The sequence below is a fragment of the Enhydrobacter sp. genome (genome assembly GCA_025808875.1).
Taxonomy (GTDB): domain Bacteria; phylum Pseudomonadota; class Alphaproteobacteria; order Reyranellales; family Reyranellaceae; genus Reyranella.
The window spans coordinates 4,275,890-4,501,410 of sequence record CP075528.1 but is presented as its reverse complement, the minus strand read 5'-3'; the positions used below and the strand labels follow the sequence as shown (position 1 = coordinate 4,501,410).

Annotated in this window: 222 protein-coding genes and 4 tRNA genes (1 of these 226 cut by a window edge); 133 read left to right on the top strand and 93 right to left on the bottom strand. The window is 67.5% G+C overall.

Annotation, left to right across the window (positions count from 1 at the left end; genetic code table 11):
• The 7 genes in view from KIT25_22340 to acnA are tightly spaced (at most 42 nt apart) and all read right to left on the bottom strand, a layout consistent with a single transcriptional unit that may run on beyond the window.
• Positions 1-11, bottom strand: partial view of an amidase gene (locus KIT25_22340; GenBank protein ID UYN94729.1) — the 5' end (the start) only. Its footprint begins 1,330 nt before the window's first position; only the first 11 of its 1,341 coding nucleotides appear in the window; the start codon lies at positions 9-11; the stop codon falls past the left edge of the window.
• The gene (acs, locus tag KIT25_22335) at positions 8-1,945 is read right to left on the bottom strand and encodes an acetate--CoA ligase (protein UYN94728.1); all 1,938 of its coding nucleotides are present in this window, start codon (positions 1,943-1,945) and stop codon (positions 8-10) included. The genes KIT25_22340 and acs overlap by 4 nt, the downstream gene beginning before the upstream one ends.
• A gap of 42 nt (positions 1,946-1,987) precedes the next feature.
• Positions 1,988-3,199: a DUF2029 domain-containing protein gene (locus tag KIT25_22330; protein ID UYN94727.1), complete on the bottom strand. Its 1,212-nt coding sequence runs from the start codon at positions 3,197-3,199 to the stop codon at positions 1,988-1,990.
• Entirely contained in the window at positions 3,196-3,867 is a 672-nt protein-coding gene (locus KIT25_22325; GenBank protein ID UYN94726.1) for a nitroreductase, read from the bottom strand. The genes KIT25_22330 and KIT25_22325 overlap by 4 nt, the downstream gene beginning before the upstream one ends.
• Positions 3,868-3,873: 6 nt before the next feature.
• The gene (locus KIT25_22320; protein UYN94725.1) at positions 3,874-4,995 is read right to left on the bottom strand and encodes an alpha/beta fold hydrolase; all 1,122 of its coding nucleotides are present in this window, start codon (positions 4,993-4,995) and stop codon (positions 3,874-3,876) included.
• Entirely contained in the window at positions 4,995-5,549 is a 555-nt protein-coding gene (locus KIT25_22315; protein ID UYN94724.1) for a DinB family protein, read from the bottom strand. The genes KIT25_22320 and KIT25_22315 overlap by 1 nt, the downstream gene beginning before the upstream one ends.
• Before the next feature lie 14 nt (positions 5,550-5,563).
• On the bottom strand, positions 5,564-8,251 hold the full coding sequence (gene acnA, locus KIT25_22310; protein ID UYN94723.1) for an aconitate hydratase AcnA: 2,688 nt from the start codon (positions 8,249-8,251) through the stop codon (positions 5,564-5,566).
• Between the two features lie 112 nt (positions 8,252-8,363).
• Between acnA and KIT25_22305 the strand changes: the two genes are divergently transcribed.
• Complete coding sequence (locus tag KIT25_22305) at positions 8,364-9,377, top strand: tetratricopeptide repeat protein (GenBank protein UYN94722.1); 1,014 nt, start codon at positions 8,364-8,366, stop codon at positions 9,375-9,377.
• A 12-nt stretch (positions 9,378-9,389) separates the two neighbouring features.
• Here the strand turns inward: KIT25_22305 and KIT25_22300 are convergent, their stop codons facing one another.
• Positions 9,390-10,184: an alpha/beta hydrolase gene (locus KIT25_22300; GenBank protein UYN94721.1), complete on the bottom strand. Its 795-nt coding sequence runs from the start codon at positions 10,182-10,184 to the stop codon at positions 9,390-9,392.
• 129 nt (positions 10,185-10,313) lie between these two features.
• Between KIT25_22300 and KIT25_22295 the strand changes: the two genes are divergently transcribed.
• The 7 genes from KIT25_22295 (at position 10,314) to KIT25_22265 (ending at position 18,930) form a co-directional block, all read left to right on the top strand.
• Complete coding sequence (locus KIT25_22295; protein UYN98026.1) at positions 10,314-12,269, top strand: AMP-binding protein; 1,956 nt, start codon at positions 10,314-10,316, stop codon at positions 12,267-12,269.
• A gap of 5 nt (positions 12,270-12,274) precedes the next feature.
• Positions 12,275-13,066: an ABC transporter ATP-binding protein gene (locus KIT25_22290; GenBank protein ID UYN94720.1), complete on the top strand. Its 792-nt coding sequence runs from the start codon at positions 12,275-12,277 to the stop codon at positions 13,064-13,066.
• A gap of 62 nt (positions 13,067-13,128) precedes the next feature.
• On the top strand, positions 13,129-14,253 hold the full coding sequence (locus KIT25_22285) for a branched-chain amino acid ABC transporter permease (GenBank protein ID UYN94719.1): 1,125 nt from the start codon (positions 13,129-13,131) through the stop codon (positions 14,251-14,253).
• A 17-nt stretch (positions 14,254-14,270) separates the two neighbouring features.
• Positions 14,271-15,338, top strand: coding sequence for a branched-chain amino acid ABC transporter permease (locus tag KIT25_22280; protein UYN94718.1), 1,068 nt, complete (start codon positions 14,271-14,273; stop codon positions 15,336-15,338).
• Positions 15,339-15,400: 62 nt separating this feature from the next.
• Complete coding sequence (locus KIT25_22275) at positions 15,401-16,729, top strand: ABC transporter substrate-binding protein (GenBank protein UYN94717.1); 1,329 nt, start codon at positions 15,401-15,403, stop codon at positions 16,727-16,729.
• A 75-nt stretch (positions 16,730-16,804) separates the two neighbouring features.
• A complete protein-coding gene (locus KIT25_22270) occupies positions 16,805-17,632 on the top strand; it encodes an ABC transporter ATP-binding protein (GenBank protein ID UYN94716.1) in 828 nt (275 codons plus the stop codon).
• 62 nt (positions 17,633-17,694) lie between these two features.
• Complete coding sequence (locus tag KIT25_22265; GenBank protein UYN94715.1) at positions 17,695-18,930, top strand: AMP-binding protein; 1,236 nt, start codon at positions 17,695-17,697, stop codon at positions 18,928-18,930.
• On the opposite strand, the gene galT is transcribed toward KIT25_22265, so the two are convergent.
• The gene (galT, locus tag KIT25_22260) at positions 18,914-19,936 is read right to left on the bottom strand and encodes a galactose-1-phosphate uridylyltransferase (GenBank protein ID UYN94714.1); all 1,023 of its coding nucleotides are present in this window, start codon (positions 19,934-19,936) and stop codon (positions 18,914-18,916) included. The two genes, KIT25_22265 and galT, sit on opposite strands and share 17 nt — an antisense overlap.
• Positions 19,936-21,189: a glycosyltransferase gene (locus KIT25_22255; protein UYN94713.1), complete on the bottom strand. Its 1,254-nt coding sequence runs from the start codon at positions 21,187-21,189 to the stop codon at positions 19,936-19,938. Before KIT25_22255 ends, galT begins: the two co-directional genes overlap by 1 nt.
• A 277-nt stretch (positions 21,190-21,466) precedes the next feature.
• Between KIT25_22255 and KIT25_22250 the strand changes: the two genes are divergently transcribed.
• The 5 genes from KIT25_22250 (at position 21,467) to KIT25_22230 (ending at position 27,584) form a co-directional block, all read left to right on the top strand.
• Entirely contained in the window at positions 21,467-22,336 is an 870-nt protein-coding gene (locus KIT25_22250; protein ID UYN94712.1) for a protein-L-isoaspartate O-methyltransferase, read from the top strand.
• A gap of 151 nt (positions 22,337-22,487) precedes the next feature.
• Complete coding sequence (locus tag KIT25_22245) at positions 22,488-25,130, top strand: hypothetical protein (protein UYN94711.1); 2,643 nt, start codon at positions 22,488-22,490, stop codon at positions 25,128-25,130.
• A complete protein-coding gene (locus KIT25_22240; protein ID UYN94710.1) occupies positions 25,127-26,125 on the top strand; it encodes a hypothetical protein in 999 nt (332 codons plus the stop codon). The genes KIT25_22245 and KIT25_22240 overlap by 4 nt, the downstream gene beginning before the upstream one ends.
• A complete protein-coding gene (locus KIT25_22235; protein ID UYN94709.1) occupies positions 26,122-26,673 on the top strand; it encodes a phosphohydrolase in 552 nt (183 codons plus the stop codon). Before KIT25_22240 ends, KIT25_22235 begins: the two co-directional genes overlap by 4 nt.
• Positions 26,670-27,584 carry a threonine/serine dehydratase gene (locus KIT25_22230; protein UYN94708.1) on the top strand — a complete coding sequence of 305 codons (915 nt, stop codon included), beginning with the start codon at positions 26,670-26,672 and terminating at the stop codon, positions 27,582-27,584. Before KIT25_22235 ends, KIT25_22230 begins: the two co-directional genes overlap by 4 nt.
• A 153-nt stretch (positions 27,585-27,737) precedes the next feature.
• Here KIT25_22230 and KIT25_22225 read toward each other — a convergent pair whose 3' ends face one another.
• The 6 genes from KIT25_22225 to KIT25_22200 form a co-directional block, all read right to left on the bottom strand.
• Positions 27,738-28,295, bottom strand: a complete 558-nt coding sequence (locus KIT25_22225) for a hypothetical protein (protein ID UYN94707.1) — start codon at positions 28,293-28,295, stop codon at positions 27,738-27,740.
• Between the two features lie 36 nt (positions 28,296-28,331).
• On the bottom strand, positions 28,332-29,933 hold the full coding sequence (locus tag KIT25_22220; protein ID UYN94706.1) for a hypothetical protein: 1,602 nt from the start codon (positions 29,931-29,933) through the stop codon (positions 28,332-28,334).
• Between the two features lie 167 nt (positions 29,934-30,100).
• The gene (locus tag KIT25_22215; protein UYN98025.1) at positions 30,101-30,484 is read right to left on the bottom strand and encodes a PaaI family thioesterase; all 384 of its coding nucleotides are present in this window, start codon (positions 30,482-30,484) and stop codon (positions 30,101-30,103) included.
• 41 nt (positions 30,485-30,525) lie between these two features.
• Complete coding sequence (locus KIT25_22210) at positions 30,526-31,539, bottom strand: zinc-binding dehydrogenase (protein UYN94705.1); 1,014 nt, start codon at positions 31,537-31,539, stop codon at positions 30,526-30,528.
• 163 nt (positions 31,540-31,702) lie between these two features.
• Positions 31,703-33,202 carry an acyl--CoA ligase gene (locus tag KIT25_22205; protein ID UYN94704.1) on the bottom strand — a complete coding sequence of 500 codons (1,500 nt, stop codon included), beginning with the start codon at positions 33,200-33,202 and terminating at the stop codon, positions 31,703-31,705.
• Positions 33,203-33,326: 124 nt separating this feature from the next.
• Positions 33,327-34,166, bottom strand: a complete 840-nt coding sequence (locus KIT25_22200; GenBank protein ID UYN94703.1) for a VOC family protein — start codon at positions 34,164-34,166, stop codon at positions 33,327-33,329.
• 191 nt (positions 34,167-34,357) lie between these two features.
• On the opposite strand from KIT25_22200, the gene KIT25_22195 reads away from it, so the two are divergent.
• The 3 genes from KIT25_22195 (at position 34,358) to KIT25_22185 (ending at position 37,455) form a co-directional block, all read left to right on the top strand.
• Positions 34,358-36,130 (top strand): hydantoinase B/oxoprolinase family protein, encoded by a 1,773-nt coding sequence (locus KIT25_22195; protein UYN94702.1) that lies wholly within the window; start codon positions 34,358-34,360, stop codon positions 36,128-36,130.
• A gap of 91 nt (positions 36,131-36,221) precedes the next feature.
• On the top strand, positions 36,222-36,767 hold the full coding sequence (locus KIT25_22190; protein ID UYN94701.1) for a SocA family protein: 546 nt from the start codon (positions 36,222-36,224) through the stop codon (positions 36,765-36,767).
• The gene (locus KIT25_22185) at positions 36,745-37,455 is read left to right on the top strand and encodes a hypothetical protein (GenBank protein UYN94700.1); all 711 of its coding nucleotides are present in this window, start codon (positions 36,745-36,747) and stop codon (positions 37,453-37,455) included. The genes KIT25_22190 and KIT25_22185 overlap by 23 nt, the downstream gene beginning before the upstream one ends.
• 182 nt (positions 37,456-37,637) lie before the next feature.
• Here the strand turns inward: KIT25_22185 and KIT25_22180 are convergent.
• Positions 37,638-37,743: transfer RNA gene (locus KIT25_22180), tRNA-Trp, on the bottom strand.
• Positions 37,744-37,982: 239 nt separating this feature from the next.
• On the opposite strand from KIT25_22180, the gene KIT25_22175 reads away from it, so the two are divergent.
• A complete protein-coding gene (locus KIT25_22175; protein UYN94699.1) occupies positions 37,983-38,750 on the top strand; it encodes a hypothetical protein in 768 nt (255 codons plus the stop codon).
• A gap of 245 nt (positions 38,751-38,995) precedes the next feature.
• Here the strand turns inward: KIT25_22175 and KIT25_22170 are convergent, their stop codons facing one another.
• Entirely contained in the window at positions 38,996-39,391 is a 396-nt protein-coding gene (locus KIT25_22170) for a heme-binding protein (protein ID UYN94698.1), read from the bottom strand.
• A 709-nt stretch (positions 39,392-40,100) separates the two neighbouring features.
• Between KIT25_22170 and KIT25_22165 the strand changes: the two genes are divergently transcribed.
• The 3 genes from KIT25_22165 to KIT25_22155 are packed head-to-tail and all read left to right on the top strand — an operon-like array spanning position 40,101 to position 43,324.
• Complete coding sequence (locus tag KIT25_22165) at positions 40,101-40,943, top strand: CoA ester lyase (GenBank protein ID UYN94697.1); 843 nt, start codon at positions 40,101-40,103, stop codon at positions 40,941-40,943.
• Positions 40,944-40,956: 13 nt separating this feature from the next.
• A complete protein-coding gene (locus tag KIT25_22160; GenBank protein UYN94696.1) occupies positions 40,957-42,006 on the top strand; it encodes a MaoC family dehydratase in 1,050 nt (349 codons plus the stop codon).
• 1 nt (position 42,007) lies between these two features.
• Positions 42,008-43,324: an acetyl-CoA hydrolase/transferase family protein gene (locus KIT25_22155; GenBank protein UYN94695.1), complete on the top strand. Its 1,317-nt coding sequence runs from the start codon at positions 42,008-42,010 to the stop codon at positions 43,322-43,324.
• 105 nt (positions 43,325-43,429) lie between these two features.
• Here KIT25_22155 and KIT25_22150 read toward each other — a convergent pair whose 3' ends face one another.
• Positions 43,430-43,777: a hypothetical protein gene (locus KIT25_22150; protein UYN94694.1), complete on the bottom strand. Its 348-nt coding sequence runs from the start codon at positions 43,775-43,777 to the stop codon at positions 43,430-43,432.
• Positions 43,778-43,929: 152 nt separating this feature from the next.
• On the opposite strand from KIT25_22150, the gene KIT25_22145 reads away from it, so the two are divergent.
• The 3 genes from KIT25_22145 to KIT25_22135 all read left to right on the top strand — a co-directional run bounded on the left by KIT25_22145 (position 43,930) and on the right by KIT25_22135 (position 45,498).
• Entirely contained in the window at positions 43,930-44,067 is a 138-nt protein-coding gene (locus KIT25_22145) for a hypothetical protein (GenBank protein ID UYN94693.1), read from the top strand.
• Between the two features lie 153 nt (positions 44,068-44,220).
• Positions 44,221-44,955 carry a hypothetical protein gene (locus KIT25_22140; protein ID UYN94692.1) on the top strand — a complete coding sequence of 245 codons (735 nt, stop codon included), beginning with the start codon at positions 44,221-44,223 and terminating at the stop codon, positions 44,953-44,955.
• Positions 44,956-45,075: 120 nt separating this feature from the next.
• A complete protein-coding gene (locus KIT25_22135) occupies positions 45,076-45,498 on the top strand; it encodes a GFA family protein (protein ID UYN94691.1) in 423 nt (140 codons plus the stop codon).
• Here the strand turns inward: KIT25_22135 and KIT25_22130 are convergent.
• The 3 genes from KIT25_22130 to KIT25_22120 are packed head-to-tail and all read right to left on the bottom strand — an operon-like array spanning position 45,492 to position 47,743.
• On the bottom strand, positions 45,492-45,695 hold the full coding sequence (locus KIT25_22130; GenBank protein ID UYN94690.1) for a hypothetical protein: 204 nt from the start codon (positions 45,693-45,695) through the stop codon (positions 45,492-45,494). The two genes, KIT25_22135 and KIT25_22130, sit on opposite strands and share 7 nt — an antisense overlap.
• Before the next feature lie 58 nt (positions 45,696-45,753).
• Positions 45,754-47,379 carry a chaperonin GroEL gene (gene groL / locus KIT25_22125; protein ID UYN94689.1) on the bottom strand — a complete coding sequence of 542 codons (1,626 nt, stop codon included), beginning with the start codon at positions 47,377-47,379 and terminating at the stop codon, positions 45,754-45,756.
• Positions 47,380-47,428: 49 nt separating this feature from the next.
• Positions 47,429-47,743, bottom strand: a complete 315-nt coding sequence (locus tag KIT25_22120; GenBank protein ID UYN94688.1) for a co-chaperone GroES — start codon at positions 47,741-47,743, stop codon at positions 47,429-47,431.
• Positions 47,744-48,005: 262 nt separating this feature from the next.
• Here KIT25_22120 and KIT25_22115 point away from each other — a divergent pair, with 262 nt between their 5' ends.
• The 3 genes from KIT25_22115 to KIT25_22105 all read left to right on the top strand — a co-directional run bounded on the left by KIT25_22115 (position 48,006) and on the right by KIT25_22105 (position 49,350).
• Positions 48,006-48,461, top strand: a complete 456-nt coding sequence (locus KIT25_22115; protein UYN94687.1) for an Hsp20 family protein — start codon at positions 48,006-48,008, stop codon at positions 48,459-48,461.
• A gap of 85 nt (positions 48,462-48,546) precedes the next feature.
• Entirely contained in the window at positions 48,547-49,137 is a 591-nt protein-coding gene (locus KIT25_22110) for a hypothetical protein (protein UYN94686.1), read from the top strand.
• A 27-nt stretch (positions 49,138-49,164) separates the two neighbouring features.
• Positions 49,165-49,350, top strand: a complete 186-nt coding sequence (locus tag KIT25_22105) for a hypothetical protein (protein ID UYN98024.1) — start codon at positions 49,165-49,167, stop codon at positions 49,348-49,350.
• A 1-nt stretch (position 49,351) separates the two neighbouring features.
• On the opposite strand, the gene KIT25_22100 is transcribed toward KIT25_22105, so the two are convergent.
• Positions 49,352-49,882 carry a MarR family transcriptional regulator gene (locus tag KIT25_22100; GenBank protein ID UYN94685.1) on the bottom strand — a complete coding sequence of 177 codons (531 nt, stop codon included), beginning with the start codon at positions 49,880-49,882 and terminating at the stop codon, positions 49,352-49,354.
• Between the two features lie 135 nt (positions 49,883-50,017).
• Between KIT25_22100 and KIT25_22095 the strand changes: the two genes are divergently transcribed.
• A complete protein-coding gene (locus KIT25_22095) occupies positions 50,018-50,884 on the top strand; it encodes an amidohydrolase (GenBank protein ID UYN94684.1) in 867 nt (288 codons plus the stop codon).
• Between the two features lie 69 nt (positions 50,885-50,953).
• Positions 50,954-51,964: a Bug family tripartite tricarboxylate transporter substrate binding protein gene (locus KIT25_22090; GenBank protein ID UYN94683.1), complete on the top strand. Its 1,011-nt coding sequence runs from the start codon at positions 50,954-50,956 to the stop codon at positions 51,962-51,964.
• Between the two features lie 793 nt (positions 51,965-52,757).
• Here the strand turns inward: KIT25_22090 and KIT25_22085 are convergent.
• The 3 genes from KIT25_22085 to KIT25_22075 are packed head-to-tail and all read right to left on the bottom strand — an operon-like array spanning position 52,758 to position 55,787.
• Positions 52,758-53,258 (bottom strand): YbhB/YbcL family Raf kinase inhibitor-like protein, encoded by a 501-nt coding sequence (locus tag KIT25_22085; protein ID UYN94682.1) that lies wholly within the window; start codon positions 53,256-53,258, stop codon positions 52,758-52,760.
• A 53-nt stretch (positions 53,259-53,311) separates the two neighbouring features.
• Positions 53,312-54,214, bottom strand: a complete 903-nt coding sequence (locus tag KIT25_22080) for an ABC transporter substrate-binding protein (protein ID UYN94681.1) — start codon at positions 54,212-54,214, stop codon at positions 53,312-53,314.
• Positions 54,215-54,254: 40 nt separating this feature from the next.
• On the bottom strand, positions 54,255-55,787 hold the full coding sequence (locus tag KIT25_22075) for a DHA2 family efflux MFS transporter permease subunit (protein ID UYN94680.1): 1,533 nt from the start codon (positions 55,785-55,787) through the stop codon (positions 54,255-54,257).
• A gap of 49 nt (positions 55,788-55,836) precedes the next feature.
• On the opposite strand from KIT25_22075, the gene KIT25_22070 reads away from it, so the two are divergent.
• The 3 genes from KIT25_22070 to KIT25_22060 are packed head-to-tail and all read left to right on the top strand — an operon-like array spanning position 55,837 to position 57,699.
• Positions 55,837-56,322, top strand: coding sequence for a MarR family transcriptional regulator (locus KIT25_22070; GenBank protein UYN94679.1), 486 nt, complete (start codon positions 55,837-55,839; stop codon positions 56,320-56,322).
• Positions 56,319-57,398, top strand: coding sequence for an HlyD family secretion protein (locus tag KIT25_22065; protein ID UYN94678.1), 1,080 nt, complete (start codon positions 56,319-56,321; stop codon positions 57,396-57,398). Before KIT25_22070 ends, KIT25_22065 begins: the two co-directional genes overlap by 4 nt.
• Positions 57,399-57,414: 16 nt before the next feature.
• Positions 57,415-57,699, top strand: a complete 285-nt coding sequence (locus KIT25_22060) for a hypothetical protein (GenBank protein ID UYN94677.1) — start codon at positions 57,415-57,417, stop codon at positions 57,697-57,699.
• A gap of 16 nt (positions 57,700-57,715) precedes the next feature.
• Here the strand turns inward: KIT25_22060 and KIT25_22055 are convergent, their stop codons facing one another.
• Genes KIT25_22055 through ribA form a run of 3 tightly spaced genes read right to left on the bottom strand, consistent with a single transcriptional unit; the run spans position 57,716 to position 60,679 of the window.
• Positions 57,716-58,396, bottom strand: coding sequence for a ribonuclease H-like domain-containing protein (locus KIT25_22055; GenBank protein ID UYN94676.1), 681 nt, complete (start codon positions 58,394-58,396; stop codon positions 57,716-57,718).
• Positions 58,397-58,399: 3 nt separating this feature from the next.
• Positions 58,400-59,506, bottom strand: a complete 1,107-nt coding sequence (gene ald / locus KIT25_22050; protein ID UYN94675.1) for an alanine dehydrogenase — start codon at positions 59,504-59,506, stop codon at positions 58,400-58,402.
• A 9-nt stretch (positions 59,507-59,515) separates the two neighbouring features.
• Positions 59,516-60,679, bottom strand: a complete 1,164-nt coding sequence (ribA, locus tag KIT25_22045) for a GTP cyclohydrolase II (GenBank protein UYN94674.1) — start codon at positions 60,677-60,679, stop codon at positions 59,516-59,518.
• Positions 60,680-60,781: 102 nt separating this feature from the next.
• On the opposite strand from ribA, the gene KIT25_22040 reads away from it, so the two are divergent.
• Both KIT25_22040 and KIT25_22035 read left to right on the top strand, forming a co-directional pair.
• Positions 60,782-61,480, top strand: a complete 699-nt coding sequence (locus KIT25_22040; protein ID UYN94673.1) for a response regulator transcription factor — start codon at positions 60,782-60,784, stop codon at positions 61,478-61,480.
• Between the two features lie 119 nt (positions 61,481-61,599).
• Positions 61,600-62,667 carry a ferritin-like domain-containing protein gene (locus KIT25_22035; GenBank protein UYN94672.1) on the top strand — a complete coding sequence of 356 codons (1,068 nt, stop codon included), beginning with the start codon at positions 61,600-61,602 and terminating at the stop codon, positions 62,665-62,667.
• On the opposite strand, the gene KIT25_22030 is transcribed toward KIT25_22035, so the two are convergent.
• On the bottom strand, positions 62,668-63,249 hold the full coding sequence (locus KIT25_22030; GenBank protein ID UYN94671.1) for a VOC family protein: 582 nt from the start codon (positions 63,247-63,249) through the stop codon (positions 62,668-62,670).
• Positions 63,250-63,293: 44 nt separating this feature from the next.
• A complete protein-coding gene (locus KIT25_22025) occupies positions 63,294-64,316 on the bottom strand; it encodes a ferredoxin--NADP reductase (GenBank protein ID UYN94670.1) in 1,023 nt (340 codons plus the stop codon).
• A gap of 146 nt (positions 64,317-64,462) precedes the next feature.
• Between KIT25_22025 and KIT25_22020 the strand changes: the two genes are divergently transcribed.
• Positions 64,463-65,530, top strand: a complete 1,068-nt coding sequence (locus KIT25_22020) for a ferritin-like domain-containing protein (GenBank protein ID UYN94669.1) — start codon at positions 64,463-64,465, stop codon at positions 65,528-65,530.
• Between the two features lie 39 nt (positions 65,531-65,569).
• The gene (locus KIT25_22015; protein UYN94668.1) at positions 65,570-66,706 is read left to right on the top strand and encodes an acyl-CoA dehydrogenase family protein; all 1,137 of its coding nucleotides are present in this window, start codon (positions 65,570-65,572) and stop codon (positions 66,704-66,706) included.
• 13 nt (positions 66,707-66,719) lie between these two features.
• On the opposite strand, the gene KIT25_22010 is transcribed toward KIT25_22015, so the two are convergent.
• From KIT25_22010 to KIT25_22000, 3 genes are all read right to left on the bottom strand, one after another.
• Positions 66,720-67,382, bottom strand: coding sequence for a hypothetical protein (locus tag KIT25_22010; GenBank protein ID UYN94667.1), 663 nt, complete (start codon positions 67,380-67,382; stop codon positions 66,720-66,722).
• Positions 67,383-68,048 carry a hypothetical protein gene (locus KIT25_22005; GenBank protein ID UYN94666.1) on the bottom strand — a complete coding sequence of 222 codons (666 nt, stop codon included), beginning with the start codon at positions 68,046-68,048 and terminating at the stop codon, positions 67,383-67,385.
• Positions 68,049-68,095: 47 nt separating this feature from the next.
• Positions 68,096-68,171 (bottom strand) — tRNA-Ala (locus KIT25_22000).
• 105 nt (positions 68,172-68,276) lie between these two features.
• Here KIT25_22000 and KIT25_21995 point away from each other — a divergent pair.
• The 6 genes from KIT25_21995 to folD all read left to right on the top strand — a co-directional run bounded on the left by KIT25_21995 (position 68,277) and on the right by folD (position 71,100).
• On the top strand, positions 68,277-68,669 hold the full coding sequence (locus tag KIT25_21995; protein UYN94665.1) for a RidA family protein: 393 nt from the start codon (positions 68,277-68,279) through the stop codon (positions 68,667-68,669).
• Positions 68,662-68,910 carry a hypothetical protein gene (locus KIT25_21990; protein UYN94664.1) on the top strand — a complete coding sequence of 83 codons (249 nt, stop codon included), beginning with the start codon at positions 68,662-68,664 and terminating at the stop codon, positions 68,908-68,910. The genes KIT25_21995 and KIT25_21990 overlap by 8 nt, the downstream gene beginning before the upstream one ends.
• A 2-nt stretch (positions 68,911-68,912) precedes the next feature.
• Complete coding sequence (locus tag KIT25_21985; GenBank protein ID UYN94663.1) at positions 68,913-69,536, top strand: FHA domain-containing protein; 624 nt, start codon at positions 68,913-68,915, stop codon at positions 69,534-69,536.
• 82 nt (positions 69,537-69,618) lie between these two features.
• On the top strand, positions 69,619-69,900 hold the full coding sequence (locus tag KIT25_21980; GenBank protein UYN94662.1) for a YggT family protein: 282 nt from the start codon (positions 69,619-69,621) through the stop codon (positions 69,898-69,900).
• On the top strand, positions 69,888-70,205 hold the full coding sequence (locus KIT25_21975) for a DUF167 domain-containing protein (GenBank protein ID UYN98023.1): 318 nt from the start codon (positions 69,888-69,890) through the stop codon (positions 70,203-70,205). The genes KIT25_21980 and KIT25_21975 overlap by 13 nt, the downstream gene beginning before the upstream one ends.
• On the top strand, positions 70,198-71,100 hold the full coding sequence (folD, locus tag KIT25_21970) for a bifunctional methylenetetrahydrofolate dehydrogenase/methenyltetrahydrofolate cyclohydrolase FolD (GenBank protein UYN94661.1): 903 nt from the start codon (positions 70,198-70,200) through the stop codon (positions 71,098-71,100). The genes KIT25_21975 and folD overlap by 8 nt, the downstream gene beginning before the upstream one ends.
• 291 nt (positions 71,101-71,391) lie before the next feature.
• On the opposite strand, the gene KIT25_21965 is transcribed toward folD, so the two are convergent.
• Positions 71,392-72,300 carry a zinc ABC transporter substrate-binding protein gene (locus tag KIT25_21965; protein ID UYN94660.1) on the bottom strand — a complete coding sequence of 303 codons (909 nt, stop codon included), beginning with the start codon at positions 72,298-72,300 and terminating at the stop codon, positions 71,392-71,394.
• 39 nt (positions 72,301-72,339) lie between these two features.
• Positions 72,340-72,831 carry a prolyl-tRNA synthetase associated domain-containing protein gene (locus tag KIT25_21960; protein UYN94659.1) on the bottom strand — a complete coding sequence of 164 codons (492 nt, stop codon included), beginning with the start codon at positions 72,829-72,831 and terminating at the stop codon, positions 72,340-72,342.
• A gap of 22 nt (positions 72,832-72,853) precedes the next feature.
• On the opposite strand from KIT25_21960, the gene rfbA reads away from it, so the two are divergent.
• Positions 72,854-73,720 (top strand): glucose-1-phosphate thymidylyltransferase RfbA, encoded by an 867-nt coding sequence (rfbA, locus tag KIT25_21955; GenBank protein ID UYN94658.1) that lies wholly within the window; start codon positions 72,854-72,856, stop codon positions 73,718-73,720.
• A gap of 169 nt (positions 73,721-73,889) precedes the next feature.
• Positions 73,890-73,964 (top strand) — tRNA-Gly (locus KIT25_21950).
• 13 nt (positions 73,965-73,977) lie between these two features.
• Here KIT25_21950 and KIT25_21945 read toward each other — a convergent pair.
• Positions 73,978-74,466 (bottom strand): HipA domain-containing protein, encoded by a 489-nt coding sequence (locus tag KIT25_21945; protein ID UYN94657.1) that lies wholly within the window; start codon positions 74,464-74,466, stop codon positions 73,978-73,980.
• 175 nt (positions 74,467-74,641) lie between these two features.
• Here KIT25_21945 and KIT25_21940 point away from each other — a divergent pair, with 175 nt between their 5' ends.
• Genes KIT25_21940 through KIT25_21910 form a run of 7 tightly spaced genes read left to right on the top strand, consistent with a single transcriptional unit; the run spans position 74,642 to position 81,135 of the window.
• Positions 74,642-75,334: a DUF502 domain-containing protein gene (locus KIT25_21940; protein ID UYN94656.1), complete on the top strand. Its 693-nt coding sequence runs from the start codon at positions 74,642-74,644 to the stop codon at positions 75,332-75,334.
• A 48-nt stretch (positions 75,335-75,382) separates the two neighbouring features.
• Positions 75,383-78,202, top strand: a complete 2,820-nt coding sequence (locus tag KIT25_21935) for a monovalent cation/H+ antiporter subunit A (GenBank protein ID UYN94655.1) — start codon at positions 75,383-75,385, stop codon at positions 78,200-78,202.
• Positions 78,202-78,531 (top strand): Na+/H+ antiporter subunit C, encoded by a 330-nt coding sequence (locus KIT25_21930; protein UYN94654.1) that lies wholly within the window; start codon positions 78,202-78,204, stop codon positions 78,529-78,531. The genes KIT25_21935 and KIT25_21930 overlap by 1 nt, the downstream gene beginning before the upstream one ends.
• Complete coding sequence (locus KIT25_21925; protein ID UYN94653.1) at positions 78,528-80,057, top strand: monovalent cation/H+ antiporter subunit D; 1,530 nt, start codon at positions 78,528-78,530, stop codon at positions 80,055-80,057. Before KIT25_21930 ends, KIT25_21925 begins: the two co-directional genes overlap by 4 nt.
• The gene (locus KIT25_21920; GenBank protein ID UYN94652.1) at positions 80,054-80,551 is read left to right on the top strand and encodes a Na+/H+ antiporter subunit E; all 498 of its coding nucleotides are present in this window, start codon (positions 80,054-80,056) and stop codon (positions 80,549-80,551) included. The genes KIT25_21925 and KIT25_21920 overlap by 4 nt, the downstream gene beginning before the upstream one ends.
• Complete coding sequence (locus tag KIT25_21915; protein UYN94651.1) at positions 80,545-80,814, top strand: K+/H+ antiporter subunit F; 270 nt, start codon at positions 80,545-80,547, stop codon at positions 80,812-80,814. Before KIT25_21920 ends, KIT25_21915 begins: the two co-directional genes overlap by 7 nt.
• A 9-nt stretch (positions 80,815-80,823) precedes the next feature.
• Positions 80,824-81,135 carry a Na+/H+ antiporter subunit G gene (locus KIT25_21910; GenBank protein ID UYN94650.1) on the top strand — a complete coding sequence of 104 codons (312 nt, stop codon included), beginning with the start codon at positions 80,824-80,826 and terminating at the stop codon, positions 81,133-81,135.
• Here KIT25_21910 and KIT25_21905 read toward each other — a convergent pair.
• Complete coding sequence (locus KIT25_21905) at positions 81,132-82,016, bottom strand: TauD/TfdA family dioxygenase (protein ID UYN94649.1); 885 nt, start codon at positions 82,014-82,016, stop codon at positions 81,132-81,134. The genes KIT25_21910 and KIT25_21905 overlap by 4 nt on opposite strands.
• A 53-nt stretch (positions 82,017-82,069) precedes the next feature.
• Here KIT25_21905 and KIT25_21900 point away from each other — a divergent pair, with 53 nt between their 5' ends.
• The 3 genes from KIT25_21900 to KIT25_21890 all read left to right on the top strand — a co-directional run bounded on the left by KIT25_21900 (position 82,070) and on the right by KIT25_21890 (position 84,763).
• Positions 82,070-83,062 (top strand): D-2-hydroxyacid dehydrogenase family protein, encoded by a 993-nt coding sequence (locus tag KIT25_21900; GenBank protein ID UYN94648.1) that lies wholly within the window; start codon positions 82,070-82,072, stop codon positions 83,060-83,062.
• Positions 83,063-83,159: 97 nt separating this feature from the next.
• Positions 83,160-83,540, top strand: coding sequence for a hypothetical protein (locus KIT25_21895; GenBank protein UYN94647.1), 381 nt, complete (start codon positions 83,160-83,162; stop codon positions 83,538-83,540).
• A 62-nt stretch (positions 83,541-83,602) separates the two neighbouring features.
• Positions 83,603-84,763 (top strand): RNA polymerase subunit sigma-24, encoded by a 1,161-nt coding sequence (locus tag KIT25_21890; GenBank protein ID UYN94646.1) that lies wholly within the window; start codon positions 83,603-83,605, stop codon positions 84,761-84,763.
• On the opposite strand, the gene KIT25_21885 is transcribed toward KIT25_21890, so the two are convergent.
• A complete protein-coding gene (locus tag KIT25_21885) occupies positions 84,735-85,676 on the bottom strand; it encodes a hypothetical protein (protein UYN94645.1) in 942 nt (313 codons plus the stop codon). The genes KIT25_21890 and KIT25_21885 overlap by 29 nt on opposite strands.
• 6 nt (positions 85,677-85,682) lie before the next feature.
• On the bottom strand, positions 85,683-86,933 hold the full coding sequence (locus KIT25_21880; GenBank protein ID UYN94644.1) for a class I SAM-dependent methyltransferase: 1,251 nt from the start codon (positions 86,931-86,933) through the stop codon (positions 85,683-85,685).
• Between the two features lie 34 nt (positions 86,934-86,967).
• On the opposite strand from KIT25_21880, the gene KIT25_21875 reads away from it, so the two are divergent.
• The 4 genes from KIT25_21875 to KIT25_21860 are packed head-to-tail and all read left to right on the top strand — an operon-like array spanning position 86,968 to position 89,360.
• Positions 86,968-87,528 carry an RNA methyltransferase gene (locus tag KIT25_21875; protein ID UYN94643.1) on the top strand — a complete coding sequence of 187 codons (561 nt, stop codon included), beginning with the start codon at positions 86,968-86,970 and terminating at the stop codon, positions 87,526-87,528.
• Between the two features lie 5 nt (positions 87,529-87,533).
• Positions 87,534-88,691: a 23S rRNA (adenine(2503)-C(2))-methyltransferase RlmN gene (rlmN, locus tag KIT25_21870; GenBank protein UYN94642.1), complete on the top strand. Its 1,158-nt coding sequence runs from the start codon at positions 87,534-87,536 to the stop codon at positions 88,689-88,691.
• A gap of 32 nt (positions 88,692-88,723) precedes the next feature.
• Entirely contained in the window at positions 88,724-88,987 is a 264-nt protein-coding gene (locus KIT25_21865; GenBank protein UYN94641.1) for an AbrB/MazE/SpoVT family DNA-binding domain-containing protein, read from the top strand.
• Positions 88,968-89,360, top strand: a complete 393-nt coding sequence (locus KIT25_21860; protein ID UYN94640.1) for a type II toxin-antitoxin system VapC family toxin — start codon at positions 88,968-88,970, stop codon at positions 89,358-89,360. Before KIT25_21865 ends, KIT25_21860 begins: the two co-directional genes overlap by 20 nt.
• Positions 89,361-89,622: 262 nt before the next feature.
• Here KIT25_21860 and KIT25_21855 read toward each other — a convergent pair whose 3' ends face one another.
• Both KIT25_21855 and KIT25_21850 read right to left on the bottom strand, forming a co-directional pair.
• Complete coding sequence (locus KIT25_21855) at positions 89,623-90,654, bottom strand: class I SAM-dependent methyltransferase (protein ID UYN94639.1); 1,032 nt, start codon at positions 90,652-90,654, stop codon at positions 89,623-89,625.
• A 7-nt stretch (positions 90,655-90,661) separates the two neighbouring features.
• Complete coding sequence (locus KIT25_21850; protein ID UYN94638.1) at positions 90,662-91,450, bottom strand: prolyl oligopeptidase family serine peptidase; 789 nt, start codon at positions 91,448-91,450, stop codon at positions 90,662-90,664.
• 121 nt (positions 91,451-91,571) lie between these two features.
• Between KIT25_21850 and KIT25_21845 the strand changes: the two genes are divergently transcribed.
• The 11 genes from KIT25_21845 (at position 91,572) to phoB (ending at position 107,459) form a co-directional block, all read left to right on the top strand.
• Complete coding sequence (locus KIT25_21845; protein ID UYN94637.1) at positions 91,572-92,828, top strand: argininosuccinate synthase; 1,257 nt, start codon at positions 91,572-91,574, stop codon at positions 92,826-92,828.
• Positions 92,829-92,858: 30 nt separating this feature from the next.
• Positions 92,859-93,518, top strand: coding sequence for a rhomboid family intramembrane serine protease (locus KIT25_21840; protein ID UYN94636.1), 660 nt, complete (start codon positions 92,859-92,861; stop codon positions 93,516-93,518).
• Between the two features lie 63 nt (positions 93,519-93,581).
• Positions 93,582-94,748, top strand: coding sequence for an efflux RND transporter periplasmic adaptor subunit (locus KIT25_21835; GenBank protein UYN94635.1), 1,167 nt, complete (start codon positions 93,582-93,584; stop codon positions 94,746-94,748).
• Between the two features lie 19 nt (positions 94,749-94,767).
• On the top strand, positions 94,768-97,923 hold the full coding sequence (locus KIT25_21830) for an efflux RND transporter permease subunit (protein UYN94634.1): 3,156 nt from the start codon (positions 94,768-94,770) through the stop codon (positions 97,921-97,923).
• A 73-nt stretch (positions 97,924-97,996) separates the two neighbouring features.
• A complete protein-coding gene (locus KIT25_21825; protein ID UYN94633.1) occupies positions 97,997-99,367 on the top strand; it encodes a PAS domain-containing protein in 1,371 nt (456 codons plus the stop codon).
• Positions 99,368-99,693: 326 nt separating this feature from the next.
• A complete protein-coding gene (locus KIT25_21820) occupies positions 99,694-100,671 on the top strand; it encodes a phosphate ABC transporter substrate-binding protein (GenBank protein UYN94632.1) in 978 nt (325 codons plus the stop codon).
• An 87-nt stretch (positions 100,672-100,758) separates the two neighbouring features.
• On the top strand, positions 100,759-103,398 hold the full coding sequence (locus KIT25_21815; protein ID UYN94631.1) for an ABC transporter permease subunit: 2,640 nt from the start codon (positions 100,759-100,761) through the stop codon (positions 103,396-103,398).
• A 19-nt stretch (positions 103,399-103,417) separates the two neighbouring features.
• Positions 103,418-105,160, top strand: coding sequence for a phosphate ABC transporter permease PstA (gene pstA / locus KIT25_21810; GenBank protein ID UYN94630.1), 1,743 nt, complete (start codon positions 103,418-103,420; stop codon positions 105,158-105,160).
• Positions 105,161-105,176: 16 nt separating this feature from the next.
• Positions 105,177-105,992 carry a phosphate ABC transporter ATP-binding protein gene (gene pstB / locus KIT25_21805; protein ID UYN94629.1) on the top strand — a complete coding sequence of 272 codons (816 nt, stop codon included), beginning with the start codon at positions 105,177-105,179 and terminating at the stop codon, positions 105,990-105,992.
• Between the two features lie 16 nt (positions 105,993-106,008).
• Complete coding sequence (gene phoU, locus KIT25_21800) at positions 106,009-106,722, top strand: phosphate signaling complex protein PhoU (protein ID UYN94628.1); 714 nt, start codon at positions 106,009-106,011, stop codon at positions 106,720-106,722.
• Positions 106,719-107,459 carry a phosphate regulon transcriptional regulator PhoB gene (phoB, locus tag KIT25_21795; protein ID UYN94627.1) on the top strand — a complete coding sequence of 247 codons (741 nt, stop codon included), beginning with the start codon at positions 106,719-106,721 and terminating at the stop codon, positions 107,457-107,459. Before phoU ends, phoB begins: the two co-directional genes overlap by 4 nt.
• A 166-nt stretch (positions 107,460-107,625) precedes the next feature.
• Here phoB and KIT25_21790 read toward each other — a convergent pair whose 3' ends face one another.
• The 4 genes from KIT25_21790 to moeB are packed head-to-tail and all read right to left on the bottom strand — an operon-like array spanning position 107,626 to position 111,175.
• The gene (locus KIT25_21790; protein UYN94626.1) at positions 107,626-109,032 is read right to left on the bottom strand and encodes an MFS transporter; all 1,407 of its coding nucleotides are present in this window, start codon (positions 109,030-109,032) and stop codon (positions 107,626-107,628) included.
• Positions 109,029-110,006: an adenosine kinase gene (locus KIT25_21785; protein UYN94625.1), complete on the bottom strand. Its 978-nt coding sequence runs from the start codon at positions 110,004-110,006 to the stop codon at positions 109,029-109,031. Before KIT25_21785 ends, KIT25_21790 begins: the two co-directional genes overlap by 4 nt.
• A gap of 18 nt (positions 110,007-110,024) precedes the next feature.
• Positions 110,025-110,408 (bottom strand): DsrE family protein, encoded by a 384-nt coding sequence (locus KIT25_21780; protein ID UYN94624.1) that lies wholly within the window; start codon positions 110,406-110,408, stop codon positions 110,025-110,027.
• Positions 110,405-111,175, bottom strand: a complete 771-nt coding sequence (gene moeB, locus KIT25_21775; GenBank protein ID UYN94623.1) for a molybdopterin-synthase adenylyltransferase MoeB — start codon at positions 111,173-111,175, stop codon at positions 110,405-110,407. Before moeB ends, KIT25_21780 begins: the two co-directional genes overlap by 4 nt.
• 40 nt (positions 111,176-111,215) lie before the next feature.
• Here moeB and KIT25_21770 point away from each other — a divergent pair, with 40 nt between their 5' ends.
• Positions 111,216-112,439 (top strand): Bcr/CflA family multidrug efflux MFS transporter, encoded by a 1,224-nt coding sequence (locus KIT25_21770; protein UYN94622.1) that lies wholly within the window; start codon positions 111,216-111,218, stop codon positions 112,437-112,439.
• On the opposite strand, the gene KIT25_21765 is transcribed toward KIT25_21770, so the two are convergent.
• From KIT25_21765 to KIT25_21755, 3 genes are all read right to left on the bottom strand, one after another.
• Positions 112,436-113,479, bottom strand: a complete 1,044-nt coding sequence (locus KIT25_21765; GenBank protein UYN94621.1) for a WD40 repeat domain-containing protein — start codon at positions 113,477-113,479, stop codon at positions 112,436-112,438. The genes KIT25_21770 and KIT25_21765 overlap by 4 nt on opposite strands.
• 4 nt (positions 113,480-113,483) lie before the next feature.
• Positions 113,484-114,449, bottom strand: coding sequence for a GTP-binding protein (locus KIT25_21760; protein ID UYN94620.1), 966 nt, complete (start codon positions 114,447-114,449; stop codon positions 113,484-113,486).
• 78 nt (positions 114,450-114,527) lie between these two features.
• Positions 114,528-114,887 carry a hypothetical protein gene (locus KIT25_21755; protein UYN98022.1) on the bottom strand — a complete coding sequence of 120 codons (360 nt, stop codon included), beginning with the start codon at positions 114,885-114,887 and terminating at the stop codon, positions 114,528-114,530.
• Positions 114,888-115,027: 140 nt separating this feature from the next.
• On the opposite strand from KIT25_21755, the gene KIT25_21750 reads away from it, so the two are divergent.
• Both KIT25_21750 and KIT25_21745 read left to right on the top strand, forming a co-directional pair.
• Positions 115,028-116,524: a thymidine phosphorylase family protein gene (locus KIT25_21750; protein UYN94619.1), complete on the top strand. Its 1,497-nt coding sequence runs from the start codon at positions 115,028-115,030 to the stop codon at positions 116,522-116,524.
• A complete protein-coding gene (locus tag KIT25_21745; protein ID UYN94618.1) occupies positions 116,521-118,128 on the top strand; it encodes an MBL fold metallo-hydrolase in 1,608 nt (535 codons plus the stop codon). Before KIT25_21750 ends, KIT25_21745 begins: the two co-directional genes overlap by 4 nt.
• On the opposite strand, the gene KIT25_21740 is transcribed toward KIT25_21745, so the two are convergent.
• The 9 genes from KIT25_21740 to ccoN form a co-directional block, all read right to left on the bottom strand.
• Positions 118,125-118,313, bottom strand: a complete 189-nt coding sequence (locus KIT25_21740; GenBank protein UYN94617.1) for a hypothetical protein — start codon at positions 118,311-118,313, stop codon at positions 118,125-118,127. The genes KIT25_21745 and KIT25_21740 overlap by 4 nt on opposite strands.
• Positions 118,314-118,331: 18 nt before the next feature.
• Entirely contained in the window at positions 118,332-118,469 is a 138-nt protein-coding gene (ccoS, locus tag KIT25_21735) for a cbb3-type cytochrome oxidase assembly protein CcoS (protein UYN94616.1), read from the bottom strand.
• Positions 118,469-120,757, bottom strand: coding sequence for a cadmium-translocating P-type ATPase (gene cadA, locus KIT25_21730; protein ID UYN98021.1), 2,289 nt, complete (start codon positions 120,755-120,757; stop codon positions 118,469-118,471). The genes ccoS and cadA (KIT25_21730) overlap by 1 nt, the downstream gene beginning before the upstream one ends.
• Positions 120,758-120,828: 71 nt before the next feature.
• Positions 120,829-121,305 (bottom strand): FixH family protein, encoded by a 477-nt coding sequence (locus tag KIT25_21725; protein ID UYN94615.1) that lies wholly within the window; start codon positions 121,303-121,305, stop codon positions 120,829-120,831.
• 10 nt (positions 121,306-121,315) lie between these two features.
• Entirely contained in the window at positions 121,316-122,761 is a 1,446-nt protein-coding gene (ccoG, locus tag KIT25_21720) for a cytochrome c oxidase accessory protein CcoG (protein ID UYN94614.1), read from the bottom strand.
• A 19-nt stretch (positions 122,762-122,780) separates the two neighbouring features.
• Positions 122,781-123,641: a cytochrome-c oxidase, cbb3-type subunit III gene (gene ccoP, locus KIT25_21715; GenBank protein UYN94613.1), complete on the bottom strand. Its 861-nt coding sequence runs from the start codon at positions 123,639-123,641 to the stop codon at positions 122,781-122,783.
• Between the two features lie 10 nt (positions 123,642-123,651).
• The gene (locus KIT25_21710) at positions 123,652-123,801 is read right to left on the bottom strand and encodes a cbb3-type cytochrome c oxidase subunit 3 (GenBank protein UYN94612.1); all 150 of its coding nucleotides are present in this window, start codon (positions 123,799-123,801) and stop codon (positions 123,652-123,654) included.
• Between the two features lie 12 nt (positions 123,802-123,813).
• Positions 123,814-124,542 (bottom strand): cytochrome-c oxidase, cbb3-type subunit II, encoded by a 729-nt coding sequence (ccoO, locus tag KIT25_21705; GenBank protein ID UYN94611.1) that lies wholly within the window; start codon positions 124,540-124,542, stop codon positions 123,814-123,816.
• 13 nt (positions 124,543-124,555) lie between these two features.
• Entirely contained in the window at positions 124,556-126,019 is a 1,464-nt protein-coding gene (gene ccoN / locus KIT25_21700; GenBank protein ID UYN94610.1) for a cytochrome-c oxidase, cbb3-type subunit I, read from the bottom strand.
• 133 nt (positions 126,020-126,152) lie between these two features.
• Here ccoN and KIT25_21695 point away from each other — a divergent pair, with 133 nt between their 5' ends.
• The gene (locus tag KIT25_21695; protein UYN94609.1) at positions 126,153-126,944 is read left to right on the top strand and encodes a DUF2189 domain-containing protein; all 792 of its coding nucleotides are present in this window, start codon (positions 126,153-126,155) and stop codon (positions 126,942-126,944) included.
• 74 nt (positions 126,945-127,018) lie between these two features.
• A complete protein-coding gene (locus KIT25_21690) occupies positions 127,019-127,495 on the top strand; it encodes an Hsp20/alpha crystallin family protein (GenBank protein ID UYN94608.1) in 477 nt (158 codons plus the stop codon).
• A 1-nt stretch (position 127,496) separates the two neighbouring features.
• Here KIT25_21690 and KIT25_21685 read toward each other — a convergent pair whose 3' ends face one another.
• Complete coding sequence (locus tag KIT25_21685; GenBank protein UYN98020.1) at positions 127,497-128,207, bottom strand: sulfite exporter TauE/SafE family protein; 711 nt, start codon at positions 128,205-128,207, stop codon at positions 127,497-127,499.
• Positions 128,208-128,333: 126 nt separating this feature from the next.
• Here KIT25_21685 and KIT25_21680 point away from each other — a divergent pair, with 126 nt between their 5' ends.
• The 3 genes from KIT25_21680 to KIT25_21670 are packed head-to-tail and all read left to right on the top strand — an operon-like array spanning position 128,334 to position 130,748.
• Positions 128,334-129,170 (top strand): universal stress protein, encoded by an 837-nt coding sequence (locus tag KIT25_21680; protein UYN94607.1) that lies wholly within the window; start codon positions 128,334-128,336, stop codon positions 129,168-129,170.
• 5 nt (positions 129,171-129,175) lie between these two features.
• Entirely contained in the window at positions 129,176-130,519 is a 1,344-nt protein-coding gene (gene hemN / locus KIT25_21675) for an oxygen-independent coproporphyrinogen III oxidase (GenBank protein ID UYN94606.1), read from the top strand.
• A 13-nt stretch (positions 130,520-130,532) separates the two neighbouring features.
• Complete coding sequence (locus tag KIT25_21670; GenBank protein UYN94605.1) at positions 130,533-130,748, top strand: hypothetical protein; 216 nt, start codon at positions 130,533-130,535, stop codon at positions 130,746-130,748.
• Here KIT25_21670 and KIT25_21665 read toward each other — a convergent pair.
• Positions 130,745-131,401 carry a CBS domain-containing protein gene (locus KIT25_21665; protein ID UYN94604.1) on the bottom strand — a complete coding sequence of 219 codons (657 nt, stop codon included), beginning with the start codon at positions 131,399-131,401 and terminating at the stop codon, positions 130,745-130,747. The genes KIT25_21670 and KIT25_21665 overlap by 4 nt on opposite strands.
• 170 nt (positions 131,402-131,571) lie before the next feature.
• Between KIT25_21665 and KIT25_21660 the strand changes: the two genes are divergently transcribed.
• From KIT25_21660 to KIT25_21630, 7 genes are all read left to right on the top strand, one after another.
• Positions 131,572-132,942: a beta-glucosidase gene (locus KIT25_21660; GenBank protein ID UYN94603.1), complete on the top strand. Its 1,371-nt coding sequence runs from the start codon at positions 131,572-131,574 to the stop codon at positions 132,940-132,942.
• The gene (gene glk / locus KIT25_21655; protein ID UYN94602.1) at positions 132,939-133,892 is read left to right on the top strand and encodes a glucokinase; all 954 of its coding nucleotides are present in this window, start codon (positions 132,939-132,941) and stop codon (positions 133,890-133,892) included. The genes KIT25_21660 and glk overlap by 4 nt, the downstream gene beginning before the upstream one ends.
• Positions 133,885-135,000 (top strand): hypothetical protein, encoded by a 1,116-nt coding sequence (locus KIT25_21650; protein UYN94601.1) that lies wholly within the window; start codon positions 133,885-133,887, stop codon positions 134,998-135,000. Before glk ends, KIT25_21650 begins: the two co-directional genes overlap by 8 nt.
• 1 nt (position 135,001) lies before the next feature.
• The gene (locus KIT25_21645) at positions 135,002-136,603 is read left to right on the top strand and encodes a PAS domain S-box protein (GenBank protein UYN94600.1); all 1,602 of its coding nucleotides are present in this window, start codon (positions 135,002-135,004) and stop codon (positions 136,601-136,603) included.
• A 4-nt stretch (positions 136,604-136,607) separates the two neighbouring features.
• Complete coding sequence (locus KIT25_21640; GenBank protein ID UYN98019.1) at positions 136,608-137,207, top strand: response regulator transcription factor FixJ; 600 nt, start codon at positions 136,608-136,610, stop codon at positions 137,205-137,207.
• 82 nt (positions 137,208-137,289) lie between these two features.
• Positions 137,290-137,670 (top strand): response regulator, encoded by a 381-nt coding sequence (locus KIT25_21635; GenBank protein ID UYN94599.1) that lies wholly within the window; start codon positions 137,290-137,292, stop codon positions 137,668-137,670.
• A gap of 109 nt (positions 137,671-137,779) precedes the next feature.
• The gene (locus KIT25_21630; protein ID UYN94598.1) at positions 137,780-138,469 is read left to right on the top strand and encodes a helix-turn-helix domain-containing protein; all 690 of its coding nucleotides are present in this window, start codon (positions 137,780-137,782) and stop codon (positions 138,467-138,469) included.
• 63 nt (positions 138,470-138,532) lie between these two features.
• Here KIT25_21630 and KIT25_21625 read toward each other — a convergent pair.
• Together KIT25_21625 and KIT25_21620 are read right to left on the bottom strand one after the other, a co-directional pair.
• Positions 138,533-138,608: transfer RNA gene (locus KIT25_21625), tRNA-Ala, on the bottom strand.
• 56 nt (positions 138,609-138,664) lie between these two features.
• Complete coding sequence (locus KIT25_21620; protein ID UYN94597.1) at positions 138,665-139,030, bottom strand: TIGR02300 family protein; 366 nt, start codon at positions 139,028-139,030, stop codon at positions 138,665-138,667.
• A gap of 155 nt (positions 139,031-139,185) precedes the next feature.
• On the opposite strand from KIT25_21620, the gene aroA reads away from it, so the two are divergent.
• The 6 genes from aroA to KIT25_21590 all read left to right on the top strand — a co-directional run bounded on the left by aroA (position 139,186) and on the right by KIT25_21590 (position 144,902).
• The gene (aroA, locus tag KIT25_21615) at positions 139,186-140,526 is read left to right on the top strand and encodes a 3-phosphoshikimate 1-carboxyvinyltransferase (GenBank protein UYN98018.1); all 1,341 of its coding nucleotides are present in this window, start codon (positions 139,186-139,188) and stop codon (positions 140,524-140,526) included.
• 8 nt (positions 140,527-140,534) lie between these two features.
• The gene (locus KIT25_21610) at positions 140,535-141,155 is read left to right on the top strand and encodes a cytidylate kinase (GenBank protein ID UYN98017.1); all 621 of its coding nucleotides are present in this window, start codon (positions 140,535-140,537) and stop codon (positions 141,153-141,155) included.
• Positions 141,156-141,302: 147 nt separating this feature from the next.
• Positions 141,303-143,033 (top strand): 30S ribosomal protein S1, encoded by a 1,731-nt coding sequence (gene rpsA, locus KIT25_21605; protein UYN94596.1) that lies wholly within the window; start codon positions 141,303-141,305, stop codon positions 143,031-143,033.
• A 111-nt stretch (positions 143,034-143,144) separates the two neighbouring features.
• Entirely contained in the window at positions 143,145-143,480 is a 336-nt protein-coding gene (gene ihfB, locus KIT25_21600; GenBank protein UYN98016.1) for an integration host factor subunit beta, read from the top strand.
• Positions 143,481-143,526: 46 nt separating this feature from the next.
• On the top strand, positions 143,527-143,928 hold the full coding sequence (locus tag KIT25_21595) for a DUF1049 domain-containing protein (protein ID UYN94595.1): 402 nt from the start codon (positions 143,527-143,529) through the stop codon (positions 143,926-143,928).
• A complete protein-coding gene (locus tag KIT25_21590; GenBank protein UYN94594.1) occupies positions 143,925-144,902 on the top strand; it encodes an ornithine cyclodeaminase family protein in 978 nt (325 codons plus the stop codon). Before KIT25_21595 ends, KIT25_21590 begins: the two co-directional genes overlap by 4 nt.
• Here KIT25_21590 and KIT25_21585 read toward each other — a convergent pair.
• Positions 144,889-146,088: a CoA transferase gene (locus tag KIT25_21585; GenBank protein UYN94593.1), complete on the bottom strand. Its 1,200-nt coding sequence runs from the start codon at positions 146,086-146,088 to the stop codon at positions 144,889-144,891. The genes KIT25_21590 and KIT25_21585 overlap by 14 nt on opposite strands.
• A 480-nt stretch (positions 146,089-146,568) precedes the next feature.
• On the opposite strand from KIT25_21585, the gene KIT25_21580 reads away from it, so the two are divergent.
• From KIT25_21580 to KIT25_21520, 13 genes are all read left to right on the top strand, one after another.
• Positions 146,569-147,039: a winged helix-turn-helix transcriptional regulator gene (locus tag KIT25_21580; protein UYN94592.1), complete on the top strand. Its 471-nt coding sequence runs from the start codon at positions 146,569-146,571 to the stop codon at positions 147,037-147,039.
• 58 nt (positions 147,040-147,097) lie between these two features.
• Entirely contained in the window at positions 147,098-147,928 is an 831-nt protein-coding gene (locus tag KIT25_21575) for an FAD binding domain-containing protein (GenBank protein UYN94591.1), read from the top strand.
• The gene (locus KIT25_21570; protein UYN94590.1) at positions 147,925-150,618 is read left to right on the top strand and encodes a molybdopterin-dependent oxidoreductase; all 2,694 of its coding nucleotides are present in this window, start codon (positions 147,925-147,927) and stop codon (positions 150,616-150,618) included. The genes KIT25_21575 and KIT25_21570 overlap by 4 nt, the downstream gene beginning before the upstream one ends.
• Complete coding sequence (locus KIT25_21565; GenBank protein ID UYN94589.1) at positions 150,615-152,063, top strand: 6-hydroxynicotinate reductase; 1,449 nt, start codon at positions 150,615-150,617, stop codon at positions 152,061-152,063. Before KIT25_21570 ends, KIT25_21565 begins: the two co-directional genes overlap by 4 nt.
• Positions 152,063-152,866 carry a UPF0280 family protein gene (locus KIT25_21560; protein UYN98015.1) on the top strand — a complete coding sequence of 268 codons (804 nt, stop codon included), beginning with the start codon at positions 152,063-152,065 and terminating at the stop codon, positions 152,864-152,866. The genes KIT25_21565 and KIT25_21560 overlap by 1 nt, the downstream gene beginning before the upstream one ends.
• Positions 152,863-153,240, top strand: a complete 378-nt coding sequence (locus KIT25_21555; protein ID UYN94588.1) for a hypothetical protein — start codon at positions 152,863-152,865, stop codon at positions 153,238-153,240. Before KIT25_21560 ends, KIT25_21555 begins: the two co-directional genes overlap by 4 nt.
• A gap of 57 nt (positions 153,241-153,297) precedes the next feature.
• On the top strand, positions 153,298-154,503 hold the full coding sequence (locus KIT25_21550; protein UYN94587.1) for an ABC transporter substrate-binding protein: 1,206 nt from the start codon (positions 153,298-153,300) through the stop codon (positions 154,501-154,503).
• 115 nt (positions 154,504-154,618) lie between these two features.
• A complete protein-coding gene (locus tag KIT25_21545) occupies positions 154,619-156,496 on the top strand; it encodes an ABC transporter permease (GenBank protein ID UYN94586.1) in 1,878 nt (625 codons plus the stop codon).
• Positions 156,493-157,254 (top strand): ABC transporter ATP-binding protein, encoded by a 762-nt coding sequence (locus KIT25_21540; protein UYN94585.1) that lies wholly within the window; start codon positions 156,493-156,495, stop codon positions 157,252-157,254. The genes KIT25_21545 and KIT25_21540 overlap by 4 nt, the downstream gene beginning before the upstream one ends.
• Positions 157,255-157,369: 115 nt before the next feature.
• Positions 157,370-158,071 carry an ABC transporter ATP-binding protein gene (locus KIT25_21535; GenBank protein UYN94584.1) on the top strand — a complete coding sequence of 234 codons (702 nt, stop codon included), beginning with the start codon at positions 157,370-157,372 and terminating at the stop codon, positions 158,069-158,071.
• Between the two features lies 1 nt (position 158,072).
• Positions 158,073-160,124: a hydantoinase/oxoprolinase family protein gene (locus KIT25_21530; GenBank protein ID UYN94583.1), complete on the top strand. Its 2,052-nt coding sequence runs from the start codon at positions 158,073-158,075 to the stop codon at positions 160,122-160,124.
• Between the two features lie 146 nt (positions 160,125-160,270).
• Positions 160,271-161,410, top strand: a complete 1,140-nt coding sequence (locus tag KIT25_21525; protein ID UYN98014.1) for a mandelate racemase/muconate lactonizing enzyme family protein — start codon at positions 160,271-160,273, stop codon at positions 161,408-161,410.
• A 95-nt stretch (positions 161,411-161,505) separates the two neighbouring features.
• Complete coding sequence (locus KIT25_21520) at positions 161,506-162,642, top strand: mandelate racemase/muconate lactonizing enzyme family protein (GenBank protein ID UYN94582.1); 1,137 nt, start codon at positions 161,506-161,508, stop codon at positions 162,640-162,642.
• A gap of 157 nt (positions 162,643-162,799) precedes the next feature.
• Here KIT25_21520 and KIT25_21515 read toward each other — a convergent pair whose 3' ends face one another.
• Both KIT25_21515 and KIT25_21510 read right to left on the bottom strand, forming a co-directional pair.
• A complete protein-coding gene (locus KIT25_21515) occupies positions 162,800-163,582 on the bottom strand; it encodes an aspartate dehydrogenase (GenBank protein ID UYN94581.1) in 783 nt (260 codons plus the stop codon).
• Entirely contained in the window at positions 163,579-164,853 is a 1,275-nt protein-coding gene (locus tag KIT25_21510; GenBank protein UYN94580.1) for an amidase, read from the bottom strand. Before KIT25_21510 ends, KIT25_21515 begins: the two co-directional genes overlap by 4 nt.
• Before the next feature lie 59 nt (positions 164,854-164,912).
• Here KIT25_21510 and KIT25_21505 point away from each other — a divergent pair, with 59 nt between their 5' ends.
• Complete coding sequence (locus KIT25_21505) at positions 164,913-165,467, top strand: VOC family protein (GenBank protein UYN94579.1); 555 nt, start codon at positions 164,913-164,915, stop codon at positions 165,465-165,467.
• Positions 165,464-166,066, top strand: a complete 603-nt coding sequence (locus tag KIT25_21500; GenBank protein ID UYN94578.1) for a pyridoxamine 5'-phosphate oxidase family protein — start codon at positions 165,464-165,466, stop codon at positions 166,064-166,066. The genes KIT25_21505 and KIT25_21500 overlap by 4 nt, the downstream gene beginning before the upstream one ends.
• On the opposite strand, the gene KIT25_21495 is transcribed toward KIT25_21500, so the two are convergent.
• Complete coding sequence (locus KIT25_21495) at positions 166,020-169,181, bottom strand: efflux RND transporter permease subunit (GenBank protein UYN94577.1); 3,162 nt, start codon at positions 169,179-169,181, stop codon at positions 166,020-166,022. The genes KIT25_21500 and KIT25_21495 overlap by 47 nt on opposite strands.
• Before the next feature lie 4 nt (positions 169,182-169,185).
• A complete protein-coding gene (locus KIT25_21490; GenBank protein ID UYN94576.1) occupies positions 169,186-170,286 on the bottom strand; it encodes an efflux RND transporter periplasmic adaptor subunit in 1,101 nt (366 codons plus the stop codon).
• Here KIT25_21490 and KIT25_21485 point away from each other — a divergent pair.
• Positions 170,276-171,832, top strand: a complete 1,557-nt coding sequence (locus tag KIT25_21485) for a hypothetical protein (protein UYN94575.1) — start codon at positions 170,276-170,278, stop codon at positions 171,830-171,832. The genes KIT25_21490 and KIT25_21485 overlap by 11 nt on opposite strands.
• 269 nt (positions 171,833-172,101) lie before the next feature.
• Here KIT25_21485 and KIT25_21480 read toward each other — a convergent pair whose 3' ends face one another.
• Both KIT25_21480 and KIT25_21475 read right to left on the bottom strand, forming a co-directional pair.
• On the bottom strand, positions 172,102-172,932 hold the full coding sequence (locus tag KIT25_21480) for a universal stress protein (GenBank protein UYN94574.1): 831 nt from the start codon (positions 172,930-172,932) through the stop codon (positions 172,102-172,104).
• Complete coding sequence (locus KIT25_21475; protein UYN94573.1) at positions 172,929-173,402, bottom strand: TIGR01244 family phosphatase; 474 nt, start codon at positions 173,400-173,402, stop codon at positions 172,929-172,931. Before KIT25_21475 ends, KIT25_21480 begins: the two co-directional genes overlap by 4 nt.
• Positions 173,403-173,499: 97 nt before the next feature.
• On the opposite strand from KIT25_21475, the gene KIT25_21470 reads away from it, so the two are divergent.
• From KIT25_21470 to KIT25_21450, 5 genes are all read left to right on the top strand, one after another.
• Entirely contained in the window at positions 173,500-174,012 is a 513-nt protein-coding gene (locus KIT25_21470; protein ID UYN94572.1) for a DUF4142 domain-containing protein, read from the top strand.
• Between the two features lie 195 nt (positions 174,013-174,207).
• Positions 174,208-174,639: a CBS domain-containing protein gene (locus KIT25_21465; GenBank protein UYN94571.1), complete on the top strand. Its 432-nt coding sequence runs from the start codon at positions 174,208-174,210 to the stop codon at positions 174,637-174,639.
• Positions 174,640-174,720: 81 nt separating this feature from the next.
• Positions 174,721-175,473, top strand: a complete 753-nt coding sequence (locus tag KIT25_21460) for an SDR family oxidoreductase (protein UYN94570.1) — start codon at positions 174,721-174,723, stop codon at positions 175,471-175,473.
• Positions 175,470-176,480: a P1 family peptidase gene (locus tag KIT25_21455; protein ID UYN94569.1), complete on the top strand. Its 1,011-nt coding sequence runs from the start codon at positions 175,470-175,472 to the stop codon at positions 176,478-176,480. Before KIT25_21460 ends, KIT25_21455 begins: the two co-directional genes overlap by 4 nt.
• Positions 176,481-176,482: 2 nt before the next feature.
• Positions 176,483-177,601 carry an NAD(P)/FAD-dependent oxidoreductase gene (locus KIT25_21450; protein UYN94568.1) on the top strand — a complete coding sequence of 373 codons (1,119 nt, stop codon included), beginning with the start codon at positions 176,483-176,485 and terminating at the stop codon, positions 177,599-177,601.
• Between the two features lie 241 nt (positions 177,602-177,842).
• On the opposite strand, the gene KIT25_21445 is transcribed toward KIT25_21450, so the two are convergent.
• Positions 177,843-178,760 carry a polysaccharide deacetylase family protein gene (locus tag KIT25_21445; protein UYN94567.1) on the bottom strand — a complete coding sequence of 306 codons (918 nt, stop codon included), beginning with the start codon at positions 178,758-178,760 and terminating at the stop codon, positions 177,843-177,845.
• Positions 178,761-178,762: 2 nt separating this feature from the next.
• Positions 178,763-179,662, bottom strand: coding sequence for a polysaccharide deacetylase family protein (locus KIT25_21440; protein ID UYN94566.1), 900 nt, complete (start codon positions 179,660-179,662; stop codon positions 178,763-178,765).
• An 86-nt stretch (positions 179,663-179,748) separates the two neighbouring features.
• Here KIT25_21440 and KIT25_21435 point away from each other — a divergent pair, with 86 nt between their 5' ends.
• Genes KIT25_21435 through xdhB form a run of 3 tightly spaced genes read left to right on the top strand, consistent with a single transcriptional unit; the run spans position 179,749 to position 183,987 of the window.
• Positions 179,749-180,282, top strand: a complete 534-nt coding sequence (locus tag KIT25_21435) for a GNAT family N-acetyltransferase (protein UYN94565.1) — start codon at positions 179,749-179,751, stop codon at positions 180,280-180,282.
• A 37-nt stretch (positions 180,283-180,319) separates the two neighbouring features.
• A complete protein-coding gene (gene xdhA, locus KIT25_21430) occupies positions 180,320-181,702 on the top strand; it encodes a xanthine dehydrogenase small subunit (protein ID UYN94564.1) in 1,383 nt (460 codons plus the stop codon).
• Positions 181,699-183,987: a xanthine dehydrogenase molybdopterin binding subunit gene (gene xdhB / locus KIT25_21425; protein UYN94563.1), complete on the top strand. Its 2,289-nt coding sequence runs from the start codon at positions 181,699-181,701 to the stop codon at positions 183,985-183,987. Before xdhA ends, xdhB begins: the two co-directional genes overlap by 4 nt.
• Here xdhB and KIT25_21420 read toward each other — a convergent pair.
• Positions 183,932-184,558: a TetR/AcrR family transcriptional regulator gene (locus KIT25_21420; GenBank protein ID UYN94562.1), complete on the bottom strand. Its 627-nt coding sequence runs from the start codon at positions 184,556-184,558 to the stop codon at positions 183,932-183,934. The two genes, xdhB and KIT25_21420, sit on opposite strands and share 56 nt — an antisense overlap.
• 67 nt (positions 184,559-184,625) lie before the next feature.
• Here KIT25_21420 and KIT25_21415 point away from each other — a divergent pair, with 67 nt between their 5' ends.
• Positions 184,626-185,051 carry a VOC family protein gene (locus tag KIT25_21415; GenBank protein UYN94561.1) on the top strand — a complete coding sequence of 142 codons (426 nt, stop codon included), beginning with the start codon at positions 184,626-184,628 and terminating at the stop codon, positions 185,049-185,051.
• Between the two features lie 51 nt (positions 185,052-185,102).
• Entirely contained in the window at positions 185,103-185,897 is a 795-nt protein-coding gene (locus tag KIT25_21410; protein UYN94560.1) for an SDR family oxidoreductase, read from the top strand.
• Between the two features lie 6 nt (positions 185,898-185,903).
• Here the strand turns inward: KIT25_21410 and KIT25_21405 are convergent, their stop codons facing one another.
• Together KIT25_21405 and KIT25_21400 are read right to left on the bottom strand one after the other, a co-directional pair.
• The gene (locus KIT25_21405) at positions 185,904-186,863 is read right to left on the bottom strand and encodes a hypothetical protein (protein UYN94559.1); all 960 of its coding nucleotides are present in this window, start codon (positions 186,861-186,863) and stop codon (positions 185,904-185,906) included.
• Positions 186,864-187,144: 281 nt separating this feature from the next.
• Complete coding sequence (locus KIT25_21400; protein ID UYN94558.1) at positions 187,145-188,347, bottom strand: IS256 family transposase; 1,203 nt, start codon at positions 188,345-188,347, stop codon at positions 187,145-187,147.
• 9 nt (positions 188,348-188,356) lie between these two features.
• On the opposite strand from KIT25_21400, the gene KIT25_21395 reads away from it, so the two are divergent.
• Both KIT25_21395 and KIT25_21390 read left to right on the top strand, forming a co-directional pair.
• A complete protein-coding gene (locus KIT25_21395) occupies positions 188,357-189,751 on the top strand; it encodes an HD domain-containing protein (GenBank protein ID UYN94557.1) in 1,395 nt (464 codons plus the stop codon).
• Positions 189,748-190,254 carry a hypothetical protein gene (locus tag KIT25_21390; protein ID UYN94556.1) on the top strand — a complete coding sequence of 169 codons (507 nt, stop codon included), beginning with the start codon at positions 189,748-189,750 and terminating at the stop codon, positions 190,252-190,254. Before KIT25_21395 ends, KIT25_21390 begins: the two co-directional genes overlap by 4 nt.
• Before the next feature lie 14 nt (positions 190,255-190,268).
• On the opposite strand, the gene KIT25_21385 is transcribed toward KIT25_21390, so the two are convergent.
• The gene (locus KIT25_21385; protein UYN94555.1) at positions 190,269-191,438 is read right to left on the bottom strand and encodes an acetyl-CoA acetyltransferase; all 1,170 of its coding nucleotides are present in this window, start codon (positions 191,436-191,438) and stop codon (positions 190,269-190,271) included.
• A gap of 117 nt (positions 191,439-191,555) precedes the next feature.
• Between KIT25_21385 and KIT25_21380 the strand changes: the two genes are divergently transcribed.
• From KIT25_21380 to cyoD, 5 genes are all read left to right on the top strand, one after another.
• Positions 191,556-191,933 carry a hypothetical protein gene (locus KIT25_21380; GenBank protein ID UYN94554.1) on the top strand — a complete coding sequence of 126 codons (378 nt, stop codon included), beginning with the start codon at positions 191,556-191,558 and terminating at the stop codon, positions 191,931-191,933.
• A gap of 95 nt (positions 191,934-192,028) precedes the next feature.
• On the top strand, positions 192,029-192,925 hold the full coding sequence (gene cyoA, locus KIT25_21375) for a ubiquinol oxidase subunit II (GenBank protein UYN94553.1): 897 nt from the start codon (positions 192,029-192,031) through the stop codon (positions 192,923-192,925).
• Between the two features lie 5 nt (positions 192,926-192,930).
• Positions 192,931-194,904: a cytochrome o ubiquinol oxidase subunit I gene (cyoB, locus tag KIT25_21370; protein ID UYN94552.1), complete on the top strand. Its 1,974-nt coding sequence runs from the start codon at positions 192,931-192,933 to the stop codon at positions 194,902-194,904.
• Entirely contained in the window at positions 194,901-195,500 is a 600-nt protein-coding gene (gene cyoC / locus KIT25_21365) for a cytochrome o ubiquinol oxidase subunit III (GenBank protein UYN94551.1), read from the top strand. Before cyoB ends, cyoC begins: the two co-directional genes overlap by 4 nt.
• Positions 195,500-195,799 carry a cytochrome o ubiquinol oxidase subunit IV gene (gene cyoD / locus KIT25_21360; GenBank protein ID UYN94550.1) on the top strand — a complete coding sequence of 100 codons (300 nt, stop codon included), beginning with the start codon at positions 195,500-195,502 and terminating at the stop codon, positions 195,797-195,799. Before cyoC ends, cyoD begins: the two co-directional genes overlap by 1 nt.
• A 12-nt stretch (positions 195,800-195,811) precedes the next feature.
• Here cyoD and KIT25_21355 read toward each other — a convergent pair whose 3' ends face one another.
• From KIT25_21355 to KIT25_21300, 12 genes are all read right to left on the bottom strand, one after another.
• Complete coding sequence (locus KIT25_21355; protein ID UYN94549.1) at positions 195,812-196,882, bottom strand: sel1 repeat family protein; 1,071 nt, start codon at positions 196,880-196,882, stop codon at positions 195,812-195,814.
• A 14-nt stretch (positions 196,883-196,896) separates the two neighbouring features.
• On the bottom strand, positions 196,897-199,575 hold the full coding sequence (locus KIT25_21350) for a virulence factor (protein UYN94548.1): 2,679 nt from the start codon (positions 199,573-199,575) through the stop codon (positions 196,897-196,899).
• Entirely contained in the window at positions 199,575-202,541 is a 2,967-nt protein-coding gene (locus KIT25_21345; protein ID UYN94547.1) for a virulence factor SrfB, read from the bottom strand. The genes KIT25_21350 and KIT25_21345 overlap by 1 nt, the downstream gene beginning before the upstream one ends.
• Before the next feature lie 36 nt (positions 202,542-202,577).
• Complete coding sequence (locus KIT25_21340; protein ID UYN94546.1) at positions 202,578-203,969, bottom strand: hypothetical protein; 1,392 nt, start codon at positions 203,967-203,969, stop codon at positions 202,578-202,580.
• Between the two features lie 9 nt (positions 203,970-203,978).
• Positions 203,979-205,205 carry a hypothetical protein gene (locus KIT25_21335; protein ID UYN94545.1) on the bottom strand — a complete coding sequence of 409 codons (1,227 nt, stop codon included), beginning with the start codon at positions 205,203-205,205 and terminating at the stop codon, positions 203,979-203,981.
• Between the two features lie 56 nt (positions 205,206-205,261).
• The gene (locus KIT25_21330) at positions 205,262-206,059 is read right to left on the bottom strand and encodes a heme ABC transporter ATP-binding protein (GenBank protein UYN94544.1); all 798 of its coding nucleotides are present in this window, start codon (positions 206,057-206,059) and stop codon (positions 205,262-205,264) included.
• Positions 206,059-207,093 carry an iron ABC transporter permease gene (locus tag KIT25_21325; GenBank protein ID UYN94543.1) on the bottom strand — a complete coding sequence of 345 codons (1,035 nt, stop codon included), beginning with the start codon at positions 207,091-207,093 and terminating at the stop codon, positions 206,059-206,061. Before KIT25_21325 ends, KIT25_21330 begins: the two co-directional genes overlap by 1 nt.
• A complete protein-coding gene (locus KIT25_21320; protein UYN94542.1) occupies positions 207,090-207,950 on the bottom strand; it encodes an ABC transporter substrate-binding protein in 861 nt (286 codons plus the stop codon). The genes KIT25_21325 and KIT25_21320 overlap by 4 nt, the downstream gene beginning before the upstream one ends.
• Positions 207,947-208,993, bottom strand: coding sequence for a hemin-degrading factor (locus KIT25_21315; protein ID UYN94541.1), 1,047 nt, complete (start codon positions 208,991-208,993; stop codon positions 207,947-207,949). Before KIT25_21315 ends, KIT25_21320 begins: the two co-directional genes overlap by 4 nt.
• A gap of 17 nt (positions 208,994-209,010) precedes the next feature.
• Positions 209,011-209,871: an energy transducer TonB gene (locus KIT25_21310; protein ID UYN94540.1), complete on the bottom strand. Its 861-nt coding sequence runs from the start codon at positions 209,869-209,871 to the stop codon at positions 209,011-209,013.
• Positions 209,872-209,933: 62 nt separating this feature from the next.
• Positions 209,934-212,183, bottom strand: coding sequence for a TonB-dependent hemoglobin/transferrin/lactoferrin family receptor (locus tag KIT25_21305; protein ID UYN94539.1), 2,250 nt, complete (start codon positions 212,181-212,183; stop codon positions 209,934-209,936).
• Positions 212,184-212,284: 101 nt separating this feature from the next.
• Positions 212,285-212,437: a hemin uptake protein HemP gene (locus KIT25_21300; GenBank protein UYN94538.1), complete on the bottom strand. Its 153-nt coding sequence runs from the start codon at positions 212,435-212,437 to the stop codon at positions 212,285-212,287.
• 117 nt (positions 212,438-212,554) lie between these two features.
• Here KIT25_21300 and KIT25_21295 point away from each other — a divergent pair, with 117 nt between their 5' ends.
• From KIT25_21295 to KIT25_21285, 3 genes are read left to right on the top strand one after another with little or no spacing between them, the layout of a single operon-like run.
• Positions 212,555-213,052 carry a hypothetical protein gene (locus KIT25_21295; GenBank protein UYN94537.1) on the top strand — a complete coding sequence of 166 codons (498 nt, stop codon included), beginning with the start codon at positions 212,555-212,557 and terminating at the stop codon, positions 213,050-213,052.
• A gap of 2 nt (positions 213,053-213,054) precedes the next feature.
• Entirely contained in the window at positions 213,055-213,303 is a 249-nt protein-coding gene (locus KIT25_21290; protein ID UYN94536.1) for a hypothetical protein, read from the top strand.
• Entirely contained in the window at positions 213,300-213,653 is a 354-nt protein-coding gene (locus tag KIT25_21285; GenBank protein ID UYN94535.1) for a VOC family protein, read from the top strand. Before KIT25_21290 ends, KIT25_21285 begins: the two co-directional genes overlap by 4 nt.
• Positions 213,654-213,660: 7 nt before the next feature.
• Here KIT25_21285 and KIT25_21280 read toward each other — a convergent pair whose 3' ends face one another.
• A complete protein-coding gene (locus KIT25_21280; GenBank protein UYN94534.1) occupies positions 213,661-215,559 on the bottom strand; it encodes a potassium transporter Kup in 1,899 nt (632 codons plus the stop codon).
• Between the two features lie 227 nt (positions 215,560-215,786).
• Between KIT25_21280 and KIT25_21275 the strand changes: the two genes are divergently transcribed.
• Both KIT25_21275 and KIT25_21270 read left to right on the top strand, forming a co-directional pair.
• Positions 215,787-216,179, top strand: a complete 393-nt coding sequence (locus tag KIT25_21275; GenBank protein ID UYN94533.1) for a carboxymuconolactone decarboxylase family protein — start codon at positions 215,787-215,789, stop codon at positions 216,177-216,179.
• Between the two features lie 10 nt (positions 216,180-216,189).
• Positions 216,190-217,104: a phosphoribosylaminoimidazolesuccinocarboxamide synthase gene (locus KIT25_21270; GenBank protein UYN94532.1), complete on the top strand. Its 915-nt coding sequence runs from the start codon at positions 216,190-216,192 to the stop codon at positions 217,102-217,104.
• Here the strand turns inward: KIT25_21270 and KIT25_21265 are convergent.
• From KIT25_21265 to cadA (KIT25_21245), 5 genes are all read right to left on the bottom strand, one after another.
• Complete coding sequence (locus tag KIT25_21265) at positions 217,085-217,342, bottom strand: hypothetical protein (GenBank protein ID UYN94531.1); 258 nt, start codon at positions 217,340-217,342, stop codon at positions 217,085-217,087. The genes KIT25_21270 and KIT25_21265 overlap by 20 nt on opposite strands.
• Positions 217,343-217,352: 10 nt before the next feature.
• Positions 217,353-217,613, bottom strand: coding sequence for a hypothetical protein (locus KIT25_21260; protein UYN94530.1), 261 nt, complete (start codon positions 217,611-217,613; stop codon positions 217,353-217,355).
• Positions 217,614-217,619: 6 nt separating this feature from the next.
• On the bottom strand, positions 217,620-218,522 hold the full coding sequence (locus tag KIT25_21255; protein ID UYN94529.1) for a TerC family protein: 903 nt from the start codon (positions 218,520-218,522) through the stop codon (positions 217,620-217,622).
• Positions 218,523-218,601: 79 nt separating this feature from the next.
• Positions 218,602-218,949, bottom strand: a complete 348-nt coding sequence (locus KIT25_21250; GenBank protein UYN94528.1) for a hypothetical protein — start codon at positions 218,947-218,949, stop codon at positions 218,602-218,604.
• 64 nt (positions 218,950-219,013) lie between these two features.
• On the bottom strand, positions 219,014-221,296 hold the full coding sequence (gene cadA / locus KIT25_21245) for a cadmium-translocating P-type ATPase (GenBank protein UYN94527.1): 2,283 nt from the start codon (positions 221,294-221,296) through the stop codon (positions 219,014-219,016).
• Between the two features lie 50 nt (positions 221,297-221,346).
• Between cadA (KIT25_21245) and KIT25_21240 the strand changes: the two genes are divergently transcribed.
• Genes KIT25_21240 through KIT25_21215 form a run of 6 tightly spaced genes read left to right on the top strand, consistent with a single transcriptional unit; the run spans position 221,347 to position 225,506 of the window.
• Positions 221,347-221,610: a metal-sensitive transcriptional regulator gene (locus tag KIT25_21240; GenBank protein UYN98013.1), complete on the top strand. Its 264-nt coding sequence runs from the start codon at positions 221,347-221,349 to the stop codon at positions 221,608-221,610.
• 1 nt (position 221,611) lies between these two features.
• Positions 221,612-221,902 carry a hypothetical protein gene (locus KIT25_21235; protein ID UYN94526.1) on the top strand — a complete coding sequence of 97 codons (291 nt, stop codon included), beginning with the start codon at positions 221,612-221,614 and terminating at the stop codon, positions 221,900-221,902.
• Between the two features lie 42 nt (positions 221,903-221,944).
• Complete coding sequence (locus KIT25_21230; protein ID UYN94525.1) at positions 221,945-222,181, top strand: hypothetical protein; 237 nt, start codon at positions 221,945-221,947, stop codon at positions 222,179-222,181.
• Positions 222,178-223,611, top strand: a complete 1,434-nt coding sequence (locus KIT25_21225) for a TolC family protein (GenBank protein ID UYN94524.1) — start codon at positions 222,178-222,180, stop codon at positions 223,609-223,611. The genes KIT25_21230 and KIT25_21225 overlap by 4 nt, the downstream gene beginning before the upstream one ends.
• 15 nt (positions 223,612-223,626) lie before the next feature.
• The gene (locus KIT25_21220; GenBank protein UYN94523.1) at positions 223,627-225,015 is read left to right on the top strand and encodes a copper oxidase; all 1,389 of its coding nucleotides are present in this window, start codon (positions 223,627-223,629) and stop codon (positions 225,013-225,015) included.
• A 14-nt stretch (positions 225,016-225,029) separates the two neighbouring features.
• Positions 225,030-225,506 (top strand): cupredoxin family protein, encoded by a 477-nt coding sequence (locus KIT25_21215; protein ID UYN94522.1) that lies wholly within the window; start codon positions 225,030-225,032, stop codon positions 225,504-225,506.
• Positions 225,507-225,521 lie beyond the last annotated feature (15 nt).

The following is a 225,521-nucleotide window of genomic DNA, read 5'->3' as shown; positions in this document are numbered from 1 at the left end:
GTGTCGGTCATTTCGCCCGGTGCTTCACCAGATCGTCGACCACGGTGGGATCGGCGAGGGTCGACGTGTCGCCGAGGTTGCTGAAGTCGTTCTCGGCGATCTTGCGCAGGATGCGGCGCATGATCTTGCCCGAGCGCGTCTTGGGCAGGCCGGGCGCCCACTGGATGACGTCGGGCGAGGCGATGGGGCCGATCTCCTTGCGCACCCAGGCGACCAGTTCCTTGCGCAGCTCCTCGCTCGGCTGCTGGCCGACCTTGAGCGTCACGTAGGCGTAGATTCCCTGGCCCTTGATGTCGTGCGGGAAGCCGACCACGGCGGCCTCGGCCACCTTGGTGTTGCCGACCAGCGCGCTTTCGACCTCGGCGGTGCCGATGCGATGCCCCGAGACGTTGATCACGTCGTCGACCCGGCCGGTGATCCAGTAGTAGCCGTCCTCGTCGCGGCGCGCGCCATCGCCGGTAAAGTACTTGCCGGGATAGGTCTTGAAGTAGGTGTCGATGAAGCGCTGGTGGTCGCCATAGACCGTGCGCATCTGGCCGGGCCAGGAATCGACCAGACAGAGATTGCCCGAGCAGGCGCCCTGCAGCTCCTTGCCCTCGGCGTCGACCATCACCGGCGTGACACCGAAGAAGGGTCGCGTCGCCGAGCCGGGCTTGAGCGGGGTGGCGCCGGGCAGCGGCGTGATCAGGATGCCGCCGGTCTCGGTCTGCCACCAGGTGTCGACGATCGGGCAGCGCCCGTCGCCGACGGTGCGGTAGTACCACAGCCAGGCTTCGGGATTGATCGGCTCGCCGACCGAGCCGAGCAGCCGCAGGCTCTTGCGGGTCGCCTTCTTCACCGGGGCCTCGCCCTCGCGCATCAGGGCGCGGATGGCGGTCGGCGCGGTGTAGAAGATGTTGACCTGGTGCTTGTCGATCACCTGCCAGAAGCGGCTGGAGTCGGGATAGTTGGGCACGCCCTCGAACATCAGCGTCGTCGCGCCGTTGGCGAGCGGTCCGTAGACGATGTAGCTGTGGCCGGTCACCCAGCCGACGTCGGCGGTGCACCAGTAGACGTCGCCGTCGTGATAGTCGAAGACGTACTGGTGCGTCATCGAGGCGAAGACCAGGTAGCCGCCCGAGGTGTGCAGCACGCCTTTGGGTTTTCCGGTCGAGCCCGAGGTGTAGAGGATGAACATCGGATCCTCGGCGCCCATAGGCTCGGGCTTGCACTCGGCGGCGACCCTGGCCTTGATCTCGTGCCACCACACGTCGCGATTCGCGTCCCAGCCGACCTTGCCGGACGTGTGTCGGACCACGAGGACCTTCTTCACCATCGGGCACTTCTTCAGCGCCTCGTCGGTGTTCGCCTTGAGCGGCACCGGTTTGCCGCCGCGCAGGCCCTCGTCGGCGGTGATGACGACGTTGCTGTCGCAGTCGACGATGCGGTTGGCGAGGCTGTCCGGCGAGAAGCCACCGAACACGACGGAATGAATGGCGCCGATGCGCGCGCAGGCCAGCATGGCGTAGGCGGCCTCGGGAATCATCGGCAGGTAGATCGTCACGCGATCGCCCCTCTTGACGCCGATCTCCTTCAGCGCATTGGCCATGCGGCTCACTTCCGCATGCAGCTCGCGATAGGTGATCTTCCTGGACTTGGCCGGATCGTCGCCTTCCCAGATGATGGCGACCTGGTCGCCGCGTTTGGCAAGATGGCGGTCGACGCAGTTGACCGACACGTTCAGCACCCCGTCGTGAAACCAGCGGATGCGCACGTCGCCGGTGTAGTCGACGTCGCGCACGGCGTTGGCGGAGTAGGGCTTGATCCAGTCGATCCGCTTGCCGTGCTCGGCCCAGAACTTCGCGGGGTCCTTGATCGAGGCCTCGTACATGGCCTTGTACCTGGCATCGTCGACATAGGCCCGCTTGGCCCAGTCCGGTGTGACGGCGATCAGCTCATCGCTCATGAGTTCCTCCCGACTGGCTCTAGTCCAGCAATTGACCGGGTTTTAACGCGGCCCCGCCGTCATCGGCAATTCGACTTTGGGCACGGAGTTGAGGCGGACCAGGGCGATCGCGCCGAATGCCAGAACGACCAGCGGCGTCACCGGAATCTCGATCGTGTTCAACAGCGGGCAGAAGTGCGGGACGAGCCACGTGGCGAGATAGACCAGCCGTTCGCCGGGCCGATAGCCACGTGGGTCGGGGTGCAGGAACAGCAGTGCCACCGCGGGCATCAGCAGCAGCAGGTCGTAGTTCAGAGTGTAGGGCGAGACGAACACGGAGGCCGCAGCCAGCACGGCCGTTCGCTCGTCGCTCGCCGGACGACGGAAGAACGCCCAGCAGACGGCGGCAAGCGCCGCCAGCGATCCCGCGATCTGCGCGCCCATCGCGAGTCCATCCGGTGCGCCGACGATCTTCGCCGCCGCGACGATGGTCGTCATGTGGCCGCGCACCCGCTCGAACATCTCCGCGGCCGCCGTTCCCGAACCGACGTGACGCGCGGCCTGCAGGAAGTCGAACCAGAGATCGGCGCCGAACAGCAGCAACGTGGCGATCGACAGGGCGACGACGGTGACGGCCAGCGACAGCAAGGCGCGCCACTCCCTCGCGCAGAGCAGGGCCACGGGCACCAGCAGCCAGATCTGCGGCTTGTAGGCGAGACAGCCGAGCAGCACCCCGGCCAGCACGGGCCGGCGCTCGAGCAGCGTCAACCCGCCATAGAGCAGCGCCAGGCTGAGAAAGGTGTTTTGCCCGGCCAGCACGATCCACACCGCGGCCGGGGCGGTGAGGACGGCGGCGACCGCCGGCCAGCGCAGCCCGATGGCGCGCAGCGCGAGCAGCGCGGCCCCAGCGGTGAGAACGAGAAAGAGCGCGACGGCTGCCTTCAGCGGCAGCAGGCCGAACGGCAGCACGGCGAGCAGCCAGAGGGGCGGATAGAGGAACGGACGAAAGCCGAGCTCGAACGGGATGTGCGAGACGTACAGCGTGTTCTGGAGATGAGTGAGTGCGTCGATGTCGTAGACGATGTCGAGCCGGCCGTCGAAGAAAGCCCGGCTCGCCGCGTGGAACACCAGGAAATCGCTGTAAAGCAGATCGATGCGCATGCCGAGGACGGCGGCACGCGTCAGCTCTGCGGCGACGTAGGCGACGTCGTACAGACCGGCGACGCCGCAAATGAGCGCCGCCAGCCGAAGGTCGGTGCGGGGCGGTGCGGTCACTCGTTGAACCAGGTCGTGAAGTCCTGGATCGGTGCGCGGTCGGTGATCAGGTTGTTGGGCACTTCGTCGGCATCGGCGTAGCCCAGCGCGAGGCCGCAGATCACGACCTGATTGTCGGGAATCGCCAGCTCTCGCCGCACGACGTGCTGGAAGCGGCTGAACGCCGCCTGCGGGCAGGTGTGCAATCCCTTCTCGCGGGCCAGCAGCATGAGCTGGTCGAGGAAGATGCCGCAATCGATCCACTGGCCGTTGCCCATGCCGCGCTCGATGCACAGGATCATGCCGACCGGCGCGCCGAAGAATTCGTAGTTCTTGCGGAACTGCCGGAGCATGCCGGCGGCGTCGCCCCTGGGCACGTTCAGCAGCGTGTAGAGCTGCTTGCCGACCAGCTTGCGGCGGGTGTCGTAGACCGGCGCGAATTGCTTGGGATAGACGTCGTATTCGGCGCCCGGGCCGGTGTCGCCCTTGTCCATCGCCTCGAGGATCGCCTTCGACAGCCGCTCGCGCGCCTTGCCCATGGTCACGTAGAGCTTCCACGGCTGCAGGTTGCCGTTGGAGGCGGCGCGATTGGCGTTGGCGATGATCCATTCGATGTCCGCGCGCGGCACCGGGTCTGCCTTGAAGACCCGCATCGAGCGGCGCGAATTGACGGCTTCCGACACACGCATGGACGACTAGCTCCGATTGAGGTGGCGACGCAGGAAGTCGAACAGCTTACGCCGGGCCGCGGCGTTCTGCTGCTCCGAGAAGAAGTGCGTACCGCCTGGCACGATGAAGGTCTCGACCTCCTTGCCGTGGTCGGCGAGCGCGTCGGCCATCGCCGTGGTCTGTTCGGGCGGCACGTTCTCGTCGCGGTCGCCGTGGACGAGCAGGACCGGCACGTCGATCTGCGCCACCCGCAGGATCGGCGAGCGAACCGGCAGGCCCTCCGGTCCGCACAGGTCGTCGAGATAATCGCGGATGAAGGGATTGGCGGCGCGCCACCTGGCGAGATCCGCCGGCGCGAAGAACGAGGCGACGGCGCGGATCGGCGGCTTGTGCGCGGCGGCGAGCAACGCCACCTGTCCGCCCATCGAGGCGCCGACCAGGCCGATGCGCTCGCGGTCGACCAGCGGACGCTTGGCCAGCCAGTCGATCGCCGCCAGCACGTCGAGCGGCTGGCGCAGCCCCTGGTCGCTCTCGCCCTCCGAGCCGAGCCAACCGCGCAGCGACAGCGCCAGCGCGGCGTATCCGTTGGCCGAGGCGGCGCGCGCCAGCCCCGCCATGGTGTGGGCGTGGCCGGCGAAGCCGTGCAGCAGGATCACCGCCGGATGCGGTGGCTGGCCGGCCTGCGGCTTGAAGAAGTAGCCGCCCAGGGTGACGCCGTGGCCGGGCACGCGCACCTGCTCGGCGTCGGGCAGATCGGGCAGCTCGTCCCAGCGATGCGCCACCTCGATGGGCACGCCGTCGGGGTCGCGGAAGCCGACCGAGTAGTAGCCCGGCGCGAAATAGTCGAGCTCGCTCGGCGGCTGCAGGATCTCGGCCCCCGCCTCGCGCAGCTCGGCATAGACCTGGTCGACCTGCGCCCGGCTCTCGGCGGAGACGGCGAGCCACAGCGCGCCGGGGCCGTGCGTGACGCCGTCCCTGGCCTGGCGCATGACGAAGTGGTCGTAGCCGCGAGACCACATCACGCGGCCGGGACTGGTCCAGACGCGATGGAAGCCGAGCATCGGCAGCCACAGGCGATGGAAGGCGACCGAACGCGCGAGGTCGCTCACTTCGATGGCCGCACCGGCAAAGGACGAGCGCGGCCGCATCAGGTTGGCGGCAGGCCGAGAGCGATCAGCTCGTCGCGCCGCAGATGCTGCTCGCCGGCGAGAAAGAACTCGTCGAGCTGCGGCGGCTTGACGGGCGTGCCCGCCAGCATGGCATGCGCCTGGCCGCGGTGATGCGTCTGATGCTGGAAGAGATGCATCAGGATCGAGGCGACGCTGGTGGGCGGCGGCGTGCGGTTGGGCCGCGGCAGGACGAGGCCTTCGTCCAGTGAATCCTCGGTCTGCCGCTCGCAGAAGGCGATCAGTCGGCGGTCGCTGGCGCGCTGGGCGTCGCGAAGCGCCGCCGCCTCGGCGAAATCGGGCGGCGGGTCGTCGTAGCGCGCCAGCACCGTGGGGTCGCGTTCCAGCGCGTCGACATAATAGGCGTCGACCCACAGGATGTGATTGAGGGTGGCGCGCAGCGACGGGAAGAAGCCGACGCGCGGCGCGCCGAACTCATCCGCAGTCAGCGCCGTGCAGGCGCCGAGCAGCCGATGGTTGGCCCACGCGTTGTTGCACGCCATGGCGACGAAATGGCCGGCGCGCCCCGTCGCCATCGCGCGGCCGCGTCTCAGGCCGCCTGCGCCAGGTTGCGCAGCACGTAGTGCAGCACGCCGCCGTTCTTGAAGTACTCGACTTCCTCGGCGGTATCGATGCGGCAGGTCAGGACGACCTTCTCCGACGCGCCGTCGCGGCGATGGATGGTCATGGGCACGTCCATGCCGGGGCGCAGCCCGCCCTCGATGCCGCTGATGTCGAACGTCTCGTGGCCGGTCAGGTTGAGCGTCTTGCGGGTCATGCCGTCCTTGAACTGCAGCGGCAGCACGCCCATGCCGACCAGGTTCGAGCGGTGGATGCGCTCAAAGGTCTCGCAGACGACGGCCTTCACCCCCAGGAGGTTCACGCCCTTGGCGGCCCAGTCGCGCGAGCTGCCGGTGCCGTACTCCTTTCCGGCGATCAGGACCTGCGGCGTGTGCTCCTTCTTGTATCGCATCGCCACGTCGAAGATCGGCTCGGGCTGGTCGGTCTGATAGTGGTGCGTGAAGCCGCCCTCGATGCCCGGCACCATCTCGTTCTTGAGACGGATGTTGGCGAAGGTGCCGCGCATCATCACCTCGTGGTTGCCTCGCCGCGTGCCGTACTGGTTGAAGTCCTTGGGCTCGACGCCGTGGTCGAGCAGGTACGCGCCGGCCGGGCTGTCCTTGCGGATCGAGCCGGCGGGCGAGATGTGGTCGGTGGTGATCGAATCGCCGAACTGGCCGAGCGGGCGGGCGCCGGCGATGTCGGAGAGCCGGCCCGGCGTCTTGCCCATGCCCTCGAAGTAGGGCGGATTGCGCACGTAGGTCGACTGGTCGTCCCAGGCGTAGGTCAGCGTTGGCCTGGTCTTGATCGAACGCCAGAACCTGTCGCCCTTGAAGACGTCGGCGTAGCGCTTCTTGAACGCCTTGGCCGTGACGAACTTGTCGACGAACTTCTGGACCTCGGCGTTGGAGGGCCAGATGTCCTTGAGGTAGACCGGCTTGCCGCCCTTGCCGATGCCGATCGGATCCCGGGTGATGTCGATCTTCATCGACCCCGCGAGCGCGTAGCAGACGACCAGCATCGGCGAGGCGAGGTAGTTGGCGCGGGTCAGCGGATTGACCCGGCCCTCGAAGTTGCGATTGCCCGACAGCACGGAACTGACGACGAGGTCGCCGTCGCCGATCGCCTTGGTCACCGGATCGGGCAGCGGCCCGGAATTGCCGATGCACGAGGTGCAGCCGTAGCCCACCAGGTTGAAGCCGACCTTGTTCAGCTCCTTCTGCAGGCCGGAGGCCTCGAAATACTCCGTCACCACCTGCGATCCGGGCGCCAGCGAGGTCTTGACCCACGGCTTGACCTTGAGCCCGAGCTTGTTGGCGTTGCGCGCGATCAGGCCGGCGCCCAGCATGACGTAGGGGTTCGACGTGTTGGTGCACGAGGTGATCGCCGCCAGCACCACGTCGCCGTGGCCGAGATCGTAGTCCGTGCCCTCGCACCTGATCCGCTTGCCGTCGTCGCGCCGGTCGAATTCCTTCTCCATGTTGGCGACGAACTGCTGGCTCGCCTGGCTGAGCGGCACGCGGTCCTGCGGGCGCTTGGGACCGGCGAGGCTCGGCTCGACGTCGCCGAGATCGAGCGACAGCGTGTCGGTGAAGATCGGCTCGGGCGACTTCTTCGACCGCCACAGGCCCTGCTTCCTGGCGTAGGCCTCGACGATCTTGGCGGCGGCGCCGCGGTTGGTCGTCTTGAGATAGCCGAGCGTGATCTCGTCGACCGGGAAGAAGCCGCAGGTCGCGCCATATTCCGGCGCCATGTTGGCGATGGTGGCGCGGTTGGCGAGCGGCAGGTCGGCGAGGCCGTCGCCGTAGAACTCGACGAACTTGTTGACCACGCCCTTCCTGCGCAGCATCTGCGTCACGGTCAGCACCAGGTCGGTCGCCGTCGCGCCTTCCTTGAGCTTGCCGGTCAGCTTGAAGCCCACCACCTCGGGGATGACCATCGGCTGCGGCTGGCCGAGCATGGCGGCCTCGGCCTCGATGCCGCCGACGCCCCAGCCCAGCACGGCGAGGCCGTTCACCATGGTGGTGTGGCTGTCGGTGCCGACCAGGGTGTCGGGATAGAGCACCGTCTCCTTGCCCTGTTTCTGCTGGAACACGACCTGCGAGAGGAACTCGAGGTTGACCTGGTGGCAGATGCCGGTGCCCGGTGGCACGACGCGGAAATTGTCGAACGCCATCTGGCCCCAGCGCAGGAACTGGTAACGCTCGAGGTTGCGCTCGTACTCGAGCGCGACATTGGCCTTGAAAGCGCCGGTGTTGCCGAAATTGTCGACGATCACCGAATGGTCGATGACGAGGTCGACCGGCACCAGCGGATTGATCTTCTTGGGATCGCCGCCGAGCTTGCCCATCGCGTCGCGCATCGCCGCGAGATCGACGACGGCGGGCACGCCGGTGAAATCCTGCATCAGCACGCGCGCGCAGCGGAAGTTGATCTCCTTGGTCGACCGGCCGCCGTTCTTCAGCCAGTCGGCGAAGGCGGCGATATCCTCCTTCTTCACGGTGGCGCCGTCTTCATGCCGCACCAGGTTCTCCAGCAGGATGCGCAGCGAGAACGGCAGGCGGGAGAGGTCTCCGACCTGCTTCTCGACCGCCTTGAGGCTGAAATAGGTGTAGTTCTTGCTGCCCACCGCCAGGGTTTTCCGGGCCTTGAAGCTGTTGGGATGGGCGGCGGCCATGGCGAAACTCCTTGCGATCGGGCTTGTGCGGAACCGGTGGCAAAATAGGGGGAGGCCCCCGGACAGGCAATCGGCGGATGCGACCCTCGCCCCGGTGTGCCAGATTGCGGCCATGCGCCCACGGTTTCGGCGATTTTTCGGGGCTCTCGCGGCCCTTGTCGTGCTTCCCTCGGCGGCTTCCGCCCAGATGCAGGGCGGCCCGAACTGGGACCCCTCGGTGCAGCAATTCAACAGCGGCCAGGGCGGCTCGACCGGCGGTTCGATCGGCGGCGCGAGCGTGCCGCGCAACACCTCGCTCGACACCCTGAACAGGATCCTGTCGGCGTCGCAGCTGCCCGCGCTCGATCGCTCGTTCTATCTCTCCATCCGCGCCTTCCAGCTCAGCCGCATCGGGCGCGACGACGACAGCCGCAAGGACATCGCCGAGATGGGCAAGCTGCTGCCCAGCGGCTGGCAGGTCGTGATGTCGAGCACCGTGCCCGAGTTGGCCGGGGGCGGCGATCGTGCCGCCGCCCTGCGCACGCTGGACTACGGCCTGCAGCGCAAGCCGGGCGATCCGTGGCTGGTCGTGGCACAGGCCCAGGTGCACATGCAGCTCGCCGACTTCTCCCGCGCGCTCGCCCTGCTCGACGGCGTGCTGGCCTCGGCGGCCAACGCGGCCGAGCGGCGCAGCGCGCATCTCTACCGGGGCCACGCCAATTTCAATCTGGGCGCCTACCCGCAAGCGGCCGCCGATTTCACCGCCTCTCTCGAGGGCCGCACGACGACGAAGACGCGGCTGCCGCCGCTGCTGTGGCGGTACGCCGCCCAGGTCCATACGCGCGACGATGCCCGGGCCGGCCTCAATCGCGAGATCGGCAACGAGAATCTCTACGAATGGCCCGGGCCCGTCGCCAAGTTCCTGCTCGGCAGGATGACGGCGGGCGAGCTCCAGGTCGCCGCGGAATCCGATGCCACGGCCAAGCGCACCAACGGCAAGTGCCCGGCCGCCTTCTTCATGGCCATGGAGGCCCGGCGTCGCGGCGACAGGCAAAGGGCGCGCGAGCAGTTCCAGCTCGCCCAGGCGCGCTGCCCGACGGTGTCGGAGTTCAACTGGGCGGCGTCGAGCGAGCTCAAGCGGCTGTAGCGGCCATCGGCTTCAGCCGGTCAGGGCCAGCGGCGCCACGAAGCGCGTGATCTCGGAAACGACATGGGCGGGCTGCTGCAGGTGCGGGCTGTGGCCGCAGCCCGGCACCAGCCTGGTCTCGCAATAGCCGCCGACCTTGCCGGCGATGATGCCGAGCTGAAGCTCGCTGCCGTATTCGTCGTCCTCGCCCTGGATCGCCTGCACCGGGACGACCACGCCGGGCAGGCGGCCGTTCGCATCCATCGGCTCGAACCCCGGCGCCACCCAGGCATCGGACCACAGGCGGAAGGCATGATCGACGTTGTCGCCGTGATACCTCGCGAGGCGATCGCGCAGGTCGCCCGCTGCGTATGCCGCGCGCGCCCGCTGGATCGCCTCGATGCAGATCGGCTCGTTGACGGCATGGGCCGCGAGGGTCACGACGGCGCGCAGCGGCTCGGGGTCGGCGGCGGCATAGTTGAGGGCGATGGTGCCGCCGTCGCTGTGCCCGACCAGCACGCAATCCTCGATTTCGGCGGCCGTCAGGAGCTTCGGCAGGATCTCGTCCGCCTCGATCTCCATGTAGCGCACGCCGGGATCGCCCGGCCAGCGGCTCGACCGGCCATAGCCGGTGCGATCGTAGACCAGGCCCGGGCAGAGCGTGGCATCACAAACCTTTTGCGGGAAATCGCGCCACATCTCGATGCAACCCAGGCCCTCGTGCAGGAAGACCAGGGTCGTGCGTTCGAGCCCGTCGCCACGGGCCGGCATCAGCCGCTGCGCCCGCAATCGCCGGTCGCCGAGATCGATGAAGACGTCCGTCGCCACGGATCACATGTAGCGACACGACGCCCGACTGAGAAGGCGCGGCTTGACCGCTTCGATTTGCCTGTGGCTAGTAGGCGCGACAACGACGAGCCGGAACCGGCCTTATCAGGGAGCGCGGACGGGATGACCATGGCGACGGCGGCCGAGACCCGGGCGGGGGACACGTTCCCCAAGCTGCTGGCCGATCTCGCCCTGAAGCGCGGGGCGCAGCCGGCCTATCGCGAGAAGGAACTCGGCATCTGGCAGACCTACGACTGGGCGCACGTCGCCCGGCAGGTGACGACGCTGGCGGCCGGACTGAGCGAACTCGGGCTGCAGCGCGGCGACAAGGTGATCGTCGTCGGCGACAACAGGCCGCGCCTCTACTGGTCGATGTGCGCCGTCCAGTCGTTGGGCGGTGTCCCCGTCCCGGTCTACCAGGACTCCGTTGCCGAGGAGCTCGCCTACGTCGTCGAGCATGCCGGCGCCCGGCTCGCCATCGCCGAGAACCAGGAGCAGATCGACAAGCTGCTCGAGATCCAGAAGAAGGTCCCGTCGCTCGGCGTGCTGATCTACGACGATCCGCGCGGGCTGCGGCACTACACCGGCCTGCTCTCCTACGCGGAAGTGCAGGCGCGCGGCGTCGCGCGGCTCGCCGCCGCCCCGGACCTGGTCGCCGCCGAGGTGGCCAAAGGCAAGGGCAGCGACGATGCGATCATGCTCTACACGTCGGGCACGACCGGCCGGCCGAAGGGCGCGGTGCTGAGCTACGACAATCTCGTGTGGGCGGCGAAGGCCGGCGCCGAGTTCGACGGGCTGAAGGCGGGCGACGAGCTGCTTTCCTATCTGCCCATGGCCTGGGTCGGCGACCACATCTTCTCCTACGCGCAATGCTACGTGGTCGGACTGGTGGTCAATTGTCCCGAATCGGCGAGCACCGTCATGACCGACCTGCGCGAGATCGGTCCGACCTACTATTTCGCGCCGCCGCGCGTGCTGGAGAACCTGATCACCCAGGTCACCATCCGCATGGAGGATGCCGGCTTCGTCAAGCGCAAGCTCTTCCAGAATTTCATGAAGGTGGCGCGCAGGGTCGGCCCGTTGCTGCTCGACGGCCATCCGGTGTCGCTGCCCGACAGGCTGCTCTACTGGGTGGGCGGCCTGCTGGTCTACGGGCCGCTCAAGAACACGCTCGGCATGAGCCGTATCCGCGTCGCCTACACGGCCGGCGAGGCGGTGGGACCGGAGATCTTCAATTTCTACCGCGCGCTCGGCGTCAACATGAAGCAGCTCTACGGCCAGACCGAGGCATCGGTGTTCGTCACCATCCATCCCAACGGTGAGGTCTTCCCCGACACCGTCGGCAAGCCGGTCGGCCAGGTCGAGCTCAAGATCACCGACTCGGGCGAGGTGCTCTATCGCAGCCCGGGCGTGTTCAAGGAGTATTTCAAGAACCCGCAGGCGACCAACGACACCAAGACCGCCGACGGCTGGGTCCACACCGGCGACGCCGGCTACCTCGACGAGCGCGGCCATCTCAGGATCATCGACCGCGCCAAGGACGTCGGGAAGCTGAAGGACGGCACGCTGTTCGCGCCGAAATTCATCGAGAACAAGCTGAAATTCTTCCCGCACATCAACGAGGCGGTGGCGTTCGGCGACGGCCGCGACTTCGTCTCGTGTTTCGTCAACGTCGACATGGTGGCGGTCGGAGACTGGGCGGAGCGGCGCAACATCTCCTATGCGAGCTACCAGGAATTGGCCGGCCGTCCCGAGGTCTACGGCCTGATCGAAAGCGAGATCGAGCAGGTCAATCGCGATCTTGCCGCCGATCCGCGCATGGCCGGGGCGCAGATCCGCCGCTTCCTGATCCTGCACAAGGCGCTCGACGCCGACGACGGTGAGCTCACGCGCACCAACAAGGTGCGGCGCGGCTTCATCGGCGAGCGCTACAAGCCGCTGGTCGACGCGCTCTACGACGGATCGAAGAGCGCCTACATCAAGGTCGACGTCACCTTCGAGGACGGCCGCAAGGGAACCATCGAGGGCAACGTGGAGGTGCGCGACGTGGCGCCTCATGGCTCGGCGCTGCGCAAGGCAAGCTGAACACCATGCAAGCACGCGCCCGCGATTTCACCGAACCCCTGCTGTCGGTCGAGAGCATCAGCCTGGCGTTCGGCGGCGTGAAGGCGTTGACCGACGTCAGCTTCGACATCCGGAAGGGCGAGATCCGCGCCATCATCGGGCCCAACGGCGCCGGCAAGTCGTCAATGCTGAACTGCATCAACGGCTTCTACCATCCGCAGAGCGGCGCCATCACCTACAAGGGGACCCGGCGCGAGCGCATGCGCCCGCACGAGGCGGCGGAGCAGGGCATCGCGCGCACCTTCCAGAACATCGCGCTGTTTCGTGGCATGTCGACGCTCGACAACATCATGACCGGCCGCAACCTGCGCATGAAGACCGGGCTCTTCTTCCAGGCGCTGCATGTCGGGCCGGCGCGGCGCGAGGAGATCGAGCACCGCAAGGCGGTCGAACGCATCATCGAATTCCTCGAGATCCAGCACATCCGCAAGGTCCCGGTCGGCCAGCTGCCCTACGGCCTGCAGAAGCGCGTCGAGCTCGGCCGCGCGCTGGCCGCCGAGCCCGAGCTGCTGCTGCTCGACGAGCCGATGGCCGGCATGAACCTCGAGGAGAAGCAGGACATGTGCCGCTTCATCCTCGACGTCAACGACGAGTTCGGCACGACGATCTGCCTGATCGAGCACGACATGGGTGTCGTCATGGACATCTCCGATCGGGTCGTCGTGCTCGACTACGGCAAGAAGATCGGCGACGGCGTGCCCGACGAGATCAAGTCCAACCAGGCGGTCATCGACGCCTATCTCGGTGTGAGCCACTGAATGTTCGGATGGAGTTCACATTCCTCTTCCCCTGGCGGCGGAGAGGAGCATGAGGTGGCTCGATGCTAGGCCCCTTCCTCGAGACCCTGATCGGCGGGCTGTTGACCGGCGTGCTCTATTCGCTGGTTGCGTTGGGCTTCGTGCTGATCTTCAAGGCGTCGGGTGTGTTCAACTTCGCCCAGGGCGCCATGGTGCTGTTCGCCGCGCTCACCTTGGCGCGGCTCGCCGACCAGATCGACGACAAGGAAGTGCATCTCGTGCACTTCGTCGTCGCAGCCGGCGTCCTCGGCGGCACGCTGGCGCTGATCGGATGGTATGCGCTGCGCGAGTATGTGGCGCGCGGCGGCGGCGAGGGCGAGCGCCGCAAGATGCTCCTCATGGCGGCGGGCGGCGCCTTGATCGGCGGTGTCGTGGCCTTCGCCTACGGCAAGGGCGCCTGGCCGCTCTGGATCGCGCTCGCCGCCACGGCGTCGATCATGGGCCTGCTTGCCTACGCCATCGAGCGGCTGGTGCTGCGCCATCTCGTCAACCAGGAAGGCATCATCCTGTTCATGGCGACGCTCGGCATCGCCTACTTCCTCGACGGCTTCGGTCAGACGCTGTGGGGTTCCGACATCTACAAGATCAATCTCGGCCTGCCCAACGAGCCGATCTTCCTGTTCGAAGGCGTGTTCGAGGGCGGCCTGCTGGTCGACCCGGGCGACCTGTTCGCGGCGCTGATCGCCGCGATCCTGGTGACCGTGCTCGCGATTTTCTTCCAGAGGACGCGCATCGGCCGCGCGCTGCGCGCGGTCGCCGACGATCATGCCGCCGCGCAGTCGGTCGGCATTCCGCTCGACCGCATCTGGCTGATCGTCTGGACGGTGTCGGGGCTGGTGGCGCTGGCGGCCGGCGTCATCTGGGGCGCCAAGCTCGGCGTGCAGTTCTCGATCTCGCTGATCGCGCTCAAGGCACTGCCGGTGCTGATCCTGGGCGGCTTCACCTCGGTACCGGGCGCCATCGTCGGCGGGCTCATCATCGGCGCCGGCGAGAAGCTCTCCGAGGTCTTCCTGGCGCCGATCCTGATCCGGGCCTTCGATCTCGCCGGCGGCGGCATCGAGAACTGGTTCGCCTACGTCCTGGCCCTGATCTTCCTGCTGTTCAGGCCGCAGGGCCTGTTCGGCGAACGCATCATCGAACGCGTATGAGAGAGCGGGTCTGATCGATGTTTTACCGCGAGGCCGGCCAGTTCAAGACCAACTACGTCGCCGATCAGCAGATCTTCCCGGTCCTGCAGGATCGCCTCTTCGTGCTCGCGGCGATCGTCGCGGCCTTCGTCGCCGTGCCGCTCTTCGCCACGCCCTATCTCTACACCGAGATCCTGATCCCGTTTCTCATCCTGTCGCTGGCCGCCATCGGGCTCAACATCCTGGTCGGCTATTGCGGCCAGGTTTCGCTCGGCACCGGCGGCTTCATGGCGGTCGGTGCCTACGCGGCCTACAATCTGTGGCTGCGCGTGCCCGAGGCGAACAATCTCATCGTCGTCTTCCTGTTCGGCGGGCTGATGGCGGCGGCGGTCGGCATCCTGTTCGGCATCCCCTCGCTCAGGATCAAGGGCTTCTACCTCGCCGTCGCCACCTTGGCCGCCCAGTTCTTCCTCGACTGGCTGTTCGCCCGCGTGAAGTGGCTGACCAACTACACGCCGTCCGGCTCGGTGGCGGTGGGCAACACCAGCGTTTTCGGCTGGAAGATCGACACGCCGGACGAGCGCTACCTCTTCATCCTCGCCTTCGTCGTGGTCGCCACCCTGGTCGCGAAGAACCTGGTGCGCGGCCATATCGGCCGGTCCTGGATGGCGATCCGCGACATGGACATCGCCGCCGAGATCATCGGCTTCCGGCCGCTCCGGACCAAGCTCACCGCTTTTGCCGTCTCCTCCTTCTTCATCGGCATCGCCGGCGCGATGTGGGCCTTCCTGCGGCTCGGCGCCTGGGAGCCGCTCGCCTTTGACATCAACCGCTCCTTCCAGATCCTGTTCATGGTGATCATCGGCGGCCTCGGCTCGCTGCTCGGCAGCTTCCTTGGCGCCGCCTTCATCGTGCTGACGCCGATCCTGCTCAACCAGCTGCCCGGCTGGCTGGGCGTCAAGATGTCGACCGCGCTGCTCAGCCACCTCGAATTCATGGTGTTCGGCGCGATGATCGTGTTCTTCCTGATCGTCGAGCCGCACGGCCTGGCCCGGCTCTGGGCGGTCGCCAAGGAAAAGCTCCGCTTGTGGCCCTTCCCGCACTGATGGGGAGGGGTTAGGGTTCGGCAGAAAGCGGCCGACAGGGTCGCACAGAAGAGGAGGAAACGATGGGTCTTCGCAAAGCAGCGCTCGTTGGCGCGGCGCTCGTCTCGGCCGGCTTCGCCATGGCCGCGACCGGTGCATCGGCGCAGAACGAGCAATTCATCCCCGGGCTGGTCTACCGCACCGGCGCCTACGCCCCGAACGGCATTCCGTTCGCCAACGGCGTGGCCGACTACTATGCGCTCATCAACGAGCGCGACGGCGGCATCAACGGCGTCAAGATCCTCTACGAGGAGTGCGATACCGGCTACGCCACCGACCGCGGCGTGGAATGCTACGAGCGATTGAAGAACAAGGGGCCGACCGGCGCGGCCTACGTCAATCCGCTCAGCACCGGCATCACCTTCGCGCTCACCGAGAAGGCGCCGATCGACAAGATCCCGCTGATCACCATGGGATACGGCCGGTCGGAGAGCCGCGACGGCAGCGTGTTCCAGTGGAACTTCCCGCTGCTCGGGACCTACTGGTCGGCGGCCGACATCATCATGCAGCACATCGCCAAGAAGGAAGGCGGATTCGACAAGCTCAAGGGCAAGAAGATCGTGCTGGTCTATCACGACTCGCCCTACGGCAAGGAGCCGATCGCGCTGCTCGAGCAGCGCGCCAAGATGCACGGCTTCACCTTCACGCCGATGCCGGTGACCCATCCGGGCGTCGAGCAGAAGGCGACCTGGCTGCAGATCCGCCAGAACCGGCCGGACTACGTCCTGTTGTGGGGCTGGGGCATCATGAACTCGACCTCGATCAAGGAAGCCGTCGCGGTCGGCTACCCGCGCGACAAGATGTACGGCGTGTGGTGGTCGGGCGCCGAGCCCGACGTGCGTCCCGCCGAGGGCGGCGCCAAGGGCTACAATGCCGCCATGCTGCAGCACGGCGCCGGCCAGTTCGCCATTCACGGCGAACTGAAGAAGCACCTCTACGACAAGAACAAGGGCTCGACCAAGTGGGAGGAGGTCGGCGAGGTCCTCTACAACCGCGGCCTGGTCAACGCCATGCTGGGCGTCGAGGCGATCCGCACGGCGCAGAAGAAGTTCGGCAACAAGCCGCTGACCGGCGAGCAGGTGCGCTGGGGCATCGAGAATCTCGATCTCAACGAGGCGCGCATCAAGGAGCTCGGCCTCGAGGGCATGCTGAAGCCGCTCAAGGTCTCCTGCTCCGACCACGAGGGCACGCGCGAAGGCCGTATCCAGCAGTGGGACGGCGCCAAGTGGAACGTCGTCAGCGACTGGTACCAGTCCGACGACAAGGTGCTGAAGCCGATGGTCGACGCCGCGGCCAAGAAGTACGCCGAGGAGAAGAAACTGCCGGTGGTGGACTGCTCCAAGCAGAGCTGACCACGGCTGTTGGCCTCTCCCTCTTTCTCCTCTCCCCCTGGCGGGGGAGAGGAGCATGACGAAAGAACGCGGACGATGAGTCTAGCCGCCCAGTCCCCCACCCCCGCCAACGTCATCGACGTCGCCAACATCGAGGTGATCTACAATCACGTGATCCTCGTGTTGAAGGGCGTTTCGCTGTCGGTGCCCGAAGGCGCGATCGTCGCCCTGCTGGGGGCCAATGGCGCCGGCAAGTCGACGACCTTGAAGTCGATCTCCAACCTGCTGCTCACCGAACGGGGCGAGGTCACCAAGGGGCAGATCCATTGCCGCGGCGAACGGGTCGACGGGCTGACGCCGAGCGACCTCGTGCGGCGCGGCGTCATCCAGGTGATGGAGGGCCGCCACTGCTTCGGCCATCTCACCGTCGAGGAGAACCTGCTGACCGGCGCCTTCATCCACGGCAGCAAGCGGCGCCAGATCGCCGACGACCTCGAGAAGGTCTACCACTACTTTCCGCGCCTCAAGGAACGGCGCACCAGCCAGGCCGGCTACACCTCGGGCGGCGAGCAGCAGATGACGGCGATCGGCCGCGCCCTGATGAGCCGGCCCACCACCATCCTGCTCGACGAGCCGTCGATGGGGCTGGCGCCCCAGCTCGTCGAGGAGATTTTCGAGATCGTCAGGAACCTCAACGAGAAGGAAGGGGTTTCGATCCTGCTCGCCGAGCAGAACACCAACGTGGCGCTGCGCTACTCGCACTACGGCTACATCCTCGAGAACGGCAGGGTCGTGCTCGACGGCGCCGCCGCGAGCTTGCGCGAGAACGAGGACGTGAAGGAATTCTATCTCGGCATCGGCGGCGAGGGCCGCCGCTCGTTCCGCGACGTCAAGCACTACCGCCGCCGCAAGAGGTGGCTGTAGTCTCTCATGTTCCTCCCCCCTGGCGGGGGCGAGGAGGCCTGACGAGCAAGAGGAAACATCCGATGTCCAGGCACTACGACACGCTGGAAACCCGCACGCCGGAGGAGCGCGAGAAGGCGCTGATGCAGGCGCTGCCGCAGCAGATCGCGCATGCCAAGGCCAATGCGCCGTTCTTCAAGGAGTGGCTGAAGGACGTCGATCCGGCATCGGTCACGTCGCGCACCGCGCTCGCGAAACTGCCGGTGCTGCGCAAGTCGATGCTGGGCGAGGTGCAGAAGAAGAACCCGCCGATGGGCGGCCTCGTCACTGTGCCGATGACCAAGGTGCGCCACGTCTTCATGTCGCCCGGCCCGATCTTCGAGATCGACACCGACGAGCCCGACTATTTCCGCGGCGCGCGCGCGATGTACGCCGCGGGCTTCCGGCCGGGCCATGTCGTCTACAACACCTTCTCCTATCACCTGACGCCCGCCGGCCTGATGATGGAGTCCTCGCTCCAGGCGCTGGGCTGCGCCGTCGTGCCGGGCGGCGTCGGCAACACCGAGCTTCAGCTCGACGCCATCGCCGCCATCCGGCCGACCGGCTATGTCGGCACGCCGTCGTTCCTCAAGATCCTGGTCGAGAAGGCGGCCGAGCTGGGCAAGGACATCTCGTCGATCAGGCACGCCTTCGTCGGCGGCGAGGCGTTGCCGCCCAGCCTGCGCCAGATGTTCGTCGACAAGGGCATGACCTGCCTGCAGAGCTACGGCACGGCCGATCTCGGCACCATCGCCTACGAGTCGGAGACCGTCGAGGGCATGACGGTCGACGAAGGCGTCATCGTCGAGATCGTGCGGCCGGGCACCGGCGATCTGGTGCCCGAGGGCGATGTCGGCGAGGTCGTGGTGACGACCTTCAACCGCGCCTATCCGCTGATCCGCTTCGGCACCGGCGACATGTCGGCGGTGCTGCCGGGGCCGAGCCGCTGCGGGCGCACCAACATGCGCATCAAGGGCTGGATGGGCCGCGCCGACCAGCGCACCAAGGTGCGCGGCATGTTCGTCGATCCCGAGCAGATCGCCGAAATCTCGAAGAAGCATCCGGGACTCGGCCGCCTGCGGCTGGTCATCGACTGGGTCGACCAGGCCGACACCATGACGCTGAGGGTCGAGGCGCCCCAGCCATCGCCCGATCTCGAGAAGGCGATGGAGGCGACCATCCGCACCGTCTGCAAGGTGGGCGGCAAGGTCGAGTTCGTGGCGCCGAAGTCGCTGCCCAACGACGGCAAGGTGATCGACGACGTTAGGAAGTACACCTGATCGAGCCGGGCTCGGCCATCGCCGCCCGCAGCGCGCGGGCGCCGTCCTCGGGCCGGGACGGATTGATCGACAGCCCCGAACCCAGTTCGAATCCTCCGACGGTTTCAAGCCGGGGCAGCAGCCGCAGCCGCCAGTGCAGGCATGGACTGGCCAGCGCGGGTTTCGGCGCCGTGTCCAGAACGAGATTGTAGGGCGCTGCCCCGGTCACATGATCGAGCGCGCGCAGCACGACCGCCAGCGCTCCGGCGAGATCGCCGATGCCGCCGTCGTCCAGCGCGGTGAAGTCGGGCAGATGCCGCTTCGGAACGAGCCAGACCTCGAACGGCGCGCTCGCCGCGAACGGCACTGCGGCGAGCAGGGAGCTGCTTTCGAAGACCACGCGGGTACCGTCCGCTCCTTCCGATTGGACGATGTCGCAGAGAACGCAGCGCTTCTCTCTTTCGTAGTAGGCCAACGCGGCCTGCTGGCGCAGTCGCACCGCCGGCGGGATGCCGGAAAGGGCAATCAGTTGACTGTGCGGGTGAAGCAGGGAGGCGCCCGCCGCCGGGCCGCGGTTGCGGAACAGAACGACCGATTGGACGTCGCGGGCATGCAGCAGCGCGCGGCATCGGTCGCGCCACAGCGCAATGACGGTCGTGAGCTGCGCCGCCGGCAGGCTCGACAGGTCGAGATCGTGGCGTGCACCTTCGACGATGACTTCGTGGATGCCACTCGCCGGCGCGGCGTCTTGCAGTGGCGGCGCCGACGGCACCGCCTCGGCCGGCGAGTCGACCGCCGGGAACTTGTTGGGCACGACCCGTGCCTGCCAGCCCGGCGGCCCGACGGCAGGCACCTCCGTCACGATCCCCGGCAGCAGCGATTCGTTGCCGGGACAAAACGGGCAGGTGGGATCGACGACTGGTACGCCCGCATTCTGGCTCCTGTGGACGGAGCGGGGGCGGTTGCCTCGGCGGGGAGAGACGATGACCCAGGCACCGGAGCTGGGATCGCACCTCAACTCGCTCATCAACCCGCCCTGCCATGGAGGACGAAGCGCGCGTCGAAGGACCCGATCAGGTCGAGCCATTCCTCCATGAGGCGCGTCATGAGGAAGCGCTCGCGCACGGTCTGCCGTGCCCTGGCGCCCAGTCGGTCGCGCAGCTCGCGGTCCTTGACGAGCTGCACGATGCGGGCGGCCGCCTGCTCGACATTGTCGACCAGGAAGCCGTTCTCGCCGTCGCGGATCTGATGCTTGATGCCGCCGACGTTGCCGCCGATCACCGGCGTGCCCTTCCACATGGCTTCGGACACGGTGAGGCCGAATCCTTCGCGGGTCGACTTCTGCAGCACGACCGCGGCCCTTCGCTGGAGGGCGTTGACGAGCGCCGTGTCCTGGACCGACAGGATGCGCAGCCGTTCTTCGCCGCACCGACAGAGCGATTCGAAGACCTGTTGGCCTTCGGGATCGTCGGTGGCGACGTTGCCGACCAGCACCAGCGTGCAATCGACCTCCTTGCGCGCGAGCTGGAAGGCGGCGATCACGCCCTGCGGATCCTTCCACTTGTCGAATCGCGAGACCTGTACGACCAGCGGCCAGTCGTCCGGGATGTCGTAGTGCGCCAGCCTGTCGGCGATCTCGGCGTCCGACAGCGGCCGGTTGATGCTGGAAAACGGATTGATGGCCGGCATTATGAAGCGCTGCGGCGCTTCCAGCTTCTGCGCATACTCCGGAAGCGACAGGACGACGGCGTCGTATCTTTCGATCAGGGGCTGCAGGTAGTTCCACAGCTTCGCGTTCGGCGACGAGAGGTCGACGTGACAGCGCCAGATCCACGGCGCCTTCTTGCGGTAGTGCCGGATCAGAGGCAGGGGCTGCGGGTCGTGGACGATGACGACATCATGGTCGAGATGATTGCGGGCGGCGTTCTCGAAGGCCACCTCCTCGTAGATGCGAAGCTTGAGCTCGGTGAGGTTGATGTCGCCGCCCTGCAGGGCGTTATGCATCTTCTTGGTGATGCTGAAGAAATCCGGTCGACCCTCGATGACCCGCCACCCGGTCTGGATCCCCACACTGTTCATGAGCAGGGTCAGCGACGACAGGAGTTCGGCAACGCCTCCGCCGTAATAGGTCGAGTTCACATTCACGACGTGCAGATCGCGAAGGCGGTCTGCCTTGCGCATGATCCGCTCGATCCCCTCGTTGCCGATGAACGGTTCGTAGTCCTCGACCGTCGTCAGGCGCAGCGCCGGCAGGTCCGGCGCCGGAGCCGACGCTTCCACCGGGCGATCCGCCGATGGTGGTTCCCGAAACAGTTCCATTACCTCTTCCGTCGCTGCTGCAACATGCCGCTCCATCAAACCGACTTTTTCCGACGCTGGCGAGGCGAATTGGCGATGACGGGGCCGCCCGCCGGCGCCTGGCCACTCGTCGTGCGCAGCTTGTCGCAGGCTCGCGCGCGCTGGCAAATCGGCCATATTTCCCGTATCTAGAGCCCATGCGCGGTCGACCCGAACGCCCCCTCGGCCAAACGCGCCCCGCCGCCCATGGAGGAGCCCCTTGAAGAGACGCGATTTCGTTGCCGGTTCGGCCGCCCTGGCCGCCGTGGGTGTCGCCCCGCCGGCCGTTGCCGCGACCATCAAGCCCTATAGCTGGGATCTCAATCCGCCGACCGACACGCGCGAGAACTTCATCGCCTGGGGCACGGCGCGCGGCGAGGATCCGGTCTTCCTCGGCCAGCGCTGGGACCGCTTCCAGGCGCTGTTGCGCAACAAGGACATCTGGGACGCCAAGACCAGCCGCGCCTTCCTGCTGACGCCGCGCGAGGAATTCGCCTCGGTCAATCCGGCGATCCACAAGCGCGCCTACGAGCACAATTTCCTCGATATTGGCTACGGCGTGACCATGTCGGGCCCGCACCTGCAGGGCCGCATGACCAACGTCATCGACGTCAAGCGCGGCGAGAAGGTGCTCGAGATCGGCACCGGCTCGGGCGTGCAGGCCGCCTATCTCGCCAACCTGACCGAGAACACCTACACGATCGAGATCATCAAGCCGCTCGCCGACCGCACCCGCGCGCTCTACGACCGGCTGATCGAGAAGGGCTACACCGAGTACCGCCACATCAAGAGCAAGGCCTCGGACGGCTATTACGGCTGGGAGGAGGCCGCGCCCTTCGACAAGATCATCGTCACCTGCGGCATCGACCACGTGCCGCCGCCGCTGCTGCAGCAGCTCAAGACCGGTGGCCTGATGGTGATCCCCGTCGGCCCGCCCGGCGCGCAGCGCGTGCTCAAGGTCGCCAAGACGCAGGGCGCCGACGGCTCGATCACGACCTCGCGCGAGGACATCTACGGCGGCAAGATCGTTCCCTTCGTGCCCTTCACCAAGCTCGATGGCGACAAGATCTCCGGCACGCACAATCGATAGGATTGCGTGACATACAACCCCACCTCATGCTGAGGAGCCGTGCGCCGCACGGCGTCTCGAAGCATGGAATCCGCACCGCGTCCGAACCCACCCTTCGAGACGCGGCCTACGGCCGCTCCTCAGGGTGAGGTCTTTACTTAAGGCCCATCCCTTGACCGTCACGGTCGACCTCGACAACCGCGCGCCGCTTTCCTTCTATCTTTCGGTCGGCCTGGTCGCGGGCGCCATCATCGCGCTGCAGATCGGCATCATGCGCGTCTTCTCGGTCGGCAGCTGGGCGCATTTCGGCTCGCTGGTCGTCAGCCTCGCCATGTTCGGCTTCGGCCTGACCTCGGCGGTGATGTGCGTCGGCAAGGGCTGGTTCGAGCGCCATTGGCAGGGCGCCATCGCCGGCGCGCTGCTCGCCTTCGGGCCGCTGATGGTGGTGTGCAATCTCGCCGCCCAGCAGGTGCCGTTCAACGCCATCTTCCTGATCTCCGATCCGATGCAGAAGTGGCGGCTGTTCGCCAACTTCGTGCTCTACTTCCTGCCGTTCCTCGCGGGCGCGCTCTATCTCGGCGTCGTCTTCCTCAAGGCGCAGAAGACCTTCAACCGCGTCTACTTCGCCGACCTCGTCGGCTCGGGCCTGTGCGGCCTCTCTGTTCTGCTCGCCATGTACGTCTTCCGGCCCGACGACCTCGTCATGGCGCCGCTGTTGCTGTGGCTCGTCGGCGGCGCGCTGTGGTTCGTGGCGCTGGGCGATCGGCGCGGGCTGCTGGCGATCGTGGTCGTCGCCGTGCTCTCGGCTTCCGTCCACTACGTCGCACCGTCCGTGCTCGGCATCCCCAAGCTCGCGGTGTCCGACTACAAGGGCGTCTCCTACGCGCGCAAGTTCCCCGACAGCAAGCGCACATACGAGCGCGCCTCGCCGTTCGGCTACATGGAGGTCTATTCCAGCTCCTACCTCCACTTCGCGCCGGGCCTCAGCGACAACGCCGCCTTCAACCTCGAGAAGATGCCGTCCAATGCCTATCTCGGCATGTATCTCGATTCGGAGGGACCGAGCGGGATCATCAAGGACCTGCCGGCGAACGAGACCGCCTATTTCCGCTTCCTGCCGATGATCTATCCCTACCTGCTGAAGCAGGCGCCGGACACCTTCGTCGTGCAGTTCGGCGGCGGCATCTCGACGGCGGTGGCGCTGAAGTCGGGCTCGCGGCACGTCACCGTCGCCGAGGGCAATCCCGCGGTGCTCACCGCCTTCCGCGAGGACAAGGCCCTGCGCGCCTTCACCGGCGACGTGCTGCACGATCCGCGCGTGACGGTCGTCGACTACGACGGCCGGCTCTATCTCGCGCACACCGCGAACCGCTACGACATCGTCGACCTGTCGCTCGCCGATTCGGCCGGCCTGTCGAGCCCCGGCGGCTTCGCCATCGTCGAGAAATACTCCTACACGCGCCAGGCGATGGCCGCCTACATGCGCGCGTTGAACCCGGGCGGCATCCTGGCCGTCACGCTGTGGAACAAGGAAGAGCCGCCCAAGTCGGTGCTCAAGCTCTACGCGACCATGGCGCTGGCGGCGCGCGAGCTCGCCGGCAAGGACGGAGTCGAAGCCGACATCTCGCGCAACTTCTTCGTCGCCTCGGCCTATCTCTCGACGGCGACCGTCCTCTACAAGAACGGCGGCTTCACGCCCGAGGAGGTGGCGAAGCTCGGCGCCCACACCCGGGCGATGTCGTTCGACGAGATCTATTCCCCGGGCCTCGAGGTCGACCAGTCCGGGCTCGCCCAGATCCTGTCGGACTACCGTGATCAGTTCTTCTTCGCGGGGCCGGTGCACGATCCCAGCGTGCCGTCGGACAAGGAGCCGTCGGACAAGGAACCGTCCGACAAGCCGCCACCCGGCGTCGGCGGCGAGGCGCCCAAGGTCCCGGCGGTCGTCCTGGCGCGCATCGCCTGGCAGCGCCTGGTCCATGGCGGCTGGGACGAGATCGCCGACGACTACGTCTTCGACACCCGTATCCTCACCAACCACCAGCCCTACTTCGCCGCCTACATCAAGGTGAGAGACCTGCTGAAGTTCGCCGACCGGCTCGAGCTGGTGCAGGACGAATGGGGTTATCTGCTTCTGTGGGCGACGCTCGGCATCGCCACGATCTTCGCCTTCACCCTGGTGCTGTTCCCGCTGGTCTTCGGCTGGCGCACCATCTTCAATCGCTATCCCGGCAAGTTCGGCACGCTGGTCTATTTCCTCTGCCTCGGCCTCGGCTACATCATCGTCGAGGTCGGCATGATCTCCCACTTCGTCCTCGCGCTCTCCAACGCCACGGTCTCCGCCTCGGTCCTGATCACCGGCATGCTGGTCTTCTCGGGCTTCGGCAGCTTCGTGTCCGAACGCTACTTCGCGCGGGCGCGCACGGTCATGCCGCGGATCTTCCTCGCCATCTTCCTGATCCTGGCGCTCTACGCCTTCACCATAGACTACGCCCTCGACTGGATCGGCACCTTGCCCTACGCGCTGCGCATCGTGCTCTGCCTCCTGCTGCTGTTGCCGCCGGCCTTCCTCATGGGCTTCCCCATGCCGACCGCGATGACGACGCTCGGCCGGCTCGGCAAGGACCACATGTTCCTGTGGGCCTGGGGCATCAACGGCTGCTTCTCGGTGATCGGCGCGGCGCTGGTGCCGATCGTGGCGACCAGCTTCGGCCTGCCGGCGGTCGTGCTGGTCGGCGCGGTCGCCTATCTCGTGGCGTTGCCCACGTTCTTCTCCGTGCTGATGCCGCTCGACGCGCAGCGGCCGGCGATCGCGTGAAGCGGCGCGCGCTGCTGCTGGGGGCGCTGTCGATGCCGACCTCTGCCGCCGCGCGCACCAAGAAGAGACCCGCCGGACCGGAGGCGGCGCCAATGGCGCCGCTCGTCGAGCCGAGGATGCAGCTCGTCGCCTTCAACGCCTCGGCCTTCCCCTATCGCGGCCGCGTTCCCGGTTCCAACAAGCCCTTCCTCGACGTGCGCGAGGCCGACCGGCGCGGTCATCGCACGGCGCGCGGCGACGTCTACTGGGAGGAGCCGACCTACAGCGACCGCCGCTCGCTCCTCTACCTGCCGCCAGGCTTCGATCCGGCGAAGCCGGTGCTGATGGTGGTCTACTTCCACGGCCAGGGCGCCACGCTCGAGCGTGACGTCGTCCGGCGCCAGGCGGTGCCGCGCCAGGTCGCCGAGGCGGACCGCAACATCGCCCTCGTCGCGCCGCAGCTCGCGCTCGATGCCGTCGATTCCAGCGCCGGCAATTTCTGGAGGCCGGGACATTTCGCAACGTACGTCGACGAGGCGGCCGAGCGGCTGATGCGCCTCTACGGCGACCGCCGTGCCGGCGGCGCCTTCAACCTCGCCTCGGTCGTGATCGTCGCCTATAGCGGCGGCTATCTCGCCGCCGCCCATGCGCTGGCCGAGGGCGGCGCGCGGCATCGGATCAAGGGCGTCATCCTGATGGACGCGCTCTACGGCGAGGAGGACAAGGTCGCGGCCTGGGCGGCGGCCCGTCGCCGGCAGGCCTTCCTGCTCAGCGCCTTCACCGAGTCGACGCGGCACGAGAACACGCTGCTGCAGGGCCTGCTGGCCCGGCGGCGCGTGCCGTTCCGGCGTGCCCTGCCGCAGTCCCTCGCGCCGGGCACTTTCGCCTTCGTGGCGGCGGGCGGGCTCGACATGCATGGCGATTTCGTGACGCGCGCCTGGCGGCCCGATCCGTTGCGTCAGGCGCTGGCGATGATTCCCGGCTACGTCCCGCTTCGTGCTAGACAACGCCCATGAGCGCCGACCTTCGCCGTGAACTCCTCGACATCTTCGTCGGCCGCGCGACCAGGCGCTACGGCCTGAGCGAGATCAACCAGCTCCAGCACGCCCTGCAGGCGGCGGCCCTGGCCGAGGCGGACGACGCCCCGCCCGCCGCGGTGCTCGCCTCGCTGCTGCACGACGTCGGCCACATGATCCACGATCTCGGCGACAATCCCGCCGCGCGCGGCGTCGACGACGTGCACGAGACGCTGGGGGCCGACTGGCTCGCCGGGCGCTTCGGGCCGGAGGTCAGCGAACCGGTGCGCCTGCACGTCGCCGCCAAGCGCTATCTCTGCACCGTCGAATCCGACTATTTTGGCAAGCTCGCGCCCGATTCGGTGCGCAGCCTGCAACTGCAGGGCGGCCTGATGTCGGCCGACGAGGTCGAGGCCTTTCGCCGTCATCCGCAGCACGCGGCGGCGGTGCAACTCAGGCGCTACGACGAGGCCGCCAAGGATCCGCACGCGACCACGCCCGATTTCGACCATTTCCTGCGCCACGTCGAGGCGTGCCGCCTGCGATGATCGCGCGACAAGACGTCGAGGCGGCGTGGCAACGTATCCGCCCGCATATCAGGCGCACGCCGGTCATCGAGCTGGCGGAGCCGGGCTGGCCGGCCGCGCTCAAGCTCGAATCGCTGCAGGTCAGCGGCACCTTCAAGGGGCGCGGGGCCTTCCACAAGCTGCTGGTCTCCCGGGTGCCCGAGGCGGGCGTGATCGCCGCGTCGGGCGGCAACCACGGCGTGGCGGTGGCCCATGCCGCGCGCGCCCTCGGCCATCGCGCCGAGATCTTCGTGCCGACCATCACGAGCCCCGCCAAGCTGGCGCGGCTCGCGAGCTGCGGCGCCGTCGTGCGGCAGGTCGGCGCCGTCTACGCCGAGGCGCGTGCCGCGTCGGAGAGGCGCGCCGCCGAAACAGGCGCGCTGATCGTGCAGGCCTACGAGGATCCCGAAGTGTTCGTCGGTGCCGGCAGCGTGGCGCTGGAGTTCGCCGAACAGGCGTCGTTCGACACGCTGCTGGTCGCGGTCGGCGGCGGCGGGCTGATCGCCGGCTGCGCTGCGGCGATCGGCGACACGGTCAAGATCGTCGCCGTCGAGACCGAAGGCACGCCGACCCTGTACGAAGCCCGTCGCGCCGGCCGGCCGGTCGAGGTGAAGATCTCGGGCATCGCCGCCGATGCGCTGGGCGCCAGCCGCATCGGCGTGCCCAACTTCGAGGTGGCGCGGAAGCTGGTGCGCGATTCGGTGCTGGTCACCGATGCCGCCGTGCGCGAGGCGCAGGCGCGACTGTGGGGTGAACTGCGCGTGATCGCCGAACCGGCCGGCGCCACGGCTCTCGCCGCGTTCCTGTACGGCGCCTATCGCCCGGCGCCGGGCGAGCGCGTCGCCACCCTGATCTGCGGCGCCAACACCGACCTCTCGTCGATTCCTACCTAGATATTCCCTCCCCTTCGCGGAGCTCGCGAAGGGGAGGTGTCGCCGTCTTACGGCGACGGAGGGGTCATGAGTCACCGACGCTGCGACTTATGACCCCTCCGCCTGCGAAGACGCGGCCACCTCCCCTTGCCGGACTCCGGCAAGGGGAGGAGTCTACCGCGTGACGTCGGTCACCACGGCGCGGTTGGACGTGCCGGCGCTGTTGGAGGCGTCGAAGCGGATCATGTATTTGTCGGCCGGCGAGATCCACCAGCGCGACACCGAGCGGAAGCCGCCGGGGCCCTGTTCCTGCATCTCGACGACGAAGGTGTCGACCGGGGCGTCGCGCGGGCCGCTGCGCCGCTCGAAGCGCACCACCGTCAGGATGTAGTCCCAGGCGCCCTTCGACGTGGTGTAGCGCGCCTCGATCTTCCTGCCGACCTCGAGCGGCCACAAACGCTCGGGCCGGAGCGCGGCGATGAAGGAGGTCGTGTCGCTGCCGTCGGCGCTCGGGTTGGCGAACATCAGGCCGCGCATCCTGAACGGCTCGCCGCCCACCGTGTCCATGGTGCAATCCATGCCGCTGCGGCCGCGCGCCACCACCTTGACGCCGCTGTCGAAGGTGAAGGTCGTGCCCGGCGCGGGACAGTCGAACTCCATGGTCTGGGCGGCCGCCCCGCCGGCGAGCATGACGGGAAGAAGAAGGAGGCAAAGCGCACGCATCGGTCTCATGGCCGCGATCATAGCCCAGCCGGCCGGGGATTTGCCTCAGAGTTCGGCGGCCAGCCCGAGGTCGTGCCAGCTCGCCGCGGCAAAGTTGGCGTCGTCGGAATGGTTCCGCACCGTCGCGGCCGCCACGGTGACCGGGGCATGCTCGACCAGCGGCAGGAGCGGGGCGTCCCGCGCGACGACACGCTGGAACTCGGCGACGAGATCGCGCCGCTCGTAGATGCCGGTCTCCGTCGCGATCCGCGCCGCCAGCCGGTCGAGCCCGGGATCGGCATGGCCGCTGGCATTGCCGAACGGCTGGCCCGGCCGGATGCCGTCGGAGGTGTAGCGACGCGTCGTCCAGGGCACCGGCTCGCAGGGATTGGCCTGGTTGGAGAGGGCGAGGTCGAAATCGTAGTCGGTGTAGATCCGCCGCAGCGCCGTCGGCCGGTCGACGACGACGATCTCGACGGCGACGCCGATCTCGCCGAGCGCCTGCCGGACATAGGCGCCGACCTTCCGGTTCGTGGGCCACCAGTCCGCCACGACCAGCGTGAGGGCGAAGCGCCGGCTCTCCGTCGCACGGTGGCCGGCCGCATCGAGCAGCGCCCGTGCGCGGCTCGGGCTGTGGTCGAGGCGATGGAGATCGGCGCTGAACAGCGCCTTGTTGGTCGACAGGATCGGCCCGCTGCCGGCGCGCGCCCGTCCCGCGAAGATGCTGCGGGCGATGAAGGGGCGGTCGAGGGCATGGAAGATCGCCTGCCGCACCTCGCGCGAGTCGAGGGGAGAACGGCGCGTGTTGCAGGCCAGGGTCGTCGCCAGCCCGGGCTCCTCGTAGCCGCGCGCCGTCTCGACGAAGCGGCCGGTCGCCACCAGCCGCCGCGCGTCGGCCGGCGTCACGGCGTCGAACAGCGCGAGCTGGACCTCGCCGGCCTCGAGCGCGGCGGCGCGGTCGGCGGCGTCGTCGATCGGCCGCAGCACCAGCCGGTCGAGCGGCGGCCGTCCACGCCAGTAGTCGCGGTTACGCTCGAGCTCGATGCGGCTGCCGCGCAACCAGTGTCGCAGGCGAAAGGGTCCGGTGCCGACCGGCGCATCGTCGCCGGCGAGGTCGCGCGGATCGGCGCCGTCGTGGAGATGGCGCGGTACGACGAAGCTCGCCGGACCGCACAGCAGCGAGCCGAAGGCGAAGGGCGGCACGGGGCGGTTCCACCGCACCACGACCGTGCTCGCGTCGATCGCCTCGATGCCGGTGACGTCCTCCATCGCCTCGGGCTCGGCGTGCTTGCGCCAGATCCCGGCCATCGAGAAGACGACGTCGTCGGCCGTCATCGCCGTGCCGTCGTGGAAGCGCACGCCGCGGCGCAGGCGGATCGTGTAGGCGGTGAAGTCGGGCGAGGGGCGCCAGCCCTCGGCCAGCACGCCGATGAAGGCGCCGCTGTCGATGCCACGCCGCGCCAGCCGCTCCAGCATCTTCGAGGCGACCATCGTGGCGATCGGCCCGCCGCCCGACGGCACGTGCAGCGCGCGCGGCTCGCCGCCCCGGCCAGCCGCCTCGCCCCAGGTCGCCGTCAGCGTCCCCGCGTCGCGCGCGTGGCCCGGCCGGACGAGCAGGCCGGCGGCGAACGCGGTGCCGAAGGCGCGGCGGGTGACGCGGGCGGTCATGACTCCCTTCTCCTCCCCTTGCGCCAGCAAGGGGAGGTGGCGGCGTCATACGCCGACGGAGGGGTCATGGGTCGAAGTCGTTGCGACTCATGACCCCTCCACCCTCGTATGACGAGGGCACCTCCCCAGCAGACTGGGGAGGAGGGCATGATGTCGCCGGACAGTGGTCAGCCGGCCAGTGTCGAATATGTGGCCCGGCCGACCGCCAGCAGCTGCCTCTGTTCGTTGAACACGTCGACGTCGACCACGCCGACGCTCTTGCCGGCGCGCCGCACCGTGGCGGTGGTGATCAGCCGGGTCTTGATCGCGGGCCTGAGGTAGTCGACGCGGAAATTGATCGTCGGCAGCGGCCGGCGCAGCGCCATGATCAGCGCATAGTCGCCCACCGTGTCGATGATCGCCGCGATCGGCCCGCCGTGCCACTGGCCCGAGCCCTTGCCGCGCTCGAACTCGGGCTTCATCTCGCAGGCCATGGTGACCTGCTCCCTGGCCGGGTCGGCCTCGGTGATTTTCAGCCCGAGGAAGGAGATGAAGGGCGAGCGGTCGAGCATCGCCTGCAGCTCCGCCGCGGTCAGTGGCTTCTCGGCGTCGCTCACGGCGCCACCACGATCTTGCCGAACACCTCGCGGTCCTCGATGACGCGCAGCGCCTCGCGCGCCTCGTCGAGCCGGAACGTCTTGTCGATCAGCACCTTGAGCTTGCCCTGCTGCACCATCTCGAGCAGCGTCACGATGTCCTGCCGCATCCAGCCGTTGGAGCCCAGCACCTTGAGCTCGAAGGTCCAGATGAAGCGGATGTCCTCCTGCGGCGCGAAGCCCGCCGTGGCGCCGCAGGTCAGCAGCCGGCCGCCGACCTTCAGCACCTTCATCGATTTCACCCAGGTGTCGCCGCCGGTGTAGTTGACCACCACGTCGACGCCGCGATCGGTGCCCGAGCCGCGCCGGGTCGGCTTGCCGTACATCTCGTAGACCTCCTTCTGGAAGTCGTGCGTGACGTAGTTGATCGTGCGGTCGGCGCCGAGCTCCCTGAGCCGCTGCGCCTTGGCGTCGGTGCCGGCGCAGGCGATCACCTCGGCGCCGGCGATCTTGGCGAGCTGCACGCAGCACACGCCGACGCCGCCCGAGGCGCCGAGGATCAGCACCTTCTCGCCGGCCGCCACGTTGCCGTTGGTCCGCATCATGCGCAGCGCCGTGCCGTAGGCCACCGGCAGCGCCGCCGCCTCGGCGAAGCTCACGCCCTCGGGGATCTTCACCAGCTGGTGGGCGCGCGCCTTGCACAGTTCGGCCAGGCCGCCATGCACCGTCTCGCCCATCAGCCCGCCCTCGACCCGGTTGATCGGATCGACCAGCACGCGGTCGCCCCTGCTCCAGCCGACGACGCCCGGCCCGACCTCGGCGATCTCGCCCGCCACGTCGAGCCCCATGATGGCCGGCATCGGCACCTTGATGCCGGGCATGCCGCGCCGGGTGAAGACGTCGTGGTAGTTCAGCGACGACGCCTTCACCGCCACGATCACGTCGCCCTGGCCGGGTTTCGGATCGGGGAAGTCCTTCTCGTAGTTCAGGCGATCGGGGCCGCCATGCTCGCGGACGACTGCTGCTCTCATTCCAATGTCCTTTCAGGCCTTTCTTCCCCATTCATATGGGGAAGTGCCCGCGCGTATCGCGCGGGCGATGGGGTCATGAGCCGCGGGCTGAAGCTTCTGACCCCTCCGCCCTCGTGAGACGAGGGCACCTCCCCATTTGAATGGGGAGGATGTGATGACTCTGTCACGACAGTCCCTCCGGGATCTGTCGGGCCAGCACGCGCTTGTCGATCTTGTTGGTGCCGGCGAGCGGCATCTCCTCGACGAAGAACACGCGCCTGGGATGCTGGTAGGCCGGCGCGTTGGCCAGCGCGAACTGCTTGATCGCCTGCTCGTCGATCTCCGCGCCGTTGGCCCGCACCACGAAGGCGACCGGCTTGTGGCCCTTCAGCTCGTCGGGCACAGCCAGCACGGCGGCCTGGTGGATCGCCGGATGCCTCTCCAGCATCTTCTCGACCTCGCCGGGATAGATGTTCTCGCCGCCGCACACGAACATGTCGTCGGCGCGGCCGACGAAGAAGAAGAACCCGTCGGCGTCGCGCCGGAACACGTCGCCGGTGCGGTAGTAGCCGTCCGGCGTCATCGCCCTGGCCGTCGCCTCGGGCAGCTTGTGATAGTGCGTCATCAGCGCGCCGCACTTCATCTCGAGCACGCCTTCATCCTCGACCGCCTTGCCGTCGCGCACGAGGCGCAGCTGCACCTCGGGATGGGCCGCGCCGGTCGACAGCTCGGGCTGCTTCAGCCCCCGGGGATGCGGGCCGAACACCACGGGCCCGGCCTCGGTCGTGCCGTAGCCGTTGGTGATCGCCGCCTTGGGGAACACGGCGCGCACCTGGTCGATCAGCGCCTGGGTGAGCGGCGCCGAGCCCATGCGCACCGCCTCGACCGACGAGAGATCGGTCCTCGCCAGCAGCTCCTTCTCGCGCAGCATCATGGCGATCATCGTCGGCACCGAGGTCAGGAACTGCACGCGATGCCGCGCCGCCGTCTCGATGTAGCCCTTCGTCGTGAACTGCGGCAGCAGCACGATGGTGTCGCCGTGGCTGAAGGTGGTCTGGCACATCGCCAGCCCGTTCATGTGATAGAGCGGCGCCGCGACCTGGACCCGCGTGCCCGGCGGGCCCGGCCGGCGCGTCCGCTGGCTGATCGCCCACAGGTGCGAGTAGTGCGACAGCACCACGCCCTTGGGCCGGCCGGTCGAGCCCGAGGTGTAGAGGAACAGCGCCGGTTCCTCCGGCTCCATGCGGAGCGGCGCGATCGGCTCCTCGGCGAGCAGCGCGGCGAAGTCGTGCTCGAAGGAGAGCTTGGGCACGCCGTCGGGTGCCAGCGCGAGCCGCGCCGCGTCGCCGATCGTCAGGCGCGCGTCGCTGTTCTCGACGATGTAGGCCACCGTCTCGGCCGGCAGCTTCCAGTTCACCGGCACCGACACCAGCCCGGCCTGCAGGGTGCCGAGGAAGGCGATCAGGTACTCGGCGCGGTTGGCCGACAGCAGCGCCACCCGCTCGCCGCGCCGGAGCCCGCGCTTCTGCAGGGCGTGCGCCACCGCGCCGCTCTGCCGGATCAGGTCGCCGTAGCTGTAGCGCCGCTCCGTGCCGTCGCCCCCCGCGTCGATCAGCGCCGGCGCCTCCGCCGGCACCTCGCGCGAGATCGCATCGCCCTGGTTGTCCCACTTCAGTCCGCGCATCGTCGCCCTTCATTTTCCTCCCCGGCGAAGCTGGGGAGGTGGCCCGCAGGGCCGGAGGGGTCATGACCCCTCCGTCGGCGTATGACGCCGACACCTCCCCTTGCTGCGCAAGGGGAGGGGAAGACTACTCCACCCACTCCAGCACCGCGTTCAGCGCCTCGCGGGCCGGCACGATCAGCCTTTCGCCGCGGCGGATCGAGGCGATCCTGCCGGCATCGAGCGCCTGCTCCGCCATCGCCAGCGACACCGTGCGGAAGGCGAGTCCCGCCATGTAGGCCGGCCGTCCCTCGGGATCGGGGCAGGCATCGCCGAACTCGGCCCGGAGCGTCGCCTCGGTGACGATGTCGAGGCGCGCATTGCCGACCGTCAGGCTCCTGCCGCCCGCGATGTCGCGCACCGCCTCCGGCCCGAACATGCCGGCATAGAGTTTCGACGCCCGCGCCGGGTCGGGCTCGACGAAGATCGCCCGCGCCACCGCCACCGTGCCGTTGGCATGGAGGCGCCACTCGTCGCGCCACACCAGGTCTCGCGTGAAATGGTGGCACCAGTAGACGCGGCCGTAGGGCACCACGCCTGCCTTCATGCGCACCGTGCGGAAGCGGGCCTCGCCCTGGCCCCCGGAATGCTTGACCGGCCGCGTGAACTCGGTCGGCGCCTCGACCGGCACGCCCGACCGCACCAGCTCCTCGTAGGTGATCGCCGAATCCTCCGAGCCGAACACCAGCCCGTTCAGCCCGTGCGAGTAGGTCATCAGGTCGAGCCGGCCGGTCGTCGCCCCCCTGGGGATGGCGATCAGCTCGAGATAGTCGGTGCCGAACATGGCGAGGTGGTTCATCGAGCCCAGCGAATGGTAGCCGCGCTCGGTCAGCGTGAAGCCCAGCCGCCGGTAGATGTCGGCGGCGCGGTCCATGTCGTCGCGCGCATTGATGACCACGTGGTCGAGGGTCGCTACGGGCAGGGGCATCGGTTCCTCCGGCCGGCATCTTGGCATGAGTCCGCATCTTCCTCCTCCCCAGCTTTTGCTGGGGAGGTGGCCCACAGGGCGGGAGGGGTCATGGTGCGGAACGCGCCGCGACTCACGACCCCTCCGCCCGCGAAGACGCGGGCACCTCCCCACGCATGGCGTGGGGAGGAGAACGAGGCTAACGTTCCCCCATGCGCCCCAACCACCCCCTCAGCCGCATCGCGAACCAGCTCATGTGGGACCGCCTGATCTCGGTGGTCGAGGAGCAGGCGCAGACCCTGGTGCGCACCGCCTTCGGCACGCCGACCCGCGAGGCGGGCGACCTGTCGGCCGGCGTCTACGACACGCAGGGCCGCATGCTCGCCCAGGCCGTCACCGGCACGCCGGGCCACGTCAACTCGATGGCCAAGAGCGTCGGCCACGTGCTCGCCAAGGTGCCGCTCGCCGGGATGAACGAGGGCGACGTCTTCATCCTCAACGATCCCTGGATGGGCACCGGGCACCTGAACGACATCGTCATCGTGACGCCGATCTTCCGCCGCCGCCTCGACGGCGCCAGCCAGGCCGTCGGCTTCTTCGCCGACACCCTGCACGTGGTCGATATCGGCGGCCGCGGCATCGTCGGCGCCGCGCAACAGGTCTACGAGGAGGGGATCTACATCCCGATCACCAAGATCGTCGACAAGGGCAAGGTCAACACCTGGCTGATGGACCTGATCGCCGCCAACGTGCGCGAGCCGGTCCAGGTGCTGGGCGACATCTATTCCCTGATCGCCAGCAACGAGGTCGGCGGCCGGCGCCTCCTCGACATGATGGACGAGTTCGAGCTCGAGCAGATCGACGACCTCGCCCGCCACATCCTCGATCGCAGCCGCGAGGCGAGCCTCGCCGCCATCGCCCGGCTCAAGCCCGGCACCTACCGGAACGAGATGACGGTCGACGGCATCAACGGCACGCCGATGACGCTCAAGGCCACCATGACGATCGGGCCGGACGGCATCGACGTCGACTACACGGGCTCGCCCGGCATCGTCGCGCTCGGGCTGAACGTGCCGCTCTGCTACACCGAGGCCTACACCAGCTTCGGCATCAAGTGCGTCGTGGCGCCCAAGGTGCCCAACAACTTCGCCAGCCTTGCCACCATCCGCACCACCGCGCCCGAGGGCTGCATCCTGAACGCGCCGCATCCCGCCGCGGTGGCGGCGCGCAGCACCATCGGCCACATGCTGCCCGACGTCATGTTCGGCTGCCTGATCCAGGCCATGCCGCCTCATGACCAGACAATCGGCGTGCCGGCCGAGGGCACGTCGTGCCTGTGGAACCTGCGCCTGATGGGCGGCCTCGGCCGCGCCGAGCTGAGCCCCGAGCAGATGAAGCAGGCGACGCCGTTCAACGTCATGTCGTTCCACTCCGGCGGCACCGGCGCGCGGCCCACCTCCGATGGGCTGAGCGCGACGGCCTTCCCCAGTGGCGTGCGCAACGTGCCGGTCGAGATCACCGAGGCGCTGGCGCCTGTGGTGATCTGGAAGAAGGAATACCGCACCGATTCCGGCGGCGCCGGCGAGCAGCGCGGCGGGCTCGGCCAGGTGATGGAGATCGGCAGCACCGAGGGCATGCCGTTCGGCATCTCGCCGACCTTCGACCGCGTCGTCTTCCCGGCGCGCGGCCGGCTGGGCGGCCAGGCCGGCGCCCACGGCAAGCTCGAGCTCGTGTCGGGCAGGGAACTTCCGCCGAAAGCGCACTCCTCGGTGCCCGCCGGCGAGCGCCTGCGCGTCGCCATGCCGGGCGGCGGCGGCTATGGCGATCCGCGCAAGCGGCCGGCCGAGAAGGTGGCGGAGGACGTGCGCCTCGGGCTCGTGTCGCGCGAGGCGGCGCGCGATCTCTACGGCGTGGCGCTCACCGACGACGGCACGGTGGATGAGGCAGAGACGGCGAAGCTGCGGGTGGCGGTGGCGGCGGAATAGGTTACCGACAATGCATATCGGAAACGCCATGGCCGAGTGATACGTTTGACGTTACAAGCGGTCACGCTACGTAGATGGGATTCATAGGCGTGTGACGGATTTGCTCGACCCGCGCGGCATTTGCAATTTGATGCTGGACGAAGCTGGAGGCCACACCGGCATTACCAACTTAGCGCTCCAGAAACTGCTCTATTTTGTTCACGGCCTACATTTGGTGGAGACAAAGAAACCCTTGGTATCGGGTTTTTTTGAGGCGTGGCAATATGGCCCAGTTCACCCCACCGCGTATCGTGCCTTCAAGACCAGTGGCGATAAGGCGATTACATTTCGTGCCACCTCATTGGATCCATTGAGCGGAGTACCTCGATCGATTCCTACGCCGTCGGATGGGGATGTTATCAAGCGAGTCAGAAAGGTGATGTCGTTCTATGGGGGGATGACGCCAGGACGCCTTGTGGAAATCTCTCACGCGTTCGGATCACCGTGGTGGTATATTGTGCAGCAAGCTCGGGTTTCTACGGCGTTTGGTCTTCGCATTCCGGATTCCGTGATCTTGGAGCGGTTTAGGTTTCATAAGGTCAGCGTTGGCGTTGAGCCCGCGCATGGAGAACCGAGTGAAGACGCGCCTTTTGCATAACTTGGACTTGGCCCGTATCGGTCCGATGACTGCGTCGCAGAAGCGAAACGCGTTGATGCAGATCAAGCTGGGCCACCCGCCGCACACGCTCAATCCCATGCGAGCCAGTATCCCGGACATCATGAGCATTGAAGCGGGATTGCTCCCAACTTTGCCGCGGACCCCGTGGGCAGCGATCGACAAGCAGATCAGAAGTCGATGCCATAGCGAGGACGAGGAGAAGGCCAATCTTGCCATTGGGCGAGCCCTCTACGAGTACGCCGATGAGCATCGGATTGTGGGGCGCGCCCACGACTTCTTCGCTTTGGCCCTCGGTATGGGCCGCAAGGTGTCATATTGGTCAAACGCAGTAGTCGCTATTGACGGCGACCCGTACATTCCGTTTGTGGATCCGCGAAAGGCGCCCAAGTTGCAGAGCGAAGGGCGACGGTTCGTGTTCTCGGCCATGCACGAGCACATTCGCGCTGCCGATCCTGACTTTGCACACGTGGGATTGGTCATCCTTCAGTTTGTAGGAGAGGATGAGCGGCGAGTTGTGCCGTATTTCGCTGATGAACTCGAGCTGTTCTCATTCGAACAGCTCGACGCAATGGTGCGCGAGACGTACGCGATCTGGGCTGAAGTGCTCGAAGGCCGGGAGGCGGACGCGAGGCGCACTGGGACAGGCCGTAAGGGTACGCTCTTGTAGCCACATACTTTGGTTTAGGTGGCCTTTGTCTTGCGCAAACTCGCCGGCCTACGCGGGGCGTATTTGCCAGGCTGAACTTGAGAAAGCGTAGTCTCTAGTATATTGATACTAAAAGAAAACCGGCCGTTCCTTGTGGAAGGGAACGACCGGCTGAGTAGGCCCTTGTGGAAGGGGCTTGCGGATGGCGGAGGCGGCGGGATTCGAACCCGCGAGGGCCCGGGGCTGGATAACCGTGGACCCCTCCGGTTTTGGAGACCGGCGCGTTCAACTTGGCTCTGCCACACCTCCTTGCTCGCGTAGTGGGCCGTCTAACCATTTGATCCGTATAGGATTTTTTCGGTTAGACGGCCTGTCGCAACGAACACCCACCCCAATTGGACTTGAAGTAGCCAAAGACAGCATAAACGACTCTCGGCTTGAGTCAAATTAATCGCCGTTTGCGTTTGCGATTTCTGCGTAATTAAACTGGTTGTTGTCCCGTGCGCCGGCCCTTATATTTTGTTTTGTCGCCGAGCGAGGTGCATGTCATGGCCAAAGTCCGCAGTCCCAACTATCCCTCTATAGATCTTCATAGCGCTATCGCTGCGGTTGCACCAGTATACAAGGCAGAAGGCCGGAATACCGTGCCTAAGGAGATTATTGCTAAGCATCTCGGCTATAGCAGTATCAACGGTCGGTCGTTGTCTATGATTGGCGCGCTGCGGGGCTATGGCTTGATCGAAGGTAGGGGTGAGGAAAATCGAGTCAGCGAGGACGCGCTTATATTACTGAATGCCCCGACTACTTCGCCTGATTATGCAGCGGCTCTTCAACGGTGCGCTTACCGTCCGACGCTCTTTTCAGAACTAAAAGGACAATTTCCACAAGGCGCTAGCTCGGAAAACCTTCGCTATTCCTTGGTGAAGAGGCAATTTACACCGGAAGCGGCAGCGAAGGCTGTGGAGACTTACGCGTCTAACGTACTGTTACTCCATGAAGTAAACGCTGACACTGCCCAACCTCCGGCCCCGCTGGAGACGTTCAAGGAGCCCCCGGTGGTGCCGCTGTTCGAAGGCATCACGCCGCAGAAGCAGGAGCGAGTAATGGCTGTGCAGCCGGGTGAGCGAGAGTTGGTGACGGGTGGCCTTTCAGGCGACGCGCGCTTCCGACTGATTGTGTCAGGCACGGTTGGCTCCAAGGAACTCGCGCGCCTCATCAAGAAACTGGAAATGGAAAAAGAGATCGCCGAGGAGGCGGAGCACGAAGCCGCGAAAGCCGCCCTCGGCCTCCCTCCGAAGGGTGATGTGTTTAACTAACCACACACTCCCGAGAGGATGTGATTGAGTTGGCTAAGAACGAGAAAACGACTTCCAAGGTCGCGTCTCTTGCTTCGAAAGCGCTGCAGAAGCCTGGCAGCGTTACGAACAAGCAGATCAAGACCCTTGCCGCTTCCGTCCTGACGCAGGCCCCTGATAAAGGAAAGAAGCGGTAAGAGTGACTATGCGAGTAGCGGCGCGCGCCGGTCGTGTTCACCGGCGACGCGCTGACGCTCATACGTGGTTCAGAGCTTCTCAACCCCCGCACGCGCGCAATCCTCGTCTTCCTGCGCAGTCCCCCCGCCAACGCCGCAGGCGCCGATCAGCACACCCTGGCGGAAGATCGGCACGGCGCCCTGGCCGTAGAACATGTGGTTGCCTTCGGCCGCGGCGATGCCGCGCAGGGTCGGATGGTCGGCGCGCGGCGTCAGATCGCCGCTCGGGCGTCCGAAGGCGGCCGAGGCGATGGCCTTGCCCTGGCTGCCGAAGGAGCCGGCCCACATGGCGCCGTCCATGCGCTGGAAGGCGAGAAGCCGTCCGCCCGCGTCGCACACGGCGATGTTCATCTTGGCGCCGATCTGGTTTGCCTTCTCGATGGCGCCTGCGATGATTCGATTGGCATCCGCGAGGGTGAGGGTCATGAGGACGATCCTTTCCGGTCAGGAGGTCGCCGGGAGGCCCGGTCGCGCAAATACTACTAGATCGCAAGTGGTTCACCGCCCTCGGAATTCACGTTGAGAATCAACGGGCGATTGCGACCCGGTGGACCGGATTGGAAATCGCCAGGCGCCGCGCGTAGCGTCCGCGCATGAGAACGACGATGCCCGCTTTCCGTTCAGGCCCGCGTGGTCAAGCAGCGCGGACATTGTCGTGACGAATCAAGGGGCGATTCGCGAATCGTCGACCAGATTGGAACGCCACGTGCGAAGCCCGTAGTCTCGTGCGCATGTGTGCGCCTGTCTTCGATCCTGAGTCCGACGTCCGTTTACGTAAAGCCGGAGCCACTGCCGTTTTCCGCCGTTTTCGGGAAACATCGCGCAACCGGAAAACGAGACGCGGGTTCGTTCGTTACCCCTGGAGCGAGGCTCCCGCCGGGGGTTCTTCAAGGTTGGGGCGCGCCACTCGAGTCGCACGCTCCCGGCAATGACCCCCACACCATCTGGGCCGGGCCGGCGGAGTTGCCGTCAGATCCCCGTCAGATTCGCGTCGGATGGCGAGAGTGATGCGCCTGCCTTCGATCCAGGGTCCGACTTCGATTCGCGTAAAGCTGCTGCGCCCCCGCCCTGCGTGTCGCAATAGCTCTTCGTTGGGGAAGTCCTGTACGATACCTTGGCAGGAAAGGGAGAAGTCATGGCCGCCGACGTCGATCTGGTGCGCGTGCTGTTGTTCACGCCGGCCACGCATCTGGAGTATGTCGCCAAAGCGGCCAAGAGTGGCGCGGATGGACTTGTCATCGACCTCGAGGACGGGGTCGCGCTCGACGCGAAGGATGCGGCACGAAAGAACCTGCTCACCGTCATCGAGCAGCCGCGGACGACGTCGGGCGGCTTCCTCTGGTGCGTTCGACTGAACCACATCACGACCATGGCCGGGCTGGCGGACCTGCAGGCCCTGGCGGGGCAAGGTGCGAGATTCGACGCGGTGATGCTGCCGAAGGTCGAGTCGCCCCACGAAGTCGAAATTGCCTCACGGCATCTGGGCCTTTCCTCGCCGTCCGTGCTTGCCTTGATCGAGACAGGACTTGGCCTGGAGCAGGCCGCGGCGATCGCCGCGCATCCGCACGTGGCGGCAATGGTCTTCGGCGGTGCCGACCTCGCTGCCGACCTGCATGCGGAACTGGCCTGGGAGCCCATGTTGTGGGCGCGCAGCCGCATTTGCCAGGCTGCGGCTTCCCGTGGCCTGCCGGCCTTTGACGTCCCTTTCCTCGATATTCACGACGGTGACGGCTTGAAGTCGGAAGCCGCCGCCGCGAAGAGGCTCGGCTTCAGTTGCAAGCTCGCGATTCATCCCTCGCAGGTCGAGCCGATCAAGTCGGTCTTCGCTCCGACGCCCGATGAGCTGGCTCGTGCGAAGAGGATCGTCGAGGCCTACGCCTCGGCCAAGGGCGCGGCCTGCCAGGTCGACGGCAAGATGGTCGATGTACCGGTCTGGAAGGCGGCGCTGCGGACCGTTCGCCTTGCCGCCGCCAAGTGACGGGAGGCGACAGATGATCGGACAAGCCGGCTATGTGCAGCTCGCCGAGAACCGCTATCGCGAGCGTTTCGGATTGGCGTTTGAAGAGTTCTCCGTGGGCCAGGTCTTCGAGCATCGCCCGGGTGTCACCGTCACTCAGCAGGACAATCTCGAAGAGGCGCTCGACACGCTGAACAACGCCCAGCTCCACTACGACCTGCACTATGCCGAGCAGACGGAGTGGAAGCGCAATCTCGGCGTTAGCACTCTGACGCTTCAGCGTCTGCTCGGCATGACCTCGCGCACCTTCTACCGGCGGCTCAGCCTGACCGGCATCGAGGAAGTGGCCATGACTCATCCGGTGTTCGGAGGCGACACGCTCTATGCGCGAACACGCGTCCTCGGAACGGCCGCGGGAGGCTCTGCCGATACCGGAACGCTCATGTTGCAGACGGAGGGCGTCAATCAGCGTGGCGACGTGGTCGCGCGGATAAAGTATCACCTCGAAATCTACAGGGACGGCCGGCACCCCGAGGACAGGCTTCCCGGTGCGCCCGCGCAAGAGGAGCGCTTCCGTCTGTATCATGCAAAGCCCGACGGCACGCTGGTGGAGCAGACCGGCCTCTATTTCGAGGATTTCGTCGAAGGCGAGACGTTCGAACATTGGCCGTCGAAGGCATTCGGTCTGGCGGAGAGCGTCTCGCATGCCCTGCGCTCGCTCGAGATCAATCCGCGGTATTCCGATCCCCACTACGCGAAGTCGGTGCTCGGGCGCTCGGTGGAGATTTTCGAGCCGTTCGTCCTGGGTACTGTGACCGCCTTGACCACGCGTACGTTCGGTCGCGTCGTGGCCAACCTCGGATGGACGGACATACGGCTTCCGCGTCCCGTCGGGCTCGGCGAAAGTATCAGGGCGGTTTCGGTCATCGGCGACAAGCGGGCGTCCGAACATCGACCGACCCAGGGGATCGTGCACGCCGACACAACGGCCTACGGTGAGAATGGCGACGTTGTCTGCAGCTTCAAGCGCGTGTTCCTGATCTACAAGCGCGGCCTCGGTCCATACCAGGCGGCGGACTACTGACATGACGAGCATCTTGGATCTCTACAGAAGCAAGCTGACCACGGCCGACGAGGCCGTGAAAGGATGGCCGCGCAAGACCACGATCGTGCTCGGCTTCTTCGCCGCGCAGCCGCCGGGCCTCGTCTCCGCCCTGGGCAGGGCGATCGCCGCCGGGGCGTTCGACGAGGTCAGGCTGGTCTACATGCATGCCACCGAGCAGACGGGTGCCGCGCTGCTCAAGGCCGAGTACTGCGACGTCCTGAAACCTCGACCGTTCTACATGGGGCCTGCCGAGCGGGCATTGGTCGCGGCATCCCCCGGTCGCAAGCTCGTCCATTTCATTCCCATCGCCTTCAGCGACACGCCGCGTGCCATCCGGGCCGAGCCTCAGATCGACGTATTCCCGGTGCAGGTCTCGGCGATGGACCGTGCGGGCTATTTCAGCCTCGGCCTCACGGGCGCCTATTCGATGGCCGCCCTGGAAAGGGCCGGCAAGATCGTCGTGGAGGTCAATCCCGGTCTGCCGCGCACTTTCGGAGGTGGATTGCTGCATGTCAGCGACGTGCATGCAATCGTCGAGGGAAGCGCCGATGTGCCGACCCTCGCCAACCCGAAGGCCGGCCCGGACGACGAAGCGATCGCCGCGATCATCTTGCCGATGGTTCCCGATCGGGCCTGCGTTCAATTCGGCATCGGCGGCGTTCCCAACATCGTGGCGAGCCGTCTGACCGATCACAAGGACCTGGGTGTGCATACCGAGCTGCTGAGCGATGGTATCGCCGAGCTCATTGCCTGTGGCGCCGTGAGCAACCGCTTCAAGACCACCAATCCGGGCAAGACCGTGTTCAATGTCGCCATGGGCTCGCGTCGGATGTACGACATGATGAATGACAATCCGACCATGGAGTGCTGGCCGGCCGACTACGTCAACGATCCCAGGGTGATCGGACAGAACGACAACGTCATTTCCGTCAATGCGATGATCGAGATCGACCTGACGGGCCAGGTCAACGCCGAGTTCCTGAACCATCACCAGTTCAGCGCCGTCGGGGGCCAGCTCGATTTCGTTCGCGGCGCCGGATACTCACGCGGAGGCAAGAGCATCATTGCGTCGCCCTCCACGGCCGCCCACGGCAAGGTCTCCCGGATCGTGTCGCATCTCCAGGGCCCGGCGACGGATCCGCGAATCGAAACCCAATATATCGTCACCGAGTTCGGTGCCTTCGACTTGCGTGGCAAGTCGTCGGACGAGAGGGCGATGGGCTTGATCGGCCTCGCTCATCCATCGTTTCGCGATCAGCTGATGGCAGAGGCGCGCAAGTCCAACCTGATTGGATAGTACAGTGCCGTGAGCGTTGATGTACGCAGGGCGGCCGTCATCGTTCCAGGTCAGCCTTCCATCGTTTCGACGCCCCCTGACCGGCGGAGGCGGCGCATGGCGCGATCAGCACCGCGCGATGCGTTGATTGTAGCCGTCGAAATACTGGCTCCCGCAGGCGACCCGCTGCTGGACGACGTCGTCGCGATTCCCGTGCTGGCCGCGGTTCGTCACCGTCACCATGGTGTAGCCCCGGCCGGCGGGCTGGTTGTACCAGCCGTAGTTCGCCCGCGGATTGGCGTAGGAGTACGGCGCCGGCGGCGAGTAGCCGTAGGCAGGGGCGGGGCCGTAGGTGTAGCCGACCGGTGCCGGCTGATAATAGCCGCGCGGCGCGGCATGGCCGTCGTCCTGGCACGCCGCGCCGACCATGCCGATGCCGGCGACGAGCAGCAGCCTCGGAAAGAGCCTCGACATCTCCATTCCTCCAACCACGATGTTCGGAAACCCTCGCTAGCCGATCATACTGTCTTCTTTCTGTCCTGAAGATGGCCAACGGTCCGAGGACCGGCGGGGTTCCGGTCCGTGCCCGGTCGCACAGGGCGAAAGTCGGGTATAATTGGGTGTTATTGGGTGTGAAATGCGTGTTCGAGGTGGGGTTCTTTCTGCGCTCCCTGAAGCGGCAGAAGGACAACCTTGCGGCACGGCTGGACCGCGAATGGATCGCCGAGCGCAGCGAGGCCGATTTGCCGGCGCGCGCTTTCTGACCCGCGCCGCTGCCGGGGAGCCGCCCGGTCAATAGTACGCCTGTTCTAATCGATCGACCGTGCGAGCGGCGACATCATCCCGGCAAGCACTGCGGGTGGAAGGATCGAACGCGCGCCTCGGCTGCGGTCGTCGTTCCCAGGACGGAGAAGAGAATGATCGAGATGCTGCCCGTGACGGGCTGGCTCGCAGCCGCGCGCGGAGCCTTCGATCGATGGCGGGCAAGGCCCGTTCTCCTGGCATCGGCCGCCTTGCTCGCGGCCGGCATGCCCGCGACTTCGGCCAGGGCGCAGGCGTCCCCCTGCGCCGCAGCGCACGCCAGCTACCAAGCCGACAATCCGCGCGTAAACAGCCTCGCCGATGCGGCCAACGCCGAGATGCGGCGATTCGACGGTCTGGTCCAGGCCGCATCCGGCCGGGCACTGACGGCCGGCGAGTTGGCGCAGATGCGTCAGAGCCTGGAGCGCCGACGGGAACTCGTGAACGCCGCGATGGCGATTCGCTCCCGGATCGCCAGCAACCAGGACGCCCACCCGCAATGCTTCAAGCCGGGCTCATCGGCGCGCCGTCGCCAATCCATCGCAAACGACAAGGCCATTGTCGAGGGCATCAACCGGACCCTGGCCGAGGTCGAGCGCCGCCAGACGCAGCTCGCGCGCACGCCGGCCCCCCAGGCGGCACCGCGGATGGCATGCTGGTCGCTGAACGCCCCCCATGCCGTGGGGAGGAACGAGCACGAACGCTGGCTGGACGCGCAAGCCCAGCTGCACGGACAGTGGCGCCGGTCGGCCACCGGCGAGCGCTTCCAGATCGGCGGCTACTGCCGCGGACATTGTACCGGCTTCAACTTCCGCACCAGCCAGAACGCCACCAACGTGAAGCCCTGCTGAGGGACGACTGGCGGCAAATCCAGCCGCGAGATCGGGCTCGCAGCGTCGGGGAGTGCTCCTCGACGGACGCGCTCGGCTGGTAAAGACTCCGTTGCCAAATGTCGAACCCGGAGGACTCCCATGCCCATCCGATCCGGCGGCTGCCTGTGCGGCGCGGTGCGCTACGAATGCGAGGGCGAGCCGCAATTCTCGCTGCAGTGCCATTGCCGCGATTGCCAGCGCGCCAGCGGTGCGCCGCATGTCGCGGCGGTGCGCGTGGCCTCGGCCGGCTTGCGGCTGCTGCGCGGCGAGCCTCGGCGCTACGTCGCCCGCGCCGATTCGGGCAACGAGATCACGCGCGCCTTCTGCGGCGATTGCGGCACGCCGCTCTACGTCCAGGTCTCGACCCGGCCCGATATCGTCGGCGTGCGCGTCTGCACCTTCGACGATCCGGGCTGGTTCAGGCCCGAGGCCAACATCTTCGCCCGCAGCGCCCAGCCGTGGGACCATTTCGATCCCGTCGTGCCCCGGTTCGACGTCTACCCGACCGGCAAGGCCTATTGAGGCCGCCCGAACCAGTACGACGAGCCGGCGTCCCGGTAGCTCTGGCTGGCGGGCGGCCGCTCGAAGGTGTGGGCCGTCTCGGGAAGGGCGCGGCTGTGGTGCCAGGCCGGCAGCACGCTGGCGCCGAGCAGCACGAGGCCGAGCGCCAGCATCAGCGAGCCGAAGAAGCCGAACAGGAGATGCGGCAATCCCTGCATGATCGATCTCCGGGCAAGCGGGGGCCCCGCTCGCGCGGGTGCCCCCGGCCCCCCAGTGTCAGAAGCCCGCTCCCGCGGCGCCGCCCGGCGTTGTGGCCGCCGGTTTCGGCGCCTCGGCGACGAGGGCCTCCGTGGTGATCAGCAGCGAGGCGACCGACGCGGCGTCCTGCAGCGCCGTCCGCACCACCTTGGCGGGGTCGATCACGCCGGCGGCGACGAGATCCTGGTAAGCCCCGGTCGCGGCATTGTAGCCCCAGCCATACTCCTCCTTCTCGAGCAGCCGGCCGACGACCAGCGAGCCGTCCTCGCCGGCGTTGAGGGCGATCTGCCGCGCCGGCACCTGGATGGCGCGGCGCACGATCTCGATGCCGGCCTTCTGGTCGTCGTTGGCGGTCGCGATCCCGCCGAGCGCCCGGGTCGCGCGCAGCAGCGCCACGCCGCCGCCCGGCAGGATGCCTTCCTCGACCGCCGCCCGCGTGGCGTGCAGGGCGTCGTCGACGCGGTCCTTCTTCTCCTTGACCTCGACCTCGGTGGCGCCGCCGACGCGGATCACCGCGACGCCGCCCGCCAGCTTGGCCAGCCGCTCCTGCAGCTTCTCGCGGTCGTAGTCCGAGGTCGTCTCCTCGATCTGCGCCTTGATCTGGGCGATGCGGCCCTGGATGTCCGTCCGGGCGCCGGCGCCCTCGACGATGGTGGTGTTGTCCTTGTCGATCATCGCCTTCCTGGCGCGGCCAAGCATCTGCAGCGTCACGTTCTCGAGCTTGATGCCGAGATCCTCGGAGATGGCCGTGCCGCCGGTCAGGATGGCGATGTCCTCCAGCATCGCCTTGCGTCGATCGCCGAAGCCCGGCGCCTTGACGGCGGCGACCTTGAGCCCGCCGCGCAGCTTGTTGACGACCAGGGTGGCCAGCGCCTCGCCCTCGATCTCCTCGGCCACGATCAGCAGCGGCTTGCCGGTCTGCACGACCGCCTCGAGCACCGGCAGCAGGGCCTGCAGGCCGGTGAGCTTCTTCTCGTGGATCAGGACGTAGGGATCCTCGAGCTCGACCCGCATCTTGTCGGCGTTGGTCACGAAGTAGGGCGATACGAAGCCGCGATCGAACTGCATGCCCTCCACGACCTCGAGCTCGGTCGACAGGGACTTCGCCTCCTCGACGGTGATCACGCCGTCGTTGCCGACCTTCTCCATGGCCTCGGCGAGATGGCGGCCGATCTCGGTGTCGCCGTTGGCCGAGATGGTGCCGACCTGGGCGATCTCGTCGTTCCTCGTCACCTTGCGGGCATGCGACTTGAGATCCGCCACGACCGCCTCGACGGCGAGGTCGATGCCGCGCTTGAGATCCATCGGGTTCATGCCGGCGGCCACGGCCTTCGCGCCTTCCTTGACGATCGCCTGGGCGAGCACGGTCGCGGTGGTGGTGCCGTCGCCGGCCAGGTCGTTGGTCTTGCTGGCGACCTCGCGCACCATCTGCGCGCCCATGTTCTCGAACTTGTCGGCGAGCTCGATCTCCTTGGCGACGGTGACGCCGTCCTTGGTGATGCGCGGCGCGCCGAAGCTCTTCTCGATCACCACGTTGCGGCCCTTGGGGCCGAGCGTCACCTTGACGGCATCGGCCAGCGTGTCGACGCCGCGCAGCATCTTCGTGCGCGCTTCGGTCGAGAACTTCACTTCCTTGGCAGACATTGGCCCTTTCCTCCTTCCGTGGGGCTGGTTGACGGCAAAGTCCGATGCGTCAGGCGGCGCGGCGCAGCGACGGCTTCTTGTCGAGCACGCCCATGACGTCGCTTTCCTTCATGATCAGGAACTCCTCGCCGTCGATCCTGACCTCGGTGCCCGACCATTTGCCGAACAGGATGCGGTCGCCCTTCCTGACGTCGAGCGGGACGAGCTTTCCGCTGTCGTCGCGGGGGCCCGGTCCGGCGGCGACGACCTCGCCCTCCATCGGCTTTTCCTTGGCGGTGTCGGGAATGATGATGCCGCCGGCGGTCTTCTCGTCGGCCTCGATGCGGCGCACGACGACACGGTCGTGCAGCGGGCGGAAGTGCATGCAAATCCTCCGGGTGCAGAACAATGGTCATGTGGGCCCGGCCGCTCGCGCGACCGGGCGGCCGGCTATCTGGAAATTCGGCGGGGCGCCGTCAAGGTTTTGCCGCAAAAATTTTTGCCGTCCGGGCGCGTCGGGGGCCGGGACCCCTTGACGGGCCATCGACGGCTCCTAGATCGCACGATCGTGGCGGCATCGTGCGGTGCCGCCCGGCGGACGCCCTTCGGGGGCCGCATCGCAACCCATCGCTCACAGGAGGATGACAATGCGTACCGACTTCGATTTCGCACCCTTCTACCGTGCCACCGTCGGCTTCGACCGGGTCTTCGACCTGCTCGATTCCGTGGCCAGCCAGACCGGCAACGGTGCCGGCTATCCGCCCTATAACATCGAGCGGGCGGGCGACGATTCCTACCGGATCGTCATGGCGGTGGCGGGCTTCGCCGAGGCCGAGCTGAACGTGACCCAGAAGGAGGGCGAGCTCCTGGTCACCGGCAAGGCCCAGCCCTCGTCCGACCACACCGAGTATCTCTATCGCGGCATCGCCGGGCGCGATTTCGAGCGCCGCTTCCAGCTCGCCGACCACGTCAAGGTGACGGGCGCGAAGCTCGCCAACGGCCTGCTGACGATCGAGCTGAAGCGCGAGATCCCGGAGGAGAAGAAGGCGCGGGCCATCCGCATCGAGGCTGCCGCCGAGCCGCGGACGATCACGCAGCAGTAACGCCAGGACCGCAGCGGAGGGCGCCGCGCGTTGCGGCGCCCTCCCTCGGTCGCCCGGATTCACCAGAATTGCGAGGAGGTAACGCATGACGACCGGGTCAGCTGCTTCCCTGCCCGGCCCCGCGCCGGAGGTGCCGCTGCCACCTTTTCATTCATTTCGCCGCAACGGTCGCCTGTCGGTGGTGCCGCGCGTCGCGGCCGCCGGGGCGCCGGAGCGGCAACGGTTCCAGCCCGCCCTGGCCGACGAACCGCCGCGCGGTCGCGTCCTCATCGTGACGGACGACGCGCCGCTGGCGCTCGACATCCAGCGCATCCTGCGCGGCGCGGGCTATCTCGCCGTCGGGCCGGCGGCTTCCGTCGCCGACCTCGAGCGGTTCGTCCGCCGGGGGCCGCTCGATGCCGCCGTGCTCGACGCCGATCTGGCGGGCGGCGGTGCGATCGTCGCCGACCGTCTGTCGGAGGGCGGCGTTCCCGTCGTGTGGCTCACGGGTGCCTCGCGGGACGCGATCCCGCGGCACCATGTGTTCGCGCCCGCGATCGCCAAACCGGTAACGGGGGACGAGCTCGTCGCGACGATCGAGCGCGCCATCGCGGCGGGCTCCCGTCCGCAACGACCGGGCTGGTATCCCGTGCCGCCGCCGACACCGCTGTGGCCGCGCGTCTTCCCGCAGCTCTGACTCGCGCCTGACGGGGCTGTCGGTCTTATCACCGAGGCGCGGCAGGCCGAGGACATTCTGTCCGCTGGCAACGCCGACCTCGTCTTCCTGGCGAGAGCGCTGCTGCGCGATCCCTATTGGCCGCAACGGGCGGCGGAAGAGCTCGATTCGGGAAGTGTGTGGCCGATCCAGTATGCGCGTGCGGTCGCCCGGCGTCCGCGAACGGCGTGGTAGCCTATTGGGAGCCGATCCGTCGCAAGGCGTCGCACAGGTGCCGGCGCTCCTCCTCACTCGTCGTCCGCGACATGCTCCGGTCGAGAGCGGCGTCCAGGCGGTGCAGCCGGGCGACGAGTGCAGTCCCTCTTGGCGTCAGGTAGAGCGCGTGCGACCGCCGATCGCTCTCGGCCGATCTGCGGCGGGCAAGGCCGCGCGCCTCGAGCGTGTCGATGATCGCTACGAGATTGGCTTTCTTGATGCCGAGGGTATCGGCCAGCCGGGTCTGGCTCAGTCCGGGATTGCGGTCGATCACTGTCAGCGCGGAGTACTGGGCGGGGCGGATGTCGAATGCCGCAAACAGGTCGAAGAAGCGCTGGAAGACCGCCATCTGGGCGCGCCGCAACAGATAGCCGACGCTGTCGTCGAGCGGCCCCAGATCGATGGCATCTCCGGTCGCCGCACCTTTCTCCCGTCGTTTGGCAGCGGGCAATTCGTTCCTCTCCGTCCTTCGCAGGTGCGACCGGGTCCCTTGTGTCACCGACACGGCCATTGACCACGGCATAATAGTTATATTCAATAACTATTATTCTTCCGAAGCAACGGAAGGAAGTCGCGAGGGGGAAGGCGACGCCATGGTCGGAAACGCCATTGATCGCCGCGGCAGGGCCGTCCGGGAGCCGGCGCGATGAAGATCGACGATCTGGTGGCGATCGACGTCCACACGCATGCTGAAGTGTCGTGCCGGCAGCCGCACGACGAGGTCTGGCAGCCCTACGACGAGGCGGCGAGCAGGTACTTCAAGGCCGGCAAGCGGCCGACCATCGCCGAGACGATCGCCTACTACCGCGAGCGGCGGATCGGCTTGATCATGTTCACCGTCGACTCGGAAGCCGAGATCGGCGCCCGCCGCATTCCCAACGAAGAGGTCGCCGACGCCGCGCGGGAGAACGCCGATATCATGCTGGCGTTCGCCAGCATCGACCCGCACAAGGGCAAGATGGGCCTGCGCGAGGCGCGCCGGCTGATCGAGGCCGGAGTGATCAAGGGCTTCAAGTTCCATCCGACGGTCCAGGGGTTCTTCCCCAACGACCGCATGGCCTATCCACTCTACGAGATCATCGCCGGGCACAAGTTGCCCGCCATCTTCCACACCGGCCACTCGGGCATCGGCACCGGCATGCCGGGTGGCGGCGGCCTGCGGCTGAAATACTCCAACCCGATCCATCTCGACGACGTGGCGGTCGACTTCCCGGACATGACCATCATCCTCGCCCATCCGTCGTGGCCGTGGCAGGACGAGGCACTGTCGATCTGCCTGCACAAGCCCAACGTCTACATCGACCTCTCGGGCTGGTCGCCCAAGTACTTTCCGCCGCAGCTCGTGCAGTACGCCAACAGCCAGCTGCGTCACAAGGTGCTGTTCGGCTCGGACTATCCGCTGATCCGGCCCGAGCGCTGGATCGATGACTTCAAGGTGGCCGGCTTCAAGCCCGAAGTTCAGCCGCTGATCCTGAAGGAGAATGCCGTCCGTGCCCTGAAGCTCTCCGCCTGACGGGCGAGCAGGGACGGAAGGGAAGGAGCCGGTCGAGTCGAGCTGTCGAAAAACGAGGGAGGAAAAGCCATGATGAAGCAAAGCCGTCGCAATCTTGTTCGTGCATCCGGGGCCGTCGTCGCCCTTTCGGCGCTTGGAGTCCATGCGGGGCGCGCCGCCGCACAGGGAACGCAGCCCCTGGAGAGTGTCCGCTTCGTCACGGGATTCCCGCCGGGCGGGACATCGGACACGCTTTGCCGACGGGTCGCCGAGAGCATCAAGGGCTCGGCCTACACCAAGACCGCCATCGTCGAGAACAAGCCCGGCGCGGGCGGCCAGATCGCCGTCCAGGCGATGAAGGGCGCGGCGACCGACGGCAGCGTCATCCTGCAGACGCCGGCGTCGATGCTGATGATCTATCCGCACATCTACAAGAACCTGGCCTACAACGCCTTCACCGACGTCACGGCGATCACGCTCGCCTGCACGTTCGACTTCGGCTTCTGCGTCGGTCCGGCCGTGCCCGACAGCGTGAAGGACGTCGCCGGCTTCCTCGCCTGGTGCAAGGCCAATCCCGACAAGGCGAACTACGGCTCGCCCGCCGCCGGCTCCGTGCCGCACTTCATCGGCGTCCTGCTCGGCCAGGCGGCCGGCATCGAGCTGAAGCACGTGCCTTTCCGCGGTTCGGCGCCGGCCGTTCAGGACCTCGTCGCGGGCCAGGTCCAGGCCGTCTCGGCTCCGGTGGGCGAGTTCACGCAGCAGGCCAACGCCGGCAAGATCCGCTTCCTCGGCGTCTCGGGCGCCGCGCGCAGCCGCTTCGCGCCGAACGTGCCGACCTTCGCCGAGCAGGGCTACAAGGACCTCGTCTTCACCGAATGGTTCGGCTTCTTCGCGCCGGGCGGCACGCCCGCTTCGGTGGTCGACCGCGCCAATGCCGTCCTGCGCATCGCCCTGGCCGACAAGGCGGTCGTCGATGGCCTTGCGGTGATGGGACTCGAGGCCAAGTCCTCGACGCCCGCGGAACTGGCCACGCTTCTCAAGACCAGCCACGACCGCTGGGGGCCCATCGTGAAAAAGATCGGCTTCTCGGTGGATTCGTGATCGCGGCCAGCGCGAGGCGGCGCTGCTGAAGCCGTCAGGTACGAAGACATCGAGGTGGTTCACCGCCGCCGGAATTCGCGTGGAGAATCAAGGCCGCGAACCGACCCGGTGAACCAGATTCGATTCTGCGATCGCCCCGGCGTAGCGTGCGCCCATGTCGATCGCATTCCCCGTCCCTTGCCCGAGGGGCCTACCGTCAAAAGCCCGTCTGATTCGCGTCACCCTGGAGGCGACGGGCGTTTCCAGCCGCGCGGTCGAGCATCCGGCCGCAGATGCGGCCCGCTCAATGCGCCTTTTCACCTTCGGCTCTTCCTCTCCTCGCCTTGGCGGAGCCCGCCAACGGGAGAGCTTTGGGGGGGCGCAATTCCCGCAGTGGTCCGGCGCCACGATCGGGTGCGGTCGAACGGTCAGACCTGCCTGCGTCCGCTCACACAACATCTGGAGGCGACCGCCGCTTCGACCGTCTCACGTCCCCGTCAACCACCGTCAGGTTGTAACGATGTTGCGCGCGTCTAGTAGGTCACGGAAGTCTGAAATGCGGCAACTCGGGATTCACGCAGCCGGCGCCAACTCCGCTGCTGCTGGAATCCTGTCTGATTCGTGTCACAAGACATGCTGCGCGTGGTCTCCCTTGGCGCACGGACCAACCACAAGCCTTGGCAGTGCGCCTGTTTTCTTTTCGTTATTTTATTCGGCGACCCCGACATCTTGCGATCGGGGCCCGCTTCGTTCGCTTCGCGGATACCTTTGGGCATATGGCGACCTGCTGGCCATATGCCCCGCAGACGGCGGGTTACCGCCCGAACGTCCCGGTGATCGTCGCCTTCTCGAGCGTGGCGAAGTGCAGGTTGAAGCCGACGATGGCAGCCGAGGTGTCGGCCTGCACCGGCAGGCTGTCCTGCTTCACGGCGAACAGAGTGAACTGGTAGCGGTGCGGGCCGTGGCCGGGTGGCGGGCAGGGGCCGCCATAGCCCGGCGCGCCGAAATCGGTGCGCGTCTGCAGGGCGCCCTTCGGCAGCAGGCCCGACTTCGGGTTGCCGGCGTCGAGCGCGAGCTCGCCCACGTCGGCCGGGATGTTGACCACGACCCAGTGCCAGAAGCCGCTGCCGGTCGGCGCGTCGGGATCGAAGCAATGCACGGCGAAGCTCTTGGTGCCGGCGGGCGCGCCGCTCCAGGCGAGCTGCGGGCTCTTGTTGCCGCCCGAGCAGCCGAAGCCGTAGTCGGCCGACAGGATGTGGTCCATGGCGAGCGTGCCGCCATCCTTGAAGCTCGAGGAGGTGAGAATCAGCGCCATGGTCGTTTCCCTTCGCCGTTTGCAGGACACGGCAGGATAGCCAACGGCGGCGCCTAGCGCATCGCCTCCGCGGCGAGGCTCGTGTCGACGAAGGCCTCGAAAGCCACGTCGCGGGTCAGCACGCCGGCGCCGCGCATGGCGGCATGCAGGCGCTCGACGCCCTCGCGCCGGATCAGCGGGTCGGTCGCCCACAGGCCGAGCGCGCGATAGCGCTCGATGCACTGCGCGAAGAGCTGGGCCGGCACGTCGGGAAAATAGGGCGCGAGGCACCGCGCGATGTCATCGGCCTGCGTCATGGCGAACCAGCAGAGCGTGCGGTGCATGGCGCGGGTCATGGCGAGCAGCTCGTCGCGCCGGCCCGCCAGCACGTCGCGCCGCGTGGTCAGGGTGGTGTAGGCGGTGAGGCCGCGCGTGGCGGCGGCGTACCAGACATGGCCCGCGCCCGAGCGCACCAGCCGCTCGGCGAACGGCTGGAAGAGCTGCACCGCGTCGACCGTGCCCGCGCGCAGCGCCGCTTCGTTGTCTGCCATGGTGTTGCCGGCGATGCGCTCGACCGAGGCGGGGTCGATGCCGGCGCGGCGCAGGTCGTCCTGCAGGCAGATCCAGGGCGTCGGCACCTCCGACACGGTCGCGAGCGTCGCCCTCGTGAGGTCGGCAAGGGTGAAATCGGGCCGCGGCGCGCGGCCGACGACGAAGAACGGATCGCGCGCCACCACGTCGCAGAAGCAGACCAGCGGCGAGCGCGGATCCTCGTGGTGGTGGGTCATCACCCGCAGCGGGCCTCCCCACATGACCTCGACCTCGCCGGCCAGCAGCGCGCGCTGGGCCATCGCCGGATCGGGCGAGGCACGCAGCGCAACCTCGATGCCGGCGTCGCGGAAATGCCCCGTCGCCTCGGCGGCGTAGAACGGCGCGTAGAACAGCGCGCGGAAATTCTCGGAAAGCCGCAGGGTCATGGTGTCGTGTCCTCCCGCCCGTCCCCGGGGGCCCTCGTCCTCAGGTCCCGCGCGAGCGTCGGCCGATCATCACGATCAGCGGCACGGCGAGGGCGGAGGCCAGCGTATAGAGGCCGAAGGCGTTGATGTAGCCGATCATTGCCGCCTGCCGGCCGATCTCCTTCGACAGCTTGGCCAGGCCCTGCACTGTGTCGATGTCCCAGTGGCCCATCACCCAGGGCAGGTCGAGCACGCGGTTGTAGGGCGTCACCATCTCGACCAGGCGGCCGTAGTTGGCGCCCGTCGAGCGCACGATCTCGGCGACGCAGATCGAGATGAAGAAGCTCGAGCCGATGTTGCGCAGCAGGTGATAGACCGCCGTCCCCTCGGGCAGGTTGGCCGGGCTCATGTTGGCGAAGGTGGCGAGGGTGAGCGGCACCCAGATGACGCCGATGGCGATGCCCTGCACCAGGCTGTTGGCGAGCAGGGTGTCCATGCCGACATTGAGGTCGATCTGCATCAGCCACAGGCCGGATATCGCCTGCAGCGCGAAGCCGAAGGCGATGCCGATGCGTGGGTCGACGCGGCCGAACCAGATCGCCATGAAGAAGCCGATGGTGGCGCCAACGCCGCGCGCGGCGATGACCTCGCCGATCAGCGCATCGGGAAAGCCGGCGTGCTGCTGCAGCAGCGGCGGCAGCAGCACCATGGGCGTGAAGTTCAGCATGCCGTAGATCAGCACCAGCAGCAGGCCGAGCGCGTAGTTGCGGTCGAGCAGCAGGCGCAGGTTGAGGAACGGACGGTGCGCGGTCAGGCTGTGGGCGATGAAGATCCAGAAGGCGATGCCGGCGATGAAGGTCTCCAGCACGATCTCGAGCGAATCGAACCAGTCAAGCCGCTGGCCGCGCGACAGCACGAGCTGCACGCAGGCGATGGTGACCGAGAGCGAGAGGAAGCCCGTCCAGTCGAGGCTGGTGCGGCCGCTCGGCCGGTCGCGCGCGAGCGTCAGGCGCAGGCCGACGAAGGAGATCAATCCGACCGGCACGATCATGTAGAAGGCCCAGCGCCAGCTGTAGATCTCCGACAGCATGCCGCCGAGCGTCGGGCCGATTACCGGCCCGATCACCACGGCCATGCCGAAGATCGAGGTGACCAGCCCCTGCTGCCGCTTGGGGAAGGTGTCGAGCAGGATGGTCTGGGAGAGCGGGATCACCGGCGCGCCGAGCGCGCCCTGCAGGACGCGCCACAGGATCAGGGTCTCGAGCGAATCGGCCTGGCCGCACAGGAAGGTCGTTATGGTGAACAGCAGCACCGACCAGGTCATGGTCTCGCGCCGGCCGAACTGCGCCACCAGCCAGCCAGTCATCGGCGTCGCCACCGCGGTCGCCAGGATGTTGAAGGTCATGACCCAGGCGATCTCGTCCTGGGTGGCCGACATGGTGCCCTGCATCTGGGGCAGCAGGGTCGAGGCGATCAGCAGGGTGGTGGCGTACAGGGTCGAGCCCAGCACGACCATGACCAGGATGAGGACGCGGCGCGCCACCGTCGGCTCGGCGGGCTCGGGAATCGTCGCGGCGGGGGTGCTTGAAGACATGGACCAGTCTATTGTAGCCTAGACAACAATTTCAGGAAGAGGGGTCCGGGTGGGTCCGGAGGACGACAACTACATCGGCTACGTGCTGAGCGACGTCGCCCGTCTCATGCGCACGGTGTTCGACCGGCGGGTGCGCGAGATGGGGCTGACGCGCGCGCAGTGGCTGATGCTGACCCGGCTCTACCGCCGGCCCGGCGCCAGCCAGAGCGAGCTCGCCGAGATGCTCGAGATCGATCGCGCCAGCGCCGGCCGCATGATCGACCGCATGGAGAAGGGCGGCTGGCTGGAGCGGCGCGCCGACGGCGTCGATCGCCGGGTCTGGCGCCTCTACCTCACCGCCGAGGCGCGGCGCGTGCATGCCCGGCTGTGGAAGCGCGCCGAAGGCACGGTCGACGACGCGCTGGGCTCGCTGTCGCTGGGCGAGCGCGCGCAGTTCACGCGGCTTGCCGCGCGGGTCAAGGAACGACTGCAGGAGATCGCCGGCGGCGAGGGCGCCGATCCCGCGCCGCGTCCGCGCCGGGCGAGGGCGGCATGAGGGGCGGTCGGCTCGGCCTGCAGCGGCTGGTGCTGCTGGTCGTCGTTCCCGTGGTGGCGGTCGTGGGCGGCGTCTGGTGGTGGCTGTCGGGCGGACGCCATGTCTCGACCGAGAACGCCTACGTGAAGGCGCACATCGTGCAGATCGCGCCCGAAGTCTCCGGGCAGGTGCGCCGCGTGCTGGTGCACGACCACCAGACCGTGCAGGCCGGCGAGCAGCTTCTCACCATCGAGCCGCGGCCGTTCCGGCTGGCGCTCGACAGCATCGAGGCCGAGCTCGACGCGGCGCGCACCCAGGTCGAGACCCTGCGCGCCACCTGGCGCGAGGCCACGGCCGAACTGGCCGACGCCGAGGCGCGCGCCGTCTATTTCCGCAGGCAATACGAGCGCCAGCAGGAGCTGGCGACCAAGGGCATCGCCTCGGCGAGCAAGCTGGAGGAAGTGCAAAACGAGGCCCGTGCGGCGGCCGACCGCGTCACCTCGGTGCGCGAGAAACAGCGCCGCGTGCTGACGGCCCTGAACGGCAATCCGGACCTCGCGGCCGAGGACCATCCGCTGGTGCGCGAGAAGATCGCCGCCCGCGAGCGCGCCGCACTCGACCTGTCGCGCACCAGCATCCGCGCCCCGGTCGACGGCATCGTGGTCAACATGCGGCTGCAGCGCGGCGAGCAGGTGCGCGCGGCGACGCCGCTCTTCGCCCTGGTCGTCACGAGCCGGCCCTGGATCGAGGCCAATTTCAAGGAGACCGACCTCACCCATGTCCGGGTCGGGCAGAAGGCCCGGGTGGTGCTCGACGGCTATCCCGACACGGTCTGGGAGGCGCTGGTCGAGAGCGTGAGCCCGGCGACCGGCGCGGAGTTCGCCATCCTGCCGCCGCAGAACGCGAGTGGAAACTGGGTCAAGGTGGTGCAGCGCCTGCCAGTCAGGCTCAGGCTTCTGCCGCATGTCGGCGAGCCGCCGCTGCGCGCCGGCATGACGGCGTCGGTCAGCATCGACACCGAGCGCGAGCGTAGCCTGTCGTCGGTGGCCCAGCAGATGTTCGGCGGGCGGACGGCCTCTGCCAACGCCCAACCCTAGGTGATAGACTGGCGCCATGCCGCTTCGCCGATCCGTCGCTTTTCTGCTGTCCCTGTCGCTGGCATCTGCCGCCGCTTTCTCCCAGCCGGCGTCGGACGCGGCAGCGCAAAAAGTCGCGACCGACGCCATCCTCGCGAACAAGGCGCCGTGCGGCCAGGTGACCCGCGCCGTGCGCAATGCGGACGGCACCATCGTCGCCGATTGCGCCAACGGCGCGGCCTACATGGTCGTGCAGGCGGGCAGCAGGGCCACTCTGCTGCGCTACAACACCGCCACCAACAAGTGGACACCCTACCCCTGAGCCGGGTGAGGTCGCGTCAGCCGAGGTCGCGTTCGCTGGCGGCGAACTCGGCCGCGTTCAGGCGGCCGCAGAACAACTCGTAGCGCAGCCAGACGCGGTAGGTGTTGACGACGTCGCTTCGGCAGTAGGCGGCGATCTCGGCATGCCGGCCCGAATCGAACATCTCCTCGACCGCCCCGCCGTCCATGCCGTCCTGCTTGCCCGGCAGGCCAAGCAGGCGGGAAAGCTCGTCGAGGCTGGCGCGGGCGTGCCGTTCTTGTCCCGAAAGCAGGTCGCAAAGGTCGATCGAATCGGCCGCCGAACGGTCGAAATAGCGGCGCGCTGCCAGCCCGGGCAGGCTCACCGCGTTCAACATGGCGCGGTAGCGCAGGACCGGCAGGTCGAAGGTGTGGCCGTTGAAGCTGACCAGCAGGGGGCCGCCCACGAAGCGCCCGGCGAAGCGCTCGATCATCTCGGGCTCGGAGGCCTCGCCAGCATGCGGAGCCTCGATCGACTCGATGCGCCACACGCCGTCCCTGCGCACGGCGCGCAACGAACCGATGCAGACGATGCGCTGGAAGAGCTGGCGGGCGACCTTCTCGCCCATCTGCTTGCGCACCGACCAGTCGGGATGGCTCTCCAGCCGTTCTGCGACGGCGAAGCCCCGTACGTCAGGCACGGCTTCGATGTCGAACACCAGGACGGCGTCCTCCGCCATCGCTCAGAGTGCGTCCGGATGGGTGTAGGGCAGGCCCTGCGCCTCGGCGACCGGCCGGCAGGTCAGCTTGCCGGCATGCACGTTGAGACCGTTCTTGAGATGCGGATCCTCGGCGATGGCGCGCCGCCAGCCCTTGTCGGCGAGGGCGAGAACGAAGGGCAGGGTGGCGTTGTTGAGCGCGAAGGTCGAGGTGCGCGACACCGCGCCCGGCATGTTGGTGACGCAGAAATGCGTCACGCCCTCCTCGACATAGACCGGGTTCGAATGCGTCGTCGGCCGCGAGGTCTCGCAGCAGCCGCCCTGGTCGATGGCGATGTCGACGATGACGCTGCCCGGCTTCATGGCCTTGACCATGTCGCGGGTCACCAGCTTGGGCGCGGCCGCGCCCGGAACGAGAACGGCGCCGATCAGCAGGTCGGCGCGGCGCGCCACCTGGACCAGCGCGTCATGCGTCGAGAAGATGGTGCGCGCGCCGGGCAGCTGCACGGCGATCCGCCGCAGCACGTCGGCGGAACGATCGACGATGGTGACCGAGGCGCCCATGCCGAGCGCGATGGTCGCGGCATGTGTGCCCGAGACGCCGCCGCCCAGCACCACCACGTCGGCCGGCGGCACGCCCGGTACGCCGCCCAGCAGCACGCCGCGGCCGCCGCTGGTCCGCTCGAGATAGCGCGCGCCGACCTGCGGCGCGAGGCGGCCGGCGATCTCCGACATCGGCGTCAACAGCGGCAGGCCGCCGGTGGGCGCGGTCACGGTCTCGTAGGCAATCGCGGTGGCGCCGCCCTGCAGCAGCTCGCGGGTCTGCTCGCGGTCGGGTGCGAGGTGGAGATAGGTGAACAGCACCTGGCCGGCGCGCAGCCGCTTGCGCTCGGGCGCCAGTGGCTCTTTGACCTTCACGATCAGCTCCGCGCTGGCGAATATCTCGTCGGCGCCGTCGACGATACGCGCCCCCGCCGCCTTGTAGGCATCGTCGTCGAGGCCCGAGCCGCGGCCGGCGTCGCGCTCGATCAGCACGTCGTGGCCGTGACGCACGAGCTCGGCCACCGACGATGGCACGAGGCCGACACGGTCCTCGTGATCCTTGATTTCCCTGGGCACGCCGATGCGCATCGTCGCCTCCTAGAGCATGTGTCCGGCGCGCTCGGCCTTGGTGCGGAGGTAGTTCTCGTTGTGGCCGTTGGCCGGGAAGGAATGGGGTACCCGCTCGGCCACATCGATGCCGTGGCGCGCGAGCTGGCTGATCTTCTCGGGGTTGTTGGTCATCAGCCGCACTCGCTTGATGCCCATGCGCGCCAGCATGGTCGCGGCGGGGGCGTAGATGCGCTCGTCCGCGTCGAAGCCCAGCTGCTCGTTGGCGTCGATCGTGTCGAAGCCCTCGTCCTGCAGCTCGTAGGCCCTGAGCTTGTTGACGAGGCCGATGCCGCGTCCTTCCTGCGCCAGGTAGAGCAGCACGCCCGATCCCTGGCGCGCGAGCTCGGCGATGGCGCCGCGCAGCTGGACGCCGCAATCGCAGCGCAGCGAACCCAGCAGGTCGCCGGTGAAGCACTCCGAATGGAGGCGGATCAGCACCGGCTCCGTGGGGTCGATCTCGCCGACCACGATGGCGAGATGCTCCTTGCCGCCGTCGCTCGGCCGCCAGGCCAGGATGCGCGCGTTCTCCGCGCCCTCGAGCGGCACGTAGGCCTGAGCCACCTGCTGCAGGTTGCGCGAGGCGTTGTCCTCGTAGGCCAGCACGTCGCCGGCATCGACATAGACGAGGTCCTGCTCGCGCGCCCAGTCGCGCCGCTTGTTGCCGGGATCGCGGCTGAGCGGCCCGAGCAGCACGGCGGGCAGCAGACGCGAGAGCTTGGCGAGCTCGATCGCCGTCTCGGCGATGCGCGGCGCGTGGCTCGCAATCGGCCGCGAGAGGTAGCGCAAGGCGGCGTGGCGACCGGCCTCTTCGGTCTCGTGCGGCTGGAGGATGATGTCGACCGGCACGCCTTCGGGCAGGTCGAGGGTGATGGGTTTGTTGACCTCGCCCATGCTGCCGGCGATGTGCGGCGGGATTTCCATGCCGATCGCCTCGGCCCGACGACGGGTGGTGACCACCACTGGCGGATGCTGGGCGAGAGCGTGCAGGCGCTGCTGGGCGCGCGGCCCGCAGGCCTCCGCGGCGATCGCCAGGCCACCCCCGCCATCCTCGTCGCGCAGCACGACGATGCCGCCGCGCCGCAACTCGGCCATCGCCCGCTCGACGGCGGCGAGGGCGGTGGCGGTGCGAGAATGGACCTGACCCGGACTCATGACGCTTTCCTAGCATGTCGGGGCAGATTGCCGAAGTGAACCGCTTTTGCCCGTCGAACGTAGCGGGTAAAGTGTGACCGGGCTGGCAACTACGGCATGGGCATGACGGGCAACAACCGCGGCAAGAAAATTCTGCTGGTCGACGACGATCCGGCGCTGCGTTCGGTGCTGGCCGAGCAGCTCGATCTCTACGACGGCTTCACCACCATCCAGGTCGGGACGGCCGCCGAGGGTCTCGAAAAGGCGAAGCAGACGCACTACGACGCGGTCCTTCTCGACATCGGCCTGCCCGACATGGACGGCCGCGAGCTGTGCAAGTTGATGCGACGCCAGGGCGTGCGCTCGCCGGTGATCATGCTGACGGCGGCGGATTCCGATGCCGACACCATTCTCGGCCTCGATTCGGGCGCCAACGACTACGTCACCAAGCCGTTCCGCATCAACGTGCTGCTCGCCCGTCTGCGGGCCCATCTGCGCCAGCACGAGCGCAGCGAGGACGCGGTCATGACGATCGGTCCCTATGAGTTCCATCCGGCCGCCAAGATGCTGATGGAGAAGGGCGGCAAGAAGAAGGTCCGGCTGACCGACAAGGAAGCGTCGATCCTGAAGTACCTCTTCCGCGCCGGCGACCGGCCGGTGGCGCGTGACGTGCTGCTGAACGAGGTATGGGGCTACAACGCCGGAGTCACGACGCACACGCTCGAGACCCACATCTATCGCCTGCGCCAAAAGATCGAGAAGGACCCCGCCCAGGCCGCCATCCTGATCACCGATCGCGGCGGCTACCGCCTGCAACCCTGAGAGGCCGGCTGACGTAGCGCCGGCCTTACGTAAAGCGGGATGCGACGTCCCTCGGCTTGCGACTTGCCGGGCGCGAGTTCATGCTTATGTGAAAGTGCCAATCTGCCCGGGAGGGCGTCGTGACCACGCAGCGCATCTACGAACTCCCCGTCGAGACCACGCAGTGGAAATTCGACGGCGCCACCGAGATCCAGTTCAACTGGGAGTACGATGACGGATCCGCCTCGCTGCTCGAGCTCTACGAGAAGGGCAAGAAGCAGCAATGGGATGCCAGCACGCGGCTCGACTGGTCGCTGGAGCTCAATCCGGACAATCCGATGGAGCTCAAGGACGAGGCGATCTCCATCTACGACACCGACGTGTGGCGCAAGATGACCGATAAGGAGCGGTCGTGGCTGCGCCGCAACCTGCAGGCCAATTCCATCAGCCAGTTCATGCACGGCGAGCAGGGTGCGCTGATCGCCACGGCCAAGATCGTCAACACGGTGCCCGACATGAACGCCAAGTTCTATGCGGCGACCCAAGTGATGGACGAGGCCCGCCACGTCGAGGCCTACAAGCGCCTGCTCCACGAGAAGTTCGGCCTCGCCTACCCGATCAACAAGGCGCTGCAGGCGCTGCTCGAGCAGACGCTGACCGACCGGCGCTGGGACATGACCTATCTCGGCATGCAGGTCCTGATCGAGGGCTTGGCGCTCGCCGCCTTCCAGTCGATCCGCGACAAGGCGGGCAACACGCTGGCCGGCGCGGTCAACGCCTACGTCATGCAGGACGAATCGCGCCACGTTTCCTTCGGGCGGCTGGCGCTGCGCGAATACTATCCGAAGCTTTCCGACGCCGAGCGCGACGAGCGCGAGGAGTTCGTGGTCGAGGCGCTCTACTTCATGCGCGACCGCTTCAACCAGGCGGAAGTGTGGGAGAGACTCGGCCTGCCGCAGCGGATGCTCGACGACATCCACTACAATTCCAAGCAGATGAAGTCGTTCCGCGGCCGGCTGTTCAGCCGCGTCGTGCCGACGGTCAGGGACATCGGCCTGTGGGGACCGCGGGTGCGCAAGGCGTTCGGCGACATGGGCGTGATGGAGTACGCCGACATCGATGTCGGCGAGCAGCTCGCCAACGACGGCAAGGTCGCCGAGGACTTCGACAGGAAGATGTTCGTCGAGAAGGCGATCGCGGCCGAGTAGCTACTCGGCCGCCGGTAGCGGCTGCTTCTTGAAGTTCGGGATGCCCTCGGTACGGTCCTCGAGCGCCTCCGGCCCCTCGGTCGGCAGGATCTTGACCCAGTTCAGCGCGCCGTCGATGTCGTCCTTCCAGACCTCCTTCGGCAGGTCGTAGACGAACTCCACGCCATAGCCGTTGGGGTCGTGGATGTAGAGGCTGTGGGTCATGCCGTGCTCGACACGGCGGTCGAACTTCACGCCCTTCTTCTGCAGGTATTCGAGATGGGCGAGCCAGGCCTCGCGGCTCGGCATGGTGATGGCGATGTGATTGACCGCGCAGGGCATGCCGAACATCGCCCAGTCCTTGGGCGGTGCCGGCAGGTCGCGGTTCTCGACCAGGGCGATATCGTGATGATGGCTGGTGCCGTCCTCACGCACGCCGCTGTAGAAGCGCATGTTGGGCGGATTGGGCCGGTCCGGCCGAGGCGTGAGTTGGCCGACTTGGCGGAAACCTACGATCTCCGTCCAGAAGCGGTGCGATTCCTCCATGTCGCGGACGTTCAGCACCAGATGGTTGATACCGCGCGGGGTGACCGGCTTGTTCATGTCCTTCCTCCCGATGATCGGCGAAGTCTACTATAACCCGCCGGCTAGACCACGTCGTAGGTGATCTCGACCTCGAGCCCGAAACAGTGGCCCTGGCAGGTCAGGATCCAGTTATTGGCGAGGTCATCGTCGGTGTAGATGTCGTTTTTGGCCAGCACGACCTTGCCTTTGATGCGCTTTGCCGCACAGGACGCGCAGAATCCTTCCTCGCACGAAGACAATGGATTGAGGCCTCCGGCGCGCGCTGCCTCGAGGATCGTCTGGCCCTTGCGGTAGGGCACCTTGTGCGCCTTGCCCTCGAAATGAATGGTGATCTCCGATGGGATCGTGTCGCCCTCCTCGGCCGCGACCGGGATGGCGTCGTTGCCGGCGGCTTCGAAGCGCTCGATCAGCACCTTGTCGCGCGGCATGCCGGCATCGACCAGGGTGCGTTCGACCAGTGTCATGAATGGCCCCGGGCCACAAAGGTAGGCTTCGGCCGTCTCGAAGCCCTTGAGGGCGGCGAGAATTTCTTCGGGTTTCGTCAGGCCCTGCTCGGCGTCCAGATGGTGGATAACCTCCAGCCGTGCGGGATGGTCGGCGATCAAGGCCAGCAACTCCTTGTCGAAGATGATCGAGGGTTTGTCGCGATTGGCATAGAAAAGCCTGATGCGGCGCGTTCCCGCCTTGAGCGCCGACTTGATCAGCGACATCATCGGCGTGATGCCGCTGCCGCCGCCGAACAGCAGCAACGGCGCACTTCCTTCGCGGAGCACGAAGCGGCCGGCCGGCGGCAACACGTGCAACGACCCGCCTTCCTTCAGGGCGTCGTTGAACCAGTTGGAGCCCTTGCCACCCGCGACGCGTTTCACCGTCACCTTGAGATGATGGCCGTCGGTCTCGGGTGCGCTCGACAGCGAATAGCAGCGGTTGAACTCACCCGCATCGTGGGGCACGCGGAAGGTCAGGAATTGTCCGGCCCGGTACTTGAACTTGTCGACGAGGTCTGCGGGGACCTCGAGCACGAACGACCGCGCATCGGGCGTTTCCTCGACGATCTTGGCGATGCGCAATTGATGATAAGCCATTGAACTGTCCCAATTCGACCTGTCGACTTTTTAGCGGGGACTCCCCTAGCAGACTGTGCTAGTTTCGCCACGAAAAATGAACGGAGTGTCAGGTTTTCACTCCGGCATGGGATGGGACTAGGTTCAGCGCCAGGAGGCAAGAGCCCATGACGACGCAAAAGATCTATCAGCTCCCGGTCGAGGTCACCGGCTGGAAGTTCGACGGGGCCACCGAAATCCAGTTCAACTGGGAATATGAGGACGGCTCGGCGGACCTGCTGAATCTCTACGAGAAGGGCAAGCAGCAGCAGTGGGACACCTCGACCCGCATCGACTGGTCGCAGGAGTTGTTCGAGGAGAACCCGATGGGTCTCGCCGACGAATCGATCCCGATCTACGGCTCGCCGTTTTGGGAGAAGATGACCGAGAAGGAAAAGAACTGGCTGCGCTTCAACCTGCAGTGCCATTCGATTTGCCAGTTCATGCACGGCGAGCAGGGCGCGCTGATCGCCACGGCCAAGATCGTCAACACCGTGCCCGACATGAACGCCAAGTTCTATGCGGCGACCCAGGTGATGGACGAGGCCCGCCACGTCGAGAGCTACAAGCGGCTGATCCACGAGAAGTTCAAGTCGGCCTATCCGATCACCGAGTCGCTCAAGAACCTGCTCGAGCAGACGCTGGCCGACCGGCGCTGGGACATGACCTATCTCGGCATGCAGGTTCTGATCGAGGGCCTGGCGCTCGCCGCCTTCCAGCGCATCCGCGACCAGGCGAAGAACAACCTGGCGGCGGCCGTGAACGCCTATGTGATGCAGGACGAGGCGCGCCACGTCACCTTCGGGCGCATGGCGCTGCGCGAATACTATCCGCAACTCTCCGACCATGAGCGGGCCGAGCGCGAGGAGTTCACCGTCGAGGCGCTCTATTTCATGCGCGACCGCTTCAATCAGGCCGAGGTCTGGATGCGCTCGGGCCTGCCGGTCGACAAGCTGATGGAGTATGCCCATCAATCCGGCGCCATGCAGCAGTTCCGCACGCGCCTGTTCACCCGCATCGTGCCGATCCTCAAGGAGATCGGCCTGTTCGGACCCAAGGTGCAGAAGGCCCTGGGCGACATGGGCGTGATGGAATATGCCAAGATCGACGTCGACAAGCTGATCGGCAACGACATGAAGGTCGCCGAGGATTTCGACGCCAAGAAGTTCGTGAAGGAAGCGATCGCGGCCGAGTAGTCTCCGTCGCATTCCCGCTGTTCGGCGGTTTCGATCTCAATGGACTATTCCTTTACCGCCGAACAGGAGGAGTTGCGGCGCACGGTGCGCCGCTTCGCCGAGGGCGAGCTCGCGCCGCTCGTGCGCGAGGCGGAGGAGCGCGAGACGTTTCCCCGCCATCTCTTCCGGCGTTTCGGCGAACTGGGGTTGATCGGCGTGCGCTATCCCGAGGCCGACGGCGGCTCGGGTTTCGACAAGATCGCCGACTGTATCGTGCGCGAGGAGATGTCGCGCGTTTGCCAGTCCTTCTCCTCGTCGTGGTCGGCGCACAGTCATCTCGGCATCTGGCCGATCTGGCGAGCGGGCACGGCGCGGCAGAAGGAGCGATTCTTCCGTCCGGCGCTGGCGGGAGAGCGCATCGCCGGGTTCGCCCTGTCCGAACCCGACGGCGGCTCCGACATCCGTGCGCTGCGCACTCGGGCTGAAAAGGTCCCGGGCGGCTGGCGTCTCAACGGGTCCAAGCTCTACATCACCAATGCGCCGATCGCCGACTTCCTGACCCTCGCCGCGCGGACCGCGTCGGATCCCACGCCGGCCGCGATCAGCCTCTTCCTGGTCGAGTTGCCCAATCCGGGAATCGAGGTCGTGCGGCTGAAGAAGGAAGGTATCCGCGCTTCGGACACCGGCTTGGTGCACATCGCCGACGCCTTCGTCCCCGACGACGGCCTGCTCGGCGATCGCACGGGAACCTATCCGGTGATTCTCGACAGCCTCTCGGAAAACCGCGTCGGCGTGGCGGCCAACGCGCTCGGCATGGCGCAAGCCGCGCTCGAGGCGGCGCTCGACTACGCCAAGGTGCGCGAGGTGCGCGGGCGGACGATCGGCCAGTATCAGGCGATCGCCCACAAGCTCGCCGACATGGCGGCCGACATCGAAGCGGCGCGGTGGCTGGTCTATCACGGCGCGTGGCGGGTCGACCAAGGCACGCTCGACGCCGCCACGGCGGCCAAGGTGAAGCTGGTCGCTTCCGAATGCGCGGTGCGCGTCTCGGAGGCTGCCGTTCGCATTCATGGTGGCGCCGGGATCATGCGTGAATATCCCGTCGGCCGCATTCATCGCGATTCGCTGGTCTACGTCATCGGCGAAGGCACGTCCGAGATCCAGCGCAACATCATCGCGCGCGGGCTCGGCCTCTGAACGGCGTCGGGACTTAGTTGCATCTATCGACTCTCGGCGGCGCATCGAGCACGGTGGCGACCCGCCTGATGTCGAGGCAGCGCGACCCGATCCAGGCCTTGCCCTGCACGAGGAGGGCGAAACGGGCGAAGGTCGAGGCCTGCGCCGCCTGCGTCGGCCGACTCCGGGCCAGCAGCCAGGCGAGGGCGTAGAGATTGCCGGTGGCGAAATCGGCCGCGGCCGCGTCGAGGTCGGCGTTCCACATCGCAGCGTTCTTCGCCGTCGCCCCGCTGGGGTCGTCGAGCTTCGCGAGCCAGGCATGGGCCGCCCGGGCCAGGCCGTAGGATCCGCCCTGCTGCGCACGCTCGGCCTTCACCCGTTGCGCGACGGCAGTATAGGAGTCGCCTTCGATGGTGCTGCCGGCGCAGCCCGGCTGCCGGCAGAGGGCGGTGAAGGTGAGATACTCCGCCAGGATGATCTCGATGTTGCCGTTGTTGTGCAGCCGCCATGCGCGCGCCAGCCGCCATCCTTCGGTGAGCTCGGGCCCCCACGGCTTGTCCGCTTCGGGACTGCCGCGTTCGATAGTGCCGATCACGGCCTGCGCTGCGCCCTGCCACTCGGCGGGAATCTGGGCATTGACCGGCGCCGCCGCGCCGAGCAGCCACGGCAGGAGAAGGGTCCGCAGCAGCAAGAGCATTCAATACCTCCGGGCGCGTCTTCGATCTCGCCTCTCGTACTGTACCATGTCGTCGGCGCGCAGTTCGGTGTCGTCGCGCGGCATCAGATGGGCCGCCTGAGCCGACGAGATCAGCCGGAAGTGCCGGACGTCGTCGAGCGCCGCGCCGACCTCCCAGCAATCGTCCGCATTGGTCACCCACATCCCGGTCGGAAAGCGCCGCAGGTCGACCGGGACCGAGTAGGTGCGCAGCGTCTTGCGCTGCCGGTTGGTGTACTCGTGGAAGTAGGACATCGCGAGCTCGCGCAGGGTGCGATAGACCGGATCGCGCCAGCGCAGCCACACATGGTTGCTCTTCGAGACGGCACCCCAGCAGCGGCCGCGCCTGAACAGGGTGACGACGTGATCCGAATCGCCCCTGGCGGTCATGTCCATGATCAGTGGCGGCTCGCCGTGCAGCCACAGCGCGCAGGCCGCGACGAAGGCGGCTTCGATGCAATGCGCCTTGCGATGACGGAGCACGCCGCGCACCGACCGCAGCGTGTCGCCGCGCTCCTCGAAGTTGGCGCGCAAGCCGACGACGAATTTCTGGATCTTCTGCGGCGTGTCGAGCGCCAGCAGCACCTCGCCCTCGGCGTCGGTCAGTCCGATTTCGGCGGGGGCGGGTTGGCGCTTGCGCAGACGCATGGGCGACGAGAGTCCCGCGTTGCGCGGATGAAGACAACGGGTCGGTTTGGTGGAGCTGAGGGGGATCGAACCCCTGACCTCCTCATTGCGAACGAGGCGCTCTCCCAGCTGAGCTACAGCCCCCCATTCCGACCGGTCGCCCGGAGAGCGCGCGGATACTTGCTGGCGGGCCACCTGTCAAGCAAACCGGCCTGTGTTAGCGTCGTCGTTCACCCCGAGGAGGCGCCCGTGGCAGACGGCAAGAAAGTGATCCAGACCAATGCGGCGCCGGCGGCGCTCGGTCCCTATTCGCAGGCGATCGCCGCGGGCGGCATGATCTTCTGCGCCGGCCAAATCCCGCTCGACCCGCAGAGCGGCGCCATCGTCGCCGGCGGCGTCGCCGAGCAGACCCATCAGGTGCTGAAGAACCTGCGCGCCGTTCTCAAGGCGGCCGGCAGCGATCTCGACCGGGCGGTCAAGACCACGGTGTTTCTCAAGAACATGGGCGACTTCGCCGCCATGAACGAAGTCTACGGCCGTGCCGAGTATTTCGGCGGCGAGCCGCCGGCCCGCTCGACCGTCGAGGTGGCGCGTCTGCCGAGAGACGTCCTGGTCGAGATCGAGGTGGTGGCGCTTGGTTGAGGTCGGCGTGATCGGCTGGTTGCTCGGCCTGGGATCGCTGGTCCTGCTGGCGATCCTGATCGGCCACCTCCTGCTGTCGCTCCTGCTGATCGTTCCGACCTGGCGGATCTGCACGCGCGCCGGCTTCTCCGGTGCCTTGTCGCTGTTCCATCTCGTGCCCGTGGTCGGCAGCCTGGTGGTGATGGCGATCCTCGCCTTCAGCGACTGGCCCAAGGGCGAAGCGCGCCCCGGGACGCGATAGACATGGGCCTGGAGATCGGTGCGCTTCTCGGTTTCCTCGGGCTGACCAGCGCCTTCGCCCTGGTCGGCACCATTCTCGCCGCCTGGATGGCCTGGCGCATCGTCGAGAAGGCGGGCCTGCCGGGTTGGGCCGGCATGGCAGCGGTGCTGCTGACGCTGACCGCCGTCGCCACGATCGTGCCGCTGATCCTGCTTTGGGTGTTCGCCTTCATGCGCTGGCCGCGCGACGACGCGCAGCCCGTGCCGATCGGCGCGGCTGCACCGACACCACCTGCATCGACACAAGCCGCGCTGGCGCCGCCGCGCCAGGCGCTGGCGGACCGGCGCGGCTGGAGGCTGACCGGGGCCGGCATGGCCTTGGTCGTCGACGGCGCGGCGTCGACATATCTGTTGACCGGGGCGCCGGCCGTAGCGGATGCCGAGCTTTCAATTCCCGATCCGTCGGTCGGCCGGCCGCATGCGCGGCTTCTGTGCTCGGCAGGCCGGCTCGGCCTCGAGGATCTCGGGACGCCGGGCGGCACCTGGATCGACGGTGCCCGGCTCCTGCCCGAACACGGGCCGCGCGACATCACGGCGGCGCGCACCATCCGCCTGGGCAGCGTCGAACTGGCCCTGTCGCGCGCCTGAAAGGGACTTGTGATCGGCAATCCCGGGCGAGTAGGGTGCGCCCGCCCGGCGTCGCGCGCCGGTGGCGGAGGACGGCCGGCCCATGCAATCGATGCTTCTGCTCATCGACACGATCATCGATATCTACACCTGGATCGTGATCGCGAGCGCCATCATGAGCTGGCTGGTCGCGTTCGGCGTTGTCAATGTCCGCAACCAGTTCATCCGCTGGATCGTCGACTTCCTCTATCGCATCACCGAGCCGGCGTTGCGGCCGATCCGGCGCCTCCTGCCCAATCTCGGCGGCATCGACATCTCGCCGGTGATCCTGCTGTTGGCGCTGTTCTTCATCCGCAGCCTGCTGTGGGAGTACTGGCCCCGCTGAACGACCCGGCCTTTTTGAGACGCAACCCCGGCGGCGTCACCGTCGAGTTGCGGGTGCGGCCGCGGGCCCGGCGCACGACTCTCGAAACGTCGGGTGACGCCCTCAATGCCGCGGTGACAGCGCCGCCCGAGGACGGAAGGGCGAACGCGGCCGTGATCGTCCTGCTGGCCGAGCAATGGCGATTGCCGCGCTCGGCCTTCTCTGTGGTCAAGGGCGCCGCCTCGCGCGGCAAGGTCGTCAACGTCGCCGGCGCGCCCGATATGGTCGCCGGCAGGATCATCGAATGGGTGCGCGCGCATGGCTGAGGCGAGACTGATCGACGGCAAGGCGTTCGCCGCGGGCCTGCGCCGGCGCGTGGGCGAAGGCGTGTCGGACATGACGGCCCGGGGTCTTCCCCGGCCCGGCCTCGCGACGGTGCTGGTGGGCGGCGATCCGGCGAGCCAGGTCTATGTGAAGAGCAAGGGCAAGACGGCGGCCGAGCTCGGCATGGCGAGCTTCGACCATCGCCTGCCCGAGGAGACGAGCGACGCCGATCTGCTGGCGCTGATTGCGAGGCTCAACGCCGATCCCGCGGTGAACGGCATCCTGGTCCAGCTTCCGCTGCCCCGGCATATCGACACGTCCAAGGTGCTGTTGGCGATCGATCCGGCCAAGGACGTCGACGGCTTCCATCCGGTCAATGTCGGTCGGCTGGGCTCGATCGCGCCCGGTGCGCCGCTCGACTTCCCCGTGCCCTGCACGCCGCTCGGCGTGTCGATGCTGCTCGCCGACACGCTCGGCCCGCTCGCCGGCCGGCATGCCGTCATCGTCGGCCGCTCGAACCTGGTCGGCCGGCCCGTCGCGCAGTTGCTGCTGCGCGCCGATTGCACCGTGACGATCGCGCATTCGCGCACGCGCGACCTGCCGGCGCTCTGCCGTCAGGCCGACATCCTGGTCGTGGCGATCGGCCGTCCCGGCTTCGTGCGCGGCGACTGGATCAAGCCGGACGCGGCCGTGATCGATGTCGGCATCAACCGCGTGCCGATGCCGGAGGGCAAGAGCCGGCTGGTGGGCGACGTCGCCTTCGACGAGGCGCGATCCGTTGCCGGCCATCTCACGCCGGTGCCGGGCGGCGTGGGGCCGATGACCGTGGCGTGCCTGATGTTCAACACACTGCAGGCCGCGCGCCTCGCCGCGGGCCTGGCCTTCGCGTCGGCTTGAGCCGCGGCGGGTCCGGCGTCCTCGCCGAGTCCACACTGGAGGGGACGGCTCCGATGCCGATGGCATCGGCATCGGAGGCGATTCGTCCACGAATCCACACAGTCCCCTGCAGTCCTCGGTGTCCACTCATCCACAAGCCTATGTCTCACCGATGTCTCACCCGGTGAGACATCTCAAGCCATTGATATTATTGGATATTCGCCCGAATGTCTCACCGAGGCATCGAGGGGGTATCCGGCGATGCCTGCCGAAATTGCCAAAATCGCCAAAACTCCCGCACGTCCTCCGGCGCTAGTTTTTCAGCATGCCGGCGACCAGCGCCGACACGTTGTAGCGCATCATCGCCTCGTAGGTCGGCGCTGGACCGCCTGGCGCCGAGAGGGCGTCGCTGTAGAGCGTCGGGCCGACGACCGCCCCCGATTCGCGGGCGATCTGCTCGACCAGCCCCGGGTTGCTCATGTTCTCGACGAACAGCGCCTTGATCTTCTGTTCGCGCACCTGCCGGATCAGGGCAGCGACGTCCTTGGCCGACGGCTGGCTCTCGGTGCTGTAGCCGCGCGGTGCGCTGAACTGAACGCCATAGGCCCTGGCGAAGTAACCAAACGAATCGTGGCCGGTGATGACCTTGCGCTGCGCCGCGGGCACCTTGGCGATCTCGGCCTTGATCCAGACATCGAGCTCGGCCAGCCGCTTGTCGTAGGCGAGGGCGCGTTCGCGATAGTGCGCGGCGTTCGCCGGATCGGCGCTGCCCAGTCCCGCGGCGATGTTGGAGACGTAGCGGCGGGTGCGGGCGACGTCCTGCCAGCAATGCGCGTCCGGTCCATGGCCATGACTGTGGCCGTGACCATGGCCATGCCCGTGGCCGGCCGTGATCGTCGGCACGCCCTGGCTCGCCACCACGGCGCGGCCCTTGAAGGGTGCGGCCTTGGCCAGCCGGTCGATCCAGCCTTCGAAGCCCAGCCCGTTGCTCACCAATACCTGCGCCTCGACCAGCAGGCGCGCGTCCGCCGGCCGGGGTTGATAGGTGTGGGCATCGGTGTCGGGCCCGACCAGCACGGCGAGGTCGACGGCATCGCCGCCGATCTGGACGACGAGATCGCCCAGGATCGAGAAGGTCGCGACCACCTTGAGCCTGGATTGCGCGAGGGCCGGGGCGCCGATCAGGAGCGCCGGCAGGACGAGCAGGGAGCGGCGGAACATTCAGTTATACTATAACATTCTATGGTCGATTGTCATCCGTCAGCGCGGCAGGTCGAGCCAGCGCGGCGCGTGGCCGGTCGCCGCGAAGAAGCGCAGCAGATCGGCCAGGTCGACGGCGGACGTCAGGGTATTGACGAGCGGATGGGCGTTGATCGGCCCACCCTCGCGCAGGGCGCTGTCGAGCACCAGCCGGACGTCATGACCGGTGTCGTTGATGACGGCGAAGGGCGTCACCGATCCCGGCTCGACGCCGAGATACCGGCGCAGCCGCTCGGCGCTGCCGAAGGAGAGCCGTCCGGCGCCGAGTGCCTCGCCCAGGCGCTTCAGGTCGACGGTGCAGTCTTCCGGCGCCACGACCAGCCACATCTCCTCCTTCTTGTTGCGCAGGAAGAGGTTCTTGATGTGATGGCCCGGCAGTTCGCCGCGATGCGCCTTGGCCTGCTCGACGGTGAACACAGGCGCATGCTCGACCGTGCGATGGGCGATGCCGAGCGCGGCGAGGCGGTCGAATAGTTGTTGCGGGGTCAGCATCGGCGCGATTTATAGCGGCGGGATGAAGGGCATCGTTCTCTCCGGCGGCAGCGGCACACGGCTCTACCCGATGACGCGGGCGGCGAACAAGCAGCTCCTGCCGGTCTACAACAAGCCGATGGTCTACTACTCGCTCACCACGCTGATGCTGGCGGGCTGCCGCGACATCCTGCTGGTCGTCAATCCGCACGACGTCGAGGCCTATCGCCGGCTGTTCGGCGACGGCCGGCAATGGGGACTCTCCATCGATTACGCGACCCAGGAGCGGCCGGGCGGCATCGCCGAGGTGTTTCTCGTCGGCCGCAACTTCATCGGCGGCGACCGCGTCGGCCTGATCCTGGGCGACAACCTGTTCTACGGCGATTCACTGCCGGCGGTGGCGGAGCGCGGCGCGCAGGCGAGCGGCGCCGTCGTCTACGCCTACTGGGTCGCCGATCCGCAGGCCTACGGCGTGGTCGAGTTCGATGCCGCGGGCAAGCCTGTGTCGATCGTCGAGAAGCCCAGGGAGCCGCGCTCGAACTGGGCGGTGACCGGACTCTATTTCTACGACGCCGACGTCTGCGACGTGGCCGCCGGCCTGCCGCGCTCGGCGCGCGGCGAGCTCGAGATCAGCGACGTCAACGCGCACTATCTGAAGAACGGCCGGCTCACCGTCGAGAAGCTCGGCCGCGGCTATGCCTGGCTCGATACCGGCACGCCGTCGAGCCTCTTGCGCGCCGCGCAGTTCGTCGAGACGGTCGAGGACCGCCAGGGCCTGCAGATCGGCAGCCCCGAGGAAGTTGCCTGGCGCAAGGGCTACATCGACGACGCGGGCCTCGCGGCGCTGATCGAGCCGATCGCGCAGAGCGAATACGGCAAGTACCTGCAGCGGCTGCTGGCCCAGGGGTGATTCGCCTTCGCGCCGGCGGAACCGCGGGGGATTGAAGAGCAAACGTGCGGCCAGGCCACCCGAAGCCGTGCAGCGGCGAAGGGCGGCGACGCGCTTGCGGCGGGCTTGCCATTCCGGGGGAAAACCCCTATCAACTCCGCCTTCCGGCGCCTACCCGCCGGTACGGAGCGCGGGCGTAGCTCAGGGGTAGAGCACGACCTTGCCAAGGTCGGGGTCGAGGGTTCGAATCCCTTCGCCCGCTCCAATTTTTCTGTCGATTACATCGCTTCCGCGCGTGCTCGGACGATTGCGGCTACTTTTCCGGCAATGGCGTTCGCTTCCTTCCTGGCTCTTCGGTTGGCAATCAACGGCAGCTGGATCTGAGTGGCGGCTTTTCTCAGGACCGAAGCCATTTCAGTTATCAATGCATCGGCACGATCAACCGGCAATTCTATTGTGCGCGCGAGAGTGAGGAAGTCTTTGCGCACCAAGCGACTGTCTTTGCCAGCGAGCTTGAAAGCCATATTCCTGTCGAGTTCTGGAAATACGAACGTCGTGAGCGGATCGTACAAAGGCGCAAACCTTACCGATGTGAACTGCCGAGAACGTGGACCTGCGCTTTTCAGGATCGCCAGATTCTTGAGATGCATGTCGCCATCGGCAATGATCCAGGCGAACAACAGTCGGCCGAGCGTCACGATACGTCGATGCCGTGGGCAAATTGCTGAGCGCAAGTTGCGCGCAATTCCTGCTATGTCCCTATGCATCGTGGCAGGCTTTAGTACTCCGTGCTCAGCAAGATCAGGGAGTTAGCCCAATCTTGATCCTTGCCAAGGTCGGGGTCGAGGGTTCGAATCCCTTCGCCCGCTCCAATTTCCCAACGAACAGTCACGGTCGTCGTCGAGTGGGTCCGGGGACTCTTGCTGCGATGGAGCGCTTTCCTTGAAGCAAAAAGCGGGCATGCGGTCGGCGGGTCGCTACATCGTCGTCGGCGTCATCACGGCCGCGCCGCTCGCCATCACCTGGGTGATCGTCGATTTCCTGTTCGGGCTGCTGTCGCGCATCGGCCGGCCGTGGGCGTCGGCGCTGTCGCGCGCCGTGGCGCCGGAGCAGCCCGAGCTCGCCCGGTGGCTGACCAGCGACACGATCCTGTCGGTGCTCGCCGTACTCATCATCCTCGCCGCCCTGTGGGCGCTGGGATGGATGACCACCCGCGTCGTCGGCCGGCGGCTGATCGCGCTGTTCGAGGCGATGATCGATCGCATCCCGGTCGTCGACAAGATCTACCATGCCACCAAGCGCTTCCTCACCGTCGCCGAGCGCTCGCCCGAGGGCGAGCGCCGCGTCGTGCTGATCAACTTCCCGTCGCCCGAGATGAAGGCGGTCGGGCTGGTCACGCGCACCTTGCGCGACGAGTCGACCGGCGAGGAGCTCGCCGCGGTCTACGTGCCGACCTCGCCCAACCCGACTTCGGGCTATATCGAGATCGTGCCGATGCGCGCCCTCACGGTGACCAACTGGACGTTCGACGAGGCGATGGCCTTCGTCATCACCGGTGGCGCCAACGCGCCGGACAGCGTGAACTACTTCGCGCCTCCGGCCGCGACCGAGACGGCGGAAATGCCGCGGCGCTGAATCGTCGCGCAATTGCATCGGCTGTGCGATCCATTATCTATGCTCCCCATGGAAGCCCTTTCCGTCGGCGCCGTTCTGCTGTCGCCATTTCTCGGAGCCCTGTTGGTGATGGTCGCGGCGCGCCGGTCGCGCCGTGCCGCCGCGTGGGTGGCGGCGGGCTCGATGGTCGCGGGTCTCGCCTTCGTCGTTCCGTCGTTCGGCGAGGTGCTCGATGGCGGCGTGCCGATCCTGCGCATTCCCTGGCTGCCCGACTGGGGCCTCGACCTCGCCCTGCGACTCGACGGACTCGGCCTGCTGTTCTGCCTGCTGATCCTCGGCATCGGCGTGCTGATCGTGCTCTATGCCGCCTACTACCTGCCCGAGGACGACAGGCTCGGCCGGTTCTACGCCCTTCTCCTGGCCTTCGCCGGCGGCATGCTGGGCGTGGTGCTGGCCGAGAACATCCTCGTCATGCTGGTGTTCTGGGAGATCACCAGCGTCACCTCGTTCCTGTTGATCGCCTACAAGTTCGAGGCGCACGACGCGCGCATCGCCGCGCGCATGTCGTTCGCGGTGACGGGCGGCGGCGGCCTCGCCCTTCTCGCCGGCCTGCTGCTGCTGGGCCATGTCGCCGGCAGCTTCGAATTCACCGAGATCATCGCCCGCGCCGACACCGTGCGCGACCATGTGCTCTACCCGGCGATCCTGGCGCTGGTCCTGATCGGCGCCTTCACCAAGTCGGCGCAGTTTCCCTTTCATTTCTGGCTGCCCAACGCGATGGCGGCGCCGACGCCGGTGTCGGCCTACCTGCACTCGGCGACCATGGTGAAGGCCGGTGTGTTCCTTCTCGCCCGCATGTCGCCCGTGCTGTCGGGCACCGACACGTGGTTCGTGGTGGTGAGCCTGACCGGCGCGGTCACCTTCGTCTACGGTGCCTACATCGCCATGCTGAAGGACGACTTCAAGGGCCTGCTCGCCTACTCGACGATCAGCCATCTCGGCCTGGTGACCCTGCTGTTCGGCCTCGACACGCCGATGAGCGCCGTGGCCGGCGTGTTCCACATCATCAACCACGCCATCTTCAAGGCCTCGCTGTTCATGGCGGCCGGCATCATCGACCACGAATGCGGCACGCGCGACATGCGGCGCATCAACGGCCTGGCCAAGTACATGCCGTGGACCGCGACCCTGGGCATCGTCGCCGCCGGATCGATGGCCGGCGTGCCGCTGCTCAACGGATTCCTGTCCAAGGAGATGTTCTTCACCGAGGCCCTCCAGCACCCCGTGTCTTTCGGCGACGGCGCCTATCTCGTCCCTGTCCTGGTCACGCTTGCCGGCATGCTGTCGGTGGCCTATTCGGTGCGCTTCGTCCACGACGTGTTCTTCAACGGCGAGCCGATCGACCTGCCCAAGACGCCGCACGAGCCGCCGCGCTGGATGCGCGTGCCCGTCGAGGTGCTGGTGGCACTCGTGCTGCTGGTCGGCCTGCTGCCGCAATTCTCCGTCGGTCCGATCCTCACGGCCGCGGCGGGCGCCGTGCTGCCGGCGGGCGTGCCGCCGTTCAAGCTCGCCCTGTGGCACGGCTGGAACCTGCCGCTGGCGATGAGCGCTGCCGCCTTCGTGCTTGGCCTGCTCTACTACCGCAACCGGCGCTTCCTGTTCGATCTGCACGAGCGCTACCTGCCGCGCATTTCCAGCACCGTCGTCTTCGAGCGTCTCTACCGCGACGCCGCCCAGGCGTCGGCGCGCCTGATGGCGCTCGTCGACAAGCCGTCGCTGCCGCGCTACCTCGTGCACTTCACCGCCTTCGCCCTAGTGCTGGCCGGCGGAGCCTGGCTCGGCGCCGCGCCGGCGCCGCTCACCGGCCCGGTCGGCGTGACACCGCCCGATGTGCCGAGCGTGGCGGCGCTCGCCGCCCTGGTGCTGGGCGCCGCCGGCACCGCCGTCTTCCATCGCCGCCGCCTGATCGCGGTGATGTTCATGAGCGTGGCCGGCCTGATCGTGGCGCTCGCCTTCATCCGCTTCAAGGCGCCGGATCTCGCGCTCACCCAGCTCTCGGTCGAGGTGGTGACCATCGTGCTGCTGCTGCTGGCGCTGCGGTTCCTGCCGGGCGAGGGACCGGTGGAGCCCGCCGCGCGCGTACCCTGGGCGGGCGTGCTGGCGGTGCTGGGCGGCGGCGGCATCGCGCTCCTCACCTACGCCATGCTGACGCGGCCGTTCGACACCATCTCCGGCTATCACCTCGCCAACGCCGTGCCGCTCGGTGGCGGCACCAACGTCGTCAACGTCATCCTGGTCGACTTCCGCGGCTTCGACACGCTGGGCGAGATCGCCGTGCTGGCGATGGCGGCGCTCGCCATTCACGCCGCGCTCGAGGGGTTGCGTCTCAGACCCTATGCCGTCGGCACCGGCCGCGAGGCCGACCGCCATCCGATCATGCTGGCGCAGATGATGCGGCCCCTGCTGCCGCTCGCCCTGGCGGTGGCCGTCTACATCTTCCTGCGCGGTCACAACCTGCCCGGCGGCGGCTTCATCGCCGGCCTGATCGCGGCGGTCGCGCTGATGCTGCAGTACATCGCGAGCGGCATCGATTTCGCCGCCCAGCGCCTGCGCATCGACTACGTGCGGGTGCTGGGCATCGGACTGTCGATCGCGCTCGGCACCGGCCTGGCGAGCTGGCTGTTCGGCCTGCCGTTCCTGACCGGCGCCTTCGGCTACGTCCATCCGCCGGTCATCGAATCGTTCGAGCTCGCCTCGGCCGTCGCGTTCGACCTCGGCGTGTTCCTCACGGTGGTGGGCGCGGTGATGCTGGCACTGGCCGAACTCGGCATGCTCAGCCGGCGCGAGCTGGCGCCTGGTGGCCCGCTGCCGGCGGCGGGAGCGGCCTGATGGAGATCGTGGCGGCACTCGGCGTCGGCGCGCTGGCCGGCTTCGGCATCTGGCTGCTGCTTCAGGTTCGCAGCTTCTCGGTGATCCTCGGCCTCACCCTGCTGTCCTACGCGGTCAACCTGTTGATCTTCTTCGGCGGCCGACTGGGCGGCGGCTGGCCGCCCCTGATGCTGCGCGAGGCGCACGATCAGGCCGACCCCCTGCCGCAGGCGCTGGTGTTGACGGCGATCGTCATCGGTTTCGGCATGACCGCCTACCTGGTGGCGCTGGCGCTGCGCGCCAAGGGCGAAAGCGGCAGCGACCATGTCGACGCGGGGGGCGAGCGATGAACCACTGGCCGATCCTGCCCGTCGTCATCCCCTTCGTGGCGGCCGTGCTCTGCATGATCGCCCACGACCGCGGCATCGGCCTGCAGCGTGCCCTGTCGGCGGTGTCTGTAGGCCTGCTGGTTCTGGTATCGGTCGTGCTGCTGTGCCAGACGGCGAGCGGCGACATCGCCGTCTATTCGCTGGGCAACTGGCCCGCGCCCTACGGCATCGTGCTGGTGATCGACCGGCTGTCGGCGCTCATGGTGGCGCTGATGTCGGCGCTCGCCGTCCCGGTGCTGCTGCACGCCTCAGGCGGCGTCGACGCGCAAGGCCGGCACTTCCATGCCCTGTTCCAGATGCAGCTCGCCGGCCTCGCCGGCGCCTTCACGACCGGCGACCTGTTCAATCTCTTCGTCTTCTTCGAGATCCTGCTGCTGGCGTCCTACGCCCTGCTGGTCCATGGCGGCGGCCCGCGGCGGGTGCGGGCGGGCTTCGCCTATCTGGTGCTGAACCTCGCCGGCTCGGCAGTGTTCCTGATCGCCCTCGGCCTGCTCTACGGCACGTTCGGCACGCTCAACCTCGCCGACCTCACGCTCGTGCTGCCGCAGCTCGCGCCGGCCGATCAGGCGCTGGCACGCACGGCGCTCGCGCTGCTCGTCGCGGTATTCCTGCTCAAGGCGGCGCTCCTGCCGCTGTCGTTCTGGCTGCCGCCGGTCTACTCGGCGGCGAGCGCTCCGGTCGCCGCCCTGTTCGCCATCATGACCAAGGTCGGCGTCTACGCCCTGCTGCGCGTCTCGGCGATCGGCCTCGACTCGTCGCCGCTTACCGCCGGACTGCTCGACGACTGGCTGCCGATCCTCGCCCTGCTCACCATCGCGACCGGCACCGTGGGCGCGCTCGCCGCGCGCGGTTTCGCCGTGGTCGTCGCCAACCTGATCCTGGTGTCGATGGGCACGCTCCTGGTGGCGATCGCCGCATCGGAAGCGCGCGCCACGGCGGCGGCGCTCTACTACCTGCCGCACACCACCCTGGTGACCGCGGGCCTCTTCCTGCTGGGCGACGCGATCGCCCGGCAACGCGGCGCGGCAGGCGACGCGCTGATCAAGGGACCGCCGCTCGCCGGCCTCGCGGCGTTGGGCGGCGCCTATCTCGTGCTCGCCCTCGCGATCAGCGGCCTGCCTCCCTTCTCGGGCTTCATCGGCAAGCTTATGGTGATGCAATCGCTGTGGTCGACCGGCTCGGGCGTCGTCGTCTGGGTGGCCCTCCTGCTATCGGGCCTCGTGGTCGCCTTGGTGCTGGCCCGCGCCGCCAGCGCCTATTTCTGGGAACCGGGCCGCGGGCCCGGCGAGCCGGCCGTCGCGCCGCGCTCGCTGGCCGGGTCGGTCGCCCTGACGATCCTGGTGGTCGCGAGCCCCGTGCTCGCCCTGGCGGCGGGCCCCGTCGGCGGCTTTGCCCACGCCGCCGCCCAGCAGCTCCACGCGCGGCAGCCCTATGTCACGGCGGTGCTGGGCGCGGTGCCGCAGGTCGAGCGCGAGCGTCGGCCATGACGTGGTTCGCTCGCCTGTTGCCGCAGCCCCTGGTTTCGGTCGTCATCCTCGGCGTGTGGCTGGTGCTGGCGCCCGCCATCTCCCTCGGTCACTTCCTGCTGGCGGCGATCCTGGCCGTCGCGATTCCGATCCTGACCAGCAACCTCTGGTTCGACCGGCCGCGCTTGGTGCGGCCGTGGGTCGCCGTGCTGCTGTTCGCGCGTGTGATGGGCGACATCGTCGTCGCCAACTGGCAGGTGGCGCGCCTCGTGCTGGGGCCGCTCGACCGCCTGCGACCGGCCTTCATCGAAATACCGCTCGACGTCGCCGACCCCTTCGTCGCCACCCTGCTGGGCAGCATCATCTCGCTGACGCCCGGCACCGTCTCGGTCGAGATCGACCGTCCGCGCAGTGTGCTGCTGGTCCATGCGCTCGACGTCGACGATCGCGACGCCATGATCGCCACCATCAAGAACCGCTACGAAGCGCCGTTGAAGGAGATCTTCCGATGCTGACTGTCGCCGTACCGATTGCCTTTGCCGCCGTCGTCGTGGCCATGGCGCTCAACCTGTGGCGGCTGGCGCGCGGGCCCGGACTGCCCGACCGCATCCTCGCCCTCGACACGCTCGCGATCAACACCATCGCTTTGGTGATGCTGCTCGGCATCGGGCTGGTCAGCACCGTCTACTTCGAGGCGGCGCTGCTGATCGCCATGATGGGCTTCGTCGGCACCGCCGCGCTCTGCAAGTTCCTGCTGAGCGGCGACATCATCGAGTAGGAGGCCGACATGATCCTCGAGGCGGTCGTTTCCATCCTGTTGCTGGTCGGCGGCGCATTCGCCCTGATCGGCTCCATCGGGCTCGCCAGACTGCCCGACTTCTTCATGCGCCTGCATGGACCCACCAAGGCGACCACCCTGGGCGTCGGTTCGATCGTCGTGGCGTCGCTGATCCATTCGATGGCGACCAGCGGTGCGTTGCGGTTGAGCGAACTCGCCATCTCGCTGTTCCTGTTCATCACCGCGCCGGTGAGCGCCCACATGCTGTCCAAGGCGGCGCTACGGACCGGCGAGCCGCGCCGCGACCGCGGCGACGTCTAGGCCGCCTGCTCCAGCGTCGATGCCACGTCACGCGTCGTGACCCGACGCAGGTCGCGCACCTGGGTCGTGTCGAACGGCCGGGCGCGGTGCATGGTGCAGCGATTGTCCCAGATCACCAGGTCACCCTGGCGCCAGCGGTGGGTGTGCACGAACCGCCGCTGCGTGGCGTGCTCGATCAGGTCCATCAGCAGCAGCCGTCCGTCCGGTACCGGCAGGCCGACGATGTGCGAGGCGTGGCTCGCGAGATAGAGCGTCTTGCGCCGCGAGCCCGGGTGGGTGCGCACCACGCGCTGCGGCACCGGCGGCAGGCTCGCCAGCTCCTGCTCCGTGTACCTCGTGACGTCGAGCTGGCCGCGCGAATGGAAGATCGAATGCATGGCGACCATGCCCTCGATCCTCTCCTTCATGGCGGCGGGAAGGGCGTCGTAGGCGGCGCGCAGGTCGGCGAACTCGGTGTCGCCGCCCTCGCCTGGAACGACATGGGCATAGAGCATGGAGAGGGCGCCCGGCACGGCACGGAAAGAGGCGTCGGTGTGCCACAGCCGATTGGCCAGCCAGTCGAGCCGGCGCCGCGCGTCGACGTCGAGCACCTTGCCGTCGCCGTCGAGGTTGGAGATGTCGGCGATCTCGGTGCGCTCGAGACGATGCTTGATTCCATGATGGCGCGCCCGCTGTGCCGAGGCGTGGATGGGGCCGAAGTGGCCGGCGAACTCGATCTGCCGGTCGTCGCTCAGCCTCTGGTCATGGAAGACGACGACGGCGTAGCGGTCGATGGCCGCCGCGATGGCATCGCGGTCGGCCGCCTCCAGTTTCCGGGCCAGATCGATGCCGGAGATCTCGGCCACGAAGTCGCGATCAACCAGCGTGACGGTGATGCTCATGACCGTCTCCTGCGGCTATAGTGGGACTCACCCATTCTCTCCCAGGAAACGCCATGCCGCAAACCCGCAAGCTCGCCCTGCTCGACGATTACCAGAAGGTCGCCCTGCGCATGGCCGATTGGGATCGCCTGAAGAAGCGCGGAGTCGACATCACCGTGTTCCATGAGCCCTTCAGCTCGGTCGAGGATGCCGCGCGCAAGCTCGCGCCCTTCGACATGCTGTGCCTGCTGCGCGAGCGAACGGCCTTTCCCAAAGCCTTGATCGACAGCCTGCCGAACCTGAAATTCATGGTCCTGACCGGCGCGCGCGCCTCGAGCCTGGACGACAAGGCGGCGACCGCACGCGGCATCCCGATCTCCAACACGCCGGGCGGCGGCTCCAACGCCCCGACCGCCGAGTTGTGCTGGGCGCTCCTCATGTCCTGCGCGCGCGACCTCGCCAAGGCCGAGCGGTTGATGCGCACGGGCGGCTGGCACGACGGCATCAGGCAGATGGTCGTGCTGGAGGGCAAGCGGCTGGGCGTGCTCGGGCTCGGCAAGCTCGGCAGCCGGGTCGCGGGCTATGCCCGGGCGTTCGGCATGGACGTCGTCGCCTGGAGCCAGAACCTGACCGACGAAAAGGCGGCGCAGGGCGGCGCCCGGCTGGTCGGCAAGGACGAGTTGCTTGCCACCTCCGATTTCGTCTCCATCCACCTCGTGCTGTCCGATCGCACGCGCGGCCTGCTGGGCGCGGCGGATCTCGCCAAGATGAAGAAGACCGCGATCCTCGTGAACACCTCGCGCGGGCCGATCGTCGACGAAGCGGCACTCGTCGCCGCGCTCGAGAACGGCACCATCGCTCATGCCGGCCTCGACGTATATGACAAGGAACCGTTGCCCAAGGGCCATCCGCTCACCCGGCTCGACAACGTCACCCTGGTGCCGCACCTAGGCTACGTCGTCGAGGAGAGCTATCGGCACTTCTATGCCGGCACGATCGAGGATGTCGAAGCCTGGCTCGACGGCAAGCCGATCAATCTCATCAATCCCGAGGTGCTGAAAAAATGATCCTTCCTCCCCTGATGGAAGATTGTTTGTCGATTCCGGCCGCCCCCGGACGTCGATGAGGTGATGGAGAAGACCGTCGTCACCACGGGAGAACACCATGGCTCAATACATCCTGCTGCTGCACCAGGCGCCCAACTACGCGGCCGATCTGCCGCGTGAGAAGATGATGGAGGTGATCCGCCGCTACTCGGCCTGGGCTGACGGCCTGCGCCGGCAGGGCAAGATGGTGGGCGGCGAAAAGCTCGCCGCCGGCGGCGGCCGTCACGTGCGATTGGAGGGAGGCAAGCCGGTGGCGAGCGACGGGCCCTATGCCGAGGCCAAGGACGTGATCGGCGGCTATTTCGTCATTGAGGCCACGAACGACTCCGAAGCCGAGGCGATCGCCCGGGATTGCCCGCACCTGTGGTCCGAGAGCAACTGGGTCGAGTTGCGTCCGATCGACCAGATGTCGGTCGCCCAAGCCAAGGCGGCGGGCTGAGCGGCGGCGTCCACGACCTCGTCGATCGTCTCGCCCGCGATTCGACGAGCCGGCTGGTCGCGGTGCTGGCCCGTCGACTGGGCGCGAGCCGTATCGCCCTTGCCGAGGATGCCGTCCAGCACGCGCTGATGCAGGCGCTATCGTCGTGGCCCTTCAGGGGCGTGCCGGACCGTCCGGAAGCCTGGCTCGCCGTCGTGGCGCACAATCGCGCACTCGACCGGCTGCGCCATGAGCAGCGCGGCCTGCTGGTCGCCGACGAACTGCTGTCCATGCTGCCCGGCCCGGTCGAGGCCGAGGGCCGGTTCGATCGCGAGCTGAACGACGACGAGCTCGCGCTGCTGTTCGCCGTGTGCCATCCCGCGCTGTCGCCCGAGCTGCGCGTGACCTTCGCGCTCAAGGCCGTGTGCAGTTTCACGGTCGAGCAGATCTCCTCGGGCCTGCTCGCCGAGCCCGCCGCCATCGCCCAACGCCTGGTCCGGGCGCGTCGGCGGCTCGGGCGCGCGGGCGTGGCGATCGAGGCGCCGCCGCCGGAGATGCTTGCCGAGCGCGCCGAGTCGGTGCGCACCGCCGTCTTCCTCATGTTCAACGAGGGATACTCGGCGTCGTCGGGCGACGTGCTGGTTCAGCCCGAGCTCTGCGTCGAGGCGGTGCGGCTCGCCTGTGCCCTCGCCCGGCATCCGGTCACCGCAGGGCCGACGAGCCACGCTCTCGCCGCGCTGCTGACGCTCACCGCGGCGCGGCTGCCGACGCGGGTCGGACCCGACGGTGTCGCCCAACTGCTCGACCATCAGCCGCGAGAGCTGTGGGATCGCGAGCTGATCGCGCTCGGCCTGGCGCATCTGGAACGCTCCGCATGCGGCAGCGACCTGACGGTGTGGCACCTCCGGGCGGAGATCGCCGCCGTGCACGCGCTCGCCGAAGCCGCCGAGGTGACCGACTGGGCACGGATCTCCGTCCTCTACGATCGTCTGGCCGACCTCGATCCGTCGCCGATCGTTGCGCTGGCGCGCGCCGTCGCGATCGGGCGCAGCGACGGTCCGGCGGCCGGGCTGGCGGCCCTGCCGGCGGTCGAGGGGAATCCCTACGGCGCGGCGGCGCGTGGCCTGTTCCTCGCCGAGCTCGGCCGTCGCGACGAGGCGCGCCTCCAACTGGAGCAGGCGGCACGGCTTGCCCGCACGCTGCCCGAGAAACGACTTATGGAGAGGCGGTTGGCGGGGCTTTGATGCGGAGCGCGATCAGCCACGTCGCCGCGACGAGGATGACGCCGGCGGCGAGCCATTCCATGCCGCGCAGGTCGGGGGGAGTCACCCAGGCGAAATGCGCCGCCGCGCTCTCCAGGGCGATAGCGAAGAACGGCATGGCGGTGAGTGCGATCAGATAAGTCTGCACACCCGTACGGTTGATGGTCCAGAAGCCGAGCCAGGTGCCCGGCGCACGGAACATCAATCCCGCGATGATCGCGTAGAACCAGAGCTCGATGCGACCGAAGGCGTCGCCCGCGCTCGCCCAAGGGGAGGAGACGATCCCGCCGAGTCCCAGCATGGTCCACACAAGGATCAGGGCGATCGAGGCGGCGACGAGGATCTCGCCCGTGAAACGGCTGCGCGCGGCAAGGTCGGTCGAGCGGTTGCGCGGGTGGTAGGCGATCATCCACGATCCCGCGACGGCCATCGCCTCCGACGCAACCAGCCAGCCGACACCGCGCCAGGCCTCGGGGGTGAGGGTGAGCGTGAAGGCGGCGATGCCGACGGCGAGCAGGCCGAGACCGCTCCAGTCGCGGCGCGCCGGTGCGCTGCGGGTCAGCATCCAGCCCGATGCCGCGCCGATCAGCACGCTCACCGTCGACAGCAGCGTGCTCTGCGTGATGGCAAGCCAGACGATCGCGGCGGCCGTCGCGCCGTTGATGCCGACGCGCAGGAAGGCATAGGCCACGGTCCAGGGAGCGAGCAGGTCGCGCCAACTGCCGGGCGCGCGGCGTCCGATCCACAGCAGCACCAGCCCCGCGGCGAGGAGCTGGACCAGCGTATAGGCCCAGGCGTCGAGTTGTGCGGCGCTGACGACGAAGCGCGTCAGCAGCAGGTAGACCGCCCAGAGGAAGGAGTTGGCGAGGGCGAGGGCCAGGATGGGGCCGCCCATGGCGGATCAGGTCCGGAAGCGCAGCAACAGGTGATTGACGCCGTTCAGCTTGACGTAGAGATCCTCGAACTGGGCGTAGAACTCCTCCCATTGCGGCAGGCTGCCCTGCATGCCGAGCGAGGTGTAGATCTCGGCGACGGAACGGCGGCCGTCGATCTGCGAGACGATGCGTGGGGCGAGGGCGGGAAGCTGTGCACGCCAGGGGAAGCCGTCGAGATTGGCGACCAGCGGTGTGCCCGGTTGAAGGCCCGCTGCGAGCTTCTGGGCATCCATCTCGCGTAGCACCGGGATGGCCTGCGAGTCTTCCGGACGTGCCACCGTGTCGAAGCCGGCGCGCGTCGCATAGAAGACGTGGGTACGCAGGTTGCCGGCCAGCCGTTCGGCGAAGGCGGCGCGCTCGACCAGCGGCAGCGAACTCGCCTGCCGCGCGATTACGGGGTCGCTCATGTAGGTCGAGGGCTCGTATCGCACCGGCTCGAGGAACGCCACGACGCGCAGTCCCGCCGCCGCCGTCAGGGTCGCGATCTCGGGAACGGTGAAGGCGCGGTCGCAGCTGTGCAGCAGCAGGTCGTACAAGCCGGCATCGCCGCCGGTGACATGGTCGTTGAGATAGGGATTGCGGCGGAAGAGGTTCGTGGTCGGCAGGAAGCGAATCAGCCGCTTGGCCATGGCAATGCGGTCTTCCAGCGCCATCGACGGTGGCGCCAGGGTGCGCAGCAGCTCCTGCAGGGGATAGACGCCGCTCCTGCCGTACTCGCCGTAAAGCATGACGCCGATGCCGCCCTCGGGCTGCAGCACCGAGGCGAGCGATGCCATGCCCTGGGCGGGGTCGGGGAGGTGGTGCAGGACACCGGTGCAGTCGATGTAGTCGAAGGTACCGATCGACATCGACGGCAGGTCGAGCAGCGATCCGCTCACGAACTGGATATTGCGCAGGCTGCGTGCCTTGGCTCGTGCCTCGGCGATCTGACGGGAGGCGGTCGAAAGATCGAGATAGACCACTTCGCCGGGACAACGCCGGTCGGCGAGTTGCTGGGCCAGCATGATGCAGGCATCGCCCGTTCCTCCCCCCGCGACCAGGGCGCGAAAGGGCCGGGAAAAATTGAGCCGGCCGGCAAATAGGTAGTGGTTGACCTCGAGAATGTGGCTCGGCGTCCCGGTGATCAGCCGGATGGCCTCGTCGCGGGGGTCCCGCGGCGGATAGGGCAGGGCCTCGTACTGAGCCCGAACGTCATCCAGCGGCGAGGGAACGGTCATTCTGGAGGTGGTTCATGCTACAAATTGCGCGACCATGAAAGGCTATTTCGGGATCGGCGTGGAAGGCGTCAGCAAGGCGATGAATGTCGGCACCTTGTTTCGCACCTCCCATGCCTTCGGCGCTTCCTTCGTCTTCACTGTGCGCGCCCAGTACAATCGGCATGAAGGGGCGCACAGCGATACGTCGGATACGCCGCGCTCGGTGCCGACCTATCATTTTGCCGACCTGGAATCGTTCCGCCTGCCGCTGGGTTGCCGGCTGGTCGGCGTCGAGATCAGCGACGAGGCGGTCGAGCTGCCGTCGTTCCGCCACCCGCGGCAGGCGGCCTATGTGCTGGGCGCCGAGCGCGAGGGCCTGTCGGCCGAGCTACAGTCGAGATGCGACTATTTGGTCAAGATCCCGACCCGCTTCTCGGTCAATCTTGGCGTCGCCGGAGCGCTGATCATGTACGACAGACTTCTAAGCCTCGGCCGACACGCGCCGCGCCCGGTGGCCGAAGGCGGCCCGACCGAGATACTGCAATTGCCGGTGTTCGGCGAGCCGATCTACAAGCGCAGGCAGCGCTTGCGCCGGTCGGGGAAGTCCCCATCTTGAGCCCAATGTCCGTCGTCCCGACCGAACCGCTGCAGATCGTCGAACCCGCTCACGCGCGGCGGAACGACACGCGACGCAATCTGGTCGGGCTGGCGCGTGCCGAGCTCGAGAGCTCGCTGGTCGAGGCGGGGCTGGAGCCGTTCCGCGCCAAGCAGGTCTGGCACTGGATCTACTGGCACGGCGTCACCGACTTCGGCCGCATGTCCAACATCGCCGGGAAGACGCGCGAAAAGCTGGCCGATCTGTTCGTGATCGAGCGCCCTGCCATCGTCACCGAGCAACGCTCGGTCGACGGCACGCGCAAGTGGCTGCTGCGCTTCGGCGACGGCAACGAGGCCGAGACCGTCAACATTCCGGAGGAGGATCGCGGCTCGGTGTGTGTGTCGAGCCAGGTCGGCTGCACCTTGACCTGCAGCTTCTGCCACACCGGCACGCAGCCCCTGGTGCGCAATCTCTCGGCGGCGGAGATCGTCGGCCAGTTCATGGTGGCGCGCGACAGCTACGGCGAATGGCCGACACCGATCGAGACCACACGCATGCTCTCCAACATCGTCATGATGGGCATGGGCGAGCCGCTCTACAATTTCGACAACGTCGCGACCGCGCTCAGGATCGTCATGGACGAGCAGGGCATCGCGCTCAGTCGCCGCCGCATCACACTCTCGACCTCGGGCGTCGTGCCGATGATCCCCAGGGTTGCCGAGGTGCTCGACGTCAACCTCGCCGTGTCGCTGCATGCGGTGAACGACGCGGTGCGCGATACACTGGTGCCCATCAATCGCAAATGGCCGATCGCCGAGCTCCTGAAGGCCTGCGCCGATTATCCCGGCGCCCGGAACAGCCGGCGGATCACCTTCGAGTACGCGATGCTGAAGGGCGTCAACGACAGCGATGCGGACGCGCGCGAGCTGGTGCGGATCCTCAAGTCCATCCACGCCAAGGTGAATTTGATCCCGTTCAACCCCTGGCCGGGCGCGCCCTACGAGTGCAGCTCCAACAACCGCATCCACCGCTTCGCCGAGATCGTCAACGACGGCGGACTGAGCGCTCCCGTTCGCACACCGCGCGGCCGCGACATCTCCGCCGCCTGCGGCCAGCTCAAGAGCGCCAGCATCCGCCAGCGCGGACAGAAGGTGGTAAATCCGGTGCGTCCGCAGATTTGACGCACCGCCGATCTTACCGGTAAGATGGAGAGATGAAAACGAAGCTTTCCACCAAGGGCCAGGTGATCCTGCCCAAGGCGATTCGTGACGAATGTCACTGGAAGCCGGGAACTGAACTATCGGTCGAGCGGCGGGCCGATGGTGTGTTGTTGCGACCGGTAGCGAAGAAGAAGCGGCATACGATCGCGGACTGGGCCGGTGTCTTGAAGTACAAGGGGCCACCACATTCGATCGAAGAGATGAACGCCGCCATCGTCGAAGAGGTCAGGCGGCGTCATGCGCGCGGTCGATACTAACCTCGTCGTTCGGCTCTTCGCTCAGGACGACGCCGAGCAGGTCAAGGCTGCGCGACAGGCATTGGCATCGGATACGGTTTTCATCCCCAAGAGCGTGATCCTCGAATTCGAATGGGTCATGCGGGGCGTTTATCGGCAGTCCGCGGCGGCGATTGCGTCGGCGATCGAGACGATTCTGGCCACTGGGAACGTCGAGGTCGAGGACGCGGCGACCGTCGCACGAGCTGTCGGCTGGTTCCGCCGAGGCATGGATCTCGCTGACGCAGTTCATCTCGCGTCAAGTGGCCACGCCGATTGGTTTGTCACTTTCGACGCCGCTATGCGCCGTCGAGCGACGGCATTGAAGGCGAAGCCTGAGGTGATCGCTCCCTGATCGCCCCGCGCGCACGTCGCGTGGTCGCGACATCTCCGCCGCCTGCGGCCAGCTCAAGAGCCCCAGCCTGCGCCAGCGCGGCGAGCGCGCTGGGTTGTCGCCCCCTTTTCGATGAAAGAGCATCCAGCCGGGCGCGGCGACGATAGCGATGGGAATGGCGAGCACTAGCCACTGGATACCGACGGTTCCGATGGCAAGGAACGAAAAGAGCGTGACCGCAAAGCAGAGTGCAGCCCAAATTCGTAAAGGATAGCTGTGCGGTTCATGCGGTCCGCTCAAGCACCGTGACGCTCGATAAGAACGCCCGTTCCCGTTCGACCACCCCTAGAGTAGCCGTCGCGGCCCATTTCTCGAGGCTGCCGTTCGCATACTCGGCATAGTACGGCTCGTGGAAGTAGTGGGGGAAGAGGTCGAGCAGGCCGTCCCATGCCGGCTGGTCGCCCTTCTGGATCGAATCGACGATAACGATCCTTCCGTCGGGCTTCACGACGCGCGCCATCTCGAGCAGCGTCTTGTGGCGCACCTCGGCCGGCAGCTCGTGCAGCAGGAAGGACGAGACGATGAAGTCGAAGCTCATGTCGTCGAACGGCAGCGTCTCGGCGGCGCCTTCGACCAACTTCACGCGCGCCGTCCTTCCGATCAGCCGCCGCGCCTCGGCGAGGTAGGGCGCACTGAGGTCGAGGCCGGTGAGCTTCAGGCCCGGCCAGGCATCGTGCAGGAAGGCGAGCAGCCGGCCGGTGCCGCAGCCGACGTCGAGGCCGCACATCCCGCGCTGGTTCCGCCCCTGCATCCATTCGGCGAGCGGCTTCAGCACGCGGCGGCGCATGGCGTCGGCGGCGCCGGTGAACAGCACCTCGACCTGGGTGTCGTAGATCTTTGCCGAGTGCTCGGAGAGCCAGCCGTCGCTCTGGAAGTGGAAGTTCTGGCGGTAGTACTCGGGCAGGCCGTCGCCCTGCTCGCCGGGCGGCAGGTCATTGGCCTCGCCATGGCGCCGCGCATCGACCTTGGGCAAGTCGCGGAAGTAGAGCAGGCTGCGGCGCAGGAACTCGCCGGCATCGATCGACAACGGCCTGGGTGATGGAAAGAGGCCGGCCTCGATGTCCTGCCATTCGTGCTGGAAAAGGGCGCGCATGTCGGCCGTCAGCTCGGCCCGCGTCGGCGTCGGTCCGATGGGAAATTGCGGCTTGGGCATAGGTTTGAGCAGCCTGAGCCCGGCAGCATAGTGGCCGGCATACCAGGCCACGCGGGCGGTCTGGCGGGCGGCATAGGTGAAGCGGTCGATCAGCGTCGTCACGACTTCCTCAGCGCAGCAACCCGCGTAACGCGGCCGCCGCCTCCGCGCTGCGCCAGACCCTGCCGTGCGTGGCGCCTGGCGCCATGACCAGATGCGCATCGACACCGCGTGTGCGGGCGGCGTCGACATAGGCCTGCGAGAATCTTGGCGGCGTGTTGGAGTCCTTGTCACCCGCGATCACGACGATGCGCGCGCCGATGGCGACGCCCGACAGATTCTCGTCCGGAGACAGCGAGGCCGTCCACGGTGTGCGTCGGCCCGCCGATTGCTCGCGCCAGGCCCGCCAGGGCTGGACCTGACAAGGACAGGCGTTGAGCCACGCGGCATCGGCGGTTCCGGCATGACGGCCCATGACGAGGGCAGCCGTGGCCGCTCCGCCCGAGGTTCCGCCGACCACGGTGCGCGACGCCTGAAAGCGGTTCTTCAGTGCAGCGATCGCCTCGGCGGCGAGCTTTACGTTCGCCGGCGTGTAGTCGTCGTCGCCGGACTTGGCCGAGCCGCTCGAACGGCCGCCCGGCGACGCGTAGCCCGGTCGCACCAGGACGACGAAGCGCGCCGAGGTTGCCGCGGCAAGTGCATCGGCCTGTTGCGTCAGGACGGTCCAGTAGGCGGCACTCACCGAGCCGCCGCCGTCACCGTGCATGAACACGATCAGCGGACCACCGGAGGCGCTGCCGGGCGAGGCATGGAATGAGAAGCAGTTTCCGCCCGAGGTGCGGATGGAGGTTGCCGCATCGTTGGTGTCGCAACCAGCCGCGGCGCCCGCGCGAGGTGCCAGCAGCGTCGATGCCGTCATTAGGAGGGTGAATAGCCGGCCCAAACGCATGTCCCAGTCTCTCCTCCAACGCTTGCCCGGCCAAGGGCCGTGGCTATAGTCCCGCGCTTTCCGACGCCGCACAGAAGCCCGAGGGGCAGCCATGAGCATTACTTATACCGGGACCTACAAGAAGGGCGACATCAAGAAGGTCGTCCTGGCCTATTCGGGCGGCCTCGACACCTCCGTCATCCTGAAGTGGCTGCAGACCACCTACGGCTGCGAGGTCGTGACCTTCACCGCCGATCTCGGCCAGGGCGAGGAGCTCGGCCCGGCGCGCAAGAAGGCGGAGATGTTGGGCATCAAGCCGCAGAACATCTTCATGGACGATGTGCGCGAAGAGTTCGTGCGTGATTTCGTGTTCCCGATGTTCCGCGCCAACGCCCTCTACGAGGGGCAGTATCTGCTCGGCACCTCGATCGCCCGCCCGCTGATCGCCAAGCGTCAGATCGAAATCGCTCGCGACACCGGTGCCGACGCGGTGTGTCACGGTGCCACCGGCAAGGGCAACGACCAGGTGCGCTTCGAGCTGACCTACTATGCGCTGAAGCCCGACATCAAGGTGATCGCGCCGTGGCGCGAATGGGAGCTCAGCTCGCGCACCAAGCTGCTCGAGTTCGCCGAGAAGCACCAGATACCGATAGCCAAGGACAAGCGCGGCGAGGCGCCGTTCTCGGTCGACGCCAACCTCCTGCACTCCTCGAGCGAGGGCAAGATCCTCGAGGATCCGTGGGAGGAAGCCGACGAGATGGTCTATCAGCGTACCATCTCGCCGGAGCAGGCGCCCGACAAGGCGACCTACATCACGGTCGACTTCGAGAGGGGCGATGCGGTCGCCATCGACGGCGTGAGGATGTCGCCGGCTAGCCTGCTCACGAGATTGAACGAGCTCGGGAAGGCCAACGGCATCGGCCGCCTCGACCTCGTCGAGAATCGTTTCGTCGGCATGAAGAGCCGCGGCATCTACGAGACGCCGGGCGGCACGATCCTCCACGCCGCACATCGCGGCATCGAATCGATCACGCTCGATCGCGGCGCCGGCCATCTCAAGGACGAACTGATGCCGCGCTACGCCGAGCTGGTCTACTATGGATTCTGGTTCTCGCCGGAGCGCGAGATGCTGCAGGCCGCGATCGACAAGAGCCAGGAGAACGTCTCCGGCACGGTCCGCCTCAAGCTCTACAAGGGCAACACCACCGTGGTCGGCCGCAAGTCGCCGAGGTCGCTCTACTCCATGCAGCACGTCACCTTCGAGGACGACCAGGGGACCTACAACCAGCGCGATGCCGAGGGCTTCATCAAGCTGAACGCCCTGCGATTGAGGCTGCGCGCCATCGGCCAGGGCGGACCCAAGACCTGACGCCGCGGCGTCGCAATTGCGGAGCGAAGGATGCCTTTCGACGACTTCAGGCGTCGAGGACCGGAGCGTGGCCCCGGCGAGCGTGCGATCAACCTGCCGCCGGCGATCCTGTGGCTGATCGGCATCAACATCGCCGTCCAGGTCGTGCGGCTGATGGTCGATGCGCAGCTCGACGACGAGATCGTGCTGGGGCTCGGGCTGGTGCCCGCGGCCTATACCAGCGACATCGGCGCCGGCCTGCCGGCCCTGATCGCCGCGCCATTCACCTATCAGTTCATCCATGGCGGCTGGGTCCATCTCGGCATCAACATGCTGAGCCTCGCCGCCTTCGGAGCACCGGTCGAGCGGCTGCTCGGCTCGCGCCGCTTCGTCGTCTTCTACCTGTCGGCCGGCATGGTCGCCGGTCTCGTCCACGTCCTCTCCTATCCTGACTCTGCCGACCCGGTGGTCGGGGCATCAGGCGCGGTGAGCGGTGTATTCGGCGCGGTGCTCATGATGATGCGCCGGGTCGGCAACCTGCCGTCGCTCTTGCCGGTCGCCGGCATCTGGATCGGCATCAACGTCTTCTTCGGCCTGTTCGGCGGTGCGCCGGGGTCGGACGGCACGCCGGTGGCCTGGGTGGCGCATATCGGCGGCTTCGTGTACGGCCTGCTGGCCATCCGCCTGTTTGCTCCGCCGGACCCGGACTGATCCACCTCAAGTGGCGCACGATCTGAAGATGCGCTATCCGTCGAGCGTGCTTCCGGGGGGAGTATGGCAATCGCATCAAGCCGTGTCGCTGCAGGCCTCGTCGTCGCTCTGGCGCTGACGAGTTGCAAGCCCGAGAACAAGCTGGTGGCGCCACCGCCACCCGAGATCAGTGTTGCCCAGCCGCTGAAGCAGGCGGTCACTCCTTACGCCGAGCTGACCGGCAACACCCAGGCGTTCGCCACCGTGGATCTGGTCGCGCGTGTCCAGGGCTTCCTCGTGTCGATCGACTACAAGGACGGTGCGCTCGTGAAGAAGGGCGACGTGCTGTTCCAGATCGAGCCGGTCAGCTACGAAGCGCAGGTGAAGCAGGCCGAGGCCCAGCTCGAATCGGCCAAGGCCCAGCTCGTGAAGGCGCAGGCCGAATTCGTCCGCCAGGAGACGCTGCTGCGCCAGAACGTGTCGGCGCAGGTCAGCTACGACCAGGCCAAAGCGTCCCGCGATTCGGCGGCGGCCACCGTCGAGAACAACGAGGCCAGCCTCGTGATCGCCAAGACCAATCTCGGCTACACCAAGGTCCTCGCGCCGTTCGACGGGATCGTCACGCGCCATCTCGTCTCGGTCGGCGAGCTGGTCGGCAACGGCGTCGCCACCAAGCTCGCGACCATCGTTCAGCTCGATCCGATCTATGCCACTTTCACGTTGAGCGAACAGGAAGTCCTGTCGATCCGCGCCAACATCGGCGACCGCCGCCTAACGCTCGAGGAGCTCAGCCGGGTGCCGATGGAGATCGGGCTGATGAACGAACAGGGCTTCCCGCACGCCGGCAATCTCAACTACGTCTCGCCCGAGCTCGACAGCACCACCGGCACCATACAGGTGCGCGGGCTGTTCCAGAACGCCAGCGGCGCGCTCCTGCCGGGCTTCTTCGTGCGGGCGCGCATTCCGACCGGCGCGCCCGACCAGCAGGCCCTGCTGGTGCCCAACCGCGTGCTCGCCGAGGACCAGGCCGGAAAGTACCTGCTGGTAGTCAACAAGGACGATGTCGTCGAGCAGAAGCACGTGACCACCGGCCAGGCGACGGTCGGCGGCATGCGGGTCATCATGTCGGGCCTGTCGCCTGACGATCGCGTCGTGCTGTCGACCAGCGGCCGCGCGATCCCGGGCAACAAGGTCGTGCCCAAGCCGACCAAGATCGAGCCTCCGCCGGCTGCCTCAACGCCTTCCAAGTGATCGCGCGGGGAGAGCGCCGATGATCTCGCGGTTCTTCATCGACAGGCCGGTGCTGGCCAACGTGCTGGCCATCGTGATCACGCTGATCGGCGCGGTCGCCGCCTTCACCCTGCCGATCGCGCAGTATCCCAACATCGTGCCGCCCACCGTGCAGGTCACGACGACCTATCCCGGCGCGTCGGCCAAGACCGTCGTCGACACGATCGCGCTGCCGATCGAGCTGCAGGTCAACGGCGTCGAGCGCATGATCTACATGCAATCGACGAGCACCGATTCCGGCACCTATACGCTCACCGTCACCTTCGAGATCGGCACCGATCTCGATTTCGCGCAGGTCCTGGTGCAGAACCGGGTGAGTGCCGCGCTGGCCGCCCTGCCCCAGTCCGTACAGGCGCAGGGCGTGACGGTGCAGAAGAAGTCGACCTCGATCCTCGAGATCGTGATGCTGCAGTCGCCCGACGCGCGCTTCGACAGCCTCTACATGAGCAACTATGCCACCATCAACCTGGTGAACGAGCTGGCGCGCGTGCCGGGCGTCGGCAACGTGCAGGTGCTGGGTGTGGGTCAGTACTCGATGCGCCTGTGGCTCGACCCGCAGCTTCTCTACACCTACGGACTGACGCCAGCCGACGTCATCAAGGTGGTGCAGTCGCAGAACCAGTCGGTGACGGCCGGCCAGGTCGGCACGCCGCCGGCCGCCAGGGGCCAGGATTTCCAGTACACCATCGACGTCCAGGGGCGACTGGCCAGCCCCGAGGAGTTCGGCAACATCGTCGTCAAGGCCTCCAGCGGCAGCGGCGGCCGCATCGTGCGGGTCAAGGATGTGGGGCGAGTCGAGCTCGGCGCGCAGAACTACGCGCAGGACGCCAAGCTCGACGGCAAGCCCGCCGCTGCGATGGCCATCTACACGACGCCCGAGGCCAATGCGCTCAGCGTCGCGCTGGCGGTCGACAAGAAGATGGCCGAACTCGCGCGCACCTTCCCGCCGGGTCTCACCTACGTCGTGCCCTTCGACACGACCAAGTTCGTCAAGGCCTCGATCGACGAGGTCTTCATGACCCTGCTCGAGGCTGGCGTTCTGGTCCTGATCGTGATCGTGCTGTTCGTGCAGGACTGGCGCGCCATGCTGGTGCCGGCGACCACCATTCCGGTGACCATCATCGGCGCCTTTGCCGTGATGGCCGCGCTCGGGTTCACGATCAACCTGTCGACCATGTTCGGCATCGTATTGGCCATCGGCATCGTGGTCGACGACGCCATCGTCATCGTCGAGGGCGTCAGCCACTACATCCAGCGCGGCATGTCGGGCCGCGACGCCGCCATCAAGGCGATGGAGGAGCTGCTCGGACCTGTCATCGGCATCACCCTCGTGCTGATGGCCGTGTTCATCCCGGCTTCGTTCATCCCGGGTCTGACCGGCCAGATGTTCGCCCAGTTCGCGCTGGTGATCGCGGCCACCGCGTTCATCAGCGCCGTCAATGCCGCCACGCTCAAGCCTACCCAGTGCGCGCTCTGGCTGCGGCCGGCGACGCCGCCGGAGAAGCGCAACATCTTCTTCCGCGCCTTCAATTCAGGCTACGACCGCTTCGAGCGCGCCTATGGCCGCCTGATCGCCGTCATGGTCCGCCGCAGCGTCCTCATGATCGCGCTGGCCGTGCTGCTGTCGGCCGGCGGCCTGTGGGCGCTCCTGCGCGTGCCGACCGGCTTCATCCCGCTCGAGGACCAGGGTTACGTCGTGATCGGCGTGCAGCTGCCGGCCGGCGCCTCGCTCGAGCGCACCGAGGCGGCGATGGCCGAGGTCACGCGGATCGCCAAGGATACGCCGGGCGTCGATCGCGTCGTCGCCATCTCCGGCATCTCCGTCCTCGACAACAGCGCGTCGCTCGCCAATTCAGGCACCGCCTACGTCATTCTCAAGGACTGGAGCGAGCGCACCACGGCCAATGGCCAGGATCTCAAGACGCTCTTCTTCGGCCTTTCGCAGAAGATGCAGACGCTGTCCGACGGCAGCGGTTTCGTCATCATCCCGCCGCCCATCCAGGGCATCGGCAATGCCTCGGGCTTCCAGATGCAGATCGAGCAGCGCGACGGCAGCTTCGATCTCGTGCGGCTGCAGGACGTCGCCGACGCCGTCATCGCCAAGGCGAAGACGCAGAGTTCGATCTCCCACATCCTGACGTCCTTCCGCGCCGACGCCCCCTACATCGAGCTCGACGTCGACCGCTCCAAGGCCGAGACGCTGCAGGTCTCGGTGGGCGACGTGTTCTCGACCCTGTCGGCCTATCTCGGTTCGACCTTCGTCAACCGCTTCAACAAGTTCGGGCTCAGCCTGCAGGTCTTCGTGCAGGCCGATTCGCAGTACCGCGCCCGGCCCGAGGACGTCCTCAAGCTCAACGTGCGCAGCGCGACCGGCAAGATGGTGCCGATCGGCGCGCTGGCGCAGCTGCGCCCGGTGCTCGGCTCGTCGATCATCAGCCTCTACAATCTCTATCCCTCGGCGGCGGTCGTCGGCATGCCGGCGACCGGCTTCAGTTCCGGCGAGGCCATCGAACTGATGGAGCAGGTCGCCGCCCAGACCCTGCCGCCCGGAACGAGCTACGAATGGACGGGGATGTCCTACCAGGAGAAGCTGGTCGGGCCGCAGCTCGTTTACATCTTCGGCCTGGCGATTGTGCTGGTCTATCTCTGCCTCGCCGGCCAGTACGAGAGTTGGCTGTCGCCCTTCGCCGTGATCTTCGCCGTGCCGCTCGCGCTGATCGGTCCGGCCATCGCCCTGACCCCGATCCCCGAGCTCGGCAACAATCTCTACACCCAGATCGGGCTGGTGCTGCTGATCGCGCTCGGCGCCAAGAACGCCATCCTGATCGTCGAGGTGGCGCGCGAGGAGCGCATCGTCCACGGCAAGCCGATCGAGCAGGCCGCGCTTGAGGCCGCAGTGCGACGCCTCAGGCCGATCCTCATGACGTCCTTCGCCTTCATCCTCGGCGTCGTGCCGCTCGTGATCGCCAGCGGTGCCGGCGCGGCGGCGCGCGTCTCGCTCGGCCTCTGCGTGTTCAGCGGCATGATCGCCTCTACCTGCCTTGCCGTCCTGTTCGTGCCGTCGTTCTTCACCGTGCTGCAGCGCCTCGAGGAGCGTCGCAAGCCCGTCGCCAGGACCGCGTCCGCCGCGCTGTAGCCGTTTCGGCGGCGGCCGTGTGCACGCGACGTCACCGGACGGGCACGAGGCCACCGCGCTATAGTCGGCGGGCATGCGCCGCACGCTCGCCGCCAACCTCGCCGTCCTCGCGCCGTCCTACCTGGCGCTGGCTGTCCTGTGGTGGTCGGACGAGCTCTCCGGCCATGCCATGCTGTTGGCGATGGCGGGCATCGGCCTCGTCACCGTGCTGCTGGTCCAGCGCTACCTCGAATCGCTCGCCCGCTTCGCCCGCTTCGTCGCCGAGCTGTCGGGCGAGCGCGAGCCGGTCATGCCGCGCCTGCCCTTCGCGCCCGCCACCGAGGAGCTCGCCACCGCCGCCGCCACCCTCGCCGCCGGCTGGCGCCGCCAGCGCGCGGCGACCGACAATCTCGCCGCCTCCGCCCAGACCGTCGTCGACGGCCTGCCCGACCCGCTGATCGCCGTCGACCGTCAGCGCCGCGTCGTGCGCACCAACCGCGCGGCGCGCGCTCTGCTCGGACCGGTCGCGGCCGAACGCGACCTGTCCATGACCTTGCGCCAGCCGCAGCTACTCGCCGCGCTCGACGGGCTGCTCGTCACCGGCGCCGACGGCAACTTCACCCATCCCGATCGCGCCGAGGTCGAGTTCGTGCTGGCCGGCGCCCCCGAGCTCGACATGGTTGCCCACGTCCAGCGCCTGCCGCGCGCCGCCGCCGACGGCTCGTTGGCGCTCGTCGTGCTGCACGACACCACCGCATTGCGCCGCGCCGAGCGCATGCGCGCCGATTTCGTCGCCAACGCCAGCCACGAGCTCAAGACGCCGATCGCGGGCCTCGCCGGCTTCATCGAGACCCTGCGCGGCCCGGCGCGCGACGATCCGGCGGCGCGCGAGCGCTTCCTCGGCATCATGGCCGAGCAGGCCGACCGCATGCGCCGCCTGGTCGACGACCTCCTGATGCTGTCGCGCATCGAGCAGCACGAGCACGCCATGCCCGCCGCCGCCGTCGACCTCGGCCGCGTGCTGGAAGGCGTGCGCGACCTGCTGCAGCTCAAGGCCAGCCAGCGCGATGTCGCGCTGGATCTCGCCATCGAGGCGAACCTGCCGTCGGTGCGCGGCGACGCCGACGAACTCACCATCGTGTTCCAGAACCTGATCGACAACGCGCTCAAGTACGCTCGCGCGGCGACGGCGGTCACCGTGACGGCGCGGCCGCTCGGTGGCGACTGGATCGCCGTCGCCGTCGCCGACCGGGGCGAGGGCATCGCCGCCGGCCACCTGCCGCGACTCACCGAACGCTTCTATCGAGTCGATTCGGCGCGCTCGCGCCAGCTCGGCGGCACCGGCCTCGGCCTCGCCATCGTCAAGCACGTCGTCAACCGCCATCGCGGCCGCCTCGAGATCCGCAGCACACCGGGCGAGGGCTCGGTCTTCACCGTCGTCCTGCCGGTCGCCGCCGCCCGCTGAACGCGCCGCCGCATCAGGGTCGTTCTGGCCGGAGCAAAGGCAGTTCGACGTCTCACTCATCTACGGGCCGCAACGGCCGATGTCTCACCGGTGTCTTCCGTGAGACATCACAAGTCATTGATTTTAATGGATAATCGACCAGATGGCCCATTGAAGCGGACGGCGCCCGCGGAGGGATGGTGGAAAGCTCGCACCGCGGCCGCGGCCGATCCACCCACAGGCGCGACGATGGTGAGCAGGCCGTGTCATCCAACTGTAACCTTTCCGAAATAGTCCCTTCTTGTCGCTTCCCTAGGACTCTCCGCGGGCGAGACAGAGGAGGTCCCATGAAACGTCGTATCGTGCTTTCCGCGGCCACTGCCGCGATGGTCTTCGGAATGGCCGCGCCGGGCCAGGCAGAGGGCATCGATCCCAAGCTGCCGAATTACAAGCCGGTCAGCGGCATCTCGGGCAATCTGAAGTCGATCGGCTCGGACACCCTCAACAATCTGATGACGTTGTGGGCCGAGGGCTTCAACAAGATGTACCCGAACGTGAAGATCGAGATCGAGGGCAAGGGTTCCTCGACGGCGCCACCGGCCCTCGTCGCCGGCACGGCCCAGTTCGGGCCGATGTCGCGTCCGATGAAGGGCGCCGAGATCGACGCCTTCGAAAAGAAGTATGGCTACAAGCCGATGGTGATCCGCAGCGCCGTCGACGCGCTCGCTGTGTTCGTCCACAAGGACAATCCGATCAAGTGCCTGTCGCTGCAGCAAGTCGACGCGATCTTCTCCAAGACGCGCAAGGGCGGCAACGACAAGGACATCACGACCTGGTCGCAGCTCGGCGTCGAGGGCGAATGGGCGAACAAGCCGATCTCGCTCTACGGCCGCAATTCGGCTTCGGGCACCTACGGCTACTTCAAGGAAGTCGCGCTGTTCAATGGCGACTACAAGGACTCGGTGAAGGAACAGCCCGGCTCGTCGACGGTGGTGCAGGGCATCGCCTCCGACAAGTTCGCCATCGGCTACTCGGGCATCGGCTACAAGACCGCCGACGTCAAGGCCGTCCCGCTGTCGGCCAAGTCCGGTGGCAAGTGCATCGAGGCGACGGCCGAGATGGCCTATGCGGGCGAGTACCCGCTGGCTCGCTTCCTCTACATCTACACCAACATCAATCCCAACCAGCCGGTCGAGCCGGTGCGGGCGGAGTTCATCAAGTTCATCTACTCGAAGGAAGGCCAGGCCGCGACCGTCAAGGACGGCTATTTCCCGGTCACGTCGGCGATCGCCGAGGACGACCTCAAGGCGATGAAGATCAAGTAGCATCGGATGTAACGCGGCGGCCGGTACAAGCCGGCCGCCGTCATCGCGGCCGGTGGGCCGCAGCGTAGCAGGGACGGGGGGATCGGAATGCCGCAGGACGCAGCCAGCGCTGCCAAGGGGGGCGGTGCCTCGGCCCTGGTGGGCAGACGCGACAAGGCGACGAAGCGCTCCGTCATCCTCGCCGACAAGGCGGCCGACTGGATCATCACCGTAGGCGGCCTCGGCGTGATCCTCGCCGTCTTCGGCATCATGGTCTTCTTGCTCGAGGTCGTGGTGCCGCTGTTCACCGGCGGGTCCGTCGTCGAGACAGTCGCCGCTCGCGCCGCAGAGAAGCCCGGCGACGTGGTGATGGATCGCATGGACGAGTATCGAACCTTGTCCGTCGCCCTCACGACTGCCGGCGATCCTGCGGCATTTCATGTTCCCACGGGCAAGGCCATCGAGGCGCCGAGCATGGATTTCGGCGGCAAACGGGCCACCGCCTTCGCCCGCACCATCGCGACGGGCGACATCGCCTTCGGCTTCGCCGACGGGACCGTTCGATTCGGGAAGATTGGCTTCGACGTCAAGGTACTGCCGGCCAGGGACGTGCCGCCCAACGCCACCCTGCTGGGGGGGAAGGATCGCACCGACGGCCGCCACGTCTTCAGCGAGTTGCCCGGCAATCAGGCGCGCTCGATTTCAGTCTCGGCCTCCATCGCCGATCCGCAGGAAGTCGCGCCTGGTGCGGCGATCGTGGCGGTCGACTATCGGGTGGGCGGCACCGTCGAGCGGCCGACCCGTGCCTTCGTCACTGTCGACGAAAAGGGTGTGGCGCGTCTGAGCTTCGCCGAGACCAAGGTCAACCTGCTGACGCGCAAGGAAACCACCAACATCGTGACTTCGACGCTGCCCGCCTTGCCGGAAGGCACGTCGGTGGCCGCGGTGTTGATGACGGAGAAGGCCGACCAGGTCTACATCGCCGAGCGCTCGGGACGCGTGCACCGCTACGACACCCGCAACATGAATCAGCCCAGGCTCGCGGAAACCGTCAATCTGCTCCCCCAGGGCGTGAAGCTCACGGCATTTTCCTTCCTGATCGGCGAACAGTCGCTGGTCGTCGGCGCGTCCGACGGTTCCGTCGACATCTACTTCCGGCTGCAAAGAACGGGAACACAGTCGACCGACGGCTACACACTGGTGCGCGCCCATCGGCTCGAGAAGCAGGGCGCGGGCATCGTGGCGATGGACGTGTCCAAGCGCAGCAAGATGTTCGTCACCGCCGATTCCAGGGGCGAGGTCTGGGTGCGGCACAGCACCACCGAGCAGACGCTTCTCAAGCTCAGGCCGCCCGCCGACTTCGGCGCCGCCGACTACAAGGCGGTCGCCTTCGCGCCGCGAGACGACGCGGTGCTGGCGATCGCCGACGGCGGCCGCTACGTCGAGTGGAACGTCTCGATTCCACACCCGGAGACGACGCTGTCGTCGATCTTCGGCAAGGTCTGGTACGAAGGCTACCAGGGCCCCGAGTACACTTGGCAGTCGTCGTCCGGCACCGATTCGTTCGAGCCGAAATTCTCACTCGTGCCGCTGATCTTCGGCACCCTGAAGTCGACCTTCTACGCTCTCCTGATGGCGGTGCCGATCGCTCTGGCGGCAGCGATCTTCACTTCCGAGTTCCTCCACCCGACGGTGCGTTCGGTGGTCAAGCCGGCGATGGAGATGATGGCGTCGCTGCCGTCGGTGGTGCTGGGCTTCATCGCCGCGCTGATCGTCGCCCCCATCGTCGAGACGCAGATCGCCAGCGTCTTGCTGGCCTTTGTCTTCGTGCCGCTGTCGCTGATCGCAGCTGCCTATCTGTGGCAGTTCATGCCGCAAACCCAGGCCATTCGGCTGAGCGGTGTGCCCCGCTTCGCGCTGATGTTCGTCGCTCTGGCGTTCGGCATCTGGTTGGCCGGCGTGCTGGGCGGACCGCTCGAGAGCCTGATGTTCGCCGGCGACTTCAAGGCCTGGGTGAATCGCGATCAGGGTTCGCCGGTGCCGTTCCTCACCGTCATCCTGCTGCCGATCGCCTTCGTCGCCGTCTCCCGCGGGTTGCGCCGCTTCGGTCCCGGGCCCCGCATCGACGAGTTGCTGCGACGTGCCGGACGCACCCGATCGGCGGCGATCGACGGCGGACGCTGGCTCGCGGTGATCCTGGCGGCGCTGCTGCTGGCCTATGTCGTGTCGACGCTGCTGTCGGGCGTGGGATACGACCCGCGCGGCGGCATGATCGACACCTACGTCCAGCGCAACACGCTGGTGGTGGGTTTCGCCATGGGCTTCGCCGTGATCCCGATCATTTACACAATCGCCGAGGACGCGCTGAATTCCGTGCCCGAGCACCTGCGCGGCGCCTCTCTGGCTTGCGGCGCGACGCAATGGCAGACCGCGACCAAGGTCATCCTGCCAACGGCTGCGAGCGGTGTGTTCGCGGCGGTCATGATCGGCATGGGCCGCGCCGTCGGCGAGACCATGATCGTGGTGATGGCGGCCGGCAATACGCCGATCCTCGACATGAACATCTTCAACGGATTGCGCGCCTTGTCGGCGAACATCGCCGTCGAGCTCCCCGAGGCCGTGCGCAACGACTCGCTCTACCGCATGCTGTTCCTGGCGGCGCTGACGCTGTTCGCCATCACCTTCGTGGTCAACACCGTGGCCGAGGTGATCCGCCAGCGTTTCCGCCGGCGTGCGGTGTCCCTGTGACCGGCCGGGGAGAACGGGTATGACCGTCGCCAACATAGAGTCTGCCGCCCCCGTCGAGAAGGCGCGCACCGGCGTCTATCGGCGCGCCCATGCCTCCGACCTCAGCGCCGTCGGCGAGCCCTTCCAGTGGGCGCTGGGCGGCGCGTTGGCGCTCGGCTGCGTGCTGATCTTCGGGCTGTTGGCTCTGGTTTTCTGGAACGGGCTGGTGACGTTCTGGCCGAAGCCCGTCGAGGTGGTTCGCCTCGTCGACGGCACGATGGTGGCCGGTGAGCCGTTCCGCAGCGAGAGCTTTCGCGTCACCGCGGAGCAGCTCGCCAAGGTGCCCCCCGACCGGCGCGCGGCGATTGCCCGCAACGACGGCTTCGCCGAGAGGACCCTGTTCCGCATCGGCAACTACGATATCTACAACGACGATTTCCGCTGGGTGCCCGACTACGACGTCGCGTCCATGGAGCGGCCGGCTGACATGGTCTATGTCGAGCGTCTGGAATGGGGTGCGTTGATCGGCCGGATCAAGGCGGCGACGGTGAACGGCCATCCTGTGCCGGCCGATCGTCTTTCGCCATTGGGACTGGCGGCAGCCCATCGTGCGGCGCGGGCCCGCTGGGAGGCGATCCGCCACATCGAGCGCGATCTGATCGGCGACGTCAATCACACGATCGAGAAGGAGCGCTTGCGGTTGCGCCGGATCGAGTTGTCGGACGGAACCGGCAGCGACGCCTACAGGGCCGCCCAACGGCGGCTCGATCAGCAGAGCGCGGCGCTGCAGGAGCGCTTTCAGGAGCTGTCGAAGCGGGCCCAGGCGCTGCGCGCCGAGGATGCCAAGGACACCGTCACCTTCGCCGAGATCGGCGGCAAGGAAAAGACCGTGCCTCTGTCGGCGGTCGTGCGCTTCTATCGGCCCAACGACCTGTCCTTCTTTGACAAGCTCGGCGTTTACTTCGGCCGCTGGTGGGAGTTCCTGTCGACCGAACCGCGCGAAGCCAACACGGAGGGCGGCATCCTGCCGGCCATCTTCGGCACCGTGGCGATGACCTTGCTCCTGGTCATCTTCGTGGCTCCGTTCGGTGTCATCACCGCGCTCTATCTGCGCGAATACGCCAGGCAGGGGCGGCTCGTCGCCGTGGTGCGCATCTCGGTCAACAATCTGGCGGGCGTGCCCTCCATCGTTTACGGCGTGTTCGGCCTCGGCTTCTTCGCCTACCTCGTCGGAGGCACGATCGATCAGGCGTTCTTCCCAGAGCGCCTGCCGAGCCCGACATTCGGCACGGGCGGCCTGTTCTGGGCCTCTCTGACGCTCGCGCTGCTGACCGTGCCGGTGGTCATCGTGGCCACCGAGGAGGCGCTGGCCGCGGTGCCGCGCTCCATGCGCGAGGGCTCGCTCGCCTGCGGTGCCTCCAAGTGGCAGACCATCCGGCGCATCGTGCTGCCGCGCGCCATGCCCGGCATCATGACCGGCATCATCCTGGCGATGGCGCGCGGCGCGGGCGAGGTGGCACCACTCATGCTGGTGGGCGTCGTCAAGCTCGCGCCCGAGCTGCCGATCGACGGCTACTTCCCCTTCATCCATCTCGAGCGCAGCTTCATGCACCTCGGGTTCCACATCTACGACGTCGGTTTCCAGTCGCGCAATTCGGAGGCCGGCAAGCCGATGGTGTTCGTTACCACGCTGCTGCTCATCCTTCTGATCGTCGTCATGAACGCGTCGGCGATCTACATCCGCAACCGCCTGCGCCGGCGCTTCGCCGGCAGCCAGTTCTAGAGTCCGGGAGTCTCCCATGCCCGACGGCAGCCAGATCGAATTCGACAAGACCGTGTACCATCCGGTGCGCGGCGAAAAAGGCGCGGCGCTCGACATCGACACGTTCTCGCTGTGGTACAGCGAGAAGCAGGCGCTCTACGGCAACTCTCTGCAGGTCGAGCGCGGCCTGGTCACGGCACTGATCGGACCGTCGGGCTGTGGCAAGTCGACCCTCCTGCGATCGATCAATCGCATGAACGATCTCATCGACGGGTTGCGCATCTCGGGCCAGATGAAGATCGACGGCCGCGACATCTACGGGCCGGGTGTCGACGTCATCGCCCTGCGCAAGCGCATGGGCATGGTTTTCCAGAAGCCCAATCCGTTCCCAATGTCGATCTTCGAGAACGTGATCTATCCGCTGCGCGTCGACGGCGTGACCAACAAGACGGTCCTCGAGGAGACGGTCGAACGCTCTCTGCGCGGGTCGGCGCTGTGGGACGAGGTCAAGGATCGCCTGCACGAGAGTGCGCTCGGCATGTCGGGCGGCCAGCAGCAGCGCCTGTGCATCGCCCGCGCCATCGCCGGCGACCCGGAGGTGCTGCTGATGGACGAGCCGTGCTCGGCGCTCGACCCGATCGCCACTTCGCGAATCGAGGAGTTGATCGACGAGCTCGCCGGTCACTACACGATCGTCATCGTCACCCACAACATGCAGCAGGCGGCGCGCGTGTCGAACAACACCGCCTTCATGTATCTGGGCCGGCTCGTCGAGTACGGCGCCACCGATGTCATGTTCACCACCCCCAAGGCCGATCGCACGCAGGCCTACATCACCGGCCGTTTCGGCTGAACGAGAAGGACGAGCCATGGCGAGCGACCACATGCTGAAGCGCTTCGACGAGGAGCTCGAGCGCCTGAACGCCTCCCTCAGCGAGATGGGCGGCCTGGCCGAGAGTCAGTTCACCCGTGCGTTGGTCGCCGTGCGCGAGCGCGATACCGCGGTCGCCGAGCAGGTGATCGCCGACGACGCCCGCGTCGACGCCCTCGACACCGCCGTCCAGGAGCAGACCGTCAAGATGCTGGCGCTGCGCCAGCCGATGGCGGTCGATCTTCGGGTGATCCTGTCGTCGATCAAGATCGCCGCCGCGCTTGAGCGCATCGCTGACTATGCCAAGAACACCGCCAAGCGCAGCCTGGTGCTGACCCAGGGCAATGCGCCGGCATCGGCGGTCGCCGGCATCGACCGGCTGGGGCGCCTGGTGCGTACCGCGCTCAAAGACGTGCTCGATGCCTTCGCCGACGAGGATGTCGACAAGGCGCGCGACGTCTGGCAGCGCGACGAGGAGATCGACCACGTCTACACTGGTCTGTTCCGCGAGCTGCTGACCTACATGATGGAAGATCCGCGCAACATCACCGCCTGCACACACCTGATGTTCATGGCCAAGAACATCGAGCGCGCCGGCGACCACGTCACCAATATCGCCGAGCTGGTGGCTTTCCGGAAGACCGGCCAGAGCTTCGCCGAGGCCCGGCCGAAGGGCAGCGCCTCGATCTACACCGCGGGCGGCGTGGCATGAGCGTGGCGGCGACGTCCCCCTCGCGGCGCGAGACGCAGGGTGTGGCGCTCAAGCCGCGCGTGCTGATCGTCGAGGACGAGACGGCGCTGGTCGAGCTGCTGCGCTACAACCTCGAGCAATCGGGCTTCCGCGTCGGCGTCGCACACGACGGCGAGGAGGCCATCGCCTCGGTGCAGGAAGACGCACCCGACCTCATCCTGCTCGACTGGATGCTGCCCCTGATGTCGGGCATCGAGGTGTGCCGCCAGCTGCGCCGCCAGACCGCGACCGCCAACATCCCGATCATCATGCTGACGGCGCGCGGCGAGGAGGGCGATCGCGTGCGCGGGCTCGACGCCGGCGCCGACGATTACGTCGCCAAGCCGTTCTCGCCGACCGAGCTGGTGGCGCGCATTCGCGCCGTGCTGCGCCGCATCCGGCCGGCCCTCGCCGACGAAGCGCTGACCTACGCCGACCTGGTGATGGATCTGGTGGCGCATCGGGTGGTGCGCGCCGGCAAGCCGGTGCATCTGGGTCCGACCGAGTTCCGCCTGCTGCGCCATTTCATGGAGCATCCCGGCCGCGTCTTCAGCCGCGAGCAGCTGCTCGACGCGGTGTGGGGCAAGGACGTCTATGTCGAGGCGCGCACCGTCGACGTGCATATCCGCCGCCTGCGTATCGCGCTCAACGGCGAGCACGGCACCGACCTCATTCGCACCGTCCGCGCCGCCGGCTACGCGCTCGACGCGCAGGGTTAGCGGTACGCGTCGGTGTAGCGCCCCTGGCAAGGAGTTTTCCACACCCCCAGTCACGGTTTTGTAGCGTGGACGCCCTACACCACGCTCACCCGCTTCGGGCCGGCACCCCCACGCCCCGCTCCGGAACGGGTAGGTTCCCCCGGCACGGAGACACCCCGCGCCGACATTACTGCCCCTCCTTCTCCGAAGGAGGGGTTTCTTTTTGGAAGTGGTGCAGCACCAGCACCGCCAGCACCAGTGCTGGCAGGCCGAGCGCGGTGGTGTAGACGAAGAACACCGCGTAGCCCGCGAACTTGGCGGTGGCGGCGAGGCTGGCCTGCAGGCTATCGACGATCCAGCCCGAGTAGCCGGCGATCAACTTGCCGGGCAGGGTCATGATCGAGCTGAAGAGCGCGTACTGCGTTGCCGTGTAGGCGGCGTTGGTCAGGCCCGACAGGAAGGCGATGAAGATCGAGCCCGCCATGCCGCTCACCAGATTGTCGACGCTGATGGCAACGGTCAGGATCGAGGTGTCCGGCGTACCGACCCAGGCGAGCCAGGCGAAGGTGAGGTTCGATCCCGCGATCAGGATGACCGCGGGCACCAGGAGCCGCGGCGCGCCGACGCGGAAAACCAGCGCGCCGCCCAGCAGGGCGCCGGCGATCGACATGACGAAGCCGTAGAGCTTCGTCACGTTGGCGATCTGCGACAGCGAGAAGCCCATGTCGATGTAGAACGGGTTGGCCATCACGCCCATGGCGATGTCGCTCAGGCGGAACAGGCCGATGAAGGCCAGCAGCACGAGGCCGTGCCAGCGGTAGCGCACGAAGAAGTCGACGAACGGGCAGACGATGGCGCCGTAGACGAAGACCAGCGCCGGCTGCAGCCCCGACGGCAGACGGCCGAGCCGGGCGGCGAACTCGGCCAGCTTGCCCTCACGCTCGTCGGTGCCCGCGGCGACGCGCCGAGCGGGTTCGGCGATCGAGAGCGTGGTGAGGATGCCGACCAGGCCGAGGGCCGCCATCGCCCGGTAGGCGACGGGCCAGGAGCCGAATTCGGCGATGTAGAGCGCGCCCGCGCCGGCGGCCAGCACGGCGATGCGATAGCCGAGCTGGTAGGTCGCGGCGGTGGCGCCCTGCAGGCTTTCGTCGGTCGCCTCGATGCGGAAGGCGTCGAGCGCGATGTCCTGGGTTGCCGAGCAAAAGGCGACGACCAGCGCGAACACGACCAGCCACCACAGATCCTTGCGTGGGTCGCAGAACGACATGGCGAGCAGACCGAGCGCGATGCCGGACTGCGCCAGCAGCATCCACGAGCGCCGCCGGCCGAGCCAGGCGGTGAGCAGCGGCAGCGGCACGCGGTCGACCACGGGCGACCACACGAACTTGAAGGAGTAGGTGATGCCGATCCACGAGATGAAACCGATCGCGGTGCGGCTGATACCGAACTCGCGCAGCCACGCCGAGAGCGTGGAGAAGACCAGCAGGAACGGCAGCCCGGCCGAGAAGCCTAGGAACAGCAGCTGGACGACGCGCGGATGCGTGTAGGTCGCCAGCGTCTCGCGCCAGCTGCGTTTGTCGGCGACTGTGGTCAAATCAGGTCCTTCAGCGGCTTCTCCGGCCGCGCGCCGACATGGGAGATCACTTCGGCGGCGGCGATGCCGCCCAGCCGCGCGCATTCGGGCAGCGGCTTGCCGTGCGTCAGGCCAAATAGGAAGCCCGCCGCGTAGAGATCGCCCGCGCCCGTCGTGTCGACCACCCTGCCGACCGGCGCGGCCGGCACGGCGTGGGTCTCGCCGCCCTTGACCACCACCGAGCCCTTCTCGCTGCGCGTGACGGCGGCGATCTTGGCGTCCTTGCGCGCGGCGGCAACGGCCTTGTCGAAATCGTCGACCTGGTAGAGCGATTTGATCTCGGCTTCGTTGGCGAACAGGATGTCGACCTTGCTGCGCACCAGCTCGAGGAACTCGGCGCGATAGCGGTCGACGCAGAACGAATCCGACAGCGTTATCGAAACCTGCCGGCCGGCCGCGTGCGCGGCGTCGAACGCCTTCAGCACCGCCTGCTTGGCCGCCGGCTCGTCCCACAGATAGCCCTCGACGTAGGTGACCCGCGCGGCGGCCACGCGCGCGACGTCGATGTCGGCGGGACCGAGGCGAGTGCAGGCGCCGAGATAGGTGTTCATGGTGCGTTGTGCGTCGGGCGTCACCAGGATCAGGCAGCGCGCCGTCGCCGGCCCCTCGGTCGCCTGCGCGGTGTCGAAGGTGACACCGGCCGCGCGGATGTCGTGGCCGAACACGGCGCCGAGCTGGTCGTCTCGCACCTTGCCGATGTAGGCGCCCTTGCCGCCGAGCGAGGCGACGCCCGCCATGGTGTTGCCGCACGAGCCGCCGGAGATCTCCACGCCAGGCCCCATCGCGGCGTAGAGGGCCTCCGCGCGCGCCTCGTCGATCAGGGTCATGGCGCCCTTGGCCAACGCGTGCTTGCGCAGGAAGGCATCGTCGGCATGGCTGATGACGTCGACGATGGCGTTGCCGATTCCCAGCACGTCGAAGGCGGCGGATGTCATGAAGTCTCCCGAGTGTCTCTACAGTGAAATCAAATGCATGCCGGCTCTGGTCTCTTCCAGCAGGGTCACGATGCCGGCGATCGTGACCGGGACGTCGGCACGCAGTTCGCCCGCGTCGATGGCGAGCGCGCGCAGTCCCATCTCGCAGACGATGAACTTCGCGCCGAGCTCGACACAGGCCTGCAGCAGGGTCTCGAAATCGCCGATGCCGCGCTCGCGATAGAGCGCGTCGCGGCCCCACTCGTCGAGCCGCGCCGGCGGGCCGGTCAGGGCGCGGATGCCGTTCATGGTGAAGAACAGCACGGCGGGCTTGTTGACCGCGAGCGCCGCACTCGCCAGCGCCAGCGCATAGTGGGCGCTCTCGTAGTCGCCGGAACGGACGATGACCGAGACGCCGTTCATGCGGTCCCGCAGGTTGGGCAATCGGGGCGTTTGGTGATCGCCATCTCCTCGAACGAGCCGTCGAGCGCGTCGTAGGTCAGCAGCCGGCCCGACAGCGAGCGGCCGATGCCCAGGACCTCCTTGACCACCTCGGTCGCCTGCAGGGAGCCGAGCGTGCCGGCCAGCGCCCCCAGAACGCCGGCCTGTGCGCAGGACGGCACGGCATCTTCCGACGGTGCCGCCGGAAAGATGCAGCGCAGGCAGGGATGGCCCGCGCCGCGCCACGCCTTGTAGGTCGAGATCTGGCCGTCGAAACGAAGTATCGCCGCGGAAACCAGAGTCTTCTTGAGGCGATAGCAGGCGTCGTTCAGCAGATAGCGCGTGGCGAAGTTGTCGCTGCCGTCGGCCACGATCTCATAGCCGGCGATGATCTGGTCGACATTGGCTTCGGTGAGGCGTCGCGGATGCATGACCACGCGGACCTCGGGGTTGATGTCGGCCAGCGCGCGATGGGCGCTTTCGACCTTGGGCAGGCCAATGTCGGAGGTGCGATGGATGACCTGGCGCTGCAGGTTGGAGAGATCGACCGTGTCGTCGTCGATCACGCCCAAGGCGCCGATCCCCGCCGCCGCAAGATATTGCAGCAGGGGCGCGCCGAGCCCGCCGGCGCCCACCACCAGCACGCGCGCGGCGATCAGTCGCGCCTGGCCGACGCCGCCGATCTCGGCCAGCACGATGTGCCGGGCGTAGCGCCGTATCTGCATTTCCGTCATGTCGGGCAGCGACATGGCCCGCTTATAGCATGTCGGCTATAGAGCCGACGCGCCTATGAACTCTCCAACAGCTCCAGCGGCGACCCGCCCGACCCTGACGCCGCTCCTGTTGGTGCTGCTGGCCCTTCTTTCGGCCTTCACGCCGCTTTCCATCGACATGTATCTGCCCGCCCTGCCGGTGATCGCCAGCGATCTCAAGGGCACGGCGGGCGACATCCAGCTCACGCTCTCGGCCTTCATGATTGCCTTCGGTGCCGGGCAGATATTCTACGGGCCGGCGGGCGACCGCTTCGGCCGCCGACCGGTGATCCTGGTCGGCCTCGCGATCTACGTGTTGGCCAGCGCGGGCTGCGCCTTCGCCGCCGCGGCGGGCCACCTCGTCACCCTGCGCGTCCTGCAGGGGCTGGCGGCATGCGGCGGCGTCGTGCTGGCGCGCACCATGGTGCGCGACCTCGCCGAAAAGGATCAGGCGGCGCGCGCCATGTCGCTGATGATGGCCTGCACCTCGATCGCGCCCATGCTGGCGCCGCTGATCGGCGGGCAGGTGCTCTGGTACCTGGGCTGGCGCGCGATCTTCTGGGTGTTGGCGGCGATCGGCGTGGTCGCCTTCCTGGCGGCCTGGCTGCGCCTGCCGGAGACGCTCAGGCCCGAGTACCGCCAGCCGCTGCGGATCGGCTCGGTGCTGAAGCGTTTCGGCGAACTGCTTCGCCATCGCGCCTTCATGGGCTACGCCTTCACCGGTGCCTTTCAGTTCGCCGCGCTGTTCTCGTTCCTGTCGGGCTCGCCCTTCGTGCTGATCGAGACTTATGGCATCGCGCCGCGCGCCTACGGTCTGGTCTTCGGTGGCATGGTGGTGTTCATGACCATCGGCAGCCTGCTCAACGCCCGGTTCGCGCCGGTGTTCGGTGCCGGCAAGATCCTGCGCCACGCCGTCATCGTGCCGGCGGTCGTGGGGCCGGCGGCGCTGGTCATGGGCTTCATCGAGGCGCGCCACGGCACCATCGGCCTGTGGCCGTTCCTGCTCTGCTTCGCGCCGCAGATCGCCACCATCAGCCTGATCGGTCCCAACGCCATGGCGATGGCGCTGCAGCGCTACCCGCACATGGCAGGGACGGCGTCGTCGCTGATCGGCGTACTGCAGTTCGGCATGGGCGCGCTGTTCGGCGCCATCGTCGGCCAGACGCTCGACGGCACCATCGCGCCCATGACGACGGCGATGGGCATCGCGGGCGTGCTGTGCCTGCTTTCCAACCGGTGGCTGGTGGGACGCCGCGGCTAGCGCCGCAGATCGATCACCAGCAGATCGCCTCTGTCGTTGCCGGCGGCGAGCTTCTGGCCGTCGGGCGACCAGGCGAGGCAGGTGACGGGCGAACTGTCGGCGAGCTTGATCACGACCGAGCGCTTGCTCTTGATGTCGCCGAGCTGCAGCTCACCCGATTCATAGCCGCCGGCGACGTAGTCCGTCGCGGGATGCGCCGCGACGACGGTCATCAGGCCGGCGCCCTCCTGGCCGAACTGCAGCGGCGGCTTGCCTTCAGGTCCCTTGCCGGCGAACGGCCAGCCGGTGAAGACCGGCTGCGAGGAAGTAAACAGGAAGCGCGCGTCGGCCGACCAGGACAGGCTCTTCACCTTGGCGGGATACCCCTGCATGCGCATGTCGGTGGCCTGCGCCATTCGCCAGACATGGATGTCATTCTCCTGCGTGCCGGTGGCGATGAACTTGCCGTCGGTGCTCCATCTCACCGCGACATGGCTGCCCGCCCAGGCGAAACGGCGCGGCGGCAGGGCGACCTGGCCGATGCTCCACACCGTGACGCCGCCATAGTGCGCGCAGGCGATGCGGCTGCCGTCCTTGCTGAAATCGACGCCGGCGACGGTGCTCTGATGCGGGCCGAACTCGCGCAACTCGCCGCCCTTCAGCACATAGGCCGTCTTGCCGGCGCTCGCTGCGACGGCACCCGTCGCACGATGCGCGGCCAGATGTTCGAACCACTTGCCCGTCTGCTGGGCGATCTCGATCGCACCGCCGTCGGCTGCGATGCGCAGCAGGCGGCCGTCGTCGCCGCCGCTCACGAAGCCGTCGCTCGTCGGATCGCCGATCAGGCAGAGCACGGCGCCCCGGTGGAGCGGCGGCGCCGCGTCGGGTGCGGGCGCCGCCGGATCGGCAGGCAGCAGGCGTACGCCGCCGTCGCCCATGGCGAAGGCGACCGTGCCGCCGTCGCGACTGAAGGCGCAGGCGGCGGCGGGCGCATCGGTCGCGACGGTGCGGGTGGGCGGCAGGCTCTGCCGCCACGCCGGATTGGCGAGGTCGAGCTTCACGGGCTTACTTGAGGCAGTCTTCGAAGCCGCGCTTGAGGTTGTCGCCATCGAGGTTGCGGCCGATGAAGACGAGCTTGCTGGCGCGCTTCTCGCCCTCCTTCCATGGCGTGCCCCAGCCGGCGTCCATCATCATGTGCACGCCCTGGTAGACGTAGCGCTTGGGCGCGCCGTCGATGGCGAGGATGCCCTTGCTGCGGAAGATGTCCTGGCCCCTGAGCTGCAGCAGGGCGCCCATCCACTTCTGGAACTTGTCGGGATCGACCGGCCGGTCGGCGGTGACGCTCAGGCTCTTCACCTCCTCCTCGTGGTCGTGGTCGTGACCATGCTCGAGGAAGTGCGGCTCGAATTCGAGGATGCGGTCGAGGTCGAAGGCGCCCTTGTCGAGAATGGCCTGCAGCTCGACCTGGCTCTTCTGCGTGCGGTGGATGCGGGCGTAGCGGTTGATCGCCTTGATCCTGCCCTCGACCTCGGCGAGCTCCTCGGGGTCCACCAGGTCGGTCTTGTTGAGCAGGATCACGTCGGCGAAGGCGACCTGCTCCTCGGCCTCGTTGCCCTGTTCGAGCTGGCCGAGGAAATGCTTGGCGTCGACCACGGTGACGATGGCGTCGAGGCGCGTCCGCGCCTTGACGTCCTCGTCGGTGAAGAAGGTCTGCGCCACCGGTCCCGGATCGGCGAGGCCGGTGGTCTCGACCAGGATGCCGTCGAACTTCTGCTTGCGCTTCATCAGCCCTTCGATGATGCGGATCAGGTCGCCGCGCACGGTGCAGCAGATACAGCCGTTGTTCATCTCGAAGACTTCCTCGTCGGCGTTGACCACGAGGTCGTTGTCGATGCCGAGTTCGCCGAACTCGTTGACGATGACGGCGTACTTCTTGCCGTGCTGCTCGCTCAGAATGCGGTTGAGCAGGGTGGTCTTGCCGGCGCCGAGATAGCCGGTCAGGACGGTCACGGGCACTTGCGCTTGGGCCATGGGACTCCCTCGAAAATCCGGCCCCTGAGATAGGTTGGCGGGAGTGCCGAGTCCAGTGGCCGAGCGACGCGGCGTCGTTCAGCGCACCGTGGCGACCCGGAACGGGCGGGCGATGCCGTCGTGCTCGGTGACGGTGACGTACTCGCCGGGCACGAAGACGTGGCGGTCGAACTTGAAGATGGGTTCGTCGTCGTCGTCGCCCGGGGCGTAGGAAAAGGCCCAGCTGCCGTCGCGGCGGTGGATCAGCGTGCCGTGCTCGTCGTCCTGGTTGGGCGCGAAGCGCAGCACCGTGCAGGAGTCCTTCGCGGTCGCCCAGCCCTTGGCATCGAGATGGCCCCTGGCGTCGAGCGGTGCGGTGAATTCGTAGCCGTGCATCCTGCTGCCCTCGGGGAATTCGGGCGTGCGCGCCAGTTCCAGGCGGATCTTCTTCAGGGCCATCGCAAGCTCCTCGTCGCGCCCGCGGTGCGGGCTCATGCTAATGAACGTCAGGATCGGCCAAACGCTGCCGTCGGGCGTTGATGCACGTCAAAGCCGGCCAGGCGCGCGCGGCCGATGGTCAGAAAGAAGGGCGGGAACCAATGCTGCGAGTGAGGAAGCTGGGCATCGACACCAGCCAGGAAACCGTCGCCTTCCTGTCCCGCCGCTGCCCGTTCTATCGTGCCGAGGAATTCCTGGCGCTGGCCCGCATCGAGATCACCGGCGGCGGCCGGCGCATCGTGGCAACGCTGAACATCGTCGACGATCCGGCGATCCTGGCGCCGGATGAGCTCGGCCTGTCGATGCTCGCCTTCCGACAGTTGGGACTACCCGATGGCGCTCCGGTCGAAATCGCCCAGGCCGCGGCGCCGGCCAGCCTCGACCATGTCCGGGCCAAGATAGACGGGGCGGAACTCTCACCCGAGGCCTATCGGGCGATCGCCGAGGATCTCGCCGCGCATCGCTACTCCAAGATGGAGATCGCCGCCTTTCTGATCGCCTCGGCGCGCTTCACCACGGCGCCGGAGGTGCTGTCGCTCACCCGGGCCATGGCCTCGGTCGGCAGCCGGCTCGCCTGGGACAACGGCGGTATCGTCGTCGATAAGCATTGCATCGGCGGCATTCCCGGCAATCGCACGTCGATGATCGTCGTGCCCATCGTGGCGGCGCACGGCCTGATGATTCCCAAGACGTCGTCGCGCGCCATCACCTCGCCGGCCGGCACGGCCGACACGATGGAGGTGCTGGCGCGGGTCGATCTCGGGCCCGACGAGATGCGCGAGATCGTCGCTGCCGAGAAGGGTTGCCTCGCGTGGGGCGGCCACGCCAACCTGTCGCCGGCCGACGACGTGCTGATCACGGTCGAACGGCCGCTCTCGATCGACACGCCTGAGCAGATGGTGGCCTCGATCCTGTCCAAGAAACTGGCCGCCGGCTCGACGCATCTGCTGCTCGACCTGCCGGTGGGTCCCACGGCGAAGCTGCGCGATCGCAGCCGTTTCGTGACCCTGCGCAAGCTGTTCGAGTACGTCTCCGACCAGGTCGGGCTGCAGACCGAAGTGGTGGCGACCGACGGCAGCCAGCCGGTTGGCCGAGGCATCGGCCCATGGCTCGAGGCGCGCGACGTCATGCAGGTGCTCGAGCGCGATCCGGCGGCGCCACGCGACCTCGAGGAGCGGGCGGTGTTCCTCGCCGGCCATGTGCTGGAGTTCGACCCCGCGCTGCGCGGCGGCCGCGGCATCGTGCGCGCCCGTGAGATCCTCGAGAGCGGCGCGGCGCTCGCCAAGATGCGGCACATCATGGCCGCGCAGGGCCCGCCGCCGGCGGCCTGTGCGCCGGGCGGCCTGACGCACGACGTCAAGGCAGCGCATGACGGAGTCGTGAGCGCGATCGATTGCCTCCGTCTCGCACGCATCGCCCGGCTGGCCGGCGCGCCGGCCGACAAGGGCGCCGGGGTCGATCTCTTCAAGAAGATCGGCGAGCCGGTCGAAAAGGGCGAGCCGCTCTATCGCATCCATGCCGCCTTCGAGGCCGATTTCCGCTTCGCCTCGCGCCACGCGGCGGATGGCGATGGTTACACCGTCGCGGGCCGGTCGTGAGCGTCGTCCTGCACGTTCACGGCGCGGCCGGCACCGTCACGGGCTCGTACTTCCGGCTGGCGCTGCCGGTGGGCGAACTGCTGGTCGAGTGCGGCATGTTCCAGGGACCGAAGTCGCTGCGCGCGCTCAACTACCGGCAGTTCCCCTTCGACCCCACCGACGTGCATGCCGTGATCCTCACGCACGCCCATATCGACCACACCGGGCTTTTTCCCAAACTGGCGCTGGCCGGTTTTCGCGGTCGGGCCTGGACGACGCCGGCGACCCGCGACTTGCTGCGCTGGCTGCTGCCCGATGCGGGCGCCATCCAGGAGAACGACGTCGACCGACTGAACCGGCGCAACGAACGGCGCGCCGAGCCGCCGGTGGTCGCGATCTACACCAAGGCCGACGCCGAGGCCTCGCTCGAGCTTCTCCACGCTTGCGACTACAATTCCTGGTTCGAACCTCTCCCCGGCGTGCGCGCGCGGCTGCGCAATGCCGGGCACATCCTCGGCAGCGCTTTCGTCGAGATGGAGGTCGACGCCAATCCCCGGCCGATCCGCCTCGTCTTCTCGGGCGATATCGGACCGACCGACAAGGCGCTACAACCCGACCCGACACCGCCGGCGCCGGCCGACATCCTGCTCGTCGAATCGACCTACGGCGACACGGTGCGGCCAAAGTTGTCGGCGGCCGAGCGACGGGCGCTGCTCGGCCGCGAGTTGGCCCAGGGTCTGGCGGCGGGCGGCAACGTCATCGTTCCGGTGTTCGCCGTCGAGCGCACACAGGAGATCCTGGAGGACATCGCCCAGCTCGAACGCCAGGGCGCGCTGCCGTCCGTGCCAGTGTTCCTCGACTCGCCGCTCGCCGGCCGGGCGACGGAAGTCTTCCATCGGCATCGCCATGCGCTGGACCGCTCCGAGGACGGTCGGCTGTTCTCGGCCGGCGACTTCCGGCTGACCGAGACGGTCGAGCAGAGCAAGGCGATCGGCCGCATCCACGGTGGCGCCGTCGTGCTGGCGGGCTCGGGCATGTGCGAGGCCGGACGCGTGAAACATCACCTGAAGGATCATCTGTGGCGGCCCGATTCGACCGTGCTGTTCGTCGGCTACCAGGCGCCGGGAACGCTGGGCGGGTTGATCCGCGACGGCGCCTCGCAGGTCCGCATCCACGGCGAGGAGGTCAGGGTCAAGGCGCGCATCCGCACCATCGACGCCTATTCGGGACACGCCGACCGCGACGAGTTGCTCGCCTGGGCGCGGCCGACACTGCCGTCGCTCGGCACCGCCTTGCTGGTCCATGGCGAGGAGCGGTCGATCGAGGGCTTCGCCGAAGCCTTGGCGGCGGCGGGAGTGCCACGGCAAAGGATCGTCGTTCCCGGGCTCGACCAGTCGTTCGCCCTCGTGCACCGGGACGGCCGGTGGGTGGCCGAACCCTCCACGTCCGCGCTGCCGCCCCGACTCGATGCCGGCGAGGCCTCGGCGCAACGCGACTGGCACAACGACTATGCCCAAATGCTGCTCGACCTCAGGGCCGCGTTGCGCCAGGCGACCGACGACCGCACGCGCCGGCGGCTCCTGGGCGAGGTCCGGCGGGTCATCGACAGCCATCGCGGGCGCTAGTCGCCGGACGACGCGCGCTCGGCCTCGTCGTAGGCGGTCTTGATCATCCACCAGCAGAACAGAACGGCGAACAGCATGATCGCCATGCCGAACAGGAAGATCCCCGTATCGTGCGCGGCGGAGGCCATGAACAAGCCGATCAGGCCGAACAGGGCGGACAGGATACCCATGATCCAGTGGGACATTGCGTCACTCCTCGAAGGTCAATCGTCGAACAGGATGCGGCCCGCCGACCCGTCGGGATCGTCGAACTGGCCGTTGCGCAGCGCCCACAGGAACGCCGCCAAGGCCATCAGTCCGAGCAGCAGGGCGGCCGGCACGAGCAAAAGAAGGCTATCCATCAGGGCATCCTCCGCCTTGATCTGGATCCAAGCCGCAGCGCATTGCCGATGACCAGCAACGAGGACGAAGACATGGCGATCGCCGCCACCAGCGGCGTCACCTCGCCGGCGATGGCGAGCGGCACCGCGGCGAGGTTGTAGAAGAGCGCCAGCGCCAGGTTCTGTCGCACCAGCCGGTCGGCCTGGCGCGCCACGTGCACCGTCTCGACCACGGGCAGCAGGCTGTCGCCCTGGAACACCGCGTCGGCGGCGTTCTGGGTGGCCTCCGACGCCGTGGCCGGCGACAGGGAGGCGTGGGCGGCGGCGAGGGACGGTGCGTCGTTCAGCCCGTCGCCCACCATCAGCACGCGCTTGCCCTGGGCGGCTAGGCTCTCGAGATGTCGGGCCTTGTCGGCAGGCCTCTGTTCGGCGCGCCAGGCGATTCCGACGTCCCGCGCTGCCTGGGCAACCGCGAGCGGACGGTCGCCGGACAGGAGCTCCACCGGCAGGCCGTCGGCCTGGAGGAACGTCACCGCGGCTGCCGCATCCGGACGCAGCCGGTCCGCGAAGGCGAAACGCTGCGGCGCATGGCCCGGTCGGCTGAGCCACAGCTCAGAGCGGCCGTCGTCGCTCGCCGCCTGCACGCCGCAGAACCGTGCCGAGCCCAGCCGGACGTCGCCCTGTTGCAGGCCCAGTCCGGGATGCTCGACGACGCCCTCGGAAACGGCGACGAGGGGCGCGGCACGCACCAGCGCCTGCGCCAGCGGATGGCGGGAACCGGCGGCGATGCCGGCGGCCAGCCGCAGCGCCGCGGGGCTGCCGGTCCAGTCGACCAGCTCGGGTCGGCCGAGGGTCAGCGTCCCGGTTTTGTCGAGCACGACATGGTCGATTCGGGCCAGCCGCTCGAGCGCCGTTGGCGAGAGCAGTAGAACGCCGGCCCGCAACAGCCGCGTGCTCGCCACCACTTGTACGACCGGCACCGCCAGCGCCAGCGCGCAGGGGCAGGTGATGATCAGCACCGCGGTGGCGATCAACAGGGCGCGATCCCACGGCAGGCCGCCCACGAACATCCAGCCGAGGAAGGCGAGCAACGCGGTGACGTGGACCACCGGCGCATAGGCGCGCGCCACCCGATCGGCCAGCGCGACGAAGCGCGTGCGGCCGCGCTCGGCCGCCTCGACCAGGCGCACGATCTCGGCGAGCAGCGTGCGCTCGCCCGTCGCCGCGACCTTGACGCGCAGCGGCGCGCCGAGATTGACCATGCCGGCGAACACCTTCGTGCCGGGCTCGACGGATACCGGGACGCTCTCGCCGCTGACCAGCGCAGCATCGAGCGAGGAGACGCCGTCGACGACCTCGCCGTCGGCGCCGAGCCGATCGCCCGCCGCGACCAGCAACAGGTCGCCCGACTTCAACTGATCGACGCGGCGCGACGCGGCCGTTCCATCCGCCAGCAGTACGCTGACGTTGCGGTTCGACAGTGCCAGCAGCGCCTGCACCGCCTGCCGGGCGCGGCCGCGCGCGCGACGATCGAGATAGCGGCCGATCAGCAGAAAGAAGAGGAGCGTGATCGCCGAGTCGAAATAAGCGTGCTGCTGGCTGGTCCATGTCTCATGCAGGCTGACGATCGAGGCGAGCGTCACGCCGATCGAGATCGGCACGTCCATGTTGCTGCGGCCGGCCTTGAGCGCGGCGAAGGCCGAGCGGAAGAACGGCCGCCCCGCATAGACGATGGCTGGCAGCGCGATCGCCGCCGACAGCCAGTGGAACAGGGTCCGTGTGGCGTCGCCCATCGAGCCGTCGTGTCCTGCCCAGACGGCGACCGAGAGCAGCATGACGTTGGTGGCCGCGAAGCCCGCGACGGCGAGGCTGCGCAACAGGTCGCGCGCCTCGCGGTCGTCCTGCGCCGAGGCCTTCAGCGACTCGAAGGGGGCGAGGCGGAAGCCCAGCGCGGCGACCAGCGCGGCGTGGTCGTTGGCCTCGGCCGGCGTGCCGCGCCAGCGCAGCGCGAGGCGGCGTGTGGAAAGGTTAACGCGCGCCTGCACGATCGCCGGGTTGCGCGCCAGCAGGCTCTCGATCAGCCAGACGCAGGCCGCGCAGTCGAGGCCGTCGACCAGCAGGTCGAGCGCCGCCTCGTCGGTGCCCGAGGCGCGGGCGTGCGGCGTGAAGTCGATGTCGAGGGACTCGGGCCGGCGGGCGTGCGTGTCCTCGAGCCGACGGTAGAAGGAGTCGAGACCCGCCGCGCCGATGATGGCGTGGGCGCTGGCGCAGCCGGCGCAGCAGAAACCCGACGTCGCGTCGGCCGGCAGCTCGGCGGCACAATGCGCGCACAGCGCCGCCGGCGGGCGCGCCGGGAAGGAAAGCAATGTGGCGATGTCGCTCACTGGAGGAACATCCGGCGTGTGACGGCATAGCGCTTGCCGTCGAATTCCACGACGATGTCGAGGTCCCAGTTGCCGCGCGCTGGCAGGTCTACGTAGCCGGCGTAGCGGCCGATCCCCACGGCGCTCATGGCGATGCCCAAGGGCGGGCGCTTCTCGGCCGGCCGCACCAGCTCGACCGAAACACGGGCGCCGGCGAGCGGCACGCCGTCGGCGGCCGTCGCGACGACCTCCAGGCGTCCTGTCTCCGGGTGCCAGCGGCTATCGATCCGCCAGCCCAGGGCGTCGCGCGCGCGCTGCTCGGCGACGACTTGGTTGTAGTGCAGGCCGCGGTCGCGGGGCTTGTGGGCATAGAGGCCGGAGAAGGAGCCGACGGCGAACCACACCATCACGGCGTTGACCGCTACCACGACGGCGAAGCCGGCGACGAAGATCCACGGGATGTGGCGGCTGCGCTGGACGGAGGCGGTGGTCATGACATGCTCCCTATCGGGCCGGGCCGATGAAGACGGCGCCGTGCGCGGCGCGTTCGCGGCCCTGCCGGTCGCGCACGATGAACTCGATGGATCTCGATCCCGACGGCGCGGCGGTGGCGGGCACGGTGACGAGGATGCGGAAGGTGCCGACGCTGTCGGGATGCACGGTGAAGGCGCCGTCGCCAACCTGGGCGAGACTCGCCTGCGCGAGGCCGTCGAGCGAGAGCACGAGGCTGCGTTCCTCGCGCGTCTTGTTCAGCACCTTGACGGTATAGGAGTTGCGAATGTCGCCGTTGCTGAGACGCACGAAGTTCGGGCTGCGGTCTCGCTGCACGGTCAGCTCGGTGTCGGTGCGCAGCAGGAAGGCCGTCAGCATCGCCCCGGTGACGATCAGCAGAAGCGCGCCGTAGAGCAGGGTGCGTGGGCGCAACGCGCGCCAGGCGCCGACCGCCGCTCGCCGCTCGCGGTCCTGCTGGCGGGCGAGCGTGTCCCAGCGGATCAGGCCGCGCGGCCGGCCGACCTTGTCCATGGTCTGGTTGCAGGCATCGACGCAAAGGCCGCAGCCGATGCATTCGAGCTGCTGGCCGTCGCGGATGTCGATGCCCATGGGGCAGACGGCGACACAGAGCGTGCAGTCGACGCAGTCGCCGCGGCCCTCCCAGCTCGCGCCGGCCTTGTGCTTGCCGCGCGTCTCGCCACGCCACTTTTCGTAGGTGACCAGCAGGCTCTGCTCGTCGAGCATTGCCGCCTGGAAGCGCGGCCACGGGCACATGTAGGTGCAGACCTGTTCGCGTGCCCAGCCGGCCAACATGTAGGTTGTCGCGGTCAGCAGGCCGATGAAGAAGTAGATCTCCAGAGAGGCTTCGCCGCGGAAGATCTTCACGACCGTCGAGGGAGCGTCGACGTAGTAGAATACCCAGGCGCCGCCAGTCGCCGCGGCGATCGCCAGCCAGGCCGCGTGCTTCAGCCCCTTGCGCGCGATCTTGCCGCCCGACATCGGCGCGCGGTCGAGCCTGACGCGGGCATTGCGGTCGCCCTCGATCAGGCGCTCGACCAGCATGAAGAGATCGGTCCATACGGTCTGCGGGCAGGCGAAGCCGCACCAGATGCGGCCGAACAGCGAGGTCGCCAGGAACAGGCCGACGGCACCGAGAATCAGCAGGCCGGTGACGAAGTAGACTTCCTGCGGCCAGATCGTGACGTCGAAGAACCAGCCGCGGCGGCCTTCGAGATCGATCAGGATCGCCTGGTCGGGCGCGCCCGGTCCGCGATCCCAGCGCAGCCAGGGCACGAGGTAATAGAGGGCGAGCAGAAGGACGAGCACGCTCCACTTGATTGTGCGCCAACGCCCGGCGACAGCGCGCGGATAGACCTTTATCCGCGTCGCATAGAGCGGTTGGGCTTCCTTGCGGACCCGTACCGAGACGGCATCCTCGTCGTTGAGCCTGGTGTCCATGACCGCCCCACGCGGTTCCTCAGCGCCCGCCGCCCAGCGAATGGACGTAGATAGCGAGCATCTTCAGGGTCGCCTCGTCGAGCCGATCGGCCCAGGCCGGCATGCTGCCGTTGCGGGCGTAGAAGACGGAGCGATAGATCGAGTTGCGGTCGCCGCCATAGAGCCACAGCCCGTCGGCCAGATTGGGCGCTCCCAAATCCTGGTTGCCTTTGCCGTCGGCCTGGTGGCAGGCCGCGCAATTGTCCTGGAACAGCTTGGCGCCCTCGGGTGCGGCTGTGCCGTGGCCCGACAGGCTCAGCACGTAGTCGGTGACGGCGCCGACCTGCGCCGCCGTGAGGATGCCGTCGGCGCCGAAGCGCGGCATCGCCGACTGACGCGACTTCTCATGGGCGTTGCGCACGCCGTAGGCGATGGTCGCGTGGAGTTGGTCGAGCTTTCCGCCCCACAGCCATTCATCGTCGGCGAGGTTGGGATAGCCCTTGCTACCCGCACCGCCGGCGCCGTGGCATTGTACGCAATTGGTCTGGAACGCCGAGCGGCCGCCCGCGATGGCGAAGTTGAGCAGCTCGGGGTCCTTGCCGATGTCGGCGAGCGGCGTGGCGCGGATGCGTTCGACGTAGCGGCCCCGCGCCCTGACCTGGGTGTCGAGTTCCTGCGCGAGCTCGGCGCGGCTCCAGTAGCCCAGAACGCCCCTGGTGTGGCCGTCGAGCGACGGCCAGGCGGGATAGAGGACGCAATAGACGATCGCGAACACGATGGTTGCCCAGAAGGTGTAGATCCACCAGCTCGGCAGCGGCGTGTTGAGCTCCTTCACCCCGTCCCATTCGTGGCCGGTAGTGTCGGTCCCGGTGACCGCATCCTTCTCGATCTTGGTCGGCATGTCGCGGCCCTCAGCCTTCGTCGTTCAAGGGGATGTGCGCGTCGCGCTCGAAGCGCGCGCGGTTGGCGGGACGCCACGCCCAGAAGCCGATGCCGGCAAACACGCCAATCGCCCACACGGTCCAGATCGACGATAGGATCTCGCCGAGACTCTGCAACATGACCACGTCCTCCTATTGCCGCAGCCGCTCGGGCGGGATGTCGGCGAACTGCACCAGGGTGCCCAGCATCTGCAGGTAGGCGACCAGCGCATCCATCTCGGTGATGGCCTCGGCCGACGGGTTGAATTTACCAACCGGAGTGCGCGGATAGCGCTTCAGCAACTCGGTCGTGTCGGCATCGGGGCTTGCCTGCGCCTCAAGATCGGCGCGCGCGTTCTTCACCATCTCGTCGGTGTAGGGGGTGCCAACGACGCGCAGCGCCTCGAGATGGTCGGCGATGTCGCCGTAGGCGAGCTTGCGTGCGGCGAGGAATGGATAGGCCGGCATGATGCTCTCCGGCACGACGGCACGCGGCGAGACGAGGTGCTCGACATGCCAGTCGTTGGAATAGCGGCCGCCCACCCTCGCTAGGTCCGGGCCGGTGCGCTTGGAACCCCACTGGAACGGCCGGTCGTAGATGCTCTCGGCCGCCAGGCTGTAGTGGCCGTAGCGCTCGACCTCGTCCTTGAAGGGGCGGATCTGCTGGCTGTGGCAGACATAGCAGCCTTCGCGGATGTAGATGTTGCGACCGGCCAGCTCGAGCGGCGTATAGGGCCGCACGCCCTCGACGCGCTCGATGGTCGTCTCGATGGTGAAGAGCGGGATGATCTGCACCAAGCCGCCGATCGACACGGTGATCAGCGTCAGCACCACCAGCAGGATGACGTTCTTTTCGACGATCTCGTGACGAAAGTAGGACATCGCGAATATCTCCTTACGCCGCGATCGCCGGGCGCTCTGCGAGCGTCGCCCGTTCGGGCACCGCGCGCAGGGTACGCCACACGTTGAAGGCCATGAGCAGGGCGCCACCCAGGAAGAACACGCCCCCCACCAGACGGATGAGATAGAAGGGCTGCATCGCCGCGACGGTCTCGACGAACGAGTACTGCAGGAAGCCGAGCTCGTCGTAGGCGCGCCACATCAGGCCCTGCATGATGCCGCTCACCCACATCGCGGTGATGTAGAGAACGATACCGAGCGTGGCGATCCAGTAGTGCCAGCCGATCAGGCGCGTCGACCACATGGCCGGCCGGTTCCACAGCTTCGGCACCATGTAGTAGACCGTGCCGAACACGATGAAGGCGACCCAGCCCAGCGCGCCGGAATGGACGTGGCCGATCGTCCAGTCGGTGTAGTGGCTGAGCGAGTTCACCGCCTTGATCGACATGACCGGCCCCTCGAAAGTCGACATGCCGTAGAAGCCGACGGCGGTGACCGAGAAGCGCAGCGCCGGGTCGGTGCGCAGCTTGTCCCACGCGCCCGACAGCGTCATGAGGCCGTTGATCATGCCGCCCCAGCTCGGCATCCACAGCATGACCGAGAACACCATGCCGAGCGTCTGCGCCCAGTCGGGCAGCGACGTGTAGTGCAGGTGGTGCGGGCCGGCCCAGATGTACAGGAACACCAGGGACCAGAAATGGACGATCGACAGCCGGTAGGAATAGATCGGCCGGTTCGCCGCCTTGGGGATGTAATAGTACATCATGCCGAGGAAGGCGGCGGTCAGGAAGAAGCCGACCGCGTTGTGGCCGTACCACCACTGGATCATGGCGTCCTGCACGCCCGACCAGGCGCTGTAGCTCTTCACGCCGACGATCGACACCGGGATCGTCAGGTTGTTGACGATGTGCAGCATCGCGATGGTGATGATGAAGGCGAGGTAGAACCAGTTCGCGACATAGATGTGCGGTTCCTCGCGCTTCATCACGGTGCCGAGATAGACGATCAGGTACGTAACCCACACGACGGTCAGCCAGAGATCGGCATACCATTCGGGCTCGGCGTATTCCTTGCTCTGCGTGATGCCGAGCAGGTAGCCGGTGGCGGCGATGACGATGAAGAGCTGATAGCCCAGCAGCACGAACCAGCCCGCCGGCGCGCCGCCGAACAGCGTGGCGCGGCAGGTGCGCTGCACGACGTGGAACGAGGTGGCGATCAGCGCCGTACCACCGAAGGCGAAGATGGCGGCGGAGGTATGCAGCGGTCGCAGACGCCCGAAGGTCAGATACTCGCTGTCGAGGCTGAGCTGCGGCCAGACGAGCTGGGCGGCGATCACCACGCCGACCAGGAAGGCGGCGATGCCCCAGAACACCGTGAGCACGACGCCGGCGCGGATGACGTCCTCGACATAGCGCGGCGAGATCGATGAAGGGGCGGACGAAACGGCTTGGCTGGACATCGGGGCTCCCGCACGAATGGCGCGGGCGGACCCTAGGGGCCGTCGGGGCGAGCGACTTTGATGTGTATCAAGGTCGGCCTCGATGGGCCCGGCCACCTTGTCGCCGCGATGAAATCGCCGGGATGAAACGTGCATGAGCGAAATGGTGGCAGTCTTCCGCGGCCCGCAGCCGCATATCAGGAAAGTGCCGCTCGACCGGCCTTGGACGTGGCTCGCGGCGGGATGGCGCGACCTGTGGTCGGTGCCGACGGTCAGCCTCGGCTACGGGCTGCTGCCGGTGCTCGCCGGATGGCTGGCGATCGCGCTGCTGCTCTGGTTCGACCTGCCCTATCTCGTCCTGCCGCTCAGCGCCGGCTTCTTCTTCGTCGGTCCGTTCATCGCTGTCGGCCTCTACGAGGTCAGCCGGCGGCTCGAGGCCAACCATGTCGTCGACGGCGAAACGACGCTGCTGGCATGGCGACGCAATCCCGAGCAGATCGCGTTGATGGGTCTGGTGCTGCTGCTGCTGCATCTCGCGTGGATGCGCATCGCACAGTTGATCTTCGCGGTGTTCGAATGGCGCACCGTGCCGTCGTGGGACCGCTTCCTCGACCTCGCCTGGTACTCCAGCAAGAGCCTGCCGTTCCTGGCGATCGGCATGGGCTGTGGCGCGATGCTGGCCGCGCTCGCCTTCCTCGTCGGTGCCTTCTCGATGCCCTACTTGCTCGATCGCCGCGATGCCAACCTGTTCGAGGCGATCGCCACCTCGGTCGCCGCGGTGCGGCTCAATCTCCGGCCGATGCTGCTGTGGGCCGGCCTGATCGTCGTGCTGGTGGCGCTCGCCATGGTGCCCGGCCTGCTCGGCCTCGTCGTCGTGTTGCCGGTCGTAGCCCATGCCACCTGGCATGCCTATCGCGACGTCGTGCGCTTTCCGACGACGGCTTGATCTCGATCAACCAGCCCGTCGTTCGGCGCGCGTAGGAATCTCCCGGATCCAGTGGGTCCGAAAAGGAGGTCGACATGACAGAAGCGAAATCGTTGATGCCCCGCGGCCAGTCGCCATTCATCGGCGATCTCGACCAGATGTTCAACCGGATGATGCGCGGCTGGCCGTTCGGTCTGCCCGAACTGCCGGCGATGTCCGAACCGCGCGCGCTGCGTGCGTTTGAGCACGTTCCCAAGGTGGAGGTGAAGGAGAACGGCTCAGCCTACGCCGTGACGGTCGAACTGCCCGGTCTCGACGAGAAGGACGTCAAGGTGACGGTCGAGGACGACGTGCTCACCATCACGGGCGAGAAGAAGATCGAGCGCACGGACGAGAGGACGCACTATTCGGAGCGCAGCTACGGCAGCTTCACGCGCGCCTTCACCCTGCCGAGCGATGCCGACCACGCCAAGCTGGCGGCCAGGTTCGCCAAGGGCGTCCTGACCATCGACATTCCCAAGACCGCCAATCCGCCGGCCGCGGTCAAGCAGGTCGAGGTCAAGGCAGGCTAAGTCACAGACGCTGGCTCGCCAGCGCCAGCAGCAGCCCGGCGTTGGCGAGCAACAGCGGCGTTGCTACCCATCGCGCGATGCTGCCCAGGCGCCGCCGCAGCATCAGGCCGCCCCAGCCCACGGCCACCAGGGCCGGCACGGTGCCCAGCGCGAAGGCCGCCATGGCGACCGCTCCTTCGGCCGCCGAGCCCGTGCCGGCCGCCGCGGCGATCGCGCCGTAGAGCAGGCCGCACGGCAGGAACCCCAGAACGACTCCCAGGGCATAGCGCGCCGGCAGGCCACGCGCCTCGGTGAGCGGCCGGGCGAAGCGGGACAGGGCGATCGTCCAGGGGACGCCGGGCAAGGCCGCGAGGCCGAGCGACTGCACGATCAGCAATGCCGCCGCCAACGCCAGGAGCGCGGCGGTGAGCCAGGCGAACGACGGGCTGGCGGCGAAGAGCGCCGTTGTCGCGCCGGCGATCGCGCCGAGCGCCGTGTAGGTGGTGGCGCGGCCCAGGTGATAGGGCAGCAGCGTCGCGTCGGCGAGGCGCTGCCATTCGCCGTAGCGCGTCCGCGCGGCGCCGGCGCCGGCCACGACCTGGCCGAGCACGAACGGCCCACACATGCCGACGCAGTGCACGACGCTGCCGGCGAGCCCGATCAGGAACAGCGACAGCGGCAGGCCGGCTGTCGATCGTCCGGCATCGCCCAGAGCGGCGCGGCAGACCGCCATCACTTCGGCGACAAATTCCATGCCGCTCGAATACGCGGCTTCGCAACGCGCCGGCTTGACCTGCGTCAATACGGAAGCGGGCGAGGCGTGGCATTCCTCTCTCGCCCGACATCAGAGGAGGAGCCGATGAGCTACAAGACGATCCTGGTCAACTGCGACGCCGGCAAGAAGCTGGCCCAGCGTCTTGATGTCGCGACGGACGTGGCCCAGCGCTTCGGCTCCCACCTCGTCGGGATTCATGCGCGGCCCCCTTTCCAGTCGCCCATGTTCTTCGAGGGGGGGATGCCGATGGACACCTTGTTCCAGGCCTACGAGGAGTCTGCCAACAACGATCAGAAGGCCGCCGCCGCCGTCTTCGAGAAGTCGCTGAAAGGCAAGCACCTGTCCTCCGAATGGCGCGTCGCCAACGGCTTCATCGACAGCGAGCTCGCCGTCCAGGCGCGCTACGCCGACCTGCTGGTGGTCGGCCAGACCGACCCCGACGACTCGACGCCGACGCCGGGCGACCTGCCCGAGGCGATTGCGCTCTCGACCGGGCGTCCGATTCTCGTGGTGCCCCACATCGGCGCCAAGAAGCCGATCGGCAAGAACGTCCTGTTGTGCTGGAACGCCAGTCGCGAGAGCGCGCGCGCCGCCACCGACGCGCTGCCGATCCTGCAGAAGGCCGCCAAGGTCATGGTCCTGGTGATCGATCCGCACACCTCGCCCGAGGGCCACGGCGCGGAGCCGGGCGCCGATGTTGCCACGTGGCTCGCCCGCCACGGCGTCAAGGTCACCGTCCAGCGTGACGTCGCGGCCGACGCGGACGTCGGCAACGTGATCCTCTCTCGGGCAGCCGACCACGACATCGACCTTATCGTCATGGGCCTCTACGGGCATTCACGCATGCGCGAGCTGGTGCTGGGCGGCGCCAGTCGCACGGTCATCGCCAGCATGACCGTCCCGGTGCTGATGTCGCACTGAAAGCCATGGAACCGGCCCTCATTGCGGCCTACGACCGGCCGGTCCCGCGCTACACAAGCTATCCGACGGCGGCCCAGTTCACGGCCGGCGTTGGGCCGGCCGAGCATGCGCGATGGCTGGGCGAGATCGCCGAGGCGAGCGCGGCGCTCTATCTGCACGTGCCGTTCTGCCGCGAACTCTGCTGGTACTGCGCCTGCCACACCGTGGCGATGCGCCAGCCCGGGACGCTCGCGGCCTATGCCAGGGCGATGGAAGCGGAACTCGCGCTCGCCGCACGCGCCTCGCCAGGCCTCGTGCTCGACGCGATCCAGTGGGGCGGCGGCACGCCGTCCCAGCTTGGACCCGATCGCATCCTCGCGGTCGCCAGGCGGGTGTCCGCCCTGTTCGACCGTCGCGCCGACGCCGAAGTGTCGATGGAAGTCGATCCGCGTCATTGCTCGGCTGAGCTCGTAGAGGCGATGGCGACCGCCGGCGTGACGCGCGCGAGTCTCGGCGTGCAGGATTTCGACGAGACCGTTCAGCACGCGATCAATCGCGTTCAGTCCTATCGGGCGACGTCGGACGCGGTCGAGCGGCTGCGGTCGGCCGGCATCGCGAGGCTCAACATCGACCTGGTCTACGGCCTGCCTCACCAGACGCCGGAAACGGTGGCGCGAACACTCGATCAGGCGGTGGCGCTTGGCCCGGATCGGTTCGCCGTGTTCGCCTATGCCCACGTTCCCTGGATGAAGCGCCACCAGGAGCTGATCGACCCGTCTGTCCTGCCGGAGGCGTCGGTGCGAGCCGAGATGGCCGATCTGGTCGCGCGGAGGCTGATCGCAGCGGGCTATGTCCGGGTCGGGTTGGATCACTACGCCCGGCGAGGCGATGCGCTTGCCCGTGCCGCCCAGGGCGGCACGTTGCGGCGCACCTTCCAGGGCTATGTCGCCGAGGCCTCGCCTTGGGTGGTGGGCGTGGGCGCATCGGCCATTTCGAGCCTGTCGGGCGGCTACACCCAGAACGCCGTCGATGCCGGGAGATACATGGCCGCGCTGGAAGGGGGCGGGTTCGCCACCGCGCGCGGCATCGCGATCGACGCGGAGGATCGGCTGCGCGGCGAGATCATCGGCCGGCTGATGTGCGCCTACGAGGCGGACGTGGCCGACCCCTGCCGGCGCCGCGGTATCGCACCGGCCGCGTTCTTGGCCTCGATCGAGGGGCTCGTTGCACTGTCGCGCGACGGTCTGATCGACCTCGATGGCACGCACGTGATTGTAACGCAGCGCGGACGACCTCTGGTCAGGTCGATCTGCGCCGCCTTCGACCGCTACTACACCGGCGCCAGCGGGCGCCATTCCCGGGCAATCTAGGAGGCCTGAAGCGATGAGCACCCATCAGATGGTCGCAAAACACGTCGAACAGGCGCTCGCCGAGGCCGCGTCCCGGTCGATCGCCGACGACGTGGTGGCCCGGTGCCTGTTGTCGGAGGCCATCCGCATTTTCAAGCGCAGTCGCAGCAACGACGATATCGCCTCCGAACTGGCCGCTGCCGCCGACAACCTCGACGACGACAATCCGCTGATCTTCATTCGACCCTAAGCCGGCGCCACCGGCCGGACGATCATGTGGTTGTGCACCCGCCGGGTGCCTCGCACGGCTTCCGCCGCGATCCGGATCGCGTCCCTGATGGGCTCGCTTGGCGCCGTGCCCCAGAGATGGACCGTGCCTTTCTCGACCACGACCTTGGGCGCCTGGCAGCTTGCCCACCCTTGCGTCGCGATCGCCCGCGATACCGCTGTCTGGATCGCCTGGTCGTCGATCGCGGCGGCGCCAACGGAAGACTCGCGGGCCATCAATCCCTGCAGCAGGTTGGCGCGGCTGACGATGCCGACCAGACGACCGTCACGCACGATGGGAATGCGCTTGATGCCGCGTTCCTGCATCAGCTCGGCGATCTCCTGCAGGTCGGCGTGCTCGCTGGCCGATACGACGTCCCTCGACATGACGTCGGCGACGCGATGGGCGTGCGAGCGGATGTAGTCCCGCGCCCGACGCGATTCGTCCGCCGTCAGCAACCGCTGGAGCCACGATTTGGTCGGGAAGGTGCCGATCTCCGGCCGGTACATGAGATCGGCCTCGCTCACGATGCCGATCATGCGATGATCGGCATCGACCACTGGCGCCGCGCTGATGCCGCTGTTGAGCAGGATCTGTGCGGCATCGTAGACCGAGGCCTCAGCTTTGATCGTCACTACTTCCCTAGTCATGACTCGTCCAGCGTGCATGGCGGACCCCGCAATCGAGAAAACACCATTCTGGGCCGCGTAAGTCCGGCCGACGTTGCGGCAGATCAACGTCGAGCACGGCGGATTGTTGACATGGCTCAATGTGGCGTTGAACGCAGACCCGCAGCATCCTTGCGATGTCACAGCCGTTGCCACCAGCATCCATTCGCACCACGCCGCTGCCCAGGGGCTTCACGTGGGGCGTATCGACGTCGAGCTATCAGATCGAGGGGGCCGCACTCGAGGACGGCCGCGGCCCCAGCATCTGGGATAATTTCTGCAGAGTGCCCGGCAATGTCGCCAACGGCGACACCGGAGACGTCGCCTGCGATCACTATCATCGCTACGCCGGGGACATCGAGCTGATGCGCCGGATGGGCGTCGGCGCCTATCGCTTCTCGGTTGCCTGGCCTCGCGTCATGCCCACGGGCCGGGGCGCGGTGAACGAGAAGGGCCTCGCCTTCTACGACCGGCTGGTCGACGGCCTGCTGGCGGCCGGCATAGAGCCCTGGCTCTGCCTCTATCACTGGGACCTTCCGCAGGCGCTCCAGGATGTCGGCGGCTGGGCGGATCGCGACATCGTCGGCTGGTTCGCCGACTATGCGCAGCTCGTTGGCGAACGTTTCGGCGGGCGCGTGAAGCGCTTTGCAACGTTCAACGAGCCCGGCGTCTTCGTCTTGTTCGGCTACGCCTTCGGCTGGCATCCGCCGGCCAGCAGCGCACGGGCCGATCACTACAAGGCCATCCATCACGTCAACCTGGCGCACGGAGCCGCGGTCGACGCGCTGCGCGCGGCTGTGCCGCGCGCGTCGATCGGCGCCGTTCACAACATCCAGCCGAGCCGGCCGGTCGGCACCACGGCCGAGGACGTGAAGGCTGCGCGGCTTCTCGACGCCTATTGGAACCGGGCCTTTCCGGATCCGCAAATGCTAGGCGTCTATCCCCCTGAACTCGCCGAGGCCATCGAGCCGTTCCAGCGCGACGGCGATCTCGCGAGGATCGCGCGACCGGTGGACTGGCTCGGCATCAATCACTACTCGCCGGTCTACGCGAAGGCGTCGGCGGACTCTCCCTGGGGGTTCGCGTGGGCTGACGCTCCGGAGGATGTTCCGCGCTCGCCGATAGGCTGGCAGGTCGACCCCGATGCCTTTCGCGACGTCCTGATCGGCGCCCACGAGCGCTACGGCCGGCCGATCTACGTCATGGAGAACGGCGCGGGCGGCGCAGACAAGCCCGATCCCACCGGTCACATCGTCGATCACGAGCGCATCGGCTATCTCGCGCTCTATACCGACGCCCTGCGCGAGGCCGTCGCGGCCGGTGCTGATGTGCGCGGCTATTTCGTCTGGTCTCTGCTCGACAATTTCGAGTGGGGCGCGGGCTACGATACGCGGTTCGGCCTGATCTATGTCGACTATGCCAGTCAGCGGCGAATCCCGAAGGCGTCGGCTCACTGGTACGGGCAGTTGATCCAAGCGGAGGCGGCGAAAGCCGGCACGGCCACATGACCAAGGTCCTGTTGTCCGACATCGGGGCGACGCGGGCGCGATTCGCCGTCCTGTTCAGCGGGGTCGTCGGACCCGTGACGTCCCTCGATGTCAGTGACTACGCGACCGCAGCCGATGCCGTCGCCGAGTTCTTGCGCCGTGGTGGCGGCGGCGAGAAATTCGACGGTGCCGTATTCGGCGTCGCCGGCCCCGTGGACGGGCCGCGCTGCGCCATGACCAATGCGCGCTGGGTGGTGGACGCCATCGAACTGCAGCAGCGCTTCGCGCTCGGGCCGGTCCGCATCATCAACGATCTGGCGGCCCTGGCGCTGGCCCTGCCTCACCTCGGGCGCGCCGATCTCAGAAGCATCGGGCCGGAAGAAGGACGGCCCGGCGAACCGCTGGCGATCGTGGCGCCCGGTACTGGCCTCGGCATGGCTTGCCTGCTTCGCGGCGGCTACGGCGCGCGCGTTCTGACCAGCGAGGGAGGTCATGCCTCGCTCGCCGCGGGCTCGGCCCGTGAGGCGGCGCTGGTCACCATCCTGCATCGCCGCTTCGGGCATGTTTCCGCCGAGCGCGTGCTGTCCGGATCCGGTCTCGTCAATCTGTACGAGGCGATCGCCGAACTCGAAGGCGCCCGGCCCGAGCGGCGGACGCCGGCGCAAGTCACCCGGGCGGCGGTTGAGGGAAGCTGCGCGCGAAGCCGCGAGGCACTCGATGCTTTCTGCGGCTTCCTCGGTGCCGTCGCCGGCAACGCCGCACTGATGTTCGGTGCGCGCGGCGGGGTCTATATCGGTGGCGGCATCGTCCCCAGGATCGTCGATCATCTCGCGGTCACCAGTTTCCGCGCCCGTTTCGAGGCCAAGGGCCGCTTTCATCGCTATCTCGCCGCCATTCCCACGAAGGTCGTCATGAAGCCCGATCCCGCTTTCGTCGGGCTGGCCGCGCTCGGCAGCGCGGGCCATGGTTGAGGCCGGCGAGGCGAAGGCCGTCGGACGGGAATCGATGCGCCGCTTCTGGCGCACTGCCTTCGGCTTTCTGTCGCGCGAGTCGGCGTGGATCTCGTGGGGCCTGATCTCATTGCTGGCGATCTGCGTCGTGCTGCAGATCGTCAATCAGTACTGGCTCAATCTCTGGAATCGCGACTTCTTCAATGCCCTGGAGCGACGCGACGGGCGCGAGATCTGGCATCAGACCCATGTGCTGCTGGTGCTTGCCGGCCAAAGCATCGCGCTGGCGGTCTTCGCCGTGTGGGGCCGGATGAGCTTCCAGCGATTGTGGCGCAACTGGCTGACTGCCCACTTGGTCGAGATCTGGCTGTCGAACGGCAACTATCGTCGCCTCGAGTCCGGAGGCGGAGAGCATCAGCTGGCCGAGTACAGGATCGCCGAGGACGCGCGAGTGGCCACGGATGCTCCGATCGATCTCGTGGTGGGCCTGCTCAGTTCCATTCTCACGGCAGGCACTTTCATCGTCGTGCTCTGGACGGTCGGCGGCTCGATCGACCTGCGGCCATTCGGCCTCCCCCTGCAAGTTCCGGGGTTCCTGGTCTTCGCGGCGATAATCTATGCGGCGCTGACGACCGGCGCGATGGTGTTGATCGGCAGCAACATGGCCCATGTCATCGAGCGCAAGAATCAGGCCGAATCGGAACTCAAATTCGCGGTCGCCCATCTGCGCGAACGCGCGGAGGAGAACGGGCCGCGGCCTGACCCGCCACTCGTTGCCGCCGTCGGCTCGGCACTCGCCGAAGCCATTCGCCAATGGAAACGCCTCGCTGGCCAGCACATGCGGACGACCGTGGTGTCGCACGGCAACACTTTGCTGGCGCCTCTCGTGGGCCTCATCCTGTGCGTCCCCAATTACGTGCAGGGCGCCATGCTGCTGGGCGAGGTCACGCAGGCGGCGGCCGCCTTCGTGGCCGTGCAAGGCCTGTTCAGCTGGCTGGTGGACAACTACCCGCGCCTGGCCGAATGGGTGTCGTCGGCCGTTCGTGTCGGCACGCTGCTGCGCGCTTTCGATCGCCTGGATATCGAAGCCCGTTCCTCCGGGCGGCCGCTCGGATCGTTGCCCGCCTAGATTGCCGTCGAAAGAGTGGGCGGGTGTGTGTTATCGTGCGAGTTGCATGAACGATGCGGACTCAGAATTGGATCTCGGTCCCGCCGTCGCCGAATGGGTAGTACGCTCCCCGCGCCCGGAACTGGTTCTTGCACCGGATTTGAGGATCGCGGCGGCATCCGAGGCATATGCCGGGATGTTCGGCTTCGCCTCCCATGCCATGGTCGGCCGCCGGATCCAGGATTGCTTCGCGCCGGGCCCGGCCGTCGAAGCGCTCCTGTCCTCGCTCCGAAGGGTAGTATCGAGTCGTCAGCCGGATCGGCTGGATGGCGGAGTGCTCGAACCCATCGGAGGGAGAGGCGCGGACGGCGCGATAGCGCCACCGGCCGCCATGTCGAACGCACCGGTGTTGGGCACCGATGGTGCCGTCCAATGGATCCTCCATGGAGTGGAGCCGCGACCGGCGGGCGACCGCCAGGGCATCGCCGAGGCGTTGGACGCCGCCGAGGCCCGGTTGCGGTCGATCCTTCAGACGGTGCCGGATGCCATGATCGTGATCGACGAGAGGGGGCGCATCGAATCGCTCAGCACCACGGCAGAGCGGTTGTTCGGCTACACGATGGACGAGGTGTCGGGCCGCAACGTCAGCCAGCTCATGCCGTCGCCATATCGCGAGCAACACGATTCCTACCTCGAGCGCTATCTGTCGACGGGCGAGAAGCGCATCATCGGCATCGGCCGCATCGTCGTCGGCCAGCGCAAGGACGGCACGACCTTCCCCATGCATCTGACGGTGGGCGAGCTGAAATCGGCGGACCGCCACTACTTCACCGGCTTCATCCGTGATCTGACGGCTCAGCAACTCACGGAAAGCCGACTGAAGGAGCTTCAATCCGAGGTCACGCACATGTCGCGCTTCACCGCGCTCGGCGAGATGGCCTCGACACTGGCGCACGAGATCAACCAGCCGCTGACCGCCATCAGCAACTATCTCAAGGGCTGCCGCCGTCTGCTCGACAAGGTCGAGAGCGAGAACTCAGGACTGTTGCGGGATGCGGTCGAGAAGGCCGCCGACCAGGCCCTGCGGGCCGGCCATATCATTCGCCGGCTGCGCGAGTTCGTCGCACGCGGCGAGAGCGAGCGGCATGTCGAGAACTTGCCGAAGCTGGTGGAGGACGCAAGCACGCTGGCTCTGATAGGGGCACGTGAGAACGGAGTGGAGGTCGGATTCCGCTTCGATCCCGCGGCGGACACCGTCCTTGCCGACCGCATTCAGATTCAGCAGGTACTCGTCAACCTGATCCGCAACGCGATAGACGTGATGATGGAATCTTCCGGTCCAAGAAGACTCGGGATCGCCACGCGTGCTGGCGGAGATGGCACGGCCCAGGTGAGCGTTTCCGACACCGGCCGGGGGCTTGCCCCCGAAGTGGCAGCGCACCTCTTCCAGCCATTCGTGACGACCAAGCGCAAGGGGATGGGGTTGGGTCTTTCGATCTGCCGCACGATCATCGAGTCCCATGGCGGGAAGATCTGGGTGGAGGCGCCGCCGACCGGTGGAACGGCTTTCCATTTCACGTTGAGGATGGCGACCGAGGAGGAGGAAGCGGAGCGTGCCGTCTAGTCAGGTGGTTCATGTGATCGACGACGACGCCGACGTGCGCCAGTCCCTCGCGTTCCTGCTGGCGACCGCGGGACTCGCGGTTCGCGTGCACGATTCCGCGGTCGCGTTCCTCAGGACATTGCCGGACGTTCAGGATGGCTGCATCGTCACCGACGTCCGGATGCCCGAGATGGACGGATTGGAATTGCAGCGCAGGTTGAAGGAGCTGGACGTGAAGATTCCGGTGATCGTCATCACGGGACACGGCGACGTCCATCTCGCCGTTTCGGCCATGAAGGCCGGCGCGGTGGATTTCATCGAGAAGCCGTTTGACGACGAAGTCCTGCTTGGCGCGATCCGCTCCGCGCTCGCTCGCAATGCCGATGATCACCAGCGGCAGTCGCGTGCCGTCGAGGTTCGGAACCGGCTCAAGATCCTGTCGCACCGAGAGCGTGATGTGCTGGCCGGGCTGGTTGCAGGAAAGCCCAACAAGATCATCGCCTACGAACTCGGCATCAGTGCCCGCACGATCGAGGTTTACCGCGCCAACGTCATGACCAAGATGCAGGCCGACAGCCTGTCGGAACTGGTTCGCATGACGCTGATGGCGGACGATTCACGCTAGCGAGCGCGCCATTTGCGTCAGATCAAGGCCCCATTGCCGGCGTCGTGAAATATCTTGCATTGGCTTCAATCTGGATTGTCGCATGCCGATGCATTCTGGAACTGTGCTTCTCGTCGATGACGATGCCGCGGTTCGCAGCGCCCTCAAATTCTCGCTCGAGGTGGAAGGATACGGTGTGCGCATCTACGAGCGTGCGAAGGCCTTGCTTGCCGAGAAGAGCCTGCCGACCAAGGCCTGCCTCGTCGTCGATCTGCGCATGCCGGCCATGGACGGCCTGGAGCTGATCGAGGCATTGCGCGCGCGGGGGGTCGGCCTTCCGGCGATCCTGATCGTCAGCGAACCCGTGAGCGCCGAGTTGCGGTCGAGATCCAGTCGCGTCAGCGTCGACCGCATCCTGGAGAAGCCGCTGTCGGACTCCGCGCTGCTGGAAAGCATCCGGCGCGCCCTTGTCGACCTCGCCTGATGGCCGCTGCCGCGGCATCGGCGCCTACGTAGAATCCCGTAGTTCAATACCCGAATGTTCGGATGACCGGCCGGCCGGTACCAAGGGCGCGTTCTTGAGGGAGATGACCATGCGCACTTCGATCGCCAGCCACAGCCCCGCCGCCAAGGTTCCCGCCCCCGTCGTGATCCGTGGCCTGACCACGCTCAAGAACGGCGGTGACGACCGCCAGCTGGGAACGACCCACGTTCTCGGCAAGGGCGAGGAGCTCTTCGCCGAGGGCGACCCGGCCGACTGCTTCTACAAGGTCGTGTCGGGGACCGTGCGAACCTACAAGCTGCTGAGCGACGGACGTCGTCAAATCGACGCCTTCCACCTCGCCGGCGACCTGTTCGGCCTGGAGGCGGGTGCCGAGCACCGGTTCTGCGCCGAAGCCGTCGACGGCGCGACCGTGGTGGCCTTCCGCCGCAGCCGGCTCGATGCCCTCACCCACGACCATCCCGGGTTCGGCGATCAGGTGATGTCGTCGATGATCCGCAATCTCGAGCGGGCGCAGGAGCACATGCTGCTGCTCGGCCGCAAGACCGCCCAGGAGAAGATCGCGAGCTTCCTGCTCGATATGGCCGACCGCATGCACGAGGACGACCATTTCGAACTGCCCATGCAACGCTCCGACATCGCCGACCATCTGGGTCTCACCATCGAGACCGTGTCGCGCACCCTGACGGAGTTCGCGCGCCGGGGGCTGATCAAGGTCGCCGCGTCCAGCCGCTCGATCGTTCTTGCCGACAAGGGACGTCTTCAGGGAATGAATGCCTAGGGTGCCCGCGCCGAGGCGGAAAACGAGAAGGGCTCGACCGGAAGCGATCGAGCCCTTTGCGTTTGGTGGAGCCAAGGGGGATCGAACCCCTGACCTCTACAATGCCATTGTAGCGCTCTCCCAGCTGAGCTATGGCCCCGAAACTGGTGCGGGCGCGAGGTATAGTTCCTGCGCCCCGGGCTGGCAACCGGCCGGCTAGCGGTCTCCCTCGCCCTTGTCGTTCTCGACTTCGACCTCGATGTCTTCAGCCTCGTCGGCGAGATCGTCGGTATCTTCCAACGCATCGTCGTCCGCTTCCACATCGGGCAACTCGTCTCCCGCCAGCGCCGCTTCGTCGCTTTTCTTCTTGGCGGCGGCATTCTTGGCGGCCAGCGCGGCGGCGGCTGCCGCCGCGGCCGACGTGGCCGCGGCGGCGGCACGGCCGCGCCGAACCTTCACGAAGTCTTCGCGATCGTGCTCGCGCCCGCACTTGGGGCATTTGATCGGGCTCTTGTTGAGGTCGTAGAAGCGCGCGCTGCAGCTCTGGCAGGTGCGCTTGGTGCCCCAGGACGCCTTGACCACGCTGATTCTCCTGGAATTTCGCTGAAACGAGGCCGGTTCGGCCGCGAGGGACGGCGTATGTCATGGGCTTTTCACCCTGTCAAAACCAAATTCCGGCATGCTAGGAGGGCGCCGCGCCGCCTTTTTGCCGCGATTTGCGGCCCCAGGAGAGTGCCCTGTCCGGTTCTGCTGCTGCCAAGAAGCTGATTGCCCGGCCCGTGCCGCGGCTCGAGGGTCGCGTGCGCGCGCCGGGCGATAAGTCGGTCTCCCATCGCGCGCTGATGTTCGGCGCCCTGGCGCTGGGCGAGACCGCGATTTCCGGCCTGCTCGAGGGCGAGGACGTGCTGCGCACTGCCGCGGCGTTACGCGCGCTCGGCGCGCAGGTCGAACATCACGGCGCCAATTGGCGCGTCCGGGGATTCGGCGTCGGCGGCGCCCGCGAGCCAGCCGACGTGCTCGATCTCGGCAATTCCGGCACCTCGGCCCGGCTCTTGTCCGGCATCCTGGCGAGCCATCCGTTCGTCAGTTTCATGACCGGCGACGGCTCGCTGCGGCGCCGTCCCATGCAGCGCGTCATCGATCCGCTGTCGCGCATGGGCGCGGGCTTCGTCGCGCGCGAGGGCGGACGCATGCCGCTCGCCATCACCGGCACCGACGAGATGGTGCCGATCGAATATCGACTGCCGGTCGCTTCGGCGCAGGTAAAGAGCGCCGTGCTGCTGGCCGGCCTCAACACGGCGGGCGAGACGACCGTGATCGAGCCCGAGGCCACGCGCGACCATACCGAGCGCATGCTGCGCCATTTCGGCGCCGAGGTCCGGGTCGAGCCCGCGGATGCGCACGGCAAGCGCATCACCGTGGTCGGCTGGCCCGAGTTGCGCGGTCGCGATATCGTCGTGCCGGGCGATCCCTCGTCGGCCGCCTTCGCCGTCGTCGCCGCCGCGATCCGGCCGGGCAGCGACGTGCTGGTCGAGAATGTCGGGCTCAACCCGCTGCGCGCCGGCCTGTACGCGACGTTGCTCGAGATGGGCGCGCGGATCGACTTCGACAATCGCCGCGAGGTCGGCGGTGAGCCGGTGGCCGATCTCCGCGTCAGAGGTGGCGGACTGAAGGGCGTCGAGGTGCCGCCTGAGCGCGCGCCATCGATGATCGACGAGTATCCGATCCTCGCCGTCGCCGCCGCCTGTGCGGAGGGCAGCACGCGCATGTTGGGCCTCGCCGAACTGCGCGCCAAGGAAAGCGATCGGCTTGCCTCGGTATCGGCGGGCCTGCACGCCAACGGCGTCAGGCACGAGATGGGCGCCGACACGCTGGTCGTTCACGGTTGCGGCGGTTCGCCGCCCGGTGGAGGCTTGGTGACGACGCATCTCGACCATCGCATCGCCATGTCGTTCCTGGTGTTGGGGCTGGCGTCGCGCGACGGCGTGGCGGTCGACGACGGCTCGCCGATCGACACGTCGTTCCCGGGGTTCGTGCCGCTCATGACGGGTCTCGGCGCCGAGATCGAGGCGGCGTGAGCGGTCGTCTGATCATCGCCATCGACGGGCCGTCGGCCAGCGGCAAGGGCACGCTCGCCCGGCGGCTCGCCCGGCATTTTCGCCTGCCCCATCTCGACACGGGGCTTCTCTATCGTGCCGTCGGCCTGCTGGCGGCCCGCACCGGCCGCGCACCGGCCGAGATCGCGGCCGGGCTCGTCCCGGCCGATCTCGACGATCCCGCCCTGCGCGGCGACGAGGCGGGGCAGGCCGGCTCGAAAGTGGCGGCACTTCTCGACGTCCGTGCCAACTTGTTGAGATTCCAGAAGGAATTTGCCGGACAGCCAAGCGGCGCCGTGCTTGATGGCCGCGATATCGGCACTGTCATTTGCCCCGATGCTCCCGTGAAACTCTTCGTCACGGCCAGCCTGGAGGCACGGGCGGAGCGGCGCTTCCAGGAGTTGCGCACAGGGGGGGGCGACACTATAAAACCGCGCGTTCTTGCCGAGATGGCGGAGCGGGACCGTCGCGACAGCGAACGGGCGGCTGCCCCTTTGAAGGCCGCACCCGACGCCTACGTTCTCGATACCAGCGACATGGATGCCGACGCGGCCTTCGCCGCAGCCTTGGCATTCATGGCGCGCAAGGGCTTTCGATCGGCCGGGCCGTAAGTCGCCGCCGGCGGATCGAAAAACGACACAGCGGCGATTGCGGTCGGAAGCCGGCCGCGGCGTTTCAAGGCAGTGGATCCGCCGGATCAACCGGTTGGCCGACGGGCGGCAGCGTTTCGCCCGGGATCGACGAAGGAGAGGTATTGAATGGCTAAGGGCAGCGCCCTGCGTAAACCCGCGAACGACGCCGCGAGCGCCGAATTCGCCGCACTGCTCGACGAATCGCTCGGCGGTTCGGCGAGCTTCGAAGGCACGGTCGTCAAAGGCCGTGTCGTCCGCATCGCCAACGATTTCGTGGTGGTCGATGTCGGCCTCAAGTCGGAGGGGCGCGTTCCGTTGCGCGAGTTCGCCAACGGCGGCGCTGACGCGGAAATCAAGGAAGGCGACACGGTCGACATCTATGTCGATCGCATGGAGAACAAGGACGGCGAAGCCGTCCTGTCGCGCGAGAAGGCGCGTCGCGAGGAGGCCTGGACGCTTCTCGAGAAGGCGTTCACCGACGGTGAGCGCGTCATGGGCATCATCTTCGGCCGCGTGAAAGGTGGCTTCACGGTCGACCTGTCGGGAGCGGTCGCGTTCCTGCCGGGCAGCCAGGTCGACGTGCGCCCGGTGCGCGACGTCGGTCCGCTGATGGGTCAGGCCCAGCAATTCGCCATCCTCAAGATGGATCGCCGTCGCGGCAACATCGTGGTGTCGCGGCGCGCCGTCATGGAGGAGACGCGCGCCGAGGACCGTACCCGCCTGATGGGCAACCTCGGCGAAGGCCAGGTGCTCGACGGCGTGGTCAAGAACATCACCGACTACGGCGCGTTCGTCGATCTCGGCGGCGTCGACGGCCTGCTGCACGTCACCGACATCGCCTGGAAGCGCATCAACCATCCGTCGGAAGCGCTGACCATCGGCCAGCAGGTCAAGGTGCAGGTCATCCGCTTCAACCCCGAGACGCAGCGCATCTCGCTCGGCATGAAGCAGCTGATGAGCGATCCTTGGGACGGCGCGGGCGCCAAGTACCCGGTCGGACTGAAGCTCAAGGGCCGCGTCACCAACATCACCGACTACGGCGCCTTCGTCGAGCTGGAGCCCGGCGTCGAGGGCCTGGTGCACGTGTCGGAGATGAGCTGGACCAAGAAGAACGTCCATCCCGGCAAGATCGTGTCGACCTCGCAGGAGGTCGAAGTGATGGTGCTGGACGTCGACATGTCCAAGCGCCGCATCTCGCTCGGCCTCAAGCAGTGCATGGCCAATCCGTGGGAGAGCTTCGCCGAGAAATACCCGGCCGGCACCGAGCTCGAGGGCGAGGTCCGCAACATCACCGAGTTCGGCCTGTTCGTCGGCCTGCCCGGCGACATCGATGGCATGGTCCATCTCAGCGACCTGAGCTGGGACAAGGCGGGCGACGAGGCGATCCGCGACTACAAGAAAGGCGACCAGGTCAAGGTCAAGGTGCTCGACGTCGACATCGACAAGGAGCGCATCTCGCTCGGCATCAAGCAGCTCGCCAACGACCCGTTCGAGAAAGTGGGCTCGGTTGCCAAGAAGGGCGATGTCGTCACCGTCATCGTGGCGGGCATCCAGGACAACGGCATCGACGTCACAGTGCAGGACGGCATCCCGGGCTTCATCCGCAAGTCCGAGCTCAGCCGCGACCGCTCGGAGCAGCGCCCGGACCGCTACGCCCTGGGCGACAAGCTCGACGCCAAGATCACCAACATCGACAAGGCCTCGCGCCGCGTCGTGCTGTCGGTCAAGGCACGCGAGCTCGACGAGGAGAAGAAGGCGATGGCCGATTTCGGGTCGTCCGATTCAGGCGCCAGCCTCGGCGACATCCTGGGGGCCGCGCTCAGCCGGGCCCAGAAGAAGGACGAAGACGGCAAATAAGTCGTTTTTTGCGATCAAAAACACGAGGCCGGTCCCGAGGGACCGGCCTTTTCTTTTTGATTCAAGGGCTTAGGCTTGAAGGCAGGTGAATTTTGCTCTATTGTTGCGGCAATGACCAAGTCGGAGCTGATCGCCCGCCTGGCGGCCCGGAATCCCCATCTCTATCAAAGGGATGTGGAGCGGATCGTCGCCACGGTCTTTGACGAGATTTCCAAAGCACTCGCGCACGGCGACCGAGTCGAGTTGCGTGGATTCGGCGCGTTTTCGGTGAAGAAGCGCGACCCGCGCACTGGCCGCAATCCGCGGACGGGCGAGCAGGTCGCGGTCGCCTCCAAGCGGGTGCCTTACTTCAAGACGGGCAAGGATCTGCGCGACCGCCTGAACAAGGAAGCGCAGCGCGCCGCCGGCGCGGCCCCGGCCGGCGAATCGACGGGCGACAAGACGTAGCGTCGTCTCGCTTCGGGCGGCCGCGATGTGCCATGCTGGCCGCCGCATGAAAATCCTGTCCCGCGCCCTCTTCGTGCTCTTCGTCCTGCTGGGCGTGTTGATCGCCGTCAGCAACAGCCAGCCCGTGCAGCTCGCGCTGTGGCCGCTGCCTCACCTCGTCGTGCTGCCGCTCTATCTTCTGGTGATCTTCCTCCTGCTGCTGGGCGTGTTGTCGGGCCTGGCGATCGAATGGTGGGTAGAGCGCCGCCATCGCCGCCGGGCCCGCGACCAGACGCGCGAAGTGGCGCGTCTCGAGCGTGAGGTGGCCCGCCTGCGCGAGGCGCTGGCGCAGCGGCAGCCCGTCCATCCGGCCGCTCCGGCGGGCCGCGAACAGAAGGCCATGGAGCGGCAAAGCGCGCTGGTGGCACCCGAACTGGCCCAGCCGGCAACGCGGGGCCCGTTCTCTTGAGGTCGCTGTCGGCTGCCGAAGTCGACGCGGCCCTCGACGACGTGGCGCTGATCGACCGCCTCGAGGCGCAGTTCCGCGCTGGCTGCGAGATGCCGACACGCCACCATCATCCGGTCAAGGCGCCGCTCGGCCCGGGGTCGTCGGATGCCATGCTGCTGCTCATGCCGGCTTGGACCCAAGGACCGTTCGGGCGGATCGGGGTCAAGGTCGTCACGGTGTTCCCCGACAACGGTAAGAGTGGCCTTCCCTCGATCTACGGCGAGTATCTGCTGCTCGATGGTCGGACCGGGGTGCCGTTGGCTCTGCTCGACGGCACCACGCTCACCAAACGGCGCACCGCCTGCGCCTCGGGCCTTGCATCACGCTACCTGTCGCGGCCGGAATCGAGCCGGCTGCTGGTGATCGGCACCGGCGCCCTCGCGCCTCACCTCGCCCGTGTCCACGCCAAGATGCGGCCGATCCAGGCGATCGCCATCTGGGGCAGGCGCCGGGAACAGGCCGAGCGGCTCGCCGCCGAGCTCGCCGGCTCGCTTCCGTCCGCGCTTGGGCGTCCGATCGAGGTGCGGGTCGCCGCCGAGCGCCGGGACGCCGTGGCGTGGGCCGACATCGTGTCCTGCGCGACGCTGGCCAAGGAGCCGCTGGTCGAGGGCGAATGGCTGCACGAGGGCCAGCATCTCGACCTGGTTGGCGCCTACACGCCGCAGATGCGCGAGAGCGACGACAAGGCGGTGTGGCGCGCGCGGGTCTTCGTCGACACCCGCGCCGGCGCCCTCAAGGAAGCGGGCGACATCGTCCAGCCAATCGCCAACGGCACGATCTCCGAGGACGATGTGATCGCCGACCTGTTCGAACTCGCCCGCGGGCAACAGAGCGGTCGCCTGGCGGGCGACGGCACGACGATCACTTTGTTCAAGTCGGTCGGTGCCGCGCTCGAGGATCTCGCGGCCGCGGAACTGGCGGTCACGGTTCGATAAGGGCGCCGATGCGCTTCAGCTCGTCGATCTCGGCGGTGTCCAACCCCGCCTCCGCAAGGACTGCGCGCGAATCGGCGCCCTGGAGCGGCGCCATGGTCCGGATCGCCGGCGGCGTGCGGCTCATGCGCATCGGCGGCTCGACCATCAGAATGTCGCCTTCGCTGGGATGCGGATACTTCCTGAAGAGTTCGCGCCACGCCAGATGGGGATCGTCGAACAGGTCGGAGGGCCGGTTGACCGGCGCGTTGGGGATTTCGGCCCGATCGAGCAGGCTCACCCATTCGGCCGTCGTTCTGGCCGGCGCCAGTTCCTCGACCATGGCGTACATATCGTTGATGTGCAGCGAACGGGAGTTGAGCGTCGAGTATCTGGGGTCCTTCAGGACCTCGGGGCGGCCGACGATCTCGAAGAAGTTGCGCCAATGCTTGTCGATGTAGGGCAGGATCGCCATCCAGCCGTCCTTGGTTCGGAACGGCTTGCGCGTGCGGGCGAGCAGCCGCGTGTAGCCGACCGCACCCTGTTCGTCGAAGGTGCGCTCCCACAAGTGTTCGACCATGAGCCAGGCCGCCATGGTCTCGAACATCGGCACTTCGACGAATTGTCCCTCGCCCGTGCGCTGGCGATGCATGAGGGCGGCCAGCGTCGAAAAGGCGAAAGTGAGCCCTACCGTCTTGTCGGCGATGATAGTCGGCGGATACCGGGGAACATCGTCGCCGGCAGCGCGGCCCATCAGGTCGGCGATGCCGAAGCGGGCCTGGATGGCGTCGTCGTAGGCGGGAAGCCGCCCATAAGGGCCATCTGCCGAGTAGCCGTAGGCCCCGACATAGACGATGTCCGGCCTGACCTTGCGGATCTGTTCGTAGCCCAGGCCCAGCGCCTCGATGGCTTGCGGCCGCAGGGCATGGACGAAAGCATCCGCCGTGGCGACCAGCTTCAACAGGGCCGCCCGTGCCTTGTCGTTCTTGAGGTCGAGGCAGAGCGAGCGCTTGTTGCGATTGACGTAGAGATAGGTCGGTCCCATGCCGGCGGTCCGGGCGGGCTTGCCGATGTGACGGACGGCGTCGCCTTCCGGCGCCTCGACCTTGATCACGTCCGCGCCCTGGTCGGCCAGCAGCATCGTCCCGTACGGACCCAGGATGATATTGGTGAGATCGACGATGCGAATGCCTTCGAGTGCGCCGGCCATGATGTTTCCCGTGATGAGTCGAGAACCGACACTGCCATTGCGATGACTCCACGTCACCTCGGCAACGCAATGTATCCGGGCCGACGCGGAGCGGGACACCATCTGTAGGGACGATGGCTCTCGACATTGGTTTGCTGTGGCAGCAGCCGGCCGGTCGCCTCGGGCAACGTCGATGAGATCGCCACCTTCGACGAAAGTCGGGGCGAGTCCCTTCGTGCAGCGGCCTGCGTGCGAGTAGAGACTTTCGTCACAGGGGCGGAACTCTTCGATCTCTGCGCAATCCATCGCGCCGGTGACGAGCATCCGGAAGAAGGATGTGGCGGTGACCGATCGGTGGCCGGCGATCAATCGGCGGCGCGTTGCACCTCCTTGCGGTACGAGTCAAGAGGGTGACGCATTCACCGCCATACTGAGGTGTTATGTGACCGTTGTGCGACGCGTTGAGTCGGTGTAGCGAAGAACCAGAAGAGGCGGGGGGCGATGCGGAACGTCGCAAGAAAACAGCAAGAGCCCAAAGCAGTCACGAGCACTGCATCACGGCCATACCGCATCGAGGAGCAAATCGGCTATCTGCTGCGACGGGCGCATCAGCGGGCAAGCGCGATCTTCCAAGTCTCGATCGGCGATCCGAACATCACGCCGACCCAGTACTCGAGCATGGTGAAGCTCAACGAATATACCGAGCTGTCGCAGAACCTGCTGGGGCGTCTGGTCGGCATGGACAAGGCCACCATGCAGGGCGTGGTGCGTCGCCTCAAGGAACGCGGCCTGGTCGATTCCCGTCCCGATCCGGGCGACGCGCGGCGAACCCTGCTCAGCCTTACAACCGAGGGTCAGCGGGTCGTCAACAAGCTGCTGATGAACGGGCCGGCGGTCTCGCGCGAGACGCTGAAGCCGCTCAACGGCGCCGAACAGCGCCAGCTCCTGGAGCTCCTGTCCAAGATCATCTGAGCAACGGGCGGCGTTTGACTCATGCGAAGCGCGCGGTCATCGTACGTACACGAACGATATGGGTGACTACCTCCGCCCGCACCGCCTCGAGGAGGCCCTGGAGGCGCTCGACCGGCCCTGCACGGTGCTGGCGGGCGGAACGGATTTCTTTCCGGCCCGGGTCGGACGGGTGGTCAGCGAGACGGTTCTCGACATCGGTGCCATTGCGGAGTTGCGTGGCATCCGACCGGTCGGAAACGGATGGCGACTGGGAGCCACGACGACTTGGCGCGAACTGGCCGACACCCCACTGCCGCCTCTGTTCGACGGGCTGAAGCAGGCCGCCCGGGAGGTCGGCGGTCGCCAGATCCAGAATGCCGGCACACTGGCGGGCAATCTCTGCAACGCCTCGCCGGCCGCCGACGGCGTGCCCCCGCTGCTGGCGCTCGACGCCCAGGTCGAGATCGCGAGCCGATTCGGACAACGCCGCATGGCGATTGCGGCGTTCATCGTCGGCAATCGCCGCACGGCGCTGCGGAGCGGAGAGCTCGTGACGGGCGTCTTCGTGCCGCAGCCGGGACGTGCGGCGCGCAGCGCCTTTCTGAAGCTGGGCGCGCGCCGATATCTCGTGATTTCCATCGTCATGGCGGCGGCCACGATCGAAGCGGCGGATGGCCGGGTGGCGGCGGCGCGTGTCGCGGTGGGCGCCTGCTCGGCGGTGGCGCAACGCCTGCCGGCCCTTGAGGAGGCGCTCCTCGGCGCGCCGGTCGGTCCGCACCTCGGTACCGTCGTGGCGCGCGCTCATCTCGGTCCTCTGGCGCCGATCGACGACGTCCGCGGCAGTGCCGCCTATCGGTCAGACGCGGTCGTCACCGTGTTGCGCCGTCTGTTGTCCGGACTCGCCGCATGACGATCCGCTTCACGCTGAACGGCAGGCCCACGACATTTTCCGGGTCGCCCATGATCCGTCTGGCAACGGCGTTGCGGGATGGGCTCGGCTTGACCGGCACCAAGGTCGGCTGCGACGCGGGCGATTGTGGCGCGTGCACGGTGCTGCTGGACGGCCGGCAGGTCTGCGCCTGCTTGGTCGCCACCGGGCAGGTCGAGGGCAGGACCGTCGACACCATCGAGGCGCAGGTCGAGCCGGACGGCCTGCAGCAATCCTTCCTGACCCATGGCGCGGCGCAGTGCGGCATCTGCACGCCCGGCATGCTCATGGCGGCTCGCGAGCTTCTGGCAACACGGCCGACGCCGACACGCTCCGAGGTCGAGGATGCCTTGGGTGGCGTCCTGTGCCGCTGCACTGGCTACGCCAAGATCGTCGAGGCAGTGATGTCGGCGTCGCGACCGATCGAGCTTGCGGCTCCACTGAGCGGCCATGCGGTGGGTGCGCGTCTCGCGCGGGTAGATGGCTGGGCGAAGGTCGCCGGCCGGGACACGTTCGGGGCCGACGCGATCCCCGGGGATGCGCTCTGGATTCGAGTCATTCGCTCGCCGCATGCGCGCGCGCATTTCTCCCTGGGTGACTTGATGCCGCTGCGCCAACGACTGGTTGCCGTACTCACCGCCTCCGACGTGCCCTTCAATGGCTACGGCATCTATCCCGACATCAAGGATCAGCCGGTCCTCGCCGAGGGCCGGGTGCGCTATCGCGGCGAGGCCGTCGTCGCACTGGTCGGCGAGCGCGACGAGGTGCTCGCCGTGCGCGACGAAGACGTGCCGATCGAGTGGCACGCGGAGCCGCCCGTCACCGGAATCGAAGCGGCGATGGCGCCCGACGCGCCGCTGGTGCAGGCTGACAAGCCCGGCAACCTCCTGCTGGAGGGCGGCGTGAAACGGGGCGACCCGCAGGCGACGTTCGCCCGTTGCGCTGCCGTGGCCGAGGGCGTGTTCGAGACGGCCTTCGTGGAGCATGCCTACATCGAGCCCGAAGCCGGATGGGCCGAGCGGGTAGGCGACCGCCTGGAGATCCACGCCACCACCCAGACGCCCTACATGGATCGCGACGAGGTCGCGAGCGTGATGCGGCTCGCGCCCGAGCAGGTGCGCATCGTGCCGACCGCCTGCGGCGGCGGCTTTGGCGGCAAGCTCGATCTCTCGGTCCAGCCCTTGATCGCCCTCGCGGCCTGGAAGCTCGGCCGGCCGGTGGCGATGGTCTATACGCGGCCCGAAAGCATGGCCGCCTCGACCAAGCGTCATCCGGCGCGGGTGGCCGCCCGGTTCGGCTGCGACGCCTCGGGCAGGCTCGTCGCCTGCGACGTCACCGCGACCTTCGATACCGGCGCCTATGCCTCGTGGGGGCCCACCGTGGCCAACCGCGTTCCGGTGCATGCCATGGGTCCCTACGCGGTGCCCAACGTCCGTAGCCGGGGCGCGGCCTATTTCACCAATGGGCCGCCGTCCGGTGCCTTTCGCGGCTTCGGCGTGCCGCAGGCCGCCATCGCCCACGAGGCCATGATGGATGCGCTGGCCGACAGGCTCGGCATCGACCGGCTGGAGTTTCGCCATCGCAACGCGCTACGGGTCGGTGACACGACGGCCACCGGGCAGACGCTCGCGCATTCGGCGGGACTTGCCGCCTGCCTCGACGCGCTCCGACCGCACTGGAAGGCGGCATTGGCCGAGGTTCGCCACGACGGGCCGTTCCGGCGCGGCGTCGGCATCGGCTGCATGTGGTACGGCATCGGCAATACCTCGATGTCCAATCCGTCGCGCATGCGGGTCGGCCTGGCGGTCGACGGCACGCTCACGCTCTACAACGGCGCGGTCGATATCGGCCAGGGCAGCAACACCATCCTGACGCAGATCGCCGCCGACGCACTCGGCCTGCCGGCGTCGCGGTTCGAGCTTGTGTCGGGCGACACCGATCTGACCGCCGACGCCGGCAAGACCTCGGCGTCGCGCCAGACCTTCGTGTCGGGCAAGGCGGCCGAGCTCGCCGGCCTCGACCTGCGCCGCCAGATCCTGCGGCTCGCCAACACGGGTCCCGACGCCGTCCTGTCGCTCGAAGGTGCCACGCTGAAGGTGCACGACGGCGGCATCGTCCGCAGCCTCGACCTCGCGGCCATCGGCGCGCTGACGGGCGAGGGCACGTTCGACCCGCCGACCACGCCGCTCGACGCCGACGGGCAGGGTGTGCCTTACGCCACCTACGCGTTCGCGGCGCAAATCGCCGTCGTCGAGGTCGACATGGAGCTGGGCACGGTGAAGGTATTGCGCGTCGTGGCGGCGCATGATGTCGGCAAGGCGATCAACCCGACGCTGGTCGAGGGACAGATCGAAGGCGGCATCGCGCAGGGGCTGGGCCTGGCACTGATGGAGGAATACCTGCCCGGCCGCACCGAGAACCTGCACGACTACCTGATCCCGACGATCGGCGACGTGCCCGAGATCGACTGCCTGTTGATCGAGGATCGTGAGCCGCTCGGTCCGTCCGGCGCCAAGGGGGTCGGCGAGCCCGGCCTGGTGCCGACGGCGCCGGCGATCCTGGGCGCCATTCACCACGCCACCGGCGTGCGCATGACGCGCGTGCCGGTCTTGCCGCACCGCCTGCGCGAGGCGATCCTCGCCGGCGAGCAGGCCCGGGAGAGGGGACGATGAGCGACGAGCTGACGCTCACGGAGACCGAGCGGAAGGCGGGCATCGTCCGTTGCGACGCCTGCCCGGTGCTGTGCCGCATCCGGCCTGACCGGGCCGGTGCCTGCGACCGCTACGCCAACGAAGACGGCAGGCTGGTCCGCGTCGATCCGCTGGTGTTGCTGGCCAAGCCGGGGCTGGCGCGCGTCGCCTTCGTCGAGGGCAGCGATGGCTGGGCGGGCGAACCCGGCGCCAATGTCCTGGGTAGGGGCGAGGGCGCCGTTGTCACCGGCATCGGCGCCACCACGACCTATCCCGACTACAAGCCCGCGCCCTTCATCGTCTCGTCCAGGCACGACGGCGTCGACATGGTCACGGTCGTGACCGAGGGCATCTTCAGCTACTGCGGCGTCAAGGTGAAGATCGACACCGACCGCTATCTCGGTCCCGAGCAGGCGACGGTGCGGGTGAAGGGCGAAGCGGTGGGCCATGTGACCACCGCCGAGTATGGATCGCAGATGCTGTCGCTGGGTGGCGTGCACCACCTTACCGGCGGCAGCAAGAAGGAGGGCGTCGTGACCTGCGATGCCCTGCTGGCGCTCTGCAGCAAGGAGGCGGTCGAGGTCGCGATCGACGGCGGTTCGACGGTGGTGGTTCAGGCCGACAGACCGCCCATCGTCAACGGTGCGACCGAAGAACGCATGCGCGTCGGCTGCGGCTCGGCCGCCATCGGCATGTTCGCGCCGCAATGGCGGGACCATGTCGACGAGGTGATCGTGGTCGACGACCACATCACCGGCGTGCTGAGCGAGCACCAGGGCGGTCGGTTCCTCGACATGAAGCCGGCCGGCATCCGCGTGCGCGGCCGCAAGTCGACTCCGGGCCGCTACTTCCAGGTCGCCAATCCCGGCCTCGGCTGGGGCGGGACCGACGTGTCCGACCCGCTGGAGATCATCGACAGGATCGATCCCAGGCAGGCGTGGCCGGGGCTGAAGCTCCTCATGGTCTCGACGACCGGCGAACATTCCGCCTGGTTCGAGCTCGACGACGAGCTGAAGCCCCGTCCCGCCGCCATGCCCGCGCCGGTGCGGGCGGTGGTGGAGCGCATCGCCGAGAATTGCGAGCCCGCGCTCTGCACCGTGCTGTTCATGGCCGGCGCCGGCGGCTCGCTGCGCGCCGGGGTGACGGAGAATCCCGTGCGCCTCACCCGGTCCGTGCGCGCGGCGCTGACCAAGGTGACGCTGGGCGGCGCGCCGGCCTTCGTCTGGCCGGGCGGCGGCATCACCGTCATGGTCGACGTGGCGCAGATGCCGGCGAATTCCTTCGGCTACGTGCCGACGCCGGCGCTGGTCGCGCCCATCGAATTCACCCTGCGCGCCGACGACTACGCCGCCCTCGGCGGCTACGCCTCGCGCGCGGTCACGCTGGAGGACGTGCTGCGGGCGAACAAGGTGAGGGTCGACACGTGATCGGCCCTCGAGCCGCCCGCCTGGCCGACGGCCGGCTGCATCTTCAGCACGGGCCGATCGATCTGATCGTCGAGGCCTTCGGTGCGCCGGACGAAGTCGAGCGCGCCTGCGGCCAGGCGGCCGGCCGGTTCGGGGACATCCTGCCGACGCTGGTCGGCGAGCTGGTCGAACTGCGGCGGCCGCTGGCGGACGACTATCCGAGGCTGCGTGGACCGGTGGCGCGGCGCATGGCCGAGGCGGTTTGGCCTTATCGCGGCATCTACATCACGCCGATGGCGGCGGTGGCCGGCGCGGTGGCCGACGAGATGCTGGAGGCGCTGGTTCGCGGGCGGACGCTGGACAAGGCCTATGTCAACAACGGCGGCGACATCGCCTTCCATCTCGCGCCCGGCCACGAGTTGCGCGCTGGCCTCTTCGTGCGGGCGCTCGATGGCGACGTGCGACTGAGCCACGGCCGGCCGGCGCGCGGCATCGCCACCTCGGGCTGGAGTGGACGATCGTTTTCGCGCGGCATCGCCGACAGTGTGACGATCCTCGGCAGGACCGCCGCAGGCGCCGATGCCGCCGCGACGGTGGTCGCCAACGCAGTCGACGCCGACCATCCGGCGATCGAGCGGCGCCCGGCCCGCGATCTCGATCCGGACAGCGATCTCGGCGTGCTGCCGGTCACGACGGCGGTCGGTCGTCTGCCACCCGATGTCGTCGCTGCGGCGCTGGCGCGCGGATGCGCCGAGGCACGGCGCTTGCGGGTCGATGCGGCATTGTCGCTGCAGGGCGAATGGCGAATCTGGGAGGCAGCATGAGCGATCCGTTGCAGGAGGCCCTGAGGGTTCTCGAGGACTATCTCGCGGCCCTCAATCGTGGCGACGAGAAGGGCACGAACGACGCCTGCAACTTCCCGCATGTCCGACTGGCTGCCGGCAAGGTGACGGTCTGGCCCGATCATGGCGACTACAGGCTCGAGGATTTCCGCGCCCGCGCCGGCGATGGCTGGCATCACAGTACCTGGGACGAGCGCACGCCGATCCATGTCGGCGAGAACAAGGTCCATCTGAAGGTGAAATTCAGCCGCTGGCGGCGGGACGGCTCGCTGATCGGCACCTTCGAAACGATCTACATTGTGACGCGGCAGGACGGGCATTGGGGCATCCAAGCCCGCTCTTCTTTTGCCTCGTGACGGGATGGTAGGGTGCGCCGCAGAGGCAGTCTCGACGTTTCATCAGAGGGGGATTTGATGCTGACACGCAATCGTCTGCTGGCCGGTGCCACGGCGCTGGCCGCGCTGTCCCTGATCGCGCCGGCGAGCGCACAGGAGCCGATCAAGATCGGCGAGCTCAACAGCTACAAGAATTTCTCGGCCTTCCTCGAGCCCTACAAGAAGGGCTGGGAGCTGGCGGTCGAGGAGGTCAACGCGGCGGGCGGCGTGCTCGGCCGCAAGATCGAGATCGTGAGCCGCGACGACAACGGCAATCCCGGCGACGCCGTCCGCGTCGCCGAGGAACTGCTGACCCGCGAGAAGGTGGCTTTCCTGGTCGGCACCTTCCCGTCGCATGTCGGCCTCGCGGTATCGGACTTCGCCAAGCAGCGCAAGACGCTGTTCATCGCCGCCGAACCGCTCAGCGACAAGATCGTATGGGACAACGGCAATGCCTACACCTTCCGGCTGCGCACCTCGACCTACATGCAGACGGCGATGCTCATTCCCGACGCCGTCAAGCTCAACAAGAAGCGCTGGGCGGTGGTCTATCCGAACTACGAGTACGGCCAATCGGCGACCGCGGCGTTCAAGAAGCTGCTGACGGCCCGGCAGCCGGGCGTCGAGTTCGTCAGCGAGCAGGCGCCGCCGCTCGGCAAGATCGACGCCGGCGCGGTCACCCAGGCGCTGGCCGACGCCAAGCCCGAGGCGATCTTCTCCTCTCTGTTCGGCGCCGATCTCGCCAAGTTCGTGCGCGAAGGCCAGCAGCGCGGCCTCTTCAAGGGAGTCGAGGTGTTCAACCTGCTCGCCGGCGAGCCCGAGTACCTCGACCCGCTGAAGGACGAGGCGCCCGTCGGCTGGTACGTGACGGGCTACCCCTGGTACGGCATCAAGACGCCCGAGCACCAGAAGTTCCTCGACGCCTACCAGAAGAAGTTCAAGGACTATCCGCGGCTCGGCTCGATCGTCGGCTATGCCACGGTGCAGTCGGCAGTCGCGGCGATCAAGAAGGCGGGTTCGCTCGATCAGGAGAAGCTGGTCGCGGCGATGAAGGGCCTCACGCACTCGACGCCGTTCGGCGACGTCACCTATCGCGCGCTCGACCATCAGTCGACCATGGGCGCCTATGTCGGCCGCATCGGCGTCAAGGACGGCAAGGGCATCATGACCGACTGGCGCTTCGTCGACGGCAAGGACGCCCTGCCGAGCGACGACGAGGTCAGGAAGATGAGGCCGAGCAATTAGCATTGGCCTTTCCTCCCCAGTCACACTGGGGAGGTGTCCGCGAAGCGGACGGAGGGGGCATGACCCCTCCGGCCCTTCAGGCCACCTCCCCACTTCGTGGGGAGGCTGAAGAAGCGTGACCTTCTCCTCCATTCTCATCCAGCTGCTGAACGGGCTGGCGTCGGCGGCGTCGCTGTTCCTGGTATCGGCCGGGTTGTCGCTGATCTTCGGCGTCACGCGCATCGTCAATTTCGCGCACGGCTCGCTCTACATGCTCGGCCTCTATGGCGCCTACAGCCTGATCGAGCTGCTCGGCCGTACGCCGCTCGGTTTCTGGAGCGCCGTCGTGCTGGCGGCGCTCGCGGTCGCCTCGATCGGCATCCTGATCGAGGTGCTGGTGCTGCGCCGCATCTATCGCTCACCCGAGCTGTTCCAGCTTCTCGCCACCTTCGCCATTGTCCTGGTGATCAAGGACGTCGCGCTCTTCGTCTGGGGGCCCGAGGATCTGGTCGGGCCGCGCGCGCCCGGCCTCAACTGGTCGGTCGAGATCGCGGGCAAGCGCCTGCCGATCTACGACCTGGTGCTGATCGGCATCGGACCGCTGGTGCTGGGCGTCATGGTCTTGTTGCTCAGGCGCACGCGATGGGGGGCGCTGGTGCGCGCGGCGACGCAGGACCGCGAGATGGTCGGCGCGTTGGGCGTCGACCAGGCCAGGCTGTTCACGTCGGTGTTCTTCGTCGGCGCCCTGCTGGCGGGCCTGGGCGGTGCGCTGCAGATTCCGCGCGAGCCCGCCAATCTCGATCTCGACCTGACGGTCATCGCCGACGCCTTCGTCGTCACCGTAGTCGGCGGGCTGGGCAGCCTGGGCGGCGCCTTCCTCGCCGCCATCCTGATCGGCGTCGCCAAGGCCTTCTGCATCGGGATCGGCACGGTCCACGCCTTCGGCGTCGAGATCAGCTTCTCCAAGCTCACCCTGGTGGTCGAGTTCATCATCATGGGCATCGTGCTGGTCCTGCGGCCCTATGGCCTGCTCGGCAAGCCGCCTGCGATGCACCGCGCCGTGGGCGAGCCCGCGCCGCCGCTCACGCCGCCGCGCCGGCACGCAGTCGCGGTCTGGATGGTTCTTTTCCTCGTGGTTCCGCTCGCCGCCGATCAGTACGTCACCGTGTTGCTCACCGACATCGCCTGCTTCGCCCTGTTCGCCGTCTCGCTGCACTTCATCATGGGGCCGGCCGGCATGGTGTCGTTCGGCCATGCCGCCTATTTCGGCCTCGGCGCCTATGCCGCGGGCCTGCTCTTCAAGCGCGCGGGCCTGCCGATGGAGGCGGCTCTGCTGCTGGCGCCGTTCTGTGCCGGCCTGTTTGCCGTGGTCTACGGCTGGTTCTGCGTGCGCCTGTCCGGCGTCTATCTCGCCATGCTGACCCTCGCCTTCGCCCAGATCACCTGGTCGATCGTGTTCCAGTGGGATTCGTTCACCGGCGGCAGCAACGGCGTGGTCGGCATCTGGCCCTCGACCTGGCTGGGCAGCAAGAGCGCCTACTACTACATGACGCTGCTGCTGTGCGGCGCGGGCATCGCGCTGCTGTGGCGCATCCTGTTCTCGCCGTTCGGTTACGTGCTGCGCGCCGGCCGCGATTCGCCGCTGCGCGCCGAGGCTATCGGCATCGACGTGCGGCGTTTCCGGTGGATGGCTTTCGTCCTTGCCGGCACGATGGCGGGGCTCGCCGGCGCGGTCTTCGCCTTCTCCAAGGGCAGCATCTCGCCCTCCGTCGCTTCCATCGCCCTGTCGACCGACGGCCTCGTCATGGTGCTGCTGGGGGGCATCGAGACGCTCACGGGACCGATCGTGGGGGGTGCCCTGTTCACCTGGCTGCGCGACGAACTGGCCCGCCAAACCGACTTCTGGCGCGCCGTCATGGGGCTGGTGATCCTGCTGATCGTGCTGCTCTTCCCGCAGGGGCTGGTCGGCGGGCTGAAGGTGTTGGCGGCGCGCTGGCGCGAGGCGCGGGCATGAGCTCGCCGGACGCCGCGGTGGTTCTTCAGGTCGAGGGCCTGCACAAGGCGTTCGGCGGCGTCCAGGCCGTCGCCGACGTGTCGTTCGCCGTGTCCGCCGGCGAGTTGCTGGCGCTGATCGGCCCCAACGGCGCGGGCAAGAGCACCTGCTTCAACATGCTGAACGGCCAGCTCGCGCCCGACGGCGGCATCGTGCGGCTCGGCGGCCGCGACATCGTCGGCCTTAGTCCGAGGGAGATCTGGCGGCTGGGCGTCGGCCGCACCTTCCAGATCACCGCCACGTTCGCGTCGCTTTCCGTGCGCGAGAACGTGCAGATGGCGCTCTACTCTCATGCCGGAAGGCTGCGCTCGCTGCTGCCACGCTTCGGCACGGCCCTGCGCGGCGAGGCCGACGCCCTGCTCGACCAGGTCGGCATGCTCGACCAGGCCGATCGGGTCTGCGGCGTGCTGGCCTATGGCGACCTCAAGCGCGTCGAGCTCGCCATGGCCTTGGCCAACCGGCCGCGGCTGCTGCTGATGGACGAGCCGACGGCCGGCATGGCGCCCAGGGAGCGGGTGGCGCTGATGGAACTCACCGCCGGCCTCGCCCGCGCCCGCGAGATCGCCGTGCTGTTCACCGAGCACGACATGGACGTCGTGTTCAGCCAGGCCGACCGCATCATCGTGCTCGACCGCGGCAACCTGATCGCCGGTGGCACGCCCGAGGAGGTGCGCGCCAACCCGCAGGTGCGGGCGGTGTATCTCGGGGGGACGCATTGATGCCGTTCTTTGTCGTCCTGAGCGAAGCGAAGGACCTAGCGCCAGCATCAGAGTCGCTGATCGCTCGGTTAGGTCCTTCGCCTGCGGCTCAGGACGACAGTATTGGGAGCCGCACATGCTCCTGGTGAAGGACCTGCACGCCTATTACGGCCGGGCGCACATCCTGCAGGGCGTGTCGGTCGAGGCGCGGCCCGGCGAGGTCGTGGCGCTGCTCGGCCGTAATGGCGCCGGCAAGTCGACCACGCTCAAGGCCATCATGGGGCTGGTGCCGCCGGCCCGCGGCGAGGTGAGCTTCGAGGGCCGGCGCATCGACGGGCTGACGCCCTATCGCGTGGCGCGACTCGGCCTCGGCTACGTCCCGGAGGATCGCCGCATCTTCACCGACCTGACGGTGACCGAGAATCTCGAGGTCGGGCGGCGCGCCGCCCGGCCGGGCGCGCCGAGCTGGACCGAGGACAGGCTCTTCGCGCTGTTCCCCAATCTCGCCGGAATGCGCGACCGGCCGGGCGGGCGCATGTCGGGCGGCGAGCAGCAGATGCTGACCATCGCCCGCACTCTGATGGGCAATCCGCGCTGCGTGCTGCTCGACGAGCCGTCCGAGGGTCTGGCGCCGATCATCGTCGAGCAGATGGCGCACTCGATCCGCGCCCTGAAGGGCGAGGGCCTGTCGGTGCTGCTGTCGGAGCAGAACCTGCATTTCAGCCAGGCCGTCGCCGACCGCGCCTACATCATCGAGAAAGGCCAAATCCGCTTCAGCGGCACCATGGCCGAACTCACCGCCGACGCAGCACTTCGCGAACAATATCTTTCGGTCTGACATGCCCGCTTCCGCCATGCTCACCGTCGGCATCGATGTCGGCGGCACCTTCACCGACCTGATCGCCATCGATCCGGCGTCCGGCGCGGTGAAGCTCGCCAAGGTGCCGACCACGGTCGACAACCAGGCGCTCGGCTTCATGGCCGCGCTGGCCGCTGCCGGGGCCGCACCCGCCGCCGTGCAGGCGCTGGTGCACGGCACGACAACCACGACCAACGCCCTGCTCGAGCGCAAGGTCGCGCGGGTCGGCCTGATCACGACGCGGGGCTTCCGCGACGTGCTCGAGCTCGGCCGCCGCACACGGCCCCAGCCTTACGGCCTGCGCGGCACCTTCCGGCCGCTGGTCGAGCGCGAATACCGGCTGGAAGTGCCCGAGCGCATGGACGCCGACGGCCAGGTGCTGACCGCGCTCGACGAGCCGGCCGTCGCCGAGGCCGCGCGCCGGCTTCTGGCGCTGGGCTGCGAGGCCGTCGTCGTGCACTTCCTGCACAGCTACATCAACCCCGCGCACGAGCGTCGCGCCGCCGCGATCGTGCGCGAGCTGTGGCCCAACGACTACGTCACCGCCGGCCACGCCATCCTGTCGGAGTATCGCGAATACGAGCGCGGCGTCACGGCGGCGGTCAATGCGTCGGTGCAGCCGGTGCTCGACCGCTACCTCTCGCGCCTGCGCCAAGAGCTCAAGGCCAAGGGCTTCGACCGCGACATCCTGGTGATGCAGGGCAATGGCGGTACGATCTCCTCGAGCCTGGTCGCCCGCGCGGCGGTCAACACGGTGATGTCCGGCCCCGCCTCGGGTGTCATGGCGGCGGCCTATACCGGCCGCGCCTGCGGCCATCCCAACCTGATCACCTACGACATGGGCGGCACCTCGACCGACGTCGGATTGATCGAGAATGCCGTGCCGCAGGTCTCGGGCGAGCTCGAGCTGGAATACGCCATGCCGATCCATGTGCCGATGGTCGACGTCCACACGATCGGCGCGGGCGGCGGCTCGATCGCCTCGGTCGATCCCGCCGGCATGCTGCGGGTCGGGCCTGAAAGCGCGGGCGCGCGGCCGGGTCCGATCTGCTACGGCAAGGGAGGCGACGAGCCCACCATCACCGACGCCAACCTGTTGCTCGGCCGGCTCAATCCCGACCGGCTGCTGGGGGTCGACCGTCCGGTGACGCTCGACCACGTGCGACACATTCTGGTCGACAAGGTCGGCCATCGCCTCGGTCTCGATGCCGAGGGCGCGGCGGCGGCCATCCTGCGCATCGCCAACGACCGCATGGCCGGCGCCATCCGGCTGGTGTCGCTCTCGCGCGGCCACGATCCGCGGGACTTCGCGCTGTTCGCCTTCGGCGGCGCGGGCCCGTTGCACGCCACGGCGCTGGCGCGCGAGCTCGGCATCCCGACCGTGCTGGTGCCGGCGCGGCCCGGCATCACCAACGCGCTGGGCTGTGTCGTCGCTGACCTGCGCCACGACTACGTGCGCACCGTGAACAAGCCGTTGTCGGCGGTCGACGACGCGACCGTCGCCGGCATCTATGCCGAGCAGGCGGCCGAGGGCCGCGCCACCATCGAGCGCGAGGGCGTGCCGGTGCGCGAGCTGCGCCATGTGCTGAGCGCCGACATGCAGTTCCAGGGGCAGAGCCACATCCTGTCGGTCTCGGTCGAGCGGCCGGAGATCGGCGTCGACGGGTTGCGCAAGGCCTTCGCCGCCGCCTACTGGCGCCGCTTCGGCATCGAGCTTCCCGAGATCCCGCCGGTGCTGGTCAACCTGCACACCGCCGTGATTGGCGTGCGGCCCGGGGTCTCGCTCGAAATCCTCGCCTCGGGCGAGCGTGCGTCGAGCTTGCACGCCGCCCGGGTCGGCGAGCGCCGCGTCTGGTTCGGCGACGGCTGGCACGTCACGCCGGTCTATGCTCGCGAGAAGCTGCCGCTCGATGCGACATTCGAAGGTCCGGCGATCCTCGAACAGCTCGACTGCACCACCGTCGTCGAACCCGGCGATCGCGTGACGCAGGACGAGTTCGGCAACCTGCTGATCCGCATCGCCTCACCCTGAGGAGCAGCCGCAGGCCGCGTCTCGAAGGGTGGAAACGGGCACCTTTGTTGTTGCCCATCCTTCGAGACGCATCGCTAGGCGATGCTGCTCAGGATGAGGTGGTGGCGTTGCGTGACAGCAGCGACAGTTTCCGGCAGCTTCTCGCCATGAAGATCACCGACGTCGCCTGCCACATCCTGCAATGCAAGGTCGACAAGCCGTTCGTGTCGGCGCGCGGCTGGGTCTACGGCACGCGCTCGACCTGCCTGATCGAGATCTCGACGGACGACGGCCTCACCGGCTGGGGCGAGTGCTACGGGCCGTCGGTGGTCGCCAAGGCATTCATCGACACGCAGTTCAAGGCACGCGTCGTCGGCCGCGATCCGTTCGACGTCGAGGCGATCTGGGAGGATCTCTACAATCGCATCAAGGATTACGGCACCACCGGCATGGCGATCTCGGCCATCTCGGGCATCGACATCGCGCTGTGGGACATCATGGGACGTGCCACGGGCAAGCCGGTGCACAAGCTGATCGGCGGCGCCTACCGCAGCGAGGTGATCCCTTACGCCACCGGCCTCTATTTCATCGACATGAACCGCCTGATCGAAGAGGCGGTCGAGGAAGCGCTGGAATTCAAGAACGACGGCTTTCGTGCCATCAAGATGAAGATCGGCCTCGGCGACCTGAAGCTCGACACGAGGCGCGTCGCCGCCGTGCGACAGGCGATCGGACCGGACGTTCAGCTCGCGGTCGACGCCAACCACTGCTTCTCGGTGCCCAACGCCATCAAGCTCGGCCGCATGCTGGAGGAGCATGACATCCTGTGGTTCGAGGAGCCGATCAGCCCGGAGGACCATGACGGCTACGTCGAGGTGACGCGTGCCCTCGACATGGCGGTGGCGGGCGGCGAGAACGACTACACCCGCTGGGGTTTCCGCGACGTCATCGCCAGGAAGGCGATGGACATCGTGCAGCCCGATCTCTGCGCCGCCGGCGGCTTCTCCGAGTGCCGCAAGATCGCGACCCTGGCGTCGGCGTTCGGCGTTGAGTGCGTGCCGCATGCCTGGGGCTCGGCGATCGGCCTGGCGGCGACGGTGCAGTTCCTGGCGGCATTGCCCGACCAGCCGCCGGCCTTCCGGCCGATGCCGCCCATGCTGGAGTTCGAGCAGACGCCCAACCCTTTGCGCGACCACCTGGCGAAGGAGCCGATCGAGCAGAAGAAGGGCATCGTCAAGGTGCCGACCAGCCCCGGCCTCGGCATCGACATCGATCGCGAGGTGCTGAAGAAGTACAAGGTGGGTTGATTTCGTCGTCCTGAGCGCAGCGAAGGACCTGGCAGGACGACCAGCGGCTGTGGCGCCAATGCGAGATCCTTCGCTTCGCTCAGGATGACAAGCTCATGAAGATCGTCGACGTCAAAGCCTATCCGACCTCCTTCCGCGTGCCGAAGGAGCGGCAGGTGTCGCTGGGCATCGGCACCATGACCAAGCGCGACTGCGTGATGGTCAAAGTGACCACCGAGGACGGCCTCGTCGGATGGGGCGAGAGCCATCACGCGCGCTCGCCGGGCAGCGTCGGCCATCTGATCGACACCACGCTCAAGGGCTTCGTCGTCGGCATGGACGCCACGGACACGGTCGGAATCTGGAGCAAGATCTACAAGTTCCAGCTCGGCAGCCACGGCATGGGCGCCGCCACGGCCATGGCGATGAGCGGCATCGACCAGGCCCTGTGGGACATCAAGGGCAAGGCGACGGGCTGGCCGCTCTACAGGCTGTTGGGCGGCTCGAACCGGCCGGTGCCCGCCTATGCCGGCGGCATCTCGCTCGGCTACCAGGAGCCGAAGGCGCTGGTCGCCGAGGCCGAGCCCATGGTCGAGGCGGGCTACCGGGCGCTGAAACTGCGCATCGGCGACACGGTGGCCAACGACATCGCCCGCATGACGGCGATCCGCAAGCGCTTCCCCGAGGTTGCGATCCTGACCGACGCCAACACCGGCTACACGGTCGAGGACGCGCGCCGTGTCATGCCAGCGATGGACGAACTCGATATCTCGTGGCTGGAGGAGCCGTTCCCGGCGCACGATCATCGCTCCTACCGCATGGCCAGGGGCTTCGGCCGCACGCCGCTTGCCGCCGGCGAGAACCACTACACGCGCTTCGAGTTCCACCGGCTGATCGAGGACGGCAACGTCACCATCCTGCAGCCCGACCTGTCCAAGAGCGGCGGCGTCACCGAGGTCCAGCGCATCGCCGCCGCGGCCTCGATGTGGAAGCTGCCGATCCATCCGCACAGCTCGATGACCGGCCTGAACCATGCGGTGTCGATCCACTTCCTGGCGTCGATCGACAATGGCGGCTACTTCGAGGCCGATCTCTCCGTCGCCAACAAATTCCGCGACGAGCTCTGCAGCGAGGCCTGGAGCATCGGCCGGGACGGCACCGTGCGGCCGCTCGACAGGCCCGGCATCGGGGTCGAGATCGACGAGAAGTTCCTCGCGGCCCATCCGGTCATCGAGGGTCCGGGCTACACCTAGCGACGTCGGCCTGTGGATGAGTGGACACCGAGGACGGCAGGGGACTGTGTGGACTCGAGGACGAATCGCCTCCGATGCCGATGGCATCGGCATCCGACCCGTCCTCGGCGAGTGGACGCACCGGGGACGCGGCCAAGGCTCCCGGCTCCCGTCCAATCTAGGCGGCGACGATCAGGGTCGAGGCGAGCTGGCGCACCGACTTCACCATCGCCATGGCGACCAGCTTGCCCGTCTTGCGGTTCTCCTCGCTGACGGCGACGTCCTCCCGGAAGGAGAAGCTGCCGAACGCGCCGCTCGCCTCCAGCTCGACGACGTGCGTGGCGATGGTCGGGTCGGCCACGATCACGACCCGCGTTCGATCGAGCCCGATGCCGGCGATGGCGGCGGCCGCCGAGATGTTGACGTTCTGCGGATAGAGCCGCGCACCTTCGCGCACCGGGCCGTCGAACACGATCTTGGGTTCCCCGAGGGTGTCGAGGTCGACCAGGGTCTCGGCAACCGTGCCCTTCCAGGCCGAGGGATCCTTGCGCACCGTCACGGTGACGCTGTCGAGGCCGCCGACCGCGGCTCCGCTCAGGATGTCGAGCGCGCCGATGCCGGCGGAGGGCAGGATCAGGCGGCGGCCGTTCGCCTTGGCGGCGGCGAGCAGGCGGTCGAACAGCGTCGTGTCGGTGAAGGCGCCGACGGAGGTCACGAGCAGGTCCGCGCCGCTCTCCAGCGCGCGCTGGCCATGCGTCTGCACCGCGTCGTGGCCGGCGCACTCGGCGACCGCGTCGAGCGCGTGGGCGAAGAAGCGATCCGGCTCGTGGGTCAGGAGTCCCGCGGCGCGTGGGCGCCTCACCAGCACCGAGACCAGTTCGATGCCCTCGAGCCCGGCGGCCTCGACGTGCCTGCCGATGGCGCCGTAGCCGATCAGGCCGAGCCGGACCGGTCGCTTCATGCCAGGCGCCGCTCGATCCAGCGCGCCCAGGCGATGAGCCGGTCGTCCGAACGCGGCGCGCCGACCAGCTGCAGCGACAATGGCAGGCCGAACGGGCCGGTGCCGAAGGGCAGCGCGATGCAGGGCGTGCCGAGCAGGGTCCACGGACGGTTGAAGAGCGGATCGCCGGTGCTGCCGAGGCCGGCCGGCGCCTCGCCCTTGGCGGCCGGCACCAGCAGGAGATCGAATTTCTCCCACGCACCGGCGAGTTGCTGCAGGCCGCGGCGGCGCTGCTTCTTGGCGGCGGCATACCGGCTCCGCGTGACGGTGTCGCCCTCGCGCATCACGCCGTGCATGGTGGGCGAGAAGAGGTGCGCGGCACGGGCGCGCTCGCGCGCGTAGGAGACGGTCGCCTCCCTCACCATGATGCGATGCTGGGCCTGGATGAGGCCGGTCCAGGAGTCCGGCGCCTGCCATTCGCCGACCCGGGCACCCGCCGCCCGCAACGTGCGCGCCGCCTCGAGGATATTGCGCCGATTGTAGGGCTCGGCCTGGTCCCACCACGGCGTGCGGCAGAGGCCGATGCGCGGCGCACGGGTCGGCGGGTCGGCCGGCGCGTGCCCCCAGGCGGCGCGGATCAGCGCGAGGTCGTTGGCCTCGCGGGCGAAGAAGCCCAGGGTGTCGAGGAACGGTGCATAGGCCTTCACGCCCGTCAGGTCGGCCCAGCCGTAGCTGCCCTTGTAGGCGACGACGCCGTTGAAGGCGCCGGGCCGGATCACCGAGCCCGCGGTCTGCGTGCCGTAGCCGATCGGCACCATGAAGTCGGCGACGGCGGCGGCCGAACCCGAGGAGGAACCGGCCGGCGTGTGCCTGATATCGTGCGGATTGTGGGTCTTGCCGGCATGGCCGCCGGCGAACTCGGTGGTCACCGACTTTCCCAGCACGATGGCGCCCGCCTTCACGAGCTGTGCGACGCAGGCCGCGTCATGTCCGACCACGTGGTCGCGGTAGATCGGCGAGCCGCAGGTCGTGGGCAGGGTGCGCGTGGCGATGATGTCCTTCACCGCGAGCGGGATGCCGTGCAGCGGTCCCACTGGCCGCGCCCGCCGGTCGAGCTGCGCGGCCCGCTTCAGGGCATCGTCGGCGCCGATCGCCTCCCAGGCATGGACCTGGCCCTCGCGCGCCCCGATGCGCTCGAGACAGGCCTCGACGAGGTCGACGGCCTTGAGCCGTCCGTCGGCCATGCGCCGCACCGCCTCGCCGGCCGACAATCGATTGGGTGTCCGTGCCATGTCTTCCCCCGCCTGTTGGTCGGGTCCATGATGGCCGAGCCTCGAATCGAAAGGTAGCCATGAGTCCGCCCTTCGCCGTTCGCAAGCTCGGTCATGCCGTGGTCTATGTCGGCGACATCGAACGCTCCCGCCGCTTCTACACCGACGTGCTGGGCTTCCGGATCTCGGACGATTACCCGCCGGCGATGGCGCCGGGCGGCATGGTGTTCCTGCGCTGCAACGGCGACCACCATTGCCTCGCGCTGGTGGGCGGCGGCGGCGAGGAGCGCGGCAAGAGCCTGCATCACCTCGCCTTCGAGCTCGCCACGCTCGACGAGGTCTTCCGGGCGCGCGACCATCTGCAGAAGGCCGGTGCGAAGATCGTGTACCAGGGGCGCCGCCGGGCCGGCTGCCAGGTCTCCGTCGAGTTTCTCGATCCCGACGGCCATCATCTCGAGCTCTACTGGGGGGTCGACCAGATCGGCTCGGACGGCCGGTCGCGTCCATCCGAAGAATGGCGCCAGACCATGACCCTCGAGGACGCCGTGCGCATCGCGCCGCCCGGCCAGGACACGACGCTCCACGACCCGTCGCTCAAGGCGCGGATCGGCGGGCTGGAAAGGAGCGGCACATGAGCGTGATGTTCCACGACGGCAATCGGCGCCTGCAGGACCGCTTCGAGAGCCGGCGCATCGCCGACCGTCTCGAGGAGAAGCTGACGCGGCACGCCTTCACCGACTCCGATCGCGCCTTCATCGAAGGGTCGATGTTCTTCTTCCTGGCGACCGCCGATGCCGACGGTCGGCCCGACTGCTCCTTCAAGGGCGGCATGCCGGGCTTCGTTCGGGTCGTCGGCGCCGACGAGCTGGCGTTCCCGGACTATGACGGCAACGGCATGTTCAAGAGCCTCGGCAACGTCCTGGCCAACCCGGCGGTCGGCCTGCTGTTCATCGACATGGGCGAGAAGCCGAGGCGGCTGAGGGTCAACGGCACGGCGAGTGTCAGCAGCGAGGATCCGCTGATGCAGCGCTTCGCCGGCGCGCAATTGCTGGTTCGGGTCAAGGCACGCGCGATATTTCCCAACTGTCCGCGCTACATCGTGACGCCCGGCGCCGGCCAGCCGTCGATCTACGCGCCGCGGCCCGGCTACCAGCCGCCGGAGCCGGCCTGGAAGGGCTTCGACGACTTCAAGGACCATGTCCATCCGCGGCAGAAGACGCCGAACGGGGACTGACCGTTCCCTTGATCTTCTCCCGCAGCGTCTGGAAGGCGACGTAGAGGCCGGGGATCACGAAGATCCCGAGGAACGACGCGGCGATCATGCCGCCGAACACCGCAGTGCCGACGGCGCGCTGCGTGGCCGCGCCGGCTCCGGCAGCGATGACGAGCGGTATCAGGCCGAAGATGAAGGCGAACGACGTCATCATCACGGCGCGAAAGCGCAGTCCCGCCGCCGTCGTCGCCGCTCCGACGATGTCGCGGCCGTGCGCGCGCTCCTCCATGGCGAACTCGATGATGAGGATGGCGTTCTTGGCGGCGAGCGCGATCAGCACGACGATGCCGATCTGGGCGTAGAGGTTGTTGGCGAGTCCGCTCAACAGCAGCGCGAGCACGGCGCCGAACAGCCCGACCGAGACCGAGAGCAGGGCGGCAAAGGGAATCGCCGTGCTCTCGTAGAGGCCGACGAGGAACAGATAGGCGAAAAGCAGGGCGAGGCCGAGGATGAATCCAGTCTGGCCGGACGCCGCCTTTTCCTGCAGGGCCGTGCCCGTCCATTCGTAGGAATAGCCGGCGGGCAGGGTGCGCCTGGCGAGCTCCTCCATCGCCTGGATCGCCTCGCCCGAGGAGTAGCCCGGCGCCGGTCCGCCGTTCAGCGTCACCGAGCGCACGTTGTTGTAGCGGATCACGGTCGAGGGCGCCGTGATCAGCTCGACATCGGCGACGGCCTGCAGCGGCACGAGATCGCCTTCGGCCGTGCGCAGCCGCACTCGGAAAATGTCGTCGACCCTGCGTCGTTCGTCTGCTTCGGCCTGGACCTTCACCTGCCAGGTGCGGCCGAACAGGTTGAAGTCGTTGACGTAGGTGCCGCCCATCGCCGTCTGCAGGGCGGAGAACAGATCGCTGACGTTGATGCCCAGCGCCTGCGCTCGCTCGCGATCGAGCTTCAGGTAGATCTGCGGCGTGCCCGCTCCGTAGGTCGTGAACACGCCGGCGAGTTGCGGAACCTCCTGCGCCGCCACCATCAGCCCGCGCGCCACCGCCGCGAGCTCGGCGGGATCGGCGCCGGTGAGGCTGTTGACCTGGAACTCGAAGCCCGAGGCATTGCCGAGGCCCATGATGGGCGGCAGGTTGAAGGCGAAGACGTTGGCCGCCGCGATCTGGCCGAAGGCGGCATTGACCTCGTCGAGCGCCGCGAACACCGACAGCGACTTGTCCTTGCGCTCGGAGAACGGCTTCAGGGTGGCGACGATCAGCGCGCGGTTAGGCTGGTTGAGGCCGTCTAGCAGGCTGTAGCCCGAGACAGTGAACAGGCTCTTCAGCCACGGCTTGCCGATGAACACGCCCTCGGCCTGCTGCAGGGCCGCCTGGGTGCGGTTGGTCGAGGCCGCGTCGGGCAGCTGCATCTCGGCCATGAACGCGCCCTGGTCCTCGTCCGGCAGGAAGCCCGACGGCACGATCGCGTTGAGCCCGCCCGCGCCGGCGATGAAGACGCCGACCAGCAGCAGTGCGACGAAGCCGCGCCGGGCGAGCGGCGTCACGATCCGAACGTAGCCGTTGCGCGTGTTATCGATGCCGTTCTGCAGCCACGCCATCAGGCCCCTGGGCTTCCTGCGATGGCGCAGGATCAGCGAGCACAGCGCGGGCGAGAGCGTCAGGGCGTTGATCGCCGAGATCACCATCGAGACCGACACCGCGACCGCGAACTGCTTGTAGAGCTGGCCGGTGATGCCGGGAATGAACGCGGTCGGCACGAACACCGAAAGCAGCACCAGCGTGATGGCGATGATGGGGCCGGTGACCTGGCCCATCGCCTTCTCCGTCGCCTGCGCCGGAGTGAGGTCGGGTTCGCTCTCGAGCGTGTGCTCGACTGCCTCCACGACCACGATGGCGTCGTCCACCACGATGCCGATGGCGAGCACCAGCGCCAGTAGCGAGATGGTGTTGGCCGAGAAGCCGAGCGCCAGCATGACCGCGAAGGTGCCGATCAGCGCCACCGGCACGGCGATGATCGGGATCAGCGTCGCCCGGAAGTTGCCGAGGAAGACGAAGACCACGATGGCGACCAGAACGAACGCCTCGATCAGCGTGTGGATCACGCTCTCGATGGTCGCCTCGACGAACTGCGTCGTGTCGTACATGACGTCATAGGCGACGTCCTCGGCGAACAGGCCCTGCGCCTGGAGTTCCTTGAGCTTGAGGTCGACGGCATTGGCGGTCGCCAGTGCATTGGCGCCGGGAAGCTGATAGATGCCGATGCCGGCCGCCGGCTGGCCGTTGTAGCGCGCCTGGGAATCGCTGGTCTTCGACGCCAGCTCAACGCGCGCGATGTCCTTGATGCGCACCAGGGCGCCGTCGGGCGTGGCGCGCACCACGATGTTCTCGAACTCCTCGGGGCTCGTCATGCGGCCCTGGGTCGTGATGTTGAGCTGGAACTCGACGTCGCTGGTGAGCGGAGCGGCGCCGACCAGGCCGACCGCCGCCTGGACGTTCTGCGACTGGACGGCCGACACCACGTCCTTGGTGGTGATGTCGAGGCTCGACATGCGGTCGAGCCGCAGCCACACGCGCATCGAGTAGTCGAGCGGGCCGAACAGGCTGGCGGCTCCGACGCCCGGCACGCGGCGCAGCGAATCGAGCAGGGTGATGGTGGCGAAGTTCGACAGGAACAGCGCGTCGCGCGTGCCCTTGGGCGAATAGACGGCGATCACCTGGAGCATCGCCGAGGATTGCTTGGCCGTGGTGACGCCGATGCGCTGGACCTCCTGCGGCAGCAGCGCCAGGGCCTGGGCGACGCGGTTGTTGACGTTGACGGTGTTGAGGTCTGGGTTGGAGCCGACTTCGAAGGAGACGGTCAGCTGGTAGCTGCCGTCGCTGCCCGACGTCGACTTCATGTAGATCATGCGCTCGACGCCGTTGACCTGGGCCTCGATGACCTGCGCGACGCTCTCCTCGACCGCCTTGGCCGAGGCGCCGGGGTAGGTGGCGGTGACGCGCACCTGCGGCGGCACGATGTCGGGGAATTGCGCCACCGGCAGCGCGGTCAGGGCGATCAGGCCGGCGATCGTGATCACCGCCGAGATGACGAAGGCCAGCCGCGGGCGGCGGATGAAGACCGACGAGATGGTCATCGGACTACTGCTTCTGCAGCGGAGGTGCCGCCATCTGGGGCGTCACGGTCATGCCGGCACGGACCCGCTGCTGGCCCTGGACGATCACCCTTTCGCCCTCCTTCAGGCCGTCCTGGATGGCCAGCAGCCCGTCGCGGCTGGTGCCGACCTTGACCCGGCGCAGCTCGGCGACGTTCTTGTCGTTGACGACGAACAGGTACGGGCCGGTCTGGTCGAGGGCGACGGCGGACTGATTCACGGCAATGACCACGGGAGGTTTGGCTTGTTCGAGCACGACGCGGAGCGTCTGGCCGTCGGTGAGCATGCCGTCGGCATTGTCGAATACCGCGCGCGCCAGCTGGCCGTCCGTCTTGGGGTCGACGGTGACGTCGAGGAAGTCGAGCTTGCCCTTCTCCTTGTAGAGGCTGCCGTCGGCCAGCCTGAGCTGCACGATCAGCGGCGCATTGGCGTCGGTGCTGCCGTCCTTGCGGGCCTCCATCAGCTCGCGCTGGGTTACCGGGAACAGCACCCTCATCGGCTTCTCGCTGACGACGACGGCGAGGACACCCGAGTCGGGGCCGACGATGTTGCCGGGCGAGACGGTGGCGCGTCCGATGCGGCCGGTGATCGGCGAGCGGATCTCGGTGTAGGAGAGCTGTATCTGCGCATCGCGCAACTGGGCCGCGGCGTCCTCGAGCGCCGCCTTGGCCTGCAGCTGCTCGCTCAGGCGCTGGTCGTAGGTCGCCTGTGTGCCGGTGTTGCTGCGCAGCAGGTCGGCGGCGCGCTTGAGCTGGATTTCCGCGTTGTCCAGCGCGGCCTTCGCGGCGTCGCGCTGGGCGATCTTCTGATCGACGGCGGCCTGATAGGGCTCGCGCTCGATCGTGAACAGGATCTGCCCTTCCTTGACCGCATCGCCGTCGGTGAACTTGCGCGGACCGAGAAAGCCCTTCACGCGCGCCCGCAATTCCACCTTGTCGGCGGCGGCGGCCCGACCGATGAACTCGGATTGCACCGAGAGCGGCTGGAGGGTGGCCGGTTGCACGAGGACGGCCGGCGGCTGCGCGGCCGGCTGGGCGTCGACATCGGATGAGGCGGTCGCTCCGGCCGCCGCGGCCATGAGCAACACCAGTGCCCTCTTCCCAAATGTCCGCATCACATCCCCCGCTTGTCGATCCCCGAACAGTGCCTTATTTCCACTAAACGGTCACGATATGTCCATCCCCCGAGCCGGTTCCGACGACGATCGGCATCGGATATGGGAGAAGGCGATGGCGACGTTGCGCTGGCTCTTCTCGGTTCTGGCGTCGATGCTGATCGCGTCAAGCGCGTTCGGGCAGGATGCGGCTGTCCAGAATCCGGCCGAGCTCGCGGCGTTCAAGACGGCCCTGAGCACCAAGGACCCGGCGAAGCGTGCGCAGGCGATGGAGGTGTTCATCGCCTGGTATCCGCACAGTGTCCTGCGCATCGATGCGCACGAGCAGGCGATGGCGGCCTGGCAGGCCGCCGCCAATCCCGCCAAGGCCGATGCCCTGGCCGGACGGCTGCTGCGGATCGACCCCGACAACGTGCGTGCCCTGGCCAACCGTGCCTATGTCGGCCGCACGCGCGCGGCCGCCGGCGATGCCGCGGCACTCGAGCCGGCCGCGGTCGCCGCCGAGCGCGGGCTGGCCGCGCTCGCCAAGCTGTCGAAGCCATCGGCGATGACCGACACGGATTTCGTCCGACTGAAGCTGCAGTTCATCGCGGTGTTCGACGGCACGTTGGGCTTCGCGGCGCTGCAGGCCAAGGATTATGCGCGGGCCAAGCGCTACTACTTGGAGGCCGTGACCATCGATCCGGACAATCTGCAGGATGTCTATCAACTCGCGGTGGCGCTGCTCGAGGACTCGCCCGTCGATGCGCTCGGGTTCTGGTACGGCGCGCGCGCCCTCGCCATCGCCGAGCGCAGGAGCGTGTCGGCCGAGAGCATCGCCAGTTATGTACTGGCCCGCTATCGCAGCTATCACGGCAGCGAGGAGGGATGGAGCGATCTGCTGACTCGGGTGGCCGCCGGCGAACCGCGGCCGCCGGAGGGCTTTGCCCGCAGCATCAAACGCGCGCTCTCGCCGGCCGAGCAAGCCGTCCAGCTCGTCATGGAAGGCGAGCCGCACAAGCTTTCCTACTCGGACTGGGTGTTCGTGCTCGCCCGGCGCGACGATTCGCCGGACAACCGAATCGCCGCGGAGAAGCTGTGGCGCATCATCGGCGAGCGGCAGAAGGGCGGCGCGTCGCGGCTCAAGATCCCGGTCAAGGTGATCTCCGCCACGTTGGATCGCATCCAGGCCGCGATCACCGAAGAAAATCAGATTCGCGACCGCGCCGATCTCGACGTCAAGCTCGCCCGCCCGCTCTCGCCGCAGCCGGTCGCCGGTACGTCGATCTCGGTGGTCGGCACCATCAGCGACTATCAGGTCCGCCCTTTCAAGCTGCAGATGAGCAATGCCGAATTGGCGCAAGAGTCGCTTCCGGTGGCCGGCGGTCCGTGTGCCGACCCGCGTCCGCAGATGTGCACGCGAGATTATCGCCCGGCGTGCGGCACGCGGCGTGACGGCAGTCGCAGGACCTATGGCAATGCCTGCGGCGCCTGCGCCGATCCGGACGTGGTCAGCCAGGCCGCCGGTGCCTGTCCCTAGGGTCTACAGGCCTGGAAGGACCCGCGGCCACGAAACCGGGACCGGCGGCACGACAACATTGGGCACAAATTCGTCGCCATCGGCCCGCTCGCCGCCACCGAGAGGCGGATCGGGCCTGATGGGAGCCGCCTCCTTGCGCGGCGGCAAACCAATCTCCGAGTCGTTCATCGACCACGTCCTCTTCGAGCAACATGGAACGGCGCCGTCGGAGATAGGTGGGGGCCGGCCGGCGTCAAGACCCGGCGCGACCCGTTGCACTGCCCCGGAACTTAGTGGGCCATCAGCAGGGGGGCCCGGCAGGAGGAGATGACCTTGCCCGTGGCACCGCCCAGGCCGAGGAAGCTCAACACCTGGCCGCGGCCGTAGGCGCCCATCACCAGGAGGTCGGCGTTCTTGCCGTGGGTATAGCCCAGCAACGCCCGGCCACGCGCCCGGCCCGAAACGGCGCCGGGATCGATCGCATCGACCGCCGCCTTGATGCCGTGGCGGCCGAGATTGCGCGCCAGGTAGGGAGCGCCGACCTCGTCCGGCTTGGAGCCGACGACGAGGATCGTGACGCTCGACGCCTTCAGCAGGAAGGGCAGGGCGTACTCGAGGGCCCGCGCCGCCTGGAAGCTGCCGTTCCAGGCGACGATCACCGAGCCGAACGGTCCGCTGCCGGCATCCGGCGGGGCGATCATCACCGCACGGGCGCATTCGTAGAGGGCCGCCTCGACCGTGGCGGGCGCCACGTTTTCGGGGTCGGCGCCGGGCCGGCCCAGAACGACGAGGTCGGAGCACCGGCCCATGGCGACCATGGCATCGAGCGTCGCGGTCTTGGCCGCGGTGAACGTCGCTCCGGCGACGCCGCCCAGGAGCTCCTTGTAGGCGCGCTCCGACTCCTTGGCGCGGGCCTCCAGTCGCTCGTCGTCGAGATTCATGACCAAGGGCATGGCCTCGCCGCTCATCGCCAGGCCGCCCACCATGCCGCCGGCCGGACCGACCGGCAGGTGCAGGGCATCGACGGTGCCGGCAAATGCCCCGGCCACGCGGGCCGCGAGCCGGAACGACATGGCGGCATCGGGACCGCCCTCGGAGACGGCCAGCACGGACTTGATCATACGTTGTTCTCCCCAGAAATGACCCGGCTGCGAGCGCGCGCGGCCAGAGCGAGCATGGCTTGCTGTATCGACGCGAGATTGTGCCCGGCTCCGCGGGTCGCGTTCAACACTTCTTCCAAGGTCTTTCCGCTCGCGATCGCCGCCACGCCCCACAAAAACGCCGAACGCATGCCGCTCTTGCAAAAGACGACGATCGTGCCGTCGCCTCGCGACATCAGGTCGGCGAGAGTCTGGACTTGGTCGGGTGTGGCATCGGTACCCGAAAAGGGCAGGTCGACGAATGTCAGGCCGGCCAGTTCGGCGGCGCGTCGCAAGGCAGTTGTCCGTGGCTGTCCGAACATGGCCTCGCGGTCCGGTCGGTTGTTGACCACCGTCCGATACCCCGCCGCGGCCAGGTTCTTCATGTCGTCCGGGCCGAGTTGGCCGGAAGCGGCGACGCGGCCATCGAGCGGCTCGAGAGACAAGGTCATGGCGGGGTGTCGTATCAGCTTCGGAGGGCGGGCGGAACCGCGCCGGCAAGGTCGCGTTGAGCGCAGGACCAACGAAGTGGAGGTTTCTATGCGGTTCATGGCGCGCCGCCGTCTTCTGGCGGCAGCGGGCGGGGCGATTGTCGTCATGCGGGCCGGCGGCGGGCACGCAACCGACGCGCTGTCCGATTCCCGGTTCGTCGGCTTCGCGCAGACCGTCAACGACTTCGAAATCGCGTCAGGCCGGCTCGCGCTGGCACGATCATCGAGTGCGAACATCCGGGGCTTCGCCAATCGCACCATCGGCGACTACGGAAACGCCGCCGAGCAGCTCGGCAAGGCGCGCGCCGAAGCCGGTGTGTCCTTCGCCCCGGATCCATCGCAGCCGCCCAACACGGCGGCGATCCTGCAGCAGCTCGGCGCATTGCACGGCGCGGACTTCGACGCCGCCTACGCCCATGCCCAGCTCACCGTCCACGACGAGGCCGCGCGCCAGTACGGCGCCTATGCCCAAAGCGGACAGGGCGGGCCGCTCCGGCGCTATGCCGAGCGGGTGTTCCCCATGGTGCGGGACAATTTCGACCGGGCGAGATTGCTGGCCGGCGGGCGATAGGAGTCCGCAGGGTCGGTCCGTTCTGGAGCGATTCGCTCTGGCGGGCCCGGACGATGGGTGCTGAAGTGCGTGTTGCCGGATCACAGGACGTGGGCGGGTTCCGTTCGTTGTCGAAGCGCGCAGCCCAGGCCTTTCCGGACGCAGGAGCGTTGCAGGTTTTCCATCCACGCGGCCCCGCGGGGCAGAGGAGGAAACATGTTCGTCTCGGACGTCCTTTCCCAGAAGGGAGGCTTGGTGTTCACCGTGACGCCGGCCACGACGGTCGCCCAGGTGGCACAGCAGCTCAGCACACGCCGCATCGGTTCGGTGCTGGTGATGGACAAGCACGATGCCGTGGCGGGCATCGTCTCCGAGCGCGACCTGGTACGGGCGCTCGCCGCCTTCGGTGCCGAGGCGATGCGACTCGAGGCGCGCGAGATCATGACTCGAGACGTGCGCGTCTGCGATCCCGACGATTCGATCGAGCAGGTCATGGAAGTCATGACGCGCGGTCGTTTCCGGCACCTTCCCGTCGTGCGCCACGGCGAACTGCTAGGGCTCGTCTCCATCGGCGACGTGGTCAAGGCCCGTATCGAGGAGACGCGGCACGAGGCGGAGGCGCTCAAGGCCTACATCTCCGCCGGCTGACGAGGGTCGCTGCTGACGAGGGTCGCTTAAGTTCGCCGACGATCTCCGCTAGGGTCGCGCTTCCCTGGCGTTGGAGATCGCATGGCACTTCCCCTGCAAGACAAGGTCGCGCTCGTCACGGGCGCGGGCAAGAACATCGGGCGCTGCATCGCGCTCACCCTGGCGCGTGACGGCGCCGCCATCGTGGTCAACGGCCGGAGCGATCGCGCCGCCGTCGAGGCGGTGGTGGGCGAGATCGAGGCCGCGGGCGGCAGAGCGGTCGCGGCGATGGGCGACGTCTCCGACCCGGCCGTGGCGCCGCGGCTCGCCGCCGAGGCGGCCAAGGCGTTCGGCGGCGTCGACATCCTGGTGAGCAACGCCGGCCTGCGCCGGCAGACGTCGTTTCTCGACATGTCGTTCGAGGAATGGCGCGAGATCATGTCGGTGGCGCTCGACGGTGCCTTCCTGCTCGCCAAGGCGGTCGTGCCACAGATGGTGCAACGCGGCGGCGGCGCCTTCGTCGCCATGTCGGGCATCTCCACCCATGTCGGTACGCCCAACCGCTGCCATGTCTCGGCCTCCAAGTCGGGGCTCGAAGGGCTCGTCCGCGCGTTGGCCGTCGAGTTGGCACCGCACGGCATCACCTGCAACGCGGTGGCGCCGGGGGCGATCGACACGGTCCGCGGCGCGGCCGCCGGGCCGACGCCGAGCGGTCGCATGAACAGGCCGATTCCGCTCAAGCGCTTCGGAACCGTCGAGGAGATCGCGGCCATGGTCCGCCTGCTGGTCGGACCGGAGGGCACGTTCATCACAGGGCAGACCATCCACGTGAACGGCGGTGAGTTCCTGACGTGAGGAACCTCATCACTGACGTTCCAGGCGTCTTGGTCGGCAACGCCCACGATGCACGCGCCGCCACGGGAGTCACCGCCATCGTGTTCGAGAGGAGCGTGGCGGCCAGCGTCGCGACCCTGGGCGGCGCGCCGGGCGATCGCGCCGTCACCTTGCTGGAGCCCGAGATGACGCGCGGACTGATCGATGCCGTCGTGTTGTCCGGCGGTTCGCTCTACGGCCTCGATGCCGCCGGCGGCGTCACTGCCGTGTTGTGCCGGCAGGGCAAGGGCGCGCAGTTCGGCGGCCTCACCCTGCCGGTGGCGGTTCAGGCGATCCTGTTCGACCTGATGAATGGTGGCACCAAGGACTGGCTGACCGATCCCGTCGAAAGCCGGCCGCCGTATTGGGATCTCGGTCGCGACGCGGCGTTGGCGGCCGCCCGGGAATTTTCGCTCGGCACGACGGGGGCGGGCTACGGCGGAACGACCTTGAACCTGAAGGGCGGGCTGGGCTCGGCCAGCGCGAAGACCGCGCAGGGCTTCACGGTCGGCGCGATCGCGGCGGTGAACGCGGTCGGTTCGGCAACCATCGGCGACGGGCCGCACTTCTGGGCCGGCGCCTACGAGCGGGGGGCCGAGTTCGGCGGCAAGGGCTGGCCGGCCGCGATGCCGGCCGACGCCCTGACGATCCGCTTCAAGGGCCAGCCGCTGCCCGCGACTTCCACCACGATCGCGTTGGTGGCGACCGATGCGACGCTCGGCAAGGCCGAGTGCAAGCGGCTCGCCATCATGGCCAATGACGGACTGTCGCGCGCCCTCCGTCCCGTCCATGCGCCCAACGACGGCGACACGGTCTTTGCCGCGGCGACCGGCACGGCGGGGTCGGGCGGCGAACCTCCGGTGCTGACGGAACTGGGCGCGGTCGCCGCCGACTGCCTGGCCCGCGCCGTGGCCCGTGGTGTCTACGAGGCGACGGCCTTGCCCTTCGCCAGGGCCGTGCCGGACTGGCGCTCGAAGTTCGGCAAGTAGGGATGACGCGGGCGTTCGACGTCGTCGTGTTGGGCGGCGGCGCGGCCGGCCTGATGTGCGCCATCGAGGCGGGCAAGCGCGGCCGCCGTGTGCTGCTGCTCGAACATCAGGAGAAGGTCGGCAAGAAGATCCTGATCTCCGGCGGCGGACGCTGCAACTTCACCAACATCGGTGTCGGCGCCGACAATTTCCTGTCCGCCAATCCTCACTTCGCGAAGTCGGCGCTCAGCCGCTACACGCCGCACGATTTCCTGGCGCTGGTCGAAAAGCACCGCATCGCCTGGCACGAAAAGACCCTGGGCCAGCTCTTTTGCGACGGGTCGGCGCGGCAGATCGTGGCGATGCTGCTGGAGGAATGCCGCGCCGCCGGCGTCGAAGTGCGGACATCGCACCACATCACCGGCGTGCAGCATGGCGAGGCGTTCGGCATCGCGACGGATCGCGGCGCCTTCACGTCGTCGTCGCTGGTGCTGGCGACCGGCGGTCTCTCGATTCCCAAGATGGGGGCGACGTCGTTCGCGCACGACACGGCGCGACGTTTCGGTCTCGCGGTCGTCGAGACGCGCCCGGCGCTGGTGCCGCTGACGCTCGCCGTGCCACCGATCAGCGGCGTGTCCCTCGATGTGGTCGCGCGCTTGGGTCGCGCGAGGTTCCGCGAGGCCATGCTGTTCACCCATCGCGGTCTCTCGGGGCCCGCGATCCTGCAGATATCGTCCTATTGGAAACCAGGCGAGGAGATCGCGATCGATCTGCTGCCCGATATCGCCGAGCCCGGGTCGTTCCTGCGGCGACGGCGGCACGAACGCCCCAAGGCAGAGCTGCGCACCCTCCTGGGTGAAGTGCTGCCGCAGCGGTTCGCCGACACGCTCGTCGCCGATCCCGACCTCGCCGCGACGCTGAAGCGCTGGCGTGTGCGGCCGAGCGGCACCGAAGGCTACGCCAAGGCCGAGGTCACGGCGGGCGGCATCGACACCCGCGAGCTCTCGTCGCGCACCATGGAGGCGCACAAGGTGCCGGGCCTTTATGCCATCGGCGAGGCGGTCGACGTCACCGGCTGGCTCGGCGGCTACAATTTCCAGTGGGCCTGGTCGAGTGGCTGGGTGGCCGGACAGGTCGCTTAAGAGCTGCCTGAACGAGACCTTCGGGAGGATAGACAATCAAATCAATGACTTGGCGTGTCTCGCCGGGTGAGACCTCGTCGGGCATCGGCCCGTGGATGAGTGGACACCGAGGACTGCAGGGGGACTGTGTGGATTCGTGGACGAATCGCCTCGGATGCCGATGCCATCGGCATCGAAGCCGTCCACGCCGGTGTGGACTCGCCCGCGGACGCCGGCTTCGCTGGTGTCGGCGCGGGGAACGTCAGCCCATCATCGTATCCATGTAGTGCTGTGCGACCTCGCCGGGCGTGGCGTGCCAGACGTTGCCGTGCCGCTCGATGCGGCGCAGCGCCTCGTCGAGATACCTGATGCGGTGCGCCATGCCCATCAGCCAGGGATGGATGGAAAGATTGAAGACCTGTCCGCCTTCGTGGTGCAGCAAGTCGAACGCTTCGCCGACGAGGTCGGGATAGCGCGTCGTCGGGATGCGCCTGAGCAGAAGCTGCTGGACGTCGTCCCATTCCGGCTGGTTGGGCAGCGAGACGAACTTCTTTCCGACCTTCATTGCATAGGGCTGGTCGTCGTTGGGCCAGTCGAGAACGTAGTCCAGCCCCGCGTCGGCGAGGAGTTGCGGCGTGCGCTGGCTCTCGCCGTAATCCTGGCCGAGCCAGCCCACCGGCCGCACGCCGGCCGCCTTCTCGATGGCGGCGATGGAGTCGGCGATCTCGGCCTTCTCCTCGGCCTCGCTCATCTTCGAGGTGATCATGCGGTTGGCCGAGGTGCCGTGCGCGATGAACTCGTACCGGCGCTTCCTGAATTGCTCGATCAGGTAGGGATAACGCTCTGCCGCCATGGCGTTGACCGCGACGCCGGCGCGGATCTGGTAGCGGTCGAGCACATCGAGGACGCGGAAGATACCGGTGCGGTTGCCGTACTCGCGCTGCGTCCAGGTGCGATAGTCGGGGTTGAACGAGCCGAACTCGCCGACGAAGCGCGGATCCTTGTAGCTGTCCTCGGCCGGGAGCAGCTCCCAGTATTCGAGGTGCAGCACCACGAAGAAGGCGACCCGCGCGTTGCGCGGCCAGGCGAGGCGCGGGCGCGTCGGGAATGCCGAAAAATCGTACCAGGGGTTGTCCATGCCCGGCGGCAGTGGCGACGGATTCTTGGGGATGGCGGTCATGGTCACGCCTCCTTCCCGAGGTGCTGCTGGTAGGCCTTCAGGCCGTTGGCCGTGTACCAGTCGAGGATCTCCTCGGCCGTGCAGATCCAGGCATCCTTGTGCTTGCGGATGTAGCCGAGCGCGCGGTCGAGATGCCTGAGCCGGTGCGGCGCCCCCATCATGTAGGGATGCAGCGCGATGCACATGACGCGGCCGTTCTCGCCGCCCTCGCGGTAGACCGTGTCGAAATGGTCGACGATCATCTGGGCGAATTCCTCGGCCTCGACCGGTTGGCGGTAGATCAGCGCGTCGTTGAGATCCATCGTGTAGGGAACGTGCATCAGCACGCCGTGCCTGGTGGCGAGCGGCGTCGGCTGGTCGTCGTGATAAAAATCGCAGATGTAGTCGAGGCCGGCTTCCTTCACGAGATCGGGCGTGTTCAGCGTGTTTGAGATGGCGGGCGAGAACCAGCCGCGCAGCCGCCGTCCGGTCAGGCGCAGATGCGTCGCCTTGCTGTGCTCGATGACCTCGCGCTCTTCCTCGGGCGAGTAGCCCCAGTGGTAGCGCGTGTTGAAGTAGCCATGGCTCATGTACTCCCAGCGCCGCGCCTCCATGGCCTCCAGGATCTCGGGGTACATCTCGATGACCGACATCGACAGCGACACGGTGCAGCGCACGTCGTGCCTGTCGAGCACCTCGAACATCCGCCACAGGCCGACCCGGTTGCCATAGTCGCGGCCGCCATAGCCCAGCACGTCGGGATGCGGCATGCGCGGCCACGGATTGCGCACCCGCACCTCGGCCGGAACGTACTCGTAGTGCTCGATGTTGGGGCAGACCCAGACCGCGACACGCGCGCCGTTCGGCCAGGAGAGTTTCGGCCGCTCGACGATCGGCGAGTAGGCGAACCGATAGGGATCCATGGCTTATGCCTTTCTTCAGGGCGCGGCGAGTGCATCACGGCGTTTCCACGGGCGCAAGCTGACGCTGCGGGAGGTATGCTTCGTTCATGATTCTCACGACGTCGCGTCTCGTCCTGCGGAGTTGGCGCGATGCCGACCGAATGGCGTTCGCGGCGTTGAACGCCGATCCGGAAGTGGCGGCCGATCTCGGCGGACCTTTGGATCGCCGCCAAAGCGATGCCAAGTTTGACCGCTATCGGGCGGCCTTCGAGCAGCACGGCATCTGCCGCTGGCTGATCGAAGACCGGCAGGGCCGGTTTGTTGGCTATGCCGGCATCATGCCGTCCGATCCCGCACATCCGCTCGGCCCGCATGCCGAGATCGGATGGCGCCTCGTGCGGTCGGCCTGGGGCGAGGGTTTTGCCTCGGAGGCCGCGCGGGCTGCGCTGCAGGACGGCTTTGAGCGAAAAGGCTTCGCCGAGGTGCTTGCCTATACGGCCGCCGACAACCATCGGTCCCGTGGCGTAATGGGGCGTCTCGGCCTGCAACGAGAGGCCTCGCGCGACTTTTGGCTGCATCACCGAACGCCGCCGTGGCATGGCCTCGTCTGGGTGGCGCGGCCGCAGGCTATGCCGGCGTGAGCTTGCGGGCGCTCGTCGGTCGAAGCATCTTGACCGCATGGCGGACTGCATTCGCTTCGTCCTGAACGATCAACTCGTCGATGCCGGCGGCGTCTCGCCGATGACGACCCTGCTCGATTGGCTGCGCGATCGCCGCGGACTGAAGGGCACGAAGGAGGGCTGTGCCGAAGGCGACTGCGGCGCCTGCACCGTCGTGCTCGAGCACGCCGACGGACGGCGCGAGGCGATGAACTCTTGCATCGCGATGCTGGGCCAGATCGATGGTCGGGCAGTGCGCACGGTCGAGGGTCTTTTGGGCACGGGCGGCGCGCCGCATCCGGTGCAGCGGGCGATGGCGGAGGCCGATGCCACGCAGTGCGGCTTCTGCACGCCAGGCTTCGTGATGTCGACCTACGCCTTTGCCGCCGGTGGCGAGGAAGCCGATCCGGAGACCATCCATGACGCGCTTGCAGGCAATCTCTGCCGCTGCACCGGCTATCGTCCCATCGTCGACGCGATGGCCAAAGTCGCCGGCATGGCGATCGAAGCGCCGACTCCGGCACCCGCGCGCAGCGCTTCGGCGGCGTTCGACGGCAGCTTCCTCGCACCGCGCAGTCTCGCCGAGCTCGTCGACCTGCGTGCCGGGCACCCGCAAGCACTGCTGCTTGCCGGCGGCACCGATCTCGGGCTGCTCGCCAGCCGTTCGCGCAAGCCGCCGGCGTCGCTGATCCATGTCGCCAATGTCGCCGAGTTGACGGCGATCGGGCAGGACGACGCGCAGATCACGCTCGGTGCGGCGGCCACCTATGCCCATGCCATGCCGGTGCTGATCGCGGCCTTTCCCGCGCTGCGTCCGTACCTGTCGCGGCTCGGGTCGCGGCAGATCCGCTGCATGGGCACGATCGGCGGCAATCTCGGCACGGCATCCCCCATTGGCGACATGCCGCCGGTGCTGCTGGCGCTGGAAGCCAGGCTGCGCCTCGTCTCCCGGCGCGGTGCGCGCGAATTGCCGCTGGAGGAGTTCTTCATCGGTTACCGCAAGACTGCGCTGGCACCCGACGAGGTGATCGAGAGCATCTCCGTGCCGAAGCTTCAGCCCGGTGAGATCTTCCACTGTGACAAGGTGAGCAAGCGGCGCGATCAGGACATCTCCACTGTCGCCGGCGCCTATCGCCTGCGGATCGGGAACGGCAAGGTCGAAGAGGCACGGCTGGCCTTCGGCGGCATGGCGGCGATCCCCAAACGCGCGGGCAACGCTGAAGCCGCTTTGCTGAAGGGTGGCTTTACTGCCGCGGCGGCGGCCCTGGCACGCGACTTCCAGCCGATCGACGACTGGCGTGGCACGGCATCGTATCGTCTGATCGTCGCGGCCAATTTGCTGCGCCGTCTCGAGTTGCGCATCGCCCAGCCGCGCCACGCCGTCGAGGTCGAGGCTCTATGAAAGGCGTCCACACCGCGCAGCGGCACGACAGCGCGCTGAAGCACGCCACGGGACAGGCGATCTACATCGACGATATGCCCGAGCCACCCGGCACCCTGCATGCCGCGCTGGTGCTGAGTCCGGTGGCGGCCGGCTCGATCCGACGGCTCGAGCTGCCCAGGGGTGTGCTGGCCTTCACAGCGCGCGACATCCCGGGCGAAAACAACATCGCCGGGCCCGGCAAGCACGAGCCCTTGTTCGCCGATGGAGAGGTCGAGTTCGCGGGCCAGCCGCTCGCCCTTGTCGTGGCCGACACGCTCGATGCGGCGCGCCATGCCGCCGAACGCGCGATCGTCGAGATCGAGCCCGGCGAGCCGATCCTCGACATCGAGACGGCGCTCGCCCGGAAATCGTTCGTGCAGGCGCCATCGACCCTGCTGCGCGGTGATCCCGACGCCGCGCTGAAGGTGGCACCCCATCGGCTCACCGCCGAGTTCACGGTCGGCGGCCAGGAGCACTTCTACCTCGAAGGCCAGATCGCCTTTGTCCTGCCGGGTGAGGACGGCGACGTCGTCGTGCATTCCTCGACCCAGCATCCGACCGAGGTGCAGCATGTCTGTGCCCACGTCCTGGGCTGCGACTTCAACCGCGTGACCACGGTGGTGCGCCGCCTCGGCGGCGGCTTCGGCGGCAAGGAGAGCAACGCGTCGTGGGTCGCCGCCGCCGCCGCGCTGGCGGCCCGCAAGACCGGGCGGCCGGTGAAGCTGCGTCTGCCGCGCGAGATCGATATCCTGACGACCGGCAAACGCCATGGCTTTGCCTACCGCTACACGGTGGGCTTCGATGGCGACGGGCGCGTGCTGGCGCTCGACGCGTCGCTCACGGCCGACGCCGGCTGGAGCCTCGACATGACGCCGGGCGTCATCGCCCGCGCGCTCACGCATGTCGACAACGCCTACTTCATCCCGCATGTCCGCGCCGTCGGCTATCCCTGCCGCACCAACAAGCAGTCGAACACGGCCTTTCGCGGCTTCGGCGGACCACAGGGCGTGGTCGTGATGGAGGATGCACTCGATCGGATCGCGCGCTTTCTCGGGCGCGACCCCAACGAAGTGCGCGCGGCGAACTTCTATGGCGGCGTCGGCCGGAACGAAACGCCGTACGGCCAGATCGTCGACGAGAACCATCTGGGGCGCTGCTGGGCCGAGGTAAGGCGGATGGGCGAGCTCGACCGACGACGGGCCGAGGTCGATGCCTTCAATGCCGCCCATCCGGTCCTCAAACGCGGCCTTGGCCTCTTCCCACTGAAGTTCGGCATCTCCTTCAACATCCCCCACATGAACCAGGCGGGGGCACTGGTGCATGTCTACACCGACGGCTCGATCCGCCTGAATCACGGCGGCACCGAAATGGGGCAGGGCCTGTTCGTCAAGGTGGCCCAGGTCGTGGCCGAGGTGTTCAAGGTCGACGTCGATCGCATCCGACCGAGCGCGACGTCGACGGCGGAAGTGCCCAACACCTCTCCGACCGCCGCCTCCACCGGCTCCGATCTCAACGGGTGGGCGGCCTGGGAGGCGGCCAACACGATCAAGCGGCGCATGGTCGCCTATGCCGCCGAGCACTTCGGCGTGAGCGAAGGCGAGGTCGAGCTGGCTGACGGCGCCGTACGCATTGCCAGGCCGGGCTCCAACCAGGTGCTGAGCTTCGGCGAGCTGGCGCGGCTCTGCCATCTCGGGCGCGTGTCGCTGTCCTCCACCGGCTTCTACAGGACGCCCAAGCTGCATTGGGATCCCGCGAAAATGCGCGGCCGGCCGTTCTTCTACTTTTCCTACGGCGCGGCGATGGCGGAAGTCGCGATCGACACCCTGACCGGCGAGAGTCGCGTGCTGCGTGCCGACCTCGTCCAGGATTGCGGCGCGTCGCTCAATCCGGCGATCGATCTCGGGCAGATCGAGGGCGCTTTCGTGCAGGGCCAGGGTTGGCTGACCTGCGAGGAACTGTGGTGGGACAGGAAGGGCGTGCTGCGCACGGTCGGACCCTCGACCTATAAAATTCCCGGCAGCCGTGACGTGCCCACGGTCCTCAACGTGAAGCTGCTCGACAACGCGCCGTCGCGCGAGGCCACCATCTTCCGTTCCAAGGCCGTCGGCGAGCCGCCGCTCCTGCTGGCAACGGCCGTGTGGACGGCACTGAAGGACGCCATCGGCGCAGCCGCCGGACGCAACGAAGCCGTCCGCCTCGACGCGCCGGCTACGCCCGAGCGCGTGCTCGCCGCGATCGAGATGGCGCGAACAGCCGTTCGATGAGCTCGCCAAGCGTGCGATCCATCTCGCGGCGCGCGGACTTTTCGTCCCTCGCTTCGGCGATCCACAACGCGGCCTCGTTGAAGGCACCCGACAGAAGAAAGGTCACCGGCTCGACGGCAAGAGCCGCTTCGGGCCGCGCCGCCAGAACGGCCGTCACGCCCTCGCGCAGCGAGCGCACGCCGTGCGGCGCGTCGATCTCGCGCCAACGGTGCCAGCCCAGCACCGACGGCGCGTCGACGAGATAGATGCGCCGCACCGCCGGGTCGAGGCAGGCGTCGAGGAAGGCGCGCGTTCCTTCGACCAGCGCTGCGAGCGGATCGCCCATCGGCGTCGCCATGGCGTCGACCTTGCCGGCGATGCCGCGAGCCACGTCGGCGAATACGGCTTCGAACAGCGCCCGCTTGTCGGTGAAGTGGTAATAGAGCGCGCCCCGCGTCACCCGGGCCCGCTTCACGATCCCCTCGGTGGTGGCCGCATCGTATCCCGCGTCGGCGAAGATGGCATGCGCCGCCCGCAGCAGTGCCGCCCGCGTGGCCGCCAGCCGTTCGGCCTGTGTCTTCGGTCTTGACATACATACAGCCTGTATCTAAATGAAATTGCATACAAACAGTACGTAAATCCCGGGAAAGGCGCCAGCCATGAAGCTCACGCAATTCTACACGGTGCTCTGCACCGACGACGTCGCGCGGACCGCCGCCTTCTGGCAACGTCACTTCCGGTTCAAGCCAGCCTTCGTGTCGGACTGGTATGTCCACCTCGTGTCGGACGTATCGCCGGCGGCCAACCTCGCCATCCTCGACTACCGGCATGAGACGATCCCGGCGCCGTTCCGGCACAAGGCCAGCGGGGTGCTGGTGAATCTCGAGGTCGAGGATGTCGACGCCGAGTACGAGAAGGCGATCGCGTCAGGTCTCAGGATTCATCTCACTCTGCGGGACGAGCCGTTCGGTCAGCGGCACTTCATCACCGAGGACCCCAACGGCATCGCCATCGACGTCATCAAGCCCATCCCTCCCACCGCGGAATTCCTGAAGCAGTACGCTCCGGACTCGCTGCCGCGGTGATCTGCGGATAGGGTGTCGGCCGATTTCGACGGCGATTTCGGGAGGAACAAGATGGACGTACGCATGGATGGCCGCGTGGCCCTGATCACCGGCGCGAGCACGGGCCTGGGTCTCGCCATGGCCAAGGAGTTCGCTGCCTCGGGCGCTTCGGTGGCGTTGCTGGCGCGCAAGCAGGATGTGCTTTCCGCAGCCAAGGCCGAGGTCGCCAAGGCGGCCGGCAAGACCAACGCCAAGATCGAGGCCTATTCCTGCGACGTCGCCAAGGCTCAGCCCATCGCCGACACCTGGAAGCGGGTGACGGCCGACTTCGGAAAGGTCGATGTCGTCGTGAACAATGCCGGCATCAGCCACGCCAAGCCGTTCGATACGGTGACCGACGAAGATTGGCAGGGCGACCTCGACCTGAAGCTGTTCGCCGCCATCCGGCTCTGTCGTCTGGCGCTGCCCGGCATGCGTGAGCGCAAGTGGGGCCGCATCGTCAACGTGCTCAACATCGGCGCCAAGGCGCCGGGCGCCGACAGCACGCCGACCTCGGTGAGCCGCGCCGCGGGCCTCGCGCTCACCAAGGCGCTGTCCAAGGAGAACGCGCCGCACGGCGTGCTGGTCAATGCCATGCTGGTCGGCCTGATCGAGAGCGACCAGTGGGTGCGTCGCCACAAGGCCGCCGGCAAGGGCGAGAGCCTGGAACAGTTCCTGGCCAACATGGCGAAGGGCCGCATCCCGATCGGCCGCATGGGCAAGGCCGAGGAATTCGCCCGCATGGCCTGCTTCCTCTGCTCCGACGCCGCCTCGTTCGTCACTGGTGTCGCCATCAACGTCGATGGCGGCGCGAGCCCCGTCGTGTAGTTCCGTTCAGGCGAATCGATGGCCCGGCGGCGTGACGTTCCAGTCGCGCCGCAGTTGCTCGAGATCGTGCTCGATCCAGTCCCACACGTTCCAGCCGGGCTTGAAAATATCGACGGTCATGTCCGCGCCGCGCGCCCAGGCGTGCCAGAATTCGTCGGGATCGAGGCCGCCCTTGCCGGCGTGGCCGACGTCGTTGAGCTGTTCGCCGAAGTGGAAGAAGAAGATCACCGGCAGGATATGGCCGCTCATCGGGTTGATGGGATGCATGCCGGCGGTGAAGGTCGAGACCAGCAGTTCGCCACGGGCACTGGTATCATAGCCTGAGATCACGTGCGTGGAGTCGTGAGGAGTGCCGAAGGCGGCGTTGAGTGCCATCGGGTCGCCGGGGAATGGATAGCCGTTCGCCTTGTCGAAATCCCACAACACCTTGCCGAAGGTGTTTTGCGGCAGCTCGCCCAGCGCCTCGTAGCGGGCGATCAGCGCGGGATCGGCGTTTGCCCCGCCATAAGGCCGGATCCACTTTGCCGGATCGAGGCCTTCGGAAGAGCGGCTGAGCACGCTGTCGAAATTCTTGCGCCACATGTCGGCGGTCGCCCAGGCGAGATGGCCCGAGGCCGCCTCGACCAGGTCGGTCAGGTAGTCGGCCTCGACATCGAGTGCGCGCGAATACTCCAGCACGCGCCTGAGCTTTGCATGATCGAGCGCGCCGTCGACCAGCGCCATGATGGCAAGGTACTTCACCGCCTCGGACCGCAGCTCCCTGTCGTCGAGCGTCGCGGCAAGGTCGGCCGGCTCGACCGCTGAGAGCGCGCCGACGTCGCCGATCTCCGGCCGCCGCAGCAGATAGTGCGCGGCGCCCCGGATGCTCGTCGTATCGGCGTGGCTGAGCGGCCGTCCGTCCGCCAGCGCCACCTGCCGCATGGCCCCCAAGATCGCGTCGCTTTCGCGATGTCCGATCGGTTTCACCCTTTATCTCCCGCTGACACGTTACAGAGGCTCTTCACCTTCGACCGACTCGTAAGGCGTGTGTTTTCTGAGGATTTCTTCACACTAAAGGTTGTGTAACTATCCACCAAGATGATACAAATTGTTGATAACTTGACCCTTGGGCTGAATTGGTCGAGAACATAACAAGAACTGCGAATGGCTGGCGACCCTCCCTCAAAACCACAGCGAATCCGAGATCCGCTTCATGGCCTGAGGTAGTGTCCAGAATCTTTCGCACTTTGGTCGGTGGCCTGCTCCGGTTAAGCGGTCATGGCATTGCGCTGCTTGAGCAGCGCCATGTTCAGATATCGTTTTGTCGACCAGCGGGTGCCGGCGATATGGCGTAGCCTGGCGGCGGCCAGGTTGAGAGCCGAGTTGCCGTCGGGGAAGGCGCCGACGACGCGTGTCCGTCGCCGAATCTCCCGCATGATGCGCTCGAGCGGGTTGTTGGTCCTGATGCGGCGCCAATGCTCCTCGGGGAACGCGTAGTACGCCAGGGTCTCGGGCACCGCCGTCTCGACCAGCTCGGCCGCCTTGCCGAGCCTCATGCTGTGGAGCCGAGCGACGACCTCGCCGGCCTTGCGCTGGGCGGCGGCAAGGTCTTCCTGGGCATGGATGGCTTTGAGCATCAGCGCTACCTCGCGCAGTTTGCCGGCCGGCACGTGGCCGAAGACGTTGCGGTAGAAGTGCACCATGCAGCGCTGCCAGCGCGCCTCGGGAAAGTATTCGGCGGCACTCTCGACCAAGCCCATGCAGGCGTCTGATACGATCAGCTCGACGCCGGCGAGGCCGCGCTCCTTGAGATGGCCCAGGAAGGCGCTCCAGCCGGCCTTGTCCTCCTTGGCGCCCTCGACGATACCGAGAATCTGGCGGTATCCCTCGGCGTTGACCGAGATCGCCACCAGCAGCGAGACGTTGCGGACCTCGCCCGCCCAGGTGCGCTTGAGCACGATGCCGTCGAGATAGAGATAGGGCTGGGCGCCCTCGATCGGCTGGTGCCGCCAGGCCTCGATCTGGCCGTAGATCTTCTTGTTGAGGTTCGACACCGTGCCGGGGCTGACCCGCGTGCCCCACAACGCCTCGGTGATGTCCTCGACCCGCCGGACCGACACGCCGGCCAGGTACATCTCGATCAACGCTTCCTCCACCGAGCTCTCGCGCCGCCGATAACGCTCGATGATCGCCGTCTCGAAGGTCTGCCGCCGCAGCTTCGGCACCTGCAGCGTCACCTCGCCGGCCTTGGTCTGCAGCTTGCGAGCGTAGCTGCCGGAACGCTGATCGCGACGCGCCGCCGTCCGCTCGTAGCGCCCCGCGTTGCACAGCCGATCGGCCTCCGCTTCCAGCATCGCGTTCAGTGTCTCCTCGACCGTCCCCCGCACGATCCGACCCAGGTGATCGCGCACCCGCTCGTCGTCGATCCGGATCACGTTGCTGAGCTCGGCCCCTCTGCTATCCTCTTCCATGGTGGCTCCTTGTTGAACTGGCTTCGTCGGTCGTCTCGCAACGCCAACTTAACCAGAGCGGGAGCCACCGCCCAATTCTGCGAAAGATTCTTTACGTCATCTGGCCTGATTGTCTTCAAAGGGAATGATGACGTCGATCAGATAGCGTGGCGGCTTTTGAATTCTCGGGAGATGCAAAGGCTCCGCAGGATTCGACAGTTAGGATTCTCTGACTTGGTTTATCCCGGAGCGACTCACAGCCGACTTGCTCACTCGATCGGGGTGTATCACACGGCGCGCAATCTCGTGCGCCTCATCGAGGGACAAGTAGAAAAGATCGACGCATATCGCCGCCAGGTCGTCCTGCTCGCGGCGCTACTTCACGACGTGGGTCATGGCCCGTTCAGTCACGCGTTTGAGGGCGCCACGGCGAAAGCAGGAATGGGGAAAGATCACGAGGATTGGAGCGCCGACATCATTCTCGGCGATACCGAGGTCCACGCAATTCTTAATGCCGTAGATTCGAAAATTGCGGACCACATCGCGCGGCTTCTCAAGGAAGAGGAGCCGAAGGACATTTTCGCGACAATTGTTTCCAGTCAATTTGACGCTGATCGACTCGATTATCTTCAGCGAGATAGACGGATGACAGGTGTCCAGTTCGGTCATCTTGATCAGGATTGGCTATTCGATTGTCTGAGAGTTGGAAAGGTCACTGTGGGTACCGATGATCCTTTCGATGCAGATTGTTTGTATTTAAGTCCGAAAGGACGTCGGGTTGCCGAAGAGTACATCGAGGCCCGGCATCGGCTTTACATCATGGTCTATATGCATAAGACGACCCGTGGTGCTGAGAAAATCCTCGAGCATCTCCTTCGAATGTTCAGTACTCAAATACGAGAGGGAAAGATCGACTCTTCAAATTTTCCAGGCAGCCAGCTTCTCAAATTCTTCTCCACCACCAATCCAGAACTCAAAGCATATCTCGGCTTGGATGATTCTGTGATTTGGACGGAACTAGGCCGCATGGCGGACGAGCTTGATGGAGAAATCGCAGAATTGGCCGCTCGCCTTCGGAATCGTTGTCTATACAAATGCTTCGACGTCGCAGAGAAACTTGGCGGGAAGCCGCCTGGAAATATTCGTCTTCGCTTCAAGAAAGCTCTTCGCGATGCTGGTGGCATTTCCTACTTGGAAGACGACTACGCGCTGAGCCCATACAAGGCCTACGACTTCGATAGTCCATCGGCGCTTAGCAAAGTACTCGTGAAGGAACACGAGTCTGATGCTCAACCGACCGGTATTGAAATCCTGTCGCCGGTCATAAAGACGCTCACAGAGCGAGAGCAGTTTTATCGTTTGTATGTTTCAGATGCCGAACAGTTGGCGAAGCTCGAAAAGATCTGGACGGGGGTCACACAATGAATACCGAAAAGCTAGTGACTGAAATCGTCACTCTGAACGCTGATAAAAAGCTTGTTGGCAAAACGCGACTCCAGAAGACTTTTTATCTGCTTGATCAGCTCGGTATGAACTCTGATGCGGAGTTCGACTACCATCATTATGGTCCATATTCGGAGGACGTTGCGTCGGCTGCCGAAATGGCAACGCTACTGTATGACTTCGAGGCCGATGAAAGGCGTTCGGGCGCTCGGGACGTTACTTATGTAGTGTACTCATCAAAAGAGAAGCAGCCCAAGGCGCTCGGGAATTTATCGCAGGACAGGGCGAAGGCGGCCCTTACGTCTATGGCCTCTGTGTCAGATGTCGTTCTGGAGTTGGCGGCTACAATGGTCTTTCTGCGGAACAACGGTTACGAAAAGGACTTCGTTGACGAGGTGCGCGAACGAAAACCCCTCAAAGCTACGGAGGATCGCTTGCGTCGCGCGCAAGACCTGATCAAGGAACTCGGGCTGGATCGCAATTAGCAATAGGCTAGTAGCTACCGCAGCGGTTCCAGGATGCTCACATAGTTGGCCACGGCGGCACCGCCCATGTTGAACACGCCGCCCATCCTGGCCTTTGGAAGCTGCAGGCCCTCGGGCGCTGCGCCCGCGAGCTGCATGGCCGCCATGACGTGCATACTGACGCCCGTCGCGCCGACGGGATGGCCCTTGGCCTTGAGTCCGCCCGAGACATTGATCGGCAGCTTGCCGTCGCGCTCGACCCAGCCTTCGAGGATGGCGCGTTCGCCTTCGCCGGGCGCCGTCAGGCCCATCGCTTCGTATTCGATCAGCTCGGCCGACGTGAAACAGTCGTGCGTCTCCACGAACGAGAGGTCGAGCAGGTCGAGCTTGGCTTCGGCGAGTGCGCGCTTCCAGGCGAGCTGCGGTCCCTCGAACTTGACGATGTCGCGCTTGCTCATCGGCAGGAAGTCGTTGACGTGCTCGGCGGCGCGGAAGGCGATGGCGTGTTTCATGCCGAGTGCGGTCGAGACATCGGCCAGCACGACGGCTGCCGCGCCGTCGGTGACCGGCGAGCAGTCGGTCCGCTTGAGCGGTCCCGCCACGAACGGGTTCTTGTCCGAGGGGTTGCGGCAGAACTCGTAGGCGAACTCCTTCTGGAAGTGCGCGAAGGGGTTCTTGGCGCCGTTCTTGTGCGCCTTGACCGCGATCTTGGCCAGCGCATCGGACTTGTCACCGTAGCGCTGGAAGTAAGCCGAGGTGATCTTGCCGAAGATGCCGGCGAAGCCTGCCTCGATGGTCGCCTCCTCCGCGACATAGGAGGCCTTGATCAGCACCTCGCCGGCCTGCGCCGAGTTGAGTTCGGTCATCTTCTCGACCCCGACCACCAGCACGAAGCGCGCCTTCTTGGCGGCGAGCGTGTTCAAGCCCATGTGGATCGCGGCCGAGCCGGTCGCGCAGGCGTTCTCGACGCGCGTCGAGGGCTTGAAGCGCAGGTCGGGATGGGTCTGCAGCGCGAGCGAGGAGTGGAACTCCTGGCGCACGAAGCCGCCGTTCATGTTGCCGACATAGATGACGTCGATGTCCCCGGGCGCGATGCCGGCGTGGGCGATGGCCTCGCTGGCGGCCTTGACGATCAGCGATTCACTGGTCTCGCCATCGAGCTTGCCGAATTTGCCGTGGGACCATCCGACGATGCAGGCCGTCATGGGACACTCCTTGTCTGTGCATATACACTTAATCATCGTCGCCGACCGCACAAGGCCGGCCTTTCGCCCTAATTCCGCCGCTCGGCCGGCGTTTGCTGCTTTAATAGAGCGATAACCATGTCAGACCCGACCCCGCAAGACGCGCGCGAAAGACCGAGATGGCCGTGGATTCTGGGCGGTCTCCTCGGCGGCTTCCTGCTGGTCGCCGCCGGTCTCGGACTCGGCTGGTACCTGTTCTATCGACCGATCGTCAATGTCGCGGTGACCCTGCCTGCGCCATTGCCGCCGCCTGCGCCGCCGGGACCCGACTCCCAGCAGGTCAAGGCGATGGAAGACCAGATCGAGAAGCAGAAGGCCGCCAACAAGCAGATCGAGGATCAGATCGCTGTGTTGAAAGAGCGCCTCAAAGCCGACGTCTGCACGATCAAGGATCCCCGAGGCCGACCCGCGCCGCCGCCCGTCTCTCCTCCCAGCGGTTCGGGACAGAGAATCTAGCCGGAGGCGTCTCAAAAAGAAATCGTTGCCCGACTCCAGGCGTGGCCCCAATCTGCCGTTGAGACGTCGATAGGTCGAAACGGGGGAGAACGGGCTTGATCGGATGGCGACGGGCGGTTGCGAGAGCCGGGCTGGCCATCGCCGCGGCCGTCGTGGTTGCGGGATGCGATCTCAGGCATTCCGCGGTGCTCGACCCCAAGGGCCCGATCGCACTCGCCGAACGCGACCTGTTGTTCGACGCCTTCTATGTCATGCTGATCGTCGTCGTACCGGTCATCGTGCTCACTTTGTGGTTCGCCTGGCGCTACCGGGCCTCAAACACCCAAGCTGCATATGCGCCGAGCTGGTCGGAGTCGGTGCGGGTCGATGCCGTCGTCTGGCTGATCCCGGCGCTGATCGTGATCGCGCTCGGCGTGCTGCTCTGGCGCAGCACGCACAAGCTCGATCCCTACCGGCCGATCGAGGGCGCCGGCACGGCGCTTGAGGTCCAGGTCGTCGCGCAGGATTGGAAGTGGCTGTTCATCTATCCCGAGCAGGGGATCGCTTCCGTCAACCAGCTCGCCTTCCCCGCCGGTCGCCCGGTGAGCCTGCGCATCACCTCCGACACGGTGATGAACTCCTTCTACGTGCCACAGCTTGCCGGCCAGATCTACGCCATGGCCGGCATGCAGACGCGGCTGCAGATGCTTGCCGACCAGCCCGGGAAGTTCGTCGGGCGTAACAGCCAGTACTCCGGGAGCGGCTACTCCGACCAGCATTTCGAGGTCGTGTCGCTTTCCCAGGCCGACTACGATGCGTGGGTGACGCGCGCCAAACAGGCGCCGGCGAGGCTCGATGCCGGCACCTATGCAGCGCTTGCCGCCAAGAGCCGACGCAATCCGGTCGCATACTATGGCGGAGTCGAGCCCGGCCTCTACGAATCGATCATCGCCCGCTACTCGGGCCCGCACGGCCACCACGCGCACGGCGGTGCCGCCGCGCCGCGGAGATAGACGTCATGTTCGGCAAGCTCACCCTGGATGCCCTGCCTCTCTACAGTGCCATTGCCGCCGGCGGCGCCGCGGTCACGGTCGGCGGCGCCCTTCTGGTGGCCGTCGTGCTCACTTGGCTCAAGGCCTGGAAGTATCTGTGGACGGAGTGGCTGACCAGCGTCGACCACAAGCGCATCGGCGTCATGTACATCGTCCTGGCGCTGATCATGCTGCTGCGCGGCTTCGTCGACGCCATCATGATGCGGGCACAGCAGGCCTTCGCGCTCGATTCGGGCGGCTACCTGCCACCCGAGCATTTCGACCAGATCTTCTCGTCGCACGGCACGATCATGATCTTCTTCATGGCGATGCCGTTCATGACCGGTCTGATCAACGTCATCATGCCGTTGCAGATCGGCACGCGGGACGTGGCCTTTCCCTTCCTCAATGCCGTCAGCCTGTGGCTGAGTGCGGCCGGTGCGGGCCTCGTCATGGTCTCGCTGGTGATCGGCAAGTTCTCGACCGCGGGCTGGACGGGCTATCCGCCGTATTCGGGCATCGAGCACAACCCCGGCGTCGGCGTCGACTACTGGATATGGGCGATCCTGATCAGCGGTGTCGGCTCGACGATGTCGGGCATCAATTTCGTCGTCACCATCCTGAAGCGCCGAGCGCCGGGCATGACGTTGATGCGCATGACGCCCTTCGTGTGGACGGCGCTCTGCGCTTCCGTGCTGATGATCTTCGCCTTCCCGGCCATCACCGTGGCCTGCGGGCTGCTCGCGCTCGACCGGGTTGCCGACATGCACTTCTTCACGAACGCGCATGGCGGCAACATGATGAACTACGCCAACCTGTTCTGGATCTGGGGCCATCCGGAGGTCTACATCCTGATCCTGCCGGCGTTCGGCGTGTTCTCCGAGGTGGTGGCGACCTTCTCGCGCAAGCGCCTGTTCGGCTACGCATCGCTGGTCTATGCCACGGCGGCCATCGCCGTCCTGTCCTTCACCGTCTGGCTGCACCACTTCTTCACCATGGGCTCGAGCGCCAACGTCAACGCCGTCTTCGGCGTGGCGACGATGGTGATCGCCGTGCCGACCGGCGTGAAGGTCTTCAACTGGCTGCTGACGATGTATCGTGGCCGCATCGACTTCCATCCGTCGATGATGTGGAGCATCGGCTTCATGGTGACGTTCGTGATCGGCGGCATGACCGGTGTGCTGCTGGCGATTCCGCCGGCCGACTACCTGATGCACAACACGACCTTCCTGGTCGCGCACTTCCACAACATGATCATCCCGGGCGTGCTGTTCGGTTATCTCGCCGGCTACATGTACTGGTTCCCCAAGGCATTCGGCTTCGCTCTCGACCGCAAGTGGGGCGTCCGCTCCTTCTGGTGCTGGATTGTGGGTTTCTATCTCGCCTTCATGCCGCTCTACCTGCTCGGCCTGAAGGGCATGCCGCGGCGCATGGAGACCTACAACGATCCGTCCTGGCAGCCCTACCTGATGGTGGCGGCGTTCGGTGCCGTCGTCGTCGCGATGGGCATCGGCTGCATGATGATGCAGCTCTTCGTGTCGATTCGCGACCGTGCGCTGACACGCGACCTGACGGGCGATCCGCACGACGGGCGCACGCTCGAATGGGCCACCGCCTCGCCGCCGCCCGCCTACAACTTCGCCGCTCTTCCGCCGGTCACCGACCGCGAGCCTTTCCTGCTGATGAAGGAGAGGGGAGTGCCCTACAAGCGGCCGGCCGCCTACGAGGACATCCGCCTTCCGACCAACACGGCGGTTGCCGTCGGGCTGGGCGGCCTCGCCTTCGTGCTGGGTTTTGCCATCGTGTGGCACATCTGGTGGCTGGCGGTCGCGAGCGCGCTCGCGATGTTCGCCGCGGTGGTCCTGCGCGTCTCCGACGACGACACCGAGTTCACGCTCCCGGCGGCCGAGGTCGAAAGGATCGAGGATGAGCGTTTCCGCGCCATGGGGCGGCCGTCATGAGCACGGCCGTGCTGTCCGCCCACGAGCGCGAGGAGAGGGAGACGCAGGAGCAGCGCGCGTTCGGCTTCTGGCTCTATCTCATGAGCGATGCGGTCATTTTCGCGCTGCTGTTCGCCACCTATGCCATCATGATCCCCGGCACGGCGGGCGGGCCGACGGGCAGGGAACTGTTCGATCTCGGCAATGCAGCCGTCGAGACGGCCCTGCTGCTGGTCTCCAGCATGACCTTCGGCTTCGCCAGCCTGTCGGCGCGCGCCGGCCGATCGGACGGGGTGCTGCTCTGGCTCGGCATCACCTTCCTGCTCGGATTGGGCTTCGTCGTTCTCGAGGTGCGCGAGTTCGCGGGCCTGATCGCCCAGGGGGCGGGTCCGGATCGCAGCGGATTTCTTTCGGCCTTCTTTACCCTGGTGGGCACGCACGGCGTGCATGTCAGTATGGGTCTGCTTTGGATTCTGGTGATGGCGGCGCAGGTCAAGGCCAAGGGTCTCACCGTGCCGGTCGTGGCGCGACTCCTGCGGCTTGGCCTGTTCTGGCACTTCCTCGACATCGCCTGGGTCGGCATCTTTTCCATCGTCTACCTGCCGGGGCTCGTCTGATGGATCGCCACGCGCTGCGCTCCTACCTCATCGGCTTCGCGCTCGCCGTGGTGCTGAGTGCCATCCCGTTCTGGCTGGTCGCCACGCATGCCCTGCCGGCCCAGAGCACGCTGCTCGTGATCGGCATTGCCGCCGTCCTGCAGGTGCTGGTCCATCTGCACTTCTTCCTGCACATCGAGTTCACGACCACGCCGCGCGAGAACCTGCTGGCGCTCGTCTTCACCGTCCTGCTGATCTTCATCATGGTCGGTGGCAGCTTCTGGATCATGTTCGATCTGCACAGCCGTATGGCGCTCTAACGCCAGGACCGCCTACTTGGGCAGCGAGTCGAGGGCCTTCCGGGCATCGACGTCGTTCTGTGCCGCCGCCTGCTGCAGCCATGTCCGCGCTTTGGCCGTATCGGCGGAAAGGCCGGCGCCGCCCTTCGCCAGCAGGAGGCCGACCTTGCGCTGCGCTTCGGCCGAGCCGGCCAGTGCCGCACGCTCGTACCATTCGACGGCGCGACGGCCGTCCGGCGTGAAGCCGGCCTTCGGCGGCTGGACCAGTGGATCGTAGAACTCGCCGAGCGCGAGCTGTGCGTCCGGATGGCCCGCTTCGGCGGCGCGTCGCCAGACGAGGAAGGCGCCCTCGAGATCGTTGGCCTGCACATAGGCCTTTGCGGTCGCGACCATGGCCTCGGGGCCGGGGTTGGTCGCGAAGTACTCCGCCGTCACTTCGCGGATCGACTTCTTTCCCGATGCGGCGGCTGCGGTTGGTGCGGGCTGCGGCAGCGCCGGCGCGGCAGCGACGGGCCGAGCCTCCTCGCCGCGCATGAAGTGCCAGTAGGCGTAGGCACCGCCGGCGACGATCACCAGGAGCAGAGCGCCATAGAATGCCCAGGTGCCGACGTTGCGCGGCTGCGTTGGCGGGTCGCGTAGCGCGCGCAACGGCGGGTCGGGCTGCGGTGCCGGGGCGGGTGGCGGTTCCGTGGGCGCGGCCTCTTCACGGACGGGCCCGAGAGCGCGTCGCAAGCGAACGACGTTGTCGTCGTCATCGGCTCCGTGATGCGCCGCACCCGATGTCAGCATCGGTGGCCATGCGACGACCGTCGTTCCGACCACCCCGATGTCGGGCTCCCGGATCCGCAAGCGAACAGTCGCGACGCCAGCCAGCCGGTCGCAGATTTCGGGCCCGAGTTCGAATTCCAGCACGGTGCCGCTGCGCTTGACCCGCGACGGCACCAGCCAGGTCTCGGTGCGGCGCCAGCCGTCGTCGGCGAGATGCGAGTCCGGCCCCTGCTGGCGCTGGATCGACAAGGCCAACCCTTGCGGCGCGGCATCGATCTCGGTAACGCGCAGGACAGCGTGGCCGGGGTTGGACAGGGGGTGAACGGAAGCGCGCACGATGGACCGCGATCTCAGGCCGGAACGGCGCGCAGGATCGTCCCCAGTCGCTCGTTCTGCTCGGCGGTGATCTCGCGTCCGCCCTCGTAGCCGACATTGTCCATCGCGAGCTGCAGGAAGGCTCGCATCCAGTCCTTGCAGTAGTCGGCATAGATCGACGTCGGCTCTTCGCTCAGCACGGGTGCGCCATCGGGCGTTGGCGGGCTCTGGAAGACCCGCCGGGTCGGCGCGTGTGGCGGCAGGCCTGGGCGCTGGTCGAGCGGCAGGCGATCGAAGCCCAGCGCGCTGACATAGCCGTTGAGTGCCGAAGCCGCGGTGCGCACCTGGCGCTCGGCGACGTCCTCCCACTTGGCGTTGGCGGCGTTCTCGAGGGCGCGCACGTCGGACGAGAGCCGGTCGATCAGCTTCAGGCGATGCGCGCCCACCACCAGTTCGTCGACCAACCAGCCGAGATGCTGGCGGTCGACACCGAAATGCGACAGTGCCTTCTCGTCGGCGCCGAGGCGGCGCATGTTCTCCAGCCAGTACTCGGCCGCTTCTCGGGCGAAGCGTTCGGCGCGATCCTCGAGGATGCCCGAGGGTGATGGCACGGCCCGCCCCTCGTCCTCGCCGAAGACATCGGCGAAGATCGCGCCGAGATCGACTGCGGCGCCGGTCGAGGACTGGCCGACCGGCGCCGCCGCCTTGACGCCGCGGCCCGCCGGTTCCTCGCCGGCCCGGGCGGTGGCGATGCGGAAGTAGATGTCGCGCAGCGCCGAGTCCGCGACCTGAAGCGCCGCGACCAGCTCGCCGAAGAGCTGATGCTGGATGCAGGAGGCGAGGCCGCGCAGGACCGTCTGCACGAGCTCGCGCTTGTTGGCGCGAGCGTCGCCGTCGGAGGCGCTGTGGAAGCCGGCCAGGCGGTCGACCAGGCGCCTGATCTGGACCTCGAGCTGCCCGCGCACCTGGGCGCGCTTGATCGCCGGGTCGCAGACCGGGATGAGGCTCTGCACCAGATAGGAGACGCCGCCGTCGTTGGCCTTGAAGGCCTCGTCCCAGGCGCGCGCCGGCTGGGCGACGTGCCGCCGCACCTCGTCATTGGCGAGGAACTGCTCGCGCAGCTCCAGGGCGCGCCCGGCGAAGGCCTCCGCGATGCCGATCTCGCGGCCGTCACGATAGTCCATCAGCCGCTCGTCGATGACGGTTGGATTGCGCAGCCAAAACGTGTTGTTGAAGGGCTGTCCGTTCCAGTTGGTCGGCCATTCGCCCCGGAAGTTGTTGACCAGCGAGTTGTTGAGCCGCGCCGACCAGCGCAGCTTGCGCGATTCCTCGGTCTCGCCGGCCTTCTGCTCGAACTCGCGGTCCATCTTGGTCAGCACCAGGAACAGCGCGTTCTTCTGTTTGGCGCGTTCCGTTGGCGTGGCGCCGATCGTCTGGTCGATCCAGGCCGTCATCATGTCGGAAAGGTCGCGGACCTCCTGGTTGCCGTCGGGGATGCAGAGCAGCATGGCACTGAGCTCGCGCTCCGCCGAATATCGCTGGAAGAGATAGGCGACCTTGCCGCGCAGCAGCAGCTCGCGCAGCGGGTTGGCGCCCTCGGAGACGCCTTTGGCCTTGGCGACGTCGCCGAGGTTGGCGAGCTTGAGGCGGGAGCGGGCCCCGGGGAAATCGAGCAGGTCGGTGTGGTCGAAGAAGTCCCACGGCTTCTCGTCGATGGCGACGCTGAGCTCGGCGGTGAGGGCGCAGACGAGCGAGCGTGGCAAGCGCGCATCGGGCGCATTGCGGCGGTCCGCCTGTCGCGGGCGCACCAGCAGCGCATCGGAAGAATCCGCGCCGAGCCGGTCGAGGGTGAGCACGTCGATGATGCTCTTCTCGCGCGGGATCAAGGCGTCCATGCCGAGCAGCGCCTCGGGTGCGAAGGCAAGCTTCTGCAGGCCCTCGTAGAGCGTGAGATAGAGGTCGGTGAAAGGTTGGAAGTCGTACCAGAGGAGGGACCACAGCCGGGCGCGGTCGTGGCCGCTCAGCCGTGGCGCCAGCTCGATCGCCTCGCGCCAGAAGTCGGTCCGGAGCTCGGCGGTGATGCCGGCGAAGAAAGTGTCGAAGTACTCGATCAGGTCGAGCACGTCGTCGGAATCCAGATCGCCCTGGGGCGCCGGCAGCATCCTGGCGCGCAGCTCGGCCAGGCGCTTGCGGATCGCCTCGCCGTCGGGCCGCTCGAACGTCGCCTTCTGGTGGTCGAAGTCGAGCAGGAAGGAGTTGCCGAGGATCTTGACGATGTCGGTCTGGGTCAGCAGCCGCACGCGCACGGGAAAGTCGGGCGAGACGTCGCTCAGCCCCAGGCCGAAGCGGGTGACGAGGCCGGTCGATTCGCGATTGCCGGGCGGATTGATGTCGCGCAGGAAATCGTACGTCTTGTCGGCGAAGCGCGCCTGCAGCGGACGACCGTCGCGGCTGGCGAGAATGGATACCAGGTAGGACTTGCCGGCCTGGCTGGGGCCGAACACGCCGACGCACATGCGCCGGCGCGCTGCGCGCGCCAGCTTCCGGCTCTGGTTGCGCACCTTCTGCAGTTCGCTGATCAGCGACGGCGCCTGTTGCGCGACGGTCGGCGACGAGGTCGCCGCGCCCTTCAGCCAGCCCACGCCCTCGCTCGCGGCGACGGCCAGCGCCTCGCAGTCCTGAGCCAGCTTGAGATCGACTGTATCCATGTCCATCAACCGGTTTTCAGCATGCCCGTGTCGAGCCAGTAACCCTCGCGGCGCGGCAGGGTCTGCAGGCGAAGAGTGAGGCGGTCGAGCGCCACTGCGCGGCCGTCGCGGTTGGTCACCTGACGCAGTCGGAAGCGCTCGACATCGCCGGAGTCCTTGTCCTTGGGCTTCACACGCGCCAGCGCCACCTTGAATGGCGTCTCGCGGGCGTGCCGCTCGGCATGCTCCGGCTTGGCGAACTCCAGCGCATAGAGGCGCGCCGCAGGCCAGCGCACCAGGTCGAGTTGGCGGGCGCCGAGCCACATGGGGCCGCGGAACTCGAAGGAGACTTCCGGCAGTTCGTATTCGCGGTCGTCGAGGTCGACGTCGCGATAGACGAGGTCCTCGCGCTGCAGGCGGCCGCCGCCATCGAGCTTGCCGATGTATCGGGCGATGCTGCGCGAGCGCAACAGGTCCGAGCGGAACGAGAAGTCGGGCAGCTGCGACTGGGCGAGGGCGGCGATCATGGCGCCGACGGCAACGGTGGTCTTGGGATCCTCCACGCGCAGGCGGGCGTCGCGAAACGGATACCAGGCGCCGACGCGATACTCGTGCAAGGCGATCACCCGCTCGGGCGGCAGCGGCAGCAGCTCCATCAGCAGCGCGCGGATGCCCGGCAGGCGCGACGGCCGGCCGGAGAGCAGCAGGATGTCGCAATCGTAGGCATGGACGATCTCGGCAAGCGGCGCCAGCACGCGCGCCATTTCCGCGCGCACGGTCTTGTCGAGTGCCGGCAGGTCGATGGGGAAGGTCGTCTGGCGAAGATCGAAGTCGCGGGCGCCGCGCTTGCGCGCCGCCTCGTTGACGAAGGTGACGACTTCGGCAGACGGTCGTGTGCCACCCGGGAAGAAAGACTCGTAGGAGCGCGGCTCGGCGGCGACGACACCGGAGGCCGGGTCGTAGGTTTCGGCGGCGCGCAGGAACTCGAGGGCGATCGGATGGGCGATCTGGAGCGCGAACTGCTGGCGCAGGTTGCGCTGGATGATGTCCTCGCCGCCGCGGTCGCCACCCACCAGCTCGGCCATCAGATCGGCGGGGTTGGAGATGCCGGCGGCGCGCATCGCCGTCTCGATCGGCGGCAGGACGTGGCCCTGCACGACGCGCAGGAGGATATCGTCGCCCGCGACGCTGAAGCCCTCACGGAACCTCTGCTCCGGGAACAGCGTCACCGACGTGCCGGCGCCCTCGAGGCGGTAGTTGTTGATGATGAGATCGGTGGTGCCGCCGCCGACGTCGATGCTGGCGACGGAGAGCGTGCCGTCCGACGGCTTGCCCCGCTGCTTGCCCGCGATCTGGAAGAAGCGCCGCGCATCGCCGCCGAAGTTGCGCGCCACCTCGGTGTAGAGATAGACGAGTTGCGTGCAACTCGCCTCGTCCCAGTCGGTCAGCACACGCGGCGCCGGCGCCGCGGCGTCGTCGAGCTTCCAGCCCATCATCATCCAGACGAGGTCGCGCGCCGCCTCGGCACGCTTGCGGAAGATCAGGCGTTCGGCGAGCGGCATGCCGGTCGGCAGGGTGAGCACGATGCGGCGCAGCCGCCGCGGCATCTCGGCATGGGCGCGCCGGCCGCGCTGCTGCGGCGAGTTCATCAGGGTCAACGCCTGCAGCAGGATCTCGCTCAGCGCGAAAGTCATGATGGAGGATCGCGAGTAGAGCGGTTCGAACACCGGCAGCTGGTCGGCCGAATCGGCATCGGGTGTCAGCAGGTGCAGCGGTTCACCCTTCTGGTTGATGAGCTGGGCCATCGGCCCCGCCGCGGCCGGCATCGCAGACTGGTCCTGGGCATAGGCGACGTTGAAGCGCCATTCGCGGGTCTGCGGCTCCTCGTCCCATAGATAGCGCTTGGGGCTCGACATTCCGGTGTTGCCCTCGGTGCCGCGGCGCCGCGCGGCGAGCCGCGTCGCCTCCGGGCCGACCCGCGTCATGGTCGGCCAGACGAAGGCGTCGGCGCGACCGCCGAGGCGCGACAGATGGTTCTTGCCGAACCAGGCCTGGGCGAACTCGACGCGCGTCTCGAACGGCTTGCTGTGCACGCTCTCGGGATGGGAGAGGTCGCGCAAGGCCAGTTCGTATGAATCGTTGAGGTTGACGCCCAATTCGCCCGACGCCTCGATCAGCAGGCCGCAGGTACGCGAATTGCCGACATCGAGCACGAGGTCGACCTCGATGGCGCCGCGGCCCGGCCGTTCGGCGTCGCCCACCAGCTTGATCGGAGGCAGGTGCGCCGCCTCGGCAAGCAGGCCGAGGAAGGCGAGATAGCGGGCGCTCGGCTCCTGCGGCTTCTGCTTGATGTCGTTGTCGATCTCCTCGAGCGTGGCGCGCGGGAAGAGCTCGCGGAACAACTCCTCCAGCCACTGGTTCATCCAGCCCTGGCGCAGCAGCCAATGGTTGGCACGCTGTTGCGGCGCCAGCGCGAACAGCGCCCCCGACGTGACGTCCTTCGAGGAAGGCGCGAGATAGGCGCGGCCTTCGGCCTCGGCGATCAGGCCGGTGTCGAAGGCCAGCACGGCGCGGTAGCGGTTGCCCTGTTCGTCGCGGAAGCCCTCGCCGTAGCGCGCCTCGAGATCGACGACGCGGACCCGTGCCCAGTCGGACGGCCCCTCCCGGAACTGGTTGTTCGGCCGCACCTGCAGGAACGGCAGGGGCACCCATTTGTCGAGAAAGGGCGCGAGCGCGTCCTTGACCGTGACGGCGAGATTGGGCTCGGCGGCGCGCCGGCGCCCGCTTTCGACCACTTCGTACTGACCTCGCGCCTCGTCGAATTCGAGTTGCACGAGGTCGTCGACGCCCTTGCCGGTGGCGGCGTCGTGGAAACCCCATTCGCGGACCTTCAGCTTTGCCGGATCGAGGCCGAAATCCAGGAACTGGATGCCCGAACGGGCGATCAGGGTGGTCGGGCTGGGATAGCTCGGCAGGCGGGCGAGGTCGCTCATGGGGTCGCGTGCAACTGGTGGGTCATTCTCGGCGATTCAACGGCCAATTTGCACGTTGTAGCTCCGGCTGTCGCCGGGCTGGCTGCCCTTGCATTGCGCGACGCCGTCGGCGCCAATCTCGCAATTGACGGTATTGCGGGCATAGGTGCGCCCGTCGCTACATTTGGGATTGGATTTCTCCTCGATCACCAACTTGCCACCGTCCCAGCGCGCCTCGGCGGGCGCCTCGCACACTGCACCATTCTTCTGCACGAAGCTCACCTTGCCTTTGCCCTTGTCGTCGAGGGTGTAGCTTGGACGCAGATCCTTTTCACCCTGCGCCGTCGCCAGTCCGGTGCGCGAACGCCAGTCGCCCTTGAGGAAGGCGAGATCCTGCTTCTGCTTTGCCTCGGGTGGCACGACCATCGGCTTGGGTTCATCCTTGCCGCCCTGGTCCTGGCTCTTCGCCTTGTCCTGGTCCGGTGCACCGGGAAGCGGCGTCGTGCTCTTCTCGTCCGGCCCCTTGGCGGCAACGTCGACATCCGCCTTCGCATCCGGGTCGGCGCCGCGCTCGATCGGTGGGCCGTCGCCAGTCGCGCCGACGACGCCGCCACCGGGAACGACGAGTCCTGCCGCGCAATCGACGCCGCGTCGCGTCGCTTCCTCGCCGAGGCTGGCCAGTTCCCGGCGCAGCAGCTCGTTGTCCTGGATCAGGCTGGCCATGCGCGTCTGCTGGAACGCAACGGGCTGGTCGGTCGCCAGGGCCAACGCACGCTCGCGGGCCTCGGCGGCCAGGCGTGCCTCGAGATGCGGCAGGTAGGGTCGGATCGCCCAGGCGAGAAGGGCGAGCAACAGCAGCAGCAACGCCGCAAGCAACACCCATTGCCACCAGGCGGTGCGCATTCCCGGTTGGGCCAGCACCACGGGTGTGGAAGCGAGAACGGCTTCGCGCGCTGCCGGGCGAGGTGCGACCGGCGGGCTGGCCAGGAACACGCCCGGCAGGGTGGCGTCGGCGGCGAAGCCCCAAAAGGTCATGACGGGCCGGCCATCGACGACGTGCAGCGTTTCCTCGCCGGGCGCGCTGAGCGCGTGGCGCAGCAGGCGTGCGAAGCTGTGCTCGGCGCTCGAGCGATCCGGCGCCTCCATCGATTGCGCGAGCGCGGCCATGTCGGCGTGCAGCCGGTGCACCTTGTCGAGGAGCGCTGCTCGCTCGCTCTCCGGCAGCTCACCCAGTCGCCGGGCCTCGCCGTCGAACGGCGCGTACCAGTCGATATGGTTGCCTGTCGGATCGACCTCGGGCACGGCCAGCAGGTCGGCATGCTCGCGCGACAGTCGCTGGGCGAGGGCGGCGCGCAACTGGCCGGCGGTGCGCCAGACGGGATCGCCTGCCGCGCCGAGCGCGCGGTAGCGCTGCAGCCTCTCGCTGCGCAGCAGGGGACCGGCCTGCATGGCGCTACCTCACCGGGCGCCGCGCGGGCAGGACATGCTGTAGGTCCATCGGGTTCCCCACATCTCTCCCGTTACGATGACATCGACCGAATAATCCCCGGCCACCGGGTTCCAGTTGAAGCCGATACCGCCGCGTCCGCTGCGAGGCCCGCCGGTAGTGGCCAGCACTTGGCCGCGATACACGACCTTGATGTCGTCGGGGCGGACGAAGAGCTGGTAGTTGATCGCCACGAAGCCCGGCTTGTCACCGAGATAGTGCTTGTTGCGGGTGACGCCTTCGCCGCCGGAATCGCCCGACCAGTCGCACGGCAACTGCCCGGGTGGCGGCTGATTGACCGGTGGCGGCAGCGACGCCTGCGGCGGCGGGGGCGGGGGAGCCGCCGGCTTCGGCGGCGGCGGCTTGGGAGGTTCGATCGGCTTGCATTGCTCGACCTTCTTCTTGAGCTCGTCCTCGAGGCTTGCCAGTTCGGCCCGCAGTCTTTGCTCGTCGGCTCGCGCGTCGTCGAGCGAGGCCTTCAAGAGCGGGGTCGGATCGGGCGGCGGCTCGGGCGCGGGAGGAGCCGGCGTCTCGAGCGTGGCGACGTTGAGCGACGGGTCGACCGGCGCGCAGGCGCGCAGCAGCCAGGAAAAGAGCAGCAGCAACAGCAGCAACAGCAGGCCGAACAACAACGCGCTGAGCCAGCGCGACCAGCCGAGCCGGGACGATGGCAATACGGCAGGAGCGCTGGCCAGGATGGCTTGGGGCCGCGCCATCGGCACGACGGCCGGCATGAAACCCTGGAGGCTTGCGGCGGCGTCGGCTTCGTAGCCCCAGGCGACAATGACCGGCTCGCCGTCGACCACATAGACGAAGTCGTCCGATGGCCGGCGTGTGGCAAGCTGTAGCGAGCGGCCGATCAGCCGCGCCTCGTCGCTCGAGGGTGTGGCCTCGAGCTGGCGGCCCAGTCCCCGGATTGCCTCGAGCCGCTCGTCGACCCTGCGCAGCAGCTCGGCGCGTTCGGCGTCGGGAAGATCTGCCAGGCGGCGCACCTCGCCGCCGCGGGCGGCATACCAGTCGATGCCATCGCCCGATTCGCGCAGCTGCGGTTCGGCCAGGAGATCGGCCGGCGCATCGCCCAGTCGGCGGCGGATCACGGCGAGCAGCTGACCGGCCGCCGTGTGAAGCGGCTCGCCGCGCACCCCCAATGGGCGCACGCCCAGGCGCGTCGTCTGAAGAAGAGTGGGGCGGTCGCCCATGTCCCTGCGGATTCGTTTCCTGAACCCGCTATCTTCTACCGTCGATTCCGGCTTGTTTATGTCCGTTTTTCGCCGCCCGGCGCGGGGCTCAGGAAAACCGCTCCATGGGGCGTGTCCAGCCGCTGAATGGGCGTGGAGAAGACCTGGGACAGTCGTTCCGCGCCGAGCACCATGTCGGCCGGTCCGAAAGCGGTGAGCCGGCCATTCTCCATGACCGCCACCTCGTCGGCGTAGTTCGACGCCATGTTGACATCGTGCAGCACGGCCAGGACGCCCAGCCCCCGATCGGCCCGGCGTCGCGCGCTGGCCAGGGCCGCGTGCTGATGAGACAGATCGAGACCGGCGATCGGCTCGTCGAGCAGCAGGAACGGCTCAGCGCCGGAATCGGCGTCGCATTGGGCGAGGACGCGAGCGAGTTGTATGCGCTGGCGCTCGCCGCCGGACAAGACGGTGTAGGGACGGTCGGCGAAGGCCAATGCCTCGGTTTCGGCGAGGCACCGTTCCGCCCGTGTCCTCATCTCCTTCTCGGAGAAGCGGCCGCGGTGGGCCAGCAGACCGAGCATGGCCACCTGAAGGCCGGTGAAATCGAACGCCACCGACGAGTGCTGCGGCAGCACGGCGCGCCGCTGGGCGAGCGCCACCTTCGTCCATCGCCCGAGCGGCTGTCCGTCGAGCAGCACATGGCCGGCCGCCAGCGGCCGATCGCCGGCCAGGGCCGACAGGAGAGTGCTCTTGCCGGCGCCGTTGGGACCGATGACGGCCACGAACTTTCCGGCCGCGAGATCGAGCGAGACGTCCTGGATCAGGGCCTTGGTGCCGACCCGCACCTCGATCGATCTGGCCTGGAGCGGCATCACAGGCCCTCGCGCGCGGCGCGGCTGGCCAGCAGCCAGAGAAAGAAGGGTCCGCCGACCAGCGCGGTCAACACGCCGATCGGCAGCTCGGCGGGCGAGACCATCGTGCGTGCCAGCGCGTCGGCCAGCACCAGGAACGCGCCGCCGAACAGCGCCGCCGCCGGCAGCAGGGTGCGGTGGGCAGGGCCGAGCAGCAGCCGCACGATGTGCGGCGCAATCAGGCCGACGAAGCCGACGATGCCCGAGATGGCGACGCCGGCGCCGACGGCGAGTGCGACTTGCGCGATGAGCCGGCGCTTCAGCCGCTCGACATCGACGCCGACATGGCCCGCCTCGCGCTCGCCCAGCGCCAGGGCGTCGAGCAGGTGCGCCGCCGGCAGGAGCGTCGGCACCGTGACGGCCAGCACCAGCAGAGCGGGCAGGATCGCCGTCCAGGTGACGGAGCCGAAGCCGCCCATGGTCCAGAAGATCAGGGTGCGCAGCTGTTGGTCGTCGGCGATGAAGACCAGGAGGCCGATGCCGGCCGATGCCACGGCGTTGATCGCGATGCCGGCCAGCAGCAGGGTGCCGATGAGGGCGGCGCCGTGATGGGCCGCGATGCGGTAGACAGCGAGCGTCGCCACCAGGCCGCCGAGGAAGGCGGCGATCGGCAGGCACCAGGGCCGCAGATCGGGCGGCACGATGTGCATCACCTTCTCTCCGAGCACGATGACGGAGACGGCTGCGAGAGCAGCGCCGCTCGACACGCCGAGCAGGCCGGGATCGGCGAGCGGATTGCGAAACAGGCTCTGCATGGCCGCACCACCGGCGGCCAGCGCGGCGCCGACGGCAAAGGCCGCGAGTACGCGCGGTGCGCGGATGGCGTAGAGGACGGCGGCCGTCGTCTCGTCGAGCGGCGCGCTCGACAGGCCAACGGCCGACAGCAGCTGCGGCAACCGCACGGGAAAGGCGCCAATGCACAGACCAGCCACGACGCTCGCCAGCGCGGCGAGCGCGAACAGCGGGATCGGGCGCTGCAAGGCGAAGACGGTCACCGTGCGCGCGCCAGCTCGGGATGGAGCGCCAACGCGAGCTGGGTCGCGGCCTGCGGTGTGCGGGGGCCGAAACCCAGCAGCAGCAGGGCGTCGAATTGAACGACACGCCCCGCCTTGCCGGCCGGCGTCTGGCGCAGGATCGGCTGGTCCGTCAGCGCTTGCAGCCCACCCATGGCGTCGACGGTCTGGCGAGTCACCAGAACGTAGTCGGCGCGCGAGGCGATCACCGATTCCGGCGTCAGCGGTCGATAGCCGGCGTAGCCGTCGATCGCGTTCACGCCCCCGCCCAGGCGAATGATCCCGTCTGCAGCGGTCCCGCGGCCCGCCGCCTGTGGCGCCCCGCCGCCCATCGACAGCAGGAACAGCACGCGCGGGTGCGTCGTCGCCACGGCGAGCCTGGCGGCGAGGCTGGCCATCTGGCGCTTGCCCTCGTCGATCATCTCGCCGGCACGAGCCTCGCGACCGGTCAGGCGGCCGACCGCCTCGATCTTGGCGGCGACGCTATCGTAGTCGTAGTGGTCGGGCAGGATCAGCACCTCGATGCCGGTGGCCCGCAGCTGCTCCAACGCGCCGGCTGGTCCCGCCGCCGTCGTGGCGATGATCAGGTTGGGCTTCAGCGACAGCACTCCCTCGGCGGACAGGGCGCGCATGTAGCCGACCTGGGGCAATGCGCGCGCCTCTTCCGGATGGAGACTCGTCGTGTCGACGCCGACCAGATGTTTCTCGGCGCCCAGCGCATAGATGATTTCGGTGATGGCGCTGCCGACCGATACGATGCGCAGCGCACGCTTGGCCAGCGCGGAACCGGGAGCTGCGAGAACCGCGCCGAGCCCGCCGATCAGGATCCGACGCTTCACGATGCCGCCCGCTTCTCGAGGCGAGCGACGAGCGAGCGCCAGGACTCGAGTTCGGGCTCGCCGGGCTTGCGTGCGCCGAACATCAACAGGATGTTGCGGTCGCGCCCGTCGAAGGCCTCGATCGAGGTCACGATGCCGTCGCTGGTCGGCTTGCGCACCGAGAAGACGCGCGCCACCGCATCCTGGCGCAGGTGCAGGTTGAAGGTTGGATCCAGCACGTTGAACCAGCCATGCGTTTCGACCAGCCTTTCCACGGGGCCAGTGTGAATCTGGATGCAACCCTTGCTGCCGACGAAGATCATGATGCGTGTCTTGTCGGCGCTCGCCATCTCGAGGGCGCTGCGCAAGGCGCGTGGCGGGAGCTCGCGCACGAACTCCTCGCCGGCCAGACGCAATGCCTGCAGGCGACCGACCTTGAACTTGCCGAGCATGCCGAAGAACTCGTGCGTGTCCTGCATCGCCCGCCAGGCGGTGCGCAGGCCGGCGACGTCGATCTCGCTGTCCGGCCGGTCGACCGGGTCGAGAGCCCGCGGCATGAGCGCGAGGGGTGCGGGCGCTGCCGTGTGCCGGGCGATCAGGGCGTCGAAGGCGGCACGATCGGTCTCGTCGGTCGCGTAGATCTTGTGCACCGCCTCGCCGGACGAGTCGAAGAACTGCAGGCTCAGCCGTTCGCCCGTCCTGATCGGCTCGCGCACCGCGTAGCCGATCCTCCATTGGCCCAGGAACAGCCGCAGATCGATGTCGGGCCCGAGGACCAAGCCATGCGGACCGCTGACCTGGACGTCGTCGAAGCGGCCGTGGCGTTCGTGCACGCAGTGCTCGTTGCGCGTCAGGCACATCACGCGGCCGACCGACGGCATCTCGTTGAGGATCGCGCGCCAGTCGCCGTCGAGTGGTGTCGCGGTCGACCCGACGCCCAGAGCGATCAGCTCGGCTTCGCTCACGCCGAGGGTCGCGGCGGCATCGCGGATGCGCAGGGCCGGCTTCTCGCCACGCAGCCGGCTCCAGCGCGCCGCGAGGTCGGTGTTGGAGGGAGAGAGCATGTTTTCTCCTTTTCTGCTCAACGAAGATGAAAGCGCACGGGAATCTCGACCCACGCGGCGACGGCGCGGCCCCCCCGGATGGCGGGCAGGAACTGCCAGCCGCGCACTGCCGTGATTGCGGCGCGGTCGAGCAGCTCGAAGCCGCTGCCGCGCCACAGCACGATTTCTGCGGCCGAACCGTCGGGATCGAGGCGAACGCGGATCAATGTCTCGCCTTGCTGGCCGAGTTCGACGGCGCGCGGCGGATAGGCTGCCGGGCGTGGCGGCACGCGAAAGCGCGGCTTGCCCTCGAAGACGATGGCCGGTTCCTGTGCCGCCGCCATGGCTTGGGTCGCCTGGGCATCTCCGCTGTCGGGCGCCGCCGACGTTTGCGTCACGGGTGCGGCCCGACCTCCCGGCCTGGCGGCGGGTTTGGCGGCGGCCCTCACCGGGGCGCGATCGGGCGGCTTCACCGGTGTCGGTGGTATCTCTGGCGGTGGCGTCTTCTGCACCGCTTCCTGCTTTGGCGGATCGACGGGCTTCAGGTCGGCCGTGTTCAGAGGCGGCGGTTCGTCGGGCGGCGGCAGTTCGATCTTTATTTCGGGCTCCGGCGCAGCCTGCGGCGGCGGCAGGGATGGAAGGAGCTGTGCGGTGTCGAGGGGCGGCGGCTGGTCGGGCGGCGGCAGGTCGATCGACTCGGCGGAAGAGGTCTCGGTCGGCGGCGAAGCGGGAGGCGTTTCCTCGCCGGCCGGGCCATCGTCGCGGTCCACCACGGACGGTGCCGGAGCGGCCAGCGTGAGCTCGACATACAGCGCCGCATCGGTGGCAGCACCGCCGGCGAGACCGGCGAGGAGCAGCGGTAACAGCGCGGCGCCGTGCAACGCAAGCGACAACGCCATCGACGCGCGGGAGCCGCGTGTCGATGGCGCCGGCAGTCGCTCGGCGGAGAGGGCCGCCGCGACTACCATCGAGCCGTCAGGTTGACACCGAAGTATCGGCCGGGCTGGGTGTAGCGCTCGAGCTGCGTGTTGTTGGCCGCCAGGCCGATGACGTCCTGCGAGTTCCAGTATTGGGCATTGGTGATGTTGAAGGCGCCGGCATTGATCGTGACGATCCGGTTCCAGTCGTAGGAGATCGTCGCGTCGAGGTTGAAGTAGGAGGGTGCCTGGAAATAGGTCGGGTTGCTCACCTGATCGTGCTGACCGACCACGGTGCCGATGATCTGTGCGCCAAAGCCGGTACCCTTGCCGTAGCGCACGCGGCCTTGCAGCTTCCACGGGTCGACCGAGTCGATCGGCAGACCGGTCGAATTGTCCGTGCCCTTGGCATAGGCGAACCAGCCCGCGATCGCCCATTCCGGCAGGAAGCGATACTCGCCGCGCGCCTCGAAGCCCCAGATCGTGACGTTGGAGAGGTTCTGAAACTGGAAGACGGTGAGGGCCGGCGGCGCCGGCGCACGCAAGGTCACGGTCTCGATGAAGTCGTTGTACAGGTTGTAGAAACCCGACAGGGCGAAGCTCGAGCCGTTGCGATACTTGCCGCGCACGCCGACCTCGAAGCTGTCGCTGGTCTCCGGCTTCAGGTTGGCGTTGGGCAGGATCTGGTAGAACGACGCGTTGTTGGTGAAGGCGAAGTTGGCGTTGTCGTAGGGCGGCGCGCGGAAGCCGCGGGCATATTGGAAGTAGCCCGAGTATTCCTCGGTGACGCGATAGAGCAGACCCATCTTGGGCGACACCGACCAGTAGGTGTTGCCGGACGGCAGCAGGTTGACCGCGCCGCTCGAGCGCCAGAACGCGGGGTCGGGGTCCGGCTGCAGGCTGTAGTAGTCGAGGCGCACGCCGGGCGTCGCCGTCAACCGACCCGACGTGATCTCGTCCTGCACATAGACGCCGGCCTGGACGGTCTGGGTGTCGGGGAAGTTCTTGTTGGGAAACGTCTCGCCCGCCACCGTCTTGGTGGTGGCGCCCGTCGCCATGGTGACCTGGGTACGGTCACGCGGTCGCGACGTCATCGTGTAGGAGAAGGAGAGGCCGTAGGTGAGGGCGTGCTCCATGTCGAGCAGCCTGCCCTTGCTGTCGAGCTGCAGCTCGGCGCCGGCGATATCCTGATAGAATGAATTGGTCGTGGTTCGGAAGTTGGTCGGGATCGGACCGTTGGCCGGACCGCGCAGCTGCATCGCATCTTCCTGGCGCGTCACGTTGGTGTAGTAGGCCATGAAGTCGAGTCGATCGACGAAGCCGATCGGCGCCTCGTGCACCCATTGGCCCGAGATGCGATAGCGCTGGTTCGTGTCGTTCGACCAGTCGTCGAAGATGGTTGCGAACAGCGAGGGGAAGTTGCCGACACCCGACAGGGCCTGGGTCTTGACGTTCTTCTCGACATATTCGCCGGTGACGCGAATCGTGTCGTGCTCGGTAGGGCGCAGCACGAACTTGGCGAGGAAGTTGTTCTCGTAGAAGTTTTGCGGATTGGGCTGATAAGTTGAGCTCTTGATCTGCGTGCTGCCGCCGTCGCGCCGCGTGTAGAGGCCGAGCACTTCCCACGGCCCCTGACGGACCGCGCCGGTGAAGGTCTCGGCGTAGCTGAAGTTGGAGCTGTCGTAGGCCGCCTTGACGCTGGCGTAGACGTCCTTGCCGCCGGGAACGAGGTAATCGGACGGATCCTTGGTGATATAGGCGACGACGCCGCCCAGCGCGTCCGAACCGTAGAGCGCCGAGGCGGGCCCGCGGATGATCTCGACGCGCTTGACGTTCTCGAGGTCGGTGAAGTCGCGGGTGTAGGTGCCGGGCCCCTGGTTGGTGCCGGGATAGTCGGGCACGCGCAGGCCGTCGACCATGATGAGCACGCGGTTGCCGCCGATGCCGCGGATGACGAAGTTGGTGAAGCCGACGCGGCCGGGCTGGTTGCCGACCGACACGCCCGGCTCGTTGCGCACGAGGTCGCGCATGTTCTGCATGTTCTCGCGGTCGATGTCCTCGGTGGTGATCACCGACACCGTGCCGGGAATGGCGTCGATCGGTCGACGCGTGCGAGTCGCTGCCGTAGTGACGGCGTCGAGTTGTGTGGGTTGTGCCGGGCTTGTCTGTGACGGCGCCTGGGTTTGCGCTTGAGCCTCTTCCGGAAGGTCTTGCGCAAGAACGGGGAGCGACAGCGTCGTTCCCAATGCCGTGGTGGTCAGAAGAACGAGAGAAAGAGCCGAGCGAGTCGTCATACCGGTGCCCCAAATGAAAAAAGGCGCCTGGCTGGCGATGGTCCCCAGGGTGGGGCCGGCTGGCTCGGCAGTCTGACCGAAGGTGGATGGGACCTTCGGCGTTACTTGGTCAGGATCAGCTTGTTGGATGCCGTCAGTCGCAAGCGATATCGGTCGTCGCCGTGGAGGATGATCAGTTCGCGCTGACCGCCCAGCAGATTGGCGCTGTCGACGCTTCGCGCCGGAGGTCCTGACGATTCCTCCGGTTTGCTCATGCTCGCCGCGGGCGGTGTCGCATCCATCTTTTGTCGAACCTCGTTTTATCTTGCGAGTGACTCGCAATCGCATAGACTGCGCCACTCTGTCAACCCCGTCGACGCAGGATGAAAAGCATGGAAAGGCCAGCAGAACAGGGATACGGCGCCACGACCGCTCCCTCGCGAACCGGCTGCGGACGCCCCGGATGTGCCTGCGGTCTTCCGGTCGCCGATCGGTTCGTGCTGTGGGCGATGCGCCAGTGGCAGGTCGAGGGTCGTTTGCCGGTTGAAGGATCGGCGCTGCATGCCGGCTTCAAGATGGCGGGCGTGTTGTCGGCACTCCCCGACTTCGCCATCGCCATGGATGCTTTCCTGTTCGGCGCCCGGCGCGCCATGCACATCCATCTGCCGACCTGTTCGCAGGTCAGTCACGACGAAGCGACGCTGCTTGCGCTCTGTGGCCTCGCGCAAAGCGACCACGACGGCCCGCTTGCGGCATCGCTCGACGTGCTGATGGCGCCCACGGCCTCCCGGGTCGCGGCGATCCGACTCAAGACCTTCGCCCTTGCCCTGGCTTCCGCCGGCCTGCGCCTCTCACCGTCGCCCGGCGAAGCCGGCGCGCGGATGAACTGACCATGACTTCGAACCGCCTTCCCGACCTGCAGCAGGCCATGCGGCTGATCGCCGATGCCGTCGACAACCTGCCCGCGGATTGCCGCGATCTTGCGGGCAACGCCCTGCTGAACGTCGCTGCCGAGGCCGTGGCGCAGGACGTCGGCCACGCCGAGGCGAGCCGCATCTTCGGCCGCCTGTCCGAACTGCTTGCGCGCGGGCTCCAGCCGCCCGCCGCGGCCGCTATCTCGCTCACCGGTTTCGACGCATGAACGGCGACCTGGCGCGCTCCATTCCGATCCTCGCGTCGCTCGACATCGCGGAGAGCGAGGCGTTCTACGTCGATCGTCTCGGATTCGAGCGGACCTACGCGGACGCGGACTACCTGATCGTACGACGCGACGAGATGGAGCTTCACTTCTGGAAGACGGTCGACCGTCACCTCTGCGAGAACACCGCCTGCTACATCCGCGGTGGCCAGGTGTCGGTGCTGTTCGAGGAGTTCGAGCGGCGTGAGGTGCCGGGGTTGTCGCCCTTCCTCGTCCGGCCCTGGAACATGAAGGAGTTCTACATCCACGATCCGCACGGCAACCTGCTGAAGTTCGGCTGCGGCGCGTGGTGATCCCGGCCTAGATTTCGATCCGGCTGCCGAGCTCGACCACGCGATTGGTCGGCAGACGGAAGAAGTCGCCGGCGCTCGAGGCGAAGCGGGAAAGCACGAGAAAAAGCTTCTCCTGCCAACGCGGCAGCAGCGGACGATTCGCGGCCACGAAGGTGTTGCGGCCGACGAAATAGGACGTGCGCATCGGATCGAAGGGCACGCCGCGGTTGGCCAGTCGCGCGAGATCGCGCGGCACGTCGGGCTGCTCCATGAAGCCGTAGCGCAGGATCACATGGTGCATGCCCTTGCCGAGATGGCTCACCTGGGCCCGCGCATTGGGCGGCACATAGGGCTCGTCGGGCACCTGCACGGTGAGCAGCACGACCTGTTCGTGCAACACCTCGTTGTGCTTGAGGTTGTGCAGCAGCGAGTGCGGCGCATTGCCGGAGAAAGCGGTGAGGTAGACAGCGGTACCCTGGGGCCGATGGACGCGCTGTGGGCTGATGCTGCACAGCAGGCTCTCCATCGGCAGCGCGTCTTCCCGTTCGCGATGCGCCACCGCCATGCGGCCTTTGAACCACGTCCACATGGCGGTGAAGATCGCGACGGCGAGAGCGAGCGGCACCCAGCCGCCGTGGGCGAACTTCAGCATGTTGGCCGACAGCAACGTGACATCGACCAGAAGGAAGCCGCCCAGCGCCAGCACCGCGACCGGCCAGCGCCACTTCCAGACGCGAACGGCCAGTGCGATCACCAGGATGGTGGTGACCAGCATTGTGCCCGTGACGGCGATACCGTAGGCGGCCGCGAGGCTGCCGGACGACTTGAACCCGACGACGAGGACGATGACGCCGACCAGCTGCATCCAGTTGATGGCCGGAACGTAGATCTGGCCGAATTCGTTGGCCGAGGTGTGCTGTATGCGGACGCGCGGGCTGAGGCCGAGCAGCGCGGCTTGCTGGGCAACGGAGAAGGCGCCGGAAATCGTCGCCTGCGACGCGATCACCGTCGCCATGGTCGCGAGCGCCACCAGCGGATAGAGCGCCCAGTCCGGCGCGAGGAGAAAGAATGGATTCTCGACCGCCCCGGCATCGGCGAGCAGCAAGCCGCCCTGGCCGTAATAGTTGGTGAGCAGCGCCGGCAGCACGATGGCGAGCCAGCCGATGCGGAGCGGCGCACGTCCGAAATGGCCCATGTCGGCGTAGAGCGCCTCCGCGCCAGTCACTGCCAGCGTGACGGCGCCGAGTGCCACGAAGGCAACGACGCCGTGCCGCAGGGCGAACGCCACGGCGTGGTGCGGCGACAGGGCGGCCAGCACCTGCGGTGTTTCGGCGATTTGTCGGGCGCCGAGGATGAACAACACGACGAACCAGATCAGCGTGATCGGGCCGAACCACCGGCCGACGCCGGCGGTGCCGAACCTCTGCACGGCGAACAGCGCCACGATCACGCCAACGGCCAGCGGCACGACGAGGGGTTCGAAGGCGGGTGTGGCGACCTTGAGGCCTTCGATCGCGCTCAGCACGGAGATGGCCGGCGTGAGCAGGCAGTCACCGTAGAACAGCGCGGCGCCGGCAATTCCCAGCATGACGTAGAAGGTGCGATGTCCGTTCGACAGGCCGGTCCGGCGCGACACCAGCGCCATCAGGGCCAGCACGCCGCCCTCGCCGCGATTGTCGGCACGCAGGACGATCGTGACGTACTTGATCGTCACGACGATGATCAGCGCCCAGGTGATCAGCGACAGGATGCCGAGCACATTGTCCTGCGTCGGCTCGAGGCCGATGAACGCGCCGAAGCATTCCTTGATGGTGTAGAGCGGGCTGGTGCCGATATCGCCGAAGACGACGCCCAGCGCCGCGAGGGTGAGGCCGAGCTTGCGGCGCGGGTGTGCTGTCGGGGTAGCGAGTGAAATCGTGTCGACCATGCAAGACGGCCCCCTCCCTCGGGTCGGCCGGAAGGCCGCGGATATTGCGCCGCAGCAAAAGCCGGTCAACGGTCCCGATATGCATTCATGGCTGACCTGCCGGACATGAATGGCACCTGCCGGATCGTGCCGCAATCGATGTGCTGCACTGCAACACACTGGAAGATATGGGCTTTTCGGTTGCCCGCGTTGGGCTAGGGTGCCGCTCCACGCCAAGGAGGAGACGCATGGCCGAGAGCGAGAACTACAAGAAGGGCACCGAGATCCGCACCAGGCTGATGGGCGCGCAGTACGCCGACAAGATGAACAAGTCGGTCTACGACGACCCGATCATGAAGAAGTTCGGCGACTACGCGCGCGAGGCGGTGTTCGGCATGCTGTGGTCGCGGCCCGGGCTCGACCTCAAGACCAAGGCGCTGATCTGCGTGATCTCCGACACCGCCCAGGCGCGCTGGCCCGAGCTTGCCATCCATCTGCGCATGGCACGCAACGAGGGCTGGACCGAGGACGAGCTCAGCGAGGCGCTGATGCATCTCTGCGGCTATATCGGCCTGCCGTCGGTGCGAGAGGCGCTGCTGACCGCCAAGGAAGTGTTCCACGAGATGAGGCACGAGAAATAGCATGCTGCCAATGACGACGAGCGATCTGCCGCTGCGGCGGATCGCTCGCGGCAAGGTGCGCGATGTCTATGAAGTCGACGGCGACCGGCTGCTGCTGGTCGCCACCGATCGCGTGAGCGCCTACGATGTGGTGATGGCGGAAGCCATCCCAATGAAAGGCGCCGTGCTGACCCAGACCAGCGCCTGGTGGTTCCGCCAGCTCGGCGGCCTGGTGAGACATCACATGATCGCCGCCGATGCGGCTTCGATCGTGGCGGCGGTGCCGGCACTGGCGCCGCATCGCGCCGAGATCGCCGGCCGCGCCATGCTGTGTCGTCGCGGCACGGTGTTTCCCATCGAGTGCGTGATTCGCGGCTACCTCACGGGCTCGGCCTGGCGTGAGTACGCCGGCAGCGGAACCCTGGCGGGGGAGAAGCTGCCTGCCGGCCTGCCGGAGAGCGGGCGGCTCGACCCGCCGATCTTTTCGCCGGCGACCAAGGCCGAGAGCGGCCATGACGAGAACATCACGATCGACCGCATGCGCGAGATCCTCGGCCCCGAAGCGACCGCCGAACTGGAGCGCCTCACCCGCCTCGTCTACTCGCGCGGGCGCGACGTCGCGCTGGAGCGCGGCATCATCATCGCCGACACCAAGTTCGAGTTCGGCCGCACCAGGTCGGGCGAGATCCTGCTGATCGACGAGGTGATGACGCCGGACAGCTCGCGCTTCTGGCCGGCCGACGGCTATCGGCCCGGACGGCCGCAGCCCTCGTTCGACAAGCAGCCGCTGCGCGACTGGCTCGATGTCGAGCGCCATGCCGGGCGCTGGAACGGCGAGGCGCCGGCCCCGCGCCTGCCGGCCGACGTGGTGGATGCCACCAGCCGGCGCTACCTCGAGGCCTATCGGCGCCTGACCGGCGGCGAGCTCAGCGTTTCGGCAGGCTGAAGCCGCCCTGGCGCAGCTTGCGCTCGAGCACCGGAATGCCCGAAGCGGTGTCGCCCTTTTCGCAGCGGTCGATGGCGATTGCCGTGTCGAGATCGGGCGAGTTCTTGCCCATGCCCTGCTGGCCGATGTAGCGGCGCGCGAGGTCGGCGAGCTGGGCGCAATAGGCCGCGTCGTCGGCTTGCGCGGCGACCGGCGCCGACCAGGCGGCGAGCAGGGCGAGTGTTCCGGCGCGTCTCATCGTGCCCGCCTCATCGCCCCGGCAGCGTGAAGCCGCCGTCGATCAGCTTCTTCTCCAGCATGCGCAGACCCGTCGCGGTGTCGCCCTTCTGGCAGCGGTCGGCGGCGACCAGCGTCTCGACGTCCGGCTTGCTGGCGCCGTCGATGCGCTTGCCGAGATAGCGCGTCGCCAGATCGGCGAGGCGCGCGCAGTAGGCAGCGTCGTCCTGCTGACCGGCGGCGACGACGGGCAGCAGCACGACCGTGGCGAGTGCCAGGAGGGCGGTTCGCATGAGTGCCTATGAAGTGGCCGACTTGCGGCTCGCCGTGACCCGTTCGCGCACCCACAGGAACAGCGCCGCGAGCGGCAGCCATCCCAGCCAGCGGACGGCGTGCAGCAGGTATTCGCCCATGTTGGTGGCCCTCAGGTAGTCGACATGGACGTGCCAGATGCCGGATGCCGCCTCGAAGGCGAGCAGCCAGACCAGCAGGGCCGGCAGCAGCACGACCAGCGGCCGCATCTTCTCCGACAGGCGCTCGCTGTACCAGGGCGCCAGCGACACCGAGAAGCACAGCACCATGACGACGAACTTCGCTGGCTGGCGTGCCTCGAACCAGCCGACGAGGAACGGCTCGCGCACGATCATGGTGTAGCCGGTCCAGGCCAGGACCGCGCCGCCCAGCAGGATCACCGACGGGTAACGGTCGACCAGCTTGATCACCAGATGGCTGCCCCACACGATGATCGGCACGCTGATGGCGAGGCCGAAGACGATCAGCGCGACGTTGCCGCCGGCGGCACCGCCGATGCCGAGCACGTTGTCGATGCCCATCACCGCGTCGGCGATGACGATGGTGCGCACCGCGCCGGCGAACGACGTCGCCGGGCCCTTGACCAGATGGCTCTCGCCGCCGCCGTCGTCCGGCGTCAGAAGCTTGCGCGCGATCCAGAGCAGGGCGAGGCCGCCGACGAACATGAAGCCCGGCACGGCGAGGATGTAGACGACCAGAATCGCCATCACGGCGCGGATGGCGATGGCGCCGAACGTGCCCCAGAAGATGACCTTGCGCTGCAGTTCCTTCGGCAGGTTGCGCGCGACCAGGCCGATGATGAGTGCATTGTCGCCTGCCAGAACCAGGTCGATGAGCACGATGGCGAAGAGGGCGGACCAGAACGCGCCCGAGCTGAAATCGATGTCCACGGAAGTCTCCAACGGTCGAATGAACGGCGACCGGCGGCCGCGACCTCTCCGTCGCGCCGCCGATCCTCTCAGTCGTTCGTCAGAGGCGAATTGGAACCTTCTCGACCGGCCGTTTCGGGCCGGGACGTGGGGATTGCACGAGGGCCCGCGCCAGTGTCGCCAGGGCGGCGATGCCCGTCGCCAGCGCGCCGCCGGCCATCAGGAGCTGAAACAGGTTCCACTGACTCATCGCCAGCAGCGACAGCTCGCCCGCGAAATCGAACAGCATGAACTCGAGGCCGGCCTCGCCGGCGATGCTGACATCGACGGCGTCGCCGAACGAGGAGAGCAGCATGCACACCACCACCGACGCGACGAACAGCTCTCCGCCCGGCGAAACGGTCCGGACGGCGGTGGCGGCGCGGCGAGAGCGGCGGATCAGAAGCATGGCTCGCCCCCCCCGTTTCCGACGTCCGTCCAACCGGATCAAGCGCAAAGCGTCGGGGCTGCGGCTAAAGGTGCAGGCGTCGCAGTCTCAGTGCATTGCCGATGACGCTCACCGAGCTCAGCGCCATCGCGGCCGCGGCGATCATCGGCGAGAGCAGCAGCCCGAACACCGGGTAGAGCACGCCGGCGGCGATCGGCACGCCCGCGGCATTGTAGACGAAGGCGAAGAACAGGTTCTGCCGGATGTTGCGCATGGTCGCCTGGGAGAGCCGGCGTGCCTTGACGATGCCCATGAGGTCGCCCTTGAGAAGGGTGACGCCGGCGCTTTCGATGGCGACGTCGGTGCCGGTGCCCATGGCGATGCCGATATCCGCGGCGGCCAGCGCCGGCGCGTCGTTCACGCCGTCGCCCGCCATCGCGACCACCCGGCCTTCGCGGCGCAAGCGCTCGACCACGGCGCTCTTGTGCTCGGGCAGGACTTCGGCCTCGACCTCGTCGATGCCGAGTTCGTCCGCGACCTGTCGGGCCGTGCGGCGGTTGTCTCCGGTCAGCATGACGATGCGGATGCCGTCCGCCCTCAGCGCCTGCAGGGCGGCGGGCGTGGTCGGCTTGACCGTGTCCTCGAGCGTGAAGGTGCCGGCGAGCTTGCCGTCGACGGCGAGCATGATCGGCCGGTTGAAATCGCCGAGATCGACCCCGTTCTCCGTCAGGAAGCGTGCATTGCCGACCACCAGCCGCTTGCCTTCGACGACTCCCGACACGCCCCGGCCGGCGGCGGCGTTGAAATCCTCGACCGGGGCGAGGGCGAGGCCGCGCGCTTCCGCGGCGGCCACGAGCGTCGCGGCCAAGGGATGCTCGCTGCCGCGCTCGAGACTGGCGGCGAGCCGCAGCATCTCCATGCCGCCCGTCACCTCCGTCAGCGTGGGTTTGCCGACCGTGAGGGTGCCTGTCTTGTCGACAACCAGCGTGTCGATGCGTTCCAGCCGCTCCAGCGCCTCGGCGTTCTTGATCAGCACGCCGGCCTGGGCACCGCGCCCGACGCCGACCATGATCGACATCGGCGTGGCGAGGCCGAGCGCGCAGGGGCAGGCGATGATCAGCACCGTGACTGCCGCGACCAGGCCGAAGGCGAGGCGCGGCTCGGGACCGAACATCGCCCACGCGGCAAAAGCCACGATCGCCACGGCGACGACCGCGGGCACGAACCAGCCCGACACCCGGTCCGCCAGCCGCTGGATCGGCGCCCGGCTGCGCTGGGCGTCGGCGACCATCTGAACGATGCACGACAGCATGGTGTCACGGCCGACCTTCTCCGCCCGCATCACCAGCGCGCCCGTCGTGTTCATGGTGCCGCCGATCAGCTTGGCGCCAACTTCCTTGGTGACAGGCATGGATTCGCCGGTGACCATCGATTCGTCGAGCGACGAGCGGCCCTCGACCACCTGGCCGTCGACCGGCACCTTCTCGCCGGGCCGCACGCGCAGGAGGTCGCCGACAGAGATGGCGTCGAGCGAGACCTCTTCGTCGCTGCCGTCGCCATCGAGCCGGCGCGCCGTCCTGGGGGCGAGATCGAGCAGGGCGCGGATCGCGCCCGAGGTCTGCTCGCGGGCGCGCAGCTCGAGCACCTGGCCGAGCAGCACCAGCACCGTGATCACGGCCGCTGCTTCGAAATAGACTGCGACCGTCCCCTCCGCGCCGCGGAAGGCGGGCGGAAAGATCCCGGGCAGGGCGATCGCGACGACGCTGTAGGTCCAGGCGACGCCGGTGCCCATGGCGATCAGGGTGAACATGTTGAGGTTGCGCGTCTCGAGCGACTGCCAGCCGCGCTCGAAGAACGGCCAGCCGGCCCACAGCACGACCGGCGTGGCCAGGGCGAACTGGATCCAGTTGGAGGTCCCGGCGTCGACCATCATGTGCAGCCCGGTGAGATGGCCGCCCATCTCGAGCACGAACACGGGCAGGGCGAGGACGAGTCCGATCCAGAAGCGGCGCGTCATGTCGGCGAGTTCGGCATTGGGTGCGGCGTCGGCCGTCACCATCTCGGGCTCGAGCGCCATGCCGCAGATCGGGCAGCTGCCCGGGCCGCCCTGGCGGATCTCCGGATGCATGGGGCAGGTGTAGATCGTGCCGGTCGGCAGGTCGGGCTGCCTGGCTTCGGCCGGCTTCAGGTAACGGTCCGGCTCGGCCGTGAACTTCGCCAGGCACTTGGGATTGCAGAAGTAATAGGTCTGCCCGTCATGCACCGTGGTGTGCTTGGCGGTGGCGACCTTTACCTTCATGCCGCAGACGGGGTCGGTGGCGGTGAACTCGTGATCGTGATCGGGAGCGTGGCAGCAGGCGTGTGACATGACTTGCCATCTATACCCTACGGGGGTATAGTTCAAGCATGGATGAACGGATGAAGAAGTCGCAGCTCGCCCGGCTGGGCCGCATCGAGGGCCAGGTGCGCGGCGTGGCGCGCATGGTCGAGGAGGACCGCTATTGCATCGACGTCATCAACCAGGTGCGGGCGGTGCGGGCGGCACTCGACAAGGTCGAGCAGGAGATCCTGCATGATCACTTGCAGCACTGCGTCGCCCATGCGTTTCATGCCGGGTCGGAACGTGACCGGCAGGTCAAGATCGACGAACTGATGGAAGTGCTGGATAGTCGTCGTCGGTAGCATGAAGCTCCTGCGCATTCTGGTGTGGCTTGCGGCGGCGGTGACCTTGGTCGCGCCGCCGGTCGTCGTGCACGCGGCGCCGCCCATGCAGCATGCCGACATGGATTGTTCCGACATGGGCGACGCCAAGCACACGACCGGCGCTTGCTGTCCCACGGTCGTCATCGGCTATGCCGTGATGCCCCATATCGCGGCCGACATGCCGGTGCAGGTCGTCGACCGACTGGCCGGGCGGAGCTCCAGCCTCGACGGTCTGCTCTTCACCAGGGATCCGCCGCCTCCGCGAGTCTGAGCCGACGAACCGTCAGCTCGTCTTCAGACACGGAGGATCATCATGTCGTTCCGACGTAACTGCGTCGGCGTCTTTGCTCTGGCAGCAGTGGCTGCCGGCTGCAGCGCGACGCCGCTGCCGCTGGGGCCTTCGCCCGATCCGACCGATCCCGAGGCGGCCGTCGCGCCCACGACCTACCGGCCGGTGATGAGTGGCACCGCGCCACATGCACCGGTCGCCCTCAAGCCGTGGCGCGAGCTCAACGAAGGTGTCGCGCCGGGCGCCGGGAAGTCGCCATGACGCTGACACGCGCTGCGACGATCGCCCTCCTTTGCCTGCTGACGGCGGGCTGCGCCCGGTTCACCGACGACGGCGGCATGGCGCCCGTCAGCGAGAATGTCCGCCGCGAGATCGGCCGCGATGCCGTGAAGCTGAGTTCGGCCGAGGACTATCGCCGCGCCCGCGAGCGTGTGCAGGCCCTGCTGTCGGAGCCGCTGAGCGAACAGACCGCGGTGCAGATCGCGCTGCTGAACAATCGCGGCCTGCAGGCGGCCTACAACGACCTGGGCATTTCCGAGGCCGAATACGTGCAGGCGAGTCTTCCGCCAAATCCGGCGATCGTCGCCTCACGCACGTTCGGCACCGGCAACTTCGTGGAACTCGGCCTGCAACTCGTCGGCAATCTGCTGGCGATGGCGACGTTGCCCAGGCGGACCGAGATCGCCAAGCGCGAGTTCGAGGAGGCGCGTTACCGCGCGGTGGCGACGACGCTGAGCCTCGCCGTCGATGCGCGTCGAGCCTATATCAAGGCCGTCGCCGCCCGGCATCGCCTGGCGCTGCTGGAACAGGCGCGCGAAGCGGCCGATGCCTCCGCCCGCATGATGAGGCAACTGGGCGAGACGGGTGCCGCCAACAAGCTCGACCAGGGGCGGGTCTCGGTCTTCTATGCCGAACGCAGCGCCCAGGTGGCTCAAGCGCGACTGGTCGCGCACCGCGAGCGCGAGGCTTTGAACCGGATACTCGGACTGTGGGGCGGCGACCTCGACTATCGGCTCCCGTCGAGACTCGCGGCGCTGCCCTCCGCGCCAGAGACGCTGGATGATGTCGAAGTCGAAGCGATGCGACGGCGGGTCGACCTGATCATTCTGCGCTACGAGATCGTGACGCTCGCCAAGTCCGCGGGCTTCGTCGAGGCAACGCGGTACCTGACGTTCCTCGAGCTGGGCGGCAGCTACAAGAACGAGGTCGAGACCGGCAGGTCGGGCGAACAGACCTCGAAGAACCGCTACGGCATCGAGCTGGGCATCGCGATCCCGATCTTCGACACCGGCGAGGCGAGAACGGCCGCGGCACGCGAAATCTACATGCGTGCCGTCCATCGTCTGGCCGAGCGGTCGGTCAATGCACGCTCCGAGGCACGGCTCGCCTATGCCGCCTATCGCGGAAACTACGACATCGCGCGCTACTACATGACCCGCATCGTGCCGTTGCGCCAGCAGCTCTCCGAGGAGGCGCTGCTGCGCTACAACGGCATGTTGATCGATGTGTTCGAGCTTCTGGTCGAGGAGCGCGAACGCATCCAGGCCAACATCGCGGCGCTCGACGCGCTGCGCGACTACCACCTGGCGGACGCCGACCTGCAATCCGCCCTGATCGTGGGCGGCGTCGTCCCACCCTCGGGCGTCATCGATACCACGCCGCCTCCCCAAACCATCCCGCTCGGGCTCTAGCCACAGGAGATCACCATGTCCCTCTCCAGACGCAATCTTGTCGGAGCTTCCGGCCTCGCCCTGCTCGGCGCCGCCGCCGTATCGGGCCGCGTCCAGGCGCAGTCGATTCCCGAGGCACCGACCACGACCACGAACACCATGCAGCCACCGCTCCATCCGACCAGCGGGCCGGACTATCAGCCGGTGGTGACGTTGAACGGATGGACCCTGCCATGGCGTCAGAACGGCGACTGGAAGGAGTTCCATCTCGTTGCCGAGCCGGTCGAGCGTGAACTGGCGCCCGGCATGATCGCCCGGCTGTGGGGCTACAACGGCCAGAGCCCGGGCCCGACCATCGAGGCGGTCGAGGGCGACAAGGTGCGAATCTTCGTCACCAACCGCCTGCCCGAGCACACCACCATCCACTGGCACGGCCAGCTCCTGCCCTGTGGCATGGATGGCGTCGGCGGCCTCACCCAGCCGCACATCAAGCCGGGCCAGACCTTCGTCTACGAGTTCGAGCTCAGGAAGAGCGGCACCTTCATGTACCACCCGCACGCCGACGAAATGGTGCAGATGGCGATGGGCATGATGGGCTTCTTCGTCGTCCATCCGCGCGATCCCAGGCTGCACCGCGTCGACCGCGACTTCGTCTTCCTGCTCGCCGCCTACGACATCGATCCGGGCAACTACGTGCCCAAGGTCGCCGAGATGCTGAACTTCAACATGTGGACCTTCAACAGCCGCGTGTTCCCGGGCATCGACCATCTCGTCGTGCGCCAGGGCGACCGCGTCCGCGTGCGGGTCGGCAATCTCACCATGACCAATCACCCGATCCACATGCACGGCTACGACTTCGAGGTGACATGCACCGACGGCGGCTGGGTACGGCCCGAGGCGCGCTGGCCCGAGGTGACGATCGACATCCCGGTGGGGGCCATGCGCGCCTATGAATTCGACGCCGTCTATCCCGGCGACTGGGCGCTTCATTGCCACAAGTCGCATCACACGATGAACGCCATGGGCCACGATCTGCGCACCTTCATCGGCGTCGACAAGCGTCAGTTCGCCAGACAGATGAAGCGGATGGTGCCGGACTACATGGCGATGGGCCAGGCCGGCATGGCCGACATGGGCGAGATGGAGATGCCGCTGCCCGACAACACGCTGCCCATGATGACCGGCTTCGCCCAGTTCGGTGCGGTCGAGATGGGCGGCATGTTCACGGTGCTGAAGGTGCGCGAGGGTCTGGCTGCTAACGACTACAAGGACCCGGGCTGGTACAAGCATCCACCCGGTACGGTGGCCTACGAGCTCAAGGGCGCAGCACCCGCGGCGACACGCGCGCCGACGCCTGCGGACGCGCAGAAACCCAACGGTACGAAGATGAACGTCGTGAAGCCCACCGGGCAGCACAAGCATTGATCGAGAGGCGAATGATGGCTCCAAGGAAAATCCTGGCCGCGGCTGGCGTGGCCACCGGCCTGACGATCGGCCTTGCCGGCCTCGGCTACGGCCATACCGGCCACGAGGAGACCGAATTCGGCAAGCCTGGCGATCCGAGGAAGCCGGCGCGCGTGGTGCAGGTCGTGATGCTGGAGAAGGACGGCAAGATGCTTTTCATCCCCGACAGGATCCGCATCAGGAAGGGCGAGCAGGTTCGCTTCCTGCTGAGGAACAACGGCGAGATCGACCACGAGTTCGTCGTCGGCACGGTCGAAGAGAACCTCAAGCACATGAAGGAGATGGAGAAGAACCCCGACATGGAGCACGACGATCCCAACGCCAGGCGGCTGAAGCCCAGGCAGTCGGGCGAGATCCTCTGGCATTTCACCAGGGCGGGAACGTTCGACTTCTCGTGCATGATTCCCGGCCACCGTCCGGCCGGCATGTTCGGCGTGATCACCGTTGAATGAGACCAATCGGAAAGG

Bases quoted from the DNA above. Each gene is read 5' to 3' on its own strand.
- KIT25_21820 (UYN94632.1), top strand. From the start codon at position 99,694: ATGAAACGTCGTATCGTGCTTTCCGCGGCCACTGCCGCGATGGTCTTC.
- KIT25_21220 (UYN94523.1), top strand. From the start codon at position 223,627: ATGTCCCTCTCCAGACGCAATCTTGTCGGAGCTTCCGGCCTCGCCCTG.
- KIT25_21270 (UYN94532.1), top strand. From the start codon at position 216,190: ATGACGACGAGCGATCTGCCGCTGCGGCGGATCGCTCGCGGCAAGGTG.
- KIT25_21585 (UYN94593.1), bottom strand. From the start codon at position 146,088: ATGGCCGGCGCACTCGAAGGCATTCGCATCGTCGATCTCACCAATATC.
- KIT25_21300 (UYN94538.1), bottom strand. From the start codon at position 212,437: ATGAGCAAACCGGAGGAATCGTCAGGACCTCCGGCGCGAAGCGTCGAC.
- KIT25_22280 (UYN94718.1), top strand. From the start codon at position 14,271: ATGTTTTACCGCGAGGCCGGCCAGTTCAAGACCAACTACGTCGCCGAT.
- KIT25_21845 (UYN94637.1), top strand. From the start codon at position 91,572: ATGAGCATTACTTATACCGGGACCTACAAGAAGGGCGACATCAAGAAG.
- KIT25_21650 (UYN94601.1), top strand. From the start codon at position 133,885: ATGGTTGAGGCCGGCGAGGCGAAGGCCGTCGGACGGGAATCGATGCGC.
- KIT25_22085 (UYN94682.1), bottom strand. From the start codon at position 53,258: ATGGCGCTGATTCTCACCTCCTCGAGCTTCAAGGATGGCGGCACGCTC.
- rfbA (UYN94658.1), top strand. From the start codon at position 72,854: ATGAAGGGCATCGTTCTCTCCGGCGGCAGCGGCACACGGCTCTACCCG.
- KIT25_21260 (UYN94530.1), bottom strand. From the start codon at position 217,613: ATGCGAACCGCCCTCCTGGCACTCGCCACGGTCGTGCTGCTGCCCGTC.
- KIT25_21345 (UYN94547.1), bottom strand. From the start codon at position 202,541: ATGAGCGACCTCGCCCGCCTGCCGAGCTATCCCAGCCCGACCACCCTG.
- xdhA (UYN94564.1), top strand. From the start codon at position 180,320: ATGGCGGACTGCATTCGCTTCGTCCTGAACGATCAACTCGTCGATGCC.
- KIT25_22100 (UYN94685.1), bottom strand. From the start codon at position 49,882: ATGGCCGTGTCGGTGACACAAGGGACCCGGTCGCACCTGCGAAGGACG.
- KIT25_21380 (UYN94554.1), top strand. From the start codon at position 191,556: ATGTCAGACCCGACCCCGCAAGACGCGCGCGAAAGACCGAGATGGCCG.
- KIT25_22295 (UYN98026.1), top strand. From the start codon at position 10,314: ATGGCGACGGCGGCCGAGACCCGGGCGGGGGACACGTTCCCCAAGCTG.
- KIT25_22130 (UYN94690.1), bottom strand. From the start codon at position 45,695: ATGCAGGGATTGCCGCATCTCCTGTTCGGCTTCTTCGGCTCGCTGATG.
- KIT25_22135 (UYN94691.1), top strand. From the start codon at position 45,076: ATGCCCATCCGATCCGGCGGCTGCCTGTGCGGCGCGGTGCGCTACGAA.
- xdhB (UYN94563.1), top strand. From the start codon at position 181,699: ATGAAAGGCGTCCACACCGCGCAGCGGCACGACAGCGCGCTGAAGCAC.
- KIT25_21925 (UYN94653.1), top strand. From the start codon at position 78,528: ATGAACCACTGGCCGATCCTGCCCGTCGTCATCCCCTTCGTGGCGGCC.
- cadA (UYN94527.1), bottom strand. From the start codon at position 221,296: ATGTCACACGCCTGCTGCCACGCTCCCGATCACGATCACGAGTTCACC.
- KIT25_21770 (UYN94622.1), top strand. From the start codon at position 111,216: ATGAACTCTCCAACAGCTCCAGCGGCGACCCGCCCGACCCTGACGCCG.
- KIT25_21575 (UYN94591.1), top strand. From the start codon at position 147,098: ATGGGTGACTACCTCCGCCCGCACCGCCTCGAGGAGGCCCTGGAGGCG.
- KIT25_21515 (UYN94581.1), bottom strand. From the start codon at position 163,582: ATGAAGCGACCGGTCCGGCTCGGCCTGATCGGCTACGGCGCCATCGGC.
- KIT25_22225 (UYN94707.1), bottom strand. From the start codon at position 28,295: ATGAGACCGATGCGTGCGCTTTGCCTCCTTCTTCTTCCCGTCATGCTC.
- KIT25_22010 (UYN94667.1), bottom strand. From the start codon at position 67,382: ATGCTCTTGCTGCTGCGGACCCTTCTCCTGCCGTGGCTGCTCGGCGCG.
- KIT25_21785 (UYN94625.1), bottom strand. From the start codon at position 110,006: ATGACATCCGCCGCCTTCGACGTGCTGGGAATCGGCAACGCCATCGTC.
- KIT25_22150 (UYN94694.1), bottom strand. From the start codon at position 43,777: ATGTCGAGGCTCTTTCCGAGGCTGCTGCTCGTCGCCGGCATCGGCATG.
- KIT25_21500 (UYN94578.1), top strand. From the start codon at position 165,464: ATGAGCGTGATGTTCCACGACGGCAATCGGCGCCTGCAGGACCGCTTC.
- KIT25_22270 (UYN94716.1), top strand. From the start codon at position 16,805: ATGAGTCTAGCCGCCCAGTCCCCCACCCCCGCCAACGTCATCGACGTC.
- KIT25_21285 (UYN94535.1), top strand. From the start codon at position 213,300: ATGAACGGCGACCTGGCGCGCTCCATTCCGATCCTCGCGTCGCTCGAC.
- KIT25_21850 (UYN94638.1), bottom strand. From the start codon at position 91,450: ATGACGGCATCGACGCTGCTGGCACCTCGCGCGGGCGCCGCGGCTGGT.
- KIT25_21505 (UYN94579.1), top strand. From the start codon at position 164,913: ATGAGTCCGCCCTTCGCCGTTCGCAAGCTCGGTCATGCCGTGGTCTAT.
- KIT25_21685 (UYN98020.1), bottom strand. From the start codon at position 128,207: ATGGCGGTCTGCCGCGCCGCTCTGGGCGATGCCGGACGATCGACAGCC.
- KIT25_21530 (UYN94583.1), top strand. From the start codon at position 158,073: ATGCCCGCTTCCGCCATGCTCACCGTCGGCATCGATGTCGGCGGCACC.
- cyoB (UYN94552.1), top strand. From the start codon at position 192,931: ATGTTCGGCAAGCTCACCCTGGATGCCCTGCCTCTCTACAGTGCCATT.
- KIT25_21340 (UYN94546.1), bottom strand. From the start codon at position 203,969: ATGCAGGCCGGTCCCCTGCTGCGCAGCGAGAGGCTGCAGCGCTACCGC.
- ccoP (UYN94613.1), bottom strand. From the start codon at position 123,641: ATGCCGACCAAGATCGAGAAGGATGCGGTCACCGGGACCGACACTACC.
- hemN (UYN94606.1), top strand. From the start codon at position 129,176: ATGGAACCGGCCCTCATTGCGGCCTACGACCGGCCGGTCCCGCGCTAC.
- KIT25_21915 (UYN94651.1), top strand. From the start codon at position 80,545: ATGCTGACTGTCGCCGTACCGATTGCCTTTGCCGCCGTCGTCGTGGCC.
- KIT25_22115 (UYN94687.1), top strand. From the start codon at position 48,006: ATGCGTACCGACTTCGATTTCGCACCCTTCTACCGTGCCACCGTCGGC.
- KIT25_21910 (UYN94650.1), top strand. From the start codon at position 80,824: ATGATCCTCGAGGCGGTCGTTTCCATCCTGTTGCTGGTCGGCGGCGCA.
- KIT25_22140 (UYN94692.1), top strand. From the start codon at position 44,221: ATGATCGAGATGCTGCCCGTGACGGGCTGGCTCGCAGCCGCGCGCGGA.
- KIT25_21280 (UYN94534.1), bottom strand. From the start codon at position 215,559: ATGGTCGACACGATTTCACTCGCTACCCCGACAGCACACCCGCGCCGC.
- KIT25_21435 (UYN94565.1), top strand. From the start codon at position 179,749: ATGATTCTCACGACGTCGCGTCTCGTCCTGCGGAGTTGGCGCGATGCC.
- ccoN (UYN94610.1), bottom strand. From the start codon at position 126,019: ATGTCCAGCCAAGCCGTTTCGTCCGCCCCTTCATCGATCTCGCCGCGC.
- KIT25_22215 (UYN98025.1), bottom strand. From the start codon at position 30,484: ATGCTCGACCGCTCGCCCTTCATCTCCTTCCTCGGGCTGAAAATCACC.
- KIT25_21865 (UYN94641.1), top strand. From the start codon at position 88,724: ATGAAAACGAAGCTTTCCACCAAGGGCCAGGTGATCCTGCCCAAGGCG.
- KIT25_21690 (UYN94608.1), top strand. From the start codon at position 127,019: ATGACAGAAGCGAAATCGTTGATGCCCCGCGGCCAGTCGCCATTCATC.
- KIT25_21660 (UYN94603.1), top strand. From the start codon at position 131,572: ATGTCACAGCCGTTGCCACCAGCATCCATTCGCACCACGCCGCTGCCC.
- KIT25_21920 (UYN94652.1), top strand. From the start codon at position 80,054: ATGACGTGGTTCGCTCGCCTGTTGCCGCAGCCCCTGGTTTCGGTCGTC.
- KIT25_22195 (UYN94702.1), top strand. From the start codon at position 34,358: ATGCGCCCCAACCACCCCCTCAGCCGCATCGCGAACCAGCTCATGTGG.
- KIT25_21540 (UYN94585.1), top strand. From the start codon at position 156,493: ATGAGCTCGCCGGACGCCGCGGTGGTTCTTCAGGTCGAGGGCCTGCAC.
- KIT25_21555 (UYN94588.1), top strand. From the start codon at position 152,863: ATGAGCGATCCGTTGCAGGAGGCCCTGAGGGTTCTCGAGGACTATCTC.
- KIT25_21445 (UYN94567.1), bottom strand. From the start codon at position 178,760: ATGACCGCCATCCCCAAGAATCCGTCGCCACTGCCGCCGGGCATGGAC.
- rpsA (UYN94596.1), top strand. From the start codon at position 141,303: ATGGCTAAGGGCAGCGCCCTGCGTAAACCCGCGAACGACGCCGCGAGC.
- KIT25_21595 (UYN94595.1), top strand. From the start codon at position 143,527: ATGAAAATCCTGTCCCGCGCCCTCTTCGTGCTCTTCGTCCTGCTGGGC.
- KIT25_22175 (UYN94699.1), top strand. From the start codon at position 37,983: ATGGCCAAAGTCCGCAGTCCCAACTATCCCTCTATAGATCTTCATAGC.
- KIT25_21235 (UYN94526.1), top strand. From the start codon at position 221,612: ATGAAGCTCCTGCGCATTCTGGTGTGGCTTGCGGCGGCGGTGACCTTG.
- KIT25_22075 (UYN94680.1), bottom strand. From the start codon at position 55,787: ATGTCTTCAAGCACCCCCGCCGCGACGATTCCCGAGCCCGCCGAGCCG.
- KIT25_21740 (UYN94617.1), bottom strand. From the start codon at position 118,313: ATGTCCCACTGGATCATGGGTATCCTGTCCGCCCTGTTCGGCCTGATC.
- KIT25_21635 (UYN94599.1), top strand. From the start codon at position 137,290: ATGCCGATGCATTCTGGAACTGTGCTTCTCGTCGATGACGATGCCGCG.
- KIT25_22200 (UYN94703.1), bottom strand. From the start codon at position 34,166: ATGCCCCTGCCCGTAGCGACCCTCGACCACGTGGTCATCAATGCGCGC.
- KIT25_22155 (UYN94695.1), top strand. From the start codon at position 42,008: ATGACGAGCATCTTGGATCTCTACAGAAGCAAGCTGACCACGGCCGAC.
- KIT25_21900 (UYN94648.1), top strand. From the start codon at position 82,070: ATGCCGCAAACCCGCAAGCTCGCCCTGCTCGACGATTACCAGAAGGTC.
- KIT25_21980 (UYN94662.1), top strand. From the start codon at position 69,619: ATGCAATCGATGCTTCTGCTCATCGACACGATCATCGATATCTACACC.
- ihfB (UYN98016.1), top strand. From the start codon at position 143,145: ATGACCAAGTCGGAGCTGATCGCCCGCCTGGCGGCCCGGAATCCCCAT.
- KIT25_21815 (UYN94631.1), top strand. From the start codon at position 100,759: ATGCCGCAGGACGCAGCCAGCGCTGCCAAGGGGGGCGGTGCCTCGGCC.
- KIT25_22120 (UYN94688.1), bottom strand. From the start codon at position 47,743: ATGCACTTCCGCCCGCTGCACGACCGTGTCGTCGTGCGCCGCATCGAG.
- ald (UYN94675.1), bottom strand. From the start codon at position 59,506: ATGCGCATCGGCGTGCCCAGGGAAATCAAGGATCACGAGGACCGTGTC.
- KIT25_21415 (UYN94561.1), top strand. From the start codon at position 184,626: ATGAAGCTCACGCAATTCTACACGGTGCTCTGCACCGACGACGTCGCG.
- folD (UYN94661.1), top strand. From the start codon at position 70,198: ATGGCTGAGGCGAGACTGATCGACGGCAAGGCGTTCGCCGCGGGCCTG.
- KIT25_22265 (UYN94715.1), top strand. From the start codon at position 17,695: ATGTCCAGGCACTACGACACGCTGGAAACCCGCACGCCGGAGGAGCGC.
- KIT25_21960 (UYN94659.1), bottom strand. From the start codon at position 72,831: ATGCTGACCCCGCAACAACTATTCGACCGCCTCGCCGCGCTCGGCATC.
- KIT25_22065 (UYN94678.1), top strand. From the start codon at position 56,319: ATGAGGGGCGGTCGGCTCGGCCTGCAGCGGCTGGTGCTGCTGGTCGTC.
- KIT25_21570 (UYN94590.1), top strand. From the start codon at position 147,925: ATGACGATCCGCTTCACGCTGAACGGCAGGCCCACGACATTTTCCGGG.
- KIT25_22060 (UYN94677.1), top strand. From the start codon at position 57,415: ATGCCGCTTCGCCGATCCGTCGCTTTTCTGCTGTCCCTGTCGCTGGCA.
- KIT25_21860 (UYN94640.1), top strand. From the start codon at position 88,968: ATGCGCGCGGTCGATACTAACCTCGTCGTTCGGCTCTTCGCTCAGGAC.
- KIT25_22305 (UYN94722.1), top strand. From the start codon at position 8,364: ATGCGCCCACGGTTTCGGCGATTTTTCGGGGCTCTCGCGGCCCTTGTC.
- KIT25_22220 (UYN94706.1), bottom strand. From the start codon at position 29,933: ATGACCGCCCGCGTCACCCGCCGCGCCTTCGGCACCGCGTTCGCCGCC.
- KIT25_21755 (UYN98022.1), bottom strand. From the start codon at position 114,887: ATGGCCCTGAAGAAGATCCGCCTGGAACTGGCGCGCACGCCCGAATTC.
- KIT25_21230 (UYN94525.1), top strand. From the start codon at position 221,945: ATGTCGTTCCGACGTAACTGCGTCGGCGTCTTTGCTCTGGCAGCAGTG.
- KIT25_21410 (UYN94560.1), top strand. From the start codon at position 185,103: ATGGACGTACGCATGGATGGCCGCGTGGCCCTGATCACCGGCGCGAGC.
- KIT25_21880 (UYN94644.1), bottom strand. From the start codon at position 86,933: ATGACCGTTCCCTCGCCGCTGGATGACGTTCGGGCTCAGTACGAGGCC.
- KIT25_21580 (UYN94592.1), top strand. From the start codon at position 146,569: ATGCGGAACGTCGCAAGAAAACAGCAAGAGCCCAAAGCAGTCACGAGC.
- KIT25_22055 (UYN94676.1), bottom strand. From the start codon at position 58,396: ATGGCGGAGGACGCCGTCCTGGTGTTCGACATCGAAGCCGTGCCTGAC.
- KIT25_21840 (UYN94636.1), top strand. From the start codon at position 92,859: ATGCCTTTCGACGACTTCAGGCGTCGAGGACCGGAGCGTGGCCCCGGC.
- pstB (UYN94629.1), top strand. From the start codon at position 105,177: ATGCCCGACGGCAGCCAGATCGAATTCGACAAGACCGTGTACCATCCG.
- KIT25_22230 (UYN94708.1), top strand. From the start codon at position 26,670: ATGATCGCGCGACAAGACGTCGAGGCGGCGTGGCAACGTATCCGCCCG.
- groL (UYN94689.1), bottom strand. From the start codon at position 47,379: ATGTCTGCCAAGGAAGTGAAGTTCTCGACCGAAGCGCGCACGAAGATG.
- KIT25_21265 (UYN94531.1), bottom strand. From the start codon at position 217,342: ATGAGACGCGCCGGAACACTCGCCCTGCTCGCCGCCTGGTCGGCGCCG.
- KIT25_22320 (UYN94725.1), bottom strand. From the start codon at position 4,995: ATGCGGCCGCGCTCGTCCTTTGCCGGTGCGGCCATCGAAGTGAGCGAC.
- KIT25_21510 (UYN94580.1), bottom strand. From the start codon at position 164,853: ATGGCACGGACACCCAATCGATTGTCGGCCGGCGAGGCGGTGCGGCGC.
- KIT25_22015 (UYN94668.1), top strand. From the start codon at position 65,570: ATGGACTATTCCTTTACCGCCGAACAGGAGGAGTTGCGGCGCACGGTG.
- KIT25_21710 (UYN94612.1), bottom strand. From the start codon at position 123,801: ATGTTGCAGAGTCTCGGCGAGATCCTATCGTCGATCTGGACCGTGTGG.
- phoB (UYN94627.1), top strand. From the start codon at position 106,719: ATGAGCGTGGCGGCGACGTCCCCCTCGCGGCGCGAGACGCAGGGTGTG.
- KIT25_21535 (UYN94584.1), top strand. From the start codon at position 157,370: ATGCTCCTGGTGAAGGACCTGCACGCCTATTACGGCCGGGCGCACATC.
- KIT25_21945 (UYN94657.1), bottom strand. From the start codon at position 74,466: ATGCATAGGGACATAGCAGGAATTGCGCGCAACTTGCGCTCAGCAATT.
- KIT25_22090 (UYN94683.1), top strand. From the start codon at position 50,954: ATGATGAAGCAAAGCCGTCGCAATCTTGTTCGTGCATCCGGGGCCGTC.
- KIT25_22315 (UYN94724.1), bottom strand. From the start codon at position 5,549: ATGGCGACGGGGCGCGCCGGCCATTTCGTCGCCATGGCGTGCAACAAC.
- KIT25_22210 (UYN94705.1), bottom strand. From the start codon at position 31,539: ATGAGAGCAGCAGTCGTCCGCGAGCATGGCGGCCCCGATCGCCTGAAC.
- KIT25_21390 (UYN94556.1), top strand. From the start codon at position 189,748: ATGAATACCGAAAAGCTAGTGACTGAAATCGTCACTCTGAACGCTGAT.
- KIT25_21335 (UYN94545.1), bottom strand. From the start codon at position 205,205: ATGGGCGACCGCCCCACTCTTCTTCAGACGACGCGCCTGGGCGTGCGC.
- KIT25_21985 (UYN94663.1), top strand. From the start codon at position 68,913: ATGGGCCTGGAGATCGGTGCGCTTCTCGGTTTCCTCGGGCTGACCAGC.
- KIT25_21385 (UYN94555.1), bottom strand. From the start codon at position 191,438: ATGACGGCCTGCATCGTCGGATGGTCCCACGGCAAATTCGGCAAGCTC.
- acs (UYN94728.1), bottom strand. From the start codon at position 1,945: ATGAGCGATGAGCTGATCGCCGTCACACCGGACTGGGCCAAGCGGGCC.
- KIT25_21935 (UYN94655.1), top strand. From the start codon at position 75,383: ATGGAAGCCCTTTCCGTCGGCGCCGTTCTGCTGTCGCCATTTCTCGGA.
- KIT25_21240 (UYN98013.1), top strand. From the start codon at position 221,347: ATGAAGAAGTCGCAGCTCGCCCGGCTGGGCCGCATCGAGGGCCAGGTG.
- KIT25_21470 (UYN94572.1), top strand. From the start codon at position 173,500: ATGGCGCGCCGCCGTCTTCTGGCGGCAGCGGGCGGGGCGATTGTCGTC.
- KIT25_21885 (UYN94645.1), bottom strand. From the start codon at position 85,676: ATGGGCGGCCCCATCCTGGCCCTCGCCCTCGCCAACTCCTTCCTCTGG.
- ribA (UYN94674.1), bottom strand. From the start codon at position 60,679: ATGAGTCCGGGTCAGGTCCATTCTCGCACCGCCACCGCCCTCGCCGCC.
- glk (UYN94602.1), top strand. From the start codon at position 132,939: ATGACCAAGGTCCTGTTGTCCGACATCGGGGCGACGCGGGCGCGATTC.
- phoU (UYN94628.1), top strand. From the start codon at position 106,009: ATGGCGAGCGACCACATGCTGAAGCGCTTCGACGAGGAGCTCGAGCGC.
- KIT25_21680 (UYN94607.1), top strand. From the start codon at position 128,334: ATGAGCTACAAGACGATCCTGGTCAACTGCGACGCCGGCAAGAAGCTG.
- KIT25_21875 (UYN94643.1), top strand. From the start codon at position 86,968: ATGAAAGGCTATTTCGGGATCGGCGTGGAAGGCGTCAGCAAGGCGATG.
- KIT25_22040 (UYN94673.1), top strand. From the start codon at position 60,782: ATGACGGGCAACAACCGCGGCAAGAAAATTCTGCTGGTCGACGACGAT.
- KIT25_22325 (UYN94726.1), bottom strand. From the start codon at position 3,867: ATGCGTGTGTCGGAAGCCGTCAATTCGCGCCGCTCGATGCGGGTCTTC.
- KIT25_22275 (UYN94717.1), top strand. From the start codon at position 15,401: ATGGGTCTTCGCAAAGCAGCGCTCGTTGGCGCGGCGCTCGTCTCGGCC.
- KIT25_22165 (UYN94697.1), top strand. From the start codon at position 40,101: ATGGCCGCCGACGTCGATCTGGTGCGCGTGCTGTTGTTCACGCCGGCC.
- KIT25_21750 (UYN94619.1), top strand. From the start codon at position 115,028: ATGCTGCGAGTGAGGAAGCTGGGCATCGACACCAGCCAGGAAACCGTC.
- KIT25_22110 (UYN94686.1), top strand. From the start codon at position 48,547: ATGACGACCGGGTCAGCTGCTTCCCTGCCCGGCCCCGCGCCGGAGGTG.
- KIT25_21965 (UYN94660.1), bottom strand. From the start codon at position 72,300: ATGTTCCGCCGCTCCCTGCTCGTCCTGCCGGCGCTCCTGATCGGCGCC.
- KIT25_21465 (UYN94571.1), top strand. From the start codon at position 174,208: ATGTTCGTCTCGGACGTCCTTTCCCAGAAGGGAGGCTTGGTGTTCACC.
- KIT25_21295 (UYN94537.1), top strand. From the start codon at position 212,555: ATGGAAAGGCCAGCAGAACAGGGATACGGCGCCACGACCGCTCCCTCG.
- KIT25_21215 (UYN94522.1), top strand. From the start codon at position 225,030: ATGGCTCCAAGGAAAATCCTGGCCGCGGCTGGCGTGGCCACCGGCCTG.
- KIT25_21895 (UYN94647.1), top strand. From the start codon at position 83,160: ATGGCTCAATACATCCTGCTGCTGCACCAGGCGCCCAACTACGCGGCC.
- KIT25_21225 (UYN94524.1), top strand. From the start codon at position 222,178: ATGACGCTGACACGCGCTGCGACGATCGCCCTCCTTTGCCTGCTGACG.
- KIT25_21725 (UYN94615.1), bottom strand. From the start codon at position 121,305: ATGACCACCGCCTCCGTCCAGCGCAGCCGCCACATCCCGTGGATCTTC.
- KIT25_21475 (UYN94573.1), bottom strand. From the start codon at position 173,402: ATGACCTTGTCTCTCGAGCCGCTCGATGGCCGCGTCGCCGCTTCCGGC.
- KIT25_22205 (UYN94704.1), bottom strand. From the start codon at position 33,202: ATGCGCGGACTGAAGTGGGACAACCAGGGCGATGCGATCTCGCGCGAG.
- KIT25_21350 (UYN94548.1), bottom strand. From the start codon at position 199,575: ATGGACATGGATACAGTCGATCTCAAGCTGGCTCAGGACTGCGAGGCG.
- pstA (UYN94630.1), top strand. From the start codon at position 103,418: ATGACCGTCGCCAACATAGAGTCTGCCGCCCCCGTCGAGAAGGCGCGC.
- moeB (UYN94623.1), bottom strand. From the start codon at position 111,175: ATGTCGCTGCCCGACATGACGGAAATGCAGATACGGCGCTACGCCCGG.
- ccoS (UYN94616.1), bottom strand. From the start codon at position 118,469: ATGGATAGCCTTCTTTTGCTCGTGCCGGCCGCCCTGCTGCTCGGACTG.
- KIT25_21440 (UYN94566.1), bottom strand. From the start codon at position 179,662: ATGGATCCCTATCGGTTCGCCTACTCGCCGATCGTCGAGCGGCCGAAA.
- KIT25_22235 (UYN94709.1), top strand. From the start codon at position 26,122: ATGAGCGCCGACCTTCGCCGTGAACTCCTCGACATCTTCGTCGGCCGC.
- KIT25_21760 (UYN94620.1), bottom strand. From the start codon at position 114,449: ATGGCCCAAGCGCAAGTGCCCGTGACCGTCCTGACCGGCTATCTCGGC.
- KIT25_21290 (UYN94536.1), top strand. From the start codon at position 213,055: ATGACTTCGAACCGCCTTCCCGACCTGCAGCAGGCCATGCGGCTGATC.
- KIT25_21250 (UYN94528.1), bottom strand. From the start codon at position 218,949: ATGCTTCTGATCCGCCGCTCTCGCCGCGCCGCCACCGCCGTCCGGACC.
- KIT25_21780 (UYN94624.1), bottom strand. From the start codon at position 110,408: ATGAACGGCGTCTCGGTCATCGTCCGTTCCGGCGACTACGAGAGCGCC.
- KIT25_21835 (UYN94635.1), top strand. From the start codon at position 93,582: ATGGCAATCGCATCAAGCCGTGTCGCTGCAGGCCTCGTCGTCGCTCTG.
- KIT25_22025 (UYN94670.1), bottom strand. From the start codon at position 64,316: ATGGCTTATCATCAATTGCGCATCGCCAAGATCGTCGAGGAAACGCCC.
- KIT25_22290 (UYN94720.1), top strand. From the start codon at position 12,275: ATGCAAGCACGCGCCCGCGATTTCACCGAACCCCTGCTGTCGGTCGAG.
- KIT25_21310 (UYN94540.1), bottom strand. From the start codon at position 209,871: ATGGCGTTGTCGCTTGCGTTGCACGGCGCCGCGCTGTTACCGCTGCTC.
- acnA (UYN94723.1), bottom strand. From the start codon at position 8,251: ATGGCCGCCGCCCATCCCAACAGCTTCAAGGCCCGGAAAACCCTGGCG.
- KIT25_22285 (UYN94719.1), top strand. From the start codon at position 13,129: ATGCTAGGCCCCTTCCTCGAGACCCTGATCGGCGGGCTGTTGACCGGC.
- KIT25_21420 (UYN94562.1), bottom strand. From the start codon at position 184,558: ATGTCAAGACCGAAGACACAGGCCGAACGGCTGGCGGCCACGCGGGCG.
- KIT25_22160 (UYN94696.1), top strand. From the start codon at position 40,957: ATGATCGGACAAGCCGGCTATGTGCAGCTCGCCGAGAACCGCTATCGC.
- KIT25_22170 (UYN94698.1), bottom strand. From the start codon at position 39,391: ATGACCCTCACCCTCGCGGATGCCAATCGAATCATCGCAGGCGCCATC.
- ccoO (UYN94611.1), bottom strand. From the start codon at position 124,542: ATGTCCTACTTTCGTCACGAGATCGTCGAAAAGAACGTCATCCTGCTG.
- KIT25_21695 (UYN94609.1), top strand. From the start codon at position 126,153: ATGAGCGAAATGGTGGCAGTCTTCCGCGGCCCGCAGCCGCATATCAGG.
- KIT25_21930 (UYN94654.1), top strand. From the start codon at position 78,202: ATGGAGATCGTGGCGGCACTCGGCGTCGGCGCGCTGGCCGGCTTCGGC.
- galT (UYN94714.1), bottom strand. From the start codon at position 19,936: ATGAGCGAGTTGAGGTGCGATCCCAGCTCCGGTGCCTGGGTCATCGTC.
- KIT25_21550 (UYN94587.1), top strand. From the start codon at position 153,298: ATGCTGACACGCAATCGTCTGCTGGCCGGTGCCACGGCGCTGGCCGCG.
- ccoG (UYN94614.1), bottom strand. From the start codon at position 122,761: ATGGACACCAGGCTCAACGACGAGGATGCCGTCTCGGTACGGGTCCGC.
- KIT25_22005 (UYN94666.1), bottom strand. From the start codon at position 68,048: ATGCGTCTGCGCAAGCGCCAACCCGCCCCCGCCGAAATCGGACTGACC.
- KIT25_21460 (UYN94570.1), top strand. From the start codon at position 174,721: ATGGCACTTCCCCTGCAAGACAAGGTCGCGCTCGTCACGGGCGCGGGC.
- KIT25_21525 (UYN98014.1), top strand. From the start codon at position 160,271: ATGAAGATCACCGACGTCGCCTGCCACATCCTGCAATGCAAGGTCGAC.
- KIT25_21305 (UYN94539.1), bottom strand. From the start codon at position 212,183: ATGACGACTCGCTCGGCTCTTTCTCTCGTTCTTCTGACCACCACGGCA.
- KIT25_21670 (UYN94605.1), top strand. From the start codon at position 130,533: ATGAGCACCCATCAGATGGTCGCAAAACACGTCGAACAGGCGCTCGCC.
- rlmN (UYN94642.1), top strand. From the start codon at position 87,534: ATGTCCGTCGTCCCGACCGAACCGCTGCAGATCGTCGAACCCGCTCAC.
- KIT25_21485 (UYN94575.1), top strand. From the start codon at position 170,276: ATGAGCAACACCAGTGCCCTCTTCCCAAATGTCCGCATCACATCCCCC.
- KIT25_21400 (UYN94558.1), bottom strand. From the start codon at position 188,347: ATGGAAGAGGATAGCAGAGGGGCCGAGCTCAGCAACGTGATCCGGATC.
- KIT25_21275 (UYN94533.1), top strand. From the start codon at position 215,787: ATGGCCGAGAGCGAGAACTACAAGAAGGGCACCGAGATCCGCACCAGG.
- cyoC (UYN94551.1), top strand. From the start codon at position 194,901: ATGAGCACGGCCGTGCTGTCCGCCCACGAGCGCGAGGAGAGGGAGACG.
- KIT25_21830 (UYN94634.1), top strand. From the start codon at position 94,768: ATGATCTCGCGGTTCTTCATCGACAGGCCGGTGCTGGCCAACGTGCTG.
- KIT25_22030 (UYN94671.1), bottom strand. From the start codon at position 63,249: ATGAACAAGCCGGTCACCCCGCGCGGTATCAACCATCTGGTGCTGAAC.
- KIT25_21905 (UYN94649.1), bottom strand. From the start codon at position 82,016: ATGAGCATCACCGTCACGCTGGTTGATCGCGACTTCGTGGCCGAGATC.
- KIT25_22020 (UYN94669.1), top strand. From the start codon at position 64,463: ATGACGACGCAAAAGATCTATCAGCTCCCGGTCGAGGTCACCGGCTGG.
- KIT25_21520 (UYN94582.1), top strand. From the start codon at position 161,506: ATGAAGATCGTCGACGTCAAAGCCTATCCGACCTCCTTCCGCGTGCCG.
- KIT25_22080 (UYN94681.1), bottom strand. From the start codon at position 54,214: ATGACCCTGCGGCTTTCCGAGAATTTCCGCGCGCTGTTCTACGCGCCG.
- cyoD (UYN94550.1), top strand. From the start codon at position 195,500: ATGGATCGCCACGCGCTGCGCTCCTACCTCATCGGCTTCGCGCTCGCC.
- KIT25_21450 (UYN94568.1), top strand. From the start codon at position 176,483: ATGACGCGGGCGTTCGACGTCGTCGTGTTGGGCGGCGGCGCGGCCGGC.
- KIT25_21630 (UYN94598.1), top strand. From the start codon at position 137,780: ATGCGCACTTCGATCGCCAGCCACAGCCCCGCCGCCAAGGTTCCCGCC.
- KIT25_22095 (UYN94684.1), top strand. From the start codon at position 50,018: ATGAAGATCGACGATCTGGTGGCGATCGACGTCCACACGCATGCTGAA.
- KIT25_21480 (UYN94574.1), bottom strand. From the start codon at position 172,932: ATGATCAAGTCCGTGCTGGCCGTCTCCGAGGGCGGTCCCGATGCCGCC.
- KIT25_21565 (UYN94589.1), top strand. From the start codon at position 150,615: ATGAGCGACGAGCTGACGCTCACGGAGACCGAGCGGAAGGCGGGCATC.
- KIT25_21330 (UYN94544.1), bottom strand. From the start codon at position 206,059: ATGCCGCTCCAGGCCAGATCGATCGAGGTGCGGGTCGGCACCAAGGCC.
- KIT25_21495 (UYN94577.1), bottom strand. From the start codon at position 169,181: ATGACCATCTCGTCGGTCTTCATCCGCCGCCCGCGGCTGGCCTTCGTC.
- KIT25_21825 (UYN94633.1), top strand. From the start codon at position 97,997: ATGCGCCGCACGCTCGCCGCCAACCTCGCCGTCCTCGCGCCGTCCTAC.
- KIT25_21315 (UYN94541.1), bottom strand. From the start codon at position 208,993: ATGCTCTCTCCCTCCAACACCGACCTCGCGGCGCGCTGGAGCCGGCTG.